Origin of the sequence: Companilactobacillus metriopterae, assembly GCF_004117915.1 — a bacterium.
GTDB classification, from domain to species: Bacteria; Bacillota; Bacilli; order Lactobacillales; family Lactobacillaceae; genus Companilactobacillus; species Companilactobacillus metriopterae.
Window position 1 is genome coordinate 229082 of record NZ_RSTD01000001.1, and the last position, 230686, is coordinate 459767.

227 protein-coding genes, 3 tRNA genes, 1 other RNA gene and 2 pseudogenes (2 of these 233 cut by a window edge) are annotated in these 230686 nt (G+C 32.9%); 187 read left to right on the top strand and 46 right to left on the bottom strand.

Features of this window, described 5'->3' with window-relative positions; translation table 11 throughout:
• Positions 1–452, top strand: the end of a protein-coding gene (locus EKN01_RS01185) for a peptide chain release factor 3 (protein WP_129044630.1). 1123 nt of this gene lie to the left of the window's left edge; the window shows 452 of its 1575 coding nt (coding positions 1124–1575); its start codon lies beyond the left edge, outside the window; it ends in the stop codon at positions 450–452.
• 30 nt (positions 453–482) lie between these two features.
• On the opposite strand, the gene EKN01_RS01190 is transcribed toward EKN01_RS01185, so the two are convergent.
• Together EKN01_RS01190 and EKN01_RS01195 are read right to left on the bottom strand one after the other, a co-directional pair.
• On the bottom strand, positions 483–1415 hold the full coding sequence (locus EKN01_RS01190; RefSeq protein WP_129044631.1) for a MucBP domain-containing protein: 933 nt from the start codon (positions 1413–1415) through the stop codon (positions 483–485).
• A gap of 162 nt (positions 1416–1577) precedes the next feature.
• Complete coding sequence (locus tag EKN01_RS01195) at positions 1578–3767, bottom strand: ATP-dependent Clp protease ATP-binding subunit (RefSeq protein ID WP_129044632.1); 2190 nt, start codon at positions 3765–3767, stop codon at positions 1578–1580.
• Between the two features lie 292 nt (positions 3768–4059).
• Here EKN01_RS01195 and EKN01_RS01200 point away from each other — a divergent pair, with 292 nt between their 5' ends.
• From EKN01_RS01200 to EKN01_RS01215, 4 genes are all read left to right on the top strand, one after another.
• Complete coding sequence (locus EKN01_RS01200) at positions 4060–4326, top strand: phosphocarrier protein HPr (RefSeq protein ID WP_099974397.1); 267 nt, start codon at positions 4060–4062, stop codon at positions 4324–4326.
• Positions 4326–6047, top strand: a complete 1722-nt coding sequence (gene ptsP, locus EKN01_RS01205; protein WP_129044633.1) for a phosphoenolpyruvate--protein phosphotransferase — start codon at positions 4326–4328, stop codon at positions 6045–6047. Before EKN01_RS01200 ends, ptsP begins: the two co-directional genes overlap by 1 nt.
• Positions 6048–6153: 106 nt before the next feature.
• Positions 6154–6579: a CopY/TcrY family copper transport repressor gene (locus EKN01_RS01210; protein ID WP_129044634.1), complete on the top strand. Its 426-nt coding sequence runs from the start codon at positions 6154–6156 to the stop codon at positions 6577–6579.
• Positions 6572–8593 carry a copper-translocating P-type ATPase gene (locus tag EKN01_RS01215; protein ID WP_129044635.1) on the top strand — a complete coding sequence of 674 codons (2022 nt, stop codon included), beginning with the start codon at positions 6572–6574 and terminating at the stop codon, positions 8591–8593. The genes EKN01_RS01210 and EKN01_RS01215 overlap by 8 nt, the downstream gene beginning before the upstream one ends.
• A 23-nt stretch (positions 8594–8616) precedes the next feature.
• Here EKN01_RS01215 and EKN01_RS01220 read toward each other — a convergent pair whose 3' ends face one another.
• The gene (locus EKN01_RS01220) at positions 8617–9063 is read right to left on the bottom strand and encodes a hypothetical protein (protein WP_129044636.1); all 447 of its coding nucleotides are present in this window, start codon (positions 9061–9063) and stop codon (positions 8617–8619) included.
• A 43-nt stretch (positions 9064–9106) separates the two neighbouring features.
• On the opposite strand from EKN01_RS01220, the gene EKN01_RS01225 reads away from it, so the two are divergent.
• The 4 genes from EKN01_RS01225 to EKN01_RS01240 all read left to right on the top strand — a co-directional run bounded on the left by EKN01_RS01225 (position 9107) and on the right by EKN01_RS01240 (position 12203).
• Complete coding sequence (locus EKN01_RS01225; protein WP_129044637.1) at positions 9107–9829, top strand: MBL fold metallo-hydrolase; 723 nt, start codon at positions 9107–9109, stop codon at positions 9827–9829.
• 254 nt (positions 9830–10083) lie between these two features.
• A complete protein-coding gene (gene spx, locus EKN01_RS01230; protein WP_099974403.1) occupies positions 10084–10482 on the top strand; it encodes a transcriptional regulator Spx in 399 nt (132 codons plus the stop codon).
• 132 nt (positions 10483–10614) lie between these two features.
• Complete coding sequence (locus EKN01_RS01235) at positions 10615–11283, top strand: adaptor protein MecA (protein ID WP_099974404.1); 669 nt, start codon at positions 10615–10617, stop codon at positions 11281–11283.
• Between the two features lie 56 nt (positions 11284–11339).
• The gene (locus EKN01_RS01240; protein WP_164966340.1) at positions 11340–12203 is read left to right on the top strand and encodes a competence protein CoiA family protein; all 864 of its coding nucleotides are present in this window, start codon (positions 11340–11342) and stop codon (positions 12201–12203) included.
• A gap of 13 nt (positions 12204–12216) precedes the next feature.
• Here the strand turns inward: EKN01_RS01240 and EKN01_RS01245 are convergent, their stop codons facing one another.
• Positions 12217–12873, bottom strand: a complete 657-nt coding sequence (locus EKN01_RS01245; protein ID WP_129044639.1) for a DsbA family protein — start codon at positions 12871–12873, stop codon at positions 12217–12219.
• A gap of 152 nt (positions 12874–13025) precedes the next feature.
• On the opposite strand from EKN01_RS01245, the gene yjbM reads away from it, so the two are divergent.
• The 8 genes from yjbM (at position 13026) to nagE (ending at position 22100) form a co-directional block, all read left to right on the top strand.
• Entirely contained in the window at positions 13026–13685 is a 660-nt protein-coding gene (gene yjbM / locus EKN01_RS01250; RefSeq protein WP_099974407.1) for a GTP diphosphokinase, read from the top strand.
• Positions 13685–14497 carry an NAD kinase gene (locus EKN01_RS01255; RefSeq protein WP_241685224.1) on the top strand — a complete coding sequence of 271 codons (813 nt, stop codon included), beginning with the start codon at positions 13685–13687 and terminating at the stop codon, positions 14495–14497. Before yjbM ends, EKN01_RS01255 begins: the two co-directional genes overlap by 1 nt.
• A complete protein-coding gene (locus EKN01_RS01260) occupies positions 14487–15395 on the top strand; it encodes an RluA family pseudouridine synthase (protein WP_129044640.1) in 909 nt (302 codons plus the stop codon). Before EKN01_RS01255 ends, EKN01_RS01260 begins: the two co-directional genes overlap by 11 nt.
• A 1-nt stretch (position 15396) precedes the next feature.
• Complete coding sequence (mgtE, locus tag EKN01_RS01265; protein WP_129044641.1) at positions 15397–16767, top strand: magnesium transporter; 1371 nt, start codon at positions 15397–15399, stop codon at positions 16765–16767.
• A 112-nt stretch (positions 16768–16879) separates the two neighbouring features.
• The gene (locus tag EKN01_RS01270) at positions 16880–18088 is read left to right on the top strand and encodes an MFS transporter (RefSeq protein ID WP_432264332.1); all 1209 of its coding nucleotides are present in this window, start codon (positions 16880–16882) and stop codon (positions 18086–18088) included.
• A 133-nt stretch (positions 18089–18221) separates the two neighbouring features.
• Positions 18222–19049: a Cof-type HAD-IIB family hydrolase gene (locus tag EKN01_RS01275; protein ID WP_129044642.1), complete on the top strand. Its 828-nt coding sequence runs from the start codon at positions 18222–18224 to the stop codon at positions 19047–19049.
• A gap of 10 nt (positions 19050–19059) precedes the next feature.
• Positions 19060–19983 carry a DMT family transporter gene (locus EKN01_RS01280; protein WP_129044643.1) on the top strand — a complete coding sequence of 308 codons (924 nt, stop codon included), beginning with the start codon at positions 19060–19062 and terminating at the stop codon, positions 19981–19983.
• A 152-nt stretch (positions 19984–20135) separates the two neighbouring features.
• Positions 20136–22100: an N-acetylglucosamine-specific PTS transporter subunit IIBC gene (gene nagE, locus EKN01_RS01285; protein WP_129044644.1), complete on the top strand. Its 1965-nt coding sequence runs from the start codon at positions 20136–20138 to the stop codon at positions 22098–22100.
• A gap of 30 nt (positions 22101–22130) precedes the next feature.
• On the opposite strand, the gene EKN01_RS01290 is transcribed toward nagE, so the two are convergent.
• Positions 22131–22661, bottom strand: a complete 531-nt coding sequence (locus tag EKN01_RS01290) for an NADPH-dependent FMN reductase (protein WP_129044645.1) — start codon at positions 22659–22661, stop codon at positions 22131–22133.
• A gap of 110 nt (positions 22662–22771) precedes the next feature.
• Here EKN01_RS01290 and EKN01_RS01295 point away from each other — a divergent pair, with 110 nt between their 5' ends.
• The 8 genes from EKN01_RS01295 (at position 22772) to EKN01_RS01330 (ending at position 31513) form a co-directional block, all read left to right on the top strand.
• Positions 22772–23446, top strand: a complete 675-nt coding sequence (locus EKN01_RS01295) for a DUF4867 family protein (protein WP_129044646.1) — start codon at positions 22772–22774, stop codon at positions 23444–23446.
• 311 nt (positions 23447–23757) lie between these two features.
• Entirely contained in the window at positions 23758–24729 is a 972-nt protein-coding gene (locus EKN01_RS01300) for a mannose/fructose/sorbose PTS transporter subunit IIA (RefSeq protein ID WP_129044647.1), read from the top strand.
• A gap of 28 nt (positions 24730–24757) precedes the next feature.
• A complete protein-coding gene (locus EKN01_RS01305) occupies positions 24758–25573 on the top strand; it encodes a PTS mannose/fructose/sorbose transporter subunit IIC (RefSeq protein WP_129044648.1) in 816 nt (271 codons plus the stop codon).
• 14 nt (positions 25574–25587) lie between these two features.
• Entirely contained in the window at positions 25588–26502 is a 915-nt protein-coding gene (locus EKN01_RS01310) for a PTS system mannose/fructose/sorbose family transporter subunit IID (protein ID WP_129044649.1), read from the top strand.
• Positions 26503–26593: 91 nt separating this feature from the next.
• Positions 26594–26977 carry a DUF956 family protein gene (locus EKN01_RS01315; RefSeq protein WP_129044650.1) on the top strand — a complete coding sequence of 128 codons (384 nt, stop codon included), beginning with the start codon at positions 26594–26596 and terminating at the stop codon, positions 26975–26977.
• 107 nt (positions 26978–27084) lie between these two features.
• Entirely contained in the window at positions 27085–29217 is a 2133-nt protein-coding gene (locus EKN01_RS01320; protein ID WP_164966341.1) for a M13 family metallopeptidase, read from the top strand.
• Between the two features lie 214 nt (positions 29218–29431).
• Positions 29432–30766 (top strand): sensor histidine kinase, encoded by a 1335-nt coding sequence (locus EKN01_RS01325; RefSeq protein WP_129044652.1) that lies wholly within the window; start codon positions 29432–29434, stop codon positions 30764–30766.
• Entirely contained in the window at positions 30767–31513 is a 747-nt protein-coding gene (locus EKN01_RS01330) for a response regulator transcription factor (protein ID WP_129044653.1), read from the top strand. It begins immediately after the preceding gene.
• 481 nt (positions 31514–31994) lie between these two features.
• Here EKN01_RS01330 and EKN01_RS01335 read toward each other — a convergent pair whose 3' ends face one another.
• A complete protein-coding gene (locus EKN01_RS01335) occupies positions 31995–32681 on the bottom strand; it encodes a DUF5067 domain-containing protein (protein ID WP_129044654.1) in 687 nt (228 codons plus the stop codon).
• Between the two features lie 188 nt (positions 32682–32869).
• On the opposite strand from EKN01_RS01335, the gene EKN01_RS01340 reads away from it, so the two are divergent.
• From EKN01_RS01340 to EKN01_RS01350, 3 genes are all read left to right on the top strand, one after another.
• Positions 32870–33082: a hypothetical protein gene (locus tag EKN01_RS01340; RefSeq protein WP_099974422.1), complete on the top strand. Its 213-nt coding sequence runs from the start codon at positions 32870–32872 to the stop codon at positions 33080–33082.
• A gap of 82 nt (positions 33083–33164) precedes the next feature.
• Positions 33165–34046 (top strand): cation diffusion facilitator family transporter, encoded by an 882-nt coding sequence (locus tag EKN01_RS01345; RefSeq protein WP_129044655.1) that lies wholly within the window; start codon positions 33165–33167, stop codon positions 34044–34046.
• 9 nt (positions 34047–34055) lie between these two features.
• The gene (locus EKN01_RS01350; RefSeq protein WP_129044656.1) at positions 34056–34718 is read left to right on the top strand and encodes a 2,3-bisphosphoglycerate-dependent phosphoglycerate mutase; all 663 of its coding nucleotides are present in this window, start codon (positions 34056–34058) and stop codon (positions 34716–34718) included.
• A gap of 27 nt (positions 34719–34745) precedes the next feature.
• On the opposite strand, the gene EKN01_RS01355 is transcribed toward EKN01_RS01350, so the two are convergent.
• From EKN01_RS01355 to EKN01_RS01365, 3 genes are all read right to left on the bottom strand, one after another.
• Positions 34746–35384 (bottom strand): copper homeostasis protein CutC, encoded by a 639-nt coding sequence (locus tag EKN01_RS01355; protein ID WP_129045239.1) that lies wholly within the window; start codon positions 35382–35384, stop codon positions 34746–34748.
• Positions 35385–35464: 80 nt separating this feature from the next.
• A complete protein-coding gene (locus EKN01_RS01360) occupies positions 35465–36295 on the bottom strand; it encodes an undecaprenyl-diphosphate phosphatase (RefSeq protein WP_432264333.1) in 831 nt (276 codons plus the stop codon).
• 20 nt (positions 36296–36315) lie between these two features.
• Positions 36316–37332 carry a lactonase family protein gene (locus EKN01_RS01365; RefSeq protein ID WP_129044657.1) on the bottom strand — a complete coding sequence of 339 codons (1017 nt, stop codon included), beginning with the start codon at positions 37330–37332 and terminating at the stop codon, positions 36316–36318.
• Between the two features lie 75 nt (positions 37333–37407).
• Here EKN01_RS01365 and EKN01_RS01370 point away from each other — a divergent pair, with 75 nt between their 5' ends.
• The 13 genes from EKN01_RS01370 (at position 37408) to EKN01_RS01430 (ending at position 51558) form a co-directional block, all read left to right on the top strand.
• Entirely contained in the window at positions 37408–38586 is a 1179-nt protein-coding gene (locus tag EKN01_RS01370) for an AI-2E family transporter (RefSeq protein ID WP_129044658.1), read from the top strand.
• Between the two features lie 186 nt (positions 38587–38772).
• Complete coding sequence (trmL, locus tag EKN01_RS01375; protein ID WP_129044659.1) at positions 38773–39282, top strand: tRNA (uridine(34)/cytosine(34)/5-carboxymethylaminomethyluridine(34)-2'-O)-methyltransferase TrmL; 510 nt, start codon at positions 38773–38775, stop codon at positions 39280–39282.
• A gap of 14 nt (positions 39283–39296) precedes the next feature.
• Entirely contained in the window at positions 39297–39695 is a 399-nt protein-coding gene (locus EKN01_RS01380; protein WP_129044660.1) for a DUF1149 family protein, read from the top strand.
• Between the two features lie 113 nt (positions 39696–39808).
• On the top strand, positions 39809–42214 hold the full coding sequence (locus tag EKN01_RS01385; RefSeq protein ID WP_129044661.1) for an FtsK/SpoIIIE family DNA translocase: 2406 nt from the start codon (positions 39809–39811) through the stop codon (positions 42212–42214).
• 2 nt (positions 42215–42216) lie between these two features.
• Positions 42217–43491: an EF-P 5-aminopentanol modification-associated protein YfmF gene (gene yfmF / locus EKN01_RS01390; RefSeq protein ID WP_129044662.1), complete on the top strand. Its 1275-nt coding sequence runs from the start codon at positions 42217–42219 to the stop codon at positions 43489–43491.
• A 3-nt stretch (positions 43492–43494) separates the two neighbouring features.
• On the top strand, positions 43495–44736 hold the full coding sequence (gene yfmH, locus EKN01_RS01395) for an EF-P 5-aminopentanol modification-associated protein YfmH (protein ID WP_129044663.1): 1242 nt from the start codon (positions 43495–43497) through the stop codon (positions 44734–44736).
• A complete protein-coding gene (gene ymfI, locus EKN01_RS01400; RefSeq protein WP_164966371.1) occupies positions 44733–45455 on the top strand; it encodes an elongation factor P 5-aminopentanone reductase in 723 nt (240 codons plus the stop codon). The genes yfmH and ymfI overlap by 4 nt, the downstream gene beginning before the upstream one ends.
• Before the next feature lie 62 nt (positions 45456–45517).
• Positions 45518–46351: a helix-turn-helix domain-containing protein gene (locus EKN01_RS01405; RefSeq protein ID WP_129044665.1), complete on the top strand. Its 834-nt coding sequence runs from the start codon at positions 45518–45520 to the stop codon at positions 46349–46351.
• A 20-nt stretch (positions 46352–46371) separates the two neighbouring features.
• Positions 46372–46956 carry a CDP-diacylglycerol--glycerol-3-phosphate 3-phosphatidyltransferase gene (gene pgsA, locus EKN01_RS01410; RefSeq protein WP_129044666.1) on the top strand — a complete coding sequence of 195 codons (585 nt, stop codon included), beginning with the start codon at positions 46372–46374 and terminating at the stop codon, positions 46954–46956.
• 25 nt (positions 46957–46981) lie between these two features.
• Positions 46982–47512 carry a CinA family protein gene (locus EKN01_RS01415; RefSeq protein ID WP_129044667.1) on the top strand — a complete coding sequence of 177 codons (531 nt, stop codon included), beginning with the start codon at positions 46982–46984 and terminating at the stop codon, positions 47510–47512.
• An 83-nt stretch (positions 47513–47595) separates the two neighbouring features.
• Positions 47596–48660 (top strand): recombinase RecA, encoded by a 1065-nt coding sequence (gene recA, locus EKN01_RS01420; RefSeq protein ID WP_129044668.1) that lies wholly within the window; start codon positions 47596–47598, stop codon positions 48658–48660.
• 142 nt (positions 48661–48802) lie between these two features.
• The gene (gene rny, locus EKN01_RS01425; protein WP_129044669.1) at positions 48803–50368 is read left to right on the top strand and encodes a ribonuclease Y; all 1566 of its coding nucleotides are present in this window, start codon (positions 48803–48805) and stop codon (positions 50366–50368) included.
• A 104-nt stretch (positions 50369–50472) separates the two neighbouring features.
• A complete protein-coding gene (locus EKN01_RS01430; RefSeq protein WP_099974438.1) occupies positions 50473–51558 on the top strand; it encodes a glycosyltransferase family 4 protein in 1086 nt (361 codons plus the stop codon).
• A 16-nt stretch (positions 51559–51574) separates the two neighbouring features.
• Here EKN01_RS01430 and EKN01_RS01435 read toward each other — a convergent pair whose 3' ends face one another.
• Entirely contained in the window at positions 51575–52210 is a 636-nt protein-coding gene (locus EKN01_RS01435; RefSeq protein WP_129044670.1) for a YigZ family protein, read from the bottom strand.
• A gap of 28 nt (positions 52211–52238) precedes the next feature.
• Between EKN01_RS01435 and EKN01_RS01440 the strand changes: the two genes are divergently transcribed.
• From EKN01_RS01440 to whiA, 25 genes are all read left to right on the top strand, one after another.
• Entirely contained in the window at positions 52239–53555 is a 1317-nt protein-coding gene (locus EKN01_RS01440; RefSeq protein WP_129044671.1) for a DEAD/DEAH box helicase, read from the top strand.
• A gap of 188 nt (positions 53556–53743) precedes the next feature.
• Positions 53744–54232, top strand: a complete 489-nt coding sequence (locus EKN01_RS01445) for a ComF family protein (RefSeq protein WP_164966342.1) — start codon at positions 53744–53746, stop codon at positions 54230–54232.
• Positions 54233–54322: 90 nt separating this feature from the next.
• Complete coding sequence (gene hpf, locus EKN01_RS01450; RefSeq protein WP_129044673.1) at positions 54323–54904, top strand: ribosome hibernation-promoting factor, HPF/YfiA family; 582 nt, start codon at positions 54323–54325, stop codon at positions 54902–54904.
• 190 nt (positions 54905–55094) lie between these two features.
• Entirely contained in the window at positions 55095–57455 is a 2361-nt protein-coding gene (gene secA, locus EKN01_RS01455; RefSeq protein WP_129044674.1) for a preprotein translocase subunit SecA, read from the top strand.
• Between the two features lie 41 nt (positions 57456–57496).
• Positions 57497–58613, top strand: a protein-coding gene (gene prfB, locus EKN01_RS01460; protein WP_129044675.1) for a peptide chain release factor 2 whose coding sequence is annotated in 2 segments (ribosomal slippage) — positions 57497–57568 and positions 57570–58613 — 1116 coding nt in all. Because the reading frame shifts where the segments join, the coding sequence is not laid out codon by codon here.
• Entirely contained in the window at positions 58597–59277 is a 681-nt protein-coding gene (locus tag EKN01_RS01465) for a response regulator transcription factor (RefSeq protein ID WP_129044676.1), read from the top strand. The genes prfB and EKN01_RS01465 overlap by 17 nt, the downstream gene beginning before the upstream one ends.
• A gap of 3 nt (positions 59278–59280) precedes the next feature.
• Positions 59281–60936 carry a sensor histidine kinase gene (locus tag EKN01_RS01470; protein WP_241685225.1) on the top strand — a complete coding sequence of 552 codons (1656 nt, stop codon included), beginning with the start codon at positions 59281–59283 and terminating at the stop codon, positions 60934–60936.
• Positions 60937–61055: 119 nt separating this feature from the next.
• Complete coding sequence (locus tag EKN01_RS01475) at positions 61056–61880, top strand: phosphate ABC transporter substrate-binding protein (RefSeq protein WP_129045242.1); 825 nt, start codon at positions 61056–61058, stop codon at positions 61878–61880.
• 20 nt (positions 61881–61900) lie between these two features.
• On the top strand, positions 61901–62821 hold the full coding sequence (pstC, locus tag EKN01_RS01480) for a phosphate ABC transporter permease subunit PstC (protein WP_099974446.1): 921 nt from the start codon (positions 61901–61903) through the stop codon (positions 62819–62821).
• Positions 62821–63711: a phosphate ABC transporter permease PstA gene (gene pstA, locus EKN01_RS01485; protein ID WP_099974447.1), complete on the top strand. Its 891-nt coding sequence runs from the start codon at positions 62821–62823 to the stop codon at positions 63709–63711. Before pstC ends, pstA begins: the two co-directional genes overlap by 1 nt.
• A 2-nt stretch (positions 63712–63713) precedes the next feature.
• Complete coding sequence (gene pstB, locus EKN01_RS01490) at positions 63714–64508, top strand: phosphate ABC transporter ATP-binding protein PstB (protein ID WP_099974448.1); 795 nt, start codon at positions 63714–63716, stop codon at positions 64506–64508.
• A 13-nt stretch (positions 64509–64521) separates the two neighbouring features.
• On the top strand, positions 64522–65286 hold the full coding sequence (pstB, locus tag EKN01_RS01495) for a phosphate ABC transporter ATP-binding protein PstB (protein WP_099974449.1): 765 nt from the start codon (positions 64522–64524) through the stop codon (positions 65284–65286).
• A 10-nt stretch (positions 65287–65296) separates the two neighbouring features.
• Positions 65297–65974: a phosphate signaling complex protein PhoU gene (gene phoU, locus EKN01_RS01500; protein ID WP_099974450.1), complete on the top strand. Its 678-nt coding sequence runs from the start codon at positions 65297–65299 to the stop codon at positions 65972–65974.
• Positions 65975–66025: 51 nt separating this feature from the next.
• A complete protein-coding gene (locus tag EKN01_RS01505) occupies positions 66026–66286 on the top strand; it encodes a PspC domain-containing protein (protein WP_129044677.1) in 261 nt (86 codons plus the stop codon).
• Positions 66286–66654 carry a phage holin family protein gene (locus EKN01_RS01510; protein WP_129044678.1) on the top strand — a complete coding sequence of 123 codons (369 nt, stop codon included), beginning with the start codon at positions 66286–66288 and terminating at the stop codon, positions 66652–66654. Before EKN01_RS01505 ends, EKN01_RS01510 begins: the two co-directional genes overlap by 1 nt.
• Before the next feature lie 70 nt (positions 66655–66724).
• Positions 66725–67669 (top strand): HPr(Ser) kinase/phosphatase, encoded by a 945-nt coding sequence (gene hprK, locus EKN01_RS01515; RefSeq protein WP_129044679.1) that lies wholly within the window; start codon positions 66725–66727, stop codon positions 67667–67669.
• Positions 67670–67675: 6 nt separating this feature from the next.
• Positions 67676–68497 (top strand): prolipoprotein diacylglyceryl transferase, encoded by an 822-nt coding sequence (lgt, locus tag EKN01_RS01520; protein ID WP_432264334.1) that lies wholly within the window; start codon positions 67676–67678, stop codon positions 68495–68497.
• Between the two features lie 51 nt (positions 68498–68548).
• On the top strand, positions 68549–69496 hold the full coding sequence (trxB, locus tag EKN01_RS01525; protein WP_164966372.1) for a thioredoxin-disulfide reductase: 948 nt from the start codon (positions 68549–68551) through the stop codon (positions 69494–69496).
• A 114-nt stretch (positions 69497–69610) separates the two neighbouring features.
• Entirely contained in the window at positions 69611–70951 is a 1341-nt protein-coding gene (locus EKN01_RS01530) for a PTS galactitol transporter subunit IIC (protein ID WP_129044681.1), read from the top strand.
• 155 nt (positions 70952–71106) lie between these two features.
• Positions 71107–72795: a phospho-sugar mutase gene (locus EKN01_RS01535; RefSeq protein ID WP_129044682.1), complete on the top strand. Its 1689-nt coding sequence runs from the start codon at positions 71107–71109 to the stop codon at positions 72793–72795.
• Between the two features lie 120 nt (positions 72796–72915).
• Positions 72916–74928, top strand: coding sequence for an excinuclease ABC subunit UvrB (gene uvrB / locus EKN01_RS01540; RefSeq protein ID WP_129044683.1), 2013 nt, complete (start codon positions 72916–72918; stop codon positions 74926–74928).
• A gap of 2 nt (positions 74929–74930) precedes the next feature.
• On the top strand, positions 74931–77780 hold the full coding sequence (uvrA, locus tag EKN01_RS01545; protein ID WP_129044684.1) for an excinuclease ABC subunit UvrA: 2850 nt from the start codon (positions 74931–74933) through the stop codon (positions 77778–77780).
• A gap of 96 nt (positions 77781–77876) precedes the next feature.
• Positions 77877–78794 (top strand): RNase adapter RapZ, encoded by a 918-nt coding sequence (gene rapZ, locus EKN01_RS01550; RefSeq protein WP_129044685.1) that lies wholly within the window; start codon positions 77877–77879, stop codon positions 78792–78794.
• Positions 78775–79815, top strand: coding sequence for a gluconeogenesis factor YvcK family protein (locus EKN01_RS01555; protein ID WP_425435971.1), 1041 nt, complete (start codon positions 78775–78777; stop codon positions 79813–79815). Before rapZ ends, EKN01_RS01555 begins: the two co-directional genes overlap by 20 nt.
• Positions 79815–80750, top strand: a complete 936-nt coding sequence (whiA, locus tag EKN01_RS01560) for a DNA-binding protein WhiA (protein ID WP_129044686.1) — start codon at positions 79815–79817, stop codon at positions 80748–80750. The genes EKN01_RS01555 and whiA overlap by 1 nt, the downstream gene beginning before the upstream one ends.
• 33 nt (positions 80751–80783) lie before the next feature.
• Here whiA and EKN01_RS01565 read toward each other — a convergent pair whose 3' ends face one another.
• The 3 genes from EKN01_RS01565 to EKN01_RS01575 form a co-directional block, all read right to left on the bottom strand.
• On the bottom strand, positions 80784–82172 hold the full coding sequence (locus EKN01_RS01565; protein WP_129044687.1) for an MFS transporter: 1389 nt from the start codon (positions 82170–82172) through the stop codon (positions 80784–80786).
• A gap of 102 nt (positions 82173–82274) precedes the next feature.
• Positions 82275–82856, bottom strand: coding sequence for an ATP-dependent Clp endopeptidase proteolytic subunit ClpP (gene clpP / locus EKN01_RS01570; RefSeq protein WP_099974463.1), 582 nt, complete (start codon positions 82854–82856; stop codon positions 82275–82277).
• 244 nt (positions 82857–83100) lie between these two features.
• Positions 83101–83172: transfer RNA gene (locus EKN01_RS01575), tRNA-Arg, on the bottom strand.
• A 122-nt stretch (positions 83173–83294) separates the two neighbouring features.
• Between EKN01_RS01575 and EKN01_RS01580 the strand changes: the two genes are divergently transcribed.
• The 13 genes from EKN01_RS01580 to EKN01_RS01640 all read left to right on the top strand — a co-directional run bounded on the left by EKN01_RS01580 (position 83295) and on the right by EKN01_RS01640 (position 96832).
• The gene (locus EKN01_RS01580; protein WP_129044688.1) at positions 83295–84224 is read left to right on the top strand and encodes a phosphatase PAP2 family protein; all 930 of its coding nucleotides are present in this window, start codon (positions 83295–83297) and stop codon (positions 84222–84224) included.
• 144 nt (positions 84225–84368) lie between these two features.
• On the top strand, positions 84369–85409 hold the full coding sequence (locus EKN01_RS01585) for a sugar-binding transcriptional regulator (protein WP_129044689.1): 1041 nt from the start codon (positions 84369–84371) through the stop codon (positions 85407–85409).
• A 37-nt stretch (positions 85410–85446) separates the two neighbouring features.
• Positions 85447–86463, top strand: coding sequence for a type I glyceraldehyde-3-phosphate dehydrogenase (gene gap / locus EKN01_RS01590; RefSeq protein WP_129044690.1), 1017 nt, complete (start codon positions 85447–85449; stop codon positions 86461–86463).
• Between the two features lie 105 nt (positions 86464–86568).
• Positions 86569–87780: a phosphoglycerate kinase gene (locus EKN01_RS01595; protein ID WP_099974467.1), complete on the top strand. Its 1212-nt coding sequence runs from the start codon at positions 86569–86571 to the stop codon at positions 87778–87780.
• A 21-nt stretch (positions 87781–87801) separates the two neighbouring features.
• Positions 87802–88554 (top strand): triose-phosphate isomerase, encoded by a 753-nt coding sequence (gene tpiA, locus EKN01_RS01600; protein WP_129044691.1) that lies wholly within the window; start codon positions 87802–87804, stop codon positions 88552–88554.
• A 70-nt stretch (positions 88555–88624) separates the two neighbouring features.
• Positions 88625–89926, top strand: coding sequence for a phosphopyruvate hydratase (gene eno / locus EKN01_RS01605; RefSeq protein ID WP_129044692.1), 1302 nt, complete (start codon positions 88625–88627; stop codon positions 89924–89926).
• A gap of 91 nt (positions 89927–90017) precedes the next feature.
• Positions 90018–91559, top strand: coding sequence for a ClC family H(+)/Cl(-) exchange transporter (locus EKN01_RS01610; protein WP_129044693.1), 1542 nt, complete (start codon positions 90018–90020; stop codon positions 91557–91559).
• A 73-nt stretch (positions 91560–91632) separates the two neighbouring features.
• A complete protein-coding gene (gene secG / locus EKN01_RS01615; protein WP_099974470.1) occupies positions 91633–91869 on the top strand; it encodes a preprotein translocase subunit SecG in 237 nt (78 codons plus the stop codon).
• A gap of 55 nt (positions 91870–91924) precedes the next feature.
• Positions 91925–92653 (top strand): alpha/beta hydrolase, encoded by a 729-nt coding sequence (locus tag EKN01_RS01620; RefSeq protein ID WP_129044694.1) that lies wholly within the window; start codon positions 91925–91927, stop codon positions 92651–92653.
• Positions 92654–92661: 8 nt separating this feature from the next.
• Positions 92662–94983 carry a ribonuclease R gene (rnr, locus tag EKN01_RS01625; protein WP_129044695.1) on the top strand — a complete coding sequence of 774 codons (2322 nt, stop codon included), beginning with the start codon at positions 92662–92664 and terminating at the stop codon, positions 94981–94983.
• Positions 94984–94989: 6 nt separating this feature from the next.
• The gene (gene smpB / locus EKN01_RS01630; RefSeq protein WP_099974473.1) at positions 94990–95460 is read left to right on the top strand and encodes an SsrA-binding protein SmpB; all 471 of its coding nucleotides are present in this window, start codon (positions 94990–94992) and stop codon (positions 95458–95460) included.
• A gap of 91 nt (positions 95461–95551) precedes the next feature.
• Complete coding sequence (locus EKN01_RS01635; RefSeq protein WP_129044696.1) at positions 95552–96055, top strand: TetR/AcrR family transcriptional regulator; 504 nt, start codon at positions 95552–95554, stop codon at positions 96053–96055.
• Positions 96056–96268: 213 nt separating this feature from the next.
• Entirely contained in the window at positions 96269–96832 is a 564-nt protein-coding gene (locus tag EKN01_RS01640) for a GNAT family N-acetyltransferase (RefSeq protein ID WP_099974475.1), read from the top strand.
• Positions 96833–96841: 9 nt separating this feature from the next.
• On the opposite strand, the gene EKN01_RS01645 is transcribed toward EKN01_RS01640, so the two are convergent.
• Entirely contained in the window at positions 96842–97402 is a 561-nt protein-coding gene (locus EKN01_RS01645; RefSeq protein ID WP_129044697.1) for an LURP-one-related/scramblase family protein, read from the bottom strand.
• Between the two features lie 75 nt (positions 97403–97477).
• Here EKN01_RS01645 and EKN01_RS01650 point away from each other — a divergent pair, with 75 nt between their 5' ends.
• The 5 genes from EKN01_RS01650 to EKN01_RS01670 all read left to right on the top strand — a co-directional run bounded on the left by EKN01_RS01650 (position 97478) and on the right by EKN01_RS01670 (position 101426).
• A complete protein-coding gene (locus EKN01_RS01650) occupies positions 97478–98146 on the top strand; it encodes a uracil-DNA glycosylase (RefSeq protein WP_129044698.1) in 669 nt (222 codons plus the stop codon).
• 25 nt (positions 98147–98171) lie between these two features.
• On the top strand, positions 98172–99140 hold the full coding sequence (pta, locus tag EKN01_RS01655; RefSeq protein WP_129044699.1) for a phosphate acetyltransferase: 969 nt from the start codon (positions 98172–98174) through the stop codon (positions 99138–99140).
• Positions 99141–99151: 11 nt separating this feature from the next.
• Complete coding sequence (gene tsaE / locus EKN01_RS01660) at positions 99152–99619, top strand: tRNA (adenosine(37)-N6)-threonylcarbamoyltransferase complex ATPase subunit type 1 TsaE (protein ID WP_129044700.1); 468 nt, start codon at positions 99152–99154, stop codon at positions 99617–99619.
• Entirely contained in the window at positions 99616–100089 is a 474-nt protein-coding gene (locus EKN01_RS01665; RefSeq protein WP_129044701.1) for a GNAT family N-acetyltransferase, read from the top strand. Before tsaE ends, EKN01_RS01665 begins: the two co-directional genes overlap by 4 nt.
• 374 nt (positions 100090–100463) lie before the next feature.
• The gene (locus EKN01_RS01670) at positions 100464–101426 is read left to right on the top strand and encodes an agmatine deiminase family protein (protein ID WP_129044702.1); all 963 of its coding nucleotides are present in this window, start codon (positions 100464–100466) and stop codon (positions 101424–101426) included.
• A gap of 39 nt (positions 101427–101465) precedes the next feature.
• Here EKN01_RS01670 and EKN01_RS01675 read toward each other — a convergent pair whose 3' ends face one another.
• Positions 101466–102002, bottom strand: a complete 537-nt coding sequence (locus EKN01_RS01675) for a 3'-5' exonuclease (RefSeq protein WP_129044703.1) — start codon at positions 102000–102002, stop codon at positions 101466–101468.
• Positions 102003–102131: 129 nt separating this feature from the next.
• On the opposite strand from EKN01_RS01675, the gene murB reads away from it, so the two are divergent.
• The 17 genes from murB to EKN01_RS01760 all read left to right on the top strand — a co-directional run bounded on the left by murB (position 102132) and on the right by EKN01_RS01760 (position 120002).
• Positions 102132–103031 (top strand): UDP-N-acetylmuramate dehydrogenase, encoded by a 900-nt coding sequence (gene murB, locus EKN01_RS01680; RefSeq protein WP_129044704.1) that lies wholly within the window; start codon positions 102132–102134, stop codon positions 103029–103031.
• A 21-nt stretch (positions 103032–103052) separates the two neighbouring features.
• A complete protein-coding gene (locus EKN01_RS01685) occupies positions 103053–105170 on the top strand; it encodes a cation:proton antiporter (RefSeq protein WP_129044705.1) in 2118 nt (705 codons plus the stop codon).
• 69 nt (positions 105171–105239) lie between these two features.
• Positions 105240–106076 (top strand): diadenylate cyclase CdaA, encoded by an 837-nt coding sequence (gene cdaA / locus EKN01_RS01690; protein WP_099974500.1) that lies wholly within the window; start codon positions 105240–105242, stop codon positions 106074–106076.
• A 2-nt stretch (positions 106077–106078) separates the two neighbouring features.
• Positions 106079–107095, top strand: a complete 1017-nt coding sequence (locus EKN01_RS01695; protein WP_241685226.1) for a CdaR family protein — start codon at positions 106079–106081, stop codon at positions 107093–107095.
• A 20-nt stretch (positions 107096–107115) separates the two neighbouring features.
• On the top strand, positions 107116–108480 hold the full coding sequence (glmM, locus tag EKN01_RS01700; protein ID WP_129044706.1) for a phosphoglucosamine mutase: 1365 nt from the start codon (positions 107116–107118) through the stop codon (positions 108478–108480).
• 182 nt (positions 108481–108662) lie between these two features.
• The gene (glmS, locus tag EKN01_RS01705) at positions 108663–110471 is read left to right on the top strand and encodes a glutamine--fructose-6-phosphate transaminase (isomerizing) (protein ID WP_129044707.1); all 1809 of its coding nucleotides are present in this window, start codon (positions 108663–108665) and stop codon (positions 110469–110471) included.
• A 79-nt stretch (positions 110472–110550) separates the two neighbouring features.
• Positions 110551–112134 (top strand): APC family permease, encoded by a 1584-nt coding sequence (locus tag EKN01_RS01710; RefSeq protein ID WP_129044708.1) that lies wholly within the window; start codon positions 110551–110553, stop codon positions 112132–112134.
• Between the two features lie 3 nt (positions 112135–112137).
• Positions 112138–112662 (top strand): VanZ family protein, encoded by a 525-nt coding sequence (locus tag EKN01_RS01715; protein ID WP_129044709.1) that lies wholly within the window; start codon positions 112138–112140, stop codon positions 112660–112662.
• A gap of 62 nt (positions 112663–112724) precedes the next feature.
• Positions 112725–113444 carry a YebC/PmpR family DNA-binding transcriptional regulator gene (locus EKN01_RS01720; RefSeq protein ID WP_129044710.1) on the top strand — a complete coding sequence of 240 codons (720 nt, stop codon included), beginning with the start codon at positions 112725–112727 and terminating at the stop codon, positions 113442–113444.
• Positions 113445–113516: 72 nt separating this feature from the next.
• Positions 113517–114485, top strand: a complete 969-nt coding sequence (comGA, locus tag EKN01_RS01725) for a competence type IV pilus ATPase ComGA (RefSeq protein WP_129044711.1) — start codon at positions 113517–113519, stop codon at positions 114483–114485.
• Positions 114478–115464: a type II secretion system F family protein gene (locus tag EKN01_RS01730; protein ID WP_164966343.1), complete on the top strand. Its 987-nt coding sequence runs from the start codon at positions 114478–114480 to the stop codon at positions 115462–115464. The genes comGA and EKN01_RS01730 overlap by 8 nt, the downstream gene beginning before the upstream one ends.
• Positions 115464–115769 (top strand): competence type IV pilus major pilin ComGC, encoded by a 306-nt coding sequence (gene comGC, locus EKN01_RS01735; protein WP_129044713.1) that lies wholly within the window; start codon positions 115464–115466, stop codon positions 115767–115769. The genes EKN01_RS01730 and comGC overlap by 1 nt, the downstream gene beginning before the upstream one ends.
• Positions 115747–116193: a type II secretion system protein gene (locus EKN01_RS01740; protein WP_129044714.1), complete on the top strand. Its 447-nt coding sequence runs from the start codon at positions 115747–115749 to the stop codon at positions 116191–116193. Before comGC ends, EKN01_RS01740 begins: the two co-directional genes overlap by 23 nt.
• Entirely contained in the window at positions 116177–116458 is a 282-nt protein-coding gene (locus tag EKN01_RS01745; protein WP_099974511.1) for a hypothetical protein, read from the top strand. The genes EKN01_RS01740 and EKN01_RS01745 overlap by 17 nt, the downstream gene beginning before the upstream one ends.
• Positions 116433–116924 carry a ComGF family competence protein gene (locus EKN01_RS01750; RefSeq protein ID WP_129044715.1) on the top strand — a complete coding sequence of 164 codons (492 nt, stop codon included), beginning with the start codon at positions 116433–116435 and terminating at the stop codon, positions 116922–116924. Before EKN01_RS01745 ends, EKN01_RS01750 begins: the two co-directional genes overlap by 26 nt.
• Positions 116925–117167: 243 nt before the next feature.
• A complete protein-coding gene (locus tag EKN01_RS01755) occupies positions 117168–118181 on the top strand; it encodes a class I SAM-dependent methyltransferase (protein ID WP_099974513.1) in 1014 nt (337 codons plus the stop codon).
• 147 nt (positions 118182–118328) lie between these two features.
• On the top strand, positions 118329–120002 hold the full coding sequence (locus EKN01_RS01760; protein WP_129044716.1) for an oleate hydratase: 1674 nt from the start codon (positions 118329–118331) through the stop codon (positions 120000–120002).
• Positions 120003–120044: 42 nt separating this feature from the next.
• Here EKN01_RS01760 and nagB read toward each other — a convergent pair whose 3' ends face one another.
• The 4 genes from nagB to EKN01_RS01780 form a co-directional block, all read right to left on the bottom strand.
• Complete coding sequence (nagB, locus tag EKN01_RS01765; protein ID WP_129044717.1) at positions 120045–120773, bottom strand: glucosamine-6-phosphate deaminase; 729 nt, start codon at positions 120771–120773, stop codon at positions 120045–120047.
• Between the two features lie 113 nt (positions 120774–120886).
• Positions 120887–121738, bottom strand: coding sequence for a glycerophosphodiester phosphodiesterase (locus EKN01_RS01770; protein ID WP_129044718.1), 852 nt, complete (start codon positions 121736–121738; stop codon positions 120887–120889).
• Positions 121739–121799: 61 nt separating this feature from the next.
• A complete protein-coding gene (locus tag EKN01_RS01775; protein ID WP_129044719.1) occupies positions 121800–122471 on the bottom strand; it encodes an ABC transporter ATP-binding protein in 672 nt (223 codons plus the stop codon).
• 12 nt (positions 122472–122483) lie between these two features.
• Entirely contained in the window at positions 122484–123539 is a 1056-nt protein-coding gene (locus EKN01_RS01780; protein ID WP_129044720.1) for an ABC transporter permease, read from the bottom strand.
• A 136-nt stretch (positions 123540–123675) separates the two neighbouring features.
• Between EKN01_RS01780 and EKN01_RS01785 the strand changes: the two genes are divergently transcribed.
• The 4 genes from EKN01_RS01785 (at position 123676) to nudC (ending at position 128728) form a co-directional block, all read left to right on the top strand.
• Positions 123676–125343, top strand: coding sequence for a glycosyltransferase family protein (locus EKN01_RS01785; protein WP_129044721.1), 1668 nt, complete (start codon positions 123676–123678; stop codon positions 125341–125343).
• Between the two features lie 232 nt (positions 125344–125575).
• Entirely contained in the window at positions 125576–127081 is a 1506-nt protein-coding gene (gene glpK, locus EKN01_RS01790; protein ID WP_129044722.1) for a glycerol kinase GlpK, read from the top strand.
• Between the two features lie 16 nt (positions 127082–127097).
• A complete protein-coding gene (locus EKN01_RS01795) occupies positions 127098–127817 on the top strand; it encodes an MIP/aquaporin family protein (RefSeq protein ID WP_099974525.1) in 720 nt (239 codons plus the stop codon).
• Positions 127818–127906: 89 nt separating this feature from the next.
• Entirely contained in the window at positions 127907–128728 is an 822-nt protein-coding gene (gene nudC, locus EKN01_RS01800; protein WP_129044723.1) for an NAD(+) diphosphatase, read from the top strand.
• A gap of 59 nt (positions 128729–128787) precedes the next feature.
• Here the strand turns inward: nudC and EKN01_RS01805 are convergent, their stop codons facing one another.
• A complete protein-coding gene (locus EKN01_RS01805; protein WP_129044724.1) occupies positions 128788–129306 on the bottom strand; it encodes a MarR family winged helix-turn-helix transcriptional regulator in 519 nt (172 codons plus the stop codon).
• A gap of 149 nt (positions 129307–129455) precedes the next feature.
• Here EKN01_RS01805 and EKN01_RS01810 point away from each other — a divergent pair, with 149 nt between their 5' ends.
• Positions 129456–130391, top strand: coding sequence for an ATP-binding cassette domain-containing protein (locus tag EKN01_RS01810; RefSeq protein ID WP_129044725.1), 936 nt, complete (start codon positions 129456–129458; stop codon positions 130389–130391).
• Between the two features lie 18 nt (positions 130392–130409).
• Entirely contained in the window at positions 130410–131186 is a 777-nt protein-coding gene (locus EKN01_RS01815; RefSeq protein WP_129044726.1) for an ABC transporter permease, read from the top strand.
• Positions 131187–131271: 85 nt separating this feature from the next.
• Here EKN01_RS01815 and EKN01_RS01820 read toward each other — a convergent pair whose 3' ends face one another.
• Positions 131272–132141, bottom strand: coding sequence for a LysR family transcriptional regulator (locus tag EKN01_RS01820; RefSeq protein ID WP_129044727.1), 870 nt, complete (start codon positions 132139–132141; stop codon positions 131272–131274).
• 236 nt (positions 132142–132377) lie between these two features.
• On the opposite strand from EKN01_RS01820, the gene EKN01_RS01825 reads away from it, so the two are divergent.
• The 14 genes and pseudogenes from EKN01_RS01825 to EKN01_RS07960 all read left to right on the top strand — a co-directional run bounded on the left by EKN01_RS01825 (position 132378) and on the right by EKN01_RS07960 (position 142706).
• Positions 132378–133475, top strand: a complete 1098-nt coding sequence (locus tag EKN01_RS01825; RefSeq protein WP_206731613.1) for an alpha/beta hydrolase — start codon at positions 132378–132380, stop codon at positions 133473–133475.
• A gap of 286 nt (positions 133476–133761) precedes the next feature.
• A complete protein-coding gene (locus EKN01_RS01830; RefSeq protein ID WP_129044728.1) occupies positions 133762–134649 on the top strand; it encodes an ABC transporter ATP-binding protein in 888 nt (295 codons plus the stop codon).
• The gene (locus EKN01_RS01835) at positions 134639–135391 is read left to right on the top strand and encodes a DUF2705 family protein (protein ID WP_129044729.1); all 753 of its coding nucleotides are present in this window, start codon (positions 134639–134641) and stop codon (positions 135389–135391) included. The genes EKN01_RS01830 and EKN01_RS01835 overlap by 11 nt, the downstream gene beginning before the upstream one ends.
• Positions 135392–135424: 33 nt before the next feature.
• Positions 135425–136195, top strand: coding sequence for an ABC transporter permease (locus EKN01_RS01840; protein ID WP_129044730.1), 771 nt, complete (start codon positions 135425–135427; stop codon positions 136193–136195).
• Positions 136196–136462: 267 nt separating this feature from the next.
• Positions 136463–137104 (top strand): annotated as a pseudogene (locus EKN01_RS01845) (SAP domain-containing protein).
• 58 nt (positions 137105–137162) lie between these two features.
• Positions 137163–137810, top strand: a complete 648-nt coding sequence (locus tag EKN01_RS01850; RefSeq protein ID WP_164966344.1) for a Dph6-related ATP pyrophosphatase — start codon at positions 137163–137165, stop codon at positions 137808–137810.
• Between the two features lie 207 nt (positions 137811–138017).
• A complete protein-coding gene (locus EKN01_RS01855) occupies positions 138018–138251 on the top strand; it encodes a hypothetical protein (protein ID WP_129044732.1) in 234 nt (77 codons plus the stop codon).
• Positions 138252–138437, top strand: coding sequence for a helix-turn-helix domain-containing protein (locus EKN01_RS01860; RefSeq protein ID WP_129044733.1), 186 nt, complete (start codon positions 138252–138254; stop codon positions 138435–138437).
• Between the two features lie 17 nt (positions 138438–138454).
• Positions 138455–139147 carry a nicotinamide riboside transporter PnuC gene (gene pnuC / locus EKN01_RS01865; RefSeq protein ID WP_129044734.1) on the top strand — a complete coding sequence of 231 codons (693 nt, stop codon included), beginning with the start codon at positions 138455–138457 and terminating at the stop codon, positions 139145–139147.
• A gap of 84 nt (positions 139148–139231) precedes the next feature.
• A complete protein-coding gene (locus EKN01_RS01870; RefSeq protein ID WP_164966345.1) occupies positions 139232–139582 on the top strand; it encodes an ArpU family phage packaging/lysis transcriptional regulator in 351 nt (116 codons plus the stop codon).
• 418 nt (positions 139583–140000) lie between these two features.
• On the top strand, positions 140001–140645 hold the full coding sequence (locus EKN01_RS01875) for a Pr6Pr family membrane protein (RefSeq protein WP_129044736.1): 645 nt from the start codon (positions 140001–140003) through the stop codon (positions 140643–140645).
• A 429-nt stretch (positions 140646–141074) separates the two neighbouring features.
• Positions 141075–141668 (top strand): MBL fold metallo-hydrolase, encoded by a 594-nt coding sequence (locus EKN01_RS01880; protein ID WP_206731614.1) that lies wholly within the window; start codon positions 141075–141077, stop codon positions 141666–141668.
• Between the two features lie 138 nt (positions 141669–141806).
• On the top strand, positions 141807–142112 hold the full coding sequence (locus EKN01_RS01885; RefSeq protein WP_129044737.1) for a hypothetical protein: 306 nt from the start codon (positions 141807–141809) through the stop codon (positions 142110–142112).
• Between the two features lie 465 nt (positions 142113–142577).
• Positions 142578–142706: a hypothetical protein gene (locus EKN01_RS07960; RefSeq protein ID WP_277750443.1), complete on the top strand. Its 129-nt coding sequence runs from the start codon at positions 142578–142580 to the stop codon at positions 142704–142706.
• A 223-nt stretch (positions 142707–142929) separates the two neighbouring features.
• Here EKN01_RS07960 and ssrA read toward each other — a convergent pair.
• Together ssrA and EKN01_RS01895 are read right to left on the bottom strand one after the other, a co-directional pair.
• Positions 142930–143294: a transfer-messenger RNA gene (gene ssrA / locus EKN01_RS01890) on the bottom strand.
• Between the two features lie 79 nt (positions 143295–143373).
• Complete coding sequence (locus tag EKN01_RS01895) at positions 143374–143982, bottom strand: YitT family protein (RefSeq protein ID WP_129044738.1); 609 nt, start codon at positions 143980–143982, stop codon at positions 143374–143376.
• A gap of 500 nt (positions 143983–144482) precedes the next feature.
• Here EKN01_RS01895 and EKN01_RS01900 point away from each other — a divergent pair, with 500 nt between their 5' ends.
• The 7 genes from EKN01_RS01900 to EKN01_RS01930 all read left to right on the top strand — a co-directional run bounded on the left by EKN01_RS01900 (position 144483) and on the right by EKN01_RS01930 (position 149677).
• On the top strand, positions 144483–145301 hold the full coding sequence (locus tag EKN01_RS01900; protein WP_129044739.1) for a MetQ/NlpA family ABC transporter substrate-binding protein: 819 nt from the start codon (positions 144483–144485) through the stop codon (positions 145299–145301).
• 17 nt (positions 145302–145318) lie between these two features.
• A complete protein-coding gene (locus EKN01_RS01905) occupies positions 145319–146656 on the top strand; it encodes a M20/M25/M40 family metallo-hydrolase (RefSeq protein ID WP_129044740.1) in 1338 nt (445 codons plus the stop codon).
• Positions 146657–147718, top strand: coding sequence for a methionine ABC transporter ATP-binding protein (locus EKN01_RS01910; RefSeq protein WP_129044741.1), 1062 nt, complete (start codon positions 146657–146659; stop codon positions 147716–147718).
• Positions 147718–148407, top strand: a complete 690-nt coding sequence (locus EKN01_RS01915; protein ID WP_129044742.1) for a methionine ABC transporter permease — start codon at positions 147718–147720, stop codon at positions 148405–148407. Before EKN01_RS01910 ends, EKN01_RS01915 begins: the two co-directional genes overlap by 1 nt.
• A 75-nt stretch (positions 148408–148482) precedes the next feature.
• Entirely contained in the window at positions 148483–148674 is a 192-nt protein-coding gene (locus EKN01_RS01920) for a PspC domain-containing protein (protein WP_129044743.1), read from the top strand.
• A gap of 122 nt (positions 148675–148796) precedes the next feature.
• A complete protein-coding gene (locus EKN01_RS01925) occupies positions 148797–149273 on the top strand; it encodes a LysR family transcriptional regulator (protein WP_164966346.1) in 477 nt (158 codons plus the stop codon).
• Positions 149249–149677 carry a LysR family transcriptional regulator substrate-binding protein gene (locus tag EKN01_RS01930; RefSeq protein ID WP_241685250.1) on the top strand — a complete coding sequence of 143 codons (429 nt, stop codon included), beginning with the start codon at positions 149249–149251 and terminating at the stop codon, positions 149675–149677. Before EKN01_RS01925 ends, EKN01_RS01930 begins: the two co-directional genes overlap by 25 nt.
• A 46-nt stretch (positions 149678–149723) precedes the next feature.
• Here the strand turns inward: EKN01_RS01930 and EKN01_RS01935 are convergent, their stop codons facing one another.
• Positions 149724–150266, bottom strand: coding sequence for an NADPH-dependent FMN reductase (locus tag EKN01_RS01935; protein WP_099974540.1), 543 nt, complete (start codon positions 150264–150266; stop codon positions 149724–149726).
• A gap of 246 nt (positions 150267–150512) precedes the next feature.
• Between EKN01_RS01935 and EKN01_RS01940 the strand changes: the two genes are divergently transcribed.
• Together EKN01_RS01940 and EKN01_RS01945 are read left to right on the top strand one after the other, a co-directional pair.
• Positions 150513–151139 (top strand): hypothetical protein, encoded by a 627-nt coding sequence (locus tag EKN01_RS01940; protein ID WP_241685227.1) that lies wholly within the window; start codon positions 150513–150515, stop codon positions 151137–151139.
• 90 nt (positions 151140–151229) lie between these two features.
• Positions 151230–152210, top strand: a complete 981-nt coding sequence (locus EKN01_RS01945; protein WP_129044746.1) for a zinc-binding alcohol dehydrogenase family protein — start codon at positions 151230–151232, stop codon at positions 152208–152210.
• A gap of 34 nt (positions 152211–152244) precedes the next feature.
• Here the strand turns inward: EKN01_RS01945 and EKN01_RS01950 are convergent, their stop codons facing one another.
• Entirely contained in the window at positions 152245–153021 is a 777-nt protein-coding gene (locus tag EKN01_RS01950; RefSeq protein WP_129044747.1) for a Cof-type HAD-IIB family hydrolase, read from the bottom strand.
• Between the two features lie 111 nt (positions 153022–153132).
• Between EKN01_RS01950 and EKN01_RS01955 the strand changes: the two genes are divergently transcribed.
• Positions 153133–153867 (top strand): response regulator transcription factor, encoded by a 735-nt coding sequence (locus EKN01_RS01955; protein WP_129044748.1) that lies wholly within the window; start codon positions 153133–153135, stop codon positions 153865–153867.
• A gap of 1 nt (position 153868) precedes the next feature.
• Positions 153869–155350 (top strand): sensor histidine kinase, encoded by a 1482-nt coding sequence (locus EKN01_RS01960; RefSeq protein WP_129044749.1) that lies wholly within the window; start codon positions 153869–153871, stop codon positions 155348–155350.
• A gap of 36 nt (positions 155351–155386) precedes the next feature.
• On the opposite strand, the gene EKN01_RS01965 is transcribed toward EKN01_RS01960, so the two are convergent.
• Complete coding sequence (locus EKN01_RS01965) at positions 155387–157528, bottom strand: LTA synthase family protein (RefSeq protein ID WP_129044750.1); 2142 nt, start codon at positions 157526–157528, stop codon at positions 155387–155389.
• Between the two features lie 102 nt (positions 157529–157630).
• On the opposite strand from EKN01_RS01965, the gene EKN01_RS01970 reads away from it, so the two are divergent.
• Positions 157631–158245 carry a VanZ family protein gene (locus tag EKN01_RS01970; protein ID WP_129044751.1) on the top strand — a complete coding sequence of 205 codons (615 nt, stop codon included), beginning with the start codon at positions 157631–157633 and terminating at the stop codon, positions 158243–158245.
• A gap of 65 nt (positions 158246–158310) precedes the next feature.
• Entirely contained in the window at positions 158311–159651 is a 1341-nt protein-coding gene (locus EKN01_RS01975; RefSeq protein ID WP_129044752.1) for a glucose-6-phosphate isomerase, read from the top strand.
• A 22-nt stretch (positions 159652–159673) separates the two neighbouring features.
• Here the strand turns inward: EKN01_RS01975 and EKN01_RS01980 are convergent, their stop codons facing one another.
• Complete coding sequence (locus tag EKN01_RS01980; RefSeq protein ID WP_129044753.1) at positions 159674–161323, bottom strand: DUF6792 domain-containing protein; 1650 nt, start codon at positions 161321–161323, stop codon at positions 159674–159676.
• 139 nt (positions 161324–161462) lie between these two features.
• On the opposite strand from EKN01_RS01980, the gene EKN01_RS01985 reads away from it, so the two are divergent.
• The 3 genes from EKN01_RS01985 (at position 161463) to EKN01_RS01995 (ending at position 165278) form a co-directional block, all read left to right on the top strand.
• A complete protein-coding gene (locus EKN01_RS01985; protein WP_129044754.1) occupies positions 161463–161684 on the top strand; it encodes a transcriptional regulator in 222 nt (73 codons plus the stop codon).
• 13 nt (positions 161685–161697) lie between these two features.
• Positions 161698–163776 carry an AAA family ATPase gene (locus tag EKN01_RS01990; RefSeq protein ID WP_129044755.1) on the top strand — a complete coding sequence of 693 codons (2079 nt, stop codon included), beginning with the start codon at positions 161698–161700 and terminating at the stop codon, positions 163774–163776.
• A 167-nt stretch (positions 163777–163943) separates the two neighbouring features.
• Positions 163944–165278, top strand: coding sequence for an NCS2 family permease (locus tag EKN01_RS01995; protein WP_129044756.1), 1335 nt, complete (start codon positions 163944–163946; stop codon positions 165276–165278).
• A 200-nt stretch (positions 165279–165478) separates the two neighbouring features.
• Here the strand turns inward: EKN01_RS01995 and EKN01_RS02000 are convergent, their stop codons facing one another.
• Entirely contained in the window at positions 165479–166825 is a 1347-nt protein-coding gene (locus EKN01_RS02000; RefSeq protein ID WP_129044757.1) for an MATE family efflux transporter, read from the bottom strand.
• A 312-nt stretch (positions 166826–167137) separates the two neighbouring features.
• Between EKN01_RS02000 and EKN01_RS02005 the strand changes: the two genes are divergently transcribed.
• Positions 167138–167761 carry a LysM peptidoglycan-binding domain-containing protein gene (locus EKN01_RS02005; protein WP_129044758.1) on the top strand — a complete coding sequence of 208 codons (624 nt, stop codon included), beginning with the start codon at positions 167138–167140 and terminating at the stop codon, positions 167759–167761.
• Between the two features lie 38 nt (positions 167762–167799).
• On the opposite strand, the gene EKN01_RS02010 is transcribed toward EKN01_RS02005, so the two are convergent.
• Positions 167800–168237, bottom strand: a complete 438-nt coding sequence (locus EKN01_RS02010) for an ACT domain-containing protein (protein ID WP_129044759.1) — start codon at positions 168235–168237, stop codon at positions 167800–167802.
• Positions 168238–168353: 116 nt separating this feature from the next.
• Between EKN01_RS02010 and EKN01_RS02015 the strand changes: the two genes are divergently transcribed.
• The 12 genes from EKN01_RS02015 to EKN01_RS02065 all read left to right on the top strand — a co-directional run bounded on the left by EKN01_RS02015 (position 168354) and on the right by EKN01_RS02065 (position 180061).
• The gene (locus tag EKN01_RS02015) at positions 168354–169034 is read left to right on the top strand and encodes an NAD(P)H-dependent oxidoreductase (RefSeq protein ID WP_129044760.1); all 681 of its coding nucleotides are present in this window, start codon (positions 168354–168356) and stop codon (positions 169032–169034) included.
• Positions 169027–169203, top strand: coding sequence for an NUDIX hydrolase (locus EKN01_RS07790; protein ID WP_164966347.1), 177 nt, complete (start codon positions 169027–169029; stop codon positions 169201–169203). The genes EKN01_RS02015 and EKN01_RS07790 overlap by 8 nt, the downstream gene beginning before the upstream one ends.
• A 174-nt stretch (positions 169204–169377) precedes the next feature.
• A complete protein-coding gene (locus EKN01_RS02020; protein ID WP_164966348.1) occupies positions 169378–169971 on the top strand; it encodes a WxL domain-containing protein in 594 nt (197 codons plus the stop codon).
• A 39-nt stretch (positions 169972–170010) separates the two neighbouring features.
• Positions 170011–170589: a WxL domain-containing protein gene (locus EKN01_RS02025; protein ID WP_129044762.1), complete on the top strand. Its 579-nt coding sequence runs from the start codon at positions 170011–170013 to the stop codon at positions 170587–170589.
• Positions 170590–170606: 17 nt separating this feature from the next.
• The gene (locus tag EKN01_RS02030; RefSeq protein ID WP_129044763.1) at positions 170607–171167 is read left to right on the top strand and encodes a WxL domain-containing protein; all 561 of its coding nucleotides are present in this window, start codon (positions 170607–170609) and stop codon (positions 171165–171167) included.
• 203 nt (positions 171168–171370) lie between these two features.
• Positions 171371–172411, top strand: a complete 1041-nt coding sequence (locus EKN01_RS02035; protein ID WP_164966349.1) for a WxLIP family cell surface protein — start codon at positions 171371–171373, stop codon at positions 172409–172411.
• 26 nt (positions 172412–172437) lie between these two features.
• Entirely contained in the window at positions 172438–174903 is a 2466-nt protein-coding gene (locus EKN01_RS02040; RefSeq protein ID WP_129044765.1) for a lectin-like domain-containing protein, read from the top strand.
• A gap of 202 nt (positions 174904–175105) precedes the next feature.
• A complete protein-coding gene (locus EKN01_RS02045; protein ID WP_129044766.1) occupies positions 175106–177271 on the top strand; it encodes a lectin-like domain-containing protein in 2166 nt (721 codons plus the stop codon).
• A gap of 71 nt (positions 177272–177342) precedes the next feature.
• Positions 177343–177939 (top strand): TMEM175 family protein, encoded by a 597-nt coding sequence (locus EKN01_RS02050; RefSeq protein ID WP_129044767.1) that lies wholly within the window; start codon positions 177343–177345, stop codon positions 177937–177939.
• A 10-nt stretch (positions 177940–177949) separates the two neighbouring features.
• Positions 177950–178336 (top strand): iron chaperone, encoded by a 387-nt coding sequence (locus EKN01_RS02055; protein WP_129044768.1) that lies wholly within the window; start codon positions 177950–177952, stop codon positions 178334–178336.
• A 62-nt stretch (positions 178337–178398) separates the two neighbouring features.
• Entirely contained in the window at positions 178399–178770 is a 372-nt protein-coding gene (locus EKN01_RS02060) for a hypothetical protein (protein WP_129044769.1), read from the top strand.
• The gene (locus EKN01_RS02065; RefSeq protein WP_129044770.1) at positions 178763–180061 is read left to right on the top strand and encodes a Y-family DNA polymerase; all 1299 of its coding nucleotides are present in this window, start codon (positions 178763–178765) and stop codon (positions 180059–180061) included. The genes EKN01_RS02060 and EKN01_RS02065 overlap by 8 nt, the downstream gene beginning before the upstream one ends.
• Before the next feature lie 26 nt (positions 180062–180087).
• Here the strand turns inward: EKN01_RS02065 and EKN01_RS02070 are convergent, their stop codons facing one another.
• Complete coding sequence (locus EKN01_RS02070; protein WP_129044771.1) at positions 180088–181191, bottom strand: SLC13 family permease; 1104 nt, start codon at positions 181189–181191, stop codon at positions 180088–180090.
• Positions 181192–181417: 226 nt separating this feature from the next.
• Here EKN01_RS02070 and EKN01_RS02075 point away from each other — a divergent pair, with 226 nt between their 5' ends.
• Both EKN01_RS02075 and EKN01_RS02080 read left to right on the top strand, forming a co-directional pair.
• On the top strand, positions 181418–183649 hold the full coding sequence (locus EKN01_RS02075) for an L-type lectin family protein (RefSeq protein WP_129044772.1): 2232 nt from the start codon (positions 181418–181420) through the stop codon (positions 183647–183649).
• A gap of 62 nt (positions 183650–183711) precedes the next feature.
• Positions 183712–184425 (top strand): B3/B4 domain-containing protein, encoded by a 714-nt coding sequence (locus EKN01_RS02080; protein WP_129044773.1) that lies wholly within the window; start codon positions 183712–183714, stop codon positions 184423–184425.
• Between the two features lie 36 nt (positions 184426–184461).
• Here the strand turns inward: EKN01_RS02080 and EKN01_RS02085 are convergent.
• A tRNA-Gln gene (locus tag EKN01_RS02085) sits at positions 184462–184533 on the bottom strand.
• Positions 184534–184655: 122 nt separating this feature from the next.
• Between EKN01_RS02085 and EKN01_RS02090 the strand changes: the two genes are divergently transcribed.
• Complete coding sequence (locus EKN01_RS02090; RefSeq protein WP_129044774.1) at positions 184656–186083, top strand: C69 family dipeptidase; 1428 nt, start codon at positions 184656–184658, stop codon at positions 186081–186083.
• A 21-nt stretch (positions 186084–186104) separates the two neighbouring features.
• Positions 186105–187595 (top strand): glutamate/gamma-aminobutyrate family transporter YjeM, encoded by a 1491-nt coding sequence (gene yjeM / locus EKN01_RS02095; RefSeq protein WP_129044775.1) that lies wholly within the window; start codon positions 186105–186107, stop codon positions 187593–187595.
• 33 nt (positions 187596–187628) lie between these two features.
• Here the strand turns inward: yjeM and glyA are convergent, their stop codons facing one another.
• The 4 genes from glyA to EKN01_RS02115 form a co-directional block, all read right to left on the bottom strand.
• Positions 187629–188858, bottom strand: coding sequence for a serine hydroxymethyltransferase (glyA, locus tag EKN01_RS02100; protein WP_129044776.1), 1230 nt, complete (start codon positions 188856–188858; stop codon positions 187629–187631).
• Positions 188859–188871: 13 nt separating this feature from the next.
• Positions 188872–189684, bottom strand: coding sequence for a DNA/RNA non-specific endonuclease (locus EKN01_RS02105; RefSeq protein ID WP_129044777.1), 813 nt, complete (start codon positions 189682–189684; stop codon positions 188872–188874).
• Positions 189685–189777: 93 nt separating this feature from the next.
• The gene (gene htpX / locus EKN01_RS02110; RefSeq protein ID WP_129044778.1) at positions 189778–190680 is read right to left on the bottom strand and encodes a zinc metalloprotease HtpX; all 903 of its coding nucleotides are present in this window, start codon (positions 190678–190680) and stop codon (positions 189778–189780) included.
• A 13-nt stretch (positions 190681–190693) separates the two neighbouring features.
• Positions 190694–191242, bottom strand: coding sequence for a LemA family protein (locus EKN01_RS02115; RefSeq protein ID WP_129044779.1), 549 nt, complete (start codon positions 191240–191242; stop codon positions 190694–190696).
• A gap of 80 nt (positions 191243–191322) precedes the next feature.
• On the opposite strand from EKN01_RS02115, the gene EKN01_RS02120 reads away from it, so the two are divergent.
• The 4 genes from EKN01_RS02120 to EKN01_RS02135 all read left to right on the top strand — a co-directional run bounded on the left by EKN01_RS02120 (position 191323) and on the right by EKN01_RS02135 (position 194591).
• Entirely contained in the window at positions 191323–192387 is a 1065-nt protein-coding gene (locus EKN01_RS02120; RefSeq protein ID WP_129044780.1) for a serine hydrolase domain-containing protein, read from the top strand.
• Between the two features lie 97 nt (positions 192388–192484).
• Entirely contained in the window at positions 192485–192865 is a 381-nt protein-coding gene (locus EKN01_RS02125; protein WP_129044781.1) for a DUF805 domain-containing protein, read from the top strand.
• A gap of 19 nt (positions 192866–192884) precedes the next feature.
• On the top strand, positions 192885–193304 hold the full coding sequence (locus EKN01_RS02130) for an SLAP domain-containing protein (protein ID WP_129044782.1): 420 nt from the start codon (positions 192885–192887) through the stop codon (positions 193302–193304).
• 159 nt (positions 193305–193463) lie between these two features.
• The gene (locus EKN01_RS02135; protein WP_129044783.1) at positions 193464–194591 is read left to right on the top strand and encodes an NAD(P)-dependent alcohol dehydrogenase; all 1128 of its coding nucleotides are present in this window, start codon (positions 193464–193466) and stop codon (positions 194589–194591) included.
• A gap of 32 nt (positions 194592–194623) precedes the next feature.
• Here the strand turns inward: EKN01_RS02135 and EKN01_RS02140 are convergent, their stop codons facing one another.
• Positions 194624–195610, bottom strand: coding sequence for a 3-hydroxyacyl-CoA dehydrogenase (locus tag EKN01_RS02140; protein WP_129044784.1), 987 nt, complete (start codon positions 195608–195610; stop codon positions 194624–194626).
• Positions 195611–195797: 187 nt separating this feature from the next.
• Between EKN01_RS02140 and EKN01_RS02145 the strand changes: the two genes are divergently transcribed.
• The 3 genes from EKN01_RS02145 (at position 195798) to EKN01_RS02155 (ending at position 199807) form a co-directional block, all read left to right on the top strand.
• Positions 195798–196151, top strand: coding sequence for a hypothetical protein (locus tag EKN01_RS02145; protein ID WP_129044785.1), 354 nt, complete (start codon positions 195798–195800; stop codon positions 196149–196151).
• Positions 196152–196339: 188 nt separating this feature from the next.
• Entirely contained in the window at positions 196340–197812 is a 1473-nt protein-coding gene (locus EKN01_RS02150) for an alpha/beta hydrolase (RefSeq protein ID WP_129044786.1), read from the top strand.
• Positions 197813–197905: 93 nt separating this feature from the next.
• On the top strand, positions 197906–199807 hold the full coding sequence (locus EKN01_RS02155) for a hypothetical protein (protein ID WP_129044787.1): 1902 nt from the start codon (positions 197906–197908) through the stop codon (positions 199805–199807).
• Positions 199808–199839: 32 nt separating this feature from the next.
• Here the strand turns inward: EKN01_RS02155 and EKN01_RS02160 are convergent, their stop codons facing one another.
• The 3 genes from EKN01_RS02160 to EKN01_RS02170 form a co-directional block, all read right to left on the bottom strand.
• The gene (locus tag EKN01_RS02160) at positions 199840–200208 is read right to left on the bottom strand and encodes a VOC family protein (RefSeq protein WP_129044788.1); all 369 of its coding nucleotides are present in this window, start codon (positions 200206–200208) and stop codon (positions 199840–199842) included.
• A gap of 92 nt (positions 200209–200300) precedes the next feature.
• A complete protein-coding gene (locus EKN01_RS02165) occupies positions 200301–201152 on the bottom strand; it encodes a phytoene/squalene synthase family protein (protein WP_129044789.1) in 852 nt (283 codons plus the stop codon).
• Complete coding sequence (locus tag EKN01_RS02170) at positions 201142–202620, bottom strand: phytoene desaturase family protein (RefSeq protein WP_129044790.1); 1479 nt, start codon at positions 202618–202620, stop codon at positions 201142–201144. Before EKN01_RS02170 ends, EKN01_RS02165 begins: the two co-directional genes overlap by 11 nt.
• A 302-nt stretch (positions 202621–202922) precedes the next feature.
• On the opposite strand from EKN01_RS02170, the gene EKN01_RS02175 reads away from it, so the two are divergent.
• Together EKN01_RS02175 and EKN01_RS02180 are read left to right on the top strand one after the other, a co-directional pair.
• The gene (locus tag EKN01_RS02175; RefSeq protein ID WP_129044791.1) at positions 202923–203249 is read left to right on the top strand and encodes a DUF2628 domain-containing protein; all 327 of its coding nucleotides are present in this window, start codon (positions 202923–202925) and stop codon (positions 203247–203249) included.
• 123 nt (positions 203250–203372) lie between these two features.
• On the top strand, positions 203373–204158 hold the full coding sequence (locus EKN01_RS02180; protein ID WP_129044792.1) for a hypothetical protein: 786 nt from the start codon (positions 203373–203375) through the stop codon (positions 204156–204158).
• Positions 204159–204349: 191 nt separating this feature from the next.
• Here EKN01_RS02180 and gap (EKN01_RS02185) read toward each other — a convergent pair.
• Both gap (EKN01_RS02185) and EKN01_RS02190 read right to left on the bottom strand, forming a co-directional pair.
• Positions 204350–205361: pseudogene (gene gap, locus EKN01_RS02185) on the bottom strand (type I glyceraldehyde-3-phosphate dehydrogenase).
• On the bottom strand, positions 205354–206301 hold the full coding sequence (locus tag EKN01_RS02190) for a DMT family transporter (protein ID WP_129044793.1): 948 nt from the start codon (positions 206299–206301) through the stop codon (positions 205354–205356). Before EKN01_RS02190 ends, gap (EKN01_RS02185) begins: the two are co-directional and overlap by 8 nt.
• Positions 206302–206419: 118 nt before the next feature.
• On the opposite strand from EKN01_RS02190, the gene EKN01_RS02195 reads away from it, so the two are divergent.
• Positions 206420–207307 (top strand): LysR family transcriptional regulator, encoded by an 888-nt coding sequence (locus tag EKN01_RS02195; RefSeq protein ID WP_129044794.1) that lies wholly within the window; start codon positions 206420–206422, stop codon positions 207305–207307.
• 142 nt (positions 207308–207449) lie between these two features.
• Here the strand turns inward: EKN01_RS02195 and EKN01_RS02200 are convergent, their stop codons facing one another.
• The 4 genes from EKN01_RS02200 to EKN01_RS02215 form a co-directional block, all read right to left on the bottom strand.
• Positions 207450–208013, bottom strand: a complete 564-nt coding sequence (locus tag EKN01_RS02200) for a TMEM175 family protein (protein WP_129044795.1) — start codon at positions 208011–208013, stop codon at positions 207450–207452.
• Positions 208014–208050: 37 nt separating this feature from the next.
• On the bottom strand, positions 208051–209082 hold the full coding sequence (locus tag EKN01_RS02205; protein WP_129044796.1) for a hypothetical protein: 1032 nt from the start codon (positions 209080–209082) through the stop codon (positions 208051–208053).
• Between the two features lie 77 nt (positions 209083–209159).
• Positions 209160–209232: transfer RNA gene (locus EKN01_RS02210), tRNA-Glu, on the bottom strand.
• Positions 209233–209478: 246 nt separating this feature from the next.
• Positions 209479–210144, bottom strand: a complete 666-nt coding sequence (locus tag EKN01_RS02215) for a CPBP family intramembrane glutamic endopeptidase (protein ID WP_129044797.1) — start codon at positions 210142–210144, stop codon at positions 209479–209481.
• An 82-nt stretch (positions 210145–210226) separates the two neighbouring features.
• On the opposite strand from EKN01_RS02215, the gene EKN01_RS02220 reads away from it, so the two are divergent.
• Genes EKN01_RS02220 through EKN01_RS02230 form a run of 3 tightly spaced genes read left to right on the top strand, consistent with a single transcriptional unit; the run spans position 210227 to position 214832 of the window.
• Positions 210227–211948 carry an ABC transporter ATP-binding protein gene (locus EKN01_RS02220; RefSeq protein WP_129044798.1) on the top strand — a complete coding sequence of 574 codons (1722 nt, stop codon included), beginning with the start codon at positions 210227–210229 and terminating at the stop codon, positions 211946–211948.
• Positions 211948–213822, top strand: coding sequence for an ABC transporter ATP-binding protein (locus EKN01_RS02225; RefSeq protein ID WP_129044799.1), 1875 nt, complete (start codon positions 211948–211950; stop codon positions 213820–213822). The genes EKN01_RS02220 and EKN01_RS02225 overlap by 1 nt, the downstream gene beginning before the upstream one ends.
• Before the next feature lie 59 nt (positions 213823–213881).
• A complete protein-coding gene (locus tag EKN01_RS02230) occupies positions 213882–214832 on the top strand; it encodes a serine hydrolase domain-containing protein (RefSeq protein ID WP_129044800.1) in 951 nt (316 codons plus the stop codon).
• A 28-nt stretch (positions 214833–214860) separates the two neighbouring features.
• Here the strand turns inward: EKN01_RS02230 and EKN01_RS02235 are convergent, their stop codons facing one another.
• Positions 214861–216201, bottom strand: a complete 1341-nt coding sequence (locus tag EKN01_RS02235) for a Mur ligase family protein (RefSeq protein WP_129044801.1) — start codon at positions 216199–216201, stop codon at positions 214861–214863.
• A 152-nt stretch (positions 216202–216353) separates the two neighbouring features.
• Here EKN01_RS02235 and EKN01_RS02240 point away from each other — a divergent pair, with 152 nt between their 5' ends.
• The 20 genes from EKN01_RS02240 to EKN01_RS02335 all read left to right on the top strand — a co-directional run.
• Entirely contained in the window at positions 216354–216932 is a 579-nt protein-coding gene (locus EKN01_RS02240; protein ID WP_129044802.1) for a thymidine kinase, read from the top strand.
• A 15-nt stretch (positions 216933–216947) separates the two neighbouring features.
• The gene (prfA, locus tag EKN01_RS02245; RefSeq protein ID WP_129044803.1) at positions 216948–218045 is read left to right on the top strand and encodes a peptide chain release factor 1; all 1098 of its coding nucleotides are present in this window, start codon (positions 216948–216950) and stop codon (positions 218043–218045) included.
• The gene (gene prmC, locus EKN01_RS02250) at positions 217990–218868 is read left to right on the top strand and encodes a peptide chain release factor N(5)-glutamine methyltransferase (protein ID WP_338323306.1); all 879 of its coding nucleotides are present in this window, start codon (positions 217990–217992) and stop codon (positions 218866–218868) included. Before prfA ends, prmC begins: the two co-directional genes overlap by 56 nt.
• 4 nt (positions 218869–218872) lie before the next feature.
• Complete coding sequence (locus EKN01_RS02255; protein WP_129044805.1) at positions 218873–219874, top strand: L-threonylcarbamoyladenylate synthase; 1002 nt, start codon at positions 218873–218875, stop codon at positions 219872–219874.
• 11 nt (positions 219875–219885) lie between these two features.
• The gene (gene upp, locus EKN01_RS02260; protein ID WP_099974601.1) at positions 219886–220515 is read left to right on the top strand and encodes a uracil phosphoribosyltransferase; all 630 of its coding nucleotides are present in this window, start codon (positions 219886–219888) and stop codon (positions 220513–220515) included.
• Positions 220516–220629: 114 nt separating this feature from the next.
• Positions 220630–221340 carry a F0F1 ATP synthase subunit A gene (atpB, locus tag EKN01_RS02265; RefSeq protein ID WP_099974602.1) on the top strand — a complete coding sequence of 237 codons (711 nt, stop codon included), beginning with the start codon at positions 220630–220632 and terminating at the stop codon, positions 221338–221340.
• Between the two features lie 24 nt (positions 221341–221364).
• Positions 221365–221577: a F0F1 ATP synthase subunit C gene (gene atpE, locus EKN01_RS02270; RefSeq protein WP_099974603.1), complete on the top strand. Its 213-nt coding sequence runs from the start codon at positions 221365–221367 to the stop codon at positions 221575–221577.
• An 81-nt stretch (positions 221578–221658) separates the two neighbouring features.
• A complete protein-coding gene (gene atpF / locus EKN01_RS02275; RefSeq protein WP_099974604.1) occupies positions 221659–222180 on the top strand; it encodes a F0F1 ATP synthase subunit B in 522 nt (173 codons plus the stop codon).
• The gene (gene atpH / locus EKN01_RS02280) at positions 222167–222712 is read left to right on the top strand and encodes an ATP synthase F1 subunit delta (protein ID WP_129044806.1); all 546 of its coding nucleotides are present in this window, start codon (positions 222167–222169) and stop codon (positions 222710–222712) included. The genes atpF and atpH overlap by 14 nt, the downstream gene beginning before the upstream one ends.
• A 19-nt stretch (positions 222713–222731) precedes the next feature.
• Positions 222732–224252 (top strand): F0F1 ATP synthase subunit alpha, encoded by a 1521-nt coding sequence (gene atpA / locus EKN01_RS02285; RefSeq protein WP_129044807.1) that lies wholly within the window; start codon positions 222732–222734, stop codon positions 224250–224252.
• Between the two features lie 20 nt (positions 224253–224272).
• The gene (locus EKN01_RS02290) at positions 224273–225187 is read left to right on the top strand and encodes a F0F1 ATP synthase subunit gamma (RefSeq protein ID WP_099974607.1); all 915 of its coding nucleotides are present in this window, start codon (positions 224273–224275) and stop codon (positions 225185–225187) included.
• A 20-nt stretch (positions 225188–225207) separates the two neighbouring features.
• Positions 225208–226647 (top strand): F0F1 ATP synthase subunit beta, encoded by a 1440-nt coding sequence (gene atpD, locus EKN01_RS02295; protein WP_099974608.1) that lies wholly within the window; start codon positions 225208–225210, stop codon positions 226645–226647.
• Between the two features lie 17 nt (positions 226648–226664).
• A complete protein-coding gene (locus EKN01_RS02300; protein ID WP_099974609.1) occupies positions 226665–227099 on the top strand; it encodes a F0F1 ATP synthase subunit epsilon in 435 nt (144 codons plus the stop codon).
• A 119-nt stretch (positions 227100–227218) separates the two neighbouring features.
• The gene (locus tag EKN01_RS02305) at positions 227219–227452 is read left to right on the top strand and encodes a DUF1146 family protein (RefSeq protein WP_099974610.1); all 234 of its coding nucleotides are present in this window, start codon (positions 227219–227221) and stop codon (positions 227450–227452) included.
• Positions 227453–227469: 17 nt separating this feature from the next.
• Positions 227470–228792, top strand: coding sequence for a UDP-N-acetylglucosamine 1-carboxyvinyltransferase (gene murA / locus EKN01_RS02310; RefSeq protein WP_129044808.1), 1323 nt, complete (start codon positions 227470–227472; stop codon positions 228790–228792).
• An 82-nt stretch (positions 228793–228874) separates the two neighbouring features.
• Positions 228875–229864 (top strand): rod shape-determining protein, encoded by a 990-nt coding sequence (locus EKN01_RS02315; protein ID WP_099974612.1) that lies wholly within the window; start codon positions 228875–228877, stop codon positions 229862–229864.
• A gap of 9 nt (positions 229865–229873) precedes the next feature.
• The gene (locus EKN01_RS02320; RefSeq protein ID WP_099974613.1) at positions 229874–230056 is read left to right on the top strand and encodes a DNA-directed RNA polymerase subunit beta; all 183 of its coding nucleotides are present in this window, start codon (positions 229874–229876) and stop codon (positions 230054–230056) included.
• Positions 230053–230364, top strand: coding sequence for a membrane protein insertion efficiency factor YidD (gene yidD, locus EKN01_RS02325; RefSeq protein WP_425435947.1), 312 nt, complete (start codon positions 230053–230055; stop codon positions 230362–230364). The genes EKN01_RS02320 and yidD overlap by 4 nt, the downstream gene beginning before the upstream one ends.
• Entirely contained in the window at positions 230364–230585 is a 222-nt protein-coding gene (locus tag EKN01_RS02330) for a DUF2969 family protein (protein ID WP_099974614.1), read from the top strand. Before yidD ends, EKN01_RS02330 begins: the two co-directional genes overlap by 1 nt.
• A gap of 11 nt (positions 230586–230596) precedes the next feature.
• Positions 230597–230686, top strand: the beginning of a protein-coding gene (locus tag EKN01_RS02335) for an FtsW/RodA/SpoVE family cell cycle protein (protein ID WP_099974615.1). The gene runs 1113 nt beyond the window's last position; 90 of the gene's 1203 nt are visible here — the first part of the coding sequence; its start codon is at positions 230597–230599; its stop codon lies off the right edge, out of view.

Here is a 230686-nt window from a genome sequence, read left to right on the forward strand (position 1 = left end):
GAGATACAATTTATAGTGGTAAAAAATCTATTCAATATGAAGAATTACCACAATTTACACCAGAAATGTTTATGGAAGTTCAAGCTAAAAACGTTATGAAACAAAAGTCATTCCATAAAGGTATGCAGCAACTAGTTCAAGAAGGTGCTGTACAGTTGTACCAAAAATACTCAACCAGTGATTATATTCTAGGTGCTGTCGGACAGCTTCAATTTGAGGTTTTCCAATTCCGTATGCAAAATGAATATAACTGTGATGTTGTGATGACTCCAATCGGTTCAAGAATTGCTAGATGGATTGATCCTGAAAAATTAGATGAATCAATGTCTTCTTCTAGAAATATGTTGGTTAAAGATCTAGAAGGTAATCCACTATTCTTATTTGAGAATAAATTTGCGGTGACATGGTTTGAAGGTAAGTATCCAGACGTTAAATTAACTGCAAAGCTATAATAAAAAAGCACATCCCTAGGGATGTGCTTTTTATATGTTCAAATATTGTCTTTCAACGTAATTACCATCATCTAATTCAGCCCAAACACTGTTGTTTTCTAGTAGGATTAGATTTTTAACGAATACACGTTGATTGCTTTGATAGTAACCAATCAGCATTTTTCCATAAGGTTGAACCCAGCCGGTTACGCTGTGTTCATGGAAATTACCAATATTAGTGTATTGGTTAATTTCACTGATATCTATAACTTTATAGTTGTATGAATTCTTAATTTGAGATTGATTTTCCAATTGATAAGGTGGGATTTTAAATGTTGAAACGTCTTCAGTACTAGGTACCCAGATATCTGCACCTAAGTTATACCAGATGCGATTTGTGTATCCTTCTTTCATCGCGTGAAAAATTTTCCATGTTGAGTTCATTGGAATAGTTCTATTGATAGGGTAGTTGATATTAGCTCTTTCAAAAACTTGAGTGCTATTAAATGTTTCCAAAAATAGATTATTAGGAATAATGTACGGAGTTAGTTTTTGGGTATTGTACTTGAATTCAAATTCTTGAACTTGATCTGTGAACTTTCCACTAACAACCTTTGGTGATTCAACAAGAAAATTGCGTGCTTCTTCTAGAGGTTTTGCCTGAAAAGTACCGTTGAATTTACCTGTAAGGAAGATAGGGTCAGCAATCAATTTATCATCGATATTTCTATGATAGATAATTACAGGAGCTGCTACTTGCTTAGCATAAATTATATTAATTCCATCACTATTAGGAATGAATTTTTTTTGGAAGTTTTGAACGGTCGACAAAATATATCCAGGGATAGTTTGAAAGGGAACATCCAAATCATCAAGGTATTTACCCTGAATAGTTTTTGAGTCTCTTAGTTTATTTCCCACTGAATCTAGGTAATTTACTTCTATTAATATGTCGTTACGAATAATTTTTTCTACTTTGTCCATTATTACCCCTCTAATATTCCACTTACTCTTATTTTGAATTTTAACAGCAAATACTGATCTATCAACTAGAGTTTAAGTAATTATAAACAGGCGTAAGAGAAACTTAAATCTTTTTGATTGTACAAAAAAAGCATCAAAATTTTCGATGCTTTTGGTTAGTCATTATTTCTTTTCAACTACAGCTGGAGCATCTTGATAAGAGGCAATTTTTATTTCACCTTTTACTACTTTAGCTTCTAAATCTTTTTCTGTAGGGTGATCCAAGTAGTAGTCAGCTACTTTATCTTCAATTTGTTCTTCAATAACACGACGTAATGGTCGAGCACCCATGCTAGGGTTGTAACCTAACTCTACTAGCTTGTCTTTAGCAGATTTTGTTACATGGATCTTTAGTCCTTGATCAGCAATCATCTTGTTAGTATCAGCTAACATTAAATCTACAATTTGAACTAAATTATCTTTTGATAGAGCATTAAATTCTACGATACCATCAAAACGGTTTAAGAATTCAGGTTTGAAGTAATCAGAAAGACGACTGATTACAGTAGATATAGTTGATGTAGCGCCAAATCCAACATTGGCTTCTTTTACATCTTGACCAGCGTTTGAAGTCATAATAATGATAGTATCTTTGAAACTAACAGTTCTACCTTGAGAATCTGTCAATCGACCGTCTTCAAGAATTTGTAAGAACATATGCATAACATCAGGATGAGCTTTTTCTACTTCATCTAGAAGAATCAAACTATATGGATTTCTTCTTACTTGTTCAGTTAGTTGACCGGCTTCTTCATATCCTACATAGCCAGGAGGAGAACCAATCAATTTAGACACGCTGTGTTTCTCCATGTATTCAGACATATCAAAACGAATCATTGATTCTGTTGTTCCGAATAGATCCTTGGCTAATTGCTTAGCTAATTCTGTTTTACCAACACCAGTTGGTCCAACAAATAGGAATGAACCAATAGGACGACCAGACTTATTAAATCCAACACGATTTCTACGAATTGCTTTAGAAACTTGTTCAACAGCTTCATCTTGACCAATAACACTTGATTTTAGGTTTGGTTCTAGATTCTTTAGTTGAAGTTGTTCGTTAGCTTTCAAATCACCAACAGGAATTTTAGTCTTCTCTTCGACAATTTTTTCGATTTCTTTTTCAGAGATCATACTTTCATCAAGAGGAGTTTCCTTAGTGTTGTCTTTCATTTTTTGGTACTTAGAAACTTCATCACGGTAATATGCAGCTTTTTCATAATCTTCATTTCTCAATGCAGATTGTTTTTGAACTTCCGCATCAGAAATCTTGTTATCTAATTCTGCAATATCGATATGATTTGTTTGAAGATTTTTCTTAGATCCAGCTTCATCCATCAAATCGATAGCTTTATCAGGTAAGAATCTGTCTTGAATATAGCGAGCTGATAATTCCGCAGCGGCTACAATAGCATCATTAGAATATTTTACGTGGTGATAGTCCTCATACTTAGGTTGAATACCCTTTAGAATCTGGATAGTAGCTTCAACACTAGGTTCATCAACTTGAACAGGTTGAAGTCTTCTTTCTAGAGCTGAATCTTTTTCGATTGTACGATATTCATTTAAAGTTGTTGCACCAACTAGTTGTAGTTCGCCACGAGCTAATGCAGGTTTTAGAACGTTACCAGCATCCATTCCGCCTTCAGCATTACCGGCACCAACAATTTCATGAATTTCATCTATAAATAGGATGATATTGTCATCTGCCTGAAGTTCTTGGATAAGTTGTTGCATTCTTTGTTCAAACTGACCACGTACGCCAGTGCCTTGAACTAGTGAAACAACATCCAAGCGAATTACTTTTTTGTTGCGAAGTTTTTCAGGAACGTCTTCGTCAACAATTTTTTGTGCTAATCCTTCAACCACAGCTGTTTTACCAACACCGGCTTCACCGATTAGTACAGGATTGTTCTTAGTTCTTCTATTTAATATTTCAATTACACGTTTAATTTCATCGTCACGTCCAATTACGGGATCGACTTGACCTTTTCTTGCTTGTTCGGTTAAATCCACACCATATTGAGCTAGTAGGGAATTACCACCGCCGTTTGGACCACGTCGACCTGATTGCGTATTAGGATCTCCAGCTTGAAAACCTTGTGATTCAGATGAATTGTTCATAGCATTGAATAGTTCTTCAAAACTTGAAAAACCATTTGTGTTTTCTGCCATATTATCTATACCTTCATTACTTTCGTTTCTTAATTTTTGATAGCAATTTTGACAAAGGTTAACCTCTGTACGTTTGCCATTTACACTGGTATATAAGTGAATTGTTGCTTCATTTTCATTACAATTTTGACACAGCACTATAATCCCACCTTTCGGTTCAAAATTATAAAGATAGTATAAGACTTAGCACTCTCTAATTGCAAGTGCTAAGTCTTAAAAATTTCAACTTTATTTTATGAAAGTTATTTTTTCGCTAATTATCCTTGAAAAGCCTTTCTGTAAGCGTTAACTGACTTATTTGATAAGGTTTTTGAGAGTTATAAAATAATGAAAAAGGTTGTTAATAATTTAAGAAAATGGTAAATTAAGAAATGAATATTTGTAGAGCTTTCTACATAATTTAATAAACAATAAAGAGGTAATTTATATCATGGAAAAGAAAGAATATCACGTAATCGCAGAAACAGGAATTCACGCACGTCCAGCAACAATGCTTGTACAAGCTGCAAGTAAATTCTCTTCAGATGTAAACATCGAATTTGATGGAAAATCAGTTAACCTAAAATCAATCATGGGTGTTATGTCACTTGGTGTTGGTCAAGGTGCTGATATTACTATTACTGCCGAAGGTGATGACGAAGCTGACGCAATTGCTGCAATCACAGAAACAATGACAAAAGAAGGTTTAGCTGAATAATGTCTACACAAATCAAAGGGATAGCTGCTAGTGAAGGTATTGCTACTGCAGAAGCATACCTTTTGGTTCAACCAGACCTTTCATTTTCAAAGAAGAGTATTAGTGATGTTGATGGCGAAGTTAAACGTCTTCAAGATGCACTTACTCAATCAGACAATGAATTAACAAAAATCAGAGATGCGGCTAAAGAATCATTGGGTGAAGAAGGCGCACAAGTTTTTGATGCGCACAAATTGATTCTTGCTGATCCTGAATTTACAGGTGCTGTTGAACAACAAATTAAAGATCAAAGTGTCAATGCTGAACAAGCACTTGATGAAGTTTCACAAAACTTTATTACAATTTTCGAAGGTATGACAGATAATCCATACATGCAAGAAAGAGCGGCGGATATTCGCGACGTTACTAAACGTGTAATGGCTCACTTGCTTGGTGTTGAATTACCTAATCCTTCACTAATTGATCATGAAGTTATTGTTGTTGCTCACGATCTTACTCCAAGTGATACAGCTCAACTTAACAAAAAATTTGTTAGGGGCTTTATTACTGATATTGGTGGACGTACAGCCCACTCTGCAATTATGGCGCGTTCATTAGAACTACCTGCTGTAGTTGGAACAAATACAGTTACAGCTGACATCAAAGATGGTGATCAGGTTATTCTTGATGGTCTCGATGGTGTGGCTATTGTTAACCCAAGTGATGATGATGTTGCTAAGTATTCAAAATTAGCTTCTGATTTTGCTGCCGAAAAAGCAGAATGGAAAAAGCTAAAGAGTGAAGCAACAGTCACTGCTGATGGTAAACATTTTGATATAGCAGCTAATATTGGTTCACCAGATGATCTAGATGGTGTTCTTGATAATGGTGCTGAAGGTATCGGATTGTATCGTACAGAATTCTTGTACATGCAATCAGATCAACTTCCAACAGAAGAAGATCAATTCAATGCTTACAAGAAAGTTCTTGAAAGTATGAATGGAAAACCAGTTGTTGTCCGTACTATGGATATTGGTGGGGATAAGCATTTACCATATCTACCACTACCAGAAGAAGACAATCCTTTCTTAGGATATCGTGCTATTCGTATTAGTATTGACCAACAAGATATTTTCAGAACTCAACTGCGTGCTTTGATTCGTGCTTCAGCATTTGGTGAACTAAGAATTATGTTCCCAATGATTGGTACACTTCAAGAATTTAGAACTGCTAAGTCTATTTTTGAAGAAGAAAAAGCTAAGTTAGTTTCAGAAGGTGTAAAAATTTCAGATTCTATCCAAACAGGAATGATGATGGAAATACCTGCTGCTGCTGTATTAGCTGATCAATTCGCCAAGGAAGTTGATTTCTTTAGTATTGGAACAAATGACTTGATTCAATACACAATGGCTGCTGATCGTGGTAATGAAAGAGTTTCATATCTATACCAACCATATAATCCTTCAATCTTGAGATTGATCAAGCACATTATTGAATCAGCTCACAAAGAAGGCAAGTGGGCAGGTATGTGTGGAGAAGCTGCTGGAGATGACGTAATGGTTCCAATCCTATTAGGTATGGGACTAGATGAATACTCTATGAGTGCTACATCTGTATTACGTGTAAGAAGCTTGATGAAGAAATTAAGCACAGCAGATCTACAAACACTTGCAGAACGTGCTGTTAATGAATCATTAACAAACGATGATAATATTAAATTAGTATCTGAATATGTTAAATAATAAAAAAGAGTCGAATTTTTCGACTCTTTTTTATTTACTTTTAAAGTTTACAGATGTAAACTTTAGTTATTGAAGGATTACATTTGTAAACTTGAAAGGAGAATAAATGGCTGATATAGAAAACATGACACAAGCAGAGTGGCAAGTTATGAGAATAATCTGGACACTCAATGGTGCAACAAGTAAACAAGTAATAGATGTTTTAACGAAAAAAACATCTTGGAAACAAGCTACTATCAAAACTTTAATTGTCCGATTGCAGAGCAAAGGTTATTTGGAAGTAGATAAAAAAGTTAGACCATATACTTATTCACCGGTTATCAAAGAGGAAGATGCTATTGATCAAAGTGTAAATCATTTATTTGCAAGTCTTTGTTGTATGAGAAAAGGTCAGGCAATTGAGAATGCAATTGAAAATTCAGATATATCTAAATCTGATATCAATGAACTAATAACTATACTTACTAAAAAATCAAAAGACGCGCCAGAAGAAGTAATGTGCGACTGTTTGGGGGAGACAAATAATGGATAATCAACATATGAATCACGAAAATATGGATATGGAAATGGATCACTCTGATATGGGTGGCCACATGATGATGCACGGAGGTCACATGATGGACATGGGAGATCTAAGGAAGAAGTTCTGGATTTCCTTAGTACTAGCAATACCGATATTTATTCTCTCATCATTTATGGGTATGGATTTACCATTTCAAATTCAATTCCCTGGTTCTGATTGGATAGTATTAATCTTGGCTTCAATTTTGTTTTTCTACGGTGGTAAACCTTTTTTCCAAGGTGCTAAGGGTGAATTAAAATCAAAACAACCCGCTATGATGACACTGATAACCATGGGTATAGGAGTTGCCTATATCTACAGTATTTATTCATTCATCATGAAAAATTTCTTCAACAGCACTGATTCAATGGATTTCTTTTGGGAGCTAGCATCCCTAATAGTTATCATGTTGTTGGGTCATTGGATTGAAATGAAGTCCACTATGGAAGCCGGTAGTGCGATGGATAAAATAGTTGCACTAGTTCCTGACAATGCTCATGTTGTTCACGATGGTATGACGATGGATTCTCCAGTTTCTTCTGTTAAAAAAAATACAATTATCGAAGTACGTGCTGGGGAAACAATTCCACTGGATGGGGTTGTGACTAAAGGAAATACCTATGTAAATGAATCATTAATTACTGGTGAATCTGAATCTGTAAAGAAAACTGTAGGTGACAAGGTAGTTGGAGGATCTATTAATGGTGACTCTACTATTAATTTAACAGTTGAAAAAACAACCTCAGAAGGATATTTATCACAGATAAGTAAACTAGTATCAGATGCACAAATGAATCAGTCTAGAACGCAAAAATTAGCAGATAAAGTTTCTGGTTGGTTGTTTTATGCAGCTATAACAGCTGGTTTGATTTCCTTTGTAGTTTGGCTATTTTTGGGAACATTTGACAATGCACTTTTAAGATTGGTAACTGTTTTGATTATCGCATGTCCACATGCTTTGGGATTGGCAGTTCCATTAGTAATTTCACGTAGTACTTCGATTGCAGCTACAAATGGATTGATAATCCGTGATAATCAAGTTATGGAAATTAGTCGAAAAATTGATTATCTAGCCTTGGATAAAACAGGTACTCTTACTGAAGGTGATTTTTCAGTAAATGAAGTAAAAGCAATTGGTTCTTCTTATTCTACAGATGAAATTTTAGCCTTAATATCAGGGTTAGAAGTTAGTTCAAACCATCCAATTGCCAAAAGTATAGTAGAGTACGCAGCTGAAAAAAATATTACTCCAACACAGATATCAAATGTTAAAGCACTAAAGGGTTATGGATTAAGTGGAGAGTTAGATAAGAAAAGTATTCTCTTAGTTAATCGGAAATATCTACAGGAGAATAAGCTTGAGGTTGAAAATATAGCCACTGATAGCACTGTTAGTTATTTAGTTGTAGATAGTTCAGTTGTTGGTTATATCACTTTAGGAGACTCACTAAAGGCTAATTCAAAGGAATTCATTAGCAAATTGAAGGCAAGAAATATTATCCCAATAATGTTGACTGGTGACAATAAAGAGGCAGCCAAAAAAGTTGCTGATGAATTAGGTATTGATGAATATCGTGCTGAATTACTTCCACAAGATAAAGATAAGATAATCAAAGATCTTGAGTTGGAAGGACACAAAGTAATGATGGTCGGTGATGGAATTAATGATGCACCTAGTTTAGCAGCTGCTTCTATTGGTGTAGCCATTGGAGCAGGTACAGATGTTGCAATTGAGTCTGCTGATGTGATTCTTTATAGCAATGATCCAATAAACATTTTGGACTTCTTCGATTTATCAGCGAAAACTTACCGTAAAACTGTAGAAAATTTATGGTGGGGAGCTGGATATAATATAATTGCTATACCACTTGCAGCAGGGGTTTTAGCTGGCGTAGGTATTGTACTAAGTCCCGCAGTTGGTGCTATATTGATGTCATTATCTACAGTTGTTGTAGCGTTAAATGCTCTAACTTTAAGAAAATAAAAAAACTCCCTATTAGGGAGTTTTTATTTTTTATAAATTTTAGTAAAAGTACCAAAAGATTTTTTTGCTGATCCAGCTAAAAGATTTTTAATACTGTTATTAATTTTATTTTCATTATCAATAATGTTTTTATCATTATCAGAGTAATTTATAAGCAAGAATTTATTAGAGTTGTTACTATCTTGGTAGAGAGAAAAATTGATTTTTTCCAATTCTCTAGCACGTTTTTCAATTGAAAATAAAAATAATTCAGATTGTTTTTCATCTAAATCTAAGTACGTGAAAAAATAAATTTCAGAATTAAAATTTAAGTCTCCCAGCAAGTTTTTAAATTCACTAACTGATTTTGACTCTTTCAATAGTAAGTAATCTGTTTTATCATCATTGTTATAGGGTTTTAATAGTAGATCACCTTGATCAAACTGTTTAACCAAATGATTGTAAGTACCAAGTTTTGTATCTATATACATACTAATTACGGTCCTTTCATATTAAAAATATTGGAGTAAATTTATGTTAATTACAGTTTTAGGAATGTACGGAGGCTACCCATATAAGGGAGTCGGGACAACTAGTTATTTATTACAAAAAGATGGATTCAAATTATTAATCGATTGTGGAAGTGGAAGTCTAAATGAACTTTCACGTTATATAGACCCTACCGAATTAGATGCGGTTGTACTTTCACACTATCACCATGATCATACAGCAGATCTAGGTGTTCTTCAATACAATCTATTAGCTTCTGATAAGGAAGAACCGCTTCCTATCTATGGCCACACACGTGACTTTGTTAATTTTGCCCAGTTGACCTTGGATGGTGCTACTAAAGGGATTGCTTACAATGATTATGAAGAATTAAAGATAGGACCATTTAAGTTTAACTTTATGGAAACAATTCACCCAGTACCTGCATATGCTATGCGTATTCAAGCAAATGGTAAATCTATAGTATTCACTGCTGACACTGCATATTTTGATGGATTAATTGATTTCAGTAAGGGAGCAGATTTATTAATTACTGACACTAATTTTCCTGAAGAAAAAACGGGTAAAATTTGGCATATGACAACCAAAGAAACAGGTGAGTTAGCTAAAAAAGCAAAAGTAGAACGTGTTATGATTAGCCACTTACCTCAAACTATTGATCACTCAATTATGCTAAAGCAAACTCAAAAATATGCTGAAAATATACCAGTAATTCGCGCTTTCCAAGACCTAGAATTAGACGTATAAATAAATTTATATTAGAAAAACTAATTTGTGATATTAAAAATAAATACTAATAGTTATCATAATTTTAATCTAAAACCATTTGTGAAATAATTTTCAAAATGTTGATTTTACAGCGAAGAAAATTCACAAAAAAATAAATAAGTCAAATTTGAACAATGATTTTTGTGAAATATCGTGGATTTTTTATTAAAAAAGTTGTAATATTGTACTTGTAAAGAATTACAGGTAATCCAGACCAGAGGAGGAGAGAAGTTATGGTAACTATTTATACATCTCCAAGCTGTACTTCTTGCCGTAAAGCTAAGGCTTGGCTAGAAGAACATGACATTGCATATAAAGAGAGAAACATATATCAAGAACCATTAAATAAAGAAGAAATCCAACAAGTCCTACAAATGACAGAAAATGGTACAGAAGAAATTATTTCAACTAGATCAAAATCATTTAAGAATCTAGATGTTGATCTTGATGATTTAACTGTTGATCAATTGTTAGAGCTTGTTTCAAACAATCCTGGACTTCTAAAGAGACCTATCATTATGGACGACAAACGTCTACAAGTCGGTTTCAATGAAGACGAAATCCGTAGATTTTTACCTAGAAGTGTTAGAACTATGGAATTAAGACGTGCACAGATTATGTCAGGATTTTAATAAAATATTTCTTTTTAGCCTAGTTTCTATTTTTATTATGGAAATTAGGCTTTTTTTGTTAATTAAAGTTTTATTTCCTTTACATTAAAATTCATACTGATAAAATATGTTTACAGAATTGAGGTGGCTATGATGCAAATGGAACATATAAATGAAAATACAATCAGAGTCATCCTAAGTACTGAGGATTTAAGTGAAAGAGGCGTTTCAATGCTTGATCTTTTAGGAAATAAAGATCAAATAGAAACATTTTTCTATAGTATTTTGGATGAGGTTGATGAAGATCATACTTTTACGAATAATCAACCTGTTACTTTTCAAATTATGCCAAACAAGGAAGGCTTAGAAGTTCTTATTGTTAAGGCAAATCCAGACGATGAAGACGCTTCATTTGAGAATATTAATTTGGAAAATTTTGAGTCAAAAGATATGTCAGCATTTTCAAATGCTAGTCTAGATTCAGAAGATTACGATGCTGATGTAACTCCTTATGTTAGAGATAGAGATACACCAACAAAGTCATTAGTTGTAGAATTTAATAATTTTGAAGATTTCATTCAATTATCTAAAATATTGAGATTAGAGAGTGGAATTAGTAATTTGTGGCAATACAATGATAAATACTACTTGCAATTAATTATCTTTACTGATGAAATCCATGATATGACATATAACGATATTGTTGCTCTGTTAAGCGAATATAGTTCACAAACAAAGACAACTTCAGCTATGCTATCAGAATATGGTAAAGAATTGATGAGTAGGACAGCACTTGAACAAGCAAGATATTACTTTGATTAAAAACACTAACCGTCTAGGTTAGTGTTTTTTTCGTAATGTTATATGAGGTGATTGATATGTACGCTGCATATGACAAAAACAAAAAATTAATATATGCAAATGATGCAAATTCAAGGTTAGATTACATTTGTATCGATTGTGATAGATCCATGAAGTTAACTATCAAAGATAATTCTAAATATTTTCGGCATGAGAATAACAATTTCAACAACACAAATGAACGATTGATACACCAGCAGGGGAAAGAACTATTGATTAGCGGATTACTAGAATTAGGTGTCAAAGATATTGAAATGGAAAAATTTTTACCTAATATTAAGCAGCGTGCAGATATATTTTATGAGAAAAACGTTATGGAATACCAGTGTTCGATAATTGGTGAATCAAAATTTACGAAGCGGGTTAAATCTTATCAGGACAGTAATTATAATAATTTTTGGATATTAGGCGGAAACTATTTAAGTAACAGCTTGAGCAAAAAACATCTGATATTTCTTAAATATAATAAGAATTGGGGTTTTTACCTGCTAATGTTTGACGCTCAAATTGCCAAATTTAGATTGTTTTATGATATTCATTTTGAAGGATTATTTAACAGGATAGTATACAAGAGTAGAAGTTTTATTTTGGAAGATATAAAAGAGCTAGCAAATTTTAAACCAAAATTATTTAACAAAAATAATAGCTATCGTGTTGATGAATATTCAATCACTAGAATAAGAAGAATGAATGATCTTGAATCACAAAATTTGAAAATAAAATTTTATTACGAGTATAAAAAAACCATTGAAGATTATTTATCCAATAAAAAAATATCTGCTGAAATACCGGTATATAAAAATCATAAATGGCAGAGGTTATGTGGTGAGAAACCAATATATTTAAGTCAGCCATTAATAATAAAGAAGAGCCGAGGATAATCTCAGCTCTTCTTTATTTTCTAAAATCATTAAAATTCAAAACTTTTGCTTCTTGTTTTAGAGATGGTTGTTCGGAAGGTTCAAGTAATGTTCTGCTTAATAAATCATTCAAATTATCTTCGATTGATTGTTTATCTCTGTCATCGCCAAAATCATTGATGACTAATCCAGGTTCTTCAGGATTTGCATTATCAAAAATAACTATAGATGGTGCTTTTCTGATGTTCATATCCTTAATTAACTGTTGATCACGTTTTAATCCTTGTTCAACAGATTCACTGTCTTTGTATGACATAATCGTATCGTATTCCAAACCGGCATATATAGCAGCATCCATGATGGTTTTTTCATTGAAAGGTAGATTTTGAACATTAATTTGATCTTGCATACGCATTAAAAATATACGAGCTTTTTTATTTCCTTGGAAAGTGGCTGATTTGTAAAGCAGCGCAGCATCATAAATTTCCTTTGTGCACTTAGTTCTTTCATCTAGGTCAGACAATTTGCAACCTTTCATCTCTAGATACTCGTTAATGGTTTCCATATTATAAGTTGTTATAAAATGGAATTGTGTACTTATGGAATTTTTTCTTGTGAAGTCGATTATACTTTGTTCAACATTAAGACAGTATGAACATAAAGGATTAACATATAAAAATATTTCCCACACAATTCTTTCCTCCATTCTGTTACAGTTAATATTCTAACAAGTTAATTAGTAAACGTAAAATTATTACCCTTATACACTGGTATTCTAGATATTGTTAATGAATAAGTTTCCAAAGTAGGTTATATTTATTAGGTATTGGAGTGTGAAAAACAATGGCAAATACAGACATAAATTGGATTGAATTTCTAGATCCATATACTCAGGCAGTTTCTGAGTTAAAACTTAAATTACGTAATCTTCGTAAAGAATTTTTAGATAAAAATTTACATTCACCAATTGAATTTGTAACGGGTCGTGTAAAGACTGAAGATAGTATCAAAGAAAAAATGAAGCGTCGCTTCATCACAACAGAGCTGTTGGAACAAGACATGCAAGATATTGCAGGTATAAGAATCCAATGCCAATTTGTTGAGGATATCTATGAAGTGGCTAAACTACTTCATGATCGTGAAGACATGCAAGTAATCGAAGAAAGAGACTACATTGCTAATAGTAAGCCTAGTGGTTACAGATCATATCACGTTGTTATTGAATATCCTATTCAAACATCACAAGGTCAAAAGCAGATCTTAGCTGAGATTCAGATTAGAACATTAGCTATGAATTTTTGGTCTACAATTGAACACTCTTTAAACTACAAATATCGTGGGGATTTTCCGCAAAATATTAATGAACGTCTAAAAAGAGCTGCGGAAGCTTCATTCATGTTGGATGAAGAAATGTCCAAAATTCGAGAAGAGATTCAAGATGCTCAGCAATATTTTACAGATAATAAACAGCAGTATACTAACAATCAATCGGAGAAGGATTAATGATGAAATTTTGGATTCATAATAATACTAAAGCTAAATCTGTTAAAGCCTCTCAACATATGAGAAAAAGACTGATTAAAGCAGGATTAGTACCTGATGAACAAAATCCTGAACTTGTTATTAGTATCGGTGGAGACGGGACTTTATTGAGTACTTTTCATAAATATGAAAAGCAATTAGATAAAGTAATGTTTGTTGCTCTTCATACTGGTCACTTGGGTTTTTATGCAGACTGGATTGATGATGAAATCGATGAGCTTGTTGAGAGAATAATTGAACAACAGGAAAATGTTAGAACAACTAGTTATCCGGTTATTCAAGTTAACGTAGAAGATTCTAAAGGTAATGTATCGAGTTATCGAGCTATCAATGAAGGAATTGTTCGACGCCTGACTTCGTTGACAATGAAGACACAAGTGAACATTGATACAGAATATTTTGAAAATTTCCGTGGTGACGGTCTTTGTTTTGCCACTCCAACTGGTTCTACAGCATACGCTAAAGCTATTGGTGGAGCATTGATTCATCCTAAAGTAGATATTTTTCAAATGGTAGAGATAGCTTCTATAAACAATCGTGTCTTTAGAACGATATCATCTCCTATTATTATTCCTAAAGACCAAAGAATTGATTTGTATCCTGAAAAAGCTGATGACTACGTGGTTAGTTGTGATGGTCAGCCAGTAGAATTTAGTGATATTAAAAAAATCAGTGTTGGTTTATGTGAAAAGCGTGCAACATTTGCCCAATATCGTCATGTACATTTCTGGTCTAGAGTAGAAAATGCATTCTTAGGTAAAAATGAAAAATAGACGAATATTTAAGTATATAGTTCAAGACAATGACCCTAAGAATATTCGAAAATTTTTATCGCACAAGAATTTTTCGGAAAGTCAATTACATAAAATTAGAAATAAAGATGGACGTGTTTATGTAAATAAAAAAGAACGCCACCTGAATTTTGCAATTAAATCAGGGGATGTTTTATCTGTGGTTATGAGCAGTGAAATAGGCTCAGATTTAATTGTTCCAATGCATGCTGATTTAGATGTTATATATGAGGATCGATACTTACTAATCATCAATAAAAAACCTGGTATAGCAAGTTTGCCTTCAAAAAACAGAGAATCATATACTGTAGCTAATATTGTAAAGTACTATCTTCAAGAAAATCATCAAGATGATTCTATCCACCTTGTGACACGGTTGGATAGAAATACTTCAGGTTTGATGGTTTTTGCTAAAGATTCTTACACACATTCCAGATTGGATCAAATTCTGCATGGTGATAAGTTTCAAAAGTATTATTATGCAATTGTCTATGGAGTAATGAATCCTTTAAGTGGCGTTATAAATAAGCCAATAGGTATCGATCCAGATTATTATTATCGTAGATGTATAGATGTGAAAAATGGAAAAGAATCCAAAACTGCTTATAGAACAATTAAAGATTATGGAGAATATTCTTTAATAGAACTACAATTATATACGGGAAGAACTCATCAGATAAGAGTTCATACTTCATCAGTGGGGCATCCTATCATAGGTGATAACATGTATTCTGGTAAAAAAGATGTGCTTATTGATAGGCAAGCATTGCATTGTGCTAAGCTCAAAATATTTCATCCTATGAAAGATATTTGGTTAGAGTTAGAAGCACCAATGCCTGATGATATGCAAAGAGTATTAAATGAACTAGGGGGTGAGTAGTGTGGACGAAAAGGAAGCTTTACTACAAGAGAAATTTCAAACTCTAAATGAGTATCTGAATGATAATGATATAAAAAGATTCCGCAAGACTTTTTTAGATATGCATTTTTATGATCAAAGTACCTTCTTCCTTTCATTAGATGAAGAGGAAAGAAAAAAGATATACTCTATCCTTGAACCCGATGAAATGGGTGATATGTTTGATACTGTTGAAGAGGATCACCCTGAGATACCAAAATTCATGGATGAGATGGAAGACAAGTATGCTTCAAAAATGCTTATTAGTATGTATGATGATAATGCTGCGGATATTCTCGAACATTTAGATAAGTCAGAAATTGAAAAATATCTAAGTAACATGTCTAAGCAAGATGCTAATAATCTTCGCGGTTTGTTGCACTATGATACTGAAACTGCCGGTGGTATCATGACTACCGACTATGTAGAATTTAAGGCAACAGAAACAGCAGGGAATGCTATTAAAGATTTACGTAAATTTGCTGATGCCGAGACGGTTTACTACTTGTATGTACTAGATGACAATGAAGATCTAGTTGGTGTTATGTCTCTTCGTGATTTGATTATGTTAGAGCCTGAAGATATCCTGGGTGAGCATATGAACACTGATATCATATCTGTTAAAGTTGATGATGATCAGGAAGAAGTTGCTCAAGTATTTAGGGATTATGAATTCTTAGCTATTCCGGTAGTTGATTATTCTAATCAAATGGTCGGTATCGTAACGGTTGATGATGTTATTGAAGTTATTGATGAAGAAGCACAACAAGATTATTCTGGTTTGGCTGCTGTTAGCGTAGATGAAACAATCAACGATAATAATCCTTTCAGAGCCGCTGGTAAACGATTGCCATGGTTGATCACTCTACTTATTCTTAGTATGATTACAGCCACTTTGATTAATCAGTATGAGAGCTTACTGGCAGAAGCAAGTATTCTGGCAGTGTTTATTTCAATGATCACTGGTACAGCTGGTAATGCAGGTACACAGAGTTTAGCTGTTGCTGTTAGAAGAATTGCACTGGAAGATATCAGTGGGAGTGAATTCTTCAAACTTTTAGGTAAGGAATTAGTTACGGGTTTGGTCACAGGTCTGGTGACAGGATCCACTGTATTTCTTATCGTAGGTTTATGGAAAACAAACTTTATGTTGGGGTTAGTAATAGGTTTGGCAATGTTTTGTGCAATAACTGTTGCAAATATTGCCGGAAGCTTAATACCATTGCTAATGTCTAAATTAGGTTTTGACCCAGCAGTAGCTAGTGGTCCTTTTATTTCAACACTTAGTGATTTGACAAGTGTTTTGATATATTTCAGTATCGCAAGTATTTTTATTCAATATTTCATAAAATAAAAGACATAAACTAATGTTTAGGTCTTTTTTTATTATTTATTATACAAATACTAGTACAATAGTAGTTTGTTTGTGATATTATATTGGGATCTCGTTTGAAGGAGGGGAAGATATGAAAAACTTGTCTAAGGAAGCAAGACGTTCGATTATTATTTTGATTTTTAGTACATTTTTAATTTGTTTAGGTATAAGTATTGTTATACCGGTAACTCCATTTATTAAAAGGGAATATGGTTATAGTACAACTGATATGGGTATTATGACGGCTTTGTTTGCCTTAGCCCAATTCATCACTTCCCCAATTGTAGGGAGAATTTCCGATAAGATGGGTAGAAAGCCTATGATGGCTTTGGGACTATTCTTGTATATGATTTCGGAACTGATTTTTGCAATGTCAAACACGCTTTGGCTATTTAATTTTTCACGTATTATTGGTGGTATTTCTGCCGGTATGTTTGTACCCACATCAATGGCAATGGCCGCAGATATGACTAGTATAAAGGATCGTGCGAAAGTTATCGGTTGGATTTCTGCATCATTTAGTGGGGGATTAATTATGGGACCTGGTATTGGTGGAGTTTTAGCAAGTTTTAGTTATAAGACACCATTTTGGGCAGCGTCAGCACTGGGATTGATTAGTACAATTTTCCTAATTATTTTCCTACCTAGTAAAACACCCAGGCCAGATGGCATCACTGAAGAAGAATCTCTTGAGTCTAGAGGCCAGAAGTCATCAATCATGAGTATTTTGAATAGACCGATGGTTATATTTTTCTCAATGATACTAGTATCAGCATTTGGTCTACAGTTGTTCGAAAGTATCTATAGTATTTATGTAAATCAAGTGTTTAACTTCAGTTTAAATAATATTGCGCTGGTTCTTGTTCTTAATGGGGTAATTTCTCTATTCTTACAAGTAGCATTATTTGATTTCTTAGTTAGAAAATTAACTGAAATTAGACTGATTAGATGGTGTTTCTTATTAGGTGCAGTTTGTGTTCTTTGGATTGTTTTAGCACATTCTAAGGTGGAAGTATTTATTGCAACACTAGTTATCTTTTCCGCATTTGATTTGTTAAGACCTGCTATTACAACATTGCTAACAAAATTTGGTGATGATAATCAAGGCTTGATTAATGGTGTAAATATGTCATTAACAAGTGTTGGTAACATTATCGGACCTATCATTGCAGGGATGCTAATGGATAGAAATACGCATTATCCATATATCTTTGCAGCAATCATGTTAATTATTTCATTCTTAGTTACATTTACAGTTAATAGTGTAATAAAAAATAGTAATCAAATTTCAAAACAATAAAAAGGCTATCCAAATGGATAGTCTTTTTATTTTGTCTAAATTATGTCGATGGAAAAAACATGTTTTAAGATTAACAGTTTGTTATTATTACCTTGAAAGATCATGAAGTTATATATTGAAGGGGCAAAAAGTAATGATAAAAATTATAGCTACAGATATCGATGGAACTCTGGCAAACAGTGAAAGTAAGTTGAATCCAAGGACTCGTGACAGACTAATAGAGGCGCAAAAGCAAGGAATAAAACTAGTAATTGCTTCTGGTAGACCAGCATTTAGTATGCAACGTTACGTTGACGAATTAGAAATGGCTAAGTACGGTGGTTTGATTGTTTCCTTCAACGGAGCACAGATCAATGATTGTTCTACTGGAGAAACACTTTATCAAAAAGCAATTTCATTAGATGAAACTCGCCAGGTTATAGAGCATGTTCAAAATTACGATGTTATTCCTACAGTGACAATCGGAAAGTATATGTATGTAAATAAAGATAATGTTAATAGAATATACATGAAATCATTAGGAATGGATATTGTAGATTATGAAGTTGTAACCGGAGACTTGGTTCAAAAAGCTGTTGATGATTTGCCTGAATCAATCACACAACCAGTAAATAAGATTTTGGTAGCGGGTGTTCCAAGTTATCTGCAGGAACATTATAAAGAATTGAGTGCTCCTTTTTCTGATTTGAATGCTGTTTTTACAGCAGATCATTACTATGAGTTTAATCGTAAAAATGTTGATAAGGCAACTGCTCTTGAGTATATACTTCCAAAATTAGGTTATAGCAAGGATGATTTAGTAGCTTTTGGTGATGGTCAAAATGATATGACAATGCTTCAATATGCTTCTACTGGTGTTGCTATGGAGAATGCCAGTGATGAGGTCAAAAATATTTCAGATCAAGTTACTCTAACAAATGACAAAGATGGGATTGCTGAATTTTTAGACAATAATCTTTAAGAGGAAAAACATGCTATTAATTTTACTGGGTGTAATTGTAGGAATCATTTTGCCAGTACAAACCAGTATCAATGCTAGACTTCAAAAAACAGTAGGATCTCCCTTTGTTGTGTCGTTTATTACATTTACTGTAGGAACTATTTTCTTGGCAATTGTAACCTTAATTCAAATTAAGACCTTACTTGTACCTTTGACGTTAATAGAGAATCAACCATTTTGGATTTGGATAGGTGGGTTATTGGGAGTGTTTTATCTAACTACCAATATTCTACTTTTTCCCAAACTGGGTAGTATTCAAACGGTTATAATGCCCATTTTAGGTCAAATCTTGATGGGTCTAGTTATAGATCAATTTGGATTATTCTATTCGATGGAAAGTAAAATGACTGTTGTAAAATTCTTGGGTGCTATGCTCGTCGTAGCGGGTGTTTTGGTAGCAATAGTTTTGAAGAGTATGCTAGAACATCAAGTTTCGTATACACAAAAGTCTAAGGGATTAAATCTTTGGCGTTTGATCGGACTTATTGCAGGTATGTTGAGTGCCACAGAAAGTGCCATTAATGGACACTTAGAAGTTGTTTTAAAGTCTTCTGAGCAAGCGTCTTTTATTTCGTTTCTTGTAGGAGCAATAGCTTTACTGATAATAGTTTTAATTTTAAGACCAAATCTACAACAAATAAAAAGTAGTCAAAATAGTGTTTGGTGGAGTTGGTCAGGTGGAATTATTGGGGCGTTATTTGTTTTAGGTAATGTTTTTTTAGTTCCAATCCTAGGCACAGGATTAACGGTTATTATAGTTATAGTGGGTATGATGATAGGTGGTATTATAATTGATCAATTTGGTCTTTTTGGTTCTCCTAAAAAACCAACTACATTAATTCAAATTTTGGGACTGGCTATGATGATAGTTGGAGTTGTTATGATTAAACTGTAAAAAGTCTATACCAAGAATTAAAGGTCTAGATGAATTTTTGTTGATTTTCACTGTTTTAACAATAATTTTCAGAAAATATATTGCAATGGTCTATCTATACCAGTATGATAGTCGTTATTGATTATCATACTTTTTTATTTGAGGGAAAATTCATGAAAAATTATTTACAGAGAATGGGTAGATCAATTCAATTACCAGTTTCTGTCTTACCGGCAGCAGCTTTACTAGTAGGTATTGGTCATTGGTTGCCACAAAAATCGGCAGTAGCACAATTTTTACAATCCGGTGGGAATGCTATTTTAAACAATCTAGCAATATTGTTCGCTGTCGGATTAGCGTTAGGGATGTCAAAAGATAAAGACGGCGCTTCAGCTTTGGCAGGTTTAGTTGCTTATTTGGTTCCATCTTTTGTGTTGGCTCCCAAGCAAGTTGCTGATTTGTTTAAAATAAAAGAATCAGCCGTTGATCCAGCTTTTGCTGCTATACCCAATAATGTATTTATTGGTATTATAGGTGGTTTGATTGCTGCAGCAATGTATAATCGTTTTCACAATACTAAATTACCTATGGCATTATCTTTCTTTAGTGGGAAAAGGTCTGTGCCAATTGTTACTTCGGTAGTAATGTTGTTGGTCTCAGTATTGTTACTATTTGTTTGGCCACCAGTTTATACAGCTCTAATCATATTTGGTAAATTCATTGTTGGATTAGGAGCAATTGGTGCGGGACTATTTGGTTTCTTTAATAGACTGCTTATACCTACAGGATTGCATCATGCATTGAACCAAGTGTTCTGGTTTAACGCTGCAGGAATTAATGATATTGGTAATTTTTGGGCAAGTAAGGGTACAAAAGGTGTGACAGGTATGTATCTTGCAGGATTTTTCCCAGTTATGATGTTTGGGTTACCTGCTGGAGCTTATGCAATGTACCGAAATGCTCTTCCCGAAAGAAAAAAAGAAACCGCTAGTTTGTTATTGGCTGGAGCCTTTGCATCATTCTTTACTGGTGTTACAGAACCATTAGAATTTTCATTTATGTTCGTTGCTTGGCCTTTATATGTATTGCACGCAGTTCTTATGGGACTTTCAATGTGGTTTGCTGCATTGATGCATTGGACTGCAGGATTTACATTTAGCGGTGGTTTAGTAGATTATGTTTTGAGTCTGAGAGTTCCAATAGCTAATATGCCATTGATGTTGTTAGTTCAAGGTTTAATATTTGCTGCTATATATTTTTTCACATTCGATTTTGCAATTAAAAAATTTAACCTAATGACACCTGGTAGAGAACCAATCGAAGTCGACGAGGCTATGGCTATAGATTTTGATGAAGATGACGATAAATTTATGATTACTGCTAAAAAAGTTTATGCAGGATTAGGTGGTTATAAAAATATCAAAGTTGTCGATAACTGTACAACTCGTCTGCGTATGCAACTAGTTGATAGTTCTACAATAGATATTCCATTATTAAAATCTGCTTCTGCAGGTGTTAATGTACTCGATAAAACAAATGTACATATTGTAATAGGTACAGAGGTTCAATTTGTTGCGGATGCTTTGAGTAAATTGTTTGAAGCCAAGGCACCAATTTCTAAAGTTGAATCTAGTAATGATATTAAAGAAGATACAGAAAATGTTGTATCAAATGGAGCTATAACTTTACTTAATAGCGTATCTTCAGGTCGTCTGGAAAAATTGGAAGATGTTCCAGATCAAACATTTTCTCAAAAAATGTTAGGTGATGGATTTGCAATTATTCCAGATGAGGATAAAGTTTACTCACCTGTAGATGGTGTTATTACCTCAATTTTTCCAACTAAGCATGCATTTGGTATCACTACTGATAGTGGATTAGAAATTTTAATTCATATTGGAATTGATACTGTGAATTTAAGTGGTGAACCATTTGATGTTGTTGCCCAAGAAGGTCAACAGGTCAAATCAGGAGATCTTTTGGTAAATGTTGATTTTGATGCAATTAAAGCTGCTGACAAGAAAACAGATACAATAGTAATTATTACTAATATGGATTTAGTAGCAGAACTAGATTTTTCTGATGCATCTGGTTCAGTAGATAAAGAAACAAAAATTTTAAAAGTAACTAATAAATAAAAAACATCTACCTTTATGGCAGATGTTTTTTTATTTGAGTTTTTGTTCAAATTCTTTCACGATATTCTCTATGTAAACAACTTTATCGCTAAAAGTTTCAGCTGGATCTAGAGGGGACTTAATATCGTAACTCATTGCAAGTCTAGAATTTAAAATATCCATCTCTAGACCCTTCATAACTAGACTAAAAGCTAACTCAGCTTGATATGCATTGTGCATTCCGTAGACGATTGTTGCTGCAGGTTTATTTTTCCACTCACTATAAAGATAATCGATAGCATTCTTTAGCGGTGCTGGATATCCCCAGTTATATTGTGGAAATAAGAAGATTACACCATCCAATGATTTAATATATTCAGACCATTTTTTAGTTTCGTCTAATTCATACATATTAAAGGCGGGAATATATTTCTCGTTCATTTGAGGTAAATTTAATTCTTTAAGATCAATTAATTCTACTTCTAAAATATCTGAGTGGAAATTATCCATTACCCAGTGTGCGATTTTTAAACCAGCTCTAGATGATCTAGTGGAACCAACTATCAAACCAATCTTTTTCATTATAAGATTACCTCTTTTTTATTTTATTTTAACGCATAAATACATATTTGACATTGACTAAAGCGTTTTCAAAGAATAAATTAAAATTAGTAAAAAATAAGGAGAACATTATGGGTGTATACGAAGAATTTGTAAAATTAAATCAGGACTATACAATACAACCGATTGATTCTAAAGAGTTTCATAGATATGGAGTTGTTTTAAAGGATTATGATTTATCAGAAATAGAAGATTATATGAGCAACATTTCAATATCAAATCCAAACTTAGAGTACGTTGCATCAAATCCTGAACTGGAAAATATTAGAGCTATTAAACAGATTGGAAATGATGTATACGGCGGAATGGATTTTGAAGCTGGTGAATGTAGTGGACAAACATCTATGTTTGATGGAATGGAATACCATCAAGGCAGTGAAGTTAATATTATGATGACAGATGTTGTCATGGTGTTAAGTAAAAGAAGTATCTTAGATCAAAAGGGATTGATAGATTCCAATGCGGATACTAATATTTTCTTTGTACCAGCAGGTACAGCAATTGAGTTTTATGGAGAAACGTTACATTATGCTCCTATTAAAGTTCATGAAGAAGGATTCAAATCTGTTGTCTTACTTTTGAGGGGAACAAATGAACCTTTCCCTATTGGCTATAAAACTAAAAATTCTAGATTGACAATGAAAAATAAATTTCAATTAATCCATGAAGAAAACCAAGAGGGAATAGCTAATGGATTGGAAATTGGTATAGTAGGAGAACTACTAAAGTTAAAACAACTAGACTGACTATATAACAATTGGTACTGATGAAAATGATATAAAATATAGTAATTTACAAATTAAATTTGTAAACAGTTACACAAATGTAATATTCAAAATAAAAAATTAAAATTTATATTAATTACTGATTTATCAGTATCTATTCATTAATGAATAAAAAAACTTCTAAAAAAAGTTCTTAAAATTTAAATAAAAGCGTTTTCTTTTTTTCTGTAAAATGCTAATATGAAATAGTTCACAAGAAGGTTGAACTATTTTTTTGTTCAATTCTTTTAGTAAGCGCTTAATTAATTTTGAAAATATAGGGAGGATTACAGATGGTTGGAATCGTCATAGCAACTCATGGAGAGTTTGCAAAGGGCATTATGATGTCAGGTTCAATGATCTTTGGAGAACAAGAAGATGTTCAAGCGGTTACTTTTATGCCAAATGAAGGTCCAGAAGATTTGAAAAAGCATCTTGAAGAGGCTGTATCAAAATTAAGTTCTGACGACCAAGTTTTATTTTTAGTTGATTTATGGGGTGGATCACCATTTAATCAAGCAAATGGTTTGTTTGAACAACATGCTGACAATTGGGCAGTTGTTTCAGGACTTAATTTACCAATGTTGATTGAAGCATACGCATCACGTATGTCAATGGAATCAGCACATGAAATCGCAAAGAGCATAACAACTCCAGCAATTGATGGTATCAAGGTCAAGCCAGAAGACCTTATGCCAAAAGCTTCTGCACCAGCAGAAGAAAGTAAATCTAATACAGGAAGTGCGGGTAAACCAGGAAGTTTTGACTACGTACTTGCACGTATTGATTCACGTTTACTTCATGGACAGGTTGCTACTGCTTGGACAAAGACTACACAACCTACACGTATTATCGTAGTTTCAGATGATGTTGCTAAGGATGAATTAAGAACAAAATTGATTCAACAAGCTGCACCATCAGGCGTTAAAGCTCACGTTGTTCCAGTTGACCAAATGATCAAACTTGCAAAAGATGATCAACATTTTGGTGGTCAAAGAGCACTGCTATTATTTGAAACACCACAAGATGCTCTAAGAGCTATCGAAGGTGGAGTCCCATTGAAGACTTTGAATGTCGGATCAATGGCTCATTCAACTGGTAAAGTTCAACCTAATAAAGTTTTGGCATTTGATCAAAACGATATCGATACATTCAGAAAATTGGAAGCTGATGGCGTTGAATTTGACGTTCGTAAAGTTCCTTCAGATACAAAAGATAATATGGATAACATCCTTAAAAAAGCTCAAAGTGAATTAAACAAATAATTAGATATAAATATGGAGGCTTAATATAATGCAACTCAATATAATACAAATAATATTAGTAGTGCTTATATCATTTCTAGCTGGTGTTGAAGGTATTTTGGATATGTTCCAATTCCATCAACCAGTTATTGCTTGTACTCTAATTGGTCTTGTAACAGGTCAATTAATACCTTGTCTTATCCTTGGTGGAACTCTACAAATGATTGCACTAGGATGGGCAAATATCGGAGCTGCTGTTGCTCCTGATGCTGCTTTAGCATCTGTAGCTTCAGCTATCATCCTTGTCCTAGGTGGTCAAGGAAGAGCTGGTGTAACATCAGCTTACGCAATTGCCATTCCTATTGCAGTTGCTGGTCTATTACTTACAATCTTGGTGCGTACAATTTCTACAGCTATTGTTCATATTATGGATGCTGCTGCTAAAGAAGGTAGTTATAGAAAAATTGAAGTTTGGCAATGGATTGCCATTTGTCTTCAAGGAATTCGTATTGCAATCCCTGCTGCTCTAATTCTTGCTATTGGAGCTGGACCGGTTAGAGCAGCTCTAGAATCTATTCCACAATGGTTAACTCAAGGACTTGCAGTTGGTGGTGGAATGGTTGTTGCTGTTGGTTACGCTATGGTTATCAATATGATGGCTACTAGAGAAGTTTGGCCATTCTTTGCAATTGGTTTTGTACTTGCAACAATTGAACAATTAACTCTTATTGGATTAGGTGCTATTGGACTTGCTCTTGCATTTATCTACCTAACACTTTCAAAACAAGGTGGTTCAGGTGATAACGGAAGTAACGGCGGTGGTAATACTGGTGATCCAGTCGGAGATATAATAGATAACTATTAGGAGGGAGAACGATTATGGCAGATAATACTAATAAATTAACAAAAAGAGATCGATTGTCAGTATGGTGGCGTTCGACTTTCTTACAAGGATCATGGAATTACGAACGTATGCAAAATGGTGGTTGGGCTTACTCAATGATCCCAGCTATCAAAAAATTATATAAAACAAAAGAAGACCGCTCGGCTGCTCTAGAACGTCACTTGGAATTCTTTAACACTCACCCATATGTGGCTTCACCTATTTTAGGTGTCACTATGGCCCTTGAAGAAGAACGTGCTACTGGTGCACCTGTCGATGACGCTGCTATTCAAGGTGTTAAAGTTGGTATGATGGGACCACTTGCTGGTATTGGAGATCCCGTATTTTGGTTTACAGTTAGACCTATTATTGGTGCTCTAGGAGCATCAATGGCTATTGCTGGTAACATTATGGGACCAATTATTTTCTTCCTTGCTTGGAATGCAATTCGTATGGCGTTTACATGGTATACACAAGAACTTGGATATAGAGCCGGATCAAGGATTACAGATGATTTATCTGGTGGTATTTTACAAGATATCACTAAGGGTGCTTCTATTTTGGGTATGTTCATTTTGGGGGCATTGGTTAATCGATGGGTTTCAATCAAATTTACCCCAGTGGTATCTACAGCTCCATTAGATAAAGATGCTTATATTCATTGGGACAGCCTAGCACATGGTGCTAAGGGTATACAACAGGCATTGATTCAACAAGGACAAGGTCTATCATTGACATCAACAAAAGTAACAACACTTCAAGATAACTTGGATAGTTTGATTCCAGGTCTTGCAGCATTGCTACTAACATTCTTCTGTATGTGGCTACTTAAGAAGAAAGTTTCACCAATTATTATTATTCTTGGACTATTCGTAGTTGGTGTTCTTCTACACGTATTGAACCTTATGTAATAAATAAAAAAGATGATCTCATTTTGAGTTCATCTTTTTTATTACTTTGTTATAATTTAAAAAGGCATATATAGAAATGGAGCATTATTAAATGGTTCAATCAATCAATACAAAATCAGATTTAGTTATAAACGGAACTTCACATTTAGGATTATCAGACTATGGGAAAATCATGGTCGGTGATAAGGGTTTTGAATTTTATAGCGATAGAAATATAAATAATTATATTCAATTACCATGGGACGAAGTTGAGATAGTAATTGTATCTGTTCTCTTTGGAGGCAAATGGATACCTAGATTTGCTTTGAAGACAAAGACAAACGGAACATATACATTTTCTGCTAAAGATCCTAAAAAAGTTTTACGTGCAATAAGAGTTTATATCGATCCAGATAAGATTGTTAAATCACTAGGATTCTTCAAAGTATTATCTAATGGTTTGAAAAATCTATTTAGTAGAAAAAAGAACAAGTAAAAGAACATAATATTTATGCTCTTTTTTTTATTATTTTTATCATAAGATTTTGTTGCATAATTTTGTAATATAGTTGAAAATGGTAACTATATGTGAGGATGTTATTAATGAAAAAGCAAAAGTTAATTAAATCAGTATTTCTATTTTCAGCAGTGCTTCTGGGAACTGTTGTTTCACAAGACGTAGTAAAGGCTGACACGGTCAGTCCGGCAGAAACAACAAGTGTGTCTAGCTCTGATGCCAGTTCAAGCGCTACAACAAAATCATCTACTACAGATAGTTCGACAACAATTACCAGCACTGATGATTCTTCAGATGTTAAGGGTACAGTGGGTGGTTCACAGGTAAACAACGTTTCCAATGTATCTCCAGAGGACAATTACTATTATGGGGAAAATGGTAGCTGGATTTCATCTACTAATGTTGACCCTGACAGTTTTGCTGGAACTATAGCAGATGCAAATAAAAATATTGATGATAAAACATATAATGCATTCATGGATTATGTTAATGGTAATGAAAAAACATCTGATGCAAATATAAATAAGGCAATTGAATATTACAACTATCTAGTAAATACACCTATTAATAATGATACAGCTTCTAACGGATTAGCAGCTGAAGTAAAAGCTATTTCTAATTTGCAAAATATTGGTGAACTAAGCAATATGCTTTACGCTTATTATAAAGAGGGATATGTCTTACCATTTGATGTTGATATTGCAAGAGATCAAAATGACTATACACGATATGCTCTGTATATGAAAGGTATAGGTCCTTTATTGACTAGTGCAGATGGTTCTGATGATGAAACATTGCAACAATATCAAAATAATATCGGTCAAATTCTGACAAGTTTAGGTTATTCATTTTCTGATATAGAAGATATTATTACAAACACTAAAAAGTTTGATGAATTACTTATTAAAATTCAAAATCCTTCTGATTTAAATGAATATGAAGACCAAGATTCTGAAGGTGATACATATTCTGGATACACACAGTATAGTGGAGAAGATTTCAGTAAACTAAGTACATATCTTGATTTTGATAGTTTCTTTAATGAATTGATTGGTGGCGTTCCAGACCATTTATATATTGAAAATCCATCTTATTTCTATAGTTTAAACCAGATTTTAACACCAGATAATTTTTCATACTTGAGAGATTGGATGTTAACAGCACAAATTATTCAAAGAGCATTTTATCTAAATAGTTTTGCTAATGAATATGCATCTGATAAATCAACTGAAACTGATCATTCTAAGTTTGCATATTTCTTAACTAGTTATGCTTTCAATGATGCATTTAGCCAACATTTTGGTAGTAAATTTACAACTAATGCTCAGATAAATGCTGTAACTGACATGACTCAAAATATCATGGACTCTTATTCTGATGCTATCTCAAATAGTAGCTGGATGAGTGATGAAACTAAATCAGCTGCACTTGATAAATTAAATAGTATTTCTGTTAACGTAGGTTATCCAAAACAGGATTTTTCATACTTCAGTAAATATAATATTGATTCTGCGAAGAGTGTATATGAAAATACAGTCGATTTAACTACTTTATCTAGAATGAATAAGTTTAATAATTATTATTCACCAGTTGATCGTTCCGATTGGGGTGGAAATAGTTCACTTTCAGCTAACGCAATGTACAGCCGTCAATCCAATTCAATCTTCATATTCGCTGGAATTATGAATTCTCCATTTTTTGATGTTAATCAAGATGCATCTAAGAATTATGGTGGGTTAGGTACAGTTATCGGACACGAGTTATCACATGCTTTTGATAGCAAGGGTTCAATGTACGATGAAAATGGTATTGAGAATAACTGGTGGACTGCAAGTGATAAAACAGCTTATAACAAAATCGTCCAGGCTATGGAAAATGAATTTGAAGGATTACAATATCAAGGATTAACTGTCAGTGGAGTCAATACTGTTGATGAAAACTTAGCAGATAACGGTGGTCTATCAGTAGCTTATGAAGCTGCATCTAAAGTTGATGGTTTTGATGCTAAGGAATTCTTTGAAAACTATGCTTCTGTTAATAAATCAAAAGAAGGATCAAATTACGTCCTTGCTACAATAAATGATGTTCATGCACCAAGTGTATATCGTGTAAATGTTAATTTACAAAACTTAGATGCATTCTATGATACTTATGGAATTACACCTAAAGATGGTATGTGGTTGAACAACGATCAAAGAGTTAAATTGTGGGAAGTTTAAAATTAATAAATAAATTTACTGAATTTGATTTTTTTTATAATAGAATTGTAGTAGTATAGTGATGTAGTATATATAAATTGGAGGTATTCACATGTCAAACATCGCAAGTTTATTAGGTACATCAGCTACATCATCATATATGTATGGTGCAACAACAAAAGACCCATGGGGTCAAATCATGGCAATCTTTAAATAATAATTGAGGTGATTTTTTGTGATTAATGTCAACGTATGGTTGTTATTAGTCCAGAATTTCTCAAACTATTTCATTATTAGTTTGCTAACATATTTTGTTACAAGAAAATTAAGCTGGAGAACAATAGGTATATCCGTTGTTACTTCGGCTTTCTTTGGTTTTATAACAATTTTCGTTGGGAATGCCGGTATAATAGTATTCGTGATTTTTAATATAATATTGGCAATGCTTCTTCAAAGGAAAATCTGGATTAATATACAAGATACTAATGTTCTAATTTTAATAACTATTCTACAGATGATTTCAAATATCATTTCAGTTTTTATATTTAGAGTGATTTTTGCTCTGATTAATAATGATTGGAATTTGAATTCTAATAATATCAAATATGGTGGAATAATTGTTTTAGCAATAGTTCTAAATTATATTCTGTCCATTATTTTTGCTATTATTATAAAAAAAGACAAATCCTACTTTGAAAATTGGAACTTACAACTTTCACAGTATAATATGCACAATCAGATTTTTTGGCTAGTATCAGGATTATTTATTTCTCTGGAAATTTTGTTAATAGTGTGTGATATAGAACAAGTTACTGCTGTATTTTTATTTGCTCTGGTTGTCATCTTCACAATTTTTATCATCTTAATGGGCGTTATAATTAGCCAATTTACCAGTGCTTACGTTCTTAAGCAGGAAACGGCCAATGAAATAAAACAAAATCAACAACTTGAAATATATTTAAAAAGTATTGAAAAACAATATACAGATATAAGAAGATTCAGACATGATTTTAAAAATATAGTTCTTTCAATGAGCGAAATGGATTCCGACAAAAATGATTTTAAAGAATACTATGATCAATTAGTTGAAAATAATTCGATTATGGATGTTCAAGATAGCTCGATTGTTGAGGCTAAGAGAATACTTAATGCACCACTAAAAGGAATAATTGTACAAAAATATTTTGAAGCTAACTCAAAAGATATAAGTCTGAAACTAGAATTAGATTCTGATATTCAAATTAAACATAACTCGCTATCTATCGTTAGAATTGTGGGTATATTTATCGATAATGCCTTAGAATATGCTGAAAAGCATGATCTAAATAGCATTACTTGTGCTATTGTCGACTATGGCGATAATCTAGAAATATCAGTTGCAAATGAACTGGTTGAGGATGTCAATGTTAGTAGATTATTTAAAATGGGATATTCGACAAAGGGTGAAGACCGCGGAGTTGGATTGTCTAATGTAGAAAGAATTGTCGATGAAGATGACAATTTGTATTTAGATGCGGAAGTAAAAAATGATCAATTGATTATGACATTGGGGATTTTGGAGGATAATTAGTTGTTTCCAATTTATGTAATGGAAGATAATCCAAAGCAAATAGAATTTTATCGTGATTTTATTTCAAATTATATAATGATTAACGATTTGTCAGCTAATCTAGTTTATGCAGCTCAGAGTGTCGATAGTTTCAAAGAAAATTTTGAACCTAGCGAGAATGGACTGTTCTTTTTGGACATGGAAATTGGTGAAAATAGCAAGGCCGGTCTTGAAACAGCTGAGTATATTAGATCTGAAATGCCATTCGCTGATATAGTTTTTATAACTACTCATTCAGAAATGACGCTCTTAACCTTAGATAGAAGAATTGGTCCTCTAGACTATGTAATCAAAGATGAGGGATATGAGAATATTAGAAAGCATATTGCTGATGATATTGAGTTATCAATGAAAAAGTTTGAGCAATCTTCACTTGTGCAAAAGAATATTTTTAGTTACAAGATAGGTTCTAGAGTATTCTCTATGCCAATGGATGATGTTTTGATGTTGTATACTACAAAAGAGAATCCGGGAAAGGTAATCTTGGTATCTAAAACAAAAGAGACCATTTTTAAATCTAACTTGAATACAATTGAAGAACAGTTTGATCATTTATTTAGAACAGATCGCAGTTACTTGGTTAATCTAGATAATATTGAATCATTCGATATAGATGAGAAAAAATTATTTTTCGATAACGGAATGGAAGCTAATGTTTCGGTAAGAAAAGCCAAAGAATTATCGAAAATTCTTAATAAAATTAACTAATAAATGATCAAAAGAAAAAATATAAACGTTTATATCGGAAATCGATACGTTTATATTTTTTTTGGTCACAGGTAATATATAGGCTATATAATATTACTTGTAAGTTAGTTATGCGAAACTTACATCCTTGATGTAATTCATTTGTTACACTCATACCTAATTTTTCAGATAACTTTGCGGGGGCATTCAATTCTGATTTTGTTAGCACAAGATTAAGGTATGAATAAGAAACAGATGCTGGTGTTACATTTTCATGTGAATATAGTATTTCTCTTATTAGACAAATAAAACTTCTCAAACGATTTTCCCTAAAAATCAATTATATAAAATAAGAGAATTAAGTTAATTATCAAGAAATCGAATAGTTCATTTCTTGTTCTGGTAATGATTAACTTTTATATATATAAAATCCTAGCTTGCGAGGCTAGGATTTTTTTGTTCCAGAAATAAAAAATACCCAATCCTTATGGATTGGGTATTTTTACTTAAGATTAAATGGTTGATTTGTATCCAGTAGCTCATTTGTTTTAATGTTCTTGAAGTACATATTAACTTGTGTTTCAGTGTCATTAACTTTTACCAATAGAGCACCATCAAATGACTGGTTAGGAAGAACAAGTCCGTTATTTGATCCATTTACTATATCTGCGTAATCACTAGCAGCTGTAGTAGGTTGTAATTCAACACCGTCCTGTTTGATTACCATATAGTTGGCTTGAACGACTTGCGGTGTTTGTTTTGAATTTGTTTTATTTGTGTAATTATATTTGATAAGTAGTGCAGGAGAACCACTAGCATCTTTTACTAACTTCACATCATTTGAGATTTTGAATGTAAACCAATCTGACTTATAAGTTAAAGCATTATAAGAACCTGCGTTTTTAATTTCACTAGAAGTGGAGTTATCAGGTTGAGTGTCATCAGTGACATTAGCATCTGCTTGCTTTGCAGTTTTTTTGGTATTTTTTTTAGGCTTACTCTTATTTTTTTGAACATTTTCAACTTGAGCATCATTTGTCTTGTTGTCATGATTCAAGTAATAAGTTAAACCTCCAACTACTATTATAAAAATAACAACTATTAAGCTAATCAAAAAGCTACGTTTTTTATAAAAAGGTTGCTTTCTTTTTCGCATGGAACGTCTAGATGGTAATTTGCTATTATCCATGATGTCTCCTCTGAAATTAATCTATTTTCATTATACTATTTGTGAACAAGATCTTCTGTTCTAAATTTAATAATTTTTTTTAAAAATATACGGCTGAAAATATTGAATACATTTTTAAAAAGTGGTATAACTATCTAGTCGAAAAAAACATATATATTAAAATAAATATTAACTAGGGGGATAGGCTGATGTTGTTTTTTGGTAATGATAATGGTGATTATGAAGTAACATGTCAATTTCATAGTAAATCTGGCCAATCAATTGCTAAGAAGCGCGTTTGTCATAACGTTTCTAAGAAAGAAGCCCGTGAAGGTATGATGAGTTATATTACTCGTACATTTTCTGAAACAATAGACTGTACAGCGCCAATTAAAATTATTGCAAGTAAGACTTCTAAATAATTTTTATTTTAAAGAACCTTCTACATGTAGGAGGTTCTTTTTTTGTGCGTTTTTGCTATCATATGACTTAGAGGTGACAATCATGGATGAAACACATAAAACGTCAGGAAGTAAGTTTTTGGTAGTTACATTATTAAATGTTGTAATTACCATTGCTGAATTTATAGGTGGTCTTGTGTCAGGTAGTCTGGGGTTATTATCTGATGCATTACACAATTTACAAGATACTGTATCGATAATAATTGCATACATAGCTGATCTCATTAGTGGAAAGAAAAATGATGCCGCTAAGACTTTTGGTTACAAGAGAGCAGAAATTATAGCTGCCTTTGTAAATGCTAGTGTTCTGATAGTTATAACTGTTTTCATGGTTGTAGAGTCAATAAATCGTTTAGGTTCGCCACAAAAAATTGATGGAAAATTGATGATGATTGTAGCTATTGTCGGTTTAGTTGCTAACTTTATCTCAATGCTTATTCTATTTTCAGGCACAAAGAATAATTTGAATATTAGAGCAACTTTCTTACATATGTTATCTGATACTTTGTCATCTGTAGGAGTTGTTATTGCTTCAGTATTTGTGACATTGTTCAATTGGACTTGGGTTGATCCTGTTATCACTATTGTTATAGCTATATGGCTTTTAAAAGAAGCATTTGACGTAATAAAAGAATCCACAAATATTTTGATGGAATCTAGTCCAGAAATAGATTTGGAAGAAGTTCAGTCAGCTCTTCTTGAAATACCTGAAATTGTTGGAATACATCATGTTCATATTTGGATGATTGATGAGAACTACTGTATTCTTGATGCTCATATAAATGTACAAAAGAATTTAAATTTATCAGAACTAGATGAGATTTATTCTAGAGTAGGTGATTTGTTGAAAGAGAAGTTTAATATTTCGCATGTTACGCTACAGGCTGAATGTGACAGAGGTCTGGATAAACCTCTAATTGAATAGGAATAATACATGGCAAAATTAATTTTGATTAGGCATGGTGAAAGTACTGCCAATGCAAAAAATGAATATACCGGTTGGAATGATGTCGATTTAACTCCAAAGGGTGAACAGCAGGCACGTGATGCCGCTAAAATAATAAGCAATATTCCAATATCTGAAATACATACATCGGTTTTAAAAAGAGCTATCAAAACGGCGTATATAATTGCAGATTATAACGATCTTAATTCACTTCCTATAACTAAGACGTGGAGATTAAATGAACGTCACTATGGAGCTCTCAGGGGCAAGAATAAAGATGCTACTCGAATAGAGTATGGTAAAGAACAAGTACAATTGTGGCGAAGAAGTTTCTACTCTAGGCCACCATTGTTAGATAGAAGAGATGAGTTAGTTGGACCTTATAGAAATTTAGATCCAGAGATAATGCCAAAATCAGAAAGTCTCTATGATTCTTATCTTAGAATAATGCCATATTTTCAAGATGTTATCGCTCCTAAGTTGAAGGATGGTAAGAATCAATTAGTAGTTGCTCATGGAAGTACAATACGTGCTCTGATGAAATATATCGAACAAATAAGTGATGAAGGAATAGACGGGATCGAAGTTGAAAATGGAGATCCAGTAATTTATGAGTTTGATAATGAATTGAATATAATTTCTTCTAAATAAAAAAGTCGACCAATATAGGTCGACTTTTTATTTTGGATTGATAATTTGTGTTCCATGAAGAGCATTAACATTTAGCTCTTTTGCAATATCATCACAGTTATCATAGTTGATACCTCCACCAGGAAGAATTTCTATTCTTCCTGCAGCATATTCGATGATTTCTTTAAGATGATCAATCGTATTTTCAATTGGAATATCCAATGCTCCACCATGTGTTAAGATACGATCTACATTGTTTTCAACTAACCAATCAATAGCGTGAAATTGCTTTTCAAGAGGAATAGCGTCAAATGCCATGTGGAATACTATCTGCATGCCAGATGAAGAACCTATTAATAATTCCATGGCTTCTTCGTCGATATCTCCATCTTTAGTTAATGCACCAAATGTAACAGCATCTATTCCAAGTTTTTGTGCTTGAAATAAATCGGCTTCCATCATTTTTAATTCTATATCGTTATAGACAAAATTACCCCCACGAGAGCGAATCATTTCTACTAGTGGAATACCCTTTTCCTGAAGGTATTTGCTAGTTTCTTGAACGACACCTAGACTTGGGGTTGTTCCCCCAACAGCAAGGTTGTCATTTAATTCAATTCTATTAGCGCCAGACATCACCATCAATGGGATGTCGCTAAAATTCTCAACTGCAACTTCTTTATAAATGATATTCACGTCCTTTTGTAAACATAATAGTTACATTATACAGGTCAATAAAAAAAGAGCTATAAAAATAGCTCTCTAATTTATCTAACAAATCCGAAATATAAGATAACAATAATCGCAAGTATGATTCTGTACCAACCAAATATTTTGAAGTCGTTTTTCTTTATGTAGTCTAATAAGAACTTAATTGAGATATAAGCAACAATAAATGAAACTAATGTACCAACTAATAAAATAATAGTTTGATCCATTGAGAAAGTATTGCCATCAACTAAGTATTTAACAATCTTCAAAAGTGAGGCACCAAACATAGTTGGTATTGCTAGGAAGAATGAAAATTCAGTAACAACAAATCTTGAAACACCGATTACTATACCACCTAAGATAGTAGCACCAGATCTAGAAGTACCAGGAACTAACGCTAATACTTGGAATAATCCAATTGCAAAAGCTGTTCTATATGACAAACTATTCAAGGAAGTAGTACTTGGCTTTTTATCCTTGGCGTAGTTTTCAATAACGATGAATAAAATACCGTAGATAAGCAATGTAGAAGCAATAACTTGCCAACTAGTGAGATTTTGTTCCATCCAGTTGTTAAGAGGAAGACCAACAATTACAGATGGTAATATTGCAATGATTACCTTAAACCAAATATCCCAAGTTTGACGCTTTTCTAGAGAATCTTTTCTTGGTGAAAATGGATTTAACTTGTGGAAGTAAATGAGAATAACCGCCAATATAGCACCAAATTGAATTACAACCATGAACATGTCAATAAATGCTTTTGGTTCATTCAAACGAACAAATTCATCAGCTAGGTAAAGATGTCCGGTAGAACTGATTGGTAGAAATTCTGTGAAACCTTCGATAATTCCCAAAATTATTGTTTTAAATAATTCTACTATCATAATATTCTCCTATTCATTGATTAAATAAAGTGTACACAAACTGATTCAGGAAGTGCAATATCTTTTTGAATTTCAGTAAGTACTCCTTTATTTGGATTACGTTTGAATAGTGTAGCATTATTTGAATCTTGGTTAGCAACAACCAAATAATCATTTGTGGGATCAAGATCGAAGTCTCTAGGTCCTTGACCTAAAGTTTTGAGGGTAGTAATTTTACGTAATCTTTTACCATAATCAGATGTTTCAAAAATGGCTATAGTATCTGCACCACGAGTAGAGACATATACATATTTACCATCTTTACTTATTCTGATAGCAGCAGTGGTATTTTTTTGTTCATCTTTAGCGGCAGAAACTTCATCAATCAATGTAAGTCTTGAGTCTTCTTCATCGTACTTCATGACTAAGACCTTTGAAGATAACTCACATGCAACGTATGCAATAGATTCCTCAGGGTGGAATACCAAATGTCTAGGAGCATATCCAGATGGTGCAAGGCAATCATTTAATAATTTAGGATTGTGTGGGTCATCAATGTCGTAGATAGAGATATGATCATTACCATAATCACAAATTATTAATTTACCATCTGGTGTAAGTGCACTATAGTGAGGTTTAGATTGATCTTGTTCAGGTCTAGGACCTGATCCTGTGAAGTTGATCTCTGATAGATGTTCAATTTTATTTTCTTCATTGAGACGATCAATCTTTACTTTACTTAAATGGAAGTAAGCACTGAAGATTAGACGTCTGCTCTCATCAAACTTAACGTAAGAAGGAGAGGTAGATTCTGAAAAATCACTATCCAAAAGAGTTGGTTCGTTGTTTATGTCATAGACAACGATTCCACCTTTATCGCCATCTTTTGCCAAGACAATTAATTTTAAATCATTCGTTACATCGATGTATGTAGGATTGTTAAGTTCAACTAATAGTTCAGGTGTAGTCAGAGTATTTGTCTCAGTATCTAGAGATGATTTGTAGACACCTTTACCATCGTTTTTTGTATAACCACTAAATAAGACATTTTCTTGCATAAAATTTACCTCCGATAATGATATAGTATACAGTATAATATTCTTAATAAATTTTTGATACTACTAGGAGCCATTATGAAATCTCAACATGATAATGAAAAAAGTTGGTTCTATCGATTATTTTTAAATAATAGAGCAACTGTAATTCTTTTTAATATCTTTTTGCTGTTTTTAATAATTTTTGTATTTACAAAAATTCAATCTGTTTTTAATCCTCTATGGGGAATCTTAAATATTATTTTGCCGCCAGTACTACTGGCACTTGTTCTTTACTATTTGATTAATCCACTGATTAATGTTTTAGAAAGAAAATTTAATATTAATCGGGTTATCTCAATAAGTTTTGTTTTTGTTATCATTGCCATTTTGTTGGTTTGGGGAGTTATGTCGTTAATTCCATTTTTGCAAAATCAAATAGATTCATTGATAAAAAATTGGCCACAATACTGGACTTCAGTTAATAATAGTTTAGATAAATTATTAGATGATCCAAAGTTAGGCTACTTTAAGAAGAATTTTGAAGGATCTGATGGTAGTATATCAGCTCATTTACAAGACGCCTTGAAGAAAATGGCACCAAGTGCATTTAATAACATTGGTTCTGCTGTAGGTATCGTTACAAATATTGTTGTTATCTTGTTGACAGCTCCATTTATCTTATTCTTCATGTTAAAAGATGATAAGAAGTTCAAACAATCAATTTTGAAATATGTACCTACAAAATTAAAGAAATCAACTGGCGAAACTTTATCAGAAATTAGTCAGTCTCTTAGCTCATATATTACAGGTCAGTTGACAGTCGCTTTCTGGGTAGCAGTAATGTTCTTTGTTGGTTACCTAATAATCGGTCAAAAGTATGCTCTAGTACTGGGAATTATTGCGGGAATTTTAAACTTAATTCCTTATGTTGGTTCAACATTGGCTTTAATCCCTTCATTAGTTATTGCTGCATTTGTTGCTCCTTCAATGATATTGAAAGTTTTGATTGTGTTTGTGGTTGAGCAAACTATTGAAACTCGTGTTGTTTCACCAATTATTGTTGGTAACAAGATGCAAATGCATCCGGTCACAACTATTTTGGTCTTGCTAGTTTCAGCAGGAATGTATGGATTAGTTGGAATGATAGCTGGTATTCCAATCTTTGCTATTTTGAAAATCTTGTTCGTAAGAGTCTTTGAATGGGTAAAGAAAAATAACGATTGGTATGATGAACCTGAAGTAATAATTGAAGAAACAGAAGATACAAAGAAGTAAGTTTATATGGGTTGATAAACATGGATATTGTGTCTATAATATAGTTTATACTTTACGTTTATCTGTTTTTCTCAGAATAAGTTTTGATAAAAGCAAATAAATCATGAAGATCACTAACGTATGCCCTTGCCGTGTTTATAACCGAGGGTATGCGTTTTTTTAATAAAAAATAAAGGATATTCAAAAATGACAAATCATATTGTATTATATGAACCCCTAATGCCAGCAAATACTGGTAATATAGCAAGAACGTGTGCGGGAACTAATACGGAATTACATCTTATTAGACCATTAGGATTTAGTACAGATGATGCACAGATGAAGCGTGCTGGTTTGGATTATTGGGATAAGGTTAAGATAACTTATCATGATGATTTGGACGAATTTCTGGATTCTGTTCCTGATGACCAATACTTATACCTCATTACAAAATTTTCAGATAAAGTCTATAGTGACAACGATTTTTCTAATACAGATGTTGATCATTATTTCTTATTTGGTAAAGAAACCACTGGATTGCCTGAAAAATTTATGCGTAAGAATCCTGAAAAATGTTTACGTATTCCTATGAGTGATAATATTCGCGCGTTGAATCTTGCAAATAGTTGTGCACTAGTTATTTATGAGGCTATAAGACAACAAAACTTTGCAGGATTAGAATTATCGCACCATTATGAAAATGATAAATTAGATTAGAGGAGTTTTTATTTATGAAGGCAAATAGGGGACCAATTCAAGTTGACAGTTTTCACTACGACGTTGAAGCACAAACAGCAGAGGTTAGCCAAGATATTCAAGTTAATACGGTAAAACCTGACTTAAAAGATCAAGATGGAAATGTATTAGATGATTCAGAAGGTGCATTTTTCCAAATTGTGATTCCTTTTGATATTCACACAGAAAATGCACCATTTAGGGTAACCGGATTGCTTGGACAAGTAATTCAATTGGTAGATTTCCATGGTGATGCTTCTGAAATTGACGGAGAAGAAATCAAAAGATTAAGTCGACCACTAATAGAGTATATTGAAACTCTTACATATCAAGTAACAGCAATAACTTTGAACAAAGGTGTTTCACTTAACTTCACAGCAAATGAAAATCAATAAAAAATAACAGCCTATAGGCTGTTATTTTTTTAAGATTAATTTTAGAAATCTCTTTTTCTTATGAGATAAAGGTATAATTTAAAGTAATATTGAGCAAAATGGGTGAATAATTAATGGCTAAAAAAGTAGCAAAGAAAAAGTCTAAAAAAACTAGCAAAAATTCCAGTAAAAAAACTAACCAGAATGAACGTATAGTAGGTTCTGTTGTTAGTTTAGTATCTATTGTCTTATCAGTATTAGGATTGTTTCAATTTGGGTTAGTAGGACGATTTTTCGATAATATTTATAGAATATTCGTAGGGGATAGTTATCCAGTTCTATTAATAATAACAATTTTTGCAAGTGTATTTGTTATAGCCACAGGTCGATTCCCAATGATGAATCTGAAACGAAATGTTGGCTTTTTGATAACTTATTTAGGTTCTCTGGTCTTATTACATGCCATACTATTTGGTCAAATGAAGCTGTATCATAACTTTGCTCAAGTAACTTGGAACATATTATCTGCGGATATAGCTAAAGTTGCTGTTCAACAATCCGTAGGTGGAGGTATGATTGGAGCTTATCTATATGGTTTCTTTATGCCAATGTTTTCAACCGCAGGGACTTACTTTGTAACAATATTTTTAATTGTTGTGGGTATTTTGATGTTATTTAATTTTACAATGAAGCAGGTTGCTATATTTACAACCAGTGTCCTTGTTAAAATAAAGAATGGCATGAAATCGATGAAAGAATCTACTTCCAAGGGATTAGACAATTATCGAGAAACACATGAGGAAAATCAAAAGGCAAATACAGAAAACAAACCACAACAAGATGTTGTTAGGGATGACAGTAAATTTCAAGATATTAATACTTTTGCCAATGATACTCAAAAGGAAGAGCCAGAATCGGAATTTCATATTGATATCCCTAACCAACCTACTGTATCAACTACAAAACCTGCTGAAAAACCCTCAGCAACTATTATGTCTCAGCCTCATGGTATGGGAAACTCTGGAGATAAGGATTTACCTACACCAGTAGAAAATAAAACAAAATCAAATAATTCTGTAGATGAAAACTATGAATTACCATCTGTTGATCTTTTGACTGATGTTGTTCAAGCTGATCAAAGTGATGAAGTAAGATTAATTGATCAAAACAAAGACAAATTAAAAGCTACATTCAAGAGTTTTGGTGTCGATGTTGAAGTTAAAAAAGCTAGTTTGGGTCCCGCAGTTACAAAATATGAAATTCAGCCTGCCGTTGGTGTAAAAGTAAGTAAAATTGTCAATCTTGCAGATGATCTTGCCTTAGCATTGGCTGCTAAGGATATTCGTATTGAGGCACCAATTCCAGGTAAATCATTTGTAGGTATTGAAGTCCCTAATACGACAGTTTCCACAGTTTCATTTAAAGAAATAACTGAAAGACAACCTGATAAGATTCATCCCTTAACCGTTCCTTTGGGTAAGGATGTTACAGGTAACATAATAGAAGCAGATATCACAAAAATGCCGCATTTACTTATAGCTGGTTCTACAGGTTCAGGTAAATCTGTTGCAATCAACACAATAATTACTGGTATTTTGATGAAATCTAAGCCAAATGAAGTAAAATTAATTCTTATTGATCCTAAAATGGTTGAGTTAAATATTTATAATGGAATACCTCATTTGTTAATTCCGGTAGTTACAGACTCAAGACGTGCTGCTGGTGCACTACAAAAAGCTGTACAAGAGATGGAAAGAAGATATAAGCTTTTTGCAGAAACAAATCATCGAAATATCGGCGAATACAATTCTTCTGTCGATGAATTTAATAAGACAGCTTCAGAAGATCAACAAATGGAACGTTTGCCATTCATAGTTGTAATTGTAGATGAGTTATCAGATTTGATGATGGTTGCAGGACATGAAGTAGAAGCAGCAATTGTTCGTTTGGCACAAATGGCACGTGCTGCTGGATTGCATATTATAATTGCTACGCAACGTCCATCTGTTGATGTTATTACTGGTTTGATTAAAGCAAATATTCCGTCAAGAATAGCTTTTGCTGTATCAAGTGGTGTTGATTCTAGAACAATTTTAGATTCTGTTGGTGCAGAAAAGTTATTGGGTAGAGGAGATATGTTATTCCAACCAATAGGTAAAAGTAAACCTACTCGTGTTCAAGGTGCCTATATTTCTGAAACAGAAGTTGAAAATGTTGTAAACTTTGTTAGCGATCAGCAAGAAGCAGAGTACAATGAAGAAATGATACCGACGGATATGGAAGAAAATTCATCTGAAAGTAACGAAAAACCTAATGATGAATACTGGAATGATGCACTAGAACTAGTCGTAAACCAACAAGGTGCAAGTACATCTATGTTACAAAGAAGATTCCAAATAGGTTACAATCGAGCAGCTAGAATTGTAGACTTGATGGAAGAAAAAGGAATTGTTGGACCATCAGAAGGAAGTAAGCAAAGGAAAGTTTTGATTACTCCTGAACAATTAGAACAACTAAAAAATAATCAGGCGGATAATTAGATTTGAGAAAAGAAATAGCAAAAAATGTTGTGTTAAATATAATCCCAATGCAGAAATTCAGAACTATTAAGGTACAAATAGATTTTTTACGCCCCTTGTTGAAGGATGAAAACGCACAACGTAGATTATTAGCAAATGTATTGTCTAATTCTACAAAAAAATATCCCACATTTAAGAAGTTAAATGACCGTGAAATGGAACTTTACGGTACAGAAATTAATGTTTACACTAGAGGATTAATTAACTACAACGATTTAGCTATCAGTGCAGAATTTGCAGATCCACAATTTTTGATTGGTGGAGATAATTTAATAAAAGAGAATTTGGAATTATTGTCAGAAATTATTTTAAATCTTAATATTGAAAATAATTTATTTGAAAAAACTGCATTTGATACTGAGAAAAGTAACTTAATTTCCAATTTGTTATCAATAGATGACAATCAAGATTTAGTTAGTTCTTTGGCATTGAATCGTTTGATTTATAAGAACAATGTTAATAAACAATTACCTATTTTTGGTACAGTTGAGCAAGTTGAAAATATTACTAATCAGGGATTATTGGATTACTATAAAAAAGTTATTTCTGAAGACACAGTTGTTATCAATGTTGTTGGTGATGTTGATGAACAAGAAATTATCAATATTTTCGAAGATGGCAAGTTAGCCGAATTTTTCCAAAAAGAACGACCTACTTTAGATTTGAAATTTGATAATTTTGATGAACTAAAGGAAACTCCTGCTATTCAAAAAGAGCATAAAAAACTCAACCAAAGTAGGATAGCTGAGGCTTTTACTACTGAAAAAATATCTGAAGATATCAGCTTTTTGGCTCCACAAATTATGAATCTTATCTTAGGTGGGGATGATCAATCTCAGTTATTCCAAGAAGTCCGCGAGAAGAATAGCTTAGCTTATTCTGTTTCAAGCTCGTATCAACCTATTAGTCGATTAGTTACAATTCACGCTGGTCTAGATGCTAATTCTTTGAATAAAACTGTAGAATTAATTTCGGATCAAATAGACTATATAAAAAATGGTAATGTATCAGCTGATCAGATTGAACACGCTAAAAAAGTAATGTCTACTAGACGCTTAATAGGAAGTGACTCAATTCAACACTACATAAATCGTAGTATTTGGGATATTATTTATCCTCAATCATTATTAGATGATGAGAAATTTAGAGTAGAGTTAGAAAAAGTAGACGTTGCACAAGTTGCAGAGGTAGCTAGTTCTATGAAAGTAATTGCACAATATCAATTAATTGGAGACTAAACAATGGTCGCAAAGCTGGAAAAAGTTACAAGAAAATTAAAAAATGGATTTGAAATTCAAGTAATTCAGATGCCTAATTTTAACCAAATATATGGTTTAGTTATGGTTAATTTTGGATCAGTAAATACATTACTTGAAGATGGTGAGCAACTTCCTGCTGGGATAGCTCATTTTATTGAGCATAAACTATTTGCTAAACCTGGTTACGATGTTAGCGAAAAATTTGCTGAATATGGTGCTAACACTAATGCATATACTAGCTATACAAAGACTGCATATTTATTTCAAACAATTGAAAATCCATATGATAATTTGAGAATCTTGCTAGATTTAGTAAGTAATCCTTATTTCACTAAGAAAAATGTCAATTCTGAAAGAGGAATAATTGATCAAGAAATTCAGATGTACTTAGATATGCCTGAATGGGTTTTAGAGCAAAAAATATTATCTCAGCTTTATCCAAATGATCCTATAAGTGCTGATATTGCTGGAACTAGTGAATCACTCAAAGAAATAAATAATGAAAATTTACTTTCAACATATTATCGCTACTATCAACCCAAAAATATGAATCTTGTTCTAGTAGGAAATGTGGATATAGATAAAGTGGAAGAAATTGTAAATGAATTTGATCTTGAAGCCACTGATCCTATGCCTAACAAGATTATGCGACCTTTTGAACCAATTTCTGACGGTGGACAAAATACTATGGAAATTAGTCAGAGCAGAAGTTCATTTGGTATTCGTGTTGACTTAGATAAAACTTCCAAATCATTGGTTGAGTTACAATTTGAGATCAATATGGTTATGGAGACATTAGTTGGAGAATCTTCAGATTATTATGAAGAGTTAACTAATTCAGGAATAATCGATGACAGTTTTTCATACAACGTCGTAGCAGAAAACAATTATTGTTTTGTGATAATCAGTGGAACAACACCAAAACCAGATGAATTCAGAGAATTTATGAGTAGTCATTTAACAACAGAAATACTAAAAAATGCTTTGACTGCTACTAAATTTCAACAAATAAAACTTGATGCAATAGGCTCATATGTTTTTGCTCAAAATTCACCTGAATCTATAGCTAATCAAGTAGCAGAGTTATATTTCTATGACACAGATTATTTGAAGTTGATTGATATTATTGACGGAATCACTATAAATGATTTGAATGAGGTAGCAGAATTAGTGTTAAATCCGGATAACTATACTTACTATCATTTATTATCGGAGAAAAAATAATGTTTGCACTTATAATGGGGAGTTCTGGTGATATTGGAAATGAAGTAGCAAAAAAATTAGCTCAAGATGGTTGTTCATTGTATATTCATTACAATAAAAATAAGTCTAGAATAGATGATCTTTTGTCAGAATTGCAAAGTTTGTATCCAAATCAAGATTTTATTCCAGTGCAATTTGATATGGATCAAGGTGAAGTAAGCAATTTGCTGGATCAACTTTTTCAAGTGGATGCCGTTGTTTTTGCCCAAGGTAATACATACTACAAATTATTAACAGACATAGATGAGTCAGAAGTTAGTTCTTTAATTAATATACATATAAAAACCCCCATCCTTATTTTGAAGAATATCCAAGATAAGCTGGCAAAATCAGGTCACGGAAGAGTAGTTTTTATAGGTTCAATCTATGGTAAAGTTGGTTCTGCAATGGAAGTGGTTTACAGTACTGTCAAAGGTGCTATAAATACTTTTGCAGACGCATATTCTAAAGAAGTAGCATCACTTGGTATTAGTGTTAACGTTATTGCACCTGGTGCAGTTGCAACAAAGATGAACAATGAATTTTCTAAAGAAGATTTGCAGTCTATAAAAGATGAGATTCCAGCTAATCGATTGGCTCAACCTCAAGAAATTGCAAATTTTGTAAGTTATATAGTAAATTCGGAATCCAATTATTTAACCGGTCAAACTATTTATTTTGCGGGTGGCTGGTTATTGTAGTAGTAGCGATTATAAGAAGTTATATGTTATAATTATTTAAATTATTTATACGGTGGTATGACATGGACGAAATCGGTCAAAAATTAAGAAGTGCACGTATTAAAAAAGGCTATACAATTGATGATTTACAACAAATCACAAAACTACAAAAGAGATATTTAATTGCCATTGAAGAAGGTCAATTTGACCATCTTCCTGGTGATTTTTATGTGCGCGCATTTATAAAACAATATGCGGAAGCTGTTGATTTATCTAATGACGAATTATTAGAAGAATACAAAGCAATCATTCCTGATTCTCAGCCCAAGCAACCTGAAAAAACTGAAACTAAGACTAGATCTGTTAAGGATGACACTCCTTCATTATTTAGTCGTATGAGAGATTACATTCCACAAATCATTGTAGTTGTAGTAATTATTTTGATAGTTGGGGTAGTTGTATTTGGAATGACTCATCGTTCAAATGATTCTTCTCAAGTAACGATTCCAAAGGATAGTTCTTCTCAAACTAAGTCAGCAACTAAAAAGAAAGCAACACCTAAAAAATCTACAGAAACTAAGAGTACAGAGTTTTCTGTAAAAGCAGCTAGTGAAGATGATACATTTAATATTGAAAACATTCCTAGTGATGGTGTACCTCTGGAAGTAACAGCTACTGGTGGTCAAGCTTGGATTCAGGTTGAAGAAGATTCAGAAACAATTTGGCAACAAGCCTTGTCATCTGGACAAAGTAAATCAACGACTGTTCCTAAGGATGTTAAACAATTTACTGTACATACAGGTAACGCAAACATCACAACTATCAAATTGAACAACAAAGATGTGGATTTAGGCACAGCTAGTTCATCATCTACCAGTTCAGCTTTAGTAAAGACTTATACATTTAAAGTTAAATAAAAAGAGAATCGAGAAATCAAATGGAATGGAATTTACCAAATAAATTAACGTTATTCAGAATTCTTTTAATTCCGGTATTTATTATTTTGTTGGCATTTAGTTGGACAAATTTGGGCGATGTCTATGTTTTTAATGACTTAATCCCTTGTAATCATATACTTGCTGCAATTGTATTTATTGTTGCGTCTCTTACAGATTTAGCTGATGGTAAGATTGCACGAAAGAATAAATTAGTTACAAATTTTGGAAAATTTGCTGATCCATTGGCTGATAAAATGTTAGTCATGACTGCTTTTATCTTCTTGGTAGAATTGGGTATGGCTCCTGCATGGGTTATCGCAATTATTGTCTGTCGCGAATTAGCAGTTACTGGTTTGAGGATGTTGGTTCTTGAAGAAGGCGGAACTGTTATGGCAGCTCAAATGCCTGGTAAAATAAAAACATTTACACAAATGTTAGCAATTATTTTCTTATTACTACATAATATTTTCTTTAGCATGATCCATATTCCACTTGGTGAGATTATGCTATACATCTGTCTAATATTTACCTTGTATTCAGGATATGACTACTTTAGACAGACAAAAGATCTTTTCAAAAAATAAAACGTACTTTAAAAGAGTAATGATTATGAATAATAAAATTGAAAATTTCACTCAAATAGAAAAATTAGCTAAATTTAATTTAGTTGATTTTTCTTTTTTATTTGAAGAAATTGTAAATCAATTGAAATTAAAAAATATCAAAATTACAGCTGCTGAAAGTCTAACTTCAGGGTTATTTTTGGCAACAGTTGCAAATGTTCCAGGAGCATCTGAAATCTTGGAGGGAGGTTTTGTAACATATTCAGATCAGTCCAAGATTGATTTGATTGGTGTATCAAAAAATATCATTGAAGAAAATACGGTTGTAAGTTCTGAAGTTGCCGCTGATATGGCTATTAAATCTGCTAGAAAAATGAATGCTAATTTGGGTGTTGGTTTGACTGGTGTTGCGGGTCCTGATCCACTAGAAGGTAACCCAGTGGGAACAGTGTTTATAGGCGTAAGTTTGGAAGATAATGTTGTAACTGAAGAATTTCATTTTACAGGAGATAGGGAATTAATTAGAAATAAGTCCGTTCTAAGTGCTTTTCTAATGATAAAAAATGTTCTTAAATAAAAGCAAACATTTGTTCGCTTTCTGGTAAAAAATCTGTTATATTATCTTTAAAGAATAACTTGTCTTCGTAGGAGGAAGAAATTTTGGTCAAAGACGAAAGAGAAAAGGCTCTAGAAACAGCCATTAAACAAATTGAAAAGGATTTTGGTAAGGGAGCCATCATGAGAATGGGTGAGGACTTGAATACTCAAGTCCAAACTGTTTCTTCTGGATCATTGGCTTTGGATGATGCTCTTGGAGTAGGTGGATTTCCACGAGGAAGAATTGTTGAAATCTACGGACCAGAAAGTTCTGGTAAAACTACAGTAGCATTGCATGCTGTTGCTGAAGTGCAAAAAAATGGTGGTACAGCTGCATATATTGATGCTGAAAACGCTATGGATCCTGCCTATGCTACAGCATTGGGTGTAAATATTGATGATTTACTATTGTCACAACCAGATACTGGTGAGCAAGGATTAGAAATTGCTGATGCACTAGTATCTAGTGGTGCCGTAGATATCGTTGTTGTTGATTCGGTTGCTGCTTTGGTACCACGAGCTGAAATTGAAGGTGACATGGGGGACTCTCATGTTGGGTTGCAAGCTAGACTTATGTCACAGGCATTACGTAAATTATCAGGTTCTATCAACAAAACAAAAACAATTGCACTATTTATCAACCAAATTCGTGAAAAAGTCGGAATTATGTTTGGAAATCCTGAGACTACTCCTGGTGGACGAGCATTAAAATTTTATTCAACTATTCGTTTGGAAGTTAGAAGATCTGAACAAATTAAAGACGGATCAGATGTTATTGGTAACCGTACAAAAATAAAAGTTGTTAAAAATAAAGTTGCTCCTCCATTTAAAGTTGCTTTGGTAGATATTATGTATGGATATGGTATTTCTCAAACTGGGGAACTAGTAGACATGGCCGTTGAAAAAGATATCATTGATAAGAGTGGATCATGGTATTCATACAATGATGAGAGAATTGGCCAAGGTAGAGAGAACGCCAAGAAGTATCTATCTGAAAATCAAGATAAGATGTTAGAAATTCGCAAAGCTGTTAGAGAAGCTTACGGTATGGACAAGAGTACTGAAGAAGAATCATCAAAGGATGAAGTAGTCACAGAATTAATTCCCGATGATGATATTGAAGAATAAAAAAAGAGACATTTTTAGTCTCTTTTTTTTTATTTATGTGGTGCACAGAACATATTTATTCTATAATATGTAATATGTATTAAATTGTAATGAAAAGTTAATATATAACACACAGAAAAATAAACTATTTGGAGGTGATAGCATGTCTAGTGCTATCGTTATCCTCTCATTTGCTTTAATAACATTAATAATTGGAATTGGCGCCGGATATTTCGGTGGACAAAAGGCAATTAATAATAAACTTTCTCAAGCAAAACAAAATTCCGATGATATTATTGCCAATGCAAAAGCTAGCGCAGAAGCAATAAAAAAGGAAAAAATCTTAGAAGCCAAAGAAAGTGTTCATGAATATCGTGACCAACAAGAAGCTGATCTTAAAGAACGTCGTAAAGACGTTCAAAAGCAAGAAGATCGCATGTTGGAACGTCAAGAAATTCTAGATCGTAAAGATCAATCACTTGAAAAACGTGAAGAAAATCTTGAAAAAAATGAATCTAATTTAGCTTCTGAAAAAAATAAACTTGATGAAATTAAAAAACAACTGACGGAAACATTAGAACAACAACAAGCGGAATTAAACAGAATCAGTAATTTAACTCATGATGAAGCAAGAGAAATAATTCTTGATGAACTAAATCAAGAGCTTGTAGCAGAACGAGCTAAAATGATTAATGAAAGTGATGAAATTGCTCATCAGCGTGCTGCTAAAGAAGCTAAGAGTCTTATCGTATCTGCAATTCAAAGAAGTGCAGCTGATACAGTTTCTGAAACAACAGTATCTACAGTTACACTTCCAAACGAAGATATGAAGGGACGTATTATTGGTCGAGAGGGTAGAAATATCCGTACTATTGAAGCCTTGACAGGTGTAGATCTTATCATCGATGATACGCCCGAGATTGTTTCTCTTAGTGCGTTTGATCCCGTTCGTCGAGAGATTGCAAAGAGTACACTTGAAAAATTAATCGAAGATGGAAGAATTCATCCGGCTAGAATTGAGGAGATGGTTGATAAATCTCGTAAAGAGATGGATGACTATATCCGAGAAGTTGGAGAACAAACTCTATATGGGTTAGGATTACCATCTATGAATCCCGATCTTATTAAGATCATCGGACGTATGAAATATAGAACAAGTTATGGTCAGAATGTTTTAAATCACTCAATTGAGGTTGCTAAATTATCCGCAATTATGGCAGCTGAATTAGGTGAAGATGTTATGTTAGCTAAACGAGCAGGATTGTTACACGATATTGGGAAGGCTATTGATCGTGAGGTTCAAGGATCTCATGTTGATATTGGTGTTGATATTGCCAAGAAGTACAAACTTCCTGATGTCATAATAAATACTATTGCTTCACATCATGGTGATGTAGAACCTACATCATTGATTGCTACAATTGTTGCTGCGGCAGATGCTATATCAGCTGCTCGACCTGGAGCAAGATCTGAATCAATGGAAAATTATATTCATAGATTAGAAAAACTTGAAGAGATTGCCTTGAAACACGATGGTGTCGATACGACATATGCCATTCAAGCTGGTCATGAAATTAGAATTATGGTTAAACCTGAACAAGTATCAGATGAACAAGCTACAATTCTTTCACGTGATATCAAAAATGAAATTGAAAAAGATTTGGATTATCCAGGTCATATCAAAGTTACAGTTATTCGTGAAGTTAGAAAAGTTGAATTAGCTAAATAAAAAGATTAAGTGTATAAACACTTAATCTTTTTTTAAATACTGATCATAGATATACATATAAGGTATAATAAATACATTAGATTGAAAGAGAGTTTTGGGAAAGTATGTTTAACGTAATTGTGTCGCTTTTTTTGACAATGATATTGTCTGCAGTTATCACACCATTTGTAGTTAAATTGGCATTTATTTTGGGTGCAGTTGATAAGCCTAATGCTCGCCGAGTTAATAAAAAGCCTATGCCCACTATTGGTGGATTAGCTATATTTATTGCATTTACTTTTTCTACCTTTGTCTTGCTGAGGGGGCAACTTCCCACTCACGAATTATTCAGTGTGTTTTTAGCTGAATGTATTATTATTTTGACCGGATTGATTGACGATATTAGAGAGCTTTCTCCCAAAGCAAAGATGGCAGGTATTCTTGCAGCAGCTTTGGTTATATATTTCTTAGCTGATATCAAGATGAACGAAGTTAGTCTTCCATTTATCGGATCATTTAATTTAGGTTGGTGGAGTTTCCCAATAACAATTATTTGGATCTTAGCCATAACTAATGCAGTTAACTTAATTGATGGTTTAGATGGACTTGCTACTGGAGTTTCAATAATTTCTCTTTTCACTATGGGAATAGTAGGATATTTCTTCCTTAATACAAACAATATTTATATTTCTATATGGATATTTGCTCTTGTAGCTTCACTTATTGGATTCTTACCACACAACTTTAACCCTGCTAAAATATTTTTGGGTGATACAGGATCATTATTTATTGGATTTATGATGGCAGTATTTTCTTTAAAGGGACTAAAAAATGTAACATTCGTTACAGTATTGATCCCGGTTGTGATAATGGGTGTTCCTATAACTGATACCGTTTATGCAATGTTAAGACGATTTTTGAATAAAAAACCTATTACACAAGCTGATAAGCATCACTTACATCATAGATTGATGCAGCTTGGATTAAGTCATCGACAAACAGTGCTTGCTATATATGGTATCGCATTAATATTTGCCTTTATTTCAATGCTTTATCCAATTTCAAGTTTCTGGGGTAGCATTTTACTAACGATATTTGTTCTTATTGGTTTGGAACTTTTCGTTGAAACCATAGGATTGATTGGGGAAAATAGGCAGCCTTTACTGCATATCTTTCAAAAATTTATTAGCAAATTAGATGAAAAAAAATAGACATCCGTTAGGATGTCTATTTTTTTATGGGAACTAATAATTCTTCAGTATTTGTTTTAATAATATCAATTTTCCCTTGGAACTCATTATTTATGTTTGCTATAATCTCATCACAATTTTCTAAATCTAAAAAAATATCAAGATTTACATTCTCAGAAAAAGCTTTGTTGAGTAGATTAATATTTTCTTTTTTAGAAAAGTTTTCAAATTTATCAAATAAAGAATAAGGAATATTCAAATTAAATCCTTGTTGAATTCTATTTTCAAAAATAGGAATTTCATCTATTGCCTTTGAGGTGGATGAAGAATAGGCTCTGATTAATCCTCCAGCTCCAAGTTTGATACCTCCAAAATATCTCGTTACTACTACACTAATGTTTTTTAGATTATTTTGCTGAATAACGTTTAGAATTGGTGCTCCTGCTGTACCACTAGGCTCGCCGTCATCACTCATTCTTTCTATTTCTATATTTTCTAGAACAACATAGGCTGAACAATTATGTGTAGCATTCTTTTCTTGAAGTTTTATTTTTTCAATAAATTCTTTTGCTTCTTGTTCAGAGTTTGTAGGAGCCAAATGTGCAATGAATTTAGATTTTTTTATTTCTTGTTCAAAAGCAAATGGTTCTTTGATTGTTAAATAATTAGGCAATATCATACTCCTATTCGTAATTTTAAATATGGAAAATATTAATCAGTATTTAGGTGGACGAATCACTTTAAAAAACTCTTTAGATTTGGATACTATCAATTATCTTAACCAGATAGGGGTTAAAGAAGTTCCCGGAATTGAGCAATTAAATGAGATAAGGTATAGATGCAATAGGTGTATATCTGAATTTAATAAAGTTAATTTTAAATCAAAAATGATTTATTGTCGAAATTGTATAAATTTAGGCAGGATAAAGCTCGGTGATCAGATATTAGTTAGTAATGCTGATGTTAATTTTGAAATGAATTTGAATCCATTATATTGGCTGGGTGAGCTTACTACACTTCAAAAGAGAGTTTCTCAAGAACTATTAGAAAGTTATAAGTTACAAGAAAATCATTTGGTGTGGGCAGTCACAGGTGCGGGGAAAACGGAAATTATATTTCCTTTGTTAAAACAAGCAATAATGGATGGAAAAAGAGTAGCAATATGTTCTCCTAGACTGGATGTTTGCAATGAATTATATCCTCGTTTGAAGAGTGCTTTTCCCGATACATCGATGTCTATTTCGCATGGAAAAATTGAAGATAATTATCACATGACACAAGTTCTTATTGCTACCGTGCACCAATTGATTAAATTCTCTAAAGCATTTGATTTATTGATTATTGATGAAGTAGATGCTTTCCCACTAAACGGAAATCAGGTACTTTGGAATGCTATCCAAAAATCACAATCTGCTAATGCTAGCGTCATTTACCTATCTGCAACTCCTCCAACTAATTTACTAGACGAAGTTAGTGCAAATAAACTAAATTTATCAAAACTTTACCAGAGATTCCATGGAAGATCATTGCCATTACCTAAGCTGAAACTACTACTCCGCAATTCTTTGTTTATGAATGTTAATCCACGAATAAGGTATTTGATAAATCAATGGATTAAGTCAAATACAAGGGGCTTGATATTTTTCCCAGATATTGAACATATGAACAGATTCTATTTAAATTTAAAGAAGATATATCCTGATATTAAAATCAATCAAGTTCATTCAAAAGATCCACAAAGAATTGAAAAAATTCAAAAATTTAGAGATTCAGAAGTTGATATACTTTTAACGACAACTATATTAGAACGAGGCGTCACGTTTAAACAAATTGATGTGATTGTAATACATGCAGACTCTGCTAGATATTCAAAGATGGCACTAATCCAAATTGCTGGAAGAGTGGGGAGAGATTCAGTGCCAGGAAGTGACAAAATTTATTTTTTCTATAATCAGTACAATAAAAATATTTCAGGTGCGGTGAAAGAAATAAAAAGAATGAACAGGTTAATTAAATAATGAATTGTCTACTGTGCAATAGCATAATTAATGATATTCCCAGATGGAGAGACATCCTTACCTTTAATATCCCAATAAATATGGAACTATGCGATTTTTGCTTAAGTAGGTTTCAAACTATTGAGAGTCGAAATATTTGTTTACGTTGCATGGGTAATAGTAACCAAAGTATCTGTGGTAATTGCATTATGTGGGAGAAAACAGAAAATATATTAGTTAATCATAAATCGATATTTAAATATAATTTACAGATGAAAGAATACTTTCGTACCTATAAATTTATGGGGGATGTAGAGTTATCAAGACTATTTGATAATGAGCTAGAAAAGTTTAAAAAACAGCTTGATTTCGATATTGCAACTTTTGTTCCAAATGCCAGAAGCCATTACGATTATAGAGGGTTTGACCATGTTTTTGAAATGTACAACCGTGTATTTAAGTTGGAATGTATGTTAGAAAAAAATGATATTGAAGATTTTCAATCACGTAAATCATTTAAAGAGAGAGTTTCAACAGCACAGAGTTTTACAGTTAAGCAAAATCAAATTTCTGAAAATTCTAAAATATTATTGATAGACGATATTTATACAAGTGGACGTACAATAACACACGCACAAAAAGCATTAAATAAAGCTGGTTATAAAAAAATATTAACTTTTTCACTAGTTCGTTCTTGAAAACGTTGCCAATGTTTGCATAAAAAGTATATAATTAACCCAAGAGTTAGATAGCTCTTAAATTTCCAATAGTTGTAAGGAGAAAGAATTATGCTAAAAATTAATGTACGTGGCGAAAACGTTGAAGTAACACCCGCAATGCGTGAGTATGTTGAAAAGAAGCTTGAAAAATTGAATAAATATTTTAACGATGGTAGCACTCCTGTTGCTCATGTTAATTTAAAGACATATCCCACAAAAGGAACAAAAGTGGAAGTTACTATTCCTCTTTCATATGTAACATTAAGAGCTGAAGAATTAAACGATGATATGTATGCTGGTATTGATCTAGTGATTGATAAACTAGAACGTCAAATCAGAAAATTTAAGACAAAAGTAAATCGTAAAACACGTGATTCTGGTGGAATCAAAGCTATTTCATTGGATGATGTAGACGGAGATTTTTCTGCAGATTTATTTGATGATGTGGATGAAGATGCAAAAGATGCAGAACAAAATATCGTTAGAACAAAGAGACTTTCTCTAAAACCAATGGATGCTCAAGAAGCTATTTTACAAATGGAAATGCTTGGCCATGAATTCTTTATTTTTGAAGATTCAGAAACAAATGGAGCAAGTATTGTATACAAGAGAAATGACGGAAAATATGGTCTATTGGAAACAAACGAATAGGTTTATATAATAAAAAAGAACTTAATATTATAATTAAGTTCTTTTTTTATTCCTTGTGAATAACTTTGTCAGGGTGTAATATATTAGTTCTGAAAGTGTTTTTTAATTACACACTAATAGTGGTTTAAAATTGATATAAAAAATGCTATGATATTAGTATTGTTTTAAACATTTAGGAGAGAATTATACTATGGCAAATCCCTTAAGAAAATGGGTCGAAAGTGATAACCGTGAACTAAGACGTATGGGAAGAATAGCTGACAAGATTGAAAGCTATTCAGACGCATACAGTAAACTAACTGATGATCAGCTAAAAGCTAAGACACCTGAATTTAAAGAAAGATTAGAAAAAGGTGAAACTTTAGATGATATTTTACCAGAAGCATTTGCTACTGCTCGTGAAGGAGCAAAGCGTGTTCTAGGACTATATCCATTTAGAGTTCAATTGATTGGTGGTATTACACTTCACGAAGGTAATATTGCTGAAATGAAGACTGGTGAAGGTAAGACACTTACTGCTACACTACCAGTATACTTAAATGCTCTATCTGGTAACGGTGTACACGTTGTTACTGTTAATGAGTACCTTTCATCTCGTGATGCTGAAGAGATGGGTGAGTTATACAAGTGGTTAGGTCTAACTGTTGGACTTAATGTTAACCAACTAGACTCAGATCAAAAACGTGAAGCATACAATTGTGATATTACATATTCAACAAACAGTGAACTAGGATTCGATTACCTACGTGACAACATGGTTGTCTACAAGGAAGAAATGGTTCAACGTCATCTGCAATTTGCTATTGTCGATGAGGTTGACTCAATTCTTATTGATGAAGCTAGAACACCTTTGATTATTTCTGGTGGTGCTGAAAAATCAACTGCTATGTACGTTCGTACAGATCGTTTTGTTAAGACACTTGATGAAGACGATTATGCTATTGATTGGCCTACTAAATCAATCAGTTTAACTGAAACAGGTATCAGAAAAGCTGAAGACAACTTCGGTTTAGATAACTTGTATGATATTGACAATACAGTCTTAAATCACCATATGGATCAAGCTCTACGTGCTAACTATGTTATGTCACTAGATATTGATTATGTGGTTCAAGATAATGAAGTAAAAATTGTTGATCAATTTACTGGTCGTGTTATGGATGGACGTCGTTATTCAGACGGTCTTCACCAAGCTATTGAAGCTAAAGAAGGCGTTGAAATCCAAGATGAAACAAAAACAATGGCCAATATCACATATCAAAACTTCTTCCGTATGTACGATAAGCTTGCTGGTATGACTGGTACAGCTAAAACTGAAGCAGAAGAATTTAGAGAAATCTATAACATGGAAATCATCACTATCCCAACTAACAAGCCAATTGCTCGTGTGGATCGTGACGATGTTCTATACCCAACACTAAGAAGTAAATTTAATGCTGTTGTTGAAGATATTCGTGAACGTCATGCAAAAGGTCAACCAATTCTTGTTGGTACTGTTGCTGTTGAATCTTCAGAATATCTATCAAAAATGTTAACAGAACAAGGCATTCCACATGCAGTTCTAAATGCTAAGAACCATGCTAAAGAAGCTGAAATTGTCCAAAACGCGGGACAACGTGGAGCAGTTACAATCGCTACAAATATGGCTGGTCGTGGTACTGATATTAAACTTGGACCTGGTGTTACAGATCTTGGTGGATTATCAGTTATTGGTACAGAGCGTCATGAATCACGTCGTATTGATAACCAACTTCGTGGACGTTCAGGTCGTCAAGGTGATCCTGGTGTATCACAATTCTACATGTCTCTTGAAGATGATCTTATGAAACGATTTGGTTCAGAAAGAATCAAACGTGTTCTTAGCTCACTAAAAATTGAAGACGATGATGCTGTTATTCAAAGTCGTTTGATGACTAGACAAGTTGAATCAGCACAAAAACGTGTCGAAGGTAATAACTACGATACACGTAAGAACACACTTCAATATGATGATGTTATGCGTGAACAACGTGAAGTTATCTATAAACAACGTATGGAAGTTATCAATGAAGAAGAAGACCTTGATAGAGTATTACTACCAATTATCAAGCGTACAATTCAAACACAAGTTGATATTCATACACAAGGTAAGGAAGAAGACTGGGATCTTGAAGCAATTGCTGAATTTGCCAAAGGTTATCTTGTAAATGAAGATGAAATGAGTGTTGTAGATCTTCAAAGAAGAACACCTGAAGACATGGTCGATTATCTCTATGGATTTGTTCAAAAGAACTATGATGGTAAAGTTGAACAATTGGGTGATCCAAATCAAATGTTAGAATTTGAAAAGGTTGTTATCCTTAGAGTTGTTGATGAACACTGGACAGACCATATTGATGCTATGGATCAACTTCGTCAATCTATTGGACTACGTGGATATGGACAACTAAATCCGCTTGTTGAATACCAAGATGAAGGTTACAGCATGTTTGAAGAAATGGTTGCAGAAATTGAAAAAGATGTAACTAGATTATTCATGAAGGCCGAAATTAGACAAAACATGGAAAGATAAAAAGCAGGCCTTAGGCCTGCTTTTTTTATAGGTAAATAAGTATGGAGTTAGGTGAATTAACTAACAGAATAAATGTAATATCTGAAAAAATTAATCAATTTAGGGGGTCTCTTTGACTTAGAAGCTTTGGAAGCAAATATTGCAGAGAATGAGTCAAAGATGGCGGAACCTAATTTTTGGAATGACCAACAGGGTGCTCAAAAAATCATTGATGAAAATAATTTTCTAAAAAGTAAATTTGATAATTTTAATCAACTGAATGATCAGTTAGAAAATTTACAAGTACTAGTAGAACTATATCAAGAGGATCAAGATCCTGAATTATTTAAACAGTTAATATCTGAAGTTGATGCAGTTGAGCAACAAGTTCAAGAATATGAAATGACTATACTACTATCAGGAGAATATGATCAAAGTAATGCTATCCTTGAAATACACCCCGGTGCTGGTGGAACAGAATCTCAAGATTGGGGTTCAATGTTACTTAGAATGTACGAACGTTGGTCAGAACAACACGGATTAAAAGTTGAAGTGGAAGATTATCAACCAGGTGAAGAAGCTGGTATTAAAAGTGTTACCTTGATGATAAGTGGAGAAAATGCGTATGGAAGACTTAGATCAGAACAAGGAGTTCATCGATTAGTAAGAATTTCTCCATTCGATTCAGCTGGCCGAAGACATACATCATTTGCTTCTGTAGATGTTATGCCAGAAATTGATGATAGTATAGATATAGAAATAAATGATGACGATTTGCGCGTAGATGTCTTTAGAGCTTCTGGTGCTGGAGGTCAGCACGTTAATAAAACATCATCGGCTGTTAGAATAACCCACTTACCAACAGGGTTTGTAGTTAGTTCTCAAGCACAAAGATCACAGCTTCAAAATAGAGAAACTGCTATGAACATGTTGAAAGCAAAATTATTCCAAAAAGAACAAGAAGAACAAGCAAAACGAAATGCAGAGATCAAAGGTGAACAACTTGAGATTGGATGGGGTTCACAGATAAGATCATATGTATTTCATCCTTATACTATGGTGAAAGATCACCGAACTGATTATGAAACTGGAAACGGACAAGCTGTCATGGATGGTGACTTAGATCCATTTATATACTCATACTTACAATGGAAGTTAAAAGATGAAAACCCAGACTAATAATGCAAAAATTTTGGTAGTTGATGATCAAAAATCTATAGTAGAACTTCTTAAATACAACTTAGAAGAATCTGGTTATGATTTGAATGAAGCGTACGATGGATTGTCTGCATATGAAATGTCATTGTCAGGAGATTACGATTTAATCATTCTAGATCAAATGCTACCTGAGCTAAGTGGCATAGAAACCCTAAAAAAACTTAGATCCAATGGCATAACTACACCTGTTATTTTCTTAACAGCATTGGATACAGAAGATAAGAAAATAGAAGGTTTAGTCAGTGGTGCAGATGATTATATAACTAAACCATTTAGTATCAATGAATTATTGGCAAGAATTGATGTTGTTTTAAGAAGAACTATGGATAAATCAGATAGTAAAAAAACAAATTTAACATTAACTGGAAAATCAGTTGAGGTTCGTGGCAAAAAAATACCACTTACTAAAAAAGAATACAAAGTTTTAGAATATTTGGTCAGCAATAGTGGTCAGATATTATCAAGAGACCAAATCTTTGAAAATATTTGGGGTCTTAATTCTGACTCACAAATAAGAATGGTCGATATTCAAATCAGTCATTTGAGAGATAAAATTGAAATAAATAGTAAAGAACCAGAAATTATAAAAACAGTTCATGGTTTTGGATATATTTTAGGGGAATAGAATTTGAAGAATAATTTTAAATTAGTATTATCAGTAATATTATCAGTAATAGTTTTTTTTGCGATAGTTGTAGCATCAGACAATGTTATTTCAAATGTTCAAAGAGATATGTTTGATCAAAAGATTCAGATATATAAAGAACTTAAGAAAAATTACGATAAGCCAGAAGCAGCAAGATTAGCAAGAGTGAAGTATATATATAATCCTGCAAAAGACAAATCCTCATATAGTAATGGAGCTTTAGAATTATCCAAACGTGGAAAATTAGATACTGATAATGAAATAACAACATTTACTGATTTTGATGAGAGATATATCTACTTTAAGACAGGAAATGATAGAGATTTAGTCTCAGAGAGATTCCCAAGATTATGGAATTTTAATAGAGCTAGATTTATTGCTGTTATGATTGCATATTTTATTATCTTTAACTTAATAATTTATCTGTATTATAGAAATCAAAGAAATACAGAGAGAGACATTGAGGAAGTTACAAATTACATAAATAGTGTTAGAAAATCTAATGATTATAATTCCATTATTTTGCCTCCTGACGATAAACTTTATGATCTTTCTCAAGAAATAAATAGTCTAGGAGAAGATTTAAATAATATAAGAATAGCTTCAAGATTAAGAAAACGTCGATTTGAAAGTTTGATTGGTCATTTGCCTGTAGGAGTTATGCTAATGAGTAAAACAGGACAAGTTTTGCTGCATAATCAGGCTATGGCTAATTTGTTAGGAGTTAATATTTCAAGTGAAATTCACCCATTTGTTGAAGATGTTAAAACATATGAGCTTTCTCAAATGATTGAAAAGACTCTTCGCAAGAATCAAAACTATCATAAGATAATTCAGTTAGTAGGAAATACTAATCGTTATGTTGATGCCACAGTTACTAGACTTGCACACTCTAGTGAAGAGATGATAGATCAACAAATAATGTTAATTCTATATGATTTAACTGATACAAAATTAGCTGAAAAACAACAAGAAGATTTTGTGAACAATGTAAGTCATGAGTTAAAAACACCAATTACATCGATTCAAGGATTTGCAGAAACGTTGAAGAATGGTGCAAAGAATGATCCACAAATGCTAGATCACTTCTTGGATATAATCTATGACGAATCTGTTCACCTAAATGATCTGGTTCAAGATATTTTATCTATTTCAAAAATTCAGACACAAGATGATGAATTAGAATATGTTGACGTTAAAGCATTAATTGATAAAAATATTCAGCATCAGGCACTATCGATTGATAATAAAAACATTAGAGTTGAGACAGAATTTTTTGGAAGAAATACTGTTGAAATTAGTAAATCTAGGTTAAATAAAATAATTGAAAACCTACTAAAAAATGCAATTTCTTACAACAAAGATGGCGGTGAGATCAAGATTGAATTCCACCATGATGAGATTAAAAATCGTGTGAGATTATCTGTTGAAGATACTGGTATAGGTATTAAAGAGGCAGATGAACAAAGAATTTTCGAGCGATTCTACCAAGTTGATGAATCTAGAAGCAAAAAAGTCGGTGGTACGGGTCTAGGTTTATCTATTGTTAAAGAAACTGTAGAAAAAATGAATGGTGATATTTTTGTTGAGTCTCATTTGGGATTGGGTACGAAATTTATCGTTGATTTACCTTTATAAAAACAGCAAATTTATTGCTGTTTTTTTTATTTGTATACAAAAAATATACATTTAAAACGTATTATTAATCATACGGGGTGAAAATAGTGAAAAATAAAAAAATAGCAGTAATAGTATCTATGCTTTCACTTATCTTAATTTTAAGTGGATGTGGAAAAAGTTCATATGAATCAATAACAGCAGTTGGTTCCACCGCTGTTCAACCATTAGTTGAACAGGCTGCAAGCAAATACGATCTTGAACATGATAATACTTATATCAATGTTCAAGGTGGAGGATCTGGTACTGGGTTAAGTCAGATTCAACAAGGAGCTGTTGATATAGGTAGCTCTGATTTGTATGCTGAACAGAAAAAAGGAATTGATGCATCAAAATTAGTGGATCATCGAATCTGTGCGGTTGGTATGGTACCGATTGTTAATAAAGAAGTTAAAGTTAAAAATTTGACACTTACTCAACTAAAAGATATTTTTTCTGGAAAGATTAAAAATTGGAAAGAAGTCGGCGGACAAAATTTAGATATAACAATTGTCAATCGTGCAGACGGTAGTGGAACAAGAACAGCATTTGCAAATGATGTTATGGGTGATACAGAATTTGCTAGCTCTCAAGAACAAGATTCAACTGGAACTGTACGTCAAATCGTAAAAAATACAGACGGCGCTATCAGTTATGTTTCAATGCCATATCTAGATAATAATACTAAGCCATTAAAAGTTAATGGTGTAAAAGCTACTGTAGAAAATGTTCAATCAAATGCTTGGCCTATCTGGTCATATGAACATCTATATACTAAAGGCGAACCAAAAGGTCTTACTAAGAAATTTTTAGCATATCTAATGACAGATGAAGTTCAGAATAAAATTGTTAAAGAAATGAAATATGTTCCAATAAAAGATATGCAATATGAAAAAGATGCAAATAACAAATTGATAAAAAAATAGTTTTATAAGGGGATATCACTTTGAAAGATACTATTAGAGAGAGTCTGACACAGAGATCTAAATCAGCAAAACTTGAAACACGTGGGAAAATTATCTCACTAAGTTTTACTGCTGTAATTGTTATTTTAGTTATTTCAATTATTGGATTTGTTGCTGCTAAAGGATCATTAATTTTTATTAAGGACGGGGTTAATCCTTTTGATTTTTTGACACATACAACGTGGAAACCTAATACACTGGATGCAAATGGTCATCCAATTATCGGAGCTGCTCCTATGATTGTTGGATCGTTTGTTGTTACACTTTTTGCTGCAATTATTGCTACACCTTTTGCCATTGCAGCAGCTGTATATATGACTGAAATATCATCAAAATGGGGTAAGAAAATTCTTCAACCTGTTATTGAACTACTAGTTGGTATTCCATCAGTTGTTTATGGATTTATTGGTTTGACAGTTGTTGTACCTTTTGTAAAGGACGTTGCCGGAGGAAGTGGACTGGGTGTACTTTCAGGTGCGTTTGTATTGTTTGTTATGATTTTACCAACTATTACATCAATGACGGTTGATGCTCTAAAGGCTGTGCCACGCAACTATCGTGAAGCTTCATTGGCTCTGGGTGCCACACGATGGCAAACTACTAGCAAAGTGGTCTTACGTGCAGCCACACCAGGAATTTTGACAGCAATTATTTTTGGAATGTCACGTGCATTCGGTGAAGCACTTGCTGTTCAAATGGTTATTGGTAATGCTATGTTGATGCCAACGAGTTTGGTATCTCCTTCGTCTACACTAACATCAGTTTTAACAATGAATATGGGAAATTCTGTTCAAGGATCAACTTCTAACAATGCACTATGGTCACTTGCGCTAATTTTATTACTTATGTCACTTATTTTTAATACTGTTACAAGAGCCATTGCTAAGCGAGGTGAGTTCTAGTGTTTAATGCAAAAGTAAAAGATAAAATAGCCACAGGAATTATTTATACTCTGTCAGGAATTATTGTTATAATTCTTGCCTCACTACTACTTTATATTTTGGGTAGCGGACTTCGCTACGTGAACTGGGATTTTCTAACATCTACTTCATCGGATTTCTCAAAAGGTAGCGGTGTTGGTGTTCAATTGTTCAATTCGTTTTATCTTCTAGTTATATCAATGCTGATTTCTATTCCTATCTCTGTTTCTTCAGGAATATATCTATCAGAATATGCTGGAAAAAGTAAAATTGTAAATGTCATTAGAATCTCAATAGAAGTTTTAAGTTCATTACCATCAATCGTGGTTGGTTTATTTGGATTTTTAGTTTTCGTAATATATTTTCACATGGGATTTTCAATTTTATCAGGTGCTCTAACTCTTACGGTATTCAATCTACCAATTTTAACAAGAAGTGTTGAAGACTCTCTAAAAGCTGTACCTGGCTCACAACGTGAAGCTGGTCTATCACTTGGCTTATCAAAATGGGAAACAGTGATTCATGTAATTATCCCTAGTGCATTGCCTGGTATCATCACAGGTATGGTTTTAGGAGCGGGCAGAATTTTCGGTGAAGCTGCTGCTCTTATCTACACAGCCGGTCAAAGTGCTCCACCACTTGAATTTAGTAACTTTAATATTTTCAGTCCTACTAATCCACTTAACTTGATGAGACCAGCTGAAACATTAGCTGTACATATTTGGAAGGTTAATTCTGAAGGACTAGTTGCTAATGCTGATCAAGTTTCCGCAGGATCATCTGCTATCTTGATTATTGCTGTTTTGATATTTAACTTATTAGCAAGATATATCGGAAACAAAGTATATAAGAAGATAACAGGGGGTGAATAGGGATGGCAGATAAATATATTCTGGAACTAGATAGTAATAAACACGAAATTGCTATGGAAACAAAGAATGTTCAAGTTTTCTATGGTGAAAAAGAAGCCTTAGAAAAAACATCAATGCAATTTGAAAGATACAAAATCACTTCGCTTATTGGCTCTTCTGGATCTGGTAAGTCTACATTCTTAAGATCGCTTAATCGTATGAATGATAACGTTCCTGGTGCAAGTGTTAAAGGTGAAATTATATATAGAGGCTTAGATATCAATAAAAATGATATTGATATTTATGAAACAAGAAAACATATCGGAATGGTATTCCAAAGACCTAATCCTTTTTCTAAATCTATCTATGAAAATATAACTTTTGCACTTAAACGACACGGTATGAAAGATAAAAATGAATTAGATGAAATTGTTGAAACAACACTAAAACAAGCATCTTTGTGGGAACAAGTTAAGGATGATCTTAACAAGAGTGCTTTGGCTTTGTCAGGTGGCCAACAACAAAGACTTTGTATTGCAAGAGCTATCGCAATGAAACCAGACGTTTTATTAATGGATGAACCTGCTAGTGCGCTAGATCCAATTTCAACAGCAAACATTGAAGAGACAATGTTAAATTTAAAAGATAACTACACGATTATTATCGTTACACATAATATGCAACAAGCATCACGTGTTAGCGACTATACAGCCTTTTTCAACATGGGAAAAGCTGTAGAGTTTGATGAAACAAGAAAGATCTTTACTAGACCAAAAATTCAACTAACTGAAGACTATGTTTCAGGACATTTTGGATAAGGGGGCTTCAAAAATGGCAGAAAATCCAACAATTTTAACATCTTCTAATGTTCACTTATTCTATGGTAAAAAAGAAGCGCTAAAGGGGATTAATTTATTTTTCAAAAAGAACGAAATTACAGCACTTATTGGACCATCAGGTTGCGGTAAGTCTACTTATCTTAGATGTTTAAATAGGATGAATGACTTAATACCTAATGTTACTATTACTGGAAATATCGAAATGGAAGATAAAAATCTCTATGCCCCAAATGTTGATACTGTTGAGCTACGTAAAAAAGTAGGGATGGTATTCCAACAGCCTAATCCTTTTCCTTTTTCAATTTATGAAAATGTAGCATATGGTTTGAGATTAGCTGGAATTAAGGACAAAACTTACATTGATGAAGCCGTTGAATCTAGTTTAAAACAAGCAGCGGTTTGGGAAGATGTAAAAGATAAGTTACATGAGAACGCTCTTTCTTTATCTGGTGGTCAACAACAAAGAGTATGTATTGCTAGAGTTCTAGCAGTAAAACCAGAAATTATTCTTTTAGATGAACCTACAAGTGCTCTGGATCCAATATCTTCTGGTAAGATTGAAGATATGTTATTATCTTTAAAAAAAGAATACACAATAATCATTGTTACACATAGCATGCAGCAAGCTTCAAGAATTGCTGATAAAACTGCATTTTTTTTAAACGGTGATTTGATAGAAGTTGCTGAAACTAAGAAGATTTTCTTAAATCCAGAAAAACAAGAAACCGAAGATTATATTTCAGGAAAATTCGGGTAGGAGGACAATTATGGCAGGAAATTTAGAAGAAAGATTAAATGATTTACATCTTAGATTTTCAGAAATGGGTATGATGGCCATTGAGGCAACAACAAAGGCTGTAGAAGCATATATTGCACATGATAAGGTAATTGCACAAGAAGTTATCGATGCTGATCAAAATCTAAATTCCCGAGAAACAGAGTTAGAGAAGAGTTCTTTTGAAACTATTGCTCTACAACAACCAGTTACATCTGATTTGCGTATGATTGTGACTGTTTTGAAAGCAAGTTCTGATTTAGAGAGAATGGGTGATCATGCGGTAAGTATTGCGCAAGAAACCATTCGAGTTAAAGGTGAACATCGTATTCCTGAAATTGAAAAGAAGATTGCTGAATTAGGCGATATGAGTACCAATATTGTCGAAAATGCACTTGAAGCTTATCTGAAAAAAGATAAAGAAATGGCTGAAAGAGTTTCGGCTGGAGATTTCAAAATAGATAAAAAATCTGCTGAGATAGTAGATGACTGTATAAAAGCAATGCAAGAAGATAGTGATTCAGTATTAAGTGGAACTTCATATATGCTAGTTTCAAGCTATCTAGAACGCATTGGTGATTACGCTAAGAATCTTTGTGAATGGGTTGTTTACCTAGAAACAGGACATGTTGTAGAACTTTATTCAAAGGATATTGAATCTGAAGATTAATATTGAAAACAATCTTAGACTGTTGTACATTGACTATACTGAGGTTGAGAGATGAAAAAGAAATTAACAAGATCAAGTAAAAATAGAATTTTAGCTGGTGTTTGCGGAGGTATCGCCGATTATTTAGGTATTGACGTAGTATGGGTCAGATTAGTTTTGATTATCCTAACTCCGCTAACTTATTTTTTAACTGTTATAGCTTATATAGTGGCTATATTCCTAATTCCAGAAACTAGAAATATACAGATTACTGATGGTAGTAGAAAAGATGTTACTAATTCAGTCAAGGTTTCAGATGAGGAGAAAAAATAATGTTACGCTTTATCGCAAGAGTTGGAATTTATACTGTTTTATTTCTAGCAATAGCTGCGTTATTTCCTAGATACTTCTTTATAAGTAGTTTTGGATCTGCTCTAATTGCTAGTGTTATTTTAGTTATTTTAAATGCAACCATTAAACCGTTTCTAAATTTTGTTTCGTTACCTATAACAATGTTAACTTTTGGTTTTTTCACTTTTATAATAAGTGCCATTACTTTGGAGCTAACATCTTGGATAGTAGGATCAACAAGATTTAATTTTACGAGTTTTTGGTCAGCATTGTTCATAGCAATATTAATTTCAATATGTAATTCCATTATAAATTCATATTTAATGAAGAATTTTCAAAAACGTGTATAAATTACACGTTTTTTTTATATACCTTAAAATGATAAAATAGAATATAACTAATAAGAAGTGAGGCATAATTATGGCTGATTTTGTTACAGTTTCAAAATTTGTTAAAGAAAATGATTTAACTTATCTTGGTGGTGAAGAATTTGCTGCAAATAAGAAAATCACAACTAGTGATATATCAAGACCAGGTATTGAATTGACAGGGTACTTTGACTATTATCCTAGTGAACGAATTCAATTATTTGGACAAACTGAGTTTGCATACTCTAAAACAATGACGTCTAACAATCGTTATAAAGTAATGCTTGAATTATGTCGCGAAGATACACCGATGCTTCTAGTAGCTAGAGATATCGTTCCCACTCCTGAACTTTTGAAAGCAGCTGCTGAAAATAAGGTTCCTGTAGTTGGTTCAAAAATTCCTACAACTAGATTATCAAGTATTATTACAGACTATTTGGATCGCGAGTTAGCACCTAGAGAGTCTGTTCATGGTGTTTTAGTTGATGTTTACGGAATTGGAATAATGCTAACTGGTCATTCAGGAATTGGTAAAAGTGAAACAGCTCTTGAATTAGTGAAAAGAGGGCACAGATTAATTGCAGATGACCGTGTTGATGTATATCAACAGGATGAAAAAACTTTAATGGGTGAAGCACCCAAAATTTTAAATCATTTGTTGGAAATCCGTGGAATTGGAATAATAGATGTCATGAATCTTTTTGGTGCAGGAGCAGTTCGCTCACGTAGCGAAGTTCAGCTTATTATCAATCTAGAAGATTGGTCACCAGATCAGAATTATGACCGCTTAGGAACAATGGAAGACAGTAGAAAATATTTTGATGTTACTGTACCAAGAATTAATATACCTGTTAAAGTGGGTCGTAATATCTCAATTATTATTGAAGTAGCAGCAATGAACTTCCGTGCTAAACGTATGGGATATGATGCCACAGAAAAATTTGAACAGAACCTTAATAATTTGATCAAAGAAAACGAAGAAAATGATAAGGAATAGTGAAAAATGATGAACTTAGAATTTTTATCTTTGAATCCAATAGCTTTTACTGTTGGTAGCTTACAAGTTCATTGGTATGGTTTGATAATTGCCTTAGGCGCAATCTTAGGAATTGCGTTAGCAATTAGTGAAGCAAAACATCTAGGTGTAGATACCGATAATATCCTAGATTTAGTATTATACGGTGTTCCAATAGCTATTATTGGTGCAAGATTGTACTATGTAATATTTGAATTACCTTTTTACTTGGCTAACCCAGGTGAAATAATAAAAATTTGGCATGGTGGTATAGCCATATATGGTGGTTTAATAGCTGCTTTTATAGTGCTATTAGTATTATCCAAGAAAAGAAATATATCAGCGTGGACCATGCTGGATATTGCAGCACCAGCTGTGATGATTGGTCAGATTGTAGGTCGTTGGGGTAACTTTATGAATCAGGAAGCTTACGGTGCCAAAGTGAGTTTATCTTTTCTACAAAGTTTGCACCTACCTAACTTTATTATTAATCAGATGTTTATTGACGGAGCATATCGTCAACCTACTTTTCTGTATGAATCACTGTGGAATTTAATAGGACTGATTATAATTCTTTCCATTAGACACAGGAAAAACTTTTTGAAACGTGGAGAGGTTTTCTTATCATATCTAATCTGGTATCCAGTGGGAAGATTTTTTATAGAAGGAATGAGAACAGATAGTCTGTACCTAATTCCTGGGTTGAGAATATCTCAATTATTATCATTGTTATTCTTGATAGTAGCAGTAACATTATTTATTTATCGTAGAAAAAAATATGATGAACCATATTATGAGCAAATAAAATAGCATTTTATAATTAAAGTGCTATCATGTGGTAATGATTAAAGGAGGGTGTCAATAATGAAAAATTATGATGTTGTAGTTATTGGTGCAGGTCCTGGGGGACTAACTGCCGCACTTTATGCTTCACGTGCAAATCTTTCGGTAGCAATTTTAGATCGCGGGATTTACGGCGGTCAAATGAACAATACAGCAGAGATAGAGAATTATCCTGGTTTTGATTCTATTTTAGGACCAGATTTAAGTGAAAAGATGTATAATTCTTCAACTAGATTCGGAGCAACTTTTGAATATGGAACTGTTGAAAGTATTGAGGATAAAGGATCAAAGAAAATTATCCATACTGATGATGGTGACTATGAAACTAGTGTAGTAATTATCGCTACAGGATCACAATATAAAAAAATTGGTGTTCCTGGAGAAGAAGAGATGTCTGGACGAGGAGTATCTTACTGTGCTGTATGTGATGGTGCTTTCTTCAAAAATCAAGATGTAGCAGTAATTGGTGGGGGAGATTCAGCCGTTGAAGAGGGTGTTTACCTAACCCAATTAGCTAAATCAGTTACAATCATTCACCGTCGTGATCAATTACGTGCTCAAAAAATTCTTCAAGATCGTGCATTCAAGAATGACAAAATTAATTTTGTTTGGAATGCAGACGTAGAAGAAATCACTAGTGAAGATGGAAAAGTTAGTGGAGTTAAATACTTAGACAAAGAAACAGGCGATGAAAAAGTAGTTCCTGCAAGTGGCGCCTTTATTTATGTCGGTATCCAACCAATGACAGAACCATTCCAAGATTTAGGTATTTTGGATTCAGAAAACTGGATTGAAACTAATGATAAAATGGAAACTTCAGTTCCAGGAATTTATGCTATTGGAGATGTTCGTAAAAAAGATTTACGACAAATTACAACAGCAGTTGGAGACGGTGGTATTGCTGGACAAGAAGCTTTCAATTATATTCAAACATTATCAGATGCTGATTTAGCAGATGTAAAATAAAAAGAGTAACTTATAAAAAGTTACTCTTTTTTTTTATTTATTTAAAATACTTCTTGAATAACCTCGTAATTTAAATGATACTTACAAGTAGTGCTTTATTATTGGGAGGGAATTATGGTTGTTATTAATTACATAATGAGCTTGGGTGCCAATGTTATGATGCCCATTGTTTTCATTATTTTAGGACTTTGTTTAGGACTTGGAGTAGCGAAATCTATCAAATCCGGTATTATGGTCGGTGTTGGTTTTGTTGGTCTTACAATTGTTACAGAATTATTAGCTGAAAATCTTGGACCAGCAGTTAACAAAATGGTTCAGATATATGGATTGAACTTAAAGGTTTTGGATATTGGTTGGCCAGCAGCTGCTACAGTATCTTATGGTACAAAATTAGGAGCTATTGTCATTCCAGTAGGACTAGTTATTAATATGATCATGTTATTCACTAAAACTACAAATACAATGAACATCAATTTATGGAGTTACTGGCACTATGCTTTTGTTGGAACTCTTGTAACTATTGCCACAAATAGTTTTTGGTTAGGATTCTTTGCACTAGTTGTTACGATAGTATTTACATTGGTAGGATGTGATTTATCACAGAAAAAGATGGAAGAATTTTATGGTGAAGAATACAAGGGAGTATCATTCCCTCAAGCCTTTTCAGTCGGATTCATTCCATTTGCTATTGCAGTAAACTGGATTATTGAGCGTATTCCTGTAATCAATAAAATAGATATTGATGCAGAAAAAATGCAAAAAAGATACGGATTATTCGGAGATCCAGCATTTTTGGGTGTCATAATTGGTATTTTATTAGGATTAATTGCCCATTATACTGTTGCTAAGATGCTAACACTTGGTATCACTATGGCAGCTGTGATGGTATTGATACCTAGAATTACTAAAGTATTCATGGAAGGATTGAATCCTACTTCACAGAGAGCTCAATACTTACTTGTTAACAAATACAAGACAAACCGTGATATTAGTATAGGTATTACACCATCAGTTATCATTGGTCATCCAGTTACATTGGCAGTAGGATTATTATTAGTTCCTATTACATTATTCTTGTCAGTTATCTTACCAGGGAACATGTTTTTACCACTTGCTTCATTGGCTGGTTTAATCTATGTATTTCCTTTGGTACTTCCTTATACAAAAGGAAATGCATTTAGAACTCTAGTTACTGGTATAGTTGGTGTCATGTGCAGTTTGTGGTTTGCTACTGCACTAGCACCTACATTTACAAAAGCAGTTCATACTGTTAGTCCCAAATTAATACCTCACGGTACTAGTGGTGTAGCCTCATTGGACTTCGCGGGAAGTTTGATTGCTTGGGTAACATATGAATTGTCTGTAAATGCTACTATCATCGGAGTTATTGTTTTAGGTATAGCTACATTGGCATTAATGCTTTATAATCGTAGAAAAATTGTTGCACAAAAATAAAGACTGGAGACAGTCTTTTTTTATTTATCTGAATAATATTTTTACATTTAAGAACAATTTAAGATTAATTTTCTATCATAAAAAAAACGATTTTAAAAATGACAGATTGATTGATATAATCAAATGTAAGGACTTACATAACAGGAGGAACCAATATGTCTTGGCAAGATACAATGCAAACATGGATTAATTACGAAAATATGGATCCTGAATTAAAAAATCAATTATTAGATATGCAAAAAGATGAAGCAGTTGCCCAAGAAGCATTCTATGCACCTATGGAATTTGGTACAGCAGGTATGCGCGGACTTATTGGACCTGGAATAAACAGAATGAATATTTATACAGTCCGTCAAGCCACTGAAGGACTAGCATCATTTATGGATACTTTGGGAGATGATATCAAAAAAAGAGGTGTGGCAATCAGCTATGACTCTAGATACTATTCTCAAGTATTTGCTTATGAATCAGCAAGAGTTCTAGGACAACACAATATTAATTCTTTCGTTTTTGATAGTTTGCGTCCAACACCAGAATTATCATTTGCAGTAAGAAGACTAAATACATATGCTGGAATTATGATTACAGCTAGTCATAATCCTAAACAATACAATGGATTTAAAATATACGGTCCAGATGGTGGACAAATGCCACCAGAAGAATCTGATAACATAACTAATTATGCTCGTGCAGCAAGTGATTTATTTGCAATTAAGGTGAAGTCTATTTCACAATTGCGTGATGAAAACTTATTACAAATAATAGGTGAAGATGTTGACCAACTATATCTTAAAGAACTGAACAGTGTAATAGTAAACCATGATTTGATTGAAAAAGTAGCTGATAAAATTAAAGTAGTATACACGCCACTACATGGAACTGGTAAAATGATTGCTCCTCGAGTATTTGAAAATTTAGGATTTAAACAATTTTCTATGGTCGCAAAGCAGGCAATATTGGATCCGGAGTTTGCTACTACACCAGCACCTAATCCAGAATTTGCCCAAGCTTTTGATATGGCAATTGCTGAAGGTGAAAAAGTAGACGCTAATATTCTTATTGCCACAGATCCAGATGCTGATCGTTTAGGTGCGGCCGTTCGCCAACCTGATGGAACATATGCTCTAATGACAGGTAATCAAATTGCTGCGGTAATGCTTAACTACTTACTTCAAGCTAAGAAGGAGTTAGGTCAATTACCAGCTAATGGGGCAGTTATAAAATCAATTGTTTCATCAGAACTAGCGGCAGCTGTTGCTAAGAGTTACGATATCGAAATTTTTGATGTACTTACTGGTTTCAAATATATTGCAGAAAAAATTGAAGATTTTGAAGAAACTAATAGTCATGAATTTCTATTTGGATTTGAGGAAAGTTACGGTTACTTAGTTAAACCGTTTGTCCGTGATAAAGATGCAATGCAAGCAACCATTTTATTAACAGAAGTAGCTGCGTATTATGAATCAAAAGGCATGACAATTTATGATGCATTGCAAGAGCTGTATAATAAACTTGGCTTTTATCATGAAGAGACTATTTCCAAGACATTCAACGGCATATCTGGAAAAGATCGCATGCAAGATATTATGAAGGAATTTCGTGAAGATGGTTTATCAGATATCAATGGTGTGAAAGTTACCAAAACAATTGATTATCTAGGAGAAACTGATCTTCCTAAAGCAGATGTGCTTAAATATATCTTGGAAGATGGTACATGGGTAGCTATAAGACCATCAGGTACAGAACCCAAGATGAAGTTTTATGTTGGAGTAACTGCTGATACTGAAGAAAAATCAGAGAATAAATTAAATGAGTATGTAAAAACAATTAAAAGTTGGGATTAAAAAGAGACCTTTAAGGTCTCTTTTTTAGGTTGCTAATAATGGCGAACATACGTTTGTTATGTTAAAATATTCAATAAATTATAATGGGTTACTATGTGCGATTAAACGGAGGTTAGATATATGCTTGAAAGAGATGATACTCACAAATTTGAACTAGTCTCTAAATATTCTCCTGCTGGCGATCAAGGTCAAGCAATTGAAAAACTTGAAAAAGAATTTAGAGCTGGCGATAAAGAGATGATTTTAGAGGGTGCTACAGGTACTGGTAAAACATTTACTATGGCAAATATTATCAAGGATTTAAACAAGCCGACTTTAATAATTTCTCATAATAAAACTTTGGCCGGACAATTGTATGGAGAATTCAAAGAATTTTTTCCTAACAATGCGGTTGAGTATTTTGTCAGTTATTACGATTACTACCAACCGGAAGCATACGTTCCTTCAAGTGATACCTACATCGAAAAAGATTCTAGTATCAATGATGAGATTGATAAGTTACGACATGCGGCAACAAGTGCGTTACTTGAGAGAAATGATGTAATTATTGTTGCATCTGTCTCTTGTATATTTGGATTGGGTGATCCTAGAGAATATGCTTCAAGTGTTATTTCTTTAAAAGTCGGTCAAGAAATTAGTCGAGATAAATTACTAGAAGAATTAGTAACTAATCAATTTGAAAGAAATGATATCGATTTTCAACGTGGAAGATTTAGAGTACGCGGTGATATTGTCGATATTTTCCCAGCTTCACGAGATGACAATGCATATCGTATTGAATTTTTTGGTGACGAAATTGATCGTATTGTTGAAATGAATGCATTGACTGGTGAGGTTGCAGGTACTTTAAATCGTGTAGAAATCTTCCCGGCAACTCACTTTATGATCAATGAAGAAGTTATGGAAGCTGCTCTTGAGAGAATTCAAAAAGAGATGGAAGAACAAGTAGCATTGTTTACCAAAGAAGGTAAACTCTTAGAAGCACAACGTCTAAAACAAAGAACAGAATACGATATTGAGATGATGCGCGAAATGGGTTATACATCTGGTATTGAAAATTACTCTAGACATATGGAAGGCAGAGCTGAAGGCGAACCACCATATACATTGCTAGACTTTTTCCCAGATGACTTTAATATCATGATTGATGAGTCCCATGTTACTATGCCTCAAATTAGAGGGATGTATAATGGTGATCGTGCCAGAAAACAAATGCTTGTAGATTATGGATTTAGATTACCTAGTGCCTTGGATAATAGACCATTGACTCTTGATGAATTTGAAACACACGTTAACCAAATTATGTATGTTTCTGCCACTCCTGGACCTTACGAAATGGAACGTACTGACAAAGTTGCTGAACAAATTATTCGTCCAACTGGACTATTAGATCCTGAGATTGAAGTTCGACCAATTATGGGACAAATTGATGATCTTGTCGGTGAAATCAATGAACGTGTTGAAAAAAATGAGCGTGTATTTGTAACAACTTTAACCAAGAAAATGGCTGAAGATTTAACAGATTATTTCAAAGATTTAGGAATTAAAGTCAAATATTTACACAGTGATATCAAAACACTTGAGCGTACAGAAATAATTCGTGATCTTCGATTAGGTAAGTTTGATGTTTTGATTGGTATCAATCTTCTTAGAGAAGGTATTGATGTGCCAGAAGTTTCCTTGATAGCTATTTTGGATGCTGACAAGGAAGGTTTCTTGCGATCAGAAAGATCACTTGTTCAAATCATTGGACGTGCTGCGCGTAATTCATCTGGTAAAGTAATCATGTATGCGGATAGCGTTACAGACTCTATGCAAGGTGCTATTGATAAAACCATGGATAGAAGAGAAAGACAGATTGCCTTTAATAAAGAGCATGGTGTTACACCTACAACTATTATTAAACCAATCCGTGATGCTATTACTGCAGTTCAAAAAGTTGATAATACTGCTTCAGAAAGTGAAAGTATTATTCAAGATGATGTTAGCTTTGCAGATATGACTAAGAAAGAGAAGCAAGAATTACTTGTTAATTTGAATGAACAAATGGAGAATGCCGCCAAGAAGTTAGATTTCGAAGCTGCTGCCAATTTGAGAGATACTATTTTAGAATTAAAGGCGGAAATTGATTAATTATGTTAAATGACAAAATAATTATTCATGGCGCTAGAGAACATAATTTGAAAGATATTGATGTTACTATTCCACGTAATGAATTTGTGGTTGTTACAGGACTATCTGGATCTGGAAAAAGTTCTTTGGCGTTTGATACATTGTATGCCGAAGGTCAAAGACGATACGTCGAAAGTCTTTCATCATACGCACGACAATTTTTAGGTCAAATGGATAAACCAGATGTAGATTCTATTGATGGGTTAAGTCCATCTATTTCAATTGATCAAAAAACTACATCAAAAAATCCTCGTTCGACGGTAGGTACAGTTACTGAAATCAATGATTATTTAAGATTATTGTGGGCTAGAGCTGGTACACCTATTTGTCCAAATGATGGGACTGAAATAACTAGTCAATCTGCTCAACAAATGGTTGATGAAATTATGAATCTTGAAGAAAAAACTAAGATTCAAGTTCTATCTCCAGTTGTTAGAGGTAAAAAGGGTCAACATAAGAAGCAATTAGAACAAATCAAAAAGCAAGGATATGTTCGTATCAGAGTTGATGGAGAAACAATGGACGTCAATGATGAAATTGACTTAGATAAGAATAAAAAACATGATATCGATGTTGTTGTTGACCGTATTGTTGTTAGTGATTCAGTTCGTTCTAGATTATTTGATTCAGTTGAAGCTGCTCTAAGATTGTCAGATGGCTACATGAATGTTGATGTTATTGGTTCAGAACCAATGATATTTTCAGAGAATAATTCTTGTCCAAAATGTGGGTTCACAGTTGGAGAAGTAGAACCTAGATTGTTTTCATTTAATGCTCCTTTTGGTGCTTGTGAGGGATGTGACGGTCTTGGCGTTAAGTTAGAAGTAGATATTGATCTAGTAATTCAAGATGATACTCTTACCCTAAATGACGGTGTTATAGTGCCTTGGAATCCTATCAGTTCACAATATTATCCAGAAATGTTGGCACAATTTTGTAAAGAATTCAAAATTGATATGGCTAAACCTTTTAAAAAGTTATCTAAAAAAGAAAAGAACATGATACTTTACGGTGCAGGAGACAAAACTTTCCATTTCCACTACGAAAATGATTTTGGTGGTGTTAGAGATGTGGACGTACCATTTGAAGGTGTAATTACAAATATTGATCGTCGTTATCACGAAACAAATAGTGATTTCGTAAGAGAAACTATGCGTAAATACATGACAGAGTTAAAATGTCCTGTTTGTAAAGGTAAGAGACTAAATGAAAAAGCCCTTGCTGTTAAAATTGATGGCAAAGATATTGCTGAAGTTTCAAGTTTTTCTATCAAGGAAGATATGCCTTTCTTTGACAATCTAACTTTAGGTGAACAAAAAACTGTAATTGCTAAACCAATATTAAAAGAAGTTAGAGATCGTATTAGCTTCTTGATCAACGTTGGTTTAGATTATCTAACACTCTCTCGTTCAGCTGGAACACTATCTGGTGGAGAAGCTCAGCGTATTCGCTTGGCAACACAAATAGGTTCTAATTTGTCAGGAGTTATGTATATCTTAGATGAACCATCTATCGGACTTCATCAAAGAGATAATGATCGATTGATTACTTCATTGAAACAGATGCGTGATCTTGGCAATACTTTGATTGTTGTTGAACATGATGAAGATACTATGTTGGCATCAGATTACTTAATTGATGTCGGACCAGGTGCAGGCTCACATGGTGGGGAAATTATGGCCGCAGGTACACCTGAAGAAGTAAAAAATAATCCTAATTCATTAACGGGTAAGTATTTATCAGGTGAAAAATTTGTCCCAGTTCCATTAAAACGTCGCAAGGGAAATGGGGACAAAATTCAAATTACTGGAGCTTCAGAAAATAATTTGAAGAATTTAAAAGTTAACTTCCCGTTAGGTAAATTTATTTCAGTTACTGGTGTTTCTGGTTCAGGTAAATCTACATTAGTTAACATGATTCTAAAAAGAGCTTTAGCTCAAAAAATGAATAATAACTCAGAAAAACCTGGAAAGTATAAGTCTATTAAAGGATATGAAGGACTGGAAAAACTTATAGCGATTGATCAAAGTCCTATTGGTAGAACTCCTAGAAGTAATCCTGCTACTTATACGGGAGTATTTGATGACGTACGTGATTTATTTGCACAAACAAATGAAGCCAAATTACGTGGTTATAAAAAAGGTCGCTTCTCATTTAACGTTAAGGGCGGTCGTTGTGAAAACTGTCGTGGTGATGGAATTATCAAAATCGAGATGAATTTCTTGCCAGATGTTTATGTTCCTTGTGAAGTTTGTCATGGTACTAGATATAATTCAGAAACTTTAGAAGTAACTTATAAGGATAAAAATATTTCTGAAATTTTAGATATGAAAGTTGAAGATGCTTTAGAGTTCTTCAATACTATTCCAAAGATTAAACGTAAACTACAAACGATTGTTGATGTTGGATTAGGCTATGTTGCACTTGGACAATCAGCGACACAATTGTCTGGTGGAGAAGCTCAACGTATGAAATTGGCTTCTGAATTATACAAAAAATCTAGCGGAAAAAATTTCTATATTTTAGATGAACCGACAACAGGGTTACATACTGATGATATAAAGAGACTGCTGGAGGTACTTCAGAGATTAGTTGATGAAGGTAATACTGTCTTGGTTATTGAACATAATTTGGACGTTATAAAATCTTCTGATTGGTTAATTGATTTAGGACCAGAAGGTGGAGATGGTGGTGGAACAATCATTGCTACCGGAACACCGGAACAAGTAGTTAAAGTAGACGAAAGTTATACTGGTAAGTACCTTGCTCCAATTTTGAAGCGTGATATTGAAAGAACAAAAAATAGTAAATAAAAATAACCTCATTTCATAATAGAAATGAGGTTATTTTTTCTAAAAGACACACCAGGGTTGCTGTGTTATAATTAACAAATAATGAGAGGTGCAAACATGTCAAGAGAACCAATGAAACTAGTAGTTGTAACGGGAATGAGTGGCGCTGGTAAATCAGTAGCCATGAAGGCATTTGAAGATATGGGATACTTTTGTATCGATAATATGCCTCCAAACTTACTACCAAAATTTTGGGAACTAGTTTATGAATCAGGTAATATCAATAAAGTCGCCCTTGTTGTAGATATTCGTTCTAGAGATTTTTATGATGAAATTTTTTCAATGATTTCTAAAGTAGAAGCTGATGAAATTGAATTAGGTGAAGAAGTAGAAATGAAAATTCTATTTCTAGATTCATCTAATCAAGTATTGGTTTCAAGATATAAAGAAACCAGACGTAGTCATCCGCTAGCAGGTGAGGGTCGACTACTTGATGGAATAGACATGGAAAGAAAACTTCTTTCTGAATTAAAACACCGTGCTAGTGTCAGAATTGATACAAGTGATTTGTCTCCTAGAGAATTGCGTGAACAAATTTTTGAAAATTTCCAAAATAGTAATACAAAACCCACCTTTCAAATTCAAACAATGTCATTTGGGTTTAAATATGGTTTACCAATAGACGCGGATATTGTGATGGATGTGAGATTTTTAAAAAATCCATTTTATATCGATGAATTAAAAGCCAAAACTGGTCAAGATAAAGAAGTTTATGATTATGTTATGAACGCTGATGGAACTGAGAATTTTTATACTAAATTCTTTGATTTACTAAAGGATATAGTTCCAGGTTACAAAGCAGAAGGTAAGAGTAATCTGACAATTGCTATTGGTTGTACAGGTGGTCAACATCGCTCTGTAGCTATTACAGAACGCTTATCAAAAGATTTAGCTAAGTTAGGATATAACACCGATATATCACATCGTGATATGGAAAAATCTCAAAAGAAGGTAATTGAGCATGGCAACAAATAGAATTGTCCGAGTTGTAAAAGGACGTCGACCTAAAGTTGTTGTTATAGGTGGGGGAACAGGATTACCAGTTATTTTAAATAGTTTGAGGAATAAAGATGCTGAAATCACCGCTATTGTTACTGTGGCTGATGATGGAGGATCTTCAGGAATTATCCGAGACTATATTAATGTGGTTCCACCTGGGGATATTCGTAATGTTCTAGCATCTCTATCAGATTTACCAGATGTTGAACTCGATGTTTTTCAATATCGTTTCAAAAGTAATGACGACTTTTTTGCAGGTCACGCAATAGGTAATTTGATTATTGCTGCACTTACAGAAATGTCACCTAATATTTTTGATGCAGTTCAAGAGTTGTCAAAAATGATGAAGATAGATGGTCGAGTATTTCCAGCCAGTAATACTAAATTAACTTTGAATGCTGAATTCACTGATGGAAGTGTTATTTCTGGAGAACATGATATTACCCATTCTGGTAAGCATGTTAAGAGAGTTTGGGTTACGAACTCAGAAGAACCAGAAAAAGAACCAGAATCATTGTTACCTGTTATTGCATCAATTATGCAAGCAGACGTAATAGTTTTAGGACCAGGTAGTTTATTTACAAGCATTCTTCCTAACTTGATGATTAAAGAGTTAGGGGAAGCCATGCGTCAAACTTCTGCAGAAATAGTTTATGTTTGCAATATTATGACGCAAATTGGTGAAACAGAAGGCTTTACAGATGCTGACCATGTCCAAGTTATTAATGATCATTTAGGTGGTAATTACGTAGATACTGTTTTAGTTAATACGGCGCCAATTCCAAATGATTACATGGATTTGAAAAAGTATGATGAGTATGTAAAACAAGTAGAAACAGATTACAAACGTCTTCGTGAAATGGGCTGTCGAGTTGTACAAGATAATTTCTTGTCGTTACACAATAAGGGAGCTTTCCATAACGGAGATAAAATAACAGAAGAAATATTAAACCTAGCTATGAGATCAGGTAATAGAAAAAATGAGGTGAGATCGTAGTGTCTTCATATGCAAGTGAAGTAAAGAAAGAATTAACAGGATTAGAAGTTCATCCAGAACATGCCAGAGTAGAGTTATCTGCATTGTTGCGCATGAATGGATCAGTCAGTTTACAAAATCATCATTTTGTTCTGACAGCAGTCACTGAAAATCCTGCTATTGCTCGAAGAATTTTTTCTTTAATCAAACAAAATTATGGTGTCGAATCAGAATTATTGGTTCGCAAGAAAATGAAATTAAAAAAGAACAATCAATATTTAGTAAGATTAAAATATGATACAGAACGTATTTTAAGCGATTTAGGTATTATTGATAAAAATAGTTTTGGAATTAATACAGACGTTCCAAAAGATATGTTGGAAGAAAAACAGCGTATGCGCTCATACCTTCGTGGTGCATTTTTGGCTACCGGAAGTGTGAATAATCCTGAAACATCAAGATATCATTTAGAAATTTATTCATTATATGAATCACATAATGATGATATTGCTTATATGATGAACAAATTTGGATTGAATGCTAAAACTACAAACAGACGTAATGGTTTCATTGTTTATTTGAAAGAAGCTGAAAAAATAGCAGAATTTTTGCAGTTAATCGGTGCAACGAATGCAATGTTAAAATTTGAAGATATCAGAATTGTTAGAGATATGAGAAATTCTGTGAATCGTCTTGTTAACTGTGAGAATGCTAATATAAATAAAACTGTTGAAGCTGCAGAAAAGCAAATTGACAATATCAAATTTTTACGCGATACAGTTGGTTTAGATTCTTTACCACAAAAATTAAAAGAAATTGCAATTTTAAGAATGGATAATCCTGAAGTTTCACTTAAAGAACTTGGGGATATGGTACCTAGTGGTGCTATTTCCAAGTCAGGTATTAATCATAGATTAAGAAAACTAAATCAAATTGCAGAAGAAGCAAAAGTTTAAAAATATAAATAAAAAAGAGTCGTAAGTTTATACTTACGACTCTTTTTTATTTGAATAATTCCTTATTAAAATTGCAAAGCAACAACCGATTAATGCCAGAACAAAGAATGTAATAAATACATATTTATATCCAATTTGTCCTGAGTCTTCAGGCAAGTTGAAATTTTTATTTGCAGACGAAAGAATTATCATTGCTAGACTTACGCCAAGAGATCCGAGGATTTGTCTGACTGTTGTAATTATTGCTGTTCCATGAGAGATTAAATTATTAGGTAATGAGTTACCACCTAGAGTAGTGGCAGGCATCATGACGAAAGCATTTCCCCCTTCAATTAAGCAGGCAATGATAATCATTTCTATAAAATTCTTGTTAGGTATTATTACCAGTGATAACCATCCTATGGTGATAATTATCATTCCTAGTAGTAATAAACGTTTGAAACCTAATGACTTGGCTAAACGTCCAGAAATAGGATTTAAAATACTTAATAATATTGCGGGTGGAACTAGAGATAGACCTGAGTTAAGAACACTCATGTGTAATACATTTTGATAATATAGTGGATAAATAATAGTAACCACAATTAGAGAAATGTAAGAAAACCCAGTCAGTAGAACTGCTAGATCAAAATTTATATTTTTCATAACTTTTAAATCTAAAAGTGGTTGTGGAATTGTTAATTGACGGTGAATGAATAATATCGATAGAACCAGACTGACAATTAAAACTACAATTAGTTCAATATTTAAAGACATAGATGTTCCCGCTTGGTTGATTACATACAACAATCCCACAATACCTATTAAACTAACAGTTGAGTATATATCAAATGTATAACTATGTTTTTCCGATACATCTGTAATGTAAAATAGTGAGCTGATAAAAATAATAATCATAATGATTAGAAAGAATGCAAAAAGTCCTTGCCAGGAAACAAACTTCAAAACAATCCCTGAGATAATAGGTCCAGATGCTAGTGCTGAACCCATGACTAAACCGGCAATACCCATAGTCCTTGAACGTTTATCTTTGGTTGTTATTTCAAGTAATACTGATTGAAATGAAGGGAATAAAATACCAACGGCTAGTGCCTCAAGAATTCTACCTAGCATCGCTACAGGAAAGTTTGGAGCGAGCATAATAATTACGGTACCAATTGAAAATATAGAAATAATTCCTAGGTATAGTTTTTTAAAAGAAACATTATTTAATAACCAAGGACTTATAGGCATAGTCAAACACATTACTAGCATGAATCCTGTTGTTAGCCATTGAATAGTTGTTGGGCCTACGTTGAAGTATTTCATCAAAGTGGGATAGGCAGTTGAAAGCGATGACTGACTAATTGACATAGTAAATGTACCAGCTAAAAGTGTTATTATGAATGCCTTCCTGTTTACTATTCTGCTAGTTGTATTCATCTTAATTACCCCCTTATCTAGTTATAGATTAGGGCAGATAAAGTAAATTAACAAATAAATGAACTAAAAAAACCCCAACATCAAAAATGTTGGGGTCAAAAATTATTTTTTGTTGATCATAATCTCATCGATTAAACCATAATCTTTTGCTTCTTGAGCAGTCATGTAGTTATCACGTTCAGTATCTTTTTGTAGTTTTTCGAAAGATTGACCAGAGTTGTCAGCTAAAATGTGATTTAGTTTTTCTCTAGTTTTTAAAATTTCTTTTGCTGCAATTTCGATTTCTGTTTGTTGACCTTGAACACCACCAAGAGGTTGGTGAATTAGGACAGTTGAGTTAGGAAGGGCAAATCTCTTACCCTTAGTACCAGCTGATAACAATACACTGGCCATTGAAGCAGCCATACCTGTGGCAATTGTTTGGATATCAGATTTTACAAAATTCATAGTATCCATAATTGCTAGACCAGATGTTACAGATCCACCAGGAGAGTTGATATAAATAGAAATATCCTTATCTGAATCTTGTGCATCTAAGAATAACAATTCTGCAATAACAGTATTTGCAAGTTGATCGTTAACCTCACCAGATAACATGATAATTCTGTCTTTTAAAAGTCTTGAATAAATATCATATGCACGTTCACCACGTGAGCTTTGTTCAATAACTGTAGGTACTAACATATGTTGCCTCCTAAAGTAAATTAGCACTCTAAATGCTATGGTGCTAATTTAGCACAATTATATTAATAGGTCAATTGATTTAGTCGTTAATTTGCTATGTGCCAACTATTAATGTATAGTGTACCTATGTAAGAATACAATCACATGTATTGATTCATTGGTCATGGTCGGCTAATGGGTTGCTTACAGCAAAAGTCTCTACTCTTTTGAGTAGGGGCTTTTTGTTTTTATTAGCCATAAATTATGCGTCACATGGGAGTCGAACCCACATTCCAAGAACCGGAATCTTGTGTGCTATCCATTACACTAATGACGCGAGTTTCTATGACATAAAAGATTATTACAAATAGATTGTTTAAAAGCAAAAAAATAATACAAAAAGTGTCTAGTTATATTTATAATGAAAGCGTATTACAAAATACTCTTGGGGGAGAAAATATGACAGCACAAAGAAAAGGGATTATTGGTGGAATATCGATAATTGTATTAATTATGCTAATAGGTACATTTTATGATTGGCAAATATCGCAAGCATTAATTAATCAAAATTCATTAATTGGAACAATTTTTCAAGACTTTGGTCTTTGGCCACTTGCTTTGGTAATCATTCTAAGTTCAATGGTTGTTGTGAATTATGAATTAAGGATATCGAATCAATCAACTTTAATCAGATTAATTGCGGCTTTAGGAGCACTGACATTAGGTGGTTGGGAATTATGGAGAGGGTATCTTAAAACAACTCTATACTATTCATTAGCATTGAAAGATAATTTAGACAAACATGCTCCAATAGCACAGGCCAATAGTGATGGTGGTAATTTACACTTATCATGGCTAGGTAACTTTTCAATTTGGATAATTATTTATCTAGTTATTATAGGTTTATCTCAAATTTGGTTATCACAAAAGAGCAGCTATCAAATGGACTACTTGTTAAAAGTTGCGATCGTTGCAACATTAGCATGTTTCCTTGCTGACAATGTTAATTCTGCCATGAAAACATATTGGGGAAGATGGCGTCCCTATGAATTAGCTGGAAATTCACAACATTTTACTATGTGGTTATTTCCTAATGGAGCAGATAATCATTTGAGTTTTCCATCTGGTCATACAACGGCCGCAGCAGCTATTATGTTGTTACCAATGTTTGTTGATAGAAGTAACATAAAACTTCAAAAAATAACATTTTGGATTAGTTTGGCTTATTGCATAATCATGTGGTACACAAGAATTAGAGTAGGGGCACATTTTACAACTGATGCTACATCAGGACTGTGGATAACGTGGTTGATTTTCTTCATTGTACTAAGTGTTACAAATATGCATCTTATATCTAAAGATAGTTATTCAATAAATTTATATAAATAAAAGGTTAGTCCTTGAAAAATAATCGAGATAAGTTATAATTTAGTTGTGCTCAAAAAGTGATTATTTTTCACAGGGCTTTTATTTTTTGACACAATGGGTCAGAAAAAGACACACAGGGACAAAAAAAGTCCCACGGAGATAAAAATGGCAGATAATGAAGAAATTGAATTGCTGGATTTAATTGCCCCAGACTTTGTTAAGACTCTGGAGAAGCGTTTCAAGATTCTTCAGACCATTTCATTGATGGAACCTGTCGGAAGAAGAATTTTAGCAGAAGATTTAGATTTGAGCGAAAGGTCACTGAGAACTGAGACTGAGCTTTTGAAAAATCAAGGATTGCTAATTTCTTCAAAATCAGGGATGTCTTTAACAGAAGAAGGTAAGAGAGTTTCTACACAACTAAGTAATGTTATTGCCGAATTTCAAGGAAGAACCATACTTGAAAGGCAGCTTAGTCAAAAGTTAGGAATTGAAAGATGTATAATCTTACCAGGAAATTCTGATAGACAGAGTCGCGTCGTAGATTCATTTGGTCGTCGATTGAATCAGCTACTAGGAGCATTGCTTCCTGCTGGAGATTCAATAATTTCTGTAACCGGTGGTTCCACCATGGCACAGGTTGCACAAAATTTATCACCAGATTTATCTAAAAATCGCGATTTGTTATTCTTACCAGCACGTGGTGGTGTTGGAGAATCGATGCAGATACAAGCTAATAATGTGTGTGCTGAGATGGCTGAAAAATCTCATGGTCATTACAGATCTTTGTACTTACCAGAGGACATCAGCGAAAATAGTTTTGAATCTTTGCAAAATGAGTCTTCAATTAAATCGATTCTTGATTTAATATATAAGAGTGATGTTGTTGTTCATAGTATTGGAACTGCAGCAGTCATGGCAAAGCGTAGAAACTTACCATCAAAAGATGCAGATGAAATCGTTACTAAGAAAGCGGTTGCTGAAGCATTTGGACATTTCTATGACCATAATGGTAAACTAGTATACAAGGTACCCAGAATTGGATTACACATTCGGGACCTTGATAATATCCCATATGTGATTGCTATAGCAGGTGGAGAATCAAAAGCCGAAGCTATTCAAGCATATATGAAAAATGCACCTAGTCACACTCAGTTAATAACTGACGAAGGTGCCTCAAAACTGATTTTAAGGGATAACCCTTAAAAATATTATTTTTGCTTTCCTGAAGGAGGAAATTTTCATGACTACAAAAGTTGGTATTAATGGATTTGGACGTATTGGTCGTCTTGCATTCCGTCGTATTTCAGAAGTTGCTTCAGATCTAGAAGTTGTTGCAATCAACGATTTGACATCACCTGCAATGCTTGCACACCTACTAAAATATGATACAGCTCATGGTAACTTTAAGGCTGACAGCATTTCAGCTACAGAAAACTCAATCATCGTTGATGGTAAAGAAATTCCTGTATACGCAGAAACAAATGCTGCTGACCTAAAATGGGTTGGAACAAACGGTGTTGACATCGTTCTTGAATGTACTGGTTTCTATACATCAGAAGAAAAAGCAAAAGCTCACTTGGACGCTGGTGCAAAACGTGTTCTTATCTCAGCTCCTGCTGGTAAGATGCCAACAGTTGTTTACGGTGTAAACGATGACGTTCTAACATCAGACGTAAGAATCGCTTCAGCTGGTTCATGTACAACAAACTGTCTTGCACCTCTAGCAAATGCCGTTAACAAAGAATTCGGTATCAAAGCTGGTACAATGACAACTGTTCACGCATACACAGCTACTCAAAAACTTCAAGATGGTCCTGATCGTGGTGGTAACCTACGTGCTGCACGTGCTGCTGCTGCTAACATCATTCCTCATTCAACTGGTGCTGCTAAGGCTCTTGGTTTGGTTGTTCCTGAACTTCAAGGTAAACTTGATGGACATGCACAACGTGTACCCGTTATCACAGGTTCACTTACAGAACTTGTTGTTACTCTTGACAAAGAAGTTACAGCTGATGATGTAAACGCTGCTGTTAAGAAATATACAGAAAACAACCCATCATTCGGTTACAACGATGATGAAATTGTTTCATCTGATATTATCGGAACTTCATTTGGTTCAGTATTTGACCCAACACAAACACAAGTTGTTGGTTCAGGTGAAGGCCAAGTTGTTAAGGCTGTTGCATGGTATGATAACGAATCAGGTTTCACAGCTCAAATGGTTCGTACACTTCAAAAATTTGCTAGCTTAGACTAATTTTTAGTCATTTAGTAGCAATTTAAAACTTTTATTAAGTTTGAAATGGCGGAGGGAGGAAACTCCTTCCGTTTTTTTTTAGGAAAAAACTTCGGAGGATTTAACATGGCAAAATTAATCGTTTCAGATGTTGATGTAAAAGATAAGAAGGTTCTTATCCGTGTTGACTTTAATGTTCCAATCAAAGATGGTGTTGTAGGAGATACAAACCGTATCGTTGCAGCAATGCCAACAATTAACTATGTAGCTGATAATGGTGGAAAAGTTATTCTTCTATCTCACTTAGGTAGAATTAAGAGTGATGATGACAAGAAAGCTCTTACTCTAAAACCAGTTGCAGCTAAACTAGAAGAACTAATTGGAAAACCAGTTAAGTTTGTACCTTCAAATGAAGGTAAAGAACTAGAAGATGCTATAAACTCACTACAAGATGGAGAAATCCTTCTTATGGAAAATACTCGTTTCCAAGATATCGATAATGACTTCGGTAAACGTGAAAGTAAAAATGATCCTAAGTTAGGTGAATACTGGGCATCACTTGGTGACGTATTTGTAAATGACGCTTTCGGTACAGCTCACCGTGCTCACGCATCTAACGTTGGTATTTCAGAAGCAATGAAAGCTAGCAACAAACCAGTTGCTGCTGGATTCCTTATGGAAAAAGAAATCAAATTCTTAGGTAATGCTGTTGAAAACCCAGTACACCCATTCGTTACAATTCTTGGTGGTGCTAAGGTTTCAGATAAGATTGCTGTTATTGAAAACCTAATTCCTAAGTCAGATCACATCATTATTGGTGGTGGTATGGCATATACATTCCTTGCAGCTCAAGGACACAAGATTGGTAAGTCACTATTTGAAGAAGACAAACTTGATTTAGCTAAGGAACTATTAGCTAAAGCTGGAGACAAGATTGTTCTACCTGTAGATCACCTTGTTTCAAAAGAATTCTCAAATGATGCTCCATTTGAAGTATCTGGAATTGATGTTCCTGATGACATGATGGCTCTTGATATTGGACCAGAATCAATCAAGTTATTTGTAAGTAAATTACAAGGTGCTAAGACAGTTGTTTGGAATGGACCAATGGGTGCATTCGAAATGAGCAACTTTGCCAACGGTACTCTTGAAGTTGGTAAGGCACTTGGTGAACTACCTGATGCTATTACAATCGTTGGTGGTGGTGATTCAACTGCTGCTGCTAAACAACTAGGTATTGCTGATAAGATCACACATATTTCTACTGGTGGTGGTTCATCACTTGAATATCTAGAAGGTAAGACATTACCTGGTATTGCATCAATCTCAGACAAATAATTTAATAGGAGTAACAAATTTATGCGTACACCAATTATCGCGGGTAACTGGAAATTAAACAAAAACCCTAAAGAAGCACAAGAATTTTTAAATGCAATTGAAGGTAAATTACCAGAATCTGGTGTTGAAGCCGTTATCGGTGCACCAGCTGTTGATTTATATACACTTGTAGAAGGTTCAAAAAATACACCTCTAAAGATTTCTGCTGAAAACTCATACTTTGAAGACGAAGGTGCCTTTACAGGTGAAAACAGTCCTAAAGTACTAGCAGAAATGGGTGTTGAATATGTAATTATTGGACATTCAGAACGTAGAGAATATTTCCACGAAACTGATGAAGATATTAACAAAAAAGCAGTTAAGATCATTGCTAATGGTCTAACACCTATCGTATGTTGTGGTGAAACACTAGAACAACGTGAAGCAAACGAAACAGAAGGATTCGTTACTGGTCAAATTGAAGCAGCTCTTAAAGGTATCTCTGCTGCTGATGTTGCTAACCTTGTTATTGCCTACGAACCAATCTGGGCAATTGGTACTGGTAAAACAGCTACAAGTGACCAAGCACAAGAAGTTGTTCATGTAATCCGTGAAAAAGTTGCAAGTCTTTATGATGCTGATACAGCTGATAAAGTTCGTATTCTTTACGGTGGTTCTGTAAAACCAGAAAGTATCAAAGAATTAATGTCTAAAGAAGACATTGATGGTGGACTTGTTGGTGGAGCATCACTTGATCCAGAATCATTCATCGCACTAGTTAACTATCAAAAATAATTAATATTAATTAATACTAAAATTAATGTTAAAATAAACTTATATTTGAAATAAAAAAGGAGATTACAATATGTCTGTAATTACTGATATTTTAGGTCGTGAAGTCCTTGACTCACGTGGAAATCCAACTGTTGAAGTTGAAGTTTATACTGAATTAGGTGGCTTCGGTCGCGCTCTTGTTCCATCAGGTGCTTCTACTGGTGAACACGAAGCTGTAGAACTTCGTGATGGAGACAAATCACGTTTTAATGGTAATGGTGTTTTGAAAGCTGTTGCTAATGTTAACGATAAAATCGCTAAAGAAGTTATCGGTATGGATGCAACTGATCAAAGAGCACTTGATCAAGCTATGATCGCTCTTGATGGTACAGAAAACAAAGGTAAATTAGGTGCTAACGCTATTCTTGGTGTATCACTTGCTGCTGCACGTGCTGCTGCTGACGAAATTGGTTTACCTCTATATGAATATCTTGGTGGACCAAATGCTCATACATTGCCAACACCAATGATGAATGTTATCAATGGTGGTAAGCATGCTGATAACAACGTTGACTTCCAAGAATTCATGATTCTACCTGTTGGTGCAAAGTCAATCCGTGAAGCAGTTCGTATGGGTTCAGAAACATTCCACGCACTAAAATCACTTCTACAAGCTCGCGGTCTAAACACTGCTGTTGGTGATGAAGGTGGATTTGCTCCTGACCTTGAAAACAACGAAGAACCATTCAAGATTCTTGTTGAAGCTATTGAAAAAGCTGGTTACAAACCTGGTGATGATATTGCTATTGGATTTGACTGTGCTTCATCAGAATTCTACAACAAAGAAACTGGCAAGTATGAACTTAAAGGTGAAGGTGCCAACGGTGCTGAACTAACAGCTGACGAGTTCATCGACCTACTTGCAGGAATCGTTGAAAAATACCCTGTTCTTACAATCGAAGATCCTATCGATGAAGACAACTGGGAAGACTGGCAAAAAGTTACTGCTAAACTAGGAGACAAAGTTCAACTAGTTGGTGATGACCTATTTGTTACAAACACTGATTACTTGAAGAAGGGTATTGATATGGGAGTATCAAACTCAATTCTTATCAAGCTAAACCAAATCGGTACACTTACAGAAACATTTGAAGCTATCGAAATGGCTAAAGAAGCTGGATTTACAGCTGTTGTTTCTCACCGTTCTGGTGAAACAGAAGATACAACAATTGCTGATCTTGTTGTTGCTACAAACGCTGGTCAAATTAAGACTGGTTCAATGAGTCGTACAGACCGTATTGCTAAGTACAACCAATTGATGAGAATCGAAGATCAATTAGGCTCACAAGCAGAATACAAAGGTGTACACAGTTTCTACAACCTAAAGAAATAATTACAGATTATTGTAAATAAAAAGACAGCCTTAGGGCTGTCTTTTTTTGTTTTCCTCTGCGTAATGTATAATTAAACTAACGGGGGTAATTATGGACGCAAATATTAATTTTGAAAAAGTAAAGTTGACCTTTGAAGGAGTACTAGTCGGATTAATAGCTGGAACTATAGTAAGCTCATTTCGTTGGATAATCGAAAACTTATTAGCAAGTTTTCGTAATTTTTATTCTTTAGTACAAACTCAAGGAAATCTTGTGGTTTTAGCTGGCATCATTGCCACATTGATTGTCTTTGTTGTTATTAATGCATTACTATTGAAGAGCGAAAAAAATATTGCTGGTTCCGGAATACCTCAGGTTGAATTACAGCTAGCCGGAGAATTGAAACTCAATTGGTGGTCGATTCTATGGAAGAAGTATCTGGGTGGAATTATTAGTATCGGACCTGGTTTGTTTCTAGGAAGAGAGGGGCCATCCATCCAATTGGGTGCAATGGTTGGACAAGGTTTTGGTGAGTTAATTGATGATGAATTTTCATCACATCAAAGAATTTTAATTTCTAGTGGTGCTGCGGCTGGTTTGGCTGCTGCATTTAGTGCCCCACTTGCAGGAACACTATTTGTTTTAGAAGAAATCTATCATAATTTTTCTCCACTTGTATGGATTACTGCATTGGCAAGTGCTGTATCAGCCAATTTTGTGACATTATATATTTTTGGATTAAAGCCAATTTTAGATATATCTCATAATACAAGTTTCCCAATAAAATACTATTGGATTCTGTTAATACTAGGTATTGCTTTAGGAGTTTTAGGAAGGTTATACCAAATCGCTTTACTAAGAATGCCTAAATGGCTATCTTATAGTAGAATTCCGAGAAACTGGCAGGGTATTATTCCCTTTGTATTAATTGTGCCAATCGGATTGATTGTTCCACAATATCTTGGTGGTGGTAACTCTATTATCACCTCATTACCTAGTTTAAAAATTGGTTTATTGGCCTTATTAGGATTATTTGTCTTTAGATTCATTTTTTCGATGATATCTTATGGATCAGGTCTTCCTGGTGGAATATTCCTTCCAATTTTAAATTTGGGGGCAATTATTGGAGCAATATTTACAGTTATATTTAGTCACTTGGGCTTATTACCTATGCAATTTGAAAGTAGCTTAATCATATATGCTATGGCAGGATACTTTGCTTGTATTGGTAAAGCTCCATTTACAGCCATCATATTGGTTACGGAAATGGTGGGTTCTTTGGCACATTTAATGCCTTTGGCAGTAGTTTCACTAGTGGCATATCTGATAGTAGACTTGCTTGGAGGTGCGCCAATTTATGAATCTTTGAAGAGTAAAATAAAGATAAATGGCAGCCATTCAACTGATTTTAATTCAGAAGATACAATTGAAGTTCCTGTTTATGAAGGATCTCAGATTAATGGTAAAGAAGTTCGTCAATTGTCTTTGCCTAACGAATGTTTAATTGTAAAAATATACCGTGGAGAAAAATTAATTATTCCACATGGAGATACTATGATACTATCAGGAGACCGAATTATATTTTCAGTACCTTCCCCTAGAAGGGCAGAATATCGATCTCAAATTAGAACAATGATTAACGGAATTAACTAGAATTATCATAATAAATATGTTATTCTTGTAGAAGTGATTTTAGCGTCTAACACCAATTTTGGAGGTTTTGCAGGTGTATAATATACTTGAAGGATTATTAATATTTGTGTCAATTCTTATCGTTATTGCAGTATTGATGCAACCAACTAAACAACAAGATGCCTTGGGTGCACTTTCTGGTGGTGGTGCTGATTTATTCAGTAACCAAAAGAAACGTGGCTTTGAAGCATTTATGGTCAAGGTTACATATGTACTACTAGTAATTTTCTTTGGACTTTCTCTAATACTAGTATACTTATCATCACATTAATTTAGTTAACCTCCTGATAGTTTGATCAGGGGGTTTTTTGTTAGGAGGGATTAAAGTGAAAATAGTTGAACCTAAGCCATTTTATTTTAAAAATAGCACCAAAGCTGTATTACTCCTACATTCATTTTCTGGAAGCCCTAATGACATGCGTCTATTAGGCAGATTCTTAGAGAGAAATGAATACTCAGCTTATGCACCAATGTTTGCAGGTCATGGAACATTTGAACCAAATGATATTTTTGAACAGGGATCACCAGATATTTGGTATCGACAAACTGTTGAAGCTATCGAATTTTTGGAATCAGAAGGTATGACCGAAATATCTGTATTTGGTTTATCGCTTGGCTCTATCTTTGCCACTAAGATATTAGAGGAAAACAATAGAGTCAAATTAGGTGGAGTATTTGGAACACCTTTAGGTAGTCGAGATTTTAGTAATATTCGCCAAGGGTTTTTTCAATATTCTAGAAAAGTTTATGAATTAAACAATCAAGCGGATATAGATAAAAAATTGGATTTACTTACTACTAATTTAGATAAAATGATGGCCAGCATAGCTTCTTATACGGAAGATGTTGAAGACAAAATATCTCAAATTAGAAAACCATATTTTATTGGTCAAGGAACATACGATAAGCTAGTAAATCCTGAGCTGGCAGTATCAATGGGGAAGAAAGTTCCTAATGCTGAAATCCATTTATATGATGCAGGGCACGTGCTAACTGTGAATGATGCACATAAACAATTGGAAATAGATTTATTAAATTTTTTAGAAAATAATTGAGGACAAAAATGCCTGATAAAGAACAAAAATTAATTGCGGATATACTTGAATTTTTTAGAAGTAATCCCGAAAAAAGATACACTTCTGAGCAAGTAGAAGATTCGCTTAGAATGCACGGAGCAAGTGCGTTTAAACGCGTAGTTAAAGCACTTGCAGTATTAGAAGGTGAAGGTAAAATTACACTAACTAATACTGATGAATTTAAGATGGCTCAACAGACTAAAGTAGTCGAAGGATCATTTAGAGGAAACGAAAAGGGTTTTGGATTTGTTAGATATGACGAAGTAGAACCTGATATATTTATCAATAAAGGCAATACTTTGTTTGCTGTCAATGGAGATACCGTTGAAGTCAAAATAACTAAGCCTTCTAATCCTTGGATTGACAAGGGACCTGAAGGTGAAGTAGTAGGTATTGTAGAACGTGGAAGCACAAAGATTGTCGGAGAATTCCATCCATATAGTGATGCACAGGTTGAAAAGACTGGAAACTTCGGATATATAAAGAGTCATGAAAAGAAAATTGCTTCTTATATGATTTTTATTTCAGACAAGGGATTACACCCGCAAATGGGTGATATGGTTCAAGTTTCAGTAGATGAATACCCTAATGAAAAGCACCCACAAAGTATGAAGGGAACTGCTTTGGAAATATTGGGTAATAAAAATGATCCCGGTGTTGATATTATTTCTATTGTTATTGATAACGATATCAACCCAGAATTTCCTAATGAAGTTTTAAAGGAAGCCGAATCAATACCTGATCAAGTGTTGGAAAAAGATTGGGAAGGTCGCAAAGATTTAACTGAACATGTAATTATGACAATCGATGGAGATGATTCAAAAGATTTTGATGATGCTGTTGGTGTTGATGTCTTACCTAGCGGTAATTTCCATTTAGAGGTCCATATAGCGGATGTTTCACACTATGTTACTGAAGGTAGTGAACTTAACAAAGAAGCCTTTGAACGTGGAACAAGTACATATTTAGTTGATCGTGTTATTCCAATGATTCCGTTTAGACTTTCAAATGGTATTTGTTCACTAAATCCTGGTGAGAATCGTCTTGCTTTAACTTGTGATATGGAAATAGATCGCAATGGGGATGTTATTAAACATGAGATATACCCTAGTGTAATTCAGTCAAAATATCGTATGACATATAAAAATGTTAATGAAATTTTAGATGGTGATCCCTTACTTAATGAAGAATATTCAGCTATTGTTCCTCAAATTCAAGCAATGGCGTCTCTTCACGAAATTCTTTATAATAAGCGTCATAATCGTGGTGCCATTGACTTTGAAGAAACTGAAGCAAAAATTATCGTTGATGAAAATGGTAAACCAACAGATATTGAATTGAGAGAACGTGGAATTTCTGAACGAATGATTGAGTCATTCATGTTGGAAGCCAACGAAACAGTGGCTGAACACTATAGTACTAAGCAAGTGCCATTCTTGTATCGTGTCCATGAAAAACCAGATGATGAGAAAGTAAAACGTTTCTTTGAATTTGTTGCCGCTATGGGTGTAGAAGTAAAGGGTAACCTTAAAGAAATAAGCCCAATGATGTTCCAAAATGTTTTAAAGAGTGTTTCTGGTACTCCAGAAGAAGCTGTTGTTACTATCATGCTATTGAGAAGTATGCAACAAGCTAGATACTCTGATAATCCTCTAGGACACTTTGGACTAGCTGCTAAATATTACACACACTTTACTTCACCAATCAGACGTTATCCTGATATGATTGTTCATCGTATGATACATGAGTATGCAGATTTAGGATTCACTGATGAAGAACAAGATAAGTGGTCAGAAATTCTTCCTGACATTGCAGAGCACTCATCTGGTCGTGAAAGACATTCTATCGATGCAGAAAGAGCTGTCAATGACCTTAAGAAGACAGAATACATGGCAGATCAAGTTGGAAATGAATTTGATGCAGTTGTGAGTTCTGTTACAGGATTTGGTATGTTTATTCAGCTTGAAAATACAGTTGAAGGGTTAATTCATATTTCTAATATGAAAGATGATTTCTATGAATATGATGAAAAGAGCATGTCAATTCATGGACGAAATTCTGGAAAAGAATTCAAAGTCGGTCAAGAAATTAAAGTTAAGCTAATAAGAGCTGATATAGAACTTAGAAAACTTGATTTTGAAAGAGTTCTAACAAAAGAAGAACAAGAAATGGTTGTTAAGCGTGAAGCGGAATTCCAAAAGCGTCGTAATAATCGCAAAAATTCGAGTCGCAATGGCAGAGGTCATGAAGATAAGAATAACAATTCTGATAAGAAAAGACATCGCAATAGTAAATACGAAAGACGGTGATGACTTATGAAAAAACATCACGCAAAGGCTGATAACGAAGTAGCTAATAATCGTAAAGCAAGACATGATTATAATATTTTAGAAACCTATGAGGCAGGTATTTCTTTGACAGGGACAGAGATAAAATCTGTGCGTGCCAGTAAGATAACAATCCGTGATGGCTATGTTCAACCGAGAAATGGTGAAATGTGGTTGGATAATGTAAATATTAGTGTCTATGATCAGGGTAATCAGTTTAACCACGACCCGTTGAGAGCACGAAAATTACTGTTACATAAAAAAGAAATTAGAAAATTAACTGCAACTGTTCAAGAGAAAGGAATTACAATAATTCCTTTAAAAGTATATTTAAAAAATGGTTTTGCAAAAGTTTTAATCGGTGTTGCTGAAGGTAAGAAACAATACGATAAGCGTGAAACATTGAAGAGACGCGATCAAGAAAGAGAAATTCAACGAGCATTGAAAAATACCCGTTAATTTTTTCGAGATTGGGTCTTTTTTTTATGTGCTAATAATTTTTAAAGTCTAGTTGGGACTGCTAAAATTATTAAGCGCAAAGAGGTGAAATATGAATTTAACTAGAGAGTATTTACTAGATATTGTTGAAAAAGAATTATCAGATAACTTGAGAGATAAGTTTACAATTACTGAATTAGTAAATATTTCCGATTTAAGTCGAAGTACCGTTTACTATCACTTTGAATCATTGGAAGAAGTTTACAAGAGCTTATTTAATGAAAGAATATTACCTAATATAATCGTCAAAAATTTGAGTTTAAGGCCAATTGTTGAGGGACTAATTGACTATATAGTTAATAATAAGAAGATTTGTCTTAATATGTATCGACTAACGTCTGATATGAATAGGAGAGATTATATTATTTCTTTGGTTAACCAAGCTTTTTATAAATATGAACTAGGAGAAGACAAAATTAATTCTCACCGCAGATATTTGATGGGAGGATTTGTTTTTATTCTATACTCTTGGTTTGAAGATAATTTGAGCACTGATAGTGCAGATATAAAAAAACAAGTTCATTCGTTTTTTGAAATGTTAAGTGAATATATTTAAAGGTCTATACAAATTTTGGAAAGTGTACTAATTTGAGACTGATTCAAATTTCTGTTTATTCTAAATGAAAAGATAGAACTGTAGCATAATATATGAGCTAAAGCTCAAATAAAAATGAACAACTTATCAAAAAAAGATGGTATCTAATTAGATATCATCTTTTTTTTTGAATAATTTGTAAGTTTCGGTATCATATTTAGATGAGGTGAAAAAATGCTTAGATTTGCTAAAGAAGAAGATGTAGATCATTTAATACCAATACTGTTCCAAATTTTTGATGATATGGAATTAGAAGTTTTCAATAAAGTTGGTCGCGAAAAAATGATGAAACTAATTCGTGAAGGATTTTTCCAAAGTGACTATCGATATGGCTATAAGAATATTCTAGTTGAAGAGATAGAGGGAAAAATCGCAGGATTATCTGTGGGCTATCCAGAAGAATTAGAAGATGATATTGATCAACCGATGCAAAAAATTATGCAGAAGCATGGGATTGACTCACAAACACTGTTCGATGACAAAGAGGCATGGCCTGGTGAGTGGTACTTAGATTCATTTGCAATTTCTAAAGATCTTCAAAACCAAGGTATTGGAACTAAAATGCTAAAAGAATTAATCGAGTGGGTTAAGAACCAAGGCGAAAAAACACTTAGTTTGAATGTTGATACCAAAAATGATCGTGCTAGACACGTATATGAAAAGCTAGGTTTTAAAAAAGTTGGCGAATTATATATTGGAACTCATCTGTACGAACATATGCAATTAAATCTTATATAAAAAAGACGTCTAACAAGACGTCTTTTTGTTTTTTATTTTACTTACCGATAACTTTAATTTTGATTTAGAAGGTGTTAAATTTGTTTTTTTATCGCTATCTAATAAAGGTAGTTTAAGATATCTATTTAGAAAGATAGTGATTAAAACAATCACAGGCATATTGGAATTGTCAGCAATATCCATTTCTAAAATCTGTTGGTTAATTCTACCCACACTTGGATGGACGTTAAAAACTGGTTCAGATTTATGAGTAACAGTGTATTTGCATAATGGTAAATTACCATGAACATTCCAATTCAATTTTGAAATGTGAATAAATCTTAAGTCAATAACTGGAAGTGTCGTAATACTGGCAATATTAACTTCCTCAATAAAAAAATTAAAAGAATTTAGGAGTTTGTTTTTATATTTAATTTCTCCAATAAGTTCATTCTGAGTGTTATATAATTTGATTAGTAAGGGATCTTTTTTATCTCTAGAAGCGATGAAAATAGTATGGCTATTTTTATTGCTAATAGTCATAACATTTCCGTGATCTAGATCTGTTTTTCTTATAAACAGTTTTGTCATGAAAATCCCTCCTAATTTATATTTGAATAGTAACACAAAATAAATACTTTAGGATAAATTATGGGCAGGTATAGGATGAAAAAATTTATATCAAATGATTGGCAAGATATATTAGAGCCAGAATTCCAAAAAGATTACTATAAAAAATTACATGATTTTTTAAAGAAAGAGTATAGTACAAAAACTATTTATCCTGAGATGCATCATATATATCAAGCTTTCAATTGGACATCATTTAGTGATACCAAAGTAGTTATTTTAGGTCAAGATCCTTATCATGAACCTAATCAAGCTATCGGTTGCAGTTTTGCAGTCAGTGAAGGCGTTCAACTGCCACCTTCACTTCAAAATATATACAAAGAATTAAATGATGATTTAGGTATTCCTCCTGTATCAACAGGATATTTAAAAAAGTGGGCAGATCAAGGAGTTTTATTACTGAACTCTGTTCTTACAGTTGAGCGTGGTCGTGCCAATTCTCACAAGGGACAAGGTTGGGAACAGTTAACCGATACGGCTATCAAAAAGTTGTCAGATCGGGGAGAAGTAGTATTTATACTATGGGGTAACTCAGCTCGTAGTAAAAAATCAATGATCAATGAAGAAAAGAATACCATTATAGAAGGAGTTCATCCAAGTCCTTTGTCAGCATATCGAGGATTTTTTGGGTCAAAGCCTTTTTCTAAAGCAAATAAAGCGCTTTTACACTATAATAAAGAAGTAATTGATTGGAATGTTTTATAATATAAAATATTGTGAGGTATTTAAGATGGATTTATTTGAAAGCTTAAAGAACAAGATAGATGGAAAAAATCTAACAATAGTATTTCCAGAAGGTACTGAAAAAAGAATTCTGGGAGCAGCAAGCCGTTTGAAAAAAGATGGCATTCTTGAACCAATTCTTATTGGTAATCAATCAGAAGTTTCTAAAGTAGCCACATCTGAAAAATTTGATATTTCTGGAATAGAAATTATTGATCCAGAAAATTATGATGATTTTGATAATATGGTTGATTCTTTTGTAGAACGCCGTAAGGGTAAGAATACAAAAGAACAAGCACTTGAAATGTTGAAAGATAATAATTACTTTGGAACAATGCTTGTTTATATGGGAAAAGCTGACGGAATGGTTTCTGGTGCAGTACATTCTACAGGAGATACTGTTCGCCCGGCTTTACAAATAATTAAGACTGCACCTGGTTCATCTAGAATAAGTGGATCATTTATTGTTCAAAAGGACGATGAAAGATATCTATTTGCTGATTGTGCTATCAATATTAATCCAAATGCTCAAGAATTAGCAGAAATTGCTATTCAATCTGCCAAAGAAGCTGAATTGTTCGATATCGAACCAAGAGTTGCGATGCTTAGCTTTTCAACAAAGGGTAGTGCCAAGAGTGAAGAAGTTGAAAAAGTCGCAGAGGCAACAAAAATAGCCCAAGAATTAGATTCTACAGTTCCTCTAGATGGTGAATTACAATTTGATGCCGCATTTGTAAAATCAGTAGGTGAGCAAAAAGCTCCTGGTTCTAAGGTGGCAGGTCACGCTAATGTCTTTATTTTCCCAGATTTACAATCAGGAAATATTGGATATAAAATTGCTCAGCGTTTAGGTGGATATGAAGCTATCGGACCTATCTTACAAGGTTTAAATAAACCAGTTTCTGATTTATCACGTGGATGTAATGAAGAAGATGTTTATAAATCAGCCATTTTAACCGCATCACAAGCATTATAAAGGGAAATGACATGAAAAAAATTACTATTCAAACTTCATCTTATGATGAGACTGAAAATTTTGGTAAGCAATTTGCTTCAGATTTAATACCCGGGGATGTTATTTTATTAAATGGTGATTTGGGTGTTGGTAAAACAACATTTACCAGAGGTATTGCCTCAGGACTAGGAATTACTAAAAATGTAAAAAGTCCCACTTTCACCTTAATAAGAGAATATAAGGGTGGACGTATACCTTTGTATCATATGGATATGTATCGTCTAGAGGATAGTATGGATGAAGATTTGGGCTTCTCAGAGTATTTTGATGGAGATGGTGTATCTATTGTTGAATGGCCACAATTTATCAAAGACGAGTTACCTAAGGATCATATATCTATAAGTATCAGAAGAAATCTTGAATCAGAAGATGGACGCATAATTGAAATTATTTTACGAGGCGACAAATACCAAGCACGGTCATTCGGAGGCATAAAATGACGGAACAACTTACATTAAGAGAAGCTATTCCAGATGATGCTTCTAATCTAATAGCATTTTTGAAAAAGGTTGCAGATGAATCAGAATTTATAGAATTTGAATCTAGTTTGAGATTTTTGACGGTTGAAGAAGAAAAAATTGAACTGGATAGAATTTATAACTCAACACAAGATAATATCTTTTTAGCAATTTTTGAAGGTGATATCGTTGGATTTGCTCGTGTAGCTCATGCAGACGATAAAAGTTCAGAATTTGGAGTGGTAGTAACCGAAGAGTTTAGTGGGAATAATATTGCCTCTTATTTAACAGAGGATGCAATCAATTGGTCTACTGATTCCAAAGATATCAATGAACTAACTCTAGAAGTGTATAGAGATAATTCTGTAGCTATTCATATTTATGAAAAATATGGTTTTAGTGTCGAATCTGAAACAGAAGAAACAATATTCATGAAAAGATTAGTGAAGTAAATTGATTTTATAACAAATTAGGGAGGATCTACTAATTGCTAACTATATAATATTTTTAATAGAAATAGTTGCTGCTATTCTATGGGTATTTTTTTGGAGCAACATCGTGGGTTACAGGCACTATCGGAATTATAGTTATAATATGTATTTCTCATTTTTTGCATTATATTTTTAAATAATTCTAAATTTTGTATCTAATTTCAATAATAGAGCCGCTACCAAATTTGGGTAGGGACTTTTTAATTTATATATATTTATATAAAATTTCTGTCAATACCAAAAATTCTTAAGCTTGAGTAAGGATATATTTTATATATAAATATATAAAAAAAGGTCATGATATTATCGCTTATAACAAAGAAGGAGATGATATCATGGGTGCAAATATACTTACTTGTTTATCTTTAATATCAACTAGTTTTACTGTGTATAATACGAACTCACCAATAAAAATAGAAAATGATAGGCCGCTTATTTTAACTAGTTTACCCAACTCAAAAGATAGATATTATAAGGATATGTATCCTAATATACTTAAATTTAATTCTGACATGAGTGACAATTCTGAAGGTAACAATGTAATTAATCTTAATAGTTCAAAGAATTTTTCATCTAAATATGATGATATATGGATTAGGGATGTAGCTCCAGTAGCAACAAATAAATTAGTCAAATTTAGATATTCACCAAAATACCTAAGTAAAAATTATAGTCACAAATTAGACAGAGATTTTACTTCATGGCTAAGGGCCAACAAATTTAAATTTACTGAGAGTAAACTTATTTTGGATGGTGGAAATTTCGTTTATAACGGTAAAGATACAGCGATAATTACTAATCGAGTTTTTGATGATAATAAAAATTATTCTAAGAAAGATGTAATTTCGACATTGAAGAATGATTTAGGTTTAAAAAAGATTGTTATTGTAACACCTGAATATGGTGATGTACTTGCTCATACTGATGGCATGCTGTGCTTTATCAAACCTAATACACTGTTAATTAGTGATTTTGAGAACTATAAAAAAGTTGAAAAAGAAATTAGTGAGCAATTGCCAAATATTAAATTCATAAATTTATCTAGTGGTTATACTTCAAAAGGTCAGTATGATAGCAAGATACCTTCGGCACGAGGAGTTTATACAAATATATTAGAAACAGATAGTGCAATATATGTTCCACAATATTCATTGAAAAAAGATAAAGAAATAATTGCAACACTACGTAAGAATACTGATAAAAAAATTATTCCAATAGATGTATCAAAAATTTCTACCATGGGTGGTTCCTTCCATTGTCTGACGTGGTATTGTCCAAACAAATTTTTACCACATTAAATAAAAAAGTCTCTACTAAATTTTAGTAGAGACTTTTTATTATTTAGTAAACTGAACCATTTTTTTAATTTGTTCAGTTCCAAAATCTTGTTCAGTTCTTAATAAGATATTTGCACACGCTATACTATCTGCTAGCGCGTTATGATGGTCGACTAGTTCAATATTCAAATTTCTAGAAACAGTATCTAATTTATGATTTGGTAATTCTGGATAAAATTTCCGACTAGTTTTAACAGTGTCAATTGTCAAATAACGAGGAGTAATAATTCCGTAGTTGCTTAATGTTTTGTTTAAAACACTATTATCAAAGCTGGCATTATGTGCAGCTACCAAATGATTGATATCAAATAATGGTGAAATATGGTCCCAAATTTTATCAAATGTTGGAGCATCTTGAACATCCTGAGGAGTAATGTGATGGATTGCTATATTTCTTTGATCAAATTGCATTTGAGGATTTATCAAAGAGTAAAATGAGTCTACTATTTTGCTGTCCCTTACTAATACAAGAGCAATTGAACACGCACTTTCACGTTTACTATTAGCAGTTTCAAAATCTAAAGTTACAAAGTTCATAAGCTACCTCTTTTGAATCTAATTATTATTAGTCGAATTATAACATCTTTTAAGCATTATTACTCTGGGGATATATCAAAATATGATAAAATTACAAGGACACGTTTAATAATAAGGACGGTTTTAAAATTGAAGTTTCCAATTGAAAAGTTACCTAATATCGAATTTAAAATAAATGAACCTATGAGTAAGTATACTTTCACAAAAACGGGTGGGAATGCTGATGTTCTAGCTTTTCCTAAATCACGTGATGAATTAGTATCTATTATAAATACTGCCAGAGATTATGATATCAAAATTACTATCGTTGGAAATGCAAGTAACCTGATTATTAAAGATGGTGGTATTAGAGGAATTGTTATAATTCTACCTAATTTCAAACAAATCTCAGTTGATGGTAATGTTGTCTTTGCAGAAGCAGGTGCAACAATTATTGATACTACAATCGTTGCACAACAGTATGGGCTAACTGGTCTTGAGTTTGCTGCTGGAATACCTGGTAGTGTCGGTGGCGCTGTTTTCATGAATGCTGGTGCCTATGGTGGAGAACTAACAGACGCATTTTTGAGTGCTGAAGTTTTGATGCCTGACGGTCAGATATTGAACTTCAATCATGAAGATATGAAGTTTGCATATCGTCACAGTGCGATACAAGAAAATGGTGGTATCGTTATAAGTGCCAAATTTCAACTCGCAAAGGGTGACAAGGAAGAAATCCAAAAAGAAATGGATCACCTTAATGCCTTAAGAAGATCTAAACAACCACTAGAATATCCTTCTTGTGGAAGTGTATTCAAACGTCCAGAAGGTCATTTCACAGGTCCATTGATAATAGAAGCCGGCCTGCAAGGTAAAATAATTGGTGGGGCACAAGTTTCGATGAAACACGCTGGCTTTATTGTGAATATAGATGGAGCTACAGCCACTGACTACATGGATTTGATTCATTTAATTCAAAGGGAAATTAAACAAAAATTTGATATTGAACTTCAAACAGAAGTCCGAATTATTGGTGAAGATAAAAAATAAAAGAATAGATGAGGTATTTTTATGCACATACTTGAGTCTGTTATATTGATTGTTGCTTTATTGCTTATTGCTAATATCATTAGTAACTATTTTATTTCGATACCACCAAGTTTAATTCAAATTGGTGCAGGAATTTTAGCGGCTTTATTCATGAAGGTTAAAATTCAAGTTAATACGGAATGGTTTATGTTAGCGTTTATTGCTCCCATTTTGTTTAACGACGGGAATAGGTTTCCTAAAAAAGAATTGTGGAATTTAAGAGGTCCTATTTTAGGAAATGCAATTTTATTAGTTTTTCTATCAACAATAGTTGGTGGAATTTTAGTTAAAATATTGATTCCAGGTCTGCCTTTAGCGGCAGCTTTCACTTTAGTGGCCGTATTGTCACCAACTGATCCTGTTGCTGTACAGTCAATAGCTCAAAAGACTAAGCTACCGGATTCATTGATGCATTTGATTAGTGGAGAGAGTTTAATCAATGATGCATCAGGATTGATCGCTTTCAAATATGGTGTAGCAGCTACAGTTACAGGAGCTTTTTCTCTGAGAGATGCTTCACTTGATTTCTTAGCAATTTCATTTGGTGGTGCTTTCGTAGGTGCAGTAATGATTTGGCTGTTTAATGGTTTAAGATTATGGATGGTTAATCAGGGCATTGACGATACAATTTTGCATGTAATTCTAGTTTTACTGATACCATTTGTGATTTATTATGTTGCGGATGAAGTATTTGGCGTATCCGGAGTTGTGGCAGTTGTTGTCGCAGGAATCTTAAATATAAATACAAGATCACCTAGAAGTCCCTTTAGTCCTGAGATTAGGTTAATGAGTGCAAGATCGTGGGATATGTTAGTTTACTTATTGAACGGTTTTGTTTTTGTCTTATTAGGTGTTGAAGTACCATTTGCTATGCGTGAATTAGTAGCAAATGATCAAATGAATACTTTTAGAGCTATTTTCTTAGCATTTGTCATTTGGATTATTTTAGTAGTCATTAGATTTATATGGAGTTTCGTTTATACATTGACTTTTGGTCGCAAAAGAAACAAAGAGTACTCTGTTTCAGAACGATTCTTTTATAGTTTGTTGTCAGGTATTTCCGGAGTTAGAGGATCAGTAACTATGGTGGGTATACTATCACTACCTTTTGTTACCAATAATGGTTCAGAATTTCCAGCTAGAACACTCTTATTATTCTTAGCGAGTGGGGTAATAATCTTTAGTTTATTAGGAGCTACAATATTAATACCGTTACTAACAAATAGAAATATTCATATTACATATCGTGGTAATTTTGAAGATCAAGATATCCAAGAGTTAGAAAACTCTGATGATGATAGTAGTTTAATGGATAGTTTTGAAGCACAGAAATTTGTTTACGAGAAGACAATTGAACAACTGAGAGCTGAAAGTGGGGATGATTCAAATGTTGTTTATTCTGCCGTTATAGCTGAATATTTACACAATTTACAACATCTGCAATACTCAGTCAGTTCTGAAAAAATTATTGATGGTCCTATTAGTAAGAAACAAGTTCATACTAAAAAAGGTATAAATTTATGGAAAACTTGTTTTAATTCTGAACTAGAAGCAGCTCAACAGCTCCTTGAAGAAGGAAAAATTAGTGAAGAATCTTATAATTTATCAGTCAGACGAATTGGTAGATACAAAAGAGAATTGGTAAGAGGACATAGAAATAAAACACTAGATTTTATTAATTCTTACGTAAAAAACACGGTAAAAGGTTTTACAAAATTAATCAGATGGTCAATTATTAAGAAAAAAGCTATTATGACAGCTAATAGAGAAGATTTCAAACTGATAGCAATTGCTGGATCACAGAATGCTATTGTTAAGTTAAACGAAATAGAAGAGACTAATCAGTTTGAAGGTTCTGAGCATTTAGTTGAAAACTTTAAAAAGCATTACGAAAATAGAATTGATTCATTTGAAGGTAGGATTGAACGTCCTTCCGATGACTTTATTCAAGAAAAATCGGCAATCGATTTAAAAGCATTAAGTTATCAACGTGCATTTCTGCAAGATTTATTAGAGGCTGGTAAAATTAATCGCTCAATTGCTAATGATTTAAGACAAAACATTAATTATAGTGAAGAATTGATAAATCTCGATCATTAGGCTAGTTAATACCGTATAACTAAGACTAATTTTTGTTATAATATTAGTTATAAATAAAGAGGTAAGATAATGAGTAATTTAATACCAAATAATATCTTTACATGGCAGAATTTAGCAAATCTTGTTGATATCTTGGTTGTATGGTATTTTTTGTACAAAGTTTTGAATATTATGAGAGGTACCAAGGCGGTTCAATTACTTAAGGGAATAATAATAATATTTGTTATTCGTTTGGTAAGTTGGGCTCTAAATTTACACACAGTTTCCTATATCATGGATCAGCTTTTAAACTGGGGAATTGTTATTATTGTAATTATTTTCCAACCTGAAATTAGAAGAGGGTTGGAACATTTGGGACGTCTACCGTTCTTCAGTACTAATAGTAACGAAGAGGGTAAAAGCCAAAATCTTTTAATCGAAAGTTTGGATCAAGCTATCCAGTACATGAGTAAGAGACGTATTGGTGCTTTGATTTCCCTAGAGATGAGTACAGGTCTTGAAGAGTACGTAGAAACAGGTATTTCACTAGATTCTGAAATTACCGGAGCGCTACTAATTAATATATTTATTCCTAATACGCCATTGCATGATGGTGCGGTTATTATTCAAAATAATCGAATATCTGCTGCTGCGGCTTACTTGCCACTTTCGGAAAGTAATACTATTCCTAAAGAATTAGGAACTAGACACCGTGCGGCTGTTGGTATTAGTGAAGTTACTGATGCTATAACCATTGTTGTTTCTGAAGAAACTGGTGGAGTCATGATTACTAGAAACGGTCACATGATGTTGGACTTGTCACGTGATGAGTATCTAAATTACTTACGAGCTCAATTAGTGCCTTCTGATGAAAGAAGCAATTCCATATTTGGTTCACTATTCCGTAGAAAGAATAGAGGTGCATAATTATGATGAGAAATATTCTTAATAGTAAGTACTTTTACTTAGTAGTATCACTATTCTGTGCAATTTATTTATTTTTAAATGTTAGTACACCGGGAATGGGATCTACAAGAGATTCCAATCAGGCTAACACTTCTAATGTTAATACTTCGGCTACTATGAAGATGCCTTTGCAAGTCCAAGCTGATAAGGGAAAATATATAACTGGTTATCCAGGTAAAGTTTCAGTTAATATAGAAGGCTCTTCTGCCTTAGTGACAAGTACAAAGAATACACAAAATTTTCGTGTCTACATTAACTTAACAGGTTTATCAAATGGTAAACACAAAGTTAAAATTCAGGAAAAGGGTTTGAATCGTGAATTAACATGTTCATTTAAACCAAGTTATGTAACAGTCAATATCCAGACAAGCTCTGTGGCTGAGTTACCTGTTGAAGTAGAATATAACAAAGATGCCTTGGCTGATGGTTATGAGGTAGGTAAGATCAAGGTTTCTCCAGATACAGCCAAAGTTACTGGAGCAAAATCGGAAATTAAAAAAATTGATAGAATAGTTGCTAAACCTCTATTACCCGGTGGTATTAAAAATACATTTGACCAAGAAGTATTGTTGCAGGCCTTGGATAAAGAAGGACACACACTAAATGTTGTTCTAGAACCTCAAACTGCTAAAGTAACTATTCCTATCTCTCTTCCAAGTAAAGAAGTTACTGTTAATTTAAAAGCAACGGGGGATAACGCAGGTAATGTAACCCTTAGTTCAAAAACTAAGAAAGTTACGGTCTATGGTTCTGCCAAACAAATAGCAGCAATATCTAGTTCTATAGATATTCCGGTTGATGTATCAGATGTTTCTGGTGATATGAGAAAAACTGTTAATATTATTAATACTTTAGGTAGTAAAATAGTTGATTCAGACCCAGAACAAATATCTGTTGATATAAAATACACTAACAATTCAACAACCACTGATAGCAACAACACAAATACAATAACAGATTCAAATAATGAAGATGACTAATTTTTGGGGGTATATAAATAATGACTAAATATTTCGGAACTGACGGTGTTAGGGGTATTGCAAATAAAGAACTGACACCAGAGTTGGCATTTCAACTAGGTAGAGCGGGTGGTTTTGTCTTAACAAAACATTTTGAAGAATCCAATGAAAAAGATCAAAATCCACGTGTACTAGTTGCAAGAGATACAAGAATTTCAGGTCAAATGTTACAGTCTAGTTTGATTTCTGGACTACTTTCAGTAGGGATAGAGGTGCTCGATTTAAATGTTGTAACTACACCTGCTGTAGCATATTTGGTTAAAGCCGTTTCAGCACAAGCTGGAATTATGATTTCTGCATCACACAATCCTGCTGCTGACAATGGTATTAAGTTCTTTGGTTCAGATGGATACAAACTTCCGGATGAAGTAGAAGACGAAATCGAAGTTCTTCTAGATGCTCCAGAGGATCTATTACCAAGACCTTCTGCAGAAGGTCTTGGAATAAGCTCAGATTATCCAGAAGGATCTCAAAAGTATCTACAATTTTTAAAACAAACACTTTCAGATGACCTTGAAGGAATGAATGTTATTATTGATACCGCTAATGGATCAACAAGCAAACTAGCAAGTAGTTTATTCGCTGACTTGAATGCAGATTTTGAAATCATGGCTTCACATCCTGATGGCATTAATATCAATCGTCAAGTAGGATCAACTCATCCTGAAGGATTAGCACAAAGAGTCAAAGATTCTAACGAAGCTATGGCGGGTATCGCTTTTGATGGTGATGGCGATAGATGTATCGCTGTAGATGAAAATGGTGAGATTGTCGACGGAGATAGAATTATGTTTATCTTAGGACAATTTTTACATGATGAAGGTCGTCTAAAGAAGGATACAATTGTAACTACTGTAATGAGCAATCTAGGCCTATATAAAGCAATTGAAGAACATGGTATGCAAGATGTTCAAACTGCTGTAGGTGATCGTCATGTCGTGGAAGAAATACGTAAAAATGATTACAATCTTGGTGGAGAACAATCAGGTCACATTGTCCTTTACGATTATCTAAACACTGGTGATGGAATGTTAACAGCTATCCATCTGCTTTATATCATGAAAAGAACAGGAAAGACTTTGTCTGAATTAGCAAGTCAAGTAACTATTTATCCACAAAAATTGGTTAATGTTCCTGTTGCTGATAAAGAATCTTGGAAAGAACATACAGCAGTTATGGATGTTATTCAAGAAGTGGAATCAGAAATGGCTGGAGACGGACGTGTATTAGTTCGTCCTAGTGGAACAGAATCATTGCTACGCGTCATGTGCGAGGCTCCAACAGAAGAAAAGGTTAACGCATATACAGATAAAATTGTAAAAGTTGTTGAATCTGAAATGAATTAAAAGACCGAAAGGTCTTTTTTTTATTTATTTGAGCTATACCATTTTAATAAAATTAAAGAAATGTTTGACAAACTATATATAAATTTAGTATTCTATCAGCGTTGAAAGAAAAACAACACTTAAAAATTGACTATACCAATTTAAATAAAACTAACTATACCAATTAAAGGATGCTAATAATTATGTGTGGAATTGTCGGAGTTATTGGAAACACAGAAACAACAGATATTTTACTTAATGGTCTGGAAAAACTTGAATATCGTGGATACGATTCAGCTGGTATTTATGTTAATGACCAAAATGGCAAAGATTTTCTAGTTAAGGAAGTTGGTAAAATCAGTCAACTTCGTAATGCAGTTGGTCCAGATGTACAAGGAATAACAGGAATTGGACATACACGTTGGGCAACTCATGGTGAACCTACTGTGGATAACGCACATCCACATTTCTCTTCAGATGATCGTTTCTATCTTGTTCATAATGGAGTTTTAACTAACTTTAATGAAATTAAATCTGAATATCTATCAGATGTTCAATTTAGAAGTGAAACAGATACTGAAGTTGCAGTTCAATTAATTTCAAAATTTGCAAATGAAGGTCTTAGTGCTGAAGATGCATTTAGAAAAGCTCTAGGTATCATTGAAGGATCATACGCATTTGGTCTAGTAGATACACAAGAGCCAGATAAGATTTTTGTTGCAAAGAGTAAGAGTCCACTACTTATAGGACTTGGAGATGGCTTTAACGTTATCTGTTCTGATGCAATGGCCATGTTAGACCGTACAAATAAATTTGTTGAAATTCATGATGGTGAAGTTGTTATTCTTGAAAAAGACAAAGTATCTATTAGTAAATTAGATGGAACACCTGTTGAAAGAGAATATTACACAGTTGATATTGACGCTAATGATATTTCTAAGGGTACATATGACACATTCATGTTAAAAGAAATTGATGAACAACCCGTTGTTATGAGAAAAATTTCATCACATTATCTAGACGGAAATAAAGTTAACGTGGATCCTGCTCTAATTAACGAGTTAAAAGAGGCAGATCGTCTATACATTATCGCTGCTGGTACAAGTTATCATGCCGGATTAGCTGGAAAAGAAATTTTTGAAAAATTATGTGACATTCCTGTAGATGTAGAAGTTGCTAGTGAATTTGGATATCATATGCCAAAACTTTCTAAAAAACCATTCTTCTTATTCTTATCACAAAGTGGTGAAACAGCAGATAGTAGACAAGTACTTGTTAAAGTAAATGAATTGGGATTACCAAGTTTAACAATGACAAATGTTCCTAATTCAACACTTTCACGTGAAGCTAACTACACAATGGAACTTCTTGCAGGTCCAGAAATTGCTGTTGCTTCTACAAAAGCATATACAGCCAACATCGCTGTTGAAGCAGTTCTTGCTAAAGCACTTGGTGAAGCCAAAGGAATTCAAGCAGCAATCGATCTAGATTTGAAAGCACAATTAGCTATGGCTGCTAATGGTATTCAAACTATTATTGATGAAAAGAGTCTATTTGAAGGTATTGCAAGAGATTATCTTACAGATAAAAGAGATGCTTTCTACATTGGACGTGGCGTTGACTATGCGCTATCACTAGAAGCAGCATTGAAGCTAAAAGAAATTTCATATATTCATTCTGAAGGATTTGCTGCAGGTGAATTGAAACATGGTACAATCTCATTGATTGAAAAAGATACTCCGGTATTTGCCTTTATTAGTGATAAGATTGGTCAAGATCACACAAGAGGTAATATCAAAGAAGTTGAAGCTCGTGGAGCTAAGGTTCTAAGGATTGTTTCATCTGATTTTGCTCAAGAGGGCGACCAAATTGTTCTACCCGAAATTGATCAAATGATTTCACCACTAATCAGTGTTGTTCCTGCTCAATTAATTGCTTACTATGCAAGTTTGCAACGTGGTAACAATGTTGATCAACCAAGAAACTTGGCAAAGAGTGTTACAGTTGAATAATTAATTAAAAATACTCTGTTAAATTCAGAGTATTTTTTTTATTATTAATAGAATAACTATTTTAGGGGTTGTTTAATCAATGAAGAAAAAATTGAATTTATTTTCTACTACCATGTTTGGATTAAGTGCCATTATTGGATCTGGATGGATGTTTGGAGCTAGTCAGGCAGCAAAAATTGCTGGGCCAGCTGCCATAATTTCATGGATACTTGCTGCAATTATTGTTGCTATGATGGCAAGTGTCTTCGTTGAAGTTGGTACAATGTTTCCAGAAGATGGTGCGATGAGTCGCTTCACCATGTATACTCATGGTTCTTTATTGGGCCATATGGCGTCTTGGTCCAATTGGTTTGCCTTATTGGCAATATTGCCTATTGAAGCCGTTGCAAGCACTCAGTATATGAGTACGTGGCCATGGGGATGGGCAAAGTGGACAGCCAATCTTATGAATGGAGACAATCTATCGGTTTATGGATTATTAATGTCCTTCATATTGTTGTTTGTCTTCACTATATTGAACTATTGGTCTGTATCTATAATGGCAAGATTTAATAATTTAATATCTATTTTTAAATTAGCTGTTCCTATTTTAACAATGATATTTCTAGTGAATGCACATTTTGATATGGGTAATTTTGGAAGTAGTGTTCATCAATTTATGCCAAACGGCAGTTCATCAATTTTTATTGCCATAGGTAGTGCTGGAATAATTTATTCATACGTTGCATTTCAAACCTTAGTAAGTATCGGAAATGACATTATTAATCCTGCAGTTAATATTCGTAGGGGAATAATAATTTCGCTATTTATTAGTGCAGTAATCTATATTGCATTACAATTTGTATTTATAGGAGCACTTCCACATAGTGTGGTAACTAACGGTTGGTCTAATCTTAATTTTAATTCACCATATGCTGATCTAGCGATTATGCTAAATGTATACTGGCTGTCTACCTTAATTTACTTTGCTGCATTTGTATCACCTGTGGGAAGTGGTATTGCATTCTCAGCATCTGCAAGTAAATCACTTTCATCAATGACTAAGAATAAGCATTTTCCTTTGTTTATAGGATCAACAAATAATAAATATAATTCTCCAAGAATTGCGTTATTGGTTAACTTCATCGTTAGCTTTTTGTTGATTCTACTATTTAAAAATTGGGCACTACTTGCAAGAGTCGTGGCGGCTGCAACGTTGATATCGTTGTTAACTGGTCCAGTAGTTGTAGGTTCTCTCAGAAAAATTGCTCCAGATTTTAAACGTCCATCTAAGATTAGAGGTATGAAAATATTGGCGCCAGTCACTTTTGATGCTATTAGTTTAGCAATTTATTGGTCAATGTTTCCAACCGCTGTTGAGGTCATTATTTTAATCATTATTGGATTACCAATATATATTTTTTACGATTATAAAAGAGGGTTTAGAGAATTTAAGCTAAAATTATATTCAAGTTTGTGGTTTATATTTGAGTTACTATTCTTATCGATTGTTTCATGGTTAGGAAGTGTCCATTTTGGTGGAATTGATTTGATACATTATCCTTGGGATTTCCTAGTAATTATAATTGGATCTACAGCGTTTTATTATTGGGGCATCAACTCTTCATACAAATCAGGATATTTTGAAGATGCTAGAAAATTAAATGAAAAAGTAGATTGGTAATTTATGGACAAAAAAATAATTGATAAACAAAAATGGTTTGCTTGGATTGTTGTTTTAATAGAAGGAATTTTGTTTTATAGTTCATCAATGACATATAAACAACAAACATCGGTGCCATTTTTAGAAAAGAATATTGAGAATAAACCACTCTACCACTTTTTAAATGGCATTAAATTTAATTATGGTGGCAAAGTGCAATCTATTGAAAATGATGGATATTACCATTTTGTGGAATTCTTTATTCGCAAGGGTGCCCACTTTGGAATTTATTTGGTATTAGGAATATTTTTGGTATTGTTTTTATATAAATACTTTGAAAATAATCATTGGTTACTAGCTTTTGTAGGTTGGATGACTACTACTGGGTTAGCTGCATTTGATGAATTTCATCAAGGTTTGACAGGTGGTCGCAGTCCTATGGTCGAGGATGTAATCTTGGATAGTATGGGTGCACTATTTGGAATTGTAATTTTATTGACAATAATATGGATTATTCAGAGAAGAAATACTCGTAAAATATTGAATTAAACGTTTTCTTTTGATATTATTTAGTCTGGTTTCAAAAAAATTAACGAAAGAAGGAAGCAGAAATGTCAGGACATTCAAAATGGCATAACATACAAGGCCGAAAAAATGCTCAAGATGCTAAGCGTGGTAAGATTTTCCAAAAAATCTCACGTGAAATCTTTATGGCAGCAAAGGCGGGTGGTCCGGATCCTGCTAGTAACCCTGCTCTTCGTTTAATGCTAGATAAGGCCCGTTCAGCGAACATGCCAAAAGACAACATCAAGCGTGCTATTGATAAGGCCGCTGGTGGTAGTGATGAACATTATGATGAAGTAGTATATGAAGGATATGGACCAGGTGGAGTTGCTGTTCTAGTTGAAGCACTAACTGATAACAAGAACAGAACTGCATCATCAGTTCGTGTTGCTTTCACTAGAAATGGTGGTAACATGGGTTCTGCTGGATCAGTTGCTTACATGTTTGATCGCCGTGGATATATCGTTCTTGAGAGAGAAAAGAATACTCAAGAAGAAGACGATGTATTAATGGATATTATGGATTTAGGTGCAGATGATTTGCAAACTTCAGATGAAGTATTTGAAATTTATACAGGACCTAAAGAATTTACAGCGGTTCGTGATGGATTAATTGAAAAAGGTTATGATATTTCTAACGCTGAATTAACTATGATTCCTCAAAATACAACAGAAGTTCCAGAAGATAAACAAGAACAATTCGAACGCATGATCGATCAACTTGAAGATGACGATGATGTATCAGAAGTATATACAGCAGCAGAATAATATAAAAAAAGACAACACACAAAGTGTTGTCTTTTTTTTATTACGTAATTTAAATTCATGAAAGGAGAAAATATGTCAGCTGACGAAATAGTCAATGATTTACTACATAAAGCGATGCAGGATGTAGTGACAGATATTTATTTTATACCTAAGTCTGATTTTTATATTATTCAGGCAAGAAATCAAAGTAGTCGGCAGGTAATATCGCAGCTGAATAGTGATATGGCTCAAAGTTTGATGAATGTATTAAAGTTCCGTGGAGGACTGGACATCGCCGAAAAGAGACGTCCACAAAAAGGTTCATTTGTATTTGAATCTGACACAGCCAACGTTAGTATTCGAATATCTAGTATTGGTGATTACAAGAATAGAGAATCACTAGTAATTAGACTTATCTACAATTCAGCCGTAGTAGATACATCTATTGACCAGATAGTTAAAGATTTATTATTATCAGCCAAGAAGCCTGGGATGATGGTATTTTCAGGGCCGATGGGATCTGGTAAGACAACTTTGATGTATAGAATAGCCAGAGAATTATCTGGTCAAAAAATGGTAATGTGTATTGAGGATCCAATTGAAATTGAGGAACCAGAATTTATACAGTTACAAGTAAATGAACAAGCTCAGATGACTTATGAAGAGCTAATAAAAGCCAGTCTGCGACATAGAGCAGAAGTATTAATAATTGGGGAAATCCGGGATAAAGAAACCGCTAAAGTAGCTCTTCAAGCGGCAATGTGTGGATATACAGTATTAACAACTATACATTCGAAGTCTAAATTTTCAGTTATAAAGAGAATGGTTCAGCTAGGTATTGATCCTGATGAAATTGTAAATGGGGTAAATTTAATTTCATATCAAAGATTAATACCTACCATATCCAAAAGTGAAATATTTATAGACTCAATAAGTAATTCTAAAATAATAGAATTTTTAGAAAATTCAAAACGTGATGACAACTGGAAACTTCAATTGAAGGAATCTCTAAACAAAGGAGTTATCACAAAAGATATATATGAAGAGTATATTAGTGGGTAAGAAAAGGGTATCAGCCAACAAGAAGTCAGAATATTTACTAACAATGAGCAAGTTAATGAAAAATGGGTATTCATTACTAGCTGCTGTTAGAAGTTTACATATTATGACTAAAGATAAAATATTTAATTTAATTGAAGCCGATTTAGAACAAGGGAATAGTGTTGCATTTGCTATGCAAAGATTGGAATTACCATTAACGATGATAAATCAGTTTTTTATAGCCGAGCAAAATGGTGAAATAGTAAAAACATTTAATCAATGTGGGTTACTTTTGAGTTCTAAGAAAAAACAATTAGATAAACTAAAAGAATTATTGATGTATCCTCTGGTCATATTATTTTCATTAGTAATTATGATTATAGGAATAAAATTCTATATTATTCCGCAATTAGAGGTTGATGATTATGAGTTTATATTTGATATTTTGCAGAAGATTGTAATTACAGTAGGGGTACTTTTAATAACATTTATAATTTATTTCATTAAAAAATTAGCGAAAAAAACTGAATATAATAAAGCTTTAACGTTAATTAAGTTACCAATTGTAGGGAAAGTACATTTGGCTTTCTATCACTATTTGATTTTACAGGGCATAGGTATGCAGATGAGTGGTGGAACAAATTTAAACCAAGTTTGTCAAATGAGTAGAATATATGTAGAAGGATCTATCCAACAAGAATTATCTAGATACATTCAAAAATCGCTTAACAAGGGGTTAAAACTAGATGTTTTAATTGATAATTCTGTGTTGATTCCAGATGAATTGAAATCAATCATTAATTTGGGTGGCGATAATCAATCAATGGCAAGAGATATCTTGTTAATGTCGGATTTAAAATATAGCGAAACTACCAAAAAAATAAAAAACATTTTAAACTTGGTTCAGCCAGTACTATTTTTGGTAATTGCTATATCGATAATTACTACATATTTATTGGTTCTGCTACCGGTTTATGGAATGATGAGGGGAATTTCATAATGAAGAAAAAATTATTGAAGAAAACTAAAAAGGCATTTACTCTTATTGAAATGGTTATTGTATTGTTTATCATTTCCTTGCTACTTCTGATTATTTTGCCTAATTTAGGGGAGCAAAAAAAATCAGCATCAAATAAAACTGATGAAGCGTTTAGAACAACTCTTCAAACACAAGTAGATTTATACGATGGAAATGCTAAAAGTTTTGATGACCTAGAGAATGCACATCTAATTTCAAATAAACAAATGAAAAAAGCCACAGATGAGGGATACACTATCATAAATGGTAATGTTGAGAAAAAATAATGCTTTTGGAATGATTGAGGCAATTATTGCATTATCAATTACCTGTATTGTTTTGAGTATCAGCATAACTGGAATTAATCAATATAAATTAAGGATTGAAGAAAAACAATTTCTTCAATCCTTTAAATTTTCATGGACAAACACATTAAATTATTCTTATTTATCAAACAGTACCTGCGAAATGATTGTTCTTCCCGATGAACAAAAAATCGTTTTTAAAGATATTGACGGAAATAAAGAATTAAATGTAGTGAAAATTCCTGAGTATATTAAATATGGTAATGGTGGTTCTAAAATCATAAAAATAAATGGATCTTCTAAAGGTTATACGATAATTTTTATCTCTTCCCTTAGTGGTAAACGTTACACTTTCAAAGTCCAATTACATTGGGGAGAAATTTTAGAAAATGTTGAAAAAATCTAGTGGATTCATTTTTGCTGAATCATTAATTTCTTTAATGATTGCAGTTTTGATTACAATTACTCTTTCTTATACAGTATCAGCTCAATTTGAGATGTTACACAAATATGAACGAAAAATTAACGCTTATCGTTTTATAGATAATCATATTCAATCAGACAAAGTGCCTGATAAGTTAACTATAAAGAATTATACTTACATATTTTCTAAAAGTGATGATCTATATCAGGTAAGGGTTAATAATGAAATATATAAAATTAGATACTAAAAAGTCAGGCTTTTTATTAGCAGAAGCAATGATGTCCTTATTTGTGACACTATTAATTCTTCTGATACTAAGTCAAGTTATTGCAGTGATAAAGAATGTTGAAACAAGTGCAAATAGTGGATATATAAGAGGACAAGTGACCTATGATAAAATACAAAATTTATTAGAAGGGTCACAATTGAAAGTAAAGAATTCACACAGAATTATATTTAGACCAAGAGAAAATGGTGGATTTTCTAAAAATTCTTTTGTTATTGAAGAATATATAAGTAATCAAAAAATGATACGTTATAGATCCACCACTCATGGCGGTCATGTTCCATTAGTTACAGATATTGAAGATTGCCAATTTAGTTTAAATGGCGATGTTTTAAAGATAGAGATCATAGATAAAGAACATAAAAAATCAGAATGGTATATTACAAATAATCATGAAAATTTTCCAGAATTTATACCTACAGCATAGATCAGGTACAGTAATGGTAAATGTGATATTTATTTTATTCTTAAGTATTATGGTTATCTTGTTTTGTAATGATTATTACGTTAACCAAATGAGAAACTATCAAAAGTTAGATAAATTATATCAACAAAAGATAATTACTCATTTAGATAATGAAAAAATTGTTTTTGTTGATAATTAGAATACTTGAATTAAACAACATTTATCTGTAGAATTTACTTCTAGTTTATTAAAAGAGGTAGAGTAATGGCAGAAAATCAAGCACTACAACAATATTTTGATTTATTAGATGAATCCACAGCTCTTTTAAAGGAATCACTGTCTTCTTCTAATGTTGATGCTTTATCAGAAAATTTAAATAATATAGCAAATAAAGAAGTATTTGTTGAAAATGGTGCTCCAAATGAAGAAACAGTTCAAAAGTTAAATGATATATACAAAAAAATGTCAGATATTAATCTGACGCAGACACAATTGAAACAAGCTATCACGATTTCAATTATTAAATCACAACGCTCAGATAAGACTGAAGTTAACAAGTTAATGACACCAGATACTATCGGATTAATTTCAAGTGTGATTGGGTATGAGATTATTAAAAAACTAGATGTTAAAGAACTTAATATTATTGATCCTACTGTAGGAACAGGAAATCTTTTAATTGAATTTATTCATCAGTTAAAACTTGCGATGGATATTAATGTAAATGCAGCAGCCATTGATAATGACGAGAGTCTTCTGTCACTTACCAAAGTATTCGGTGAAGTATTGAATATCAACTTGGAAGCGTATTTACAGGACGCAATTGCTGATTGGCCAATAGAAGATATTCAGTTAGCTATTGCTGATCTACCTGTTGGTTATTATCCAGTTGATGATAATGCCATTAAATTCGAAACAAAATCAGAATCAGGTCATTCATACGCGCACCATCTCTTAATTGAACAAACTATGGATAATCTAAATGATGATGGTGTAGGAATTTTTATTGTTCCTTCACAAATTTTTCAAACTGAAGAAGCAAAGATATTGTCTAGTTGGATGGTCAAGAGTGTGTACTTGCAAGCAGTGCTTGATCTACCTAATAATCTTTTTACTTCAAAAGAAGCACAAAAATCTATTGTTGTTCTTCAAAAACATGGTGATCACTCTAAACAAACTCCAAATGTTCTTATGGGAACAATTCCAGATGTAAATAATATCAAGGAATTTGAAGAGTTTAGAAAGCAAATAAAAAAATGGTCTGAAGAAACATTTTAAAAGGAACTCCGAATGGAGTTCTTTTTTTGTTTACTATTCAAAAATAAAATCAATATTTTATGATTTTTTAATAATTTTATATGTGAAAACATTTACAAGATGTTAGAGTGGTGGTTAACTAAAGGTGTAGAAACGGAGGATTTTGTTATGACACGTAAAGCATATATGATTGGTACTGGTATAGGAAATTTGGCAGCTGGTATATATTTGATTAGAGATGGTGGCTTCAAAGGAGAACAAATCACTATGTATGGTTTGGAGACACATGGAGCCAATGATGGTAATACGGTTGCTGCATATGAATCTGAGTACAGTAATCCAAAACTTTCTAATAATAAAGGATTCCTAGCAAAGGGTGGACGTATGTTGAACGAAGAAACATATGAAAACTTATGGGATCTTTTGAGATCTGTTCCGTCATTAGATAATCCAGGACAAACTGTTACTGACGATATTTTGAATTTTGATCACGCACATCCTACACATGATGTTGGTCGTTTAATTGACAGTAATGGACCTCGTAATAAGGGTGGGAAAGATGATTATAAACATATGCAATTTAGTAATAAAGATCGTGTTTTATTATCTAAATTAATGTTGATGCCTGAAAAAGATGAAGAAAAATTAAATAATATTAGTATTGCTGAATGGTTCCAGACAAGTCCAACCTTTTTCCAAACTAACTTTTGGTACATGTGGCAAACTACTTTTGCATTCAAACGCGCTAGCTCTGCAATGGAATTAAGACGTTATATGAATAGAATGATACTAGAATTTAGTCGTATTAATACTTTGGAAGGTGTAACAAGAACACCATACAACCAATATGAGAGTATTATTTTGCCTATGAGAAGGTATCTTGAGGATCGCGGTGTAACTTTTGTAAATAATATGAAAGTCACTGACTTAGAATTCAAAGATACTCCGCTAATGGATGATATTATTGTTACAAAATTGATTATGCAAAATGTAACCAACGATGAGGTATCCGAGGTAGCAGTTGAAGAAGATGACATGGTATTTGATACTAATGGATCAATTACTGATAGCTCATCAATTGGTGATATCAATACTCCGGTCAAAGAAAATATGGAATATGCTCCTAGTGCTGAACTTTGGAAAAAGGCTGCAAGTAAGTTCTACTCTCTAGGTAATCCTGACAAATTCTTTAATGATCGCACTCAAAGTGAATGGTTAAGTTTCACTGTTACAACTGATGATCATAAACTTGTACAAGAAATTTCAAGAATTACTCAGCAAGAGCCAGGTAATGCCTTGAATACATTTATTGATAGTACAGCTTTACTATCAATTGTTGTACATCATCAACCACATTTCAAAGCACAAAAACCTAATGAATCAGTATTCTGGGGCTATTTCATGTATCCACGTAGAAATGGTGATTTTGTTCAAAAACCTATCATAGAAATGACTGGCCAAGAGATGCTAGAAGAACTTTTGGGACACCTTTCAAAAGTTGATCCAAGTAAAGACAATATTATGAATCACAAAGATGAGATTATGGATAGTATTATCAATGTAATACCTGTTCATATGCCATATGCAAGTGCTTTATTTAATCAACGTGCAGTAGGTGATAGACCAGCAGTAGTTCCTACTCATAGCAAGAATTTAGCATTTGTTAGTCAATTCTGTGAAATGCCATTTGATATGGTATTTACAGAACAATATTCATTTAGAGCTGCACAAATCGCTGTATACAAGTTCTTAGGAATTTCAGAAGCACAGTTAACACCTGTTCATCATTATGAAAAAGATCCTAAAGTTATGGCACGTGCTACTAAGACGATGTTGAGATAATAAAAAAGCCAATAGATTAATATCTATTGGCTTTTTTTGTGGTTATTTATTTTCTTCTACAGAAGAAGGACTTAGTAAACTTGCTGCATCTTTATCAATAATTACTATTACATTATCTTTTGTTTGTAAAACAGAAGCAGGTAAATCTTCTGTAACAGGTCCTTCAACCATACCTTTAATAGCTTCTGCTTTATCCTTTCCAAAAGCCATAAGGATAATTTCTTTACTCTTCATAATAGATGCAATCCCCATAGAATAAGCATATCTTGGGACATCATTTTTGTTTTCAAAGTAAACTGAATTTGCTTCAATTGTAGATTCAGTAAGGGCAACTTTATGAGTCTGTTCATCGAAAGAAGAACCTGGTTCGTTAAAACCAATATGACCATTTCTACCAATACCCAAAATTTGTAAATCAATAGGGTTGTCTTCAATCACTTTATTATAACGTGCTGTTTCTTCATCAGCATTTTTAGCAAGTCCATTAGGAACAAATGTTTTAGCAAAAGGTTTTTGATTAAATAGATGATCTTGCATAAAGTAACGATAACTTTGAGTGTCTTCGGGAGCTAATCCAACATATTCATCAAGGTTAACTGATGTCATATGAGAAAAATCAAGATCACTATTTGTCATCTCTTTGTATAGATCAACGGGGGTGCTACCTGTAGCAAGACCTAATGTCTTGATGCCTTTGTTCATAGATTCTTTAATAAGATCGAAAGCTACTTTACTTCCTTCTTTTTTGTCGTTTGTAATAATTAATTTCATGTTTTTGCTCCTCTTAAATCGGTATAGTCCAATTATAGAATTTAATTCTCATCCTGTCAATAAATACTATCGCTTATAAATAAAAAAAGATCTGACAATTGTCAGATCTTTTTTTATTTAACAAATTTCATTGTTTCTTTTGTGTTATTAGTAAACAAACTATCAACTTTGTTTTGCTTTATAGCATTGTAATTATCGTTATAAGTAGCAACTGTGTAGACGTTTGTTTTAAACCCTCTATCATGAGCTTTTTTGGCAATTTTATCAGTGTATTGTTCTTGGTCAAGAGAGATAAATGTTAAAAACTTAGGTGCATGTTCAAATTGGATTAGATAATCAGATTCGCTTGATGCTTCCATCAACCAAAGAGTAGGGACGTTCTTTTGCTCATCTTTTTTATGGAGTTGTTTTAAGGCATCTAGATCGGAGTCTTGAATGATAACATTACTATTCATTTTATATTTATTCAGTGTTTTGGCTAGTTGATCTTCAGTATTATCGAGTTCTCCATCACCTTTTTTTGATTCAATAATATAGTGGGTTGTTTTTTTATATTTTTTGAAGACATCAGAAAGTTTATGGATTGATTCACCATTACGTAATTTAACGTTTTTTAGTTCATCTGATGTAGATTCACTGATGTTAATATTTTTCCCCGTAGTACGTTTCAAATTGTTGTCATGTGACACATATAGGACATTATCCTTGCTTAGCCAAACATCTTGCTCTATAAATTTACTACCGTTTTTGATAGCTTCATTATATCCTGCATAACTATGTTCTGGTTGATTATCAGGTGTTCCACGATGAGAGAATATAAGCGGATTCTTTCCAGAAGCATTCTTGACAAGTGAGCTGACTGAATCTTTGTCCTTTGCAGCTAATGTAACACTTGGTGTAATTGCAATCGTTGCTGAGGCAACAATTAAGGATGATAAAATAGCTAACTTCTTCAAATTTTTCATAATATTTCCTCCAATATGGTTTCATTTTAGCAAATACTAATTGAATGAAGAAGTTATATATTTATTTTAGTGAAATTTTTCCATCCATTATTTCATATGTTTTATCAGCAAATTCCATAAGTCTTTGATCATGTGTAACAATGATTATCGCCTTATTTTGCTCAACAGCAAGATCTTTAAGAAGGCTACCAACTTCGATTACTTTTTCAGAATCCAGCGAAGCAGTTGGCTCGTCAGCTAGTACGATATCTGGATTTGCGTATAGTGCACGTGCAATTGCAACACGTTGATTTTGACCACCGGATAATTCGTTTGGATATTTATTAACATATTTTTCAATTCCCAATTTTTTGAGTAAATCTAGCAAATTATCTTTAGAAAAATTATTATCTTTTTTAATTTTATCCACTAGCTCAAATTGTTCACTTACAGTTAGGTATGGCACCAGGTTATACTTTTGTAAGATAAATCCGATGTTGTTAAGTCTTAAGGCATCTCTTTGCGAATCACTGAGATTTCCAACAGATTTACCTTCTATTTCTACTTGACCAGAGCTAGGAGTTAACAATCCACCCGCTATAGTTAAAAAGGTGCTTTTTCCTGATCCAGAAGGCCCTATTACAACAATTAATTCTCCTCTTTCTGCTGAAAAGTTTATGTCAGTTAGAACGTGAACTTTACTAGTGCCAGAACCAAAATATTTATTTATATTTGTTAGTTTAATAGCTGTCATGTCAATGCCTCCTTAAAGAATAGATACAGGGTCAATTTTTAGAATAGTTCTAACTGGGATAAGGGAACCTAGTAAACTAGTTAAAACAATACCTAGTGAAACTAGAGAAAGCATCTTAACATCAAAGAATATAGGAACACTTGCAGGTATTAACAATCCGGTTATGGCTGTCAAAATAACGGCAACTAATAAACCAACTATCACTAAGATAAGTGATTGATAAATGGTTGTTTTAACTAGAATAGATGCAGGAACTCCCTGAGCTCTAAGAACAGCGTAATTAGGAAGTTTTTGAATTGTTAAAATATATAGGAATACTGTAATTACAATTAGTGAAATGACCATTAAAAAGGCAATCATAAAAGTAAATGTTGCAACTTGTGCAGAATAACCGGGTAGTTTATTTATAAATTGACCGATTGGATATGATTTTAATTGATCTGAACTGAATTTTACCTTGTCATTCTTAGAAATAACAGCACTGGCAACGACTGTATTACCCATACCTCTTAATGTGGACCAATTATCCGTTGAACCATATATTATTGGTGCAATATTTAATTTGGCATTTTCTGTAAATCCAACAATTTTAAATTCAGTTTTACTTGAATTAAATTTAATTTTGTCACCAATTTTGTAGCCATTATTTTTGTAAGAACTATCTACGACAACATCTTTATTTTTTATAGATTTCTTACCTTCAGTAATTTTTAAATCTTTATAGATAAATTCATCAGTTTTTATACCCATGAATGAACCTGATACTTGGCTACGGTCTTTTGATTTAACTACAACCCCCATTTGGGCAACAGAAGCGTCTTTACTATTCATATTGATATTTTTGTATTGGTCGTTTGTAATCATGGACTGACTAATATTCGTATTTGAATCTTTATTTAGTAGGATACTTCTTGCACCCCACGTATCTAATACCTCTGTATTTTGGCCAGCAAGACCTTGTGCTAGTCCAGTTAGGATAAATATTAGGTAACCTATAAGAACAAACATAGAAATAATCAACGAATATCTCAATTTTTCATGAAGAATTTCTTTCACAGCTAGGAACATAATATTTCCTCCTCTAAATTATTAATAATAAAATTTGTTTATTTATATTATTTAATAATAAATAATTGGTTTTAGTCAAAATTAAAGTTTGATACTATTAGTAGTATAGTTAATATTCTAATTAAATGGGTGTAATATGATTAAAAAAAATATAAAGAAATTTCTGAAGTTAGATAATATCAGTAGCTTGATAGTATTTTCTATATTAATAAGTTTTCTGATAGTTCTTTCATTTGAATGGATACCAGGACACGTGTTTGCTACAGGGGATTATCATTTTCACCTAGATAGAATGTACGCAATAGTAGATGCTTGGAAGCACGGAATAATGTCACCACGAGTTGATAATTTCTTTGCTGGCGGTTATGGCTATGCAGCAAGTCTATTTTATCCAAATATATTCCTGTATCCAGCAGCTTTTGTGTATTTAATTACCTCAAGTGCAACAGTTTCATACTTATTTTTACTATTTTTTGTAAATTTACTGACATTTTGGATTACATATTTTGCAGGTAAAAGATTAAAATTACCAGAAAAAAACAATATTATTTTCACTGTTTTATATCTTTTAAGTGCTTATAGACTTCAGGATTTATTGAGTAGACATGATATTGGAGAATTGTTAGGTATAGCATTTTTCCCACTGATCTTAGCAGAGTTGATTAGATACAAAGATGGTGATACCAAAAATTGGTTTATCATTTCTTTTGCAATCGCAGGGGTAGGATACTCACATGTTCTATCACTAATAATGATAGTTGGGTTTGCTTTTATATATGCAATCATACATTTAAGAAGCTTTTTGAAAAAAGATACATTAATCCAACTTTTGAAAGCTGCAATGTTTACTTTAGTTTTAATGATTGCTTACATTGTTCCGGTATTGGAACAAATGAAATCGCAAAAATTTCAAGTTTCGACTAATCCATTGATAATAATTTCTGATAGGGCAATACCACTTCAAAATATTTTATTTAATTCATTTACCAATCAAATATTCCATGCAAGTACGGTTAATCTAGGATTTGTTGTTATAGTAGGATTGTTGGTTTATCTAGTATTTAACATAAGAAATCATAAGGATTTAGATTTAACGATACTTGCCACTGTGATGTTAATAGTCTCATCTTCACTTTTTCCTTGGAAATTATTGAAAAATACACCAGTATCTGTATTGCAATTTCCTTGGAGAATGTTCTCTTTAATTAGTTTAATTGTAGTTTATTTGATAGCTAAAGATGAGATGAACCTATTTTCAAGAAAGAGATTCTTGCCAATTTTTATGACCGTAGTGTCACTATTATCAATAGGTTTAGCGCAAGGAACAATTATTGTTTCCAACTACCGGGAACACCCATATTCTGAATTTGAAAAATTAGATTCATATAAAATCGGTGCAGGTACAGAATATTTACCTGAAGCTGTAAAATACAAACATTTGATTAAAAAAGAACGGGTACGTAAAATTTCTTATAATAAATCTGAAATTAAAATAAATGATTTGAAAATAAACAATGAAACAACAGAATTTTATTTCAATGCAAATAAGAAAAATACTGTCGTTACTATTCCCAAATTTTATTACAAGGGTTACCAAGCAATCGTTGGCGAAAAAGGTTCAGCTTCAGTTCCTTATTTAAATAAAAAGAACGGAATGGTTAACGTCAAATTGTCTGGAAAAGGATACTTAACCGTTAAATATCACATGACCACATTACAGGTTTTAAGTAGCATAATTTCACTTGCAGGTTTAGTTTTATTTATTTTAAGTAGAATTATAATTTCAAAAAAAGATACTGAATAGTATCTTTTTTTTATTTTGATTAAGGAAATAATAGCAGCACAAAACTTGTGAATTTGTTAATTTTAATATCTGTTAGTGAACGTAGAAATACCATTATTATCAATAAATTAAAAATAATGTCACAAATATTTTTCTTTCACAAAATTTGTGAAAAAAAACAACGAATTTATTTGGATTATTTCAGTAAGTATGATAAATTGAAAGCGTTAACAAAAGTTTAAGGAGTAAAATCATGGACGAAAAATACATAATGGCGATTGATGAGGGTACAACAAGTACCCGTGCCATAATCTTTGATCATAATGGAAATCAAGTGACAGATTCACAACGTGAATTTAAACAATATTTCCCAAAAGCTGGTTGGGTAGAACATGACGCAAATGAAATTTGGAATGCCGTGTTATCAACAATTGCTAATGCTTTCATAGGATCTGGTGTTCAACCAAGTCAAATTGCTGGTATTGGTATAACCAATCAACGTGAAACAACTGTAGTTTGGGACAAAAATACAGGTTTGCCAATCTACAATGCTATTGTTTGGCAAAGTAGACAAACCTCAGAAATTGCAGATAAATTGAAAGAAGACGGTCATGAAGATTTAATTCATGAAAAAACTGGATTGATTATTGATTCATATTTTTCAGCAACTAAAATTCGTTGGATTTTGGATAACGTTGAAGGAGCTCAAGAAAAAGCTGAAAAAGGAGAGCTTCTATTTGGAACAATCGATACATGGATTTTATGGAAATTAAGTGGTGGAACTTCACATAAAACAGATTACTCAAATGCAAGTAGAACAATGCTATTCAATATACATGAATTGAAATGGGACAAAGAGATTTTAGATATCTTAAATATCCCAGAAGCAATGCTTCCAGAAGCAGTGCCTAATGATGCTAACTTTGGTAAAACTAAGGATTATCATTTCTTTGGATCAGAAGTTCCAATTTCTGGAATGATCGGTGACCAACAAGGTGCGTTGTTTGGACAAATGGCATTTGATCCAGGAATGGTTAAAAATACTTACGGAACTGGTGCCTTTATTGTTATGAACACTGGTGAAACTCCTAAAATTTCAGACAATAACCTTTTAACTACAATCGGTTATGGAATTAATGGGAAAGTAAACTACGCTCTTGAAGGATCTATTTTTGTTGCTGGATCAGCTATTCAATGGTTACGTGATTCCATGAAACTTGTTGAAAGCGCACCTGATTCAGAAAAAGCAGCAACAGAGTCTACAGATGATGATGAAGTATACGTTGTTCCTGCATTTACTGGACTAGGAGCTCCATATTGGGACTCTGAAGCTCGTGGTGCGGTCTTTGGAATAACTCGTGGAACAACTAGAAATGACTTTATCAAAGCCACTCTACAAGCTCTTGCTTATCAATCAAGGGATGTTATTGAAACAATGGAAAAAGATACAGGAATTGATATTCCAACGTTGAAAGTTGACGGGGGAGCTGCTAGAAACAAATTCTTGATGCAATTCCAATCAGATATCTTACAAACACCAGTTCAAATGCCTAAAGATCTAGAAACAACTGCTTTAGGTGCTGCCTTCTTAGCTGGTATAGGTGTAGGTTTCTGGAAAGATATAGATGACTTAAAACAGAACTATGCTATAGGTGATTTGTTCGAACCAAGTATGGACAAGAAACGTGCTGAAGATTTATACTCAGGATGGCAAGATGCTGTTGAAGCCACAAGAACTTTTAAGCATAAATCAAAATAATTAAGGGGAATTAATTATGGATAATAGTTTGATGGTCCAATTAATTGGAGAATTTTTAGGTACAGCAATGTTAATCCTTTTAGGTGATGGTGTTGTTGCTGCCGTAAGTTTGAAAAAATCTAAAGCTGAAGGTGCAGGATGGATTGCGATAGCTTTAGGATGGGGACTTGCAGTTACAATAGCTGTATATTGTTCTAATTTTATGAGTGCAGCACATTTAAACCCTGCTGTAACACTAGGTATGGCTATTGCAGGTTCATTTAGTTGGAGTTATGTAGTGCCATATATTATTGCACAAGTATTGGGTGGATTATTAGGAGGAATTCTAGTTTGGATTCACTACTACCCACACTGGCAAGAAACAAAAGATGAAGCTACAATTTTAGGAATTTTTGCAACAGGACCTGCAATTAGAAATTATGCAGCTAACTTTATTAGTGAATTTGTCGGTACATTTGTATTAGTATTTGCATTATTAGCATTTTCAAAAACACAATTTGCCGGTGGTATGAATCCAGTTGCCGTAGGTGTTTTAATTACAGCAATTGGTTTCTCACTTGGAGGAACTACCGGTTATGCAATTAACCCGGCCAGAGATTTGGGCCCAAGAATTGCACATCAAATTTTGCCAATAGCAAATAAAGGAGCTTCAGACTGGTCATACAGTTGGGTTCCAGTATTTGGACCATTAGCAGGTGGAGCAGTCGCAGCACTTGTTTATGGATTGGTAGCATAAAAATAAAAAAACACTCAACTAAACTGTTTGAGTGTTTTTTTGTATTATAATAACCCAATACATTAACTGTTAAAAAGGAAGTGTTATTTTTGTTACAAGATATTGCACCGAAGACATTGAACAATCAATATGAAGAAGCAAGGAAACCAAAAGATAATGATTTGGTGGTCATTTATTCTAATCGTCAAGTTATTTTGAATAGTCATAAGAAATTCCCGACAGTTATTGAGGCACAAAATAGATGGAATTTTAAAAAGAGTAATCTTATCTATTTATTATCTGTGGATGAAATAGCTTTTTACCTAACGTTAGAACCAATTACTGAAGACGATAACTATCAATATAATAAATTTATAAGTTTAAGAAAATTAGAACCCAAATGGATGAGCTTTGTAGGAGCGACATCTACACAATTGGCTGAATGGTATGAAAACAACAAGTTCTGTGGAAGATGTGGTTCTAAAACTACACCTGATGATGTAGAACGTGCTTTATACTGTTCAAATTGTAATCAAAAGATATATCCAAATATTTCACCAGCGATTATTGTCGGTGTTACTAACGGAGATAAAATTTTACTTACTAAATTTTTATCTGGCTATGATAGATATGCCTTAATTTCCGGATATAGTGAAATAGGTGAAACTTTTGAAGATACTGTCAGACGAGAAGTGATGGAGGAGGTTGGCTTATCTGTGCATAACATCCGATATTTTGGAAGTCAGCCTTGGCCGTTTAGTCATTCATTGTTAACGGGATATTTTGCTGAGGTAGACGAGGATATTGCTATTCAACTAGAAACTGATGAACTTTCTAAAGCTCAGTGGTTTAGCCGAAAAAAAAAACCTACTGAAGACACAATTGATAGTCTAACTTGGACTATGATAGAAGCATTTAGAAGAGAGAAATAAAAAAGAGTTCAACCTAACTTGATAGGTTAAACTCTTTTTTTTAGATCCAAAATTATGAATCAATTGTCCTCGGTATGAATCTTATTTAATACATGATTCAACATAATTTGATGATATTTATTGTGTAATGTTGGATCTGCATCTTTTATATCATGATACATTTGATCATTAATTTTATCCAAAATATTATTTAGTTGAATTAATTCTTCATCATTTAGTGCTTTGAGGTAATTAGGAATTACTTGATTTCCTTTTTCAGTTTCTAAACGTCCATTCTCGGTCAAGCTCACGATTGTAACACGTTTATCAGTTGATGATTTCTTTTTTGAAACTAATCCTCTTTTTTCCAATTTTTGTACAAATTCTGCTACTGATTGAGGTGTCATATTAAGTCTTTCTACTAAATCTTTTTGCGATAAATTATCATTATCAGAAAGGGCTAATAGTACCTTTCCTTGTCCTTGAAATAACATTTTATAGTCATTTTTGCTTTGAGAATCATCTTCTGCAATGTTTTGTAACATACTAAATTCAACTAATTTACCTGCTGTTTTGCTTTGATTAATTATATTTGCCATCGATTTAATCCTCCAACATTTATTATACTCGAAAATGAAATTAAATTCAGGTGCCCCTAATTAAATTCTTGCTAATTAGTCAGGTATACCTTATAATTTATTTAATCAGGTGAACCTGATTAATATGTCACAAAAAAGAGGCTATTAAAATGCAAGATGAAATTGCTATTAAAGTTGATCATTTAACTAAGATATTCGACAAGCAAAAAGTAGTTGATGATGTTTCATTTAGAGTTAAAAAAGGTGAGGTATTTGGTCTGTTAGGACCTAACGGAGCAGGTAAAACAACCATTCTTAGAATGTTAACCACATTATTAAAACCTTCAGAAGGTAATATAGCTATTTTTGATTATGATATTAAAAAGGAAAGCAAACAAGCTAGATCAACTTTTGGGGTGACTGGGCAATACGCCTCTGTGGATGAAGATATCTCTGCAAGGGAAAATTTAATGATATTTTCTAGATTAAATGGTCTTTCCAAAGATGTGGCACGTGTTAGGGCAGAGGAATTATTAAAAGAATTTTCACTTGAAGCTAGTGCTGACAAATCTATAAAAGACTTTTCCGGAGGAATGCGTCGTCGACTTGATTTGGCAATCAGTCTAATTACGAGACCAGAAATAATATTTTTGGACGAACCAACAACCGGCTTGGATCCACGAACTCGGTTACAAATGTGGGAAACCATCAGAGGATTGGTCAAAGACGGATCGACTATTTTTTTGACTACACAATACCTTGAAGAAGCAGATAATTTGGCAGATCGTGTAGCTGTGATTGATCATGGAAAATTAATAAAAATAGGTACACCTGATAAATTGAAACATGAAAATGGTGAATCTACGATGTCTTTAAAAATTATGGATAAAAGTGATATTGGTCGTTCTGTCGAGATTCTTAAAAAAAATTTGAATTCGGAGCCAACATTAATAGATAGTACAATCATCACAAAATTTAAAGAAACAAAACAAGCTATTGATGGTTTATCAGAGCTAAAGAATGCCAATATTAGTATCTCTAATTTAACTATTAAAGAGCCTTCTCTAGACGATGTATTTATGGCACTAACAGTAGGAAAAAACTAATTAAGGAGAATATTTACGATGGAAATTAAAAGAACAAGATTTAATGTGGTTCAAAATATAAATACAATGGCATATCGAAATTTATTAAAGACACTTCATAATCCTGATAACTTTATGGATGTTTTAATACAGCCAATTATGTTCATGATATTGTTTGGTTATTTGTTTGGCGGAGCAATAGCTGGTGGCGTTTATGCATATTTACCAACAATAGTTCCAGGTATACTAGCCCAAACAATTCTTTCAGCAGCATCAGGATCAGGCACACAAATCAAAGAAGATATGGAAACAGGTATTTTTGATAGATTTAAGACATTGCCAATTGATCATATTGCGCCACTGGCTGGACAGCTACTGGCAGATATTTTGAGACTACTTATTGCAACTATTGCATCACTTACAACGGGATTCTTTATGGGATGGCGCCCAAATGTTAATTTTGGCTGGATTGTGGTAATTGTTTTATTGTCTGTATTTATAGGTTGGGCTATCTCGTGGATATATGCACTCGTTGGACTTCTTGCTAAAAGTGCAACAATGGTCGAAAGTATTTCCTTGATGACAATGTTACTCTTGTCATTCTTATCAAATGCTTTTATACCAATTAACACCTTACCTAAATTATTACAAATTATTGCAAACTTGAATCCAATGACTTACGTGATTACCGCTGTCCGTCAAATTTTAGCTAATGGATCATTTTCAAACACAGCATGGGCTGTTTTATTGTTCGGAATAGGAATAGTCCTAGTATTTGCACCATTAACTGTATGGGCATATAACAAACAAAGTTAATGATTTTAAAAAAAGAGTTCAATCTAAGGATGTACAAGGTTGAACTCTTTTTTATGAATTTTGATATTTTATCAATGGATTGCAGTTATAGAGTGCTTTTAATTTTCTTTATAAAAAGTTTGGCAATTTCGGACTGTGTCGAATTTTTAATCCATACAACACTTGATGTTGAATGAAAATCACCTGAAAGTGGAACAAATTGTAAATTGGATGATGCAGTATTTATTATTCCCTCAAAACCGATCACAAGTCCTAATCCAGACTCAACCATAAGTGAGGCATTATATATTAAATCGTAAGTTGCAACAATATTTAAATTGTCAATGTTTTCTCCGAAAAATTCACTTAATTGATCACGAACCAATCTCTGCCTTGAAATAATTAGCGGGCGCTTTTTAATGTCTGAAGGACTAATATGCTTTTTTGAAGAAAGGGGGTCATCTTTTCTCATAAGGATTCCCCATTTATCTGTACTTTTAATTTGGAGATAATCATATTTTGTTTTATCAGCAGGATTAAATATAATTGCAAAATCTAAAACTCCATTTGAAAGTAATTCATTCATGGTATCTGCATTGCCACTTATAACATGAAATTTTATCTTTGGATAATCTGAATTTATTTCAGTTAATATATCTGTGATAAATTTTTTTGTTGGACTTTCTCCTGCTCCAATGAATAAGTCTCCTGAATAATCAGAATTTGTTTGAATATTGGAGATAGTTTCATCAACAGAATTTATTATTTGAATTGATTGTGATAAAAAGTATTGACCTTGATCTGTCAAAGTTAGTTGACGGGATCCTCTATTGAAAAGTTTTACCCCAAGCTCTGACTCAAGTTCATTTAACTGTCTTGATAATGAGGGTTGACTGATACTTAAGACTTGAGCAGCATGACTGATGTTTCTTTCTGAAGCAACAGTAATAAAATAACGTAAAATCCTTAGTTCCATGAAAGCTCTCCTATTCAAAAAATGTATATATTAGTATTCATTATAAGTATTGGAAATAAGGTATAGAACAGCATACAATATAAATTGTAATTCTTCTATTGAATATTTTCCGTTTTATGTTTTTGATTCTTTTAATTTTAATTCCAAAATTGCATTGACGACCTATGAGGGAAGAAATTATATGAAACATGCAGTTCAAAGTTGAATTTAAGAGCGAAAAACACTGGAGGGTAAATTTGAAAAGAAAAATTCTTTTTATTGGAATATTTACATTTGTTATAACAATGACATTATTGATTATTAATGGAGGTAGTAATGTGAAAGCTGATCCAGTTTATACTGCGGGAGAAGAAAACGTCTTCTCAAGAAATCCGTCATTACCAACGGGCGATTTGTCTAACGGGGCAGACAATTGGTATAAGAGTGATAAAGTTACTCAAACCAAAGTGTCCTTCAAAAATATATACGGAATGAAAATTGTTGGAAATTTATTTGTACCAAAGGGTTTGGATAAAACAAAAGAAAATCCAGCAATTATTGTTGGCGCACCGTTTGGTGCAGTAAAAGAACAATCTTCAAATCTTTACGCACAAAAGATGGCAGATAAGGGTTTTGTGACATTGTCATTTGATCAAGTATTTTATGGTGAAAGTGATGGTTCTCCAAAAGGAAGTGTTGAACATGATTTATATTCAGAAAGTTTCTCTGCGGCTGCTGATTATTTAACTACGTTAAATTATGTGGACAACGATAGAATCGGGGTTCTCGGCATATGTGCATCGGGTGGATTCTCTATAAGTGCAGCTAAGATTGATTCACGATTAAAAGCTATAGCAACGGTTAGTATGTACGATCTTGGTGAAATGGCAAGATCAGGAATCAATAATTCCCAAAGTATTGAACAAAGAAAAGCAAATATAAAGGCTGCATCTGATGAACGTACAGCAGTAGCAAATGGTAAACCAATCCAATATATTGGAGGTACACCTGAAACAATTACACCAGATTCAGATCCAATTTCCAAAGAGTTTTATGACTTTTATAGAACTCAAAGAGGTGCTGCAGGTACTACAACACAGATGACGCAAGAATCTAGTGCTAAGTTTATTAACTTCTATCCGCTTGAGGATATGGAAACAATTGCTCCAAGACCACTACTTTTCATTGCTGGTGATCATGCGCACTCTCTATCATTTAGTCAAGAAGCATATGAAAAAGCATCAGGTCCAAAAGAATTATATATTGTAAAAAATGCAGGTCATGTTGATTTATATGATCGAACAGACTTAATACCATTTGAGAAATTAGATAGCTTCTTCTCAAATAATTTGTAATTTAAATAGAAAAACACTACCTATGATAATTAGGTGGTGTTTTTTTTATGTTCGATAGAAGATATTTATTAGATTTAATTTATTTTGTTAGTTTTTATTTTGTTTTATAAATAAAATTAAATACTATTAAGTATCAAAAAATAAAAAAATAATAATTCATTTATCGATTTATATAATTGTGATAGTATGAACATGTATTAAGACCTCAAAGAAGTTCTCTATTAAGATCAATTAACAGGTGTTAAAAGAAAAGTAATTCCGCTTATGGCCATCTAGGAGGGTAGTTATGTTACAGATAAAAGAATTAGATATTTATTATGGAAGAAAAAAGATTGTTAAAAATGCCTCTTTTGAAATTTCAGATGGTGAAATAGTTGGTTTGATAGGTCCTAATGGGGCTGGAAAAACTACTATAATGAAAACTATTTTAGGACTTACAAAATTTAGAGGAAACATTAGTTTTAATGGTAAAGAAATAACTGATAATAACCATGAAGAGTTGAATAATGTTGGTGCTTTGATTGAAAATCCTGCAATATATCCATTTTTAACAGGAAAAGCAAATCTTGAACTATATTCAACTAATGAGCAGAGTACTTCCGAACTTATTACTCGTTTAGGAATGGATAGTTATATCAACAAAAAAGCAGGTTCTTATTCTATCGGAATGAAACAAAAATTAGGAATCGCTTTAGCATTATTAAATAATCCTAAGTTTGTGATTCTTGATGAACCAATGAATGGATTAGATATTGAATCTACAATTTTAATACGTCAAATTATTCGCGAGTATTCTTCACGAGGCACTTCTTTTTTAATATCGAGTCATGTGCTTAGTGAACTACAAAAAGTTATGACTTCAGTAATTATTATTAATCACGGTGAAATTATTATGAATTCTCCGATTGAAGAATTCAATAAGAGTAACTCATCGTCATATTTATTAAGAACTACTGATATGGATAAGACATTCAAACTTTTAAATGAAAATTCAATTCCAGTATCTAAAGATGAAAATCATTTTATTATCAAGGATGAGTATATTGATAAGTCACAAAAGATAATTTTTGATCACCAAATTTGGTTAATAGAATTAGCTCCAAACGAATTGACGTTCGAGCAAAATATCATAAATATTCTGCAAAAAAAGCGAGGGGAGAACAATGCAAACTAATTTTTCGCATGAACTATTTAAGTTTACTAATCGTCATGTACCAAGGTATGGAATTATTATTTTGTTTTTATTAATGGTTTATACGGCAATTCCAACAAACAATATTAGTAGTAACATTGTTGCCCAAGGATTTTCTGCAGGTCAATGGATATGTATTATAATTATTGCTTTGGCATCTGACACCATTACCATGGAATATAGAAACAATACAATGTCTACAATTGTGTATAAAAGCAAGAATAAAATATCAGTCTATATATCTAAATTGTTTGTATTGATTATTTATGGAGTTCTTTTGCTGGTTATAGGTGTTTTGTTCTCTTTTTTAATTAAATTTCTAGCTGCTAGAAGTAAGTTTTCTTGGCTTTCTACATATCATGAAGGTCATTCATTATTAAATTCTTTATTACTAAACATGGGTGGTACAGCGATTTACCTGTTATTCATTATTACATTGTCTATGCTATTAATATCACTTTTTAAAAACAATGCTACTGTAATTATTATTGGTCTGGCGATTGCCTTTTTAGGAGCCGACCTTTCTAATGTTTTAATAGCTGCGTTACCAAATTTAAAATCTATATTGGCATGGAATCCGTTTAATATGATTAACGTTATTAATCAATTATCTGGAGTGAATTCGTCACATCTTTCTAATATAGAATTAATCGTTGGAAATATAGTTTACTCAATTTTATTTTTAATACTTGGATTTTGGACATTCAAAAAAAGACCTATTTGAAGTTTTAGTTTGCTGGGAGGTGAATTCTAAATTATGTATACTGAACTACGTCACGAACTGTATAAATTAATTCATCGTAAATTGCCATGGTTGGTTATCATTATAATGATTCTGTTCATGATAATCATGGGTATTGGTATGGGAAGTGATTACGGCAAATTATTGGTTATGACTAGTTATAATTCTAGTCAAATAATACTACTGCTATTAGTAATTGTTGGATCCACTATTTTTTCAATGGAATTTCAAAATAAGACTATACTAACACTCCTATATCGCTCCAAAAATAAATCATCGGTATTTTTAGCTAAATTTTTTACTTTAATTATATATAGTATTTTACTTCACGTAATTGCAATGATAGTAACAATAATATTTAACATGTTCCCATTAATTAATAATCCTGTTTCACTCAATAGTATATATAAGTATCATCAATATTTATTTGTAAATATGTTGATGACCACCGGGGTTGATATTGTTGTTTCAATTTTAATTATTAGTCTTATTTGCCTCACATCTTGTTTGATTAATTCAAATACAATCGTAATTGTTATCAATGCCATAATTATATTTATGGGGAGTGGATTATCTTCAAATTTATTAAATGCAAATGTTAGATATGTAAATATTGTTCGTTGGAATCCGCTAAATATGCTTAATCTAACCACTCAATATTACAATTACAGTACATATCATTTAACATCTATGCTCTCCAATATTCAGCTTTTAATGGGTACTATTTTGTACGCAATGATATTTTTACTACTTGGATATTTTGTTTTCAGGAAGAAAAAATTTTAATACATTGTTGTGTTAAAGTTACATTCAATTTGCTATTAAATGTTTAAAGAATATTATTTTCCGGAAATTTAGATTAATAATTTCTACAGAATAAAAAGGCAAACTAACAAAGAGGTTGTCTTTTTTTTATTTATAATTGAAATGCATAGATAGAAGCTCTAACTTAGAAAAAATAATTATTATTTAAAATTTAATAGGATTATTGATGCTTTTGAATTATCGTATAAGTGTAAATATATTTTTTATCATTAATGCAAGGAGGGTGCAATTTTGGAAAGACCAAATTTTAGTAGCACAATGAGCACCCAAAGTTTTAACAGTTTTTAATGGTATAAAAAAGAATTAGAACAGATATGTAGGACACATGGTTTACCAAGCTATGGGACTAAAGCTGAGTTAGAATCATACGTAAATCAATTTTTAGATGGAGTTCCTACAAGTAAAATAAAAAGTGTAAGAAAAATCAGGCGAAATACTTCCAACAAATTAACTTCAGATCAGATTACTTTAGATACAAAATTATTAAATTCAGGGTTTTCACTGAATAATGAAGCCAGAGTATTCTTTTGTAATTATTTTAATCTTGAGAAGTTTTCATTTAGTAAACCTATGGCAATTATGATGCGGGAAGTTGAAAAAAATGCAGATACAGAAGCAACAGCTTCAGATTTAATAGCATCTTTAAGCTATAAAAAAAATAGTTACACAGATGACTCTGAGGAAAAAACTTATCAATGGAATAATTTTGTAAGAGATTTCCGAAAAGATCCAAATAACTCTATATTTAGTTCACAAATGAAGGTAGCGTCAATCCTTTGGAAGGAAGTAAAAAATTCCAACAAAGAAAAGGTATATAATCAAGAATTAGTTAGAGAAAATTATGATTTAATAAAAGAGTATCTTAAGTGATATGCCCTTTTAATGAAATACATATTTGTGAATAAAAGAAAACATAGGTGAAATGAGCATGGGAAAATTTTGTTTTAGTTTCAGTGCAGGAAAAGACAGCTTGCTAGCTCTTGATAAGCTAGTAAATGAAGGAAATGAATTGATTGGAATTCTTACTAGTGTTGATGCTAACATTCAACGTTCATGGTTTCATGGCTTACCCGTTAGTGTTCTACAGGAGACAGCAGACAGTTTGGGAGTTCCGTTAAAAATAGTTGAGGCAGGTGCCAGTGACTATCAAAATCAAATGGTAAAACATCTGCAAGAATTTGCTGACCAAGGTGCTGAATTCTGTGGATTTGGAGATATGGACAATCCAGAGAACAAAAATTGGAACGTTGAGACTGCTAAAAAAGCAGGTCTTCAAGCTCGTTTGCCACTATGGGGAATTGAGCACGATGAAATAATGAACCAGTTTTTAGATAGCGGATATAAAGCAATCGTTAAAGCTATCAGCAAAAAAACGGATATTCCGCAGAGCTACCTTGGCAAACCAGTCGATGTTGAATTCGTTGGTTACTTAAAAGATAAAAATATTGACGTTACAGGTGAAAACGGTGAGTACCATACTTTTGTTTATGATGGTCCGCTGTATAGTAAACCGATTGAATTTAAAACAGGGGATGTCTTTGAAAGTAAGTATGCTTATTCTTTGATTATTGATTAATTTTTTAACATGGAGATGAGAACTTATGATTTGTATTAATATTAACCGAGATAGAAATATTGTTTGGAGAAAATTAAACCCCACCTTAATTGGTAGGGACTTTTTTATTTGTGATTTTTTCCCATTTTAGTTTTATTATTAAATTTAAGTAATATTTTATATTATTTATAGTTATAAAATTGATGATTTTATTAAATATTTACGTTTATGTTGAAAATCTACACGTTTATATTTGTTTTATTTGTAGATTCAGAAAGTGATGTTTCTATAGATGAATTGATTGAAATTTTAAGTATGCAAAATAGTAATACTGATATCAACCGCCTAGCAAAAATTATCAATGAAGTAATTGAAACAGGAACGTACATGACTATATTTCCTAAGTTAATAGCTAGGGAGTATCGATTAAATATGAGTCAACTAGCATTGGAGGTAAGGTAAATGGAAGCTAAATATCTCAAACAACAAGCAGCAGCTGATTATGGAGATGTTAGTTATAACACAATTACTAATTGGACTAAAAAACGCGGTCTCGCATATATAAAAATTGGAAAAAAAAGACTATACACTACAGATAATATTGATGAATTATTAAGTAAATGTAGTAGAATTATAATTCTAAAATAAATAGAACGGAGAAACAGATGAATAATATTTCGAGAGTAATTAACCCCAAATGGTACAAGGAACAAATGAGTGGGTGGACGAGAATTAGTTACATTCTATTATTTGTAGGTTATTTAATACAATTGGTAATAGGGTTTAATAGTGGAATTAATATGTTGAGTGTTACAAGTACAATTGCTGGTGTTATCGGTTTTACCTGTACAATAGCAATTACTAATGGTAAGAGTATAAATGGATTATTAGGATTTATATCAGCTTTATTATTAATATTCGTAGCTACAAGAACAGGTAACTACTCTGATGTTATTATGCAAACAGCTTATGTTTTGTTACTTGATATACCAATTCTTCTTAGTGTTTCTTGGAATGGAAATTTTGAACCTAGAAAAATGAAAATTAACAACATTATTTTTTACCTAGGATTATTTTTTATTTTTGTAATACTAACTTTTTTACTGGATACATATTTGGGAAGTCAGCAAGCAATTTTAGATAGTATTTCAGCTTCTGTAGGTTTAACTGGTGCTGTTTTAACTGTTCAACGTTATAGAGCATCATATTATATGTGGACACTTCAGGCACTTATGAGTATTGCTTTGTGGATTCAAACTGCAATTAATGGACATGCGGTATGGGTATTGATGATAACCTATATGCTATATCTAACTAACGATATAATTGCATTTACACACTCTAAGTGGTTTAAGTAGAAATAAAAAAGCCACCCACAAAGTTAGTGACATCTATATTGATTAATCCTGAACAGATTAATTATGTCACATGGAGGGTGTAGGGTGGCAATTAGAGATTTATCTATATTAGATCAGATATTCAATAATGTTGATGTTGAAAAAACCGAAAACAATGTTCGCAATTATTTCAGTAACAGATTCCCAAAGTTGGTAATGAAAGCTGGTTATAGCATGTCTCAACTTAAGTCCCCGGTCATTGAAGATATGCCCAGTTCTACGGCTTATGGCAATAGTGTTGAGATTGATGCACGATTAGTTGTAATTGAAACGATCGTAGCTATAGATAGATGCCAGATTAAATACCAAAGACTATTAAGATTGAAATATATTGATGAACTACCTAACTACATCATTATGGAAAGATTGGGATACGAAAAAACTCAATACTATTAAAATGTTAAAAAAGCATATATGTGGTTTGCTAATTCATTTGAAAGGACAATGGATCTACATGTTTACAAAACCGGACTTTTTCCGGACTAATACCGTAACACTTTACGTGTTAAATTGATATAGTAGCAAAATATAAGGAAACACCTTATACGCAAGTCATGGTGCTAGTAAAAACTCCTTTCAAAGCAAATTTAATTTTCATGGTGTCCTCCATATCACATTTAAAATTAAACTAGAGTAGGTTCGATTCCTATTGCTTGCTTATGCCTATCTTCCCTGATAGGCAAATAAATATAGAAAGACTACCACTGGTAGTCCTATAAAAAAATTACAACACCAAGCGTAGTCGCTCATTCGGATGTGCTTTTTGCTTAACTATTGTATTATGGATATATATTTTATTTATGGAGGCTCAAAAGTGAAGATAAAATATTATCATCTTAGTATTTCTATACTTTCTCTTATAGGAATATTCAAAGCAACATATATTGGTAATTTGGATTTTAGATATACAAATTTTTACTATTATACAGATTTAAGTAATTTACTTGTTTTATTTTTTTATTTATACAGTTTTTGGAAATTAAACAAAGGTGATATCCATAGTTATTCTTTAAATTATTCAAATATCAAGTTTTCTATGACAACTTTTATAACATTGACGGGAATTGTTTATTGGTTATTATTGGCGCCAGATACTCTAAAAACAGAAGGTATTTCTTCAATTCTTACATTAGACAATTTATTACTACATTTAATTATTCCAATAATGGTATTGTTTGATTGGTTTTTATCTAGAGAAAAAATTCAATATAATAAAAAAACAATTTACATACCTATTCTTATAACATTTATTTATCTTATTTTAACGGAAATACGTGTTTTTTATGGAATAAGAATATCCAAGGAACTATTATATCCTTACTTCTTTTTAGATCCTTCTATGAATACTGTATTGACAATATTAGTTTATATTTTGGTTATTGCTATTTTGCTACTAATAATAGGTTATCTTCTTTTAAGAATGGTGCCTAAAAGTGATAATAAAAAGCACATCTATTAATTGGGTTGTGCTTTTTGTTTTCACTATTTTACGTAAGGAGACGGAAACTTTTGAGAACTTGGAATATGAAAGAAATTAATAGAGCAATTTTAAAATTCTATGATCTGGAAAAATAAGTTGATGAAAAAGCCTACTTTATAATAAAATCACTAATGTGTATAACATTTATGTACTTTAAAGATTGAATGTAAATTTCAAATGTCTGACACCATAAAAATACATATTTTGCACACCGGATTAGTGAAGGTTGATAAAGGATTACCTTTCCATGATGATTACAGAAATCCTTTTGCTTTTACAGGATTATTTCGTAGCCATAAAAATCAAATTCTTCTGCCTGTCTCTAGTTATTTGATTGAGCACCCAAAAGGCCTCGTTCTGTTAGATACAGGATGGAATGAATTAGTACGTAAAAGTTAGTGGGCTGAATTGGGACTACAGGTACAAATCAACAAAGCATATTTACCATCAGGTTGGTCAATCAAAGAACAACTTGCTGATCTAGGATATTCTGATTCTGACTTAGATTTAGTATTATTAAGTCATTTGCATTCTGATCATGCCAGCGGGTTACCGATGGTTCAAAATGCTAAAAAGTTTTTAGTTAGCGAGGAAGAACTTGATGCGGGTAAAAAAGATAAATTAAGATATATTCCTAAGATGTGGAAAGATGTCGAATTAACACCATTTCAATTTAAAGACAGCAACTTAGGACCTTTCCATCGGTCATTTGATTTGTTTGGCGATAAATCAGTTCAAATGATTTGGACACCAGGCCATAGCGAAGGGTTGTCATCAACATTAATTACTGGGGCAGGTGGGAAATCAATCTTATTAGCTTCTGATGTTGGTTATGATCAATCGTCTATTGAAGAGCGTAAAACTCAAGGGATTTCAATCAACCGAAAGTGGTCTTACATTTCTTCTGGATGGGCTAATCAAATGAGCCATTCACCAAATATTTTACGTACCATTGTAAATCATGATGTTAATACACACCCAGAGATTATTACTTTATCCTAATTAAAGTAATATTGTTATATTTCACAATGTTAGCCGAAACAATTAGCTAGTATCTGAATTTATAAAGTGCATAAAAGGCGAACTCAATGGTTCGCCTTTTATTAAAAATTAGTACCAAAGTTGTGCTAAGTTTCCACTGTGGCACTTAAAAATGAAAACTTACCATTCTATCAAATAGCTACAAATATTTTTATTCCTCAAAAGATTACTAATTTTAAAGATGTTATAGTGATTAATTTACCTACATCAGAGCATGCATACACTGTTAATGACTTAGGTGAAAAGACAGGGGATAAAGTGGACAATTCACTAGTAGGTGGTTCTTCATGGCAACATGATGGTACACTTTACCCAATGAAGAATGGAGTAATAGCATATAAGATTGATTCTAATCTATATCTACCTGTTAAGTTTGCACAAGGTTCTGGATATACAGGTCGATAAAGATATTAAAGCTGGAATGTAGAAATTAATTATAATTAATGTTAGAATTTTATATGCGATCCCCCCGATCGTGTATTTTAATCCCTATATAAATTAGCCCTTACTCAAGTCGAGTGGGGGCTTTTTTTATTTCCTCTTTACAATCAGAACGTATGTTCACATGATATTCTCTATTATGAATAAACTTGCAGAGAGAATTAAGCATACACTTAGTTACTATTATGATTTAAAATTTGATCACTTACTTTTAGTGAATAATACATTGGAAGATGTAAGTACCATTTTTTTAGAATGCAGTGGAAACACATCAATAGTTATCTGGTGAGAAATGAAGTAGATGAGGTACCTAAAAAAGTAATTCTGAAATTAGATAAATAATGTCAGTACTTTTTATTTGAATTTTAACCAAATCGAAAATAGAATAAAAATATTCGCCACTTTAGTTATATTAATAGGAGGTAAATAATGATGAGTTATCGTATTCAATTAAATACGGACTCTCAATTGTTTACTGTAGTAGATAAGAACAATACAAATGTTTTTACAAGCGGTAGAACAATTGAAGAAGCCGTTAATAAATTTAAGAATTTATAATTCAAAAAGCCTCTATCTTAATTGATAGGGGTTTTTTCTATGTATTAAAAACTATTTATTTTTGATTGGTAATAGGTTAATATTTAATTCAATTCATAAAATTACATATTAATTATAAATAGTCTCTATGACAAATAATTTTTAGAAAATGTAGCCAAATATGTAGCCATAAAAAAATAAAAAAGAAGTAAATCCTTTGAAAATAAAGGTTTTACTTCTTTTTATATGGAGATGAGGGGAATCGAACCCCTGTCCAAGCATAACGCCATGTAAGCCTCTACACTCATAGTTGTATTATTTCAAATTTCGCCACTATGAACGCCATACAACCAGGCTAGCCATAGTGGCTATCCTGACAATCTCTTTTTGATTATTCAGAATGCATAATCAAACGTAGCTTAGTTCATTTAAGACCCAGTTCTAACCCCTAAGCAAAGTCAGTTGGATCTCGCTTAGACTGTTTTTAGGCAGCTAATGCGAAAGAATTATTATTTTTTGCAGTTATAATTTAAACTGAATGTTTTTACGGAACAAATAACCGAAGTGCAGCTCACACGCTATTACACATGTCGAATCCAGAACATCCCCGATATAAAAATACCGGTTACAGTACGGAATACTTATATTATACCTTAATGCTTAATATATCAATATAAATACTTTGGATTTATTCATTTTGGTCATTAGCAAGTTTATTTTCGATAACAGTATAAATTTTGATTGTTAAACTTGAAATTGCAACTGAAGCAAGTGCTAAGATAAAGGCACTAAATCCACTGACAAAAATATTTCCAATACATACCAGAGCATCGATAATAAAGAGTCCAATATATTTTTCAATGCCCAAAGTTTTGTGAAAGATCATAGGCGGAACAGTTGTACCACCGCTAGACATATCAAGCATATATAAAATAGCTAAACCAATACCAAAAATTATACTACCAATGATAATAGATAATATTCTGTTAGGAATAACATTGTATACAGGCGTAATAAAAATCAATACAGGTAATACAAAACTACCAAAAGATAGTTTGATAGTAGTTTCCTTGTTTAAAAATATATATGAGAAAATTAGCATAACAATATTGATCAAAAAGACAGTTAGCGCTGTGGGAACAGAGAATGCTTCAAATAAAAGAATAGCTATTCCTGTTGCACCGCCGGCGGCTATTCTGCTGGGTTCAAAAAACATATTTATACTAATTACAATAATTTCTAGTGCAATAACTACTAAAACAGCTTTTAAAATAAAGTTCTTTTTATTATTAGTCATGTTTTTATTTTATCAAAATGAGGAGTTATTTACTAATTTCAAAATTAATATTAATTAATATGTATTGATATAATAGGATATTTTTATGTAATATTAGAAAACATCTTATTTTTCTAATATTACAATTGACAGATTAAAGAAAAAAATGTAATATCGATTCAACAATTAAAAGATATTTTAAAACAAATTGATCAGGGGAAGTAGCCTGAGATACTTTTTACAGAAAACCTAGATAGCTGAGAATAGGGAAGAGTATCCAAGTGAAAATGACCTGTGATTGGTACGCTGAGTCTTCGGATAAGGATGTAATGGTTGGTACCCATTATAGTACACACGCATATTTGTGCGTTGTTGAGGGGGTAAATCTAAGATTTATCCTGAATTAGAATGGTACCGCGAGAAGTCGCTTCTAAGAATAGATACTTATTGTATCTGTCTTGGGAGCGGCTTTTTTCGTTTTAAATTATCATAAATTGAAAAATTATGCGGGAGAGTTGAAAATGAAAAAACTATCAAAATTTATTCTAGTAGTATTATCTGCCTTATTGGTTGTTAGTCTAACAGCATGTGGCAATGGGGGAAATGGTGACAAAGTAGTAAAAGTTGGTATTAGTAGTTCAGATGCTGATATCTGGAAAGTTGTTAAAGATAAGGTCAAAAAAGAAGGTATAGATTTACAGATTGTTCAATTCAATGATTACAATCAACCAAATACAGCACTTTCACAAGGACAAGTTGACATTAATGCATATCAACATCAATATTTCTTAGATGCATGGAACAAAGCACATAAGACAGACATTGTGCGTATAGGTGATACTATTTTCCAACCAATGGCTATTTACTCAAACAAGTTTAAGAGTATTGATAAGATCACTAAGGGATCAGAAGTAGCACTACCAAATGATGTATCTAATCAAGGTAGAGCATTACAACTTCTACAATCAGCAGGCTTGATCAAAGTTAAAGATGTAAAAATTCCATCTACAAAAGATGTTACTGAAAATAAATTGAATTTGAAATTTACTCCATTAGATGCAAATCAGACAGCAAGATCTTTAAATGATGTAGGTATTTCTGTTGTTAATGGTAATGTTGCTAGCGATGCAAAATTAGATACTGACAAGGCACTATACACAGAGAAGGTAACTGCAAAATCTCAACCTTACGTAAACTTTATAGCTACAAATAAGAAAGACAAAGATAACAAGACTTACAAGAAGATTGTTAAAGCTTTCCAAACAAAAGAAGTTGGTAAAGAAATTAAAAAAGTTTATGGTAAAAACGTAATTTTAGCTTGGGAAGATAAAATCAAATAATTAAGAGGTACAAACGTATGCTCAAACTGACGGATCCACTTATTGAAGAATCAATCGAAAATTTAAAAGAATATATCTCATTTCCTTCTGTTTCGGCTAAAAATCAATCAATTAATGAGACAGCAAATTTTTTGAAAAAATTATTTGATGACTTGGGTGCTGAGGTTCAAATTTTGGATGATTACTCTAAACCGTTAGTATATGCAGAGCTAATTCTTGATGAGTCCACAAACAAAACAATACTTATATATGATCATTATGATGTTCAACCAGAAGAACCAGTTGAGTTGTGGTACTCTGATCCATTTGAACTCAAAATAACGAAAGATAAATTCATTGCGAGAGGTGTTTCAGATTGTAAAGCTGATCTGATTAGCCGAATCACAGCATTAAAATTATACAAACAAGAGAATGGTGATTGGCCTTGTAACATCAAGTTTGTTATCGAAGGTGGAGAAGAAATCGCCAGTGAAAATTTAGAGGAATACCTTAAAAAGTATTCTAGTTTGTTTTCAGCAGATTTGGTTATTTGGGAATCTGGAATAAAAAATGAAAATGAACAATTTAGTTTTAATGGTGGTAATAAAGGTATTGTTTGCTTCGAATTAGAGGCTATTTCAGCATCAACTGATCTTCATTCTTCTTTTGCGGCAGTGGTCGACAGCGCATCTTGGAGATTAAATGAAGCTCTTAGTTTGTTACGAAGCTCCAATGGAGAAATTTTAATTCCAGGATTTTACGATGACGTTCTTGACCCATCTGATAGAGAAAAGGAATTAGTTGATAATACAATTGCACCTGATTTTAAATCAAAGTGGGATTTGAAAACTGATTTACTAAAAAATCCAAGTATTAATTATAATTTGGCTTTCTCTCCAACAATTAACATAGAAGGTATTTCTACCGGTTGGGAAGGTGAAGGCGTAAAAACAGTTACACCCAAAAAAGCTATTGCAAAATTAGAATGTAGATTGGTACCTGATCAAGATCCAAAGGATATTTTTAATAAAATTAACGCATATTTATCGGAGAATGGTTTTGAAGATGTAAAGGCAACATACCTTATGGGTGAAAAATCCTATCGATGGGATTTAGATAGCAAAATTACAAATAAACTTATTGAAACTGCAGTTAATTATTATGGTGGTAAGGATAAGGTTGAAGTATTGCCATCTAGTCCGGGAACTGGCCCTATGCATCTTGTAAATCAATATACCAAGGCACCAATAGTTTCTTGTGGAGTAAGTTATTCTCAGGCCAACAATCATGCTCCAAACGAGAATATACGAATAAATGATTATCTAGAGTTTATAGAATTTTTTGAAAAATTTCTGACTGAGGTAAAGGGGATATAAATGTCTGAAGAAAATAATATCGTTCAATTAAAAAATATTGATGTGACTTTTCATGACGGTGAAAAAGATGTTACTGCCGTAAAAAATGTATCTATTAATGTAGAAAAAGGAGACATTTTTGGCGTAATTGGATATTCAGGAGCTGGAAAAAGTACATTAGTTAGGGTTATTAACTTATTACAAAAGCCTACTAAAGGTGAAGTCATAGTTAATGGTCAAAATTTAACAGAATTAAAACCTAAAGAATTACGTTCTGCTCGTAGAAATATCGGAATGATATTTCAACACTTCAATTTGATGAATTCTTTGAGTGTATTTGATAATATTTTATTTCCACTGAGAGATACAAAATTATCCAAATCAGAACGAAAAGCCAAGGTATCTAGTCTTATAAATTTAGTAGGACTAGATGAGCATGCCAAAAAATATCCGTCACAACTTTCTGGTGGTCAAAAACAGCGTGTAGCTATTGCAAGAGCCTTAGCAAATGATCCAGAGGTATTGATATCAGATGAAGCAACTAGTGCGCTAGATCCCAAAACTACCACAGAGATACTTGATCTTTTGAGTAGGCTTAACAAAGAATTGGGGATCACTGTAGTAATCATTACCCATGAGATGGATGCAGTTAAACAAATTTGTAACAGAGTGGCTGTGATGGAAAAAGGATCAGTGATAGAAGAAGGAAGTTTGCTTTCAATCTTTGGTCAACCCAAACAACAACTTACAAAAGATTTTGTTAATACATCTACACGAATTAGCAATGTTCTAGAGGAAATTCACGAAGCAGGATTGGCCAATCAAATATCTGGTCGTGTGGTACAACTAAACTACTTAGGTGAGTCAACAAATGAACCATTGGTAGTAAGCTTGTACAAGCGATTCGGAGTAGAAGCTAATATTTTGTTTAGTAATATCGAACAATTGCAAAATACCACTGTGGGAATTATGCTGCTTTCGTTGACTGGAGATGAATCTAGCTTAGACCAGGCTCTTAATTACTTGAACGAATCCAAAGTCAATGTAAAAGAGATCAATTTAAAGGATGAGGTGAATGTCTAATGAGTAATATTTTAAATACATATTTACCTAATGTTGTTACCAATTGGTATGGCGAAGGTGGATTTGTTCAAGCAATTTGGGAAACACTCTATATGACATTTTATAGTGCACTTTTTGCAGGGATTATTGGAATTATTCTAGGAATTTTGTTAGTTGTAACTGATAAAAATGGTATTAAACCAAATAAAGTTTTTTACAATATCTTAGATAAAGTAGTCAATTTGTTCAGATCAATTCCATTCATAATCCTGTTAGCTGTTATAGGACCATTCACACGATTACTAGTTGGACAAACAATTGGACCTAAAGGTGCACTGGTTCCTTTAATTATTGGTACAGCACCATTCTTTGCTCGTCAGGTTCAATTGGCTTTAGTTGAAGTCGACCCTGGAGTTATTGAAGCGGCTGAGTCAATTGGCTTGTCACCTTTACAAATAATATTTAGAGTATATTTACGAGAAGGACTGCCAGAATTAATTAGATCAGGTACCCTTACAATTATTAGTTTGATTGGTTTAACTGCTATGGCAGGTGCCGTTGGTGGAGGAGGACTTGGTAACATGGCTATATCTGTCGGTTACCAACGATTTGAAAATGATGTAACTATTGTCTCTATGTTACTAATTTTAGTATTAGTCTTTGTAATTCAAGGAATTGGAGATTTTTTCGTAAAAAAATTAGAACATTAATGGAAGGCATATTTAATGATTTATTTATCCTGAAGATGTTATTATTGAATAAATAATAACTAAGGAGTGAAAGTTATGCATATTCCAATTAAAAGATCTGCCAATAATAGATTAATTGCTGGAGTAGTTGGTGGTATCTGTGAAAAATTCGGTTGGAGTCCAGCACTTGGAAGAATTGTATATTTAGTACTAGGAAGTATGTCATTCTTCGCAGGTATTCCAATATATCTTGTTTTATGGTTATTAATGGAAAAACCAGATTATTAAAAAGCTGAGCAATGTGCTCAGCTTTTTATTTTGTCTTTTTATTTTAAATAGAAGCGGAAATGAGTATTTGTAAAATGATATAATCAAAGTATTCTAAAATGGAATACTTGGGAGCAACTGCGATGAATATAAGAAAGTTAGAAGTTTTTTTAGATTTATCAGAGACTCTTAGCTATTCAGAAACAGCGTATAGATTATTTACTACACAAGGTAATATATCTAAAATCATCAAATCATTAGAAGAAGAATTAGGTACTCAACTATTTGAACGGTCACATCGCAATATAGTTATGACCGAGTCTGCAAAAGCAATACTGATTTACGCTCGAGATATCGTTTCGCAAAATAATCAGCTGATTGAAACAATTAATGGCATGAATAACAAAAATGGTAGTCAAATTCAATTAGATACTATACCAACAATGTCTAGTTATAAGAGTTTTTCTATTTTATCTAAGTTCATGGCAAAAAATCATCAAATAAATTTTAAACTTACTGAAACTGAAGGAAGTTTAAAATTTATAAACTCAAAAATGAAGAAACACAAATCGTTTTTACAAGAGTATTTGAAGAAATCACCGAGTTTGATTCAGTCTTGATGGATGAAGATGATTTTGTTTTAGTATCACCTTCAAGTAGGGATCTTAATAACCAAGAAGAATATATAGATATTAGTGAATTGGCAAATGAAAGCTTCATTTTGCGTAATGAGCAAACAAATTTATATAAATCTGTAATTAATTTATTTGAAAAGAGTGGGATTACACCTGATATCTTTTATAAAGGTAATAGATTTGATTTAATTGCAGAAATGGTTGCAGAAGGTATGGGATTGTCTATTGTTCCCAGAAAAATTGCTGAAAGCATGACTTCAAATAAGATAAAAATAATTGATATTATTGAATCACCACAAAGTAGACTAGGATTTTTAAAAAACAAAAACTTCCGACAGGATAATATTGATCAATTTTGGAATGAAATCAAAAAATATGAATTACAATGAAATGCTAATAAAAAAGGTTAAGCCATTTGGCTTAACCTTTTTTATTTTAATATTTATTAAGTAGGTCAATATAAGCATCTACAATACTTTGTAGATATTTAGCTGTTCCTTCAACTAAAGTACCATCTTCTTGAAGAAGATCTGCGATATTTCCAAGGTATGCTTCTGGGTTTGTTAGAGTAGGCATATTAAGGAATGCAAGTACTTGTCTCAAGTGGTTACTTGCACCGAATCCACCAATTGCACCAGGTGAGTTGCTGATGATAGCAGCAGGTTTGTTATTCCAAACACTTTGACCCCATGGACGTGAAGCTACATCAATAGCATTTTTTAGTCCACCAGGAATTGAACGGTTATATTCAGGTGTTACAAAAATAATACCATCTGAATTCTTAACTTTATTTCTAAATTCAGTAAATTCAGGAACATCTTGTTCATCTGAATCTTGGTTATAAATAGGAAGATTTGAAAAATCTAGAAATTCTACATCATATCCAGCAGGAATCATGTTTTTAACGTTGTTAGCAACTTGTCCTGAAAATGAGTTCTCTCTCAAACTACCAACTATAATACTTATTTTCTTTGTCATTTAAATGACCTCCAATTTTGTTATGAGATTAATCTAGCATAAGATTTTAGAATTAAAAAAAATTCTTTCTCGAAAATTTGTTTTTTCCTAAAAAAGTACCTAGTATTACAGAAATGTTACACATATATGGATTTCTGGGATTTATTTCATTTAAATGTAATCATTCTGTAACATTATTCTTGTATAGTGTGCTTTATCGGTTAAAAAATAGGGGGTATATTTATTAAACGATTTAGAAAAAATATAATGGTAGTTAGTGGAGTACTACTAACAATGGTTACTGCAACACATTTGAATGCAGAAGCTACAGTGGATCCTATGAAGGATCCAAGCTCCGCACTTACCGTAAAATACGACCATAACTTACTTGGTGTCTTCGGTCAAAAGGATAAAACTTCAAATGTTACTTTAAATAAAGTTGTATCTGTAGGCGAAGATCGTAATTTTATTCCAGGTGTTGATGGGAGCGGGAAAAATGTTTCTTCCGAAAAAATAGAGAGCATCAAGGAAGAACAACGCAAAGAAGATGAAAGAATTGCTGAGCAACAAGCTGAAGCACAAGTAGCTGCTCAGGTTCAGGAAGTTTCATATGTACCGACAACAAAAACAGTAGGTAACTTCAAAGTAAGTTTTTATGATCCGGCTGTATTAGGATCTGATATGGGCTACGACGGTGTTGCAGCCAATTTTGGAGTTCTACCTAGAGGTACAAGATTAAAAATAACTACTTCTCAAGGAGATGTCTGGTATCGCACAGTTAATGATACTGGAACCTTTGCAAGTTCAAATCCATATCAGATTGATGTTGCCATGCCTGATAGCTTGGTTCCATCATATGGAATCACTTCAGCAACAGTTGAAATCGTGTATTAAAAATAAATAACCGAAAGCCGACAGCTTATGTTGGCTTTTTTATTTTATAAAGTATTTAATTATATCTATTAAATATAAAGGGGTTAAATAATGAAAGTTTATTCTTATAAAGATAGTAATTCTAACAGCTTAACAGAGTTTGATTTAGACAAGCCAAAGGCAGAGAGATTTGATCTATTAGTAGAAGTTGAAGCCATTTCAATTAATCCAGTAGACATAGCAGTTAGAAAAAATATTGAAGATAATGATAACCATAATATATTGGGATATGACGGCTATGGTACTGTAACTGAAGTTGGGGAACAAGTAACTGATTTCAAAGTTGGAGACAAAGTCTTTTACGCTGGTGATATTTCCCGTTCAGGTAGTAATCAAGAGTACCAATTGATTGATTCTAGAATTGTCGCTCTTGCACCTAAAAAGACAGATATATCTGATAGCATCGGACTACCATTAGTTTATATGACAGCAAGTGAGTTGTTATATGAAAAATTGGGTAAATTGAAAGGTAAGACAGTTCTTATAATCAATGGTGCTGGTGGTGTCGGTTCTATTACTACTCAATTGGCTAGTAAAGAAGGTATGACAGTCATATCAACTGCCCATGGTGAAGATAAAAGGGCTTGGGTTGAAAAACTAGGCGCTGATCATGTAGTAGATCACTATCAAGACTTAGTTGAACAAGTTCATGAATTAGGTTTTGAATATGTTGATTATATTATCGGATTAAGTGACAATACTCCGCACTTTGAGGAAATTATAGAATTAATTAGACCATTTGGAACATTTGCAACAATAACATCACTAAAAAATTTGGATTTAGATTTGTTGAAAAATAAGTCTGTAAATATAGAATATGAGTGGATGTTTACAAAAAGCTATTTCCAATTAGATGATCTAATGCAAACTCAGGGTAAATATCTATCTAAGCTAGCTGAACAATTGGACTCTGGAGAGATTTTGCCTATAACTACTGAAGTTATTAATGGAATTGACGTCGAAAAAATTAAACAAGCAACTAAAATGGTCGAAGATGGACATATGATTGGAAAAGTTGTTTTAGTTAAATAAAAAAAGACTTTTGAGACTATTCTCAAAAGTCTTTTTAAATTAGTCCATAATGTTTCAATCCGTTGGCAATACCGCCATTAATATTTTCTGAGGTAGTATATTCAGCAGCTTCCTTAGCTTGATCAGATCCATTTCCCATAGCAATACCATGGTCAACTGATGACAACATTGGAATATCATTAGCACCATCACCGAAAGCGTAAGTTGGCTTATCTTCAAGATCAAGAGTTTTTAAAATGTGTTGAATACCAGTCATTTTAGTAACATTCTTATTAACTACGTCAATTGAATATTTTCCTGTTTTGTAGAAATTTAGTGAATCAAAAAATTCGGAATAACGATCTATATCATCTTCTGAAATGATTATCATCATAGGAATTTCATGATTTAAATGAAAATCACTGTCAATTTTAGGCATTTTTATGTTTACCATGTTATAAAATGAAGTAGCGGTATCAGATGATTTTATAAGTCTAGTATCTGTTGCTGAATGCAATCCAACAAAATCGCCTAATTCATCAACCTTATCAATAACTTGGGAAACTACATCAGTGTCCATAACACTCTTATAAATAACATCATCTTGATGTTTAACATAGGCACCATTTAGAGTAACCAAGGTATCAATACCCGTTGGCTTTGCAGCATCTTGTGCTTCGTCAAATGATCTACCAGTACTAATAACAGGTAAATAGTTATTAGCACGAAGTTGATGAACGGCATCGGCTACATCTTTATCAATCTTAGTTTGATTGTTAAAAAGTGTTCCATCGAGGTCGAAGAATACAGAACCTTTATAGTTATTTTGCATATTAGTCACCAGCCTTATATAATTAAGTCTATTACACGTAATATAGTAGCAAGTTTTTCGTGATTATTATAGAGTTATTTTAGAAGAAATATAGAAATTGGAGTTTTATATATGAAAATATTAATGATTGAAGATAATAAATCAGTATCAGAAATGATGGGAATGTTTTTCCAAAAGGAAGATTGGGATGCTACATTTTCATATGATGGAAATGATGCCGTCGAAGTATTTAATCAAGATCCTGAAAGTTGGGATATGATTACATTGGATTTGAATTTGCCTGGTAAAGATGGAATGGAAGTTGCTAAAGATATCCGTAAGGTTTCAAAGACTGTTCCTATTATCATGCTTACTGCTCGTGACAGTGAAAGTGATCAAGTTCTAGGACTTGAATTTGGTGCAGATGACTATGTAACCAAGCCATTTAGTCCGATAACTTTGATAGCAAGAATTAAGGCTATTCACCGTAGAAGTGAAAATATTTCAGAAGCAGCTCCAGCATCTAATTCTGAGAGTTCTAATAGTCAAGGGTATGATATTGATACTGGATTTTTCAAGTTGAATTCAAGTACTCGTGAAGCTTATCTAGGAGATGCAGCGATTGTAGATTTGACTCCTAAGGAGTTCGATTTGCTAAAGACCTTAGCAAGTAAGCCTAAGCAAGTATTTACTAGAGAACAATTATTAGAGCAAGTATGGGATTACGACTACTTTGGTGAAGAAAGAACTGTTGATGCTCATATCAAAAAGTTGCGACAAAAGATTGAAAAAGTAGGACCTCAAGTAATTGAAACTGTTTGGGGTGTTGGATACAAATTCGATGATTCAGGAGTAAACAATAAATAAAATGAAGTTAATGTATCAAAACATGTTGAGTTTCATGATAGTTATATTAACCACATTGGGTATTATTTTGTACACCGTTACAAGTTATACAACTAATTGGGAATATAATTCTACGTATGAAACATTAGAGAGTTATGCGTACAACATGGAAAAAGTGGCATTAAGTAAGAATCCAGATGATGGTAATATTCAAAATATTACTGATGAAAACATGGATTTTTTGAGACAAGTTTTGGCACAACACTCTGTTCAGTTTGGGGTTTTTGATGAGAACAATAACCAAGTATACCCATCTATGCCATCAAGTGGCTTTACTAATCATCTAAAAAGTAAGTACTGGGAAAAGATGAAAAAAGGACAAACTATTCGTTATATTCAAAATGCAGCAACATCAGATGGTCGTCCTAAATTAGAAAATGGCAACAATTTGAGTTATGTATGTGTCCTAGTTCCTTGGTTTGAGGATGGTAAGTTAGTAGCAGTTATTTGGGTAGGATCGAATGTTAGTCAGATTCAATCAAATATTGTTGAAATTAAAAACCGCCTATATCTTGCACTACTTATCTCATTATTAGCTTCTATTATCTTGAGTTTCATTCTTTCAAGATATCAAGTAAATAGAATCAACAAACTTAGTTACGCAACAAGAAAAGTTGCTAATAACGATTTTTCTGTTCATATTGATAGTAAAAATAGAGATGAATTAGATGATTTGGCAAATGATTTCAATAAGATGGTTACCTCACTACGTGAATCAGATGAGGAAATTAATCGCCAAGAGTTAAGGCGTAAAGAATTCATGGCTGATGCTTCTCACGAAATGAGAACACCATTAACTACTATAAATGGATTACTTGAAGGATTGGCCTATGATGCTATACCTGAAGAGTCCAAAGCACAAAGTATAGAATTAATGAGAAATGAAACCAATCGTCTAATAAGATTAGTCAATGAAAATCTAGATTATGAAAAGATTAGAACTAATCAAATTTCCTTGTCAAAACAAGAATTTGATGCCAGAGTTCCACTCAGAGACATTGTTTCACAGCTGCAAAAGAAGGCAGAAGATGCCAATGACAAGATTAATTTAGATCTTCCTGAAGAAGAGTTAAAGACTTACGCAGACTATGATCGATTTGTTCAAGTTATGTTTAATGTTCTTCAAAACTCTATTCAATTCACTACCAGCGGTTTCATTAATACTACTGGATTTAGGGATGAAGAAAAACATGCTACCATCTTTAAGGTTAGCGATAACGGGATAGGGATGTCCGAAGATCAGGTTAAGAATATTTGGGATAGATACTATAAAGCAGATGTATCACGTAAGAATCGTAAATATGGTGAATCTGGTTTAGGATTATCAATTGTTCATCAATTAGTTCAAAATCATGGCGGTGAGATTAAAGTCGCTAGTGAACTAGGAAAAGGAACAACCTTTACAATTACTTTCTATGATGAAGGTCATGAACTTAAAAATTAAGCATAAAAAAAGCAACTCTCATTGAGAGTTGCTTTTTTATTTGTTAAGAATATTATCCCAACTATCAATATCAGTTCGATCGCCATTAAGTTCAGGTGCATCTGTTTTATATAGATCAGTTGTGGATTTGTTACCATTTTTAGAGTAGACACTTGTTGATTTATCTCCAAGGTTATCACGTGTGGAAATAAGTCTTTGGATTTGATCATTGTAGACATTCAATGACGGATCAACAGGTGTGAATCCGTTAGGTGTATAGAAACGTAATAAGTTTTTATTTGTTATGTTGTCTGATACATCTAGGAGTGCATCTACTTGTTTTTGCCATTTGGAAATTTTTTCTTTCAAATCGGGATTCAAACTAAGGTCTATTTCTTCGCCGGTATCATTTTTGAATACTTCATGCGAGTCACCTTTTTTAATAACGGTATATTTAGGAGTAACGAAGCTACCTTTTCTAAAGGCAACTATCTGGTTATGATCTTTTGATAACAGATCAGTTCCTAATTGCACGTATCCCTTTGTATTAATACCTGCTAGATGTAATAGGGTAGGAAGAACATCGACTTCACCACCATATGTATGCTTAATTCCACCTTTTAGACCAGGCATGTGGAACATAAGAGGAACTTTCTGACCCTGACTATTGATAAAATCAGCACCATCTTTATCAGAATTTACGTAGCCTAACTGTTTTGCAAAAACAGAGTTATCTGCAGAATTTAAGCCATAATGATCACCATATAGCATGATTATTGAATTATCATAAATACCACTGGCTTTTAAATAATCAAAAAATTCTTTTACAGAACTATCTAAATAATTGGCAGTTCCAAAATATCTGTTTACAGTACTACTTGATGTATTAGGAATAACATCCTGGTCAGTGTTAGCACTGTCTAACTGATAGTCAGTATGATTGGAAACAGTTATAAATTTAGTATAGAAAGGTTGTTGCATTTGTTCTAGGTATTTTGCACTTTCAGCAAAAAGCAATTTGTCTTTTAAGCCATATTGAGTAAGTGAGTTTTTTTCACTAGCATCATAATAGTTTTGTGAGAAGAAGTAATTGTAGCCGAGGTTTGGGTAGACTTTATCACGTCCCCAAAATCCTGGAGTATTACCATGGAAAACTGCACTAGTATATCCCTGCTCTTGAGCAAGGATTGCTGGTGCGGCTTGGAAAGTATTATCTCCACCTAAACGAACAAATAAAGATGAGCCTCCATTTTGTCCAAATGTACTTGTTTCCAAAAGGTTTTCTGCATCGGCAGTTCTACCTTCACCAACTTGGTTATAAAAATTATCAAATGATAGAGTGTTTTTGTCATTATATATACTATTCAAAAATGGTGTTACTTCATGACCGTTAACTTTGGCACCAATTAATTGTTGTTGAAAACTCTCTAGGTGAATAATGATGATGTTTTTTTGCTTTGCTACACCAAAGTACTCACTGTTAGGGGCAGCATATCTATCACTAACATAGTCTAAAACTTCATCCATATCAGTGCCGACAGCCTCTGATCTGGTCTGATTGGTTTGAATGGTTTTAACTGAGTCATATGCAAGGAAAGAATTAAGACCTAAATATTTAACAACATAATTCCTGTCGAAACCTCTACCCAAAAGTTGCGGACGATTCGACTCAGCAAGCATTAGATTGAAGAATAGAAAAAATATCCCAAATACTAGAACAGCTGAAGCTGTAAGTTTGCGTAGTGGTGCAGGGTTAATTTTAATTATTTTGAAAGCAAACAATCCAAGAATTATTATGAAATCTAAGAATATGATAATATCTGTAGGATGCAACAGTGTATTAACACTACCGCTCAAACCCTTAGCAACCTTAGTAGATCCCGCTATAGTGCTGTAGGAGATAAAGTCATTAAATTGTCGATAATACAGAACGTTAGCGTATAAAAAACCAGTTTCTACTATGTAAACCAGTCCACTAATAATGTAAGAAATAACTGCTCTGTTTATAAATAAGGGCAAACTCAACAGTATAATGGTTGTAGCTATAGGATTGAGTATAAGAATAATGTGTTGCAGTGGATTTTCTATACCTAAAGAAAAATCGGTATAGTACACAAAAACTGTTTTAAACCACATTAACAAGACTAGCAATGCTGTAAAGCCTAACCTTGTATTGAAAAATGTCTGTATTTTTTTCATAAAAATTCCCTTTTTTTATGTTGTAAGTGCTAATATCAGTTAAAATTAATCTATATATAGATTATATACGGATTTTGATATTTTTGGAAGAAGGGGAGAAAAATGATATTTCTAGGGCCAATATACAATGAAGTGGTCAAATTGTATGCAAATAAGATTAATCACTTCCCGTTGATATCTCTGAGTTTTCATGCTTTTGACAAGGCAATTTTTTATACATTGATTTTCATATTTTTACGAGTGATCTGGATTCGCAGAAAAAATCTTCATGTAAAACCAGCAAGAGAATTTTGGTTAACCTTCTTCTTGTTCTACATATTACTCCTTTATTTCCTAACGGTATTTAGGGATGGGTATTTTCCTTGGCAGTTCCATTTTGAATGGCACAGATCGTTGTCATATATTAATACCGAACCCTTAATCGAGACGTTTAAATTGTCTCATGGAATATCTAAAGTTGATTTCTATTACAATTTATTTGGCAATATATTGTGGTTTATTCCAGTCGGAATATTCCTACCTTATCTATGGAGTAAGAATATGAAGTTTTATCATATTGTTATCTATGGTGCTCTGATATCATTATCAATTGAAACATTGCAATTTTTCTTAGCAACAGGTGTTTCAGATATTGATGATGTAATCACTAATACAATTGGAGCAATTGTTGGATATATTTTGTATAGGGCTGTTCATTCGATAACTAAAAAAGTATAATAAACCATGAATTATTAATTATTGATAATTAATTTATTTTCTAGGGTATGGAGGAGAAACGAAAAATGACACACATTAAATTTGATGATTCTAAGTTAGACAAATTTGTTCATCCAAATGAACTTGCTGAAATGCAAGCAATGGTTAACGCAGCTGATGAACAATTACGTAAAGGTACTGGTGCTGGAAGTGATTTCCGTGGCTTTATCGATTTGCCTGTAAACTATGACAAAGACGAATTTGCTCGTATTAAAGAAGCAGCCAAGAAAATTCAAAATGATTCAGAAGTATTTATTGGAATTGGAATTGGTGGATCATACCTAGGAGCACGTGCAGCTATTGATTTCTTGAGCTCATCATTCTACAACTTGAAGAATGAAAGAAAAGTTCCTGAAGTATATTTTGCAGGTAACTCTATTTCACCTAACTACTTAGCTGATCTTCTAGATCTTATCGGAGATCGTGATTTCAGTATTAATGTAATTTCTAAATCTGGTACAACTACAGAACCATCAATTGCTTTCAGAATTCTAAAAGCAAAACTTGTTGAAAAATACGGTAAAGATGGTGCCAAAGATCGTATCTATGCTACAACTGATCGTGCTAAAGGTGCACTTAAATCAGAATCAGATGCAGAAGGATATCAAGAATTTGTTGTTCCTGATGATATCGGTGGACGTTTCTCAGTTCTTTCAGCTGTAGGATTATTACCCATTGCTGTTGCTGGAATTGATATTGACAAACTTATGGAAGGTGCTGCAGCTGCTCGCACAGACTACTCAGACGCTGACCTTACAATAAATGAAGCATACAAATATGCTGCTTTACGTAATATCTTGTACCGCAAAGGATACACAACAGAATTGTTAGAAAACTACGAACCAAATCTACAATACTTTGGTGAATGGTGGAAACAATTGATGGGTGAATCAGAAGGTAAAGACCAAAAAGGTATCTACCCATCATCAGCAAACTTTTCAACAGATCTTCACTCATTAGGTCAATATATCCAAGAAGGTCGTCGTAACTTGATGGAAACAGTAGTTATGATTGACAAACCAAGATTTGATATTGAGATTCCTTCTGAAGCAGAAGATCTTGATGGATTAGGATATCTTGAAGGTAAGACAATGGACTTCGTAAACAAACGTGCTTATGAAGGTGTTGTTTTGGCTCATACAGACGGTGGAGTTCCTGTAATGAGTGTTCACATCCCTGAACAAGATACATTTACTTTAGGATACTTGATTTACTTCTTTGAAATCGCCGTTGGTATTTCAGGTTACCTAAATGGTATCAATCCATTCAACCAACCTGGTGTTGAAGCATACAAGAAGAACATGTTTGGTCTACTTGGTAAACCAGGATTTGAAGAAATTGGAAAAGAATTAAATAAGAGATTGTAATATAAAAAAGCTAACCGTTAGGTTAGCTTTTTTTGTTGTTTGATACAAAGAATCTTGCTCCTTCTGATAGATGCAAATATAGAATAAGTTCCATAGTCTTAGGATTTATACTTCGTAAAAATTTAAGATAACTTGTTCTTTCTAGTGTTTGGGAAATTACATTCTTCCGCATACTTTCAGATAGGTCTCTAGTTACTTCATCAGGAGTTACTGTAATTAGTTGAGAAGTGTACAAGTAATTTATGAAATCAGTATAAGCTGAATATACATAAGGATCATTGAGATTATTATATAGTAATCTCAACTCTGAAAAGATGTAAGCGGCGAAATATCGAACTACATCTACTGAGTTACTAGATTCTTCTAATTGTTTGAACATTTCGGTTTCAAACTTCATGAGCCATTGAATTTCTTCTCTGGTAAGGAAGTTGTACAAATCTACTTTAAAAGGATGCTCAAACGGAAGCTTACTATCAATTTTTTGACCAATCCAAATTGTATTTGGTAATCGATAAAACATCTGTGTTAAATCATGGTCTATATAGTCATTTCTTACTTCCGAAAAATCTAATCCGGTAATGTCTTTAAATTTTTGAACCGTTTCAGAATTACCACCGATTTGAGTAGCATTAAGGACACGATCCCAGATTTCATTAGTGAACAAGTCTGGTTTAATAAGCCTGATTTGCTTCAGCTGAATAGGAGCAGAATTCAAATTATAAACAGAATCAAATTTATGAGTTATCAACTGAATAGATTGAACAAGATTACCGCCAAGCGAATGTCCTAGTCCATATATTTGGGTTGACGGATCAAGCTTATCACTTAAAAATTCAATAAACTCTAAAGACTGTTTTATTTGTTCAAGACTGTGATCATTACCAGCTAAAATTGAATTTACATTGTATCGCCAATCTAAATAGTTTTCCCAAATAATCTTATCGTATTTGGTTGTAAATGATTTTTCTGAGTAATCAATATTAGCCCCAGTACCTTTGAATACAACGAATGAATATCTTTGATTGTAGACAATGAAGTTGTAGGCTAAAGCAGATAGTCCAGATTCTTTAGCGCCTTCAATCTCATTTCTTACATCAATAATATTAATATAATCTGGGAAAACTCCAGTAGATTTATAAAAAACAATACGAACATAATCTGATAATGGAATAAAATCTTGAAGATAGATATTGTCTTCATCTAATTGAATCAGACTGTGTCTTAATTGAGAAGACTCCATAGGGGAATCTTTGTAATTACGATTTATTGGAAATACATCAGGTCTGATGCTGTATATTATAGAAAGTAACTGGTAAATTAGTGATCTATATGAATGATTGCTAATTTTTTTTATTTGGTTAATTAGGAATAGTGAATCTTTATCAGTTGGCAAAGATATATTTAGATTGATTGATCCTAATTTTTTTAAAGTTAAAATGATTTCCGCAGAGTTTGCACTTTCGCGTGTATTGAAATCTTTATTTTCATTGACACGTAATAGTAAATCATTGAGCAACAGTGTTCTAAACTTAACTATTGATTTCAATTCATTTCTCAATGGAGTGATATCAAAATCAGTTTTCATAATTGTCTTATGTAATTCTAGATCGATTTGATCAATTTGGTCGGTGGTTTTCTCTAATTTGGAAATAATTATCATTATATTTTCCATAAAATTTCCACCTTTCTTCTTTAGTATCCCCATAATAGAAGCTTTTATCTAAAAAGTCAAAATTATTTCACATTTGTGGTATTTCACACTTGTGTTATATCACAAATGTGGTATACTATATTTTGTGGAGGATAGAGTTATGAGGATTGACATTAAGTCATATATAAATGACAAAGATTTATCGATTTATGTGATAGCAAAGAAAAGTGGATATGGTTATACCACCTTGCATAAATCCTTTAATAAAACACAGACTTCCGCAACTTCAATTAATTTAAGAGATATAGAAGCTTTAGCTAAAGCACAAGATATCGAAATGTGGAGAGTGCTCAAAGAGCTAGAGACTAAATACCTCGACTAGGAGGATTTTATTTATGGCAAATTCATTTTGGGACGACGATAGATTTTCAAATAATGACATGGACCAAATTTTTAACAGACTATTAGGACAAATGCCAAATAGCGAAAATGGTTCTCAAACAAAATATTATGTTAATGGTAAGGAATTAACTCCTGAAGAGTTAGCTCAATATCAAGAACAAAGAACAGCTTCAAATATTAAACAACAAGATAAAAAATCAGATTATTTAGACCAATTAGGACGTAACTTAACCAATGAAGCTCGTGAGGGCTTGTTGGATCCTGTTATTGGTCGTGACAAAGAAATTCAGGAAACTGCAGAAATTTTGAGCAGAAGAACAAAGAATAATCCTATTTTAGTGGGTGACGCAGGTGTTGGTAAGACAGCTGTCGTTGAAGGATTAGCACAAGCCATTGTGAAGGGTGACGTTCCCGCAGCAATCAAGGATAAGGAAATAATCTCAGTTGATATATCTTCACTAGAAGCCGGTACTCAGTATCGTGGTGCATTCGAAGAAAATATTCAAAAACTTATTTCTGAAGTTCAAAAAGCTGGTAATGTTGTACTATTCTTTGATGAAATTCATCAAATTATTGGTACAGGATCAACAGGTTCAGAAGGTGGCAAGGGCTTAGCTGATATTATTAAACCCGCATTGAGTAGAGGTGAAATTTCAGTTATTGGTGCTACTACTCAAGACGAATATAGAAATACAATTATGAAAGATGCTGCTTTGGCACGTAGATTTAATGACGTGACAATTGAAGAACCTGATAAAGATGCTACATTAGCAATTCTAAAAGGTTTGCGTAAATCATACGAAGATCATCACAATGTTAAATTGTCAGATGATGTTCTAAAAGCAGCCGTTGATTATTCAGTACAATATATTCCTCAAAGAACATTACCAGACAAGGCAATCGATCTAATCGATATGACAGCTGCTCATTTAGCAGCCAAAAATCCTGTAACTGATAAAGTTAGCTTAGAAAAATCTCTTAAAGAAGCTCAAAATCAAAAGGATTTAGCTGCACAAAGAGAAGATTATGAAGCTGCTGCAAACTTGAAAAAAGAAATTGATGGACTAAACAAGAAATTAAATTCTAGTTCAGAATCTGCAGAGCCAGCTAAAGCAACTATAAACGATATTGCTGAATCAGTACAAAGATTGACAGGTATTCCTGTATCTCAAATGGGTGATAGCGATATTGAGAGATTAAAAGATATGAACAAGCGTATTAAGAGTAAAGTAATCGGACAAGATGAAGCAGTGGATATGGTTGTTAGAGCTATTCGCCGTAACCGTGCCGGATTTGATGAAGGCAATCGTCCAATCGGAAGTTTCTTATTTGTTGGACCTACTGGTGTTGGTAAAACAGAGCTAGTAAAACAATTGGCTTCTGACATGTTCGGAAATAAGAATGCTGTTATTCGTTTAGATATGAGTGAATATTCTGACCTTACAGCAGTATCCAAATTGATTGGTACAAGTGCTGGTTATGTTGGATACGAGGACAATGGTAATACATTGACTGAACAAGTAAGACGTAATCCATACTCAATTGTGCTACTTGATGAAATTGAAAAAGCTAACCCTCAAGTATTAACATTGCTATTGCAAGTTATGGATGATGGTCGTTTAACAGATGGTCAAGGTAATGTGGTAGATTTCAAAAACACAATTATCATTGCTACATCTAATGCTGGATTTGGAAACAAAGATACAGAAGATGTAGAATTATTCGACAAATTATCACCATTCTTCAGTCCGGAATTCTTGAACAGATTCAATGGTATTGTTGAATTTACACATCTTACAAAAGATGATTTGAAACAAATTGTTGATTTGATGATTGACAATGTTAATGAAAATCTAGCAAAAAAAGATATTACTTTAACTGTTACTGATGAAGCTAAAGAATGGTTGATTGATGAAGGTTACGATGAAGCAATGGGCGCAAGACCATTACGTCGTGTCATTGAACAACAAATTAGAGATAAAGTAGCAGAGTTTTATCTAGATAACTTGGACGTTAAGAATTTGATTGCTGAGTTGGATGAAGGAACTATCGTTATCAAAGAAAATAAATAATTAATAAAAGATTAGGCATATATGCCTAGTCTTTTTTATTTGTTACACTAAAACACGAACATTATTAGTGAATTTAAATATTAATGTTGGCTTTTAACTTGAAATTAATCATTAAAATATGTAATAATAGATATTGTTAAAAATATTTACGAATTAAGGGGAAAATTGTGGACACACAAGTTCAGAGTAGTTTAATAGAGAGATTATTCCATTTGAATGAAAATGGAACTACAGTAAGAAGAGAAATTCTAGCTGGATTAACAACGTTTGCTTCTATGGCTTATATTTTGTTTGTTAATCCTCAAGTACTAGGAGATTCAGGGATGAACAGTGGGGCAGTATTTACTGCAACTGCATTATCCGCAATACTAGGATCTGTACTTATGGGTATCCTTGCTAACTATCCAATTGCTGTTGCACCTGGTTTGGGAGATAATGCATTTTTCTCATACTCAGTTGTTATCGCCTTAGGTATTCCTTGGCAAGTTGCTATGTCTGGTGTATTCGTTGCCAGTTTATTATTCTTATTGATATCAGTATTCAAGCTTAGAGAGATTGTCATTGATGCTATTCCGCATGATTTGAAGTTAGCAGTCTCTGCTGGTATTGGTATGTTCATTACCTTTGTAGGTTTAAAAGGTGGGGGACTGGTTGTTGCAAATAAAGCCACACTGGTTGAAATGGGATCATTGTCTGTTCCTACCACATGGTTGACTATCTTAGGTCTTTTAGTTACTGCTGTTTTGATGATTAGAAAAGTTCCGGGTTCAATATTTATCGGTATGATTGTAACTACAGTTACAGGATTAGTTACTAAATTAATTCCAATGCCAACACATTTTGTATCAGGAATACCAAGTCTAAAACCTACATTTGCTGAAAGTATCTTCCATTTAGATAAGATGATTGTTGAGCCAAAGATGTGGGCTGTTGTTATTATTTTCTTACTAGTATCGTTCTTTGATACTGCTGGTACACTTATTGGTATTGCTGAACAAGCAGGTTTCATCAAGGATAACAAGATGCCAAGGATTGGACGTGCTATGCTAGCTGATTCTATTTCAATGGTAGGTGGTGCTGTTATGGGGACAACACCTACAGTTGCATATGTTGAATCATCTGCAGGTGTAGCTGTTGGTGGTAGAACAGGATTAACTGCAATTAGTACAGGATTCTTTTTTGCAATTGCTATGTTTTTCTCACCAATTCTAACTATGGTTACTTCTAACGTCACAGCTCCGGTACTAATTATTATCGGTATATTGATGTCTCAATCATTGAAATATATTGCTTGGGACAAATTCGAAATTGCATTACCAGCATTCTTAACAATTGTTGCTATGCCATTAACTTATAATATTTCATATGGTATCGCCTTTGGATTCATATTCTATCCATTCACAATGATTGCCGCAGGTCGCCGTAAAGAAGTTAATCTAGTGATGTATCTACTACTTGTGGTATTTGCAATACTTATGTATGTTGTAAATATATTATCTTAATCTTATGACACAATTTATTCACAGTTTTATAGATAATTAGGCTCAAATAACTAATATTTTTTTCAAACATACTTGTTAATATAATCTACATAATCTAATACAAAGATTATTATTAATAAATTGAAAAAAATAGGAGTGCCTCATATGAAAGATATTAAAACAAACAAGGGATTGCCATTTGGCAATCCCTTTCTTTTGTTCTAATTATTTATATCAATCTCTTTTTCTCTTAAACGTTTTAGTTCAAAGTTCCAAGTACTTACTAGAACTAAGACTGATCCGATCCAAGCTAGTGGGTTAGCCATGGCTGCTCCATAAAATCCGAAGATTCTAACTAAAACTAAACTGGCAAAGACTCTCATAAATAGTTCGGCAATTCCTGCAATAGTGGGTGCTTTCTGATTTCCCAAACCTTGTAATGTATATCTTACGATAAATAAAATCGAAAGTATAAAGTAAGATGAACCATTGAAATAGTAGTAAATTTGAATTAATTTTAGAACATTATTTTCTGGTCCATTCATAAATAGGTGAGAAATATTCTGACCAAATATGATTAATAAGAATCCGATGATAATACTTGAGATGATTGAAATAATCAGACCATCTCTTACCCCTCTCAAAATACGAGAGTATTTCTTAGCTCCTAAATTTTGAGCTGCAAAGTTAACCAAAGTAATTCCAAAACTCATGGCAGGTAAGGTTGCTATTTGTTCAACTCTACCAGCGACAGTATATGCAGCCACTGCATCAGGTCCCAAAGTATTGAGAGAAAATTGTAGAATTATTGAACCAATGGCAATTATTGATGCTTGAAATCCCATGGGCATACTTATACGTAAAAGTTCTTTTATTTCTTTCCAGTCAATTTTGAAATCAGACCATCCCAAAATTAGAGCTGGTATGTTTCTTCTTATATAAAAGAACAAAATTACCATGGTGATTCCTTGGGCGGAAACCGTAGCAAAACCAGCACCAGAAACTCCCATATGAAATACTAGTATAAATAGTAGTTCCAAAACTACGTTGAGAATAGTACTTACTATTAAATAGAATAAAGGAACTCTTGTGTTACCCAATGCTCTCATTGTGTTGGCTAAGAAATCAAACCCAACAAAAGTAAAAGTACCACCAAAGATTACTTCCATAAAAATGAACGAATCATGAATTAAGACATCAGGTGTATTTAATAGCTTTAGTAGGGGATAGGCAAAGGACATTGCCAAAATTGTGATAACAATAGAAGTTCCTATCGAGATAAGTAAACCAGAGGCAAAACTCTTCTTAACTCCTTTTTCATCACCAGAGCCATATCTTTGAGCCGACATTATGGATAATCCACTTGTCATACCTTGTGCAAATCCGATTATTAGAAAAAATATTCCCCCACAGGCTCCAACACTGGCAAGAGCATTGACACTGATTGTTTTTCCGACAATCAAAGTATCAATGAAGCTATAAAATTGTTGAAAAAAGTTTCCAAGTAGCAAAGGAATGGTATAAAGAAAGATCACTTTCATTGGCTTTCCGACCGTTAAATCATTCAACTTTGTTACCTCCTCCTTAAAAATGTAAAAATTATGTCATTTAACGACAAAGATACGCTAAAATAAGCGATAATTTAAGTTAATAAGTAAATTTTATAAAAAACATTAGTTTTTTTCTGAAAAATCAGAAAAGATAAAACATAGTGTTTTCAATGGTCTAGACGATTTTATATTTCATAACCATTACCAACATGACAAATAGTGATTTTTTGTAATTAATTAACATTGTTCGTGTAATATCTAGCTGTTAGTATAATCCCCATAGCAAATGAGTGCTATCAAATTTACTTACATAAAGGATGTTTATATTAAATGAAAAAAACACTACTAACTACTACTATAGTTGCTGCCTTCGGAATTTTTTCAGCATCTACAGCAAATACTGCACAGGCTGCAGTTGCTAACGGTAACGGAACAGTTACTGTAGAAGCAGGAGATACATATAAGAGTATTGCCGCTAACAACAATATGACTATTGCTCAACTAGAACAAACAAACGGAAGAGAAGTTGGTGGGTTCGACTTGATTTTCCCTGGGGAAGTAGTTTATCTACAAAATACTTCATCACAATCAGCTCAAACACAATCTACAGCATCAACAACAAACTCTACAGCAACAGTATCTAATGAATCATACACACCACAAGTTACAACAACATCAGCAGCTACTTCAGCTGGATCATTCAAGATTAGTTTCTACGATCCTGCTGTTTTAGGATCAAGCATGGGCTACAACGGTGTAGCTGCAAATCTTTCAGTATTCCCAAGAGGAACACAATTAAAGATCACACTTTCAAATGGTACAGTACTATACAGAATAGTTAATGATACAGGATCATTTGCTTACAGCAATCCTTATCAACTAGATGTTGCTATGCCAAGTTCACAAATTCCTGGATATGGTGTTACAACAGCATCTGTTCAAGTTATAGGATAATTATCTAAAAAAAGCATGCCTTATAGGCATGCTTTTTTTTATTCCATTCCAATTAATTGAAAGTTGGAAACTTGTTTTAATTCTTTTATTCTTAAAATTAAGTTATCCATAGAGATGTTTAAGTTTTTAATATCCATCGAAACACTGACGTTAGCCATGTTATTAATTGGAATATTCTGATTAATAGTCAAAATATTGGCATCAGATTCAGATATTATCTGGAGTACCTCTGCTAATAAGCCACTTTTATGTTCAATCATAAAAGAAATTAAGGCATGACGATCATTCTTATGCGTGTTTTCGTTTAGAAAAACCAAATCCTTGTATTTATAAAAAGTACCACGGCTAATATCTACAGCTTTCACAGCTTCACTAATATTTTTTGCTGCTCCAGATTTTAGAAGCTTTTGAGCTTCAGCAACTCTACTTACAGAATCAGATAAAATAGAACTATCTACTATATAATACTTTTCCATAATTTTTCTCCGCCACTTGTTTCTAACATAATATCACGAATTATATTCGGATATTTACGTATTTTTATTATATGTGAATATTTGTTATCCTTTAACCATGAAAGGGGTCTAATATTTTGAAAACATTAATTGTTATTTCCCATCCAGATATAGAAAATTCCAATACACAGCAGTTTTTATTGCAAGGTGCAAAACATCAAAATGTAGATACACTTCATTTAGACAACTACAGTTTTAATAGCCAAGCTAACCAACAAAGTGATCTTGAGAAATATGACAGAATCATATTTCAGTTTCCACTCTACTGGTACAGTGCGCCATATAGTTTGAAAAAGTGGATAGATGAGGTTTTTACTAGAGGTTTCGTCTATGGATCTGAATCTAAACTGATAGGCAAAGAGTTTGGGATTGTTGTCTCAACAGGTATGCCTGAAAAGAATTTTGCTGTTGGTGGTGGAGATGGTTATAGCATTGACCAGATAATGACACCTTATTATGCACTTGCAAGAAGAGCAGGCATGCAAATTCTTCCTACCCTCAAAGTATTTCAATTTTATAATATGAGTGAGCGAGAACACATGAACTTACTTGTAGATTATCAAAGATACATTACTCAAAAATATCCAGACACACTAGAAAACAAAATAGAATGGTTTATTAATCAATTTGATGAACAAGTTGATGAGTTTGACAACTCTGAACCAGTAAAAAATCTCTTAGAAGATCTAGGTATAGAGCTAGACACTCTGAAGTTAACCGTTGAGGATATAAAGAATGGGGGAGACTCTAATGAATAATTTTGAGTGGGTCAAAGAACAATTACAATCATCTGAAGATTCTCAGAGTAGCTATTTATCTAAGTCTTTTGTAGTTAGTCTTGAAAATTTATTCGATGATATCGAAGAGAGAAAGCAACAATATGAATATGAGATAGACGGTAAACTATGGGATCATGGTAGTTGGTAAATATCAACATAATAATTAATCGTTTATGGTAAAAAAAAATTTCTATAGTTGATTAAATTCACTATAAATATTTTGTTATAACTATTACATAGGCATTTAGTGTTTTTATCGCAAATGTTTTTTAGGGAAATCATTCAAATTTATACCAGTATTTTTGAATTGAGAGGAATTATTATGAGTAGAAAAATTCTAAAGGCTTCTGTTCTAGGCTTAGGCCTGCTAGCAGGCGCCGTATCTACGGTTACAGCCAATATTCAAGCTGCAGATATCGATCCAAATAACATCACGGATGTTCATGATACAAAAGCTACCATTGATTTAAGTGCAGGAAACCTTTCTTTGAATTCTGTACCCACAATTGTATTTAATAGTGGAACTGCTGGTCTGGCAAATACGCTGACTGCAAAAACAGCGGGTGACCTTGAAGTTAGTAATCCAGGTAATGAAGCTGGCTGGAGTGTTACTCTAGATGCTTCAGCATTTGTAGATAGTAGTAAAGCAGTATTACTTAAGGGACCAGTATTCCATTTTCCAGCAGGTGTAGTTACTGAAGATAGTGGTGGAGATGTCACAATGCCAACTTCACATGAAGTTACTGATCTTATGGGCATGGGAGCTATTGAAGTACTATCAGCAGGTAGTGGTGAAGGACTAGGTACATTCACTACAAAATATAATTTAGATGATATAACATTAAAAATTCCATCTGGAAACGTTTCCGGCGAATATAAGTCTACCTTAAACTGGACATTAACAGATGCACCATAGTATCATATATATATAATTCAATTAAGGGAGAATTTATATATGAGAAAAACACTACTAACTACATCAATCCTTAGCGTAGCAGTGCTAGGAAGCATAGTTGCACCTACTGCTGTATTGGCTGATACAGAAGGATCTACAACAGCTACTGCAAGTCTTCAAGGTGGGGATCTTGCGCTTGTTTCAGTACCTAATTTCAAATTTGTACCCGGTACTGCTGGTCTAGCTGACAGAGTAACAGCAGAAGAAATTTCAGACCCAATCAAAGTTTCTAACCCAGGTAACATCGAAGGTTGGACTCTTACAGTAAACGGTACACCATTTATTAATGATTTAGACAAAACTACTGAAATTAAGGGTGGAGTATTTAATCTATCGGCTGGTACAGTTGCAGCAACATCAGAAAATGGTGTTACAGAAGGACCTACAGCTACTGAAGTTGCAAATATGTCTGATAAGACATCACATACTATCCTTTCTGCTACTGCAAACAATGGTATTGGTGAATATACTGATACATTTACAAATGATCAAGCTATCTTAAAATACCCAGCTGGTAATACTGCTGGATCATATACATCAACATTAACATGGACACTTGTTAATGGTGTTACAGCTTAATTAAGGGAGAATATACTATGAAAAAAACACTTATTTTTGGTGCAGCCGCTGCACTTGCTTTAACAACAATGGCACCTACAGTTGCATCAGCAGCTGTAACAAATAGCCCAAAAACATCTGAAGCTGATGTTACTCTAGACGAAGGTAATCTTGACCTTACTAAGGTTCCTAGTTTCACATTTGGTACAATCAATGCCGGTGTTGCTTCAGACTTGAAAGCAGCTCCAAAAGATGATCAACTAACAGTTACTAATGCCGGTGTTATGACTGGATGGAATGTTACAGTTAGTGCTACTGCCTTCACTGACGATGCTAATACTTTGACACTTAAAGGTGCAGCATTGTCTCTAGAAGCTGGTACACCTACATCTGACAGTACAGATGGTGTTCCTACAGCCAAAGCTGTTGCAATCAATGATCAAGAAAACTCTGTTTTCTCAGCTGCAGCTGGACAAGGTCTTGGTGAATGGGTAAATAAGCTTGGTGATGGTCAAGCAAGATTGGTTATTCCTTCAGGATCACAACCAGGAAGCTACAAGTCAACACTTACATGGACATTGACTGACGCTCCTGCATAATCTATCATTTATAAAGTAATTTAAGAAATCAATTCTATGATAGAATTGGTTTTTTATTTTATATAGAAAAGTTAAAATCAATTCAAAATAACAAAAAAAATTATAATAAAACTGAAAAAACGCTAAAATATCTAGTGCTATAATCTAGTAGAAGGCGATATAGGTTTCTATATTTCATGTTTTTTCGGTTGAGGAGAATATTTATGAAACGAAAGTCTTTAGTATTAGGGATACTTGCTTTATTTTTAGGTTTAGGGACAATATTTGGAATCCAAACAGTTAAAGCTGAAGAAGTTTCTTACAACGTATCTGCAGAGAAGGCAGATAATCAGATCAATCCAGATGTAACTTACTTCGATCTTTTAGTTGATAAGGGTTCTAGTCAAGAATTGACTATTTATATTCAAAATAAAAGCTCATCAGCAAAGAAATATAAAGTTTCTGTGAATAGAGCATTGACTAACCGTAATGGTGTTATTGATTATGCTAGTCATGGTACTAAGTTAGATTCATCTACAAATTTTGATATTGAAAAAATGGTATCAAAACCACAAACAGTAACAGTAGAAGCTAACTCTACAAAACAAGTTAAGTTACAATTGAACACTCCCAATGAAGATTTTGATGGTGTAATTTTGGGTGGTATTAGAGTGGAACAAGAAAACCAAAATAATACTGCTAAGAAATCAAATTCTAAACAAGGCGCAACAATTGTTAACAAATTTGCTTATGTTATTGGTTTGCAAATCAGACAAAATCAAAACGAAGTAGCACCTGATTTGAAGATGAATAAAGTAGGAGCACAACAGTTCAATTATTCAAATTATATTACTGCCAACTTGCAAAATATAAAACCAACTGTTGTTCACAAATTAGAGGTTAATGCCAGAATTACAGAAAAAGGCAAGAATGCTACAGTGCTGAAAGCCAAGAAGTCTAACATGTCTATGGCACCTAACTCTAATTTTGATTTTCCTATCAGTACCAATGGTAAAGCTGTCAAGGCTGGTAATTATACTATCTATGTTAATGCTCAGTCTAGTGATGGTCAGTACAAGTGGTCATTCAAGAAAGACTTCGTGATATCAAATGCAGATGCTAACAAGCTTAATAACTCTGCCGTAGATGTTAAGAAGGGTGTTAACTGGTTCTTGATTATACTTATTGTATTCTTATTAATTATCGCAGGTCTCCTAATATACTTATACTTCAACCAACGAAATAAGAAACACACTCGCAAATAATGATTCACAAATTATGAGGTATAACGATGTTTAAAAAAAGCCAGAAAAAATATCTTAAATATGCAGTTTTAAGTTCAGCATTGTTTTTAGGGGTTGCTGGAATTACGGCTAGTTCTACTAAGGTAAAAGCTGACGACTCAGTAGCGAATGCACTAAAATCAGCTCCTTTAGGTGTATCCTTATCTGATGGATCTACAGGTATTAAACTATTTGAACCCGGTACTATAAAGGGTGGTTTATTGAATATATCTAACGTTAATGATGCATCCGTTAAGTCTTCTACAAATTCGGATTCAGCTGGTACTGATGTACTTATTATTAACCAAGGTGACTCAGGAGCTTGGCTAGGATTAGGTAGTGCAGCTTCACTTGGAACCATGTGGTCAACTAATATCAATAGATTTGATTTGAATAAAGATCAAACTGTTTCCATGTGGGTGTACTTTGGTAATAGAGGTAGTAAGGCAGGATCTGGTATGGCATTTGTTGTTCAAAATGATCCTAATCCAACCTCAGCCACAGGTTATTCTGGTGGAGCACTGGGAGTCTATGGTTCAGATTCTAATAGAGGTGTCGCAGGTATTGGTGATTCTGCAGAAAAGAGAGTAGCTGGTGCCGCAAAGGAAGCTGTTCAAAATTCATTTGCAATTGAATATGATACGCAGTCTGATTCAACCAAGGGTACAGGTACTGGTTGGGATGTTATTTCAAATGATGGAAATGCCGCATTTCCTTCAGGACACATGGCAGCAACTTATCCAGCAGATACTAGTGCTTATAATGGTTTTACATACAACTATCTAGGTAGTCATCCTTACTTAGCTATAAATCATACTGAACTTGGTGGTTTTCTAAAACCTGAAAATACTGATAGTACTGATACGGTTATAGCTTCTGATGGTCAATGGAGACATACAACCGTTCATTATGATAGTGCTAACCAAACTATGACATACTCTATCAATGATAAAAAGCTAGATGGTGAAGATTTGACTCACCCAGATTATTCAGATCCAAAACATCCTTACTTCTATAAGTCTGTTACTGTACCATTTGACAAGAGTAAAATATTTGCTAAAGAAGGTGAAACTTCAGCTGCAACAGGTAAGGTAAGATATGGTTTCACAGGTGCTACCGCAAGTAGTGCTTATGAAACAAATGCCGTGGTATTCGACAAAGTACCTAATGTTGTCGATGCTGATGGTGCTGTTAAAGTAGTTGATAAATCTAAGAATGGTAAAGTTCTTAAAGCAGGTGATGAGGTATCACCTGGTGATGAATTGACATATACATATGACTTAAGTTACTTAGGTGGATTGCAATCATGGCAAAACATCAGAACAACAGCAACTTTGGCATCTGAAATGCAACAAGATGGAAATAACCTATTTAATTTCCAATCTACTACAGATAATCCTACAGCAGGTACTGTTACATATCGTCTAGATTCTAATATTTTAGATACAGTAACTTTGAATATGCAGAATGGTGGTAATTTAACTCCTAATACAAATACAGTTAAGTATACTCTAAATTCTAATCTTTCTGGTTCATCTAAGAATGGTGCTTTATTAACATTCACAGGTAAAGTAGGGGATAAGACAGATGATAACGAGGACGTCTTTGCAGATGCTACACCTGCTATCTTCCAAGGTAATAACCATTTGCTATACCTTACACCACCTGACTTCTACGTCAGAACTAAGAAGGACATGGCTCTTGAAGTAGATCCTAATGAAAGAGTTACACCTGACGTTACTGACCAAGGTGCAACAACAGTATTCTACGAAGATGAAAATGCTGTCTTGAGTCCTCATGTTAGTTTTCCTAAAGATGATGCAACCAACAACTTCAATCCAGATAATGTAACTATGGATGTTACCTTGAATGGTACTCTTCTAGATCCTAGCCAATACAAGATAGTTGTAGATCCTAATGGTACTGGTGCTGATGATATATATCAAGTACAAATTAGTAATAGCATGATAAATATTGGTGAAAACAATGTCAAAGTTAAGGCAAACTATACTGGTGATTCTCATAGTAATGAAGTTAACTATGTAGTAACTAAGAAACCTAAGGATTCATTAAAGTTTGGTGATGTTAGTGATCAAGCTTCATTCGTAGGTGGTAATCTTGAAGGACACACAGACGAACACAAGAGAGATTCTGATTGGAAACTATCAGTTGCTGACGGAAGATTAGGAACAACAACTTGGAATCTTTATGCAGAATCTACTGATTTCATGAATGAAGATCAAGAAGAACTAATCGGAACACCTATATTCAATGATGGTACTAACTCATCATCTATACAAGGTCAATCAGCTCTTGTAGCTTCTTCAACAACATCAGAAGAATTCCTTCTTACAGATATCATTAAAGATGTTTGGAATGAACAAACTGGTGTTAAACTAGAAACAACATCTAAGACTAAACCAGGTTCATATTATGGTACTATTACATGGACATTGGCAGACGTTCCCTCATAATAAATAATAAAAAACAGCAAACATTGTTTGCTGTTTTTTTTATTAATTTATATTAAAACTTCGTTGATCAAATTACGCAAAACTATAACGCAAAGATGATATAATTATTCTACTCTATAGGGTAGTATCTTAGAGTTTGTATAATAAATGAGGTTTGCTATATCTTGATTTAGGGCATTTTTTGATAAAGGAGTTTAGATTCTTGAAACTAAATTATAAAATGCTCACAGCTATATTTGTATTTATAAGTTTTATATTTACTGTTTTTCTGTCTTTCAATGTCAATGCATCATCAGTTAATGCAGAATATAACGATGCATTGAAAAATGCTCCTAGGGGTATTAATTTGTATGACGTTATGACAGTCGGTAATTTTAGAGGTAACGGATCCTCTATGGATCAAGCTACAAATCCCGATAGCCTTGGGACTGGTATAGCGGTTGTAACCAATCAAAAGAGTAAGCAAGGAGCGATTTGGTCAAATTCTAATTATGCTTTTGACTTGAATAAGGATCAAAAATTATCCATGTGGTTAAATTTTGGTGACAGTAAGAATCCCGGAGATGGTATGGCATTCGTCCTACAGAATGATTCCTCTGGCACAGGTGCTTATGCTGGTAAAGGTGAGTCCATGAATGTATGGGCAGTTGATCGAGTACCTGAACAAGGAAGTACAGCCGTTATTGCTAACTCAGCTATTTTAAATTCTTTAGCCATAGAATTTGATACTTACGTTGATAACAATAACGATCTAAAGCATGCCGGGACTTCTACATCATTTGATACCGGTATTGCCAATGGAGATCAACATATCGCCTGGAATTATCCCGGAGATATAAATACTTACAATCAATTTTATGACCGTGATCCATTGGCTTTCTTCAATAAAAAATATTGGTATTCAATGAACCATAATGATTTTGAAGGAGATTTGAGCTTAACAGACGGTAAGTGGCATCACTTGACGATTGTATGGGATAAGAAAGATCAGACTTTGAAGTATTCGTTCAACGATAAAAATATGGACGGTTCTGATGCTGAATATGATAATGACAATTTTACTAAGACTATAAAAGTTGATAAGAGTAAGCTTAATTCTGATAACGATAAACTTATATGGGGCTTTACTGGAGCATCAAATGCTAGTACCCAGAACAATCTTGTCGTTATGGAAACTGTACCAAGCGATATTTATACTGAATCCAATATAACAGTTCATAACGATACTTATGGTGATGATATTGGAGACAATGGTTATATAGGAGTAGGTAATAGAATTTCATATAGTTATAACTTGAACTACAAGGAAGGTGGTAGGCCTTGGAAAGATATAAGTGCTTCTATCCCTCTACCTAACAATGTAGCGTTAGATAAATTTCAAGTTACATATCCAGATGGTAGCGTTAAAAATATTGACTTAAATAATATTGATTCAAAGAATCAAATGGACTTTAATTTGGATAAGACAATGAAAAAATCTGGAGACAAAATTCAAGTTAATCTAAGTGGTATTGTAGTAGATACCGCTAGTAAACAAGATTTTAAGATAAAATCAGGATTAGCAAGATTTTATTCATCAGATAACGTTGAGACTATAGGAAGCCCTACAATTGATGTTGTGACTTCTAAGAATATTCAACTTACAGCTGATCCGATTGATGATGAAAACCAAACTATCAACTTTGGTGAAGATGCACAAGTTAGAGGAAAATTCAGTTATACCAATTCTCTAATAAATGGATTTAAAAATTCAGATTTTAATCTTTACACATCATTAAATGATGGTGAAATTGTTAAGAATGATATAACTGATGCAGCTCCAACAGGTACCTTTAAATATGTTATTAAATCTAAAGATTTAAAACTTGGAGACAACAAATTAGATGTATTCGTAAGAGACAAGACTACTGGTGTTTCTAACGAAATTACATATAATATCAAGGTTACAAGAACACCAGGTACTTTAAAATTTGGTGAAGTAAGTAAATATAGTGATTTCAATTCTACAAAGTTGAATGGAAAGAACAAGCTATTAGGTAGAAATGCTAGCGATTGGAAAATAGATGTATTCGATGGTAGAGATATTGGTTCCAAGTGGCAGCTGACAGCCTATTCTTCTAAATTTGTAACTGAAGATGGTAGGTATCTTCAAGGTAATCCTATATATAGATTTTTTGGATATGACCAAGTCTTGGGTGATGAAGCTACTCTGATATACAATAAGACCACATCCGATTATGATGACCTAACTTCAGTGTCTGGAGATTGGGATGCAGATACGGGTATCTTGATGCGTGTTGATAAGAATGCCGCATCAGGTAAGTACACTGGTACTATAACTTGGGTATTAGAAGACGTTCCGCAATAAAACAAACTAAATTATAATTTAGTTTGTTTTTTTTGTTATAATAAATTATCAATAAGTATGGGGGGATTTTGATGAATAAATCAAGAGTTGAGGCATTTACAGATGCTGTATTAGCAATTATTTTGACTATAATGGTCTTGGAAATTAAGATACCTGAATCAACACATCTAAGCGCTATATTAGAGGAATTACCATATATACTTTCGTATGCTGTCGGTTGGTTATTTATTGGAGTGGCATGGTATAACCACCACTATATGTTTTCAAAGACTAAAGTTGTCAGTAGAAAGGTATTTTGGGTAAATAATTTTTGGATGTTTTCTACATCATTTTTGCCGGTCGCAACTGCATGGATTGGTAAGGATATAAATGCTCGAGGACCACAAATTTTTTATACAATAGTTTATGTTATTTGGTCTATAGCATATGGTCTTTTGACATATGTGATAATAAGCGAGAATGAGAAAAGTGGTCATATTGAAATAGCTAATGATATCAGGAGTATGGCGATATATAAAGTTTTAACTAATTGGAAGTTATCCCTAGTAGAAATTGTTCTAGTGGTTTTAATTCTGATCTATATGCCAGCATTATTGCTACTGTTAGTTACGTTACAAATAATTTTTGTAGGTGCTAGATTCAACGCTGATAGTGATAAATTATTTTGAGGATTAGAAAATGAATGCTGAAATTTTAGAATATATAGATAACATAAGAAATGCTGAGAATCGGAAAAAGTTCAAATCAATTATTGATTGGACTATGACTAATTATCCCAAGCTAGATATGAGAATGGCGTGGAATCAGCCAACTTTTACAGATCATGGAACATTTATTGTAAGTTACAAATCTACAGTAGATCATATTTCAGTGACCCCAGAAGTTTATACTATTCAAAAGTTTACTAAAGAAATAACTGATGCTGGTTATAAGTATGGCAAGATGACATATCAGATTCCATACTCAGAAAATTTTGATAGTAAATTACTCCAAACATTAATAGACTTCAATATTTCAGACAAAAAAGATACTACTAGATTTTGGAGAAAAAATTCAGACGCATAAGCGTCTATTTTTTTGTTGAAAATAAGAACATATGTTCGTATAATCTTATTGAGGATATAAAAATGTTATCAGATGAAGAATTGAATAAATTTTTTTCCCAGTATCAAGATAGAGGAATGAAGAAGTGGCAGGGATATCACTTGAGTGATCACACTGCTTCTCTCAAAAAAGAGTCTAAAGTTAGGAATAAGTCTGTAATAGAGTTGGAGCAGATGAGTTTAGAAGATATAACCCAAATATTGAGTGAGAGTTATGTAAATAATAAGATAGTGTTGCTTCAAACCAATTTTATTAATAATGATTTGCATTTGGTTGAAGAATTTCAAGGAAAAATAAAGGGTTATTTTGAAAATTCTGTTTTTTTAGATTCAAATGAAATTCAAATAAGTATGATAAGAAATGTCAGATTTATTGAGGTGGATAATCATGTATGACTACAAATCAGAACCAAAACATCTAATATTCATGATAGATAATAAGTCATTCTTCGCTAGTGTAGAGTGTGTTAGGAGGGGATTGAATCCACTTGAGGCAATATTAGTGATAATGTCCAAGAGACCAGGTGCTAAGAATAGTTTGGTGATGGCTAGCTCTCCTATGGCAAAGAAAAAGTATGGAATTAAGAATGTTACTCGAAAGCAGGATTTGCCAAAAGTGAGCGATATTATTGAAGCATCACCGAATATGAATCTATACATAAAGAGAAGTATTGAAATCAATAATATATTTAGAAAATATGCTGCTGAGGAAGATATTAATGTCTATTCGATAGATGAATCCCTAGTTGATATGACTAAATCTTGGAAACTATTTGGAGATACGCCAGAAGAAGTTGCTAGAAAAATTCAGATTGAAATAAGAGATACTTTAGGGCTTTATGTTTGTGTTGGGATAGGCGACAATCCACTACTAGCCAAGCTGGCATTGGATAATGAAGCTAAAAATAATAAGTCATTTATGGCACGTTGGACGTACTCAAATGTACCTAGTAAAGTTTGGAAAATCAGAAAACTAACTGATTTCTGGGGCATAAATAACCGCACCGCACATAGATTGAACAAACTTGGACTATATAGTATTAGTGATATTGCCAATTCTGATCCGAATAGACTTATTAAAGAATTTGGGACTATTGGAGCTCAAATTTTCGCCCATTCATGGGGTGTTGATCGATCAATAGTTTCTGAAAAATATATTCCAAAAGCAAAATCTTACAGTAATTCACAGGTATTGCCACATGTTTATAGCAAAAAAGATGATATAGAAGTGGTGATAAAAGAGATGGCAGAGCAAGTTGCTGCTAGAATAAGATTTCATCATCAAAAAACATCACATATATTTTTATTCATCGGTGGTTCATATGACAAATTCAGCAAAAAACGGACAGGATTTAGTAAGTCTAAAAAAATTACTGCTACTAATTCTAATTCTGTATTAAAAAATGAATTAATAAAAATGTTTAGAGATAGTTGGCAAAATGAACCTGTCTTGCATATGGCAGTTGGATTCAGTGATCTAGATGATGATACTGAGATGCAAATGAATCTCTTTGTCGATCCTGTAAAGCAGGTAAAGAGTCGAGATATTGATTATCTGGTAGATGAGATTCGTAATAAATATGGATTTACTTCTATTGTTAAAGCCAGTTCATTGTCTCATGGAGCCACAGCAATCAATCGATCAGATCTGGTTGGAGGACATCGTGGAGGAGAATCATACCAATAAAAAAGACCACCTTTAAGGTGGTCTTTTTAAATATTTATCAATAAGAAACCGATAGATCCAATAATGAATAACATGACAAAGTTAACAGCTGAGAATATACCTAAATATTTCCAAGGAGATTCTTTGAATAGGAATCGATATTGTTTAAATGCTAGTAGATTTGCAAGAGATCCGACAACAGTTCCCATACCACCGAAGTTAGTACCTAGGAAGATAGCGTAAAGGTAATGTGAGAATTTTGAAACAAGGATTGTTGTAGGGACGTTACTTATAAATTGACTAATAATTATTGAAGAAAAATAGGCACCGTTTTTTGTATCTATGATACTAGATAGATAGTTTACAATTTGCGGTTCTCTATTTATATTTCCTATTGTCAGGAAGAAACACATGAATATCAAAATCACTGAATAATCGACTGATCCTAATATTCTTGGATTGATTATAAAAACTAAAATTAATGCAGAAGCTAGTGATATCCACATAGGGATAACTGAGAATACCCCTAAAAATATTATTACTGTCACAAAACCAGAGAGTGTAATACTAGGAATATTGAGATCAAATTTTGGAAGTTGATTGAACTTAACTTCTTTTTTTGGGAAAAATCTGGTTAGAAGAAACATTAGAGTAAAAGTTATTAATGTTATAGGAGTAGACATTTTAAAGAAATTTAGAATATCTATATTGAAGTGAGTAAGTAAAAATAGATTGTGTGTGTTACCGAAAGGAGTGAAGATACTTCCCAAGTTAGCTGACATTGTAATAACTATAATTGGGAAAATAGGATCTACATCTAAGTGTTTAGAAATTTGATAAAAAAGAGGAACTAATGTAAGAATTGCAACATCATTTGTTAGAAACATTGCTCCAAAAAAAGCTAATCTGGACAAGATCCACAGCAGCTGTCTGGTTGTTTTGGCTTTATGAGTTAATCTAGAAGCAAAATATTCTAGAAAATCTAGATATTCGTAAATTTGAATTATTATCATCATAGACAATAAAGAAAAAATTGTTTTCCAATTTATATCCATTAACTGTGGTGGGCTAATTAAAATTGAAGTTATGATAACTGCTATAGCAGCTACCCAAAGAACATGATCAGAAAAAATTCTTTTTAAGATGTTCATTTAAAAATCCTCTATTTAATCAAATTATCATTAACTATAATATGTTATCCCTTTTATAAAGCCTTTTCAAACTAAATAATAAATTTTCCAAAAAAAGCAAAAATTGGAAATAAAATACAAAAAAATTACGTAATTATTCTTGTAAGAATAATTAAATTTCTTACAAATAGAATGTAGAGGTATACTTCCCGGTATTTCTGTATTATTCGGAGGCAATATTTAAACAATGAATAAAAAATGTTTAGCGCAGTTTATTATTATTTTTACAATATTTTTATTTTTTGCTCAAAACATTAAGGCAGACGCAGATTTAGATAAAGCACTTTTGAATGCACCATTAGGGGTTAAGATTTCAGGTATTTTTACTCCAGGTACACAGTCTGGTAACTCTGCAAAGGTTATGTCTGTAACTAACCCTTCAGTTAAAGGAACAGATGCTATCCTTATAACACCAGCCGATACTCAAAAGATTGGTTCGATTTGGTCGACTGATTCCAATTATTTTGATTTATCCAAGAATCAAGTAGCGTCAATGTGGATGTATTTTGGTAATCGTGGATCCAATGCAGGTGATGGGATGGCATTAGTTTTGCAAAATGATAGTAGGGGATTAAAAGCGAACGGTTACAAAGGTCAAGCTCTAAATGTCTATGGAAATGATCAAGCTAATTATTCCAGTTCTAGTCAAATAGCATCTACTGGGATACAAAATTCTTGGGCATTGGAATTTGATACATTCTTAAATCAAGATGATGGACGAGATAATGCCGGAATTGCATCTTCTTTTGATTTGGGTAATAAGAGTAATGGTGATAACAAAATTATAAAAAATGGTCACATGGCATCAACATACCCTGGAGAATCTAGCTCATACGTCAGATACAGTAGTGAATCTTCAATTTTGGGAGATAAATATTGGTATGGTTTGAATCATTATGGCTTAATCAATGGGGTTATCAATTCAGATGCCAATTGGCATCATGTTACTTTGTCTTGGAACAAAGATACTCAAAAAATGACGTATACAATAAATGATAAAAAACTAGACGGAACGCCATTGTATCAAGCTGAGCCAGGATATGCATATCAAACAAAGACGATTGATTTAGACGTAAAAAAATTAGGAAGTGCAGCAACTTCAACAGGTCATATTAGATATGGATTTACTGGATCTACAGGTGGATATTATGCAAATAATGTAGTTATCTTTGATCAAGTACCAGATTTAGTTAACTCAAGAGTAAATGCAACTATTTATGATGAAACTCAAAATAAATATTTAAAGAATGATGATGAAGTATCTGTTGGTGATAAGCTCACATATTCATATACTCTGAATTATGATAGTGGTAAGCAATCTTGGCAAAACATTAATGAGGTTACACAGTTAGCTAATAATAAAAGTGTTAACTTCTTAGATTATGATACTTACCCTGCAAATGAACTAGGATATATCAATTATTCTAATGGTGATTCGGAAACAATTGCGATGGATAAGGATATGGATGGCAACAATTTGGTTAAACATTTGTTTAAAAATGAATTGTCAAATAGTATTAATCAGGCAGTTAATGTTTTTAAAGGGGTAACGGTTTCGGCTGATAATCAAGATAAGTATGTAAAAAGTGAATTAGCCAGATTTATTGGTAATAATAATATTGGGGATGTCAATACACCTAGTTTTTATATAAGAACTCAAAAAGAAATGGCTATGACTGTTGATCCTAGTGAGCAAACCACCTCTAGTACGGAAGGGTCAAAAATAATAAGTTATAACGCTGATGCGATAATAGCTCCCCATGTTAAATTTACTAACAATGATGCGACAGATTATTTTAACCAAGATAATTTAAAAATATATGTAAGTATCAATGGTTCAGATTATGAAGAATGTAAGTATTCAGTTCAAAGTGACAAAGAAACATATAACTTAAAACTTAATAATTCAGATCTTAATTACGGTAAAAATGATGTTTCAGTTTATGCGACTTATACTGGAAATAGTAAATCAAACGAAATTCACTACGTTTTAGATAAGAAACGGTTAGGTGATTTGAAATTTGGAACTGTTTCAGACAAAAGCTCATTTAGTAACACTACTTTAGATGCAAAAGACCAACTAGTAGGAAGAAATAACGATTGGTCTCTAAATGTTATTGATACCAGAGAACCTAGTGGTTTTTGGAAAGTATCAGCAGAGTCTGGTTCATTTGTAGATCAAACAACTGGAAGAAAAATGATAGGTGATGTGATTTATAAAAACAATAGTTTGGAAAGCTCTATAGTAAACAATCCGGTTATTGTTGCAGATAATAATTTGCCCAACCTAGGTGAAGATATAGATATAGTAAATTCATTGTGGAATAATTCAGATGGTATATTTGTCAGAACTTATCCAGGTGCATTGCCAGGTAATTTTATTGGTACTATTTCATGGACTTTAGAAGATACTCCATAATATTGAAATAAAAAAATTATAAACCTATAATCTAGTTGAATACTTTTCTAAGGAGTTATTTGATGAAGAATATAGTTATAGATCAAGAAGTTATAGATTTGTTTCCAGAGATTCAACTATCAGTTTTGACACTAAATAATATCGATAATAAGGTAGATGAAAAAGATGATCCTTATTTTCAAAAATTATTAGATGATGGTTCAACAGAAGCAAAAAAATTTATAACAGAAGAAGATTTTAAAGAGAATGAAGTTGTAGATCAGTGGAGAGAAGCATTTAGAAAGTTCAAAACTAAAAAAGGTGCAAGATCTTCTATAGAAGCACTGCTAAAAAGAGTGAATCAAGAGAAGTCTTTCTCACCAATATCTCCTTTAGTAGATATCTACAATTCAGTATCATTATCATTTGGTGTTCCTTGTGGTGGAGAAGATTTAGATAAAGTTCAAGGTGATCTACATCTGGGAGTTGCTAAAGGTGGAGAAGACTTTTATCCTTTAGGAGCTGAAGAAAGTTCTCCTGCACTAGAAGGAGAAGTTATCTACTATGATAAAGCTGGAGCTATATGCCGTTGTTTTAACTGGCGAGAGGCTAAACGAACAATGCTAACTGAAGATACACATAATGCTGTATTAGTAGTTGAATCAATAAATAATGAGCAAGCTGAAAGATCTGCAGAAGCAATTGAAAAATTAAAGAGTTTATCTTCAAAATATTTTGATGTTGAAGGAGATAAATATACTTTAAATAAGCAGAATTCATCAGAAGAAATCTATTAAAAAAAACCAACTCATATGAGTTGGCTTTTTTATTTATTGGGCATATTGGGTTCGAACCAATAAATTACGGATTCAGAGTCCGTTGCCTTACCGTTTGGCGAATGCCCAATAACATTAATATGTTATTACTAAACAATATTAATGTCAATTTACAAAAAAAAGATAAACTTCATTATTTTGTAGTATAGTAAGTAGGTATATTACTTACATATAATTATGGTGGGAGCAGCATGGAATTAAATTATAATAAGAATAATTTATCGGCTTGTACAAGTATATTAATTGGTAAAAAGGCAACTATTGATGGATCAACTATTATTGGTCGAAATGAAGATGCAATGGCTTCGTGGCCCAAGCATTTTGTGATTCATGAACACAAAGAGTTTGATGAAAATCAAAGATACATTTCAAAAGATAATGGTTTCCAGATGGACCTGCCTAAAGTTCGGTTTAAATATTCAGCAACTCCAGAGTGGACAGACAAATCAGGACTCTTCGAAGAAGATGGAATCAATGAGTTGGGAATAGCTATGAGCGCTACAGAAAGTGCTTATTCTAATCAACGAGTTCTAGGTGCTGACCCTTTAGTTAAGGATGGTATTGGCGAGGAATCTATGTTAACAGTCGTTTTACCTTATATAAGATCAGCACGAGAAGGTGTTGAGCGATTGGGTGAAATAATATCAGAACATGGAACTTCTGAAACTAATGGAGTTTTATTTTCAGACAAAGATGAAGTTTGGTATTTTGAGAGTGGATCCGGTCATTATTGGGTAGCACAGAGAATTCCAGATGATTCATATGCAGTTGTAGCTAATCAGCTTGCAATCCAAGAAATCGATTTTGACGATAGTGATAATTTTATGTATCATTCTGAAATCCAAAAATTTGTTTCTGAAAATAATTTCAATCCATACCCGGAGACATTTAATTTCCGAAAAGTATTCGGGACTCAAGAATTTTCAGATGAAATTTATAGTACTCCTCGAGTATGGTGGGGACATAAATTTTTATCAGGTGTCAATTCTAATCCTGAAAGTGAAGACTTACCATTTATTATGAAACCTAATCGTCTTTTGAGTGTAGACGATGCTCAGGAATATCTGGCATCTCATTTTCAAAAGACTGAATTTGATCCGTTAAATGAAGGTAGTCAAAGCAAGCGATATCGACCTATCAGTTTAGCCAAAACTCAAGAATCCCATGTTCTTCAAATTAGACCAAATCTACCATTAGAAGTTGGTGCTATTCATTGGTTAGCAATGGGTGTAGCTTCACAGAGTATATTTGTTCCATTCTACATGGGAATAAATGATACACCTGAAGAATATAAGATTGGTGAGTTACCATATGATGGAAAATCAGCATACTGGACTTATAAGTTAGCGGGTGTGCTATTGGACGGTCATTACAAAGAATTTGGTAAAGATTTCCAAGCTAAACAAAAAGACATCAATATAACGCTTCGCAATATGTTAAATAAATATGATAAAGAATCACTAGAAATTCCAGAAGAAAAATTATCAGATTTCTTAACGGATTCTAGTAATCAAATGGCAAAGCTATCTTTAGATTCTTATAAGGAATTAATTGCCAAATTGATTACAGAATCTACTGATTTTTCACCACTTAATTTTAAAACAGATTTAAATTTATAAAATAATTAGAGGTATAGAACGATGGACGATGGTCAATCAAAAAATAAATCAATCACGCTAGTTGGATTGATTATGATGATATTTACAACAATTTACGGGTTTGCTAATACACCTGTTGCTTATGAACAAATGGGATTAGCAAGTATTATATGGTATGTTTTTGCCGCAATCTTCTTCTTCCTACCATTAGGATTTATGATGGCAGAGTACGGATCAGCATTTAATCAGTCTAAGGGTGGTATATACTCTTGGATTGAAGGAGCAGTTGGCTCAAAAATTGCCTTTGTAGGTACATTTATCTGGCTTGCTTCTTGGGAAGTTTGGTTAGTTTCAACTTCTTCAAAAATTTGGATTCCTTTAGCAACATTTTTCACAGGAAGTGATACAACTCAAAGTTGGCATTTCATGGGGTTGCACGGTTCACAAATTATTGGAATTCTTGCAGTTCTTTGGATTGTACTAGTAACATTTACAGCTTCACAAGGTATCGATAAAATTTCTAAAATCACTTCTATTGGTGGATTCATGATGGTGGCATTGAATGGAATATTCTTGCTACTAAGTATCGTTATGTTATTTGCTTCAGGATTCCATTTTGAAGAATCTATACATGGTATCCAAACATTTATTCAACCTGCAAATCCTGCATCGAGTGGATTGTTGGGAATGCTTTCGTTTGTTGTTTTTGCTATCTTTGCTTATGGTGGTATGGAGTCACTAGGTGGAGTTACAGATAGTATGAAAAATCCACGAAGAGACTTTCCTAGAGCTGTTTTAATTGCCACAGTTGTTATTTCAATTCTATACTCTCTATCAATTCTTCTATGGGGAGTAAGTACAAACTGGGCTGAGGTTCTTGGTAAATCCAATGTTAACCTGGGTAATATAACTTATATTATGATGAATAATCTTGGATATAAATTTTCAATATCTATTGGATTAAGTGCACAAGTTGCTCATAGTGTAGGAATGTGGTTAGCAAGATTTACAGGATTAAGTATGTTCATTCTTTATTCTGGATCATTCTTTGTCTTGATTTATTCACCTATCAAAGCGTTTGTATTGGGAACTCCTAAGGAATTTTGGCCTGAAAGAGTTACTAAGGTTAACGCACATGGTATGCCCGCCAATGCTATGTGGATGCAAGCAGCATTTGTTAGTGTTTTGATTTTAGCTATTAACTTAGGTGGACGAGATGCTAAAGCATTGTACGGTGTTCTAACTTTAATGGGTAATGTTGCAACTACTGTTCCTTACTTATTCCTAGTTGGTGCCTTTCCTTTCTTTAGTATTAATGATGATATAAAAAAACCATATGTCTTTTATAAAAATAAAAAATTCATGTGGGGAACATCTATAGTTACATTTACAATAATTGCTTTAGCGATTATCTTCACACTTATACAACCAATTATCGAAGGACGTTATGTTGATGCCTTCTGGACAATAATAGGACCACTATTGTTCCTTGTTATTGCATGGATTTTATATAATAGAGTAGATAAAAAATAAAAAAAAAAGAGATGGAAAAATCCATCTCTTTTTTTATTTAACTGGATATTTATCTGTTAGAGCTTTAGTTCTGGCATCTAGTTCTTTTAGTTTTTCTTCATTATCATGGTTATTAATAGCTTCAATAATTATATGTGCCACTTCTTTACAATCATCTTCTTTGAAACCTCTAGAAGTGATTGCAGGTGTACCAATTCTCAAACCTGATGTTTTTGAAGGAGGCAATGGATCACCAGGTATTGATTCTTTGTTGGTTGTAATGTGAATAGAATCTAGTAAATCTTGAACTTCCATTCCATTCAAATCAGTTTCTGTTAAAACAATGTTTAGTAGGTGATTGTCAGTTCCACCTGTAAGAACTGGTATATTTTCAGTTTGGTTGAATACTTCAGCCATAACACTAGCATTCTTAATAATTTGAGCACTGTATTCTTTGAATTCAGGTTCTAGGTCTTCGCCGAATGCGACAGCTTTAGCGGCAATGACATGTTCTAGTGGACCACCTTGAGTTCCAGGGAATACTGCAGAATTGATTTTTTTGCCTAGTTCTTCACTTGCAAAAATCATACCACCACGTGGACCACGTAATGTTTTGTGAGTGGTAGTTGTAACGATATCGGCAACGTTAATAGGTGATGGGTGAAGACCCGCAGCCACTAGTCCAGCAATATGAGCCATATCTACCATTAGATATGCATCTACAGAATCTGCAATTTCACGGAATTTATCAAAGTCAATAATACGACTGTATGCAGATGCACCAGCAACAATCATTTTTGGTTGAACTTCTTTTGCTATTTTTTGAACATCATCGTAGTCAATCAATCCATCGCTGTTTACACCGTATGAATAAAATGCGTACATTTTACCTGAAAAGTTAACTTTTGATCCATGAGTTAAGTGGCCACCAGCATTTAAATCCATACCTAATACTTTATCACCTGGTTTTAAAACTGCTTGATATGCTGCAGCATTAGCTTGTGATCCTGAGTGTGGCTGAACATTCACATATTCAGCACCAAATAATTCTTTTGCACGATCTATTGCTACTTGTTCGATTTTATCGATATATTCACAACCACCGTAGTATCTCTTTCCAGGGTAACCTTCAGCGTATTTGTTTGTTAGTACTGATCCCTGAGCCTTACGAACATTATCAGAGACAATATTTTCAGAAGCAATTAATTCAATATTTCTATTTTGTCTTTTTTCTTCTAATTCAATTAAATCAAAAATCTCACTATCATTTTCTTTATATATCATAGCTGTTCTCTCCTTAATTATCGTTTACTATTTTACTAGTACCATCAGTGTAATTGATTTGGACTCCTTTTTCTATATTAAAGATATAGATGTTAAAGGAAACCTGTCCGTCTTTTCTGCCTTGAGCGGTTAGTGATGTCGCCATCATGTGAACACCACGGGCTACTAATTCATTTCCTCGATAGACTGGTTCTACTCGATATCTGACATAGTTCTCAGGGTTTCTCCTGATGTAGTATGCCATATCTTCTTCGTATTTGAGCATTCCAGGGTTATTCAGAGATTTTGTACCAGTGATCAAATTCTTGGGGTTGTTATTCTGTCCTGTGAATTGATAACCAATCAAATGTGATCTGTTGTATAACCAGTCATGTCCATTAATCTTTTTGTTGTGCCATCCTGTAGGATCAACATATAGCTGTTCTCTTTTGGCAGTGGGCATGATTCCTTTGTTAAGCATCGCATTAGCAACACCTGCACGATTAAGTCTATCTAAGTTGGAATATTCTTCCCATGCGCCTCTTGATGTACTAAGCTCTTCATCAGAAAAAGTCGGCTTATCTCCATTGATAGTAATAATTTGTTCCTTGTCATAATTTAGCTTAGCTAAATCACTATAGGAACTATTGCTTTTGACAATGTTGTTCGCTGTACTAGGACTGCTTTTTGAAGGCATCTGAAAACTCTCATAAAGTCCACTTCCACCTGCAATTACTAAAACTAGACCAGCTGTCATTAAATTACGATAAGTTTTCTTTTTTGGTTTTGTAACGTATGTTGAAAATACAATCACAACCCCTACAACAATTAACCCAATCATATACATAATTTTTCCCCTTATTTTCCCATTAAGTTGTTTCAATTCTAGCATATTTGTTACTTAAAAATAAAAAAGAACTAGGACTTATCCTAGTTCTTTTTAGATATCTTGTAGTCGTTTAATTCTTTCATCCAAAGGAGGGTGGGTGTCATAAAGGCTGGCACGTTGCTTCTTTTTCAGTGGAGTACTTATATATAGTGAGGCACTAGACTCATCAACCTTTTTCATTGGCTTACTATTATCTTTCAGTTTTTCCAATGCACTAATCAACCCTTGAGGATTTCTTGTTAATTCTACTCCAGAAGCATCAGCAAGATATTCTCTATTTCTAGAAATTGCAAATTGAATTAAAGTTGCAATCATAGGTCCTAAAAATGAGAATACAATACCAACAATCCAGATGATAAGACGAATAATTTCTGCATTAGAGTTATTGCTTTCGCGGTCATCACTCATAGGTCTTGCCCAAAATAACATATTTGAAATCATATAGCTTAAAAAGATAATTGCAGACGAAAGTGCAATAGCAATTGTTGAGACACGAATATCATAATTACGTACATGTGATACTTCGTGAGCTATAACACCCTCTAGTTCTTCACGATTCATCAATTCTAATAGTCCTGATGTAACTGCCACTGCAGAATGTTTAGGATCTCTACCTGTAGCAAATGCGTTAGGACTAGGGTCATCGATTATATAAACTTCAGGCATAGGAATGTCAGCTACCATGCTCATATCTTCAACGATGTGCCAGAGTAGTGGATTTTCCTGTTCAGAAGTTTTCTTAGCATTATTCATGCTCATAACAATCGAAGTCGACTGATAGTAGGTTGTCAGAATATAGAATAATGTAATTAAAAATCCAACAATCAAACCAGCATATAAATTATTAAAGAAAAAATCACCAACAAAGGCAGAAATTCCCATCAATAAAATAATGAATAATGTAAAGATTAAATAGGTTTTCCTCTTATTACGATCTATTTGTTCATAAACCATGATGCTGCCTCAATTAAAACTTAACTTCTGGCGCAACTTTTTCAGCATCCGGAATATTTAAGTAATCCATTTTTTCAAAATGGTGAATTCCTGCAACAATGTTGCGAGGGAATGTTTCAAGAGCAGTATCATAAGATTGAACTTGGCTGTTATATGCTTGACGAGAATAAGCAATCTTGTTTTCAGTATTTGATAGTTCTTCCATCAATTGACCGAATTGTTGATTGGCCTTTAGGTCAGGGTAACTTTCTGATAAAGCAAAAACTTGGCGTAATGCACCAGTAAGTTGTGTATCAGCGTCTACTTTTTCTTGTAGGGTAGATGCATTATTTACACTATTACGTAATTCTACAATGTTGGCTAATGTTTCTTTTTCATGAGAAGCATAGCCCTTGACTGTTTCCACAAGGTTAGGGATAAGATCAGTTCTACGCTTTAGTTGAACATCAATTTGTGAACTAAATTCTTGAGCTCTATTTCTGTACTTAACTAGTCCGTTATATGCGGCTACATAGGCTATTACTAGTATAACCAGTATAGCGATTATAATAATTGCAATCATATGTTTCTCCTTTTATATTATTAAGTATATTCTAGCATACTTAGCATTGTGTTCTATAATATGAGTGAGGTGGGTGGAAAATGAAATATATTAAACGTATTGTCATATTGGACATTATAGCAATTCTGTTATTATCATTTTTTTCGAGTAATGTTTATGCTTCAAACGGTTCTTATATAGGTGGTATTGAACAGAAAAACGGTTGGTCTGGAACTATGATGGTGGTTAAGAACGATAAAACTGTTTATCTAAAAAGTTTTGGTTATGCAAACTATAAAAAAGATAAAAAAAATACCAATACAACTAGTTATCAAATCGATTCTATTCAAAAAAGTCTGACTGCTGGTCTTGTAATGCAACAAGTTGATAAGAAAAAATTGAAGTTAAATCAAAAATTAAGTGATTTTTATCCACAGATAGAAGGTAGTAACAAAATTACTATTCTTCAAATGTTAGAGATGACTTCTGGATTAAGATTTGATGAAGATAATGAATCAAAACAAATAATGTCTGAGCAAGATACAGCATTATATTTAGCCAATAATACAACGTTTAATAGTAAGGCATACAAGAAATGGGCTTATACACCAATCAATTATAATTTGTTAGCTGGTATATTGATGAAAGTTACTCACAAGTCTTACTCTGAATTATTTACAAAGGAATACATCAAAAAACTAAAATTAAAACATACTAAATTTGCATATGATAATGGCAAGAAAATCAGAGTTGCTTGTGGCTATACTAACTCTGATCATGAAGATAAAACTGTAAATTATAAATCACCTTTTGTTGTGCAAAAATACGAGTATCACAATGAATTGGGAACAGGACAAGTCTATATGAGTGTTGAAGACTTATATAAAGCAGAAAAATATATTACATCTGGCAAGTTTTTGACTCCTAAATCTAGACAAAAACTATATAGTCCTAGTCAAGTTTCATCTTATTCAGGTGGTTTCTACAATAGAAAGAATGATCACTATGCGAATGGTTGGGGTTATGGCTATCAGGGAGTTATTCACTTAACAGATGATAGTAAAAGCTTTGCTATTCTATTAAGTAATTATCAAAGAGATGCTTATGATTTAAAACCTGATGTTCAAAAAATATTTAGTACAATTATTTTGGAAAAAGAAAATTAATGTAACTTATATTTGATAGAAATCTTTTCATATTATGAAGTGATAGCGTATATAAACGTTGTTAAACTTAAGTTATCAAATAGGATAGGAGTTTAATTTGAGATCATATTTAGAATTTTGGACTAAACTATTTGTTTTTAATTCTTCAGCTACAAGAAAACAGTACTGGATTCCAGCAATAGTAAATTATCTTATTATGGGTATTTATTTTGGAGCTTCTGGAGAATATAAATATTTATATCCTAGTGTTTATCAAATCAGTTTACACTCTGAATCATTTACAGCTACGATAGTATTGTTTGTTTTTTGGTTGGCAACTTTCACTATTAGAGCAAGAAGATTACATGACACCGATAGAAGTAATTGGTGGATTCTCATTGAAATCATACCTTTCTTAGGTGATTTAGTTATATTTATATTGTTATTATTACCATCGAACCCAAATAGTAGATGGAGAGTTAATCAATCAAATACTTAGTTAAATTGGAGGAATATACATGAAGAAATATACAAAATTTATTACTGCATTTGCTGCAGCTACAATACTTTCATTAGGAACTGTGAATTATGTTGTTTTAGCTGATGAGGCAGTAGATATCGACCCTGGATTTGCAATTGACCCGGTAGATCCAATAATTGATCCTGACTTCTCAGTAGATCCTGTTGTTAACCCTGATGTTGAAGGGGTTACACCTACTGTAGATGAAAATTGGGTAAATACTCATCTTGATACTGTTGTTACTGTAAAAGATGGTCTTTCAGCACCAGTATTTGACTACGATGGTAATGCTATAGGAGATGTTGCTCCACAAAATACTCCCTGGTATACAGACCAGCAACATACAAGCCAAAAAGATGGCAAAGTTTATTATAGAATTGCCACAAATCAATACATCCTTGCTGATCAAGTAAATTAAGGAACTCCCACAATCATGTGGGGGTTTTTATTTTGGACTTTTTTGTAAAAAATGAAATTTATTTACATTATTTTATGAAAACGCTTTTAAAAATGTAATCAAATGTTAAACTAAGTATGTAAACTATTGTTAATAAATCAACAAATTGGGGTGGAAAAAATGAGTAAAAAAATTAATGCAGCCGTTATTGAAAAATTAAACGGAGATTTTGATATTAAGGAAGTTTATGTTGACGATGAGCCTAAAGCCAATGAGGTTTTAGTTAATATTGTTGCAACAGGTATTTGTCACACTGATGAAGCAGTAAGAAATGGACAATCAGGTGTTACAGAATTTCCAAGAATTGCTGGACATGAAGGTGCAGGAATTGTTGAAAAAGTAGGTGCTGGTGTAACAAACATCAAACCTGGAGATCACGTAATTCTTTCATATGCTTTTGATGGAACTTGTGAACAATGTCTAAAAGGACATCCATCATCATGTTTAAATTGGGGTGAACTAAATGTTGGAGGTAAGAGACCAGATGGAGCACCTACATTTACAGCTGAAGATGGTTCTGTAATAGATAATTTCTTCAATCAATCTTCTTTCGCTTCAACAACATTGGTACAACAAAACAATGTAATCGTGATAGATAAAAATGTTGATTTGAGAAAAGTTGGACCACTAGGCTGTGGTCTAGTTACTGGTTCAGGTACCGTCTTTAATGGTTTGAATCCTCAACAAGGTAGCACAATTGTTATTGTAGGAAGCGGTGCAGTAGGTGCCGGAGCTATAATGGCAGCTAAAATTAAAGGATGCTCTAAAATTATTAGTGTTGATATCCATGATCAAAGATTGGAAACATCTAAGAAAATCGGTGCTACTGATACTATCAATAGTAAAGATTTAAATTGGGTTGAAGAAGTTAAGAAACTAACTTACGGTTACGGAGTAGATTTTGCTATCGATACAACAGGAATTAGTAAAATCATGAAAGAATGTCTAGATGTTTTGAAATCTGGTGGACATTTTGCACCAATAGCAGTTACTGACAAGTCATTAGAATTCTTACCTTGGAATGAATTGGTAGCTTCTCAAAAACACGTTGATGGTGTATTGATGGGAGATGCAGTTCCTCAATTGTTGATACCACAATTAATAGAATTTTGGCAAAAAGGTCAATTTCCATTTGATATTTTGGAAAAAGTTTATGATTTCTCTGAAATTAATGAAGCAAATAAAGCATCAAATAACGGTTCAGTTATTAAACCAGTTCTAATTGTTGATAAAACTTATCAAGCATAAAAAAGCTTCCTTCATTATGAAGGAAGCTTTTTTTAACTAAGAAAATTAGGATCAGTGTAAGCAGGATTAGGATATTTGTAAAATCCTTCTCCTGTTGCAATACCCATTTTTCCCTTATCAATATATTCATTTTTTATCATGTCAGCTAATGGTTGGAATGAAGGATCATCTTTTGCGTGATTAGAGACAATGTCATAAGCGGTCTTCAATCCTACAATATCCAAGATTGCAAATGGACCCATCGGAGCTTTAGTTGCTAACATCCAAGTCTTATCTATAGTTTCAAAATCGGCCACACCTTTAGCATATAGTGCTTGTCCTGCACTTAAAAATGGAACTAACATAGAGTTTAGTACATAAGCAGGTTGTTCTTTTTTGAGCTCGATAGTTATCATACCAATGTCTTTAGCAAATTGAACTACTTCCTCATAAACTCCCTTATCAGTTTTGCTGTGACCCATTATTTCAGCTGTATTGTTTTTCCATATTTGGTTTGCAAAGTGAAGAGCAATGAATTTTTCAGGTCTACCTGTAATGTCAGCAAACATACTAGGCAATAGAGTTGAAGAATTGGTAGCAAAAATTGTTTTTGATGGAGCAACTTTTCCTAATTTTTCATAGAAGTCATTTTTTATTTCAACCTTTTCGGGTATTGCCTCTATCAGTAAATCTGCATCACTAACTGCAGATTTTAAGTCTGATGAAAAGCTGATGCTATCTTTGGCATGCTTTATAGATTTTAAATCGTCGTTTAGTTCATTAAAAGTAGCGATTTTTATATCAGGTAAAAAGTTAGGATTATAAACGCCACCATGCAATACTTTATCCATTGTTTTCTGTTGTTCACTAATTTCTTCAGTATAAATATCAGATAAATTTTGTATAGTTTGTTTTGCTTTTTCCAGTGTTTCATCATTTATATCGTAGATAGTTACATTAAAACCCTTAAAAGCAGATTGAAATGCAATTTGAGAACCTAAGACACCACTACCAGCAACAGTAACATTTTTTATAGTCATAATAATTCTCCTTATCTTTTTCTTTAACAGTAGTTCTAATTTTTAAATTATGTAAGCGATAACATTCAATATTTAAAATATCTAATTATTATTATTGAATATTAAAATAAAAATCTTATTTATGATTGCTTTTAAATTGTTAAATATGTGATAATTAAGCTCCAAATATGTTTTAGAGGAGATTAATTTGAAAAAGACTACTATTGTTTCAGTTATAGTTATTATTGTTGTTATTATTGCTGGACTTTTTGTTTACAACAATTATAAGAACAAAAACAGCGTTGGGAATTCTGATCAAGCCATTTCAATTGTTAAAAAAGCAATTGGAAAAGGAGATAATGATAAAGACCCCATCGTTAACTGGTCAGTGGTTTCTGATGCTGATAAAAAAGATGGTTCAACATTAGATGACAAGAATAAAAAAGTTTATCTAGTCAGAGGACAACACAAGTCTTACGTTAAGGCAGATCCAAAGGCAGGATCATATGATGGTGCAGATTACTATGTATATCCTGATGGACATATTGTAAAAAGAAGTTAATAAATAATATATATAAATAAAAACACGCTAGGATAAAAATCCCAGCGTGTTTTTTTATTTAAAATTTTAGATGTAGGTATGTTAAATAAAGTTACTTTATTATTTCAATCTATTTACAATTTTAAAAATATGCAAAATAGCGATCGATAATATGATATATTTTTATATTATAAATTAAGGGGAAAATTATGAAAAAGAGAAAATTTGTACCGTCTTTGATTTTAGCGTCAATTTTAATTGCGCCTGTCACAACAACGGTCGTTTCAGCAGATGTAGATTCAGATACATCTAATTATCAAACATCGGATGTTGTGAGCGAGCAAGATTTATCTGATGAAAATTCTCTATATGTACTTAATTCAGAAAAAAATATTTTGAATTCTGATAATGATTCTGAAAGCCAAAACTTAAATGAGAATACCAGCTCAGATATAACAAGTAATGACAATTCAGAAGTAAGTAATATCAACAACGAAAATAATATTAGTTCTAGTGAAAATGATACTATTTCCATAAGTGATATTAATCAAAAGGGAAGCACAACACATAAGACTATTATTGGTAAGATAAATGGTTTTATCAATGATAGGATTACCGACGTTACAACAGGGACTGTGGCTGCAATAAGTTATCCATTCTTGTTTGGTAAACACGGTACACAAGTTCTTTCTGATGTTAGAACTTTTATAAATCCAAATAGATATGATGTTGAAAACACATGGAATGTTTTAGATCAAAAATATAATCCAGAAGCTAGTCAAGAGTTTTACACAAATGCTCAAGATTGGTGGGACAATCAGGCAGTAAAAGAAACTATGGAAGTGCCATTTTACAACGATAGCAGCAAAAATATTCGTGCAACATATGTTGCTAATAATGCATCTAAAAAAACAGTAATAATAGGTCAAGGTTGGACTGAAAGACCAGACTGGATAGGTGTTGTTTCAAAGGTTTGGTACGACATGGGTTATAACGTATTAATGCCAAGTCAAAGAGGTCAATTTAGTAGTGATGGAAATCTACTATCATTTGGTTATCAAGATAAAAATGATTGGAAAACTTTAGTAAGTAAAGTTAATGAAATGAATGGTGAAGATGGCGAAATTGTTTTCTATGGTCAATCACTAGGAGCAAATACAGCATTGGAAGCTGCATCTGAACCTGATTTAGCAAAAAATGTAAAAGCAGTTATCGCTGATGCAGGGTATTCAACTCTACCTTCATTGGGTAATTCACTCTATGGAAAAACACTTAATTCATTGAATGGAGTAACTGGAAAATTACTTATACCAATTAATTTTAGTAGTTTACCTTTCCTACCATATGAAAAAATAGTTAAGAATGTTGATAAAATTAACCAATTCTTACAAGGATTCAGTTTAGATGATGTATCAGGACTAGCTGCTGCTGCAAAAACAACAATCCCATCATATTTCATTACAACAGAGGATGATGGATTTATACCCGACACACAAACAGTTGCTATGTTTGATGCGAGTAAAGCCAGTTTGAAGAGTCTATGGGTATTGACAGGTAGTGTTGGAGGTCATGCCTCGGCCAATAACGCAGTTGGGGACTATCAAAAGAATATTCAAGGATTTTTAGACCAAATCAATAAAGTTAATAACTTGTCACAAAGTAATGAATTAAGCGTAGCATAATTATTTTAAAACCTGTATAATATTTCGGGAGCAAAAAAATATTATTAAATTACTCGTTATGATAGTATTTTTATGTAGATTGGAGGGGATAAATTGCATAAAAAAATATTTATCTCAGTATTTTCGTTATTAATTTTGGGATTGTTTATTATATTCCCTGCTCATAGTAATTCAAATCAAGTGCTTGCTGCAGATACTACAGTGACACCACATGAAAAACCAACTTCTGATCCTACTATTTTCCTGTTCATATGGTTAACTACCGGATATAGTCTACAGCCTCAAAGTCAGTATACATATGTTGGTCATCCTAAGACATTGATGACTTCTGCCTCATTATCCATTTGGGATGCTATTCTTCATCCTCTAGCAAGTCAACATTACACTTGGTATACTTCTAGTAATAACGGTTCAACCTGGACTGATATGAAAAAGGGCGATCAAGATATAACTGTGGCACCTACTCAAGTGGGTGAGACTCATTACCAACAGAAAGTTAGATGGTATTCTCTTTTTCCAGGACTTTTTGATCCAACTGCATATTCAAAAGTTGCAACTGTTACAACCCTACCGGATCCTGTCAATGCTAAATCATTAAAAGTTAACGCTGATGAAAGATATCTATACAATAACCAAAAAGATAGTGTCTCAACTTATGTTCATGCAACTCCATTTCCAACAAATGCCACAGGGGAAGTTACATGGGCAGTTAACGATACAAGTCTTGCTACTATAAATAACAAGACAGGTTTACTAACAGCAAACAATCAAAGTAAATCTGGTGTTGTTACAGTAACAGGTACTATTACTAATAATGATGGTTCAACGGTATCTGATAGTACCACTGTTGAAATTGGTGGAGGACTAGAAGATCAAACCGTAGATGAAGGCAATACAGCTACTTTTGCTATAAAAGGAAATTTCTCTGCGACACCTGATTCTATTGCTTGGCATAAAGTTGTGAATGGAAATGATACTGTTGTTAGTACTTTAAATAGTAGAACGTATACAACTCCAAAAACAACGTATAAGGATGACGGAACAAAATACTATGCAGTTATCAAAATATCTCAAGATGGTCAATCAACTACTATTACGACCAATCAGGCAAAGTTGAATGTTAATTTTGATACAGAACCAAGAATTACACTGGATAGTACAATAGAAGATAAGACCTATACAGCTCCAAATAATGACAATACTACAATAAATTCGGTAGCCAAGAATGACAATATCGTTATTAAGGGTAATATTAAAGACGATAATGTGAATTCAAAACTTGCATCAGGTCTTTTAACATTTAAAATACCCTCTGATCTTAATGTGGCTGATGTAAAAATTGATGGATCATCTACTTCAAATTATTTAGTAACGAATGATAGTGATCCATCAACTAAGTACTTGAATATATTTGATTTAAGCTTTAAAACTACAAAAACTCATTCATTTGAATTATCGGGATACGTTGGAAGTATTCAATTAGATAACTATCAGTCATTTGTTTCATTTAAGGGTGTAGATAATAATGATGATGAATTAGACGGTGAGTATCGTAGTAATATTTTGAATATTAATTACACTACAAATAATATAACTGCTAATTCCAGTGATATTGATTACGGGAGTATTGGTTATAAGAACATTAATCAACCAGTATCTGCACAGTTGAGTAACAGTAACAGAATTGCCTTAGAAGTTGAAGATAAGAGAAGAGAGAAGAAGCCAAAGCAAATTTATCTTTCTGAAGATAAACCATTGACTAATTCTACTGGAAATAAAATGAACGCTGATCTTAGATACTACTATTCAAATGGTAATTTTGATAGTTTGAGTAAGGGAAGTTTATTGATATTAAGTACAAAACTTGGTGAAGCTATTAATTCCATATATTGGAGCGATAAAACAGGACTGAACTTATATCTATATAATCTTAATACACCAAAAGGTGATTATGAAGCATCACTAACTTGGACTATTGTTGATAGTGTTAAGTAAACAAAAAGGGCTCTCATTTGAGAGTCCTTTTTTTATTTGTTAGAAACAGCAAAGTATAAATCATTAGGGTCTTTGAAGTTAAATACTTTGTTATCACCCATTTGTTGTAAATCACCAACAGTGATATCAAGTTTGATCATCTTACTTCTTAAACTATCAATATCATCTGAGTGGAACATTATAGATGGGACATTGTCAGCCACTTCAGGAGAATTTTCTTTTATAAATTTAATATCATAAATGCACAAACTTAAACTACTGTTATCAGTAGGGGATACTTTAGCAAATGAGTAATTTCCTATTTTACCAGCTTCTATCAGTGAGAAGCCGATATTTTGCCAAAATTTTGCTTCAGCATCTACATTTTTAACGTACAACATTACTTCGACTAGATCATTCATTATTTAATATCCTCCAACTTTCTATTTATAATCTAAAAATAATTTTAACAAATAAATCAAAGTTATGGAGCATTAACTAGTGTTATCAATATTTATAGTGTTTTTAAAAATAGATAAACTTTTTGTGATTTGCTTATATAGTTTCTTTTATTGAAACAATCATAATTGTTCTTTCTTATTACATTTAAAATCTCTTTATAGAACATCATTGATCGAATTGTAGATTTTTTTGCAATTGGTTTTAAATATTTTGCTCCGTCTTCAAATTCTTTATAATATTTTTCTGCAATTTTAGCTTCATATTCCCAAAGATTAATAAAATTATCATTCAATAATTTGTTATGTAAATCATCTAAAGAGTAGTTATATGAATGCATTACTTCTACAGGGAGGTATACTCTGTTATTCTTGTCATCTTCACCAACATCTCTCAGTACATTTGTTAATTGCATAGCTTTACCCAAATAAATAGCATATGGATTAAATGCATCGGGGTCATCAGAGATAATAGGTGATAGCATGAGACCAACAGTTCCTGCAACATAGTAACAGTAATCCTCTAATCGATTTTGAGTCTTTATCTCGATTGTTTGAAAATCGGAAATTTGACCATGTATCATATCTCTAAATGCTTGAATATTCATATCATAGTTTTGAAATACAACATACAGAGCCCGCCACATTGGTGAATCCTCAATATTTCCATTTAAAAATTCATCAAATTCAGTAACAAAGTATTCGAGAGTAGTTATGTCATCATTTTTATCTGCTAGATCATCAATTTTTCTACAAAATGTATATACTGCAAAAACACTGTAGGCATCTTCTAGCGGTAAGGACTTAAAAGCGTTGTAAAAACTCGTGGAGTTATTTTTTATTACATTCTTACAATATTCAAAATCATCTTTGTATTTCAAAAATAAATTTTCAGAATTATTTGTCATCTCGTAATATTTCCTCAACTGTTAATTTTGCACTGTTAAGTACTATTGGAACACCTGCACCTGGGTGAACACTGCTGCCGGCAAAGTATAGGTTTTCTATTTCATCAGATTTGTTATGAGGTCTGAAATAGTTGCTTTGTAGTAGGGTAGGTCTTAATCCAAATGTAGCACCGTTGTATGCGTTGAATTTTTCTTCAAAGTCTTTAGGTGTATAGATATGTTCAACACGAATGTGATCCCTGATATCAGGAAGAATATCCTCGTCTTCCATCATTGTTAGAATCTTATTTCTATATTTGGCAACTTCATCTGAACTCCAAGACATTTTTCCACTTGAAAGTTCTGGCACTGGAGTGAGGATATAGATTGATTCACCATCTTCAGGTGCCATCGATTCATCAATTCTACTAGGGATGTATATGTAAGATGAGGGATCTTCAGGGAAGATGTTGTTAGCGAATAAATCATCAACATTCTTTTTGAAATCATCCGCAAATCTTATAGTATGAAGATTTCTGTTTGAATACTTTTTATCTGTTCCTAGATATATCATGAATGCTGAACAAGAGTATTTCATACTATCAATTTTCTTATTTGTATACTTCTTTCTATTTGTTTCATCGATTAAATTCTTCATAGCATAAGGAAAGTCGGCATTGGCCAAAACATAGTCAGAAGGAAATTCTTTATCATCAATAATTATTCCAGTAGCCTTCTTGTTCTCAACCATAATTTTAGATACGTCGCTATTAAGATGTATCTTTCCACCTAGTTCTTCAAACAATTTAGCCATAGCTGTAGCCATTGAGTACATACCACCATCTATGTACCATACTCCATAAAGTGATTGAATCATTGGAATTATATTGTAAAGAGATGGACCTTCATATGGAGAAATGCCAATATAAAGAGTTTGGAAGGCAATTGATTTGGCGATTCTGTCATCCTCAACAAATTTTGAAATAGCAGTGTATGCGTCACCGAGAGTGTGTAATTTAAAACCTGCTACTAGAGATTTCATATTAAAAAAATCGTGTGGTTTTCTGTAAGATTTGTTTAAAAAATTCTCATTGGCAATAATGTATTTATCATATATATCGCTCAAGAATTTATAATAACCTGAAGCATTTTCGTCGCCCATGGACTTAGTTAGTTTGACAAGGTCAGAAGTAAGTTCTAAGTCGTCATCGTTTTTAAATTTTAAATCCATCATTGGTTCGATGCGTCTCATATGAATATAATCTTCAGGATTTTTTCCAGCAAATTCGAATACTTCGTTGTAGATATCAGGCATCATTACGATTGTTGGACCAACATCAAATTTATAGCCGGAATCGACTATTTGGTTCATCTTGCCTCCGACTGTAGATTCTTTTTCGTATATATCAACGTCGTATCCTAACTTTTGCAATCTGATACCAGCAGATAATCCTCCAACACCAGATCCTATTATAGTAATTTTTTTCATGTTTAAATATTCCACCTATTTCTTAGTTAATTTAATTATATGACATAATTGGCGAAATATATAATTATAGGAATAACAAAATAAAAATTAATACAGTTTATAAATATGTATCGAATATATTTGACAAGTGTGTTAAAATTGAAATTAATTTTCATTAAAGATTAATTACTTTAATAATAAGAAATTAATTTCCGGTTTATAAAAGTGTTTACAAATTGAAATGAATCCATTAAAGTAAGGCTTAATCAATTGGTTAAGCCTTTTTGACGTCAAAGGTAAATTTAAATTGGAGAATTTTTATTATGGATGTGAGATTAGTAAATAATGAAACTGGAGATATGATAGATGTAAATTTAGGATTTTCGTGGACTACTTTATTTTTTGCGTTTTTCCCGGCAATTTTTAGAAAAGATTGGAAGTGGGCAGGAATAATATTTGGAATTTATTTCGTGGCGAATATTTTAACATTAGGAGTTGCTGGGGTTGGTGGAATTATAACCGCAGTAGTATTCGCATTTTTGTACAACGGACTTTATGTAAAAGATTTGTTGCAAAAGGGGTACGAACCAGCAGGTGATAACTCTAAAAAGGTATTAGAAAGAAAAAATCTAATCCAAATTAAAAATTAATTTTTTATAACGTATCAATCAATATACTTTTATTTGTAAATTATCGAGATTATAATTAGCGTGTTTTTGAAATAGTATTACATGCTATGTGTATCAAAATAATAGTATATGGGGAGAAAAGATATGAAGAAGAAGTTAGTATTATTAGGAATAATACTATTAAATATTTTAGTAATTGGGGGGTATAAAACTAGCACAGTAGTTCAGGCTTCCACAGATATTCTTACTGATAAATATGAGCCTACTGGTGTCGCTGCTGTGAAATATCCACAAGTAGTAATTAGAACAAACAGATATGAAAAGAGAACAGATTTGGACAGTATTATTACTAGTGTTAATAATGTCGTCAACGAATATCCAGAAGATGACAGTGCTGCAAGATCTAAAGCAGCAATTGCTTCACTGAATACATACTTTAACTCAGGTAATATCGGTCATGTTTGGATTATCGTATTTAATAGTTCCAAAGCTGGCGATTATACTAGCTATGCTTACCATGGAAATGGTTATATAAAAAATGGTCCTTACGATACATCAGAAAGAAAATTTCATCAAGAACTTGCTGTAAATGTTAAATCTTATGATGATACTAGAAATTTAATGGAAGGAACATATATTCCTAAGTTAAACAGCGAAAGTTACAGTGTTGGTAAAATGATGAACCTTAGTGGTACTGCAACTAATGGTTCATACACACCTATTAATAATTGTGCATGGTTTGCTGGAGAATTGTTCAATCAGACAACTGGTGAAAATCTAGTTTATGCTCAACCAATTAATGGTCAGAATCTAAGCAGTTGGGGTATGCCATATTTAGCTAACATCAGTCAAATTGCTGATCCAGGTATGGTATCGGAAAGTATTGAAAAAGATAACGAGAAGAAATGTTTCCATTTCTTAGATTTCTAAAACAAAAACACTACTTTTGAGTAGTGTTTTTGTTTCTTTAAAGATGTTATTATTGGGTTAAGCTTTAATTTGGAATTATTTGGGGGCATTAACTATGGGAGTAATTGTTGGGGTGATTGAATTTATAACTACAATTTGGTTTTAGAATAATAAAAAGTTCACTATTTATGATAGTGAACTTTTTTAGTATTTTAAATTTTGGCTAGTTTATTTAACACTCGTACCATTTGACATACAAATCCATATTCATTGTCATACCAAGAAACTGTCTTAATTAATTGGTAGTCATCAGTTGTAACAACTTCTGTTTGCGTAGGGTCGAAGATACCACCAAAAGTTGTACCGATAACATCCGAAGAAACAATTTCATCATCATTAAATCCAAATGAAGGATTATTTTTTGTGTAATTAGTTAGTACTTCATTAACTTGCTCTTCAGTTACTTTGGTATCCAAAATTGTAGTTAATTCGGTGATTGAACCATCAGCGACGGCTACTCTTTGAGCATGACCTTTTAACTTACCATTTAATTCTGGAATAACTAATCCAATAGCTTTAGCTGCTCCGGTAGAATGGGGAATAGTGTTTTCTGCTGCTGCACGTGCAGCACGTTTGTTTCCGCCTCTATCTGGTCCGTCTTGTAGTTTTTGTGTTGCTGTATAAGCATGAACAGTAGTCATAGTACCAACTTTAATACCAAATGCTTTATTTTAAGCAGAATGCTAGTGGTGCCAGACTGTTAGTTGTACATGATCCTGCCGAGATAATTTTATCGGAACTGTTTATAGTATCATCGTTGACGTCATAAACAATAGTTTTAATTTTACCTGCTGGAGCAGAAATTAGAACTCTTTGAACGCCAGCTTTTAAATGCGCTGAGGCTTTTTCTTCAGATGTATACAATCCAGTACACTCAAGAACTAATTCTACATTATTATTTTTAACCCAAGGTATATTAGATGCATCCTTTTCTGCATAAATTTCTATTTCGCTATCATTAACAATAATTGAGTGATCTGTATAGTTAACGGTCCCATCAAAAACACCATGAATTGAATCATACTTAAATAACTGTGCCAATGCCTCAGGACTTGTCAAATCATTAATTGCTACAACAGAAACTGTTGATTTATTATCACTAAGAATACGTCTTAAAGCTAATCTTCCAATTCTGCCAAAACCATTTATTCCAATATTAGTCATTTACCTGTACCTCTTTTTTATTATTTAATATGTATCTGTTATATAAATTGTTTAAAACAAGCGCGGCTATAGTGATAGCAACACCTAGTAATTCAAAACGTGAAACGTGATAACCATTTATAATTGATATTACAAATGACGTTATTGGTACTAAATTCATGAATAGGATACCGTTGATAGGTTTGACTATCCTATTACCCATGTTCCAAGCAAATACCGCAATTACGCCGGCAAATGTAATCATGTAAATTAAAGCACCTCTTACTCCAATAATTTGATTAACAGTTGGGAATGATAATAAACCAAATGCTGTTGCAAATATGAGGATAACAATTACTGAACCAACACCATAAATTGATGTTAGAGTTGAATATCTTAAAATTGACCAATCTGGGAAATCAGTACCACCAGTTGTATAAATTACCCAACATAAAGCACCTAATAAGATTAAAACTAGTGCAAATAGGGTGTTCTTTCCAGAATATAAAATTGAAATATCACCTTTTGTTACTACCATAAATACACCAATAGCAGCAACAATCATAGAAATCAATGAAACTTTAGTAGGCTTTGTTCCTTTGTAAACCCACCCAACTAAAACTCCTAATAGTGGTTGGATTGCCATCATAACTGAAGCAATAATAGCGCCAGAAGGTCCAGCTATTTTTTGACCAAGGAATACTAAGAAACTAAATCCTGCAAACGCTGAAGTTCCTAATATCCAAATTTTTAGTCTGTGTCCTTGCGTATTGAAAGATTTTTTTCCTTCAATTATCCAAAGTAATATTGCAAATATAATCGCTACAGAACCATATCTAAATAGTGTGAAGTAGAATGGATCCATTATTTTCAGTGCAGGAGCCATAACTGGAAACATGCCTCCCCAGGATAAGACTGATATTAAACACAGTAATAATCCTGATAAGTATCTTTTTGACATTAGTAAATCTCCTTTCAAATTAGAATTTATCAGTGGATTGTACTTTTGGGAATTAACTCTTTATAATGTGGCTTATAACTAATGGTTATATGGGTCTCTAAATGACAGGGGAATACTTATGGAATTTAACTCGGTAAATATTGATTTGTTTTATGTTTTCACTCGAGTAGCTGAACTAAAAAGCATTAATAAAAGCAGTGAGAGCCTGTCACTCAAGCAACCAGCTATTAGTAAAAAAATTAAACAGTTAGAAAATTATGTGGGTGTTAGTTTATTCAAAAGAACCCCACAAGGGATGGAACTAACTAACGAAGGTAAAAAGCTATATCTGGAGTCTAAAAACTTTCTAAATAATTTTCAGAATTTAAAAGATTCTGTAAATTCAACTGAGCTTACTTTAGAAGATTTAAGTGTTGGAGTATTGGACAGCATATCTTCATATCTGTATCCGCAATTTTTTATAGATACTATGACAAAATTAAAAAATGTAGTTATTTCAAATAAGATTTTCGATTTGATAGATCCATTCAATGATTCTAATCTGGATGCTATTTTTATAGACTCCAGTTTCACAAGAAATTTGAAAGTAGACTATGTAGAAAAAGAACTTTATTCAGAACCATACTTTGTTGTTTATTCTAGACATAACAAAAAAGCCGATGAAGTTCTTTCTTCATCAGCTTTAGCAACAGCAGAAAATCTGCCCAAACTTGATTTGATTATGTATCCAAAGTATTGTCCGATTCATCAAAGGATTGTACAAATATACGATGAACTAGGGTTGTCATACCCCAACATATTCGAGATAGATTATAGTGAATCTACAGTTTCATTAGTTGCCAGTTCAGAGTACGTAACTGTGTTACCCAAATCACTAGCAGTTAACAAGGTGACTCGAGATATTGATAACTTGGCACTAAAACAATTGGATATACCATTTCTCCGAAGTGTTTCTTTGATTTCTAGGAACCAGGAAATTTCAGATTGCATATATAAATATTTATGATGTTGTATATCAGGCATATATTTAGAATTTACTTTCGATACCTAATATAATATCTTTACAGTCGAGAGACTGTATAGCATAATAACCAACCCTATTAACTAGAAAAAGCCCTTGCTCAAATTTTGAGTAGGGGCTTTTTGTATTAGTTCGCTTTGGATGACCTTACGGGTATAAACCAAAAGAATATTGAAGAAAGAAGTCCGATAAGTGGGAAGAAAGGAATAAATAATGTAACTATCAAAGTGAAGCAATTGATAGCTAATGAAATCCATTCTTTCTGTAAAGACTGTCCCATTTTTGGAATATCATTAATTCTCATAACAGATTTTTTCAAATTGATACTAGATAAGTTGAACAATATTACATTGATTACATAAAGTGAAGATGACAGCACAGAATTAATATCCGATCCCATCCATGCAGTTGTTGCAGGTAGTAGGGATGTGAAAAATAGCAAAACAATGTTTGAACAAATAATTCTATAGTCAATTCTATCAACACTATTAAATAGTAAGTGATGATTTACCCACATAGTAGCTATGAATATAAAAGTTATAATATACGAGAAGAATGGGATAGCCATTTCCATTAATGCATGCACAGAGTGGTCATTGTCAGGAAGATGAATTTCCAATACCAAAATTGTCAAAATAATTGCGACTACAGCATCAGTGAATGCTTCAAAACGCTCAGTTCGTTCAAACATAGATTGCTCCTTTATAATGTTTAACTTTTATAATAGTTTATATTATGTCAAAACTTTCGAAGTTTTTAACCATTTTTAAATATTCTGGTTTTATATCTGGTGCTATCCAACTCTTTATATTATTACCTTTTTCATCGATAAATTTTATTGCGAATGGGATAAAAATACTTACTTCAAATTTTCCATATAGATCTTTCTTACCACTACATGTTTTAAATATTTTAATGATGTTATCAATATCTTCGATACTATAATTTTGTTTAATTGATATTAAATAGCATTTTTTAATTAGACCTCCTTGTTGAATATTACTTATAATATATTCGTTGATTTTCAAATATGAATACTTTACTTTACTAAAAATTAATATATTGAAATTTTTGTAAAGAGTATAAGATGTTTTACGATAAATAAGAAAATTTTCTAAAGTGTCTAACTGACTTATGTATTTCCAAGATAGTATTAGTGGAATATTAATTATCCAGAAAATTATTACAGAAAAGTAGTTTATGAAAATAAGAATACTCATATTATTACTTAAATCAGTAACAAAACTTTGCAATGAATGAACTATTATAACTATTCCTAGAATGCTTATGATAATATCAATGAATGTTTTTGTTTTTTTGTTAATATTTTTTGCTATTTCACTTATTAATATTAATAAAGAAAAATTTATTATGATTTCAGTTAACAATGAAAAGGTATATTGATTTGTTATAAAAATTAGCAATCCAGAAACAGTAAAAGATTTTAAAATTTCTTTTTTAAATTTTCCCATACCATTTTCTTTATTTACATAAATAATTAGAGGACTTATAGAGAAAATAATCATTATTATGTAATCCTTAATTATCCATAAATCTATATGGAATTTTAAAATAATTGACGTTAAAATTGTTAAGCAAAAAATTTGGTAAGTAAATAACAAATTAAACGCAGGTTCTTTAATAACTTCTGATATAGATTTAATTATTTCAGCGATAGATTCTTTTATATCTTTATTAAAGATTGCAATTGTAAGGAAGAGGGAAGCAAGAATTAAGATTGCAAGTTCTCTATTGTTCAAATTATTTTCTCCAATAAAAGAACACTATCCACTTGGATAGTGCTCATTTAGATTATACGATTAAGTAGTACTATTTATCACCCGTACGGGAATCGAACCCGTAACTCTACCTTGAGAGGGTAGCGTCTTAAACCATTTGACCAACGGGCAAAAAGACAATATATACTTTAAAGATATATGTATGTATTGTCAATCTAAATTATTTATTTTTATTAAATAACCAAAAAAACAAATAAAAAATCAACCAAATTAAAAATCCAAAAGTACCAATCAAACCTGCCATTCCCAAGTACCAAAAGATAACCCAGTTTGTAACATGATAGGTAGCAATCAGTAAGATAGTCATTAAAGCAAATGTGATAACTCGTATGGATAGATCTTTAAATATGTCATTTTTCATATTTTTATGAAGAAAGCCGATAAATTATTTAGCATATGAACTGCTATGTTAGCTTTTATATTCTTAGTGTTTCTATAGATTACAGCTAGGACGATGCCCAATAAAACTTTAGATATCAAATATCCAAATGTTTTGATTGATACATCTGGTGCATGGATATAACCAAATACTAAACCACTCAATATTATATTCAAATATTTATATCTATAGAAGAACCAATTCATGAAAATACCTCTAAATAATAATTCTTCAAAAACAGGACTTAGAAATACTGCAAATATAAGGAAGTATAGTAAATAGTTTTTAGCAATAGAAGACAGTGCTTCTACGTTAGAGTTATCCGTACTAGGTACAAGAAGAAGTGTTAAGTAATTAATAATCAAGAATGCTACCACTCCTCCTAATATATAAACCCAAGTTCTTTTGTTGAAGGCTACAGTATCAAATTTCTGTGCTTTTTTATAGGTAAAGTAAATAATAAGAAAGGCTACTACAGTTAGTGCAATTACTATATAAGGGAGGATATTATTTACTGGTTTTAGATTTTTTTGTGGAATTGTCAGAATAGCCATTGGCAATTGTTCTATAATAAATAGTCCTATAAAAGCTATTATTTTAAGTATTCCAGACATTATACTTTGAGATTTGGTATTATTATTCATGTAGCACCATCCTGATTTTAAAATTAATTAGATATTTTAGTAAATTAATATTATAATACTTAATTTACGAAGGAGAATTTAAATGATTAAAGTTGCAAAAGGTCGATTGAATATTACTTTTGTAGTCATGGCTTGTTTGTTTATGGTTTTTCAAGTTATTGCTACATTATATATTCCTAATCTTACTTCTGACATTGTTAATAATGGTATTGCCAAAGGACAGACTGGTTATATTATTAGTGCCGGAATGAAGATGATTTTAGTTTCTGTTCTAAGTATTATAGCATCATTTATTAACGTATATTTTGCAGCTAAATCTTCACAAGGTTTAGGTAAGAATTTACGTTCAGATATTTTTAAGAAAGTTCTATATTTCTCTAATGACGAATTTGATAATTTTGATACTTCATCATTAACAACTAGAACTACTAATGATGTTAATCAAATTCAAAATGTACTTATTATGGTATTAAGGATGATGATCATGGCACCTATTCTTTTAGTAGGTGCTAGTGTCATGGCTTATCGCCAAAATGCTGCAATGACAAAGATTTTCTTGGTATCAATACCAGTTATGATAATTATTGTTGGACTAATTATGTTTTTTGCAGTTCCTAAATTTAAGGCAATGCAAACTAAGACTGATCGTTTGAACATGATTTTTAGAGAAGGTCTAACAGGTGTACGTGTTATTCGTGCATTTAGACAAGATAAATTTGAACAAAACCGTTTTAAAGATGCTAATCAAGATTATACACATAATGCTATCAGTGTATTTACTATTGTTTCACTGATGCTTCCTCTTGTTACATTGGTAATGAGTGGTACAAATATTGGTATTGTTTGGTTGGGTTCTCATTATATTGCAAACCAAAGTATGGAAATTGGTAATATGATTGCCTTTATGACATATGCTATGCAAATTCTTATGAGTTTCATGATTTTATCAATGGTGTTCGTTTTTGTTCCCAGAGCTTCAGCTTCGGCTGCACGTATCAATGAAATTTTTGCAGCAAAAAGTAATATTGATAATGTTACAAAACCTGCAGTTATGGGAACAGATCCATCAGTAGAATTTAGTGATGTAAATTATCGCTATGAAGGTGCTCAAGATCTTGCACTTACTGATTTGAACTTCAAAGTTACTGAAGGTCAAACTTTGGCAATTATTGGTGGTACTGGATCTGGTAAGACAACACTGATAAACATGATTCCAAGATTTTATGATGTTGAGGCAGGAACTGTTCGTGTAAACGGAACAGATGTTAAAGCATTGGATAAGGTTGATGTTAATAACCAAGTTTCTATGGTACCTCAAAAAGCTGTTTTATTTAAGGGTAATATTAGAGATAACATGCGATATGGTAAACCTGAAGCAACCGATGAGGAAATATGGAATGCTTTAGAGATTGCACAAGCTGCAGAATTTGTCAGAGAACTAGATGATCAGCTCGATGCACCAGTTGAACAAAATGGTGATAATTTCTCAGGTGGTCAAAGACAACGTCTTGCGATTGCCAGAGCATTGGTTAAAGATGCTTCAATCTATGTGTTTGATGATTCCTTCTCAGCACTTGATTTCAAGACAGATTTGAATCTTCGTACAGCTTTGAAGAATGACTCTAAGATTAAGAAGAGTGTCGTTGTTATTGTTGGTCAGAGAATTTCAACAGTTGCTGACGCTGATCAAATTGTTGTTCTTGAAGAAGGTAAGATGGTGGGTCTTGGAACTCATCAAGAATTGAAAGAAAATAATAAGACTTATCAAGAAATTATTGAGTCTCAGATTAAGGAGGCAGAGTAATGGCTGAAAAAGAAGAAAAGCAACAAGCTCCTAATCGTCAACATGGACCTGGTGCCACTGCTGGTGTTGTAGTTAAACCTAAGAACTTCTGGAAAACAACCAGAAGACTTGCTAAATACATGTCTAAATACTCAATTGGTGTTTTGATAGTTGTTATTTTTGCCATTGCGTCTGCAATATTCCAAATCAGAACTCCTAAAGTTCTTGGTCAGGCAACTACAGAAATATACAAAGGTTACATGAATGGTGTAGCCGAACAAAAAGCAGGAATTAATATTTCGCAATATCCAATTAATTTTGAAAAAGTCGGACATATTATTCTAATTGTTCTTACACTTTATGTATTATCAGCACTATTTAGTTTCATGCAACAATTTATAATGACACGTATTTCTCAGAGAACTGTTTTCAACTTGAGAAGAGATCTTAAAGAAAAAATGTCACGTTTACCAATTCATTATTATGATACTCATACTAATGGGGATGTTATGTCCAGAGCTATCAATGATATGGATAATATTGCTGGTACACTGCAACAAAGTGTTACTCAAATAGTTACTAGTACCGTGACATTTATCGGTGTTATCTGGATGATGCTTACTATCAGTTGGAAGCTAACCTTAATTGCCCTAATAACTATTCCATTGAGTTTACTAGTTGTTGGAGTAATTGCTCCACGTTCTCAAAAACACTTCAAAGCACAACAAAAATCACTTGGACTTCTAAATGATCAAGTTGAAGAAGAATACGCTGGACATGATGTTGTAAAGAGTTTTAATCATGAAGAAAAATCTATCAAAGTTTTCGAAGAAGAAAATGAAAAACTTTATCAATCATCTTGGCGTGCTCAAATGATATCCGGTGTTATTATGCCACTTATGACATTTATTAATAACCTAGGTTACGTTTGGGTTGCTGTATATGGTGGTATCAAGGTTGCTTCTGGTAAGTTGGCTCTTGGTGATATTCAAGCATTCTTACAATATATGAATCAATTTTCTCAACCAATCACACAACTAGCTAACTTATCTAATACTATTCAATCTACAGTTGCCAGTGCGGAAAGAATTTTCGAAGTTATGGATGAAGAAGAAATGAACGACGATAAAGTCGATGTTCCTGACATTCAAACTGACAAGAAAGTTATTCTTGATCATATGCAATTTGGATATGATGGTAAATCATTGTTGATGGATGATTATAATCTTGAAGTCAATCCTGGTGAAATGATTGCCATTGTTGGACCTACTGGTGCTGGTAAAACTACTATCATCAACTTGCTAGAACGCTTCTACGATGTAAGTGGTGGTTCAATCAAACTTGATGGTAAAGATATCAGAAATATGACACGTGAGGAAGTTCGTTCTCACTATGCTATGGTTCTTCAAGATACATGGCTATTTACTGGTTCGATTTATGATAATCTGAAGTACAGTCGAGAAGACGCTACCAAGGAAGAAATTATTGAAGCAGCTAAAGCTGCTCACGTTGACGGATTTGTTCGCCAATTGCCAGATGGTTATGATACTGTCTTGAATGAAGAAGCATCTAATATTTCTCAAGGACAACGTCAATTATTAACAATTGCCAGAGCATTTATTGCTAATCCTGAAATCCTAATCCTTGATGAAGCCACATCATCTGTTGATACAAGAACGGAAGTACATATTCAACATGCTATGAATAGACTACTTAAGAACCGTACAAGTTTTGTTGTTGCTCACAGATTGTCTACAATTCGTGATGCTGACAAGATTATTGTTATGAATGAAGGTTCTATCATTGAAACAGGTAATCATGAAGAACTTATGGAAAAAAATGGTTTCTATGCTGATTTATATAATTCACAATTTGCTGGAAACGTTGCATTATAAGATTATTCAGGTTAAATTAAAGACATGTTTAGACATGTCTTTTTTTATTGGAGAAAATAATGTTTGAAAATACACGTTCACAATTAATATCATTAGTTAACGAGCAGGTTTGTCCCGGAGTTAGCATGGGATTTATTGACCATGGGAAAATGGAGACAGAATACCTTGGAGCCAAATCATGGTTAACAACGTATCGTCCAATAGATCAGGAAAGTTTTCATGATTTAGCCTCGCTGACCAAAGTCATGGTAACTGTGCCAATGATCAAAAAACTAGTTGAAGAAGGTAAACTGTCTTATTCTGATCCTATTAACAAATATCTACCAGAATTCAAAGGCGATAGGGTTCAGGTGATTCATTTATTGACGCACACATCAGGAATTAAGGGCTATATACCTGATCGTGATAGTTTAAATGGGGAAGAGTTAGTTAAAGCTCTTTTAAAACTACCAGTAACAGCAGATTTTAATAAAAAAGTAGTTTATACAGATACAGGGATGATATTTTTAGGATTGATTATTGAAAGAATAATAGGCGGTAATTTTCAAGAAATTGTTCAAACTGAAATATTAGATAATTGGGGATTACATCAAACAACCTTCAATCCTGATCCTCAAATATGTGTTCCAACTTACAAATTGAATGGTGACTATATGCAAGGCATACCTAATGATCCTAAAGCTAGACAGTTGGGGGTACATTGTGGCTCTGCAGGGCTGTTTGCGACATTAAATGATGTTATGAAATTTGCTGAAATTATGCTTGAGAATAAAGATTATTATCAAAATTTAACGGAGTTGAATCCTGGAAGATCTTACGGGTGGAATATCTTAACAGAAGATGGAAATATCTTGTTTCACACTGGATATACAGGACATTTCATTGAACTTAACTATGAAAAACAAAGAGCTATGGTTGTTTTGACTAACAGGGTTCATCCTTTAGAAAATAATCAAAAATTTTTAATTAGACGACAAATTATCAGAGATTCATTTATGAATGAAAAATAAAAAAGCAAATCTCATTTATGAGATTTGCTTATTTTTTAATATGACCTTTATCGGTAAGTATTTTTCTTAAGTTCATCATTGCAGTATATGTTGCTAGTACATATATTTTTGATGTTGGAATATTTTGAATATCATCTACAAAGTCTTCAATATTCTCCGTTTGAATATTCTTATCCATATCTAGACCAGCTATTTTAAATCTGTAAGTAACATCTTTGGATCTTTTTCCACCAGTTAGTACTAGTGGAATTTTATCGTAATCGAATTCTTCGAAGTTACCATCCCAGATCCAACTGGTATCAATTCCGTCAGCGTAGTTAGCATTCAATAAGAAAGCAAGTGAATACTCAGAAGTATCACTGAGGATAGTTTCAATAACTTGATTAAGTCCTACAGGATTTTTAACTAGAATAATATTCAAACTTTTATCTTTAATATTAATTGTTTCTTGTCTACCAAAAACTTTTTCATCATAGTTGAAAGCTTTGCCTATTTGTTCGACACTAACACCCATTTCTGATGCTAATGCATAAGCTGCTAGTGCATTGTAGACATTATATTGACCACCAATATTCATTTCAAAAGTGCTGCCATTGATTTCAAATGTTGTTTTATTAGGAAGAAGCTTAGGTATATCTGTAACTAAATATTTTAATTCCGGACGTTTGAATCCACAGTTAGGACAGAAGAAGCTACCCAGATTTGCGTAAGAAATTGAGTGATAGTGCATGATATGATTACATTTAGGACAAAGCACACCATCGGTATTAGTAGGGGCTTTGAAGTCATCATTTTCATGTCCTTGATCGCTAAATCCATAATAAACAATTTTGTTTGGTAAATCTTTTGATGAGAATATTGCAGCATCACCATTTGCAATAATTGTTGCATCAGGAGCAAGCTTAATACCATCGAGGATTTTTTGGTAAGTTGTATAAATTTCACCATAACGATCCATTTGGTCACGGAATATATTTGTAAGGACAAAGTATTTAGGCTTAATATGTTTACAAATTAGTTCGACATTTGCTTCGTCTACTTCCAAAATTGCTAATGGTTTTTTACTTTTTTTGTGATGTGTCACAAAACTGGTAACTACCCCTTGAATCATATTAGAACCAGTAGGGTTAGTTAAGATATCATCATATTTTTGAGATAGCATTTTGGTAATAAGCGATGTTGTTAAAGTTTTACCGTTAGTACCGGTCACAATAACCAAATCGTATTTTTTACCAATTGAACTTAGAATATTTGGGTCTATTTTATAGGCGATTTTTCCCGGATAAGAAGAACCACCATTAAAAAATGTATTTAAAATAAAGTATGAAGATTTACCAGTTATTGTGGCAATTCTCGATTTTATTGTCATTAGGGGACCTCATTTATTTTCAATAGAAATATATTATCACATAATATTATAGATTTTTCCTAATATTAAATTAATTTAGATGATGTTTGTTGTGTTAATCTAAGTAGTTTTTAGTTATAATTTTTAACGAACACAAAATTGGAGGCAGTATAATGGCGCAATTGTTTTTTAAATATGGTGCAATGAATAGTGGAAAATCTATTGAAATTTTGAAAGTTGCTCATAACTATGAAGAGCAGGGTAAATCAGTAATTTTGATGACAAGCATCCTAGATACCAGATCTGGTGAAGGAAAGATTCAGAGTCGTATAGGATTAGAGTCAGAGGCTATTGCATTAATGAATGATTCCAATGTCTATGATATTGTTAAATCAACAGATTTGAATGCTTCATGTGTTTTGATTGATGAATGTGAATTTATGTCTAAAGAACAAGTTTTACAAGCTACTAGAGTCGTGGATGATTTAGGAATTCCAGTGATGGCATTCGGACTAAAGAACGATTTCAAAAATGAATTGTTTGAAGGTAGCAAGTATTTGCTACTATATGCTGATAAACTAGAAGAAATGAAAACAATTTGTTGGTACTGTAAGAAAAAAGCTATTATGAATATGCGTATGAATGATGGTAAACCTGTTTACGATGGTGACCAAATTGCTATTGGTGGTAATGAGATGTATGTTCCAGTTTGTCGTAACCATTATAACCATCCTCCAATGTTGAACAAGTAAGAAAGGATTTTTAAATTGGATAATAATTTTGAACAATTAGAAACAGTTCTTGATCGATACAGTGAATTACAAGAATTGATGAGTGATCCAGATGTTATTAACGATACAAAGCGCTATATGGAGATTTCTAAAGAGGAATCAGATATGCGTGAGATTGTTTCTGCATACAAGAAATACAAAGATTTAGAGCAGACAATTGATGAAAGTGACGAAATTCTTCGTGAAAGCAATGATCCAGAAATGGAAGCAATGGCTAAAGAAGATTTAAATGAAGCAAAAACTGAGATAGAAGAAGTTGCTCAAAATCTGAATATGTTGATGCTTCCTAAAGACCCTAATGATGATAAAAATATCATCATGGAAATTCGTGGAGCTGCTGGTGGAGATGAAGCCAGTTTATTTGCTGCCGATCTTTTGAGTATGTATACGAAGTATGGTGAAAAACAAGGTTGGAATTTAGAAATTATTGATGAAACTTCAACTGAAGTTGGTGGTTATAAAGATGTTGCTATCATGATCACAGGTCAGAGTGTATTTTCTAAGTTGAAATACGAAAATGGTGCACACCGTGTGCAACGTATTCCATCAACTGAATCACAAGGACGTGTTCATACTTCAACAGCCACTGTTGCTATTATGCCTGAGTACGATGAAATTGATTTGGATCTAGATCCAAAAGATATTAGAACCGACGTTTATCGTGCTTCTGGTGCTGGTGGACAGCATGTTAATAAAACATCATCCGCAGTTAGAATGACTCACTTGCCTACAGGTATTGTTGTTGCTATGCAAGATCAAAGATCACAACAACAAAATCGTGAGAAAGCTATGAAAATTTTGAAATCTCGTGTTTATGACTTTTATGAATCACAAAATCAAAGTGAATACGATGAACAACGTAAATCAGCAGTTGGTACTGGTGATCGTTCTGAACGTATTAGAACATATAACTATCCTCAAAACCGTGTTACAGATCACCGTATCGGATTGTCACTTAACAAATTGGATAGAATTATGAATGGTGAATTAGATGAAGTCATTGAAGCATTAATAGTTGATGACCAAACTAAGAAGATGGAGCAAATCCAAAGTGGAGAATCAAAACTATTCTAATGCCCTGAAAAGGGCTTTTTTAATGCTAGAAAATAATTCAAAGCTTCCATATGATGCACAATATTTGATGGAAGAGTTGACCGGTTGGAATAAACTTCTGCTACAAGTTCATGGTCAGGAATTAATGACAGATGATTTGCAAAGCAAATTTAATGAGGGCATTCAAAGACTCTTGAATGACGAACCTGTTCAATATATTTTGGGACAAGCCTATTTTATGGGAAATGTTTTTCAAGTTAACAGCAGTGTCCTGATACCTAGGCAAGAAACAGAAGAATTGGTTGATCAAGTAATTCAAGATAATGTTAATTCTAATCCAAAAAATATACTGGATATCGGTACCGGGTCTGGTGTTATTGCCATTACATTGGCACAACATTTTGAAAAATCAAATATTATTGCAAGTGATATTTCTAGTGATGCTTTAGAAGTTGCAAAATGTAATGCTCAAAACTTAAATGTTCCAAATATAAAATTTGTTGAAAGTAATTTGTTTTCCTCAATCGATAACACTTTTGATATTGTAGTTTCCAACCCACCATATATTTCAACTGATGAGATGGATGTAATGGACGAAAGTGTTAAGAAGTACGAGCCAGATTTAGCATTATTTGGAGAAAATAACGGATTAGAAATATATCAAAAATTAATACCTGAAATTGATCATTTTCTTTCTGAAAAGGGTAAACTATACCTTGAATATGGTTATCACCAGAAAGAAGCAATAAAACAAATTTTTGAAGAATTTCAACCTGATATGAAAGTGACTTTTTTCAAAGATATAGGTGGTAACGATAGATATCTTAGAGCAGAGAAGGGATGATAAATTGACTGAAATACTAACAAGTTCTGAAATTGATAAGGCAGTATCACTATTAGATAGCGGTCAGTTAGTATCCTTTCCAACTGAAACTGTTTATGGATTAGGTGCAGATGCTACAAATGAGGATGCTGTCAAAAATGTTTATCTTGCTAAGGGTAGACCTAGTGACAATCCTTTGATTGTCCATGTGTCGAGTCCAGATATGGTTTTTGAGTATGTAGATGAAAATTATTCTGATCAAGTTAGAGAATTAATGGATAATTTTTGGCCAGGTCCATTGACAATTATATTGCCAATAAAAAGAGATAGGTTATCCTCAAGTGTAACTGGTGGTTTGGATACAGCTGCATTTCGAATGCCTGATAATCAATTAACATTGAGCTTGATTGACAAACTAGGCAGACCAATTGTTGGTCCGTCAGCTAATACATCTGGAAAACCGAGTCCTACTCTGGCAGAGCATGTTTATCATGATTTAAATGGTAAGATTGCAGCAATTTTGGATGATGGTCCTACTGTTATAGGTGTCGAGTCTACTGTATTAGATATGTCGACAGATGTGCCGACTATTTTAAGACCTGGAATGATAACTGTTGATGATTTAGGTAAGTATTTACCTGTTGTTTCAAGTGATCATCATAAAGTTGGCCAGAAGGAAATACCAAAAGCTCCAGGAATGAAGTACACCCACTATTCACCCAATGCCGAAGTTATTATAGTAGATAAACCAGATGGTTTTGCTATGGCTATGGCAGAATATTCAAATGATTCTGTCGGAATAATGGCTACTGATGATTTGCTTTCTAATATTAAGAATGCAGAGCTAACCTTTTCATTAGGTAACGATATATATTCAGCAACGAGAAATTTATATGCTGGTTTGAGATATCTTGATAATAAAAAAGTAAAATATATTTTGGCACAGGGTTTCTCAGATGATAATATAAATGAAGCATATAATAATAGATTGGAAAAATCTGCTGGTCAAAAACATTATAAAAAATAAGGAGAATTGAAATGTCTAAATTTCAAGTATTGAACCACCCACTTATTCAACATAAATTAACACTTATCAGAAGTAAGCATGCTGGAACAAAAGTGTTTAGAGAAGTAGCCAATGAAATTGGTGAATTGATGGTTTATGAAATTACTCGTGATCTTCCTCTTAAAGAAGTTGAAATTGAAACACCTATGGGTAAATCAAAGCAAAACGTTATTGCTGGTAAAAAACTAGCTGTTATTCCTATTCTAAGAGCAGGTTTGGGAATGGTTGACGGAGTTCTTGAACTTATCCCTGCAGCAAAAGTAGGACACATCGGAATGTATAGAGATGAAAAAACTTTGCAACCACATGAGTACTTTGTGAAGCTTCCAAGTGACATCGATCAACGTGATCTATTCATTGTAGATCCGATGTTAGCTACTGGTGGTTCAGCAAATATGGCGATTGACGCCTTGAAAAAGCGTGGTGCTAAGAACATGAGACTTGTAGTCTTAGTAGCAGCACCAGAGGGTGTTAAGGCTGTTCAAGAAGCTCATCCTGATGTAGATATTTATGCAGCAGCTCTGGATGACCAACTAACAGATGACGGATATATTTTCCCAGGTCTTGGAGATGCTGGAGATCGTCTTTTCGGCACAAAATAATTTCACAAATTGAATGAAAAAATTTAAATTTTTAACTTATAATTTTTTATCTTTAGTGTTATTATTTTGTGGTATCGTGTACAAAATATTACGCTGAAAGGAGGGTGATCTAACTTGGATGATAAGTATAGATTTATTGATTTTTTAGGTATGAGATTTAATGTTGCTAATTGTCTTTCAACTATAATCGCGGCAATATTAGTATTTATACTTGTATTTTCATTATCAAGAAAACTACAATTGAAACCTGGTAAAGCTCAGAACCTTCTTGAATGGATGATAGATTTTACAAATGGAATTGTAAAATCTAATGTCTCTGATAGACCTTCTAATAACTTTGGATTATATGGATTTGTATTATTCCTATTTATATTTATGTCAAATCAATTAGGATTAATTTTTCAAATTAACGTTGGTGGATATGCATACTTGAAATCTCCAACGGCTAATCCAATTGTGACAATGGGATTAGCATTAATGTCGATTCTATTAGCACATTATTATGGAGTTAAGAAATTTGGATTCGGTGGATATTTGAGTAATTTTACGAGACCATTGCCTCTATTATTACCATTTAATCTGATTGAAGAATTTACGAATTACCTTACTTTATCATTACGTCTTTACGGTAATATCTTTGCTGGAGAAGTTTTATTGATGTTGATTGCTAAGGTAGCAACAAGTTTTGGTCTTGTATCATTTGCCTTTGCAATTCCAGTAGAAATGATTTGGCAAGGTTTCTCAGTATTTATTGGAGCCATCCAAGCGTACGTTTTCACTACACTATCGATGGTATATGTATCACGCAAATTAGAACGAGAATAACAAATTTTTGGAGGATTTTTAACTATGAAAGAAATAGCCGCAGCATTAGCAGCAGGTTTAGCAGCCTTTGGAGCATCAATTGGTAACGGTCTAGTTATCTCTAAAACAATTGAAAGTATGGCACGCCAACCAGAAATATCAGGTGACTTAAGAGGAACAATGTTCGTCGGTGTTGGTCTTATCGAAGCTGTTCCGATCATCGCTATTGCCATCTCATTTGTTATTCTTTTCGTATAATATCAAACAAATTGCTGGCGATGATTAAAAATAATAATCGCCTTTTTCTGTTTTTATTTATGAAAGGAAGGAGAATAGTAAATGGCAAACTTATTAGTACTTGGAGCCGGAAAATTAGCTTTAGGTGATATGTTATTTGTTCTTATTTCCTTTATCATTTTAACTTTATTGGTTAAGAAATTTGCATGGGGACCTGTAACTAAGATCATGGACGATCGATCTAAAAAAATTACAGGCGACCTAGATTACGCTGATCAAGAGAGAGCTAAAGCTGAAAAATTAGCTAACGAACGCGAACAAGCTCTACAAAAGTCAAGAGCTGAAGCAGTTGATATTGTTAACAAAGCCAAAGAAAATGGGGAAACTCAGAAGAAGGGTATTGTTGACAGTGCCAATGATCAAGCTGAAAAGGTAAGACAAAAAGCACAAGAAGATGCTGCAAAAGCTAAAGAAGATGCAATGAAAGATGCTCAGAATGACATCGCAAGTATTTCACTTCAAATTGCTTCAACAGTTATCGGAAAAGAACTTAAAGCAGATGATCAAAGTGCATTAATTGACTCTTATATTAAGGAGTTGACTTTAGACAATGAAGCTAAGTAAATTCCAAGTTGGAAAAAGATATAGCCGTGCATTGTATGAGGTTGCTCAAGATAATGGGAATTTAGATGAAACGCTTGAAGAAATTTATAGTTTAAAAGCTGTTTTTGATGAAAATCCAGAATTGAGTGTTGCCTTGAGCACGCGTTCTATTTCAATGAAAGATAAGAAGAACATATTAGATGCCTTATCATCACAATATAGTGATCTTCTAAAGAATTTTTTGAGTATGGTTCTTGATAGAGATAGGATGAATGCTATTACAGAAATTGTAGATTCATTCGTTGCTCGTTATGATCTGGACCATGGTATTGTTGAAGCAACTGCTACAACAAGTGTGCCTTTATCAAAAGAACAAGAAGAAAACTTGATAAATGTTGTTAAGCAACGTTTTTCGGTGAAACAAGTAAATCTAAAGAGTGTAGTAGATGAATCAATCTTAGGCGGAGTTATCTTACGTGTAGGTGACAACGTTATTGATGGTAGTGTAATTAAGAAATTTAATAACATCAAAAATCTACTTGCTTCAAATTAAAATAATTGAGGTGAAAAGGATGAGCATCAAAACTGAAGAAATTAGTTCATTGATTAAAGAACAGTTGAAAAACTACAAAGATGAACTTTCAGTTGACGAAGTAGGTGCAGTTACTTACGTCGGTGACGGTATTGCCCGTGCTAATGGTTTGGGTAATGCTATGGCCAGTGAGTTATTGCAATTTGCTGATGGTACTTATGGTGTTGCTCAAAACCTGGAAAGTGATGATGTTGGTATCATCATTCTAGGTAACTACGATAATATTCGTGAAGGCGACACCGTTAAGAGAACCGGTCAAATTATGGAAGTCCCTGTTGGGGAAGCACTCATTGGACGTGTTGTTAATACTTTAGGTCAACCAGTTGATGGTCTTGGAGATATTGCAACTACAGAAACTAGACCAATGGAATCACCAGCACCTGGTGTTATGCAACGTAAATCAGTTTTTGAACCACTTCAAACAGGTTTAAAAGCTATTGATGCCCTTGTTCCTATTGGACGTGGACAACGTGAGTTGATCATTGGGGATAGAAAAACTGGTAAAACTTCAGTAGCCATTGATACAATCTTGAATCAAAAAGATCAAGATATGATTTGTATCTATGTAGCTATTGGTCAAAAGGAATCAACAATTAGAAGTCAAGTTGAGACCCTTAGAAAAAATGGAGCAATGGATTATACAATCGTTGTTGAAGCTGGACCAAGTTCTCCAGCACCTATGCTTTATTTTGCACCATATACTGGTGCAGCAATGGGTGAATACTTCATGTATAACGGTAAGCATGTCTTGATTATTTATGATGATTTAAGTAAGCAAGCTACTTCTTATCGTGAACTCTCATTGCTTCTTCGTAGACCACCTGGTCGTGAAGCTTATCCTGGTGATGTTTTCTACTTGCACTCACGTTTACTAGAACGTGCTGCTAAATTGAGTGATGAATTGGGTGGTGGTTCAATGACTGCTTTACCAATTATCGAAACTCAAGCCGGAGACATTTCTGCTTATATTCCAACTAACGTTATTTCCATTACAGATGGACAAATTTTCTTGAGTAGTGATTTGTTCTATTCAGGTACAAGACCGGCTATCAATGCCGGTGCATCTGTTTCTCGTGTTGGTGGGGATGCTCAAATTAAAGCTATGAAGAAAGTTGCTGGTACACTTCGTTTGGATCTTTCTTCTTATCGTGAATTGGAATCATTTGCTCAATTTGGTTCTGATTTGGACGCAGCAACTAAATCAAAATTAGATCGTGGACGTAGAACAGTTGAAGTATTAAAACAACCAGTTCACTCTCCAATTACTGTTGAAAAGCAAGTTCTTATTCTTTTTGCTCTTACTCGCGGATTCTTAGACAATGTTGAAGTGGAAGATATCCAAGAATATGAAAGTTCATTATCAGAATTCTTTGAATCAAATCATCAAGATCTATTGGACACTATCAAAAATGAAGGTGTTCTTCCTGATGAAGATAAGATGAAATCTGGAATTGATGACTTTACTAAGAATTTCATTGCTTCAAAACAAAATGATAAGTAAAAATACAGGAGGTTTAAATTTTGGCTGAATCATTAATGGATATTAAAAGAAGAATAACTTCTACTCGTAAGACCGGTCAAATTACAAGAGCCATGCAAATGGTTTCTGGTGCCAAACTCTCTCGTATTGAAAGCAAATCAAAAGCTTATCAATTATATTCAAATAAGGTTGAAGAAATTGTAAGACACTTGAGTGTCGGACATGTATTTCGTGAAGCTTCAGAAACACAATCAAGTGATCCGATGGCTTTAGGAAATCTTTTGGCTAAACGTCCAATCAAGAAGACAGCATATATTGTTGTCACTAGTGATCGTGGATTAGTTGGTGGATACAATAGTAATATTTTGAAGGCAATGATGGAGCAATTTAAGCAAAATCATAATAACGATAAGTCTAAATTTACTATTATTTCATTTGGTAATACAGGAACTGAGTTTTTTAAAAATCGTGGATTTGATGTGAGCTATCAATATAATGGTTTACCTGATATTCCTACAGTTGAAGAGATTACTCCAGTTGTTAAATCAGTTTTGGAATTATATCAAAAGGGTGAATTTGATGAGATTTATGTATGTCATAACCATCATGTTAATTCTTTAGTATCTAAATTTACAAAACAGAAATTGTTACCTTTAGATGAAGCCGAAGATGCAACTTTAGAAGAACAAAATATTGCAAGTGCATATATTACTGAACCAAGTCCTGAAGTGGTCTTGTCAGCAATCGTGCCTCAATATATTGAATGTTTGATATTTGGAGCAATCATGGATGCAAAAACTGCAGAACATGCTGCTTCTGTTACAGCAATGAAGAGTGCTACTGATAATGCTGATAGTTTAATTTCAGATTTATCATTACACTACAACCGTGCTCGTCAAGCTCAAATTACAACAGAAATCACTGAAATTGTTGGTGGAGCTGCTGCACTAGAATAGTTAAGAGAGGAACCAATAATATGAGTAGTAAAGGAACTGTTAATCAAGTCATTGGTCCAGTTGTTGACGTAGAATTTCCACTAGATGGAGATTTACCAAAACTTAACGATGCTCTTGTTGTAGACAAAGCAGATGGATCAAAGATTACTCTAGAAGTTGCCCTAGAACTTGGAGATGGTATATTACGTACTATTTCAATGAGTTCAACAGATGGTATTCGTAGAGGTGCTGAAGTTATAACTACAGGTAGTCCTATTACTGTCCCTGTTGGTAAAGAAACATTGGGACGTGTTTTCAATGTTCTTGGTCAAACAGTTGATGGTGGGGATGAATTTCCTGCAGACTTTAGACGTGATCCAATTCATCGTCAAGCACCCGCTTATGATGAATTGAATACATCAACTGAAATTCTTGAAACAGGAATTAAAGTTATTGATCTTCTTGAACCATATGTTCGAGGAGGAAAAGTTGGATTGTTCGGTGGTGCCGGTGTTGGTAAAACCGTTTTAATCCAAGAGTTAATTCACAATATCGCCGAAGAACACGGTGGAATTTCTGTGTTTACTGGTGTTGGTGAAAGAACTCGTGAAGGTAATGACCTTTATTATGAAATGAAGGAATCTGGTGTTCTTAAAAAGACTGCCATGGTTTATGGACAAATGAACGAATCACCAGGTGCTCGTATGCGTGTTGCCCTAACAGGTTTAACAATTGCTGAGTATTTCCGTGATGTCGAAGGACAAGATGTTCTATTGTTCATTGATAATATCTTTAGATTTACTCAAGCTGGTTCTGAGGTTTCTGCCTTACTAGGTCGTATGCCATCAGCCGTTGGTTACCAACCAACATTGGCTACAGAAATGGGACAATTGCAAGAAAGAATTACTTCAACTAAGAAGGGTTCAATCACTTCAATTCAAGCTGTTTATGTTCCTGCTGATGATTATACCGATCCAGCTCCAGCTACAACATTTGCTCATTTGGATGCTACAACCAACTTGGAACGTAAATTGACAGAGCAAGGTATATATCCTGCCGTTGATCCATTGGCATCATCTTCATCTGCTCTTGATCCATCAATCGTTGGTGAAGAACACTACAATGTAGCTACTGAAGTACAACAAGTTCTTCAAAGATATCGTGAATTGCAAGATATTATTTCAATTCTTGGTATGGATGAACTATCTGATGAAGAAAAAACAGTTGTTGCACGTGCCAGAAGAATTCAATTCTTCTTAGCACAAAACTTTAGTGTTGCTGAACAATTTACTGGTATGCCTGGTTCATATGTTCCTGTTGAACAAACAGTAAAAGACTTCCGTTCTATATTAGATGGTAAGTACGATGATGTTCCAGAAGATGCCTTCAATGGTGTTGGTGGAATTGAAGATGTACTTAAAAAAGCTGAAGGTATGGGCTGGAAAGCATCAGAAGATTCAAGTAAAGCTGTTACTAACTAAAAATAAGGAGGAATAATATGGCTGATCAAGATAATGTTATGACGGTCAATATTGTCACTCCTGATGGCGTTGTTTACGATCATCATGGAAAAATTATTATTGCAAGTTCCATTGATGGTGAAATTGGTATAATGGCAAATCATGAACCAATTATTGCCCCACTTAAAATAGATAAAGTTCGTGTTAAGAGATTAGACGATCCTAATCATGTGGATGTAATTGCTGTAAATGGCGGCTTTTTGGAGTTTAGTAATGATCTAGTGTCTATTGTGGCAAATAGTGCTGAAAGAGCTGGAGACATTGATTTAAGACGTGCTGAATATCAAAAGAAACATGCTGAAGAAATTATTCAGAAATCTAAAGATAATTCAGAGAACGATGCAGATGCCAAAAGAGCTGAAATATCACTACGTAAAGCTATCAATAGAATTAATGTAAGTTCAGATAAATAAAAAGCTTGGGAATACATTTCCCAAGCTTTTTTTATTTTAAATTAAAAAAAGTAAAAGAATTACTTAATTTGCATATTTAAAATTAAGTCATGTTATTATGTAGAAAGTGAGGTTAGACTATGAGTTTAAGTTTGATATCTTTAGTTACACTAATTAGTCATTTAGTCTTTATTACTATTACATACAACATATTACAATCTATCGATTGGAATAAGATTTTCCGATCAAGTAATGATCCTAGACCTTTAAGATTTTTTGTTTTATTTTTATCAATTGCAATTGGGTACAACGTAAGTACATTTTTTATAAGTATTTTTACTTTATCACAGAGTTTTTCTTTACTCTTTAGGTAATATCTGGAGGCTTTATCGTGGAAAAAATTATTGTTAATGGTCCCAGTCGTTTGACAGGGCATGTTGAAATAGAAGGGGCTAAAAATGCAGTATTGCCAATTTTGGCATCAACAATTTTAGCTGAGAAAGGAACTGTACAACTTGCAAATGTTCCTCCTCTTTCTGATGTTTTAACAATGATTGAAGTTCTAAAAAGATTAGACGCTGATGTTGATTATGATCAGATAAATAAGACAGTGGAAATTAATTCAGAAGGTACAATTCTATCAGATGCACCCGAAGAATTAGTAGATAAAATGCGCGCATCTATTGTTGTTTTGGGAGCTCTCCTTGCTAGAAACAAAGAAGCTCACATTGCCATGCCTGGAGGTTGCGCTATTGGTTCTAGACCAATTGATTTGCATCTTAAGGGTTTGGAAGCTATGGGAGCAGAATTTACTCAAAACGGTGGATATATTGATGCCAAGACAGAAGGTCTTCATGGCACAAATATTTATTTAGATTTCCCTAGTGTTGGAGCTACTCAAAATATCATGATGGCTGCTACCTTAGCAGAAGGCGAAACAATTATTGAAAATGCAGCTCGTGAACCTGAAATTGTTGATTTGGCCAATGTTCTAAGTAAAATGGGTGCTAGAGTCACTGGTGCAGGAACAAATACTATCAAAATAACAGGTGTAGAATCACTTCATGGCTGTGAACACAGTATTATGCAGGATAGAATTGAGGCAGGCACTTTCATGGTAGCCGCTGCCGTCACAAATGGTGATATCTTGATTGAAGATGCAGTTGTTAACCACAATCGTCCATTGATTTCTAAGTTAGAAGAAATGGGAGTTGAATTTATTGAATCTGATGAAGGTATAAGAGTTATCGGAACTGATAACTTGAAACCTACAGATGTTAAAACAATTCCACATCCAGGCTTCCCAACAGATATGCAAGCACAAATGACATTAGCTCAAATTCTAAGTAATGGAACAAGTATTATGCAAGAAACTGTTTTTGAAAATAGATTCATGCATTTTAATGAATTCGGAAAAATGGGTGGAGATTACCGTATAGAAGGTAATTCTGTTATTATGTTTGGACCTGCACAACTTTCAGGTGCAGACGTTGAAGCTACAGATTTGAGATCTGCCGCTGCACTTGTTTTAGCTGGGATTGTTGCTGACGGTGAAACCAGAGTTTCAAATCTAAAATATCTTGATCGTGGTTACTATAAATTTGTAGAAAAACTTCAAAATTTAGTTGCTGATATTCATCGAGTATCCATTGATAAAAATGGAATTGAAACAGTTATCACATCTGATTTAAATAAAAAAGATTTACTAGCTTAAAAGAAGCGAATTTTATTCGCTTCTTTTTTTATTTGTAATGTCTAGATATGATATAATTTTTATTAGGTTTACGGAGGATTTCATGAAAAAATTAATAGGTATAGACTTAGGGACAGCCAATGTTTTAATTAACGTATTAGGTGATGGAGTTGTCCTAAATGAACCGTCTATGGTTGCGGTTAATACTAAAACAAATGAAGTAATCGCTGTAGGGCAAGATGCTTACAGAATGGCTGGTAGAACACCAGACAGTATTCGTGCGATAAGACCCTTAAAAGATGGGGTAATTGCTGATTTTGATGTTACAGAAAAAATGCTTCAACAATTTATTGGAAAAGTAAAAGCCAAAGGTAGATTTTCTAAACCAATAATTATGATTTGTACACCTACAGATGTGACAAATGTTGAACAAAGGGCAATTATTGAAGCAGCTGAAAATGCTGGTGCTAGCCAAGTTTATTTACAATATGAACCTAAAGTAGCTGCAGTTGGCTCAGGGTTAGATATCTTTAGACCACACGGAAGTATGGTAATTGATATTGGTGGTGGAACTAGCGATGTTGCTGTTTTATCAATGGGTGATGTTGTTGCAAGTAGATCTCTTCGTCATGCAGGATATAAAATGAGTATTGCTGTTCAAAATTACATTAAGAATAAAAAGGATCTAATCGTAGGTGAAAAGACCTCAGAAAATATTAAAATTCGTCTTGGGACAGCGATGAATCCTCAAGAGAGTAACAAGTACTCAGCAAGTGGTATCGATGTTGCTTCCGGTTTACCTAAGGAAGTAGAATTGACAGAAGTGGATATCTATGAAGCTTTGAAACCATCTGTTGAACAACTTTTATCAGTTACAAAAACTGTTATGGAAGAGACACCAGCAGAACTTACTGCAGATATCATCGATCAAGGTGTTATGTTAACTGGTGGAGGTTCACTAGTAAAAAATCTAGACAAATATTTTGCTGATGAATTAGGAGTACCTGTGTTAAGATCAGAGAACCCATTGGATTCTGTGGCACTAGGAACAGGAATACTTTTAGAAAATATAAGAAAACATAAGCAATTTTAAGGGTGAAAAATGAAACGAGACTTTGGAAAAGAATATCGTAATTCGATATTTAGAAAAGTATGGCGAGTTATTTTGTTAATGGTCATATTTCTATTATTAGGAATGTTGATAGGATCTGCTTTAGGTGGATCTAATCCATTTGCTATTTTGTGGCCAGGAACATGGATACATATGGTTGATTTTCTAAGATGAAAAAGCTGAGCTATATTTATTTATATCCTGTGAGATTTTATCAAAAATTTATATCGCCTATCTTACCTCCAAGTTGTCGATATTACCCAACGTGTTCTAACTATTTTATCGATGCAGTAAAAAAACATGGTATTATATTAGGATCGATAATGGGTATCGCCAGAATCTTAAGATGTCATCCATTTATTCGAGGTGGAGTTGATCCCGTTCCGGATAATTTCACTATATTCAGAAATCCTAATCCCCAAAACTATGAAGACGAAATTATAGCAAATAAATTTCATAATCAAAATAATGAGGAAAAATAATGGCAAGAAAAGATAAATCAATTGAAATTGACTTAAAAGAAATATCTAGTGATCCTGAAAAATATGAACTTTGGGATCAGAAAAAATATATTGGATCAATAGTAAAAGAAGGGGATAGATATTTATCTACTATCGAATCTGGAGATACTCCATTTAAGACAGTTAAATTAGATGATGCTATCAACGAATTATTAATGCAATATAATCTACATAATCATTAATAGGTGTTAAAATGCAAATGAGAAGTAATAAAAAAGAAAATGATTTAGAATCAAGAATTGATTGGGGAATAATATTTTCAATTATGACCTTGGCAATAATT

Excerpts from the sequence above, each read along its gene's own strand:
- EKN01_RS01190 (WP_129044631.1), bottom strand. The coding sequence starts at position 1,415 with ATGGACAAAGTAGAAAAAATTATTCGTAACGACATATTAATAGAAGTA.
- EKN01_RS01200 (WP_099974397.1), top strand. The coding sequence starts at position 4,060 with ATGGAAAAGAAAGAATATCACGTAATCGCAGAAACAGGAATTCACGCA.
- ptsP (WP_129044633.1), top strand. The coding sequence starts at position 4,326 with ATGTCTACACAAATCAAAGGGATAGCTGCTAGTGAAGGTATTGCTACT.
- EKN01_RS01210 (WP_129044634.1), top strand. The coding sequence starts at position 6,154 with ATGGCTGATATAGAAAACATGACACAAGCAGAGTGGCAAGTTATGAGA.
- EKN01_RS01215 (WP_129044635.1), top strand. The coding sequence starts at position 6,572 with ATGGATAATCAACATATGAATCACGAAAATATGGATATGGAAATGGAT.
- EKN01_RS01220 (WP_129044636.1), bottom strand. The coding sequence starts at position 9,063 with ATGTATATAGATACAAAACTTGGTACTTACAATCATTTGGTTAAACAG.
- EKN01_RS01225 (WP_129044637.1), top strand. The coding sequence starts at position 9,107 with ATGTTAATTACAGTTTTAGGAATGTACGGAGGCTACCCATATAAGGGA.
- spx (WP_099974403.1), top strand. The coding sequence starts at position 10,084 with ATGGTAACTATTTATACATCTCCAAGCTGTACTTCTTGCCGTAAAGCT.
- EKN01_RS01235 (WP_099974404.1), top strand. The coding sequence starts at position 10,615 with ATGCAAATGGAACATATAAATGAAAATACAATCAGAGTCATCCTAAGT.
- EKN01_RS01240 (WP_164966340.1), top strand. The coding sequence starts at position 11,340 with ATGTACGCTGCATATGACAAAAACAAAAAATTAATATATGCAAATGAT.
- yjbM (WP_099974407.1), top strand. The coding sequence starts at position 13,026 with ATGGCAAATACAGACATAAATTGGATTGAATTTCTAGATCCATATACT.
- EKN01_RS01255 (WP_241685224.1), top strand. The coding sequence starts at position 13,685 with ATGATGAAATTTTGGATTCATAATAATACTAAAGCTAAATCTGTTAAA.
- EKN01_RS01260 (WP_129044640.1), top strand. The coding sequence starts at position 14,487 with ATGAAAAATAGACGAATATTTAAGTATATAGTTCAAGACAATGACCCT.
- EKN01_RS01270 (WP_432264332.1), top strand. The coding sequence starts at position 16,880 with ATGAAAAACTTGTCTAAGGAAGCAAGACGTTCGATTATTATTTTGATT.
- EKN01_RS01275 (WP_129044642.1), top strand. The coding sequence starts at position 18,222 with ATGATAAAAATTATAGCTACAGATATCGATGGAACTCTGGCAAACAGT.
- EKN01_RS01280 (WP_129044643.1), top strand. The coding sequence starts at position 19,060 with ATGCTATTAATTTTACTGGGTGTAATTGTAGGAATCATTTTGCCAGTA.
- nagE (WP_129044644.1), top strand. The coding sequence starts at position 20,136 with ATGAAAAATTATTTACAGAGAATGGGTAGATCAATTCAATTACCAGTT.
- EKN01_RS01290 (WP_129044645.1), bottom strand. The coding sequence starts at position 22,661 with ATGAAAAAGATTGGTTTGATAGTTGGTTCCACTAGATCATCTAGAGCT.
- EKN01_RS01295 (WP_129044646.1), top strand. The coding sequence starts at position 22,772 with ATGGGTGTATACGAAGAATTTGTAAAATTAAATCAGGACTATACAATA.
- EKN01_RS01300 (WP_129044647.1), top strand. The coding sequence starts at position 23,758 with ATGGTTGGAATCGTCATAGCAACTCATGGAGAGTTTGCAAAGGGCATT.
- EKN01_RS01305 (WP_129044648.1), top strand. The coding sequence starts at position 24,758 with ATGCAACTCAATATAATACAAATAATATTAGTAGTGCTTATATCATTT.
- EKN01_RS01310 (WP_129044649.1), top strand. The coding sequence starts at position 25,588 with ATGGCAGATAATACTAATAAATTAACAAAAAGAGATCGATTGTCAGTA.
- EKN01_RS01315 (WP_129044650.1), top strand. The coding sequence starts at position 26,594 with ATGGTTCAATCAATCAATACAAAATCAGATTTAGTTATAAACGGAACT.
- EKN01_RS01320 (WP_164966341.1), top strand. The coding sequence starts at position 27,085 with ATGAAAAAGCAAAAGTTAATTAAATCAGTATTTCTATTTTCAGCAGTG.
- EKN01_RS01335 (WP_129044654.1), bottom strand. The coding sequence starts at position 32,681 with ATGGATAATAGCAAATTACCATCTAGACGTTCCATGCGAAAAAGAAAG.
- EKN01_RS01340 (WP_099974422.1), top strand. The coding sequence starts at position 32,870 with ATGTTGTTTTTTGGTAATGATAATGGTGATTATGAAGTAACATGTCAA.
- EKN01_RS01345 (WP_129044655.1), top strand. The coding sequence starts at position 33,165 with ATGGATGAAACACATAAAACGTCAGGAAGTAAGTTTTTGGTAGTTACA.
- EKN01_RS01350 (WP_129044656.1), top strand. The coding sequence starts at position 34,056 with ATGGCAAAATTAATTTTGATTAGGCATGGTGAAAGTACTGCCAATGCA.
- EKN01_RS01360 (WP_432264333.1), bottom strand. The coding sequence starts at position 36,295 with ATGATAGTAGAATTATTTAAAACAATAATTTTGGGAATTATCGAAGGT.
- EKN01_RS01365 (WP_129044657.1), bottom strand. The coding sequence starts at position 37,332 with ATGCAAGAAAATGTCTTATTTAGTGGTTATACAAAAAACGATGGTAAA.
- EKN01_RS01370 (WP_129044658.1), top strand. The coding sequence starts at position 37,408 with ATGAAATCTCAACATGATAATGAAAAAAGTTGGTTCTATCGATTATTT.
- trmL (WP_129044659.1), top strand. The coding sequence starts at position 38,773 with ATGACAAATCATATTGTATTATATGAACCCCTAATGCCAGCAAATACT.
- EKN01_RS01380 (WP_129044660.1), top strand. The coding sequence starts at position 39,297 with ATGAAGGCAAATAGGGGACCAATTCAAGTTGACAGTTTTCACTACGAC.
- EKN01_RS01385 (WP_129044661.1), top strand. The coding sequence starts at position 39,809 with ATGGCTAAAAAAGTAGCAAAGAAAAAGTCTAAAAAAACTAGCAAAAAT.
- yfmH (WP_129044663.1), top strand. The coding sequence starts at position 43,495 with ATGGTCGCAAAGCTGGAAAAAGTTACAAGAAAATTAAAAAATGGATTT.
- EKN01_RS01405 (WP_129044665.1), top strand. The coding sequence starts at position 45,518 with ATGGACGAAATCGGTCAAAAATTAAGAAGTGCACGTATTAAAAAAGGC.
- pgsA (WP_129044666.1), top strand. The coding sequence starts at position 46,372 with ATGGAATGGAATTTACCAAATAAATTAACGTTATTCAGAATTCTTTTA.
- EKN01_RS01415 (WP_129044667.1), top strand. The coding sequence starts at position 46,982 with ATGAATAATAAAATTGAAAATTTCACTCAAATAGAAAAATTAGCTAAA.
- rny (WP_129044669.1), top strand. The coding sequence starts at position 48,803 with ATGTCTAGTGCTATCGTTATCCTCTCATTTGCTTTAATAACATTAATA.
- EKN01_RS01430 (WP_099974438.1), top strand. The coding sequence starts at position 50,473 with ATGTTTAACGTAATTGTGTCGCTTTTTTTGACAATGATATTGTCTGCA.
- EKN01_RS01440 (WP_129044671.1), top strand. The coding sequence starts at position 52,239 with ATGGAAAATATTAATCAGTATTTAGGTGGACGAATCACTTTAAAAAAC.
- EKN01_RS01445 (WP_164966342.1), top strand. The coding sequence starts at position 53,744 with ATGTGGGAGAAAACAGAAAATATATTAGTTAATCATAAATCGATATTT.
- hpf (WP_129044673.1), top strand. The coding sequence starts at position 54,323 with ATGCTAAAAATTAATGTACGTGGCGAAAACGTTGAAGTAACACCCGCA.
- secA (WP_129044674.1), top strand. The coding sequence starts at position 55,095 with ATGGCAAATCCCTTAAGAAAATGGGTCGAAAGTGATAACCGTGAACTA.
- EKN01_RS01465 (WP_129044676.1), top strand. The coding sequence starts at position 58,597 with ATGAAAACCCAGACTAATAATGCAAAAATTTTGGTAGTTGATGATCAA.
- EKN01_RS01475 (WP_129045242.1), top strand. The coding sequence starts at position 61,056 with ATGCTTTCACTTATCTTAATTTTAAGTGGATGTGGAAAAAGTTCATAT.
- pstB (WP_099974448.1), top strand. The coding sequence starts at position 63,714 with ATGGCAGATAAATATATTCTGGAACTAGATAGTAATAAACACGAAATT.
- pstB (WP_099974449.1), top strand. The coding sequence starts at position 64,522 with ATGGCAGAAAATCCAACAATTTTAACATCTTCTAATGTTCACTTATTC.
- phoU (WP_099974450.1), top strand. The coding sequence starts at position 65,297 with ATGGCAGGAAATTTAGAAGAAAGATTAAATGATTTACATCTTAGATTT.
- EKN01_RS01505 (WP_129044677.1), top strand. The coding sequence starts at position 66,026 with ATGAAAAAGAAATTAACAAGATCAAGTAAAAATAGAATTTTAGCTGGT.
- EKN01_RS01510 (WP_129044678.1), top strand. The coding sequence starts at position 66,286 with ATGTTACGCTTTATCGCAAGAGTTGGAATTTATACTGTTTTATTTCTA.
- hprK (WP_129044679.1), top strand. The coding sequence starts at position 66,725 with ATGGCTGATTTTGTTACAGTTTCAAAATTTGTTAAAGAAAATGATTTA.
- lgt (WP_432264334.1), top strand. The coding sequence starts at position 67,676 with ATGATGAACTTAGAATTTTTATCTTTGAATCCAATAGCTTTTACTGTT.
- EKN01_RS01530 (WP_129044681.1), top strand. The coding sequence starts at position 69,611 with ATGGTTGTTATTAATTACATAATGAGCTTGGGTGCCAATGTTATGATG.
- EKN01_RS01535 (WP_129044682.1), top strand. The coding sequence starts at position 71,107 with ATGTCTTGGCAAGATACAATGCAAACATGGATTAATTACGAAAATATG.
- uvrB (WP_129044683.1), top strand. The coding sequence starts at position 72,916 with ATGCTTGAAAGAGATGATACTCACAAATTTGAACTAGTCTCTAAATAT.
- uvrA (WP_129044684.1), top strand. The coding sequence starts at position 74,931 with ATGTTAAATGACAAAATAATTATTCATGGCGCTAGAGAACATAATTTG.
- rapZ (WP_129044685.1), top strand. The coding sequence starts at position 77,877 with ATGTCAAGAGAACCAATGAAACTAGTAGTTGTAACGGGAATGAGTGGC.
- EKN01_RS01565 (WP_129044687.1), bottom strand. The coding sequence starts at position 82,172 with ATGAATACAACTAGCAGAATAGTAAACAGGAAGGCATTCATAATAACA.
- clpP (WP_099974463.1), bottom strand. The coding sequence starts at position 82,856 with ATGTTAGTACCTACAGTTATTGAACAAAGCTCACGTGGTGAACGTGCA.
- EKN01_RS01580 (WP_129044688.1), top strand. The coding sequence starts at position 83,295 with ATGACAGCACAAAGAAAAGGGATTATTGGTGGAATATCGATAATTGTA.
- EKN01_RS01585 (WP_129044689.1), top strand. The coding sequence starts at position 84,369 with ATGGCAGATAATGAAGAAATTGAATTGCTGGATTTAATTGCCCCAGAC.
- gap (WP_129044690.1), top strand. The coding sequence starts at position 85,447 with ATGACTACAAAAGTTGGTATTAATGGATTTGGACGTATTGGTCGTCTT.
- EKN01_RS01595 (WP_099974467.1), top strand. The coding sequence starts at position 86,569 with ATGGCAAAATTAATCGTTTCAGATGTTGATGTAAAAGATAAGAAGGTT.
- tpiA (WP_129044691.1), top strand. The coding sequence starts at position 87,802 with ATGCGTACACCAATTATCGCGGGTAACTGGAAATTAAACAAAAACCCT.
- eno (WP_129044692.1), top strand. The coding sequence starts at position 88,625 with ATGTCTGTAATTACTGATATTTTAGGTCGTGAAGTCCTTGACTCACGT.
- EKN01_RS01610 (WP_129044693.1), top strand. The coding sequence starts at position 90,018 with ATGGACGCAAATATTAATTTTGAAAAAGTAAAGTTGACCTTTGAAGGA.
- rnr (WP_129044695.1), top strand. The coding sequence starts at position 92,662 with ATGCCTGATAAAGAACAAAAATTAATTGCGGATATACTTGAATTTTTT.
- smpB (WP_099974473.1), top strand. The coding sequence starts at position 94,990 with ATGAAAAAACATCACGCAAAGGCTGATAACGAAGTAGCTAATAATCGT.
- EKN01_RS01635 (WP_129044696.1), top strand. The coding sequence starts at position 95,552 with ATGAATTTAACTAGAGAGTATTTACTAGATATTGTTGAAAAAGAATTA.
- EKN01_RS01640 (WP_099974475.1), top strand. The coding sequence starts at position 96,269 with ATGCTTAGATTTGCTAAAGAAGAAGATGTAGATCATTTAATACCAATA.
- EKN01_RS01645 (WP_129044697.1), bottom strand. The coding sequence starts at position 97,402 with ATGACAAAACTGTTTATAAGAAAAACAGATCTAGATCACGGAAATGTT.
- EKN01_RS01650 (WP_129044698.1), top strand. The coding sequence starts at position 97,478 with ATGAAAAAATTTATATCAAATGATTGGCAAGATATATTAGAGCCAGAA.
- pta (WP_129044699.1), top strand. The coding sequence starts at position 98,172 with ATGGATTTATTTGAAAGCTTAAAGAACAAGATAGATGGAAAAAATCTA.
- tsaE (WP_129044700.1), top strand. The coding sequence starts at position 99,152 with ATGAAAAAAATTACTATTCAAACTTCATCTTATGATGAGACTGAAAAT.
- EKN01_RS01665 (WP_129044701.1), top strand. The coding sequence starts at position 99,616 with ATGACGGAACAACTTACATTAAGAGAAGCTATTCCAGATGATGCTTCT.
- EKN01_RS01670 (WP_129044702.1), top strand. The coding sequence starts at position 100,464 with ATGGGTGCAAATATACTTACTTGTTTATCTTTAATATCAACTAGTTTT.
- EKN01_RS01675 (WP_129044703.1), bottom strand. The coding sequence starts at position 102,002 with ATGAACTTTGTAACTTTAGATTTTGAAACTGCTAATAGTAAACGTGAA.
- EKN01_RS01685 (WP_129044705.1), top strand. The coding sequence starts at position 103,053 with ATGCACATACTTGAGTCTGTTATATTGATTGTTGCTTTATTGCTTATT.
- cdaA (WP_099974500.1), top strand. The coding sequence starts at position 105,240 with ATGAGTAATTTAATACCAAATAATATCTTTACATGGCAGAATTTAGCA.
- EKN01_RS01695 (WP_241685226.1), top strand. The coding sequence starts at position 106,079 with ATGATGAGAAATATTCTTAATAGTAAGTACTTTTACTTAGTAGTATCA.
- glmM (WP_129044706.1), top strand. The coding sequence starts at position 107,116 with ATGACTAAATATTTCGGAACTGACGGTGTTAGGGGTATTGCAAATAAA.
- glmS (WP_129044707.1), top strand. The coding sequence starts at position 108,663 with ATGTGTGGAATTGTCGGAGTTATTGGAAACACAGAAACAACAGATATT.
- EKN01_RS01710 (WP_129044708.1), top strand. The coding sequence starts at position 110,551 with ATGAAGAAAAAATTGAATTTATTTTCTACTACCATGTTTGGATTAAGT.
- EKN01_RS01715 (WP_129044709.1), top strand. The coding sequence starts at position 112,138 with ATGGACAAAAAAATAATTGATAAACAAAAATGGTTTGCTTGGATTGTT.
- EKN01_RS01720 (WP_129044710.1), top strand. The coding sequence starts at position 112,725 with ATGTCAGGACATTCAAAATGGCATAACATACAAGGCCGAAAAAATGCT.
- comGA (WP_129044711.1), top strand. The coding sequence starts at position 113,517 with ATGTCAGCTGACGAAATAGTCAATGATTTACTACATAAAGCGATGCAG.
- comGC (WP_129044713.1), top strand. The coding sequence starts at position 115,464 with ATGAAGAAAAAATTATTGAAGAAAACTAAAAAGGCATTTACTCTTATT.
- EKN01_RS01740 (WP_129044714.1), top strand. The coding sequence starts at position 115,747 with ATGGTAATGTTGAGAAAAAATAATGCTTTTGGAATGATTGAGGCAATT.
- EKN01_RS01745 (WP_099974511.1), top strand. The coding sequence starts at position 116,177 with ATGTTGAAAAAATCTAGTGGATTCATTTTTGCTGAATCATTAATTTCT.
- EKN01_RS01750 (WP_129044715.1), top strand. The coding sequence starts at position 116,433 with ATGAAATATATAAAATTAGATACTAAAAAGTCAGGCTTTTTATTAGCA.
- EKN01_RS01755 (WP_099974513.1), top strand. The coding sequence starts at position 117,168 with ATGGCAGAAAATCAAGCACTACAACAATATTTTGATTTATTAGATGAA.
- EKN01_RS01760 (WP_129044716.1), top strand. The coding sequence starts at position 118,329 with ATGACACGTAAAGCATATATGATTGGTACTGGTATAGGAAATTTGGCA.
- nagB (WP_129044717.1), bottom strand. The coding sequence starts at position 120,773 with ATGAAATTAATTATTACAAACGACAAAAAAGAAGGAAGTAAAGTAGCT.
- EKN01_RS01770 (WP_129044718.1), bottom strand. The coding sequence starts at position 121,738 with ATGAAAAATTTGAAGAAGTTAGCTATTTTATCATCCTTAATTGTTGCC.
- EKN01_RS01775 (WP_129044719.1), bottom strand. The coding sequence starts at position 122,471 with ATGACAGCTATTAAACTAACAAATATAAATAAATATTTTGGTTCTGGC.
- EKN01_RS01780 (WP_129044720.1), bottom strand. The coding sequence starts at position 123,539 with ATGTTCCTAGCTGTGAAAGAAATTCTTCATGAAAAATTGAGATATTCG.
- EKN01_RS01785 (WP_129044721.1), top strand. The coding sequence starts at position 123,676 with ATGATTAAAAAAAATATAAAGAAATTTCTGAAGTTAGATAATATCAGT.
- glpK (WP_129044722.1), top strand. The coding sequence starts at position 125,576 with ATGGACGAAAAATACATAATGGCGATTGATGAGGGTACAACAAGTACC.
- EKN01_RS01795 (WP_099974525.1), top strand. The coding sequence starts at position 127,098 with ATGGATAATAGTTTGATGGTCCAATTAATTGGAGAATTTTTAGGTACA.
- EKN01_RS01805 (WP_129044724.1), bottom strand. The coding sequence starts at position 129,306 with ATGGCAAATATAATTAATCAAAGCAAAACAGCAGGTAAATTAGTTGAA.
- EKN01_RS01810 (WP_129044725.1), top strand. The coding sequence starts at position 129,456 with ATGCAAGATGAAATTGCTATTAAAGTTGATCATTTAACTAAGATATTC.
- EKN01_RS01815 (WP_129044726.1), top strand. The coding sequence starts at position 130,410 with ATGGAAATTAAAAGAACAAGATTTAATGTGGTTCAAAATATAAATACA.
- EKN01_RS01820 (WP_129044727.1), bottom strand. The coding sequence starts at position 132,141 with ATGGAACTAAGGATTTTACGTTATTTTATTACTGTTGCTTCAGAAAGA.
- EKN01_RS01830 (WP_129044728.1), top strand. The coding sequence starts at position 133,762 with ATGTTACAGATAAAAGAATTAGATATTTATTATGGAAGAAAAAAGATT.
- EKN01_RS01835 (WP_129044729.1), top strand. The coding sequence starts at position 134,639 with ATGCAAACTAATTTTTCGCATGAACTATTTAAGTTTACTAATCGTCAT.
- EKN01_RS01840 (WP_129044730.1), top strand. The coding sequence starts at position 135,425 with ATGTATACTGAACTACGTCACGAACTGTATAAATTAATTCATCGTAAA.
- EKN01_RS01850 (WP_164966344.1), top strand. The coding sequence starts at position 137,163 with ATGGGAAAATTTTGTTTTAGTTTCAGTGCAGGAAAAGACAGCTTGCTA.
- EKN01_RS01855 (WP_129044732.1), top strand. The coding sequence starts at position 138,018 with ATGTTGAAAATCTACACGTTTATATTTGTTTTATTTGTAGATTCAGAA.
- EKN01_RS01860 (WP_129044733.1), top strand. The coding sequence starts at position 138,252 with ATGGAAGCTAAATATCTCAAACAACAAGCAGCAGCTGATTATGGAGAT.
- pnuC (WP_129044734.1), top strand. The coding sequence starts at position 138,455 with ATGAATAATATTTCGAGAGTAATTAACCCCAAATGGTACAAGGAACAA.
- EKN01_RS07960 (WP_277750443.1), top strand. The coding sequence starts at position 142,578 with ATGATGAGTTATCGTATTCAATTAAATACGGACTCTCAATTGTTTACT.
- EKN01_RS01895 (WP_129044738.1), bottom strand. The coding sequence starts at position 143,982 with ATGACTAATAATAAAAAGAACTTTATTTTAAAAGCTGTTTTAGTAGTT.
- EKN01_RS01900 (WP_129044739.1), top strand. The coding sequence starts at position 144,483 with ATGAAAAAACTATCAAAATTTATTCTAGTAGTATTATCTGCCTTATTG.
- EKN01_RS01905 (WP_129044740.1), top strand. The coding sequence starts at position 145,319 with ATGCTCAAACTGACGGATCCACTTATTGAAGAATCAATCGAAAATTTA.
- EKN01_RS01910 (WP_129044741.1), top strand. The coding sequence starts at position 146,657 with ATGTCTGAAGAAAATAATATCGTTCAATTAAAAAATATTGATGTGACT.
- EKN01_RS01915 (WP_129044742.1), top strand. The coding sequence starts at position 147,718 with ATGAGTAATATTTTAAATACATATTTACCTAATGTTGTTACCAATTGG.
- EKN01_RS01920 (WP_129044743.1), top strand. The coding sequence starts at position 148,483 with ATGCATATTCCAATTAAAAGATCTGCCAATAATAGATTAATTGCTGGA.
- EKN01_RS01925 (WP_164966346.1), top strand. The coding sequence starts at position 148,797 with ATGAATATAAGAAAGTTAGAAGTTTTTTTAGATTTATCAGAGACTCTT.
- EKN01_RS01935 (WP_099974540.1), bottom strand. The coding sequence starts at position 150,266 with ATGACAAAGAAAATAAGTATTATAGTTGGTAGTTTGAGAGAGAACTCA.
- EKN01_RS01940 (WP_241685227.1), top strand. The coding sequence starts at position 150,513 with ATGGTAGTTAGTGGAGTACTACTAACAATGGTTACTGCAACACATTTG.
- EKN01_RS01945 (WP_129044746.1), top strand. The coding sequence starts at position 151,230 with ATGAAAGTTTATTCTTATAAAGATAGTAATTCTAACAGCTTAACAGAG.
- EKN01_RS01950 (WP_129044747.1), bottom strand. The coding sequence starts at position 153,021 with ATGCAAAATAACTATAAAGGTTCTGTATTCTTCGACCTCGATGGAACA.
- EKN01_RS01955 (WP_129044748.1), top strand. The coding sequence starts at position 153,133 with ATGAAAATATTAATGATTGAAGATAATAAATCAGTATCAGAAATGATG.
- EKN01_RS01960 (WP_129044749.1), top strand. The coding sequence starts at position 153,869 with ATGAAGTTAATGTATCAAAACATGTTGAGTTTCATGATAGTTATATTA.
- EKN01_RS01965 (WP_129044750.1), bottom strand. The coding sequence starts at position 157,528 with ATGAAAAAAATACAGACATTTTTCAATACAAGGTTAGGCTTTACAGCA.
- EKN01_RS01970 (WP_129044751.1), top strand. The coding sequence starts at position 157,631 with ATGATATTTCTAGGGCCAATATACAATGAAGTGGTCAAATTGTATGCA.
- EKN01_RS01975 (WP_129044752.1), top strand. The coding sequence starts at position 158,311 with ATGACACACATTAAATTTGATGATTCTAAGTTAGACAAATTTGTTCAT.
- EKN01_RS01980 (WP_129044753.1), bottom strand. The coding sequence starts at position 161,323 with ATGGAAAATATAATGATAATTATTTCCAAATTAGAGAAAACCACCGAC.
- EKN01_RS01985 (WP_129044754.1), top strand. The coding sequence starts at position 161,463 with ATGAGGATTGACATTAAGTCATATATAAATGACAAAGATTTATCGATT.
- EKN01_RS01990 (WP_129044755.1), top strand. The coding sequence starts at position 161,698 with ATGGCAAATTCATTTTGGGACGACGATAGATTTTCAAATAATGACATG.
- EKN01_RS02005 (WP_129044758.1), top strand. The coding sequence starts at position 167,138 with ATGAAAAAAACACTACTAACTACTACTATAGTTGCTGCCTTCGGAATT.
- EKN01_RS02010 (WP_129044759.1), bottom strand. The coding sequence starts at position 168,237 with ATGGAAAAGTATTATATAGTAGATAGTTCTATTTTATCTGATTCTGTA.
- EKN01_RS07790 (WP_164966347.1), top strand. The coding sequence starts at position 169,027 with ATGAATAATTTTGAGTGGGTCAAAGAACAATTACAATCATCTGAAGAT.
- EKN01_RS02020 (WP_164966348.1), top strand. The coding sequence starts at position 169,378 with ATGAGTAGAAAAATTCTAAAGGCTTCTGTTCTAGGCTTAGGCCTGCTA.
- EKN01_RS02025 (WP_129044762.1), top strand. The coding sequence starts at position 170,011 with ATGAGAAAAACACTACTAACTACATCAATCCTTAGCGTAGCAGTGCTA.
- EKN01_RS02030 (WP_129044763.1), top strand. The coding sequence starts at position 170,607 with ATGAAAAAAACACTTATTTTTGGTGCAGCCGCTGCACTTGCTTTAACA.
- EKN01_RS02035 (WP_164966349.1), top strand. The coding sequence starts at position 171,371 with ATGAAACGAAAGTCTTTAGTATTAGGGATACTTGCTTTATTTTTAGGT.
- EKN01_RS02040 (WP_129044765.1), top strand. The coding sequence starts at position 172,438 with ATGTTTAAAAAAAGCCAGAAAAAATATCTTAAATATGCAGTTTTAAGT.
- EKN01_RS02050 (WP_129044767.1), top strand. The coding sequence starts at position 177,343 with ATGAATAAATCAAGAGTTGAGGCATTTACAGATGCTGTATTAGCAATT.
- EKN01_RS02055 (WP_129044768.1), top strand. The coding sequence starts at position 177,950 with ATGAATGCTGAAATTTTAGAATATATAGATAACATAAGAAATGCTGAG.
- EKN01_RS02060 (WP_129044769.1), top strand. The coding sequence starts at position 178,399 with ATGTTATCAGATGAAGAATTGAATAAATTTTTTTCCCAGTATCAAGAT.
- EKN01_RS02065 (WP_129044770.1), top strand. The coding sequence starts at position 178,763 with ATGTATGACTACAAATCAGAACCAAAACATCTAATATTCATGATAGAT.
- EKN01_RS02070 (WP_129044771.1), bottom strand. The coding sequence starts at position 181,191 with ATGAACATCTTAAAAAGAATTTTTTCTGATCATGTTCTTTGGGTAGCT.
- EKN01_RS02075 (WP_129044772.1), top strand. The coding sequence starts at position 181,418 with ATGAATAAAAAATGTTTAGCGCAGTTTATTATTATTTTTACAATATTT.
- EKN01_RS02080 (WP_129044773.1), top strand. The coding sequence starts at position 183,712 with ATGAAGAATATAGTTATAGATCAAGAAGTTATAGATTTGTTTCCAGAG.
- EKN01_RS02090 (WP_129044774.1), top strand. The coding sequence starts at position 184,656 with ATGGAATTAAATTATAATAAGAATAATTTATCGGCTTGTACAAGTATA.
- yjeM (WP_129044775.1), top strand. The coding sequence starts at position 186,105 with ATGGACGATGGTCAATCAAAAAATAAATCAATCACGCTAGTTGGATTG.
- glyA (WP_129044776.1), bottom strand. The coding sequence starts at position 188,858 with ATGATATATAAAGAAAATGATAGTGAGATTTTTGATTTAATTGAATTA.
- EKN01_RS02105 (WP_129044777.1), bottom strand. The coding sequence starts at position 189,684 with ATGTATATGATTGGGTTAATTGTTGTAGGGGTTGTGATTGTATTTTCA.
- htpX (WP_129044778.1), bottom strand. The coding sequence starts at position 190,680 with ATGGTTTATGAACAAATAGATCGTAATAAGAGGAAAACCTATTTAATC.
- EKN01_RS02115 (WP_129044779.1), bottom strand. The coding sequence starts at position 191,242 with ATGATTGCAATTATTATAATCGCTATACTGGTTATACTAGTAATAGCC.
- EKN01_RS02120 (WP_129044780.1), top strand. The coding sequence starts at position 191,323 with ATGAAATATATTAAACGTATTGTCATATTGGACATTATAGCAATTCTG.
- EKN01_RS02130 (WP_129044782.1), top strand. The coding sequence starts at position 192,885 with ATGAAGAAATATACAAAATTTATTACTGCATTTGCTGCAGCTACAATA.
- EKN01_RS02135 (WP_129044783.1), top strand. The coding sequence starts at position 193,464 with ATGAGTAAAAAAATTAATGCAGCCGTTATTGAAAAATTAAACGGAGAT.
- EKN01_RS02140 (WP_129044784.1), bottom strand. The coding sequence starts at position 195,610 with ATGACTATAAAAAATGTTACTGTTGCTGGTAGTGGTGTCTTAGGTTCT.
- EKN01_RS02150 (WP_129044786.1), top strand. The coding sequence starts at position 196,340 with ATGAAAAAGAGAAAATTTGTACCGTCTTTGATTTTAGCGTCAATTTTA.
- EKN01_RS02160 (WP_129044788.1), bottom strand. The coding sequence starts at position 200,208 with ATGAATGATCTAGTCGAAGTAATGTTGTACGTTAAAAATGTAGATGCT.
- EKN01_RS02165 (WP_129044789.1), bottom strand. The coding sequence starts at position 201,152 with ATGACAAATAATTCTGAAAATTTATTTTTGAAATACAAAGATGATTTT.
- EKN01_RS02170 (WP_129044790.1), bottom strand. The coding sequence starts at position 202,620 with ATGAAAAAAATTACTATAATAGGATCTGGTGTTGGAGGATTATCTGCT.
- EKN01_RS02175 (WP_129044791.1), top strand. The coding sequence starts at position 202,923 with ATGGATGTGAGATTAGTAAATAATGAAACTGGAGATATGATAGATGTA.
- EKN01_RS02180 (WP_129044792.1), top strand. The coding sequence starts at position 203,373 with ATGAAGAAGAAGTTAGTATTATTAGGAATAATACTATTAAATATTTTA.
- EKN01_RS02190 (WP_129044793.1), bottom strand. The coding sequence starts at position 206,301 with ATGTCAAAAAGATACTTATCAGGATTATTACTGTGTTTAATATCAGTC.
- EKN01_RS02195 (WP_129044794.1), top strand. The coding sequence starts at position 206,420 with ATGGAATTTAACTCGGTAAATATTGATTTGTTTTATGTTTTCACTCGA.
- EKN01_RS02200 (WP_129044795.1), bottom strand. The coding sequence starts at position 208,013 with ATGTTTGAACGAACTGAGCGTTTTGAAGCATTCACTGATGCTGTAGTC.
- EKN01_RS02215 (WP_129044797.1), bottom strand. The coding sequence starts at position 210,144 with ATGAATAATAATACCAAATCTCAAAGTATAATGTCTGGAATACTTAAA.
- EKN01_RS02220 (WP_129044798.1), top strand. The coding sequence starts at position 210,227 with ATGATTAAAGTTGCAAAAGGTCGATTGAATATTACTTTTGTAGTCATG.
- EKN01_RS02225 (WP_129044799.1), top strand. The coding sequence starts at position 211,948 with ATGGCTGAAAAAGAAGAAAAGCAACAAGCTCCTAATCGTCAACATGGA.
- EKN01_RS02230 (WP_129044800.1), top strand. The coding sequence starts at position 213,882 with ATGTTTGAAAATACACGTTCACAATTAATATCATTAGTTAACGAGCAG.
- EKN01_RS02235 (WP_129044801.1), bottom strand. The coding sequence starts at position 216,201 with ATGACAATAAAATCGAGAATTGCCACAATAACTGGTAAATCTTCATAC.
- EKN01_RS02240 (WP_129044802.1), top strand. The coding sequence starts at position 216,354 with ATGGCGCAATTGTTTTTTAAATATGGTGCAATGAATAGTGGAAAATCT.
- prmC (WP_338323306.1), top strand. The coding sequence starts at position 217,990 with ATGACCAAACTAAGAAGATGGAGCAAATCCAAAGTGGAGAATCAAAAC.
- upp (WP_099974601.1), top strand. The coding sequence starts at position 219,886 with ATGTCTAAATTTCAAGTATTGAACCACCCACTTATTCAACATAAATTA.
- atpE (WP_099974603.1), top strand. The coding sequence starts at position 221,365 with ATGAAAGAAATAGCCGCAGCATTAGCAGCAGGTTTAGCAGCCTTTGGA.
- atpF (WP_099974604.1), top strand. The coding sequence starts at position 221,659 with ATGGCAAACTTATTAGTACTTGGAGCCGGAAAATTAGCTTTAGGTGAT.
- atpH (WP_129044806.1), top strand. The coding sequence starts at position 222,167 with ATGAAGCTAAGTAAATTCCAAGTTGGAAAAAGATATAGCCGTGCATTG.
- atpA (WP_129044807.1), top strand. The coding sequence starts at position 222,732 with ATGAGCATCAAAACTGAAGAAATTAGTTCATTGATTAAAGAACAGTTG.
- atpD (WP_099974608.1), top strand. The coding sequence starts at position 225,208 with ATGAGTAGTAAAGGAACTGTTAATCAAGTCATTGGTCCAGTTGTTGAC.
- EKN01_RS02300 (WP_099974609.1), top strand. The coding sequence starts at position 226,665 with ATGGCTGATCAAGATAATGTTATGACGGTCAATATTGTCACTCCTGAT.
- EKN01_RS02305 (WP_099974610.1), top strand. The coding sequence starts at position 227,219 with ATGAGTTTAAGTTTGATATCTTTAGTTACACTAATTAGTCATTTAGTC.
- EKN01_RS02315 (WP_099974612.1), top strand. The coding sequence starts at position 228,875 with ATGAAAAAATTAATAGGTATAGACTTAGGGACAGCCAATGTTTTAATT.
- EKN01_RS02320 (WP_099974613.1), top strand. The coding sequence starts at position 229,874 with ATGAAACGAGACTTTGGAAAAGAATATCGTAATTCGATATTTAGAAAA.
- yidD (WP_425435947.1), top strand. The coding sequence starts at position 230,053 with ATGAAAAAGCTGAGCTATATTTATTTATATCCTGTGAGATTTTATCAA.
- EKN01_RS02330 (WP_099974614.1), top strand. The coding sequence starts at position 230,364 with ATGGCAAGAAAAGATAAATCAATTGAAATTGACTTAAAAGAAATATCT.